At 60.8% G+C, this 226,435-nt stretch carries 209 protein-coding genes, 1 other RNA gene and 2 pseudogenes (2 of these 212 only partly in view); 88 read left to right on the top strand and 124 right to left on the bottom strand.

What is annotated here, in order from left to right; translation table 11 throughout:
* The 9 genes from hslU to dapF all read right to left on the bottom strand — a co-directional run.
* A protein-coding gene (gene hslU, locus AAGF34_RS11220) for an ATP-dependent protease ATPase subunit HslU (RefSeq protein WP_342620683.1) crosses the window boundary here: on the bottom strand, positions 1-912 show its 5' portion. 414 nt of this gene lie to the left of the window's left edge; 912 of the gene's 1,326 nt are visible here — the first part of the coding sequence; the start codon lies at positions 910-912; the stop codon falls past the left edge of the window.
* A 23-nt stretch (positions 913-935) separates the two neighbouring features.
* The gene (gene hslV, locus AAGF34_RS11215) at positions 936-1,484 is read right to left on the bottom strand and encodes an ATP-dependent protease subunit HslV (protein ID WP_342620682.1); all 549 of its coding nucleotides are present in this window, start codon (positions 1,482-1,484) and stop codon (positions 936-938) included.
* 70 nt (positions 1,485-1,554) lie between these two features.
* Positions 1,555-3,252: an STAS domain-containing protein gene (locus AAGF34_RS11210; protein WP_342620681.1), complete on the bottom strand. Its 1,698-nt coding sequence runs from the start codon at positions 3,250-3,252 to the stop codon at positions 1,555-1,557.
* A gap of 49 nt (positions 3,253-3,301) precedes the next feature.
* On the bottom strand, positions 3,302-4,234 hold the full coding sequence (gene dksA / locus AAGF34_RS11205) for an RNA polymerase-binding protein DksA (protein ID WP_342620680.1): 933 nt from the start codon (positions 4,232-4,234) through the stop codon (positions 3,302-3,304).
* Positions 4,235-4,510: 276 nt separating this feature from the next.
* Positions 4,511-5,581, bottom strand: a complete 1,071-nt coding sequence (locus AAGF34_RS11200; RefSeq protein ID WP_342620679.1) for a GTP-binding protein — start codon at positions 5,579-5,581, stop codon at positions 4,511-4,513.
* Between the two features lie 65 nt (positions 5,582-5,646).
* Positions 5,647-6,828 (bottom strand): class I SAM-dependent rRNA methyltransferase, encoded by a 1,182-nt coding sequence (locus AAGF34_RS11195; protein WP_342620678.1) that lies wholly within the window; start codon positions 6,826-6,828, stop codon positions 5,647-5,649.
* A 172-nt stretch (positions 6,829-7,000) separates the two neighbouring features.
* Positions 7,001-7,972, bottom strand: a complete 972-nt coding sequence (locus AAGF34_RS11190; protein WP_342620677.1) for a tyrosine recombinase XerC — start codon at positions 7,970-7,972, stop codon at positions 7,001-7,003.
* A gap of 5 nt (positions 7,973-7,977) precedes the next feature.
* A complete protein-coding gene (locus AAGF34_RS11185; RefSeq protein ID WP_342620676.1) occupies positions 7,978-8,676 on the bottom strand; it encodes a DUF484 family protein in 699 nt (232 codons plus the stop codon).
* A 51-nt stretch (positions 8,677-8,727) separates the two neighbouring features.
* Complete coding sequence (gene dapF, locus AAGF34_RS11180; RefSeq protein WP_342620675.1) at positions 8,728-9,603, bottom strand: diaminopimelate epimerase; 876 nt, start codon at positions 9,601-9,603, stop codon at positions 8,728-8,730.
* Positions 9,604-9,697: 94 nt separating this feature from the next.
* On the opposite strand from dapF, the pseudogene AAGF34_RS11175 reads away from it, so the two are divergent.
* Both AAGF34_RS11175 and AAGF34_RS11170 read left to right on the top strand, forming a co-directional pair.
* Positions 9,698-10,600 (top strand): annotated as a pseudogene (locus AAGF34_RS11175) (MBL fold metallo-hydrolase); the annotation flags it as partial.
* Positions 10,597-11,523: an RNA pseudouridine synthase gene (locus AAGF34_RS11170; RefSeq protein ID WP_342620674.1), complete on the top strand. Its 927-nt coding sequence runs from the start codon at positions 10,597-10,599 to the stop codon at positions 11,521-11,523. The pseudogene AAGF34_RS11175 and the gene AAGF34_RS11170, both read left to right, overlap by 4 nt.
* On the opposite strand, the gene AAGF34_RS11165 is transcribed toward AAGF34_RS11170, so the two are convergent.
* Positions 11,520-11,945 carry a CBS domain-containing protein gene (locus AAGF34_RS11165; protein WP_342620673.1) on the bottom strand — a complete coding sequence of 142 codons (426 nt, stop codon included), beginning with the start codon at positions 11,943-11,945 and terminating at the stop codon, positions 11,520-11,522. The two genes, AAGF34_RS11170 and AAGF34_RS11165, sit on opposite strands and share 4 nt — an antisense overlap.
* Positions 11,946-12,002: 57 nt before the next feature.
* Positions 12,003-12,366: RNase P RNA component class A (gene rnpB, locus AAGF34_RS11160), an RNA gene on the bottom strand.
* Between the two features lie 106 nt (positions 12,367-12,472).
* Between rnpB and cysK the strand changes: the two genes are divergently transcribed.
* Positions 12,473-13,390: a cysteine synthase A gene (gene cysK / locus AAGF34_RS11155; RefSeq protein ID WP_342620672.1), complete on the top strand. Its 918-nt coding sequence runs from the start codon at positions 12,473-12,475 to the stop codon at positions 13,388-13,390.
* A gap of 49 nt (positions 13,391-13,439) precedes the next feature.
* Here the strand turns inward: cysK and AAGF34_RS11150 are convergent, their stop codons facing one another.
* Positions 13,440-13,808 (bottom strand): VOC family protein, encoded by a 369-nt coding sequence (locus tag AAGF34_RS11150; RefSeq protein ID WP_342620671.1) that lies wholly within the window; start codon positions 13,806-13,808, stop codon positions 13,440-13,442.
* A gap of 140 nt (positions 13,809-13,948) precedes the next feature.
* Between AAGF34_RS11150 and AAGF34_RS11145 the strand changes: the two genes are divergently transcribed.
* Positions 13,949-15,748, top strand: coding sequence for an NAD(P)/FAD-dependent oxidoreductase (locus AAGF34_RS11145; protein WP_342620670.1), 1,800 nt, complete (start codon positions 13,949-13,951; stop codon positions 15,746-15,748).
* Positions 15,749-15,756: 8 nt separating this feature from the next.
* Here the strand turns inward: AAGF34_RS11145 and cadR are convergent, their stop codons facing one another.
* Positions 15,757-16,239 (bottom strand): Cd(II)/Pb(II)-responsive transcriptional regulator, encoded by a 483-nt coding sequence (gene cadR / locus AAGF34_RS11140; RefSeq protein ID WP_342620669.1) that lies wholly within the window; start codon positions 16,237-16,239, stop codon positions 15,757-15,759.
* 113 nt (positions 16,240-16,352) lie between these two features.
* On the opposite strand from cadR, the gene AAGF34_RS11135 reads away from it, so the two are divergent.
* Complete coding sequence (locus AAGF34_RS11135; RefSeq protein ID WP_342620668.1) at positions 16,353-18,560, top strand: heavy metal translocating P-type ATPase; 2,208 nt, start codon at positions 16,353-16,355, stop codon at positions 18,558-18,560.
* 6 nt (positions 18,561-18,566) lie between these two features.
* On the opposite strand, the gene htpX is transcribed toward AAGF34_RS11135, so the two are convergent.
* The 6 genes from htpX to AAGF34_RS11105 all read right to left on the bottom strand — a co-directional run bounded on the left by htpX (position 18,567) and on the right by AAGF34_RS11105 (position 25,168).
* Positions 18,567-19,442, bottom strand: a complete 876-nt coding sequence (gene htpX, locus AAGF34_RS11130; protein ID WP_342620667.1) for a protease HtpX — start codon at positions 19,440-19,442, stop codon at positions 18,567-18,569.
* Between the two features lie 116 nt (positions 19,443-19,558).
* Positions 19,559-20,320, bottom strand: coding sequence for a DUF3025 domain-containing protein (locus tag AAGF34_RS11125; RefSeq protein WP_342620666.1), 762 nt, complete (start codon positions 20,318-20,320; stop codon positions 19,559-19,561).
* Positions 20,305-21,345 carry a dihydroorotase gene (gene pyrC, locus AAGF34_RS11120; protein WP_342620665.1) on the bottom strand — a complete coding sequence of 347 codons (1,041 nt, stop codon included), beginning with the start codon at positions 21,343-21,345 and terminating at the stop codon, positions 20,305-20,307. The genes AAGF34_RS11125 and pyrC overlap by 16 nt, the downstream gene beginning before the upstream one ends.
* Positions 21,342-22,307, bottom strand: coding sequence for a LysR substrate-binding domain-containing protein (locus AAGF34_RS11115; protein ID WP_342620664.1), 966 nt, complete (start codon positions 22,305-22,307; stop codon positions 21,342-21,344). The genes pyrC and AAGF34_RS11115 overlap by 4 nt, the downstream gene beginning before the upstream one ends.
* 4 nt (positions 22,308-22,311) lie before the next feature.
* The gene (locus AAGF34_RS11110) at positions 22,312-22,956 is read right to left on the bottom strand and encodes a TfoX/Sxy family DNA transformation protein (protein WP_342620663.1); all 645 of its coding nucleotides are present in this window, start codon (positions 22,954-22,956) and stop codon (positions 22,312-22,314) included.
* Between the two features lie 343 nt (positions 22,957-23,299).
* Positions 23,300-25,168: an ABC transporter ATP-binding protein/permease gene (locus AAGF34_RS11105; RefSeq protein WP_342620662.1), complete on the bottom strand. Its 1,869-nt coding sequence runs from the start codon at positions 25,166-25,168 to the stop codon at positions 23,300-23,302.
* Between the two features lie 41 nt (positions 25,169-25,209).
* On the opposite strand from AAGF34_RS11105, the gene AAGF34_RS11100 reads away from it, so the two are divergent.
* From AAGF34_RS11100 to AAGF34_RS11090, 3 genes are all read left to right on the top strand, one after another.
* The gene (locus tag AAGF34_RS11100; protein ID WP_342620661.1) at positions 25,210-25,620 is read left to right on the top strand and encodes an acyl-CoA thioesterase; all 411 of its coding nucleotides are present in this window, start codon (positions 25,210-25,212) and stop codon (positions 25,618-25,620) included.
* A gap of 150 nt (positions 25,621-25,770) precedes the next feature.
* Complete coding sequence (locus tag AAGF34_RS11095; RefSeq protein ID WP_342620660.1) at positions 25,771-25,998, top strand: hypothetical protein; 228 nt, start codon at positions 25,771-25,773, stop codon at positions 25,996-25,998.
* Between the two features lie 71 nt (positions 25,999-26,069).
* Positions 26,070-26,666, top strand: a complete 597-nt coding sequence (locus tag AAGF34_RS11090) for a DUF4337 domain-containing protein (protein ID WP_342620659.1) — start codon at positions 26,070-26,072, stop codon at positions 26,664-26,666.
* A 1-nt stretch (position 26,667) separates the two neighbouring features.
* On the opposite strand, the gene AAGF34_RS11085 is transcribed toward AAGF34_RS11090, so the two are convergent.
* The 5 genes from AAGF34_RS11085 to AAGF34_RS11065 are packed head-to-tail and all read right to left on the bottom strand — an operon-like array spanning position 26,668 to position 28,373.
* Positions 26,668-27,123 (bottom strand): cytochrome c, encoded by a 456-nt coding sequence (locus AAGF34_RS11085; protein WP_342620658.1) that lies wholly within the window; start codon positions 27,121-27,123, stop codon positions 26,668-26,670.
* Position 27,124: 1 nt separating this feature from the next.
* On the bottom strand, positions 27,125-27,250 hold the full coding sequence (locus tag AAGF34_RS11080) for a hypothetical protein (RefSeq protein WP_342620657.1): 126 nt from the start codon (positions 27,248-27,250) through the stop codon (positions 27,125-27,127).
* A gap of 3 nt (positions 27,251-27,253) precedes the next feature.
* Positions 27,254-27,709, bottom strand: a complete 456-nt coding sequence (locus AAGF34_RS11075; protein WP_342620656.1) for a hypothetical protein — start codon at positions 27,707-27,709, stop codon at positions 27,254-27,256.
* A 23-nt stretch (positions 27,710-27,732) separates the two neighbouring features.
* A complete protein-coding gene (locus AAGF34_RS11070) occupies positions 27,733-28,212 on the bottom strand; it encodes a thioesterase family protein (RefSeq protein WP_342621080.1) in 480 nt (159 codons plus the stop codon).
* Between the two features lie 11 nt (positions 28,213-28,223).
* On the bottom strand, positions 28,224-28,373 hold the full coding sequence (locus AAGF34_RS11065; protein WP_342620655.1) for a hypothetical protein: 150 nt from the start codon (positions 28,371-28,373) through the stop codon (positions 28,224-28,226).
* 75 nt (positions 28,374-28,448) lie between these two features.
* Here AAGF34_RS11065 and arfB point away from each other — a divergent pair, with 75 nt between their 5' ends.
* Entirely contained in the window at positions 28,449-28,859 is a 411-nt protein-coding gene (gene arfB / locus AAGF34_RS11060; RefSeq protein WP_342620654.1) for an alternative ribosome rescue aminoacyl-tRNA hydrolase ArfB, read from the top strand.
* A gap of 55 nt (positions 28,860-28,914) precedes the next feature.
* Here the strand turns inward: arfB and AAGF34_RS11055 are convergent, their stop codons facing one another.
* From AAGF34_RS11055 to AAGF34_RS10965, 19 genes are all read right to left on the bottom strand, one after another.
* Complete coding sequence (locus tag AAGF34_RS11055) at positions 28,915-29,679, bottom strand: enoyl-CoA hydratase (RefSeq protein ID WP_342620653.1); 765 nt, start codon at positions 29,677-29,679, stop codon at positions 28,915-28,917.
* 31 nt (positions 29,680-29,710) lie between these two features.
* The gene (locus AAGF34_RS11050; RefSeq protein WP_342620652.1) at positions 29,711-30,907 is read right to left on the bottom strand and encodes an acetyl-CoA C-acyltransferase; all 1,197 of its coding nucleotides are present in this window, start codon (positions 30,905-30,907) and stop codon (positions 29,711-29,713) included.
* A gap of 1 nt (position 30,908) precedes the next feature.
* Positions 30,909-33,326: a 3-hydroxyacyl-CoA dehydrogenase/enoyl-CoA hydratase family protein gene (locus AAGF34_RS11045; protein WP_342620651.1), complete on the bottom strand. Its 2,418-nt coding sequence runs from the start codon at positions 33,324-33,326 to the stop codon at positions 30,909-30,911.
* 48 nt (positions 33,327-33,374) lie between these two features.
* The gene (locus tag AAGF34_RS11040) at positions 33,375-33,809 is read right to left on the bottom strand and encodes a DUF2147 domain-containing protein (RefSeq protein WP_342620650.1); all 435 of its coding nucleotides are present in this window, start codon (positions 33,807-33,809) and stop codon (positions 33,375-33,377) included.
* 37 nt (positions 33,810-33,846) lie between these two features.
* Positions 33,847-35,643: an acyl-CoA dehydrogenase C-terminal domain-containing protein gene (locus tag AAGF34_RS11035; RefSeq protein WP_342620649.1), complete on the bottom strand. Its 1,797-nt coding sequence runs from the start codon at positions 35,641-35,643 to the stop codon at positions 33,847-33,849.
* A 27-nt stretch (positions 35,644-35,670) separates the two neighbouring features.
* Positions 35,671-36,378 carry a TetR/AcrR family transcriptional regulator gene (locus tag AAGF34_RS11030; protein ID WP_342620648.1) on the bottom strand — a complete coding sequence of 236 codons (708 nt, stop codon included), beginning with the start codon at positions 36,376-36,378 and terminating at the stop codon, positions 35,671-35,673.
* A gap of 123 nt (positions 36,379-36,501) precedes the next feature.
* A complete protein-coding gene (gene slmA, locus AAGF34_RS11025) occupies positions 36,502-37,140 on the bottom strand; it encodes a nucleoid occlusion factor SlmA (protein WP_342621079.1) in 639 nt (212 codons plus the stop codon).
* Positions 37,141-37,188: 48 nt separating this feature from the next.
* Positions 37,189-38,589 carry an ATP-binding protein gene (locus AAGF34_RS11020; RefSeq protein WP_342621078.1) on the bottom strand — a complete coding sequence of 467 codons (1,401 nt, stop codon included), beginning with the start codon at positions 38,587-38,589 and terminating at the stop codon, positions 37,189-37,191.
* 20 nt (positions 38,590-38,609) lie between these two features.
* Positions 38,610-39,314 carry a response regulator transcription factor gene (locus AAGF34_RS11015; protein ID WP_342620647.1) on the bottom strand — a complete coding sequence of 235 codons (705 nt, stop codon included), beginning with the start codon at positions 39,312-39,314 and terminating at the stop codon, positions 38,610-38,612.
* A gap of 6 nt (positions 39,315-39,320) precedes the next feature.
* Positions 39,321-40,211: an acetylglutamate kinase gene (gene argB, locus AAGF34_RS11010; protein WP_342620646.1), complete on the bottom strand. Its 891-nt coding sequence runs from the start codon at positions 40,209-40,211 to the stop codon at positions 39,321-39,323.
* A gap of 87 nt (positions 40,212-40,298) precedes the next feature.
* Positions 40,299-42,173, bottom strand: coding sequence for a nucleoside-diphosphate sugar epimerase/dehydratase (locus AAGF34_RS11005; protein WP_342620645.1), 1,875 nt, complete (start codon positions 42,171-42,173; stop codon positions 40,299-40,301).
* Complete coding sequence (locus AAGF34_RS11000; protein ID WP_342620644.1) at positions 42,174-42,734, bottom strand: sugar transferase; 561 nt, start codon at positions 42,732-42,734, stop codon at positions 42,174-42,176.
* The gene (locus AAGF34_RS10995; protein ID WP_342621077.1) at positions 42,731-43,678 is read right to left on the bottom strand and encodes an SDR family oxidoreductase; all 948 of its coding nucleotides are present in this window, start codon (positions 43,676-43,678) and stop codon (positions 42,731-42,733) included. The genes AAGF34_RS11000 and AAGF34_RS10995 overlap by 4 nt, the downstream gene beginning before the upstream one ends.
* A gap of 28 nt (positions 43,679-43,706) precedes the next feature.
* Positions 43,707-44,498 carry a glycosyltransferase family 2 protein gene (locus tag AAGF34_RS10990; RefSeq protein ID WP_342620643.1) on the bottom strand — a complete coding sequence of 264 codons (792 nt, stop codon included), beginning with the start codon at positions 44,496-44,498 and terminating at the stop codon, positions 43,707-43,709.
* The gene (locus tag AAGF34_RS10985; RefSeq protein ID WP_342620642.1) at positions 44,495-45,094 is read right to left on the bottom strand and encodes a class I SAM-dependent methyltransferase; all 600 of its coding nucleotides are present in this window, start codon (positions 45,092-45,094) and stop codon (positions 44,495-44,497) included. The genes AAGF34_RS10990 and AAGF34_RS10985 overlap by 4 nt, the downstream gene beginning before the upstream one ends.
* A 46-nt stretch (positions 45,095-45,140) precedes the next feature.
* Positions 45,141-46,280 carry a glycoside hydrolase family 99-like domain-containing protein gene (locus AAGF34_RS10980; protein WP_342620641.1) on the bottom strand — a complete coding sequence of 380 codons (1,140 nt, stop codon included), beginning with the start codon at positions 46,278-46,280 and terminating at the stop codon, positions 45,141-45,143.
* Positions 46,281-46,287: 7 nt separating this feature from the next.
* Positions 46,288-46,938 carry an acyltransferase gene (locus AAGF34_RS10975; protein WP_342620640.1) on the bottom strand — a complete coding sequence of 217 codons (651 nt, stop codon included), beginning with the start codon at positions 46,936-46,938 and terminating at the stop codon, positions 46,288-46,290.
* 1 nt (position 46,939) lies between these two features.
* Positions 46,940-47,905: a glycosyltransferase family 2 protein gene (locus tag AAGF34_RS10970; RefSeq protein ID WP_342620639.1), complete on the bottom strand. Its 966-nt coding sequence runs from the start codon at positions 47,903-47,905 to the stop codon at positions 46,940-46,942.
* A gap of 21 nt (positions 47,906-47,926) precedes the next feature.
* Entirely contained in the window at positions 47,927-49,219 is a 1,293-nt protein-coding gene (locus AAGF34_RS10965) for a hypothetical protein (RefSeq protein WP_342620638.1), read from the bottom strand.
* Positions 49,220-49,517: 298 nt separating this feature from the next.
* On the opposite strand from AAGF34_RS10965, the gene AAGF34_RS10960 reads away from it, so the two are divergent.
* The 4 genes from AAGF34_RS10960 to AAGF34_RS10945 all read left to right on the top strand — a co-directional run bounded on the left by AAGF34_RS10960 (position 49,518) and on the right by AAGF34_RS10945 (position 51,951).
* Complete coding sequence (locus AAGF34_RS10960; protein ID WP_342620637.1) at positions 49,518-50,027, top strand: phasin family protein; 510 nt, start codon at positions 49,518-49,520, stop codon at positions 50,025-50,027.
* 118 nt (positions 50,028-50,145) lie between these two features.
* Positions 50,146-50,811 carry a TetR/AcrR family transcriptional regulator gene (locus AAGF34_RS10955; protein ID WP_342620636.1) on the top strand — a complete coding sequence of 222 codons (666 nt, stop codon included), beginning with the start codon at positions 50,146-50,148 and terminating at the stop codon, positions 50,809-50,811.
* Between the two features lie 10 nt (positions 50,812-50,821).
* Positions 50,822-51,595, top strand: coding sequence for a hypothetical protein (locus AAGF34_RS10950; RefSeq protein ID WP_342620635.1), 774 nt, complete (start codon positions 50,822-50,824; stop codon positions 51,593-51,595).
* Between the two features lie 101 nt (positions 51,596-51,696).
* The gene (locus AAGF34_RS10945; RefSeq protein WP_342620634.1) at positions 51,697-51,951 is read left to right on the top strand and encodes an acyl-CoA-binding protein; all 255 of its coding nucleotides are present in this window, start codon (positions 51,697-51,699) and stop codon (positions 51,949-51,951) included.
* Positions 51,952-51,992: 41 nt separating this feature from the next.
* Here the strand turns inward: AAGF34_RS10945 and AAGF34_RS10940 are convergent, their stop codons facing one another.
* Positions 51,993-52,298: a polyhydroxyalkanoic acid system family protein gene (locus AAGF34_RS10940; RefSeq protein ID WP_342620633.1), complete on the bottom strand. Its 306-nt coding sequence runs from the start codon at positions 52,296-52,298 to the stop codon at positions 51,993-51,995.
* Positions 52,299-52,326: 28 nt separating this feature from the next.
* Between AAGF34_RS10940 and AAGF34_RS10935 the strand changes: the two genes are divergently transcribed.
* On the top strand, positions 52,327-52,656 hold the full coding sequence (locus tag AAGF34_RS10935; RefSeq protein ID WP_342620632.1) for a DUF1840 domain-containing protein: 330 nt from the start codon (positions 52,327-52,329) through the stop codon (positions 52,654-52,656).
* Between the two features lie 15 nt (positions 52,657-52,671).
* Here AAGF34_RS10935 and AAGF34_RS10930 read toward each other — a convergent pair whose 3' ends face one another.
* The 7 genes from AAGF34_RS10930 to AAGF34_RS10900 form a co-directional block, all read right to left on the bottom strand.
* Complete coding sequence (locus AAGF34_RS10930; RefSeq protein WP_342620631.1) at positions 52,672-53,925, bottom strand: AMP-binding protein; 1,254 nt, start codon at positions 53,923-53,925, stop codon at positions 52,672-52,674.
* Positions 53,926-54,090: 165 nt separating this feature from the next.
* Positions 54,091-54,903 carry an ABC transporter ATP-binding protein gene (locus tag AAGF34_RS10925; RefSeq protein ID WP_342620630.1) on the bottom strand — a complete coding sequence of 271 codons (813 nt, stop codon included), beginning with the start codon at positions 54,901-54,903 and terminating at the stop codon, positions 54,091-54,093.
* Between the two features lie 207 nt (positions 54,904-55,110).
* Entirely contained in the window at positions 55,111-56,442 is a 1,332-nt protein-coding gene (locus AAGF34_RS10920) for an ABC transporter substrate-binding protein (protein WP_342620629.1), read from the bottom strand.
* A 52-nt stretch (positions 56,443-56,494) separates the two neighbouring features.
* Positions 56,495-57,571, bottom strand: a complete 1,077-nt coding sequence (locus tag AAGF34_RS10915) for a branched-chain amino acid ABC transporter permease (protein WP_342620628.1) — start codon at positions 57,569-57,571, stop codon at positions 56,495-56,497.
* 91 nt (positions 57,572-57,662) lie between these two features.
* Positions 57,663-58,589, bottom strand: coding sequence for a branched-chain amino acid ABC transporter permease (locus AAGF34_RS10910; RefSeq protein WP_342620627.1), 927 nt, complete (start codon positions 58,587-58,589; stop codon positions 57,663-57,665).
* 11 nt (positions 58,590-58,600) lie between these two features.
* Complete coding sequence (locus tag AAGF34_RS10905; RefSeq protein WP_342620626.1) at positions 58,601-59,386, bottom strand: ABC transporter ATP-binding protein; 786 nt, start codon at positions 59,384-59,386, stop codon at positions 58,601-58,603.
* A 15-nt stretch (positions 59,387-59,401) separates the two neighbouring features.
* Complete coding sequence (locus tag AAGF34_RS10900; protein ID WP_342620625.1) at positions 59,402-61,348, bottom strand: AMP-binding protein; 1,947 nt, start codon at positions 61,346-61,348, stop codon at positions 59,402-59,404.
* Between the two features lie 174 nt (positions 61,349-61,522).
* On the opposite strand from AAGF34_RS10900, the gene AAGF34_RS10895 reads away from it, so the two are divergent.
* The 4 genes from AAGF34_RS10895 to AAGF34_RS10880 all read left to right on the top strand — a co-directional run bounded on the left by AAGF34_RS10895 (position 61,523) and on the right by AAGF34_RS10880 (position 64,222).
* A complete protein-coding gene (locus AAGF34_RS10895) occupies positions 61,523-62,248 on the top strand; it encodes a Crp/Fnr family transcriptional regulator (RefSeq protein WP_342620624.1) in 726 nt (241 codons plus the stop codon).
* The gene (locus AAGF34_RS10890; RefSeq protein ID WP_342620623.1) at positions 62,248-62,898 is read left to right on the top strand and encodes a Crp/Fnr family transcriptional regulator; all 651 of its coding nucleotides are present in this window, start codon (positions 62,248-62,250) and stop codon (positions 62,896-62,898) included. The genes AAGF34_RS10895 and AAGF34_RS10890 overlap by 1 nt, the downstream gene beginning before the upstream one ends.
* A gap of 99 nt (positions 62,899-62,997) precedes the next feature.
* Positions 62,998-63,189: a DUF2892 domain-containing protein gene (locus AAGF34_RS10885; protein ID WP_342620622.1), complete on the top strand. Its 192-nt coding sequence runs from the start codon at positions 62,998-63,000 to the stop codon at positions 63,187-63,189.
* An 88-nt stretch (positions 63,190-63,277) separates the two neighbouring features.
* Positions 63,278-64,222 (top strand): pseudouridine synthase, encoded by a 945-nt coding sequence (locus AAGF34_RS10880; protein WP_342620621.1) that lies wholly within the window; start codon positions 63,278-63,280, stop codon positions 64,220-64,222.
* Between the two features lie 10 nt (positions 64,223-64,232).
* On the opposite strand, the gene AAGF34_RS10875 is transcribed toward AAGF34_RS10880, so the two are convergent.
* Positions 64,233-64,469 (bottom strand): hypothetical protein, encoded by a 237-nt coding sequence (locus tag AAGF34_RS10875; RefSeq protein ID WP_342620620.1) that lies wholly within the window; start codon positions 64,467-64,469, stop codon positions 64,233-64,235.
* Positions 64,470-64,604: 135 nt separating this feature from the next.
* Here AAGF34_RS10875 and htpG point away from each other — a divergent pair, with 135 nt between their 5' ends.
* Positions 64,605-66,587 (top strand): molecular chaperone HtpG, encoded by a 1,983-nt coding sequence (htpG, locus tag AAGF34_RS10870; RefSeq protein ID WP_342620619.1) that lies wholly within the window; start codon positions 64,605-64,607, stop codon positions 66,585-66,587.
* A 69-nt stretch (positions 66,588-66,656) separates the two neighbouring features.
* Here htpG and AAGF34_RS10865 read toward each other — a convergent pair whose 3' ends face one another.
* Positions 66,657-67,796 (bottom strand): M14-type cytosolic carboxypeptidase, encoded by a 1,140-nt coding sequence (locus tag AAGF34_RS10865; RefSeq protein ID WP_342620618.1) that lies wholly within the window; start codon positions 67,794-67,796, stop codon positions 66,657-66,659.
* 160 nt (positions 67,797-67,956) lie between these two features.
* On the opposite strand from AAGF34_RS10865, the gene AAGF34_RS10860 reads away from it, so the two are divergent.
* Together AAGF34_RS10860 and AAGF34_RS10855 are read left to right on the top strand one after the other, a co-directional pair.
* On the top strand, positions 67,957-68,406 hold the full coding sequence (locus tag AAGF34_RS10860; RefSeq protein ID WP_342620617.1) for a MarR family transcriptional regulator: 450 nt from the start codon (positions 67,957-67,959) through the stop codon (positions 68,404-68,406).
* Between the two features lie 32 nt (positions 68,407-68,438).
* Positions 68,439-68,867: an organic hydroperoxide resistance protein gene (locus tag AAGF34_RS10855; protein WP_342620616.1), complete on the top strand. Its 429-nt coding sequence runs from the start codon at positions 68,439-68,441 to the stop codon at positions 68,865-68,867.
* A 47-nt stretch (positions 68,868-68,914) separates the two neighbouring features.
* Here the strand turns inward: AAGF34_RS10855 and AAGF34_RS10850 are convergent, their stop codons facing one another.
* Positions 68,915-70,411, bottom strand: coding sequence for a M48 family metalloprotease (locus AAGF34_RS10850; protein WP_342620615.1), 1,497 nt, complete (start codon positions 70,409-70,411; stop codon positions 68,915-68,917).
* 38 nt (positions 70,412-70,449) lie between these two features.
* Complete coding sequence (locus AAGF34_RS10845) at positions 70,450-71,070, bottom strand: tRNA-uridine aminocarboxypropyltransferase (protein WP_342620614.1); 621 nt, start codon at positions 71,068-71,070, stop codon at positions 70,450-70,452.
* A gap of 175 nt (positions 71,071-71,245) precedes the next feature.
* Between AAGF34_RS10845 and dbpA the strand changes: the two genes are divergently transcribed.
* Positions 71,246-72,673 carry an ATP-dependent RNA helicase DbpA gene (gene dbpA, locus AAGF34_RS10840; RefSeq protein WP_342620613.1) on the top strand — a complete coding sequence of 476 codons (1,428 nt, stop codon included), beginning with the start codon at positions 71,246-71,248 and terminating at the stop codon, positions 72,671-72,673.
* Positions 72,674-72,801: 128 nt separating this feature from the next.
* Complete coding sequence (locus tag AAGF34_RS10835) at positions 72,802-73,038, top strand: hypothetical protein (protein ID WP_342620612.1); 237 nt, start codon at positions 72,802-72,804, stop codon at positions 73,036-73,038.
* A gap of 11 nt (positions 73,039-73,049) precedes the next feature.
* Here the strand turns inward: AAGF34_RS10835 and AAGF34_RS10830 are convergent, their stop codons facing one another.
* From AAGF34_RS10830 to AAGF34_RS10800, 7 genes are all read right to left on the bottom strand, one after another.
* Positions 73,050-73,442: a RidA family protein gene (locus tag AAGF34_RS10830; protein WP_342620611.1), complete on the bottom strand. Its 393-nt coding sequence runs from the start codon at positions 73,440-73,442 to the stop codon at positions 73,050-73,052.
* 21 nt (positions 73,443-73,463) lie between these two features.
* Complete coding sequence (locus AAGF34_RS10825; RefSeq protein WP_342620610.1) at positions 73,464-75,071, bottom strand: AMP-binding protein; 1,608 nt, start codon at positions 75,069-75,071, stop codon at positions 73,464-73,466.
* A gap of 1 nt (position 75,072) precedes the next feature.
* On the bottom strand, positions 75,073-76,242 hold the full coding sequence (locus tag AAGF34_RS10820; protein ID WP_342620609.1) for an acyl-CoA dehydrogenase family protein: 1,170 nt from the start codon (positions 76,240-76,242) through the stop codon (positions 75,073-75,075).
* A gap of 1 nt (position 76,243) precedes the next feature.
* On the bottom strand, positions 76,244-77,098 hold the full coding sequence (locus AAGF34_RS10815) for an enoyl-CoA hydratase family protein (protein ID WP_342620608.1): 855 nt from the start codon (positions 77,096-77,098) through the stop codon (positions 76,244-76,246).
* Positions 77,099-77,115: 17 nt separating this feature from the next.
* On the bottom strand, positions 77,116-77,643 hold the full coding sequence (locus AAGF34_RS10810) for a MarR family transcriptional regulator (protein WP_342620607.1): 528 nt from the start codon (positions 77,641-77,643) through the stop codon (positions 77,116-77,118).
* 6 nt (positions 77,644-77,649) lie between these two features.
* A complete protein-coding gene (locus AAGF34_RS10805) occupies positions 77,650-78,450 on the bottom strand; it encodes an SDR family NAD(P)-dependent oxidoreductase (RefSeq protein WP_342620606.1) in 801 nt (266 codons plus the stop codon).
* A gap of 354 nt (positions 78,451-78,804) precedes the next feature.
* On the bottom strand, positions 78,805-81,156 hold the full coding sequence (locus AAGF34_RS10800) for a bifunctional salicylyl-CoA 5-hydroxylase/oxidoreductase (RefSeq protein WP_342620605.1): 2,352 nt from the start codon (positions 81,154-81,156) through the stop codon (positions 78,805-78,807).
* A gap of 91 nt (positions 81,157-81,247) precedes the next feature.
* On the opposite strand from AAGF34_RS10800, the gene AAGF34_RS10795 reads away from it, so the two are divergent.
* A complete protein-coding gene (locus AAGF34_RS10795) occupies positions 81,248-82,129 on the top strand; it encodes an alpha/beta hydrolase (protein ID WP_342620604.1) in 882 nt (293 codons plus the stop codon).
* A 4-nt stretch (positions 82,130-82,133) separates the two neighbouring features.
* Here the strand turns inward: AAGF34_RS10795 and AAGF34_RS10790 are convergent, their stop codons facing one another.
* The 9 genes from AAGF34_RS10790 to AAGF34_RS10750 all read right to left on the bottom strand — a co-directional run bounded on the left by AAGF34_RS10790 (position 82,134) and on the right by AAGF34_RS10750 (position 91,473).
* Entirely contained in the window at positions 82,134-82,436 is a 303-nt protein-coding gene (locus AAGF34_RS10790) for a hypothetical protein (protein ID WP_342620603.1), read from the bottom strand.
* A 113-nt stretch (positions 82,437-82,549) separates the two neighbouring features.
* Complete coding sequence (locus tag AAGF34_RS10785; RefSeq protein WP_342620602.1) at positions 82,550-83,836, bottom strand: HDOD domain-containing protein; 1,287 nt, start codon at positions 83,834-83,836, stop codon at positions 82,550-82,552.
* Positions 83,833-85,464, bottom strand: coding sequence for an EAL domain-containing protein (locus AAGF34_RS10780; RefSeq protein ID WP_342620601.1), 1,632 nt, complete (start codon positions 85,462-85,464; stop codon positions 83,833-83,835). The genes AAGF34_RS10785 and AAGF34_RS10780 overlap by 4 nt, the downstream gene beginning before the upstream one ends.
* A 164-nt stretch (positions 85,465-85,628) precedes the next feature.
* On the bottom strand, positions 85,629-86,372 hold the full coding sequence (locus tag AAGF34_RS10775; RefSeq protein ID WP_342620600.1) for an aspartate/glutamate racemase family protein: 744 nt from the start codon (positions 86,370-86,372) through the stop codon (positions 85,629-85,631).
* A gap of 7 nt (positions 86,373-86,379) precedes the next feature.
* Positions 86,380-87,099, bottom strand: a complete 720-nt coding sequence (locus AAGF34_RS10770) for a GntR family transcriptional regulator (protein WP_342620599.1) — start codon at positions 87,097-87,099, stop codon at positions 86,380-86,382.
* The gene (locus AAGF34_RS10765) at positions 87,096-87,983 is read right to left on the bottom strand and encodes an ABC transporter permease (protein WP_342620598.1); all 888 of its coding nucleotides are present in this window, start codon (positions 87,981-87,983) and stop codon (positions 87,096-87,098) included. The genes AAGF34_RS10770 and AAGF34_RS10765 overlap by 4 nt, the downstream gene beginning before the upstream one ends.
* A gap of 2 nt (positions 87,984-87,985) precedes the next feature.
* Positions 87,986-88,897, bottom strand: coding sequence for an ABC transporter permease (locus AAGF34_RS10760; RefSeq protein WP_342620597.1), 912 nt, complete (start codon positions 88,895-88,897; stop codon positions 87,986-87,988).
* 192 nt (positions 88,898-89,089) lie between these two features.
* Entirely contained in the window at positions 89,090-90,370 is a 1,281-nt protein-coding gene (locus AAGF34_RS10755; RefSeq protein WP_342620596.1) for a PotD/PotF family extracellular solute-binding protein, read from the bottom strand.
* A gap of 65 nt (positions 90,371-90,435) precedes the next feature.
* Entirely contained in the window at positions 90,436-91,473 is a 1,038-nt protein-coding gene (locus AAGF34_RS10750; protein ID WP_342620595.1) for an ABC transporter ATP-binding protein, read from the bottom strand.
* 243 nt (positions 91,474-91,716) lie between these two features.
* On the opposite strand from AAGF34_RS10750, the gene AAGF34_RS10745 reads away from it, so the two are divergent.
* The 3 genes from AAGF34_RS10745 to AAGF34_RS10735 are packed head-to-tail and all read left to right on the top strand — an operon-like array spanning position 91,717 to position 94,626.
* A complete protein-coding gene (locus AAGF34_RS10745; protein WP_342620594.1) occupies positions 91,717-92,130 on the top strand; it encodes a nuclear transport factor 2 family protein in 414 nt (137 codons plus the stop codon).
* A gap of 7 nt (positions 92,131-92,137) precedes the next feature.
* Entirely contained in the window at positions 92,138-93,037 is a 900-nt protein-coding gene (locus AAGF34_RS10740; RefSeq protein ID WP_342620593.1) for a polysaccharide deacetylase family protein, read from the top strand.
* A gap of 32 nt (positions 93,038-93,069) precedes the next feature.
* Positions 93,070-94,626: a gamma-glutamyltransferase family protein gene (locus tag AAGF34_RS10735; protein WP_342620592.1), complete on the top strand. Its 1,557-nt coding sequence runs from the start codon at positions 93,070-93,072 to the stop codon at positions 94,624-94,626.
* Positions 94,627-94,630: 4 nt separating this feature from the next.
* Here the strand turns inward: AAGF34_RS10735 and AAGF34_RS10730 are convergent, their stop codons facing one another.
* Both AAGF34_RS10730 and AAGF34_RS10725 read right to left on the bottom strand, forming a co-directional pair.
* Entirely contained in the window at positions 94,631-95,524 is an 894-nt protein-coding gene (locus tag AAGF34_RS10730; RefSeq protein ID WP_342620591.1) for a DMT family transporter, read from the bottom strand.
* The gene (locus AAGF34_RS10725; RefSeq protein ID WP_342620590.1) at positions 95,521-96,228 is read right to left on the bottom strand and encodes a glutathione S-transferase N-terminal domain-containing protein; all 708 of its coding nucleotides are present in this window, start codon (positions 96,226-96,228) and stop codon (positions 95,521-95,523) included. Before AAGF34_RS10725 ends, AAGF34_RS10730 begins: the two co-directional genes overlap by 4 nt.
* Before the next feature lie 221 nt (positions 96,229-96,449).
* Here AAGF34_RS10725 and AAGF34_RS10720 point away from each other — a divergent pair, with 221 nt between their 5' ends.
* A complete protein-coding gene (locus AAGF34_RS10720) occupies positions 96,450-98,474 on the top strand; it encodes a cytochrome C (protein ID WP_342620589.1) in 2,025 nt (674 codons plus the stop codon).
* Positions 98,475-98,554: 80 nt separating this feature from the next.
* Positions 98,555-99,298 carry a rhodoquinone biosynthesis methyltransferase RquA gene (gene rquA, locus AAGF34_RS10715; RefSeq protein WP_342620588.1) on the top strand — a complete coding sequence of 248 codons (744 nt, stop codon included), beginning with the start codon at positions 98,555-98,557 and terminating at the stop codon, positions 99,296-99,298.
* A gap of 3 nt (positions 99,299-99,301) precedes the next feature.
* On the opposite strand, the gene icmF is transcribed toward rquA, so the two are convergent.
* The 3 genes from icmF to ccoG (AAGF34_RS10700) all read right to left on the bottom strand — a co-directional run bounded on the left by icmF (position 99,302) and on the right by ccoG (AAGF34_RS10700) (position 104,422).
* Positions 99,302-102,598 (bottom strand): fused isobutyryl-CoA mutase/GTPase IcmF, encoded by a 3,297-nt coding sequence (icmF, locus tag AAGF34_RS10710; RefSeq protein WP_342620587.1) that lies wholly within the window; start codon positions 102,596-102,598, stop codon positions 99,302-99,304.
* Between the two features lie 115 nt (positions 102,599-102,713).
* Entirely contained in the window at positions 102,714-102,956 is a 243-nt protein-coding gene (locus tag AAGF34_RS10705) for a hypothetical protein (protein ID WP_342620586.1), read from the bottom strand.
* 44 nt (positions 102,957-103,000) lie between these two features.
* Entirely contained in the window at positions 103,001-104,422 is a 1,422-nt protein-coding gene (gene ccoG, locus AAGF34_RS10700; protein WP_342621076.1) for a cytochrome c oxidase accessory protein CcoG, read from the bottom strand.
* 190 nt (positions 104,423-104,612) lie between these two features.
* On the opposite strand from ccoG (AAGF34_RS10700), the gene AAGF34_RS10695 reads away from it, so the two are divergent.
* The 8 genes from AAGF34_RS10695 to AAGF34_RS10660 all read left to right on the top strand — a co-directional run bounded on the left by AAGF34_RS10695 (position 104,613) and on the right by AAGF34_RS10660 (position 113,203).
* On the top strand, positions 104,613-105,704 hold the full coding sequence (locus AAGF34_RS10695; protein ID WP_342620585.1) for an efflux RND transporter periplasmic adaptor subunit: 1,092 nt from the start codon (positions 104,613-104,615) through the stop codon (positions 105,702-105,704).
* Positions 105,705-105,711: 7 nt separating this feature from the next.
* The gene (locus AAGF34_RS10690) at positions 105,712-109,026 is read left to right on the top strand and encodes an efflux RND transporter permease subunit (RefSeq protein ID WP_342620584.1); all 3,315 of its coding nucleotides are present in this window, start codon (positions 105,712-105,714) and stop codon (positions 109,024-109,026) included.
* Between the two features lie 34 nt (positions 109,027-109,060).
* The gene (locus tag AAGF34_RS10685; RefSeq protein WP_342620583.1) at positions 109,061-110,368 is read left to right on the top strand and encodes an FAD-dependent oxidoreductase; all 1,308 of its coding nucleotides are present in this window, start codon (positions 109,061-109,063) and stop codon (positions 110,366-110,368) included.
* Positions 110,369-110,392: 24 nt separating this feature from the next.
* The gene (locus AAGF34_RS10680; RefSeq protein WP_342620582.1) at positions 110,393-110,617 is read left to right on the top strand and encodes a DUF2892 domain-containing protein; all 225 of its coding nucleotides are present in this window, start codon (positions 110,393-110,395) and stop codon (positions 110,615-110,617) included.
* 86 nt (positions 110,618-110,703) lie between these two features.
* The gene (locus AAGF34_RS10675; protein ID WP_342620581.1) at positions 110,704-110,994 is read left to right on the top strand and encodes a metal-sensing transcriptional repressor; all 291 of its coding nucleotides are present in this window, start codon (positions 110,704-110,706) and stop codon (positions 110,992-110,994) included.
* A 112-nt stretch (positions 110,995-111,106) separates the two neighbouring features.
* On the top strand, positions 111,107-112,213 hold the full coding sequence (locus AAGF34_RS10670; RefSeq protein WP_342620580.1) for an MBL fold metallo-hydrolase: 1,107 nt from the start codon (positions 111,107-111,109) through the stop codon (positions 112,211-112,213).
* 12 nt (positions 112,214-112,225) lie between these two features.
* Positions 112,226-112,993 carry a type III pantothenate kinase gene (locus tag AAGF34_RS10665; RefSeq protein ID WP_342620579.1) on the top strand — a complete coding sequence of 256 codons (768 nt, stop codon included), beginning with the start codon at positions 112,226-112,228 and terminating at the stop codon, positions 112,991-112,993.
* Between the two features lie 84 nt (positions 112,994-113,077).
* Positions 113,078-113,203 (top strand): hypothetical protein, encoded by a 126-nt coding sequence (locus tag AAGF34_RS10660; protein ID WP_342620578.1) that lies wholly within the window; start codon positions 113,078-113,080, stop codon positions 113,201-113,203.
* A 15-nt stretch (positions 113,204-113,218) separates the two neighbouring features.
* On the opposite strand, the gene AAGF34_RS10655 is transcribed toward AAGF34_RS10660, so the two are convergent.
* Complete coding sequence (locus AAGF34_RS10655; protein WP_342620577.1) at positions 113,219-114,403, bottom strand: M20 aminoacylase family protein; 1,185 nt, start codon at positions 114,401-114,403, stop codon at positions 113,219-113,221.
* A 37-nt stretch (positions 114,404-114,440) separates the two neighbouring features.
* Between AAGF34_RS10655 and AAGF34_RS10650 the strand changes: the two genes are divergently transcribed.
* The 3 genes from AAGF34_RS10650 to AAGF34_RS10640 all read left to right on the top strand — a co-directional run bounded on the left by AAGF34_RS10650 (position 114,441) and on the right by AAGF34_RS10640 (position 117,650).
* A complete protein-coding gene (locus tag AAGF34_RS10650) occupies positions 114,441-116,525 on the top strand; it encodes a molybdopterin oxidoreductase family protein (protein WP_342620576.1) in 2,085 nt (694 codons plus the stop codon).
* A 64-nt stretch (positions 116,526-116,589) separates the two neighbouring features.
* The gene (locus tag AAGF34_RS10645; protein WP_342620575.1) at positions 116,590-117,039 is read left to right on the top strand and encodes a FecR domain-containing protein; all 450 of its coding nucleotides are present in this window, start codon (positions 116,590-116,592) and stop codon (positions 117,037-117,039) included.
* On the top strand, positions 117,039-117,650 hold the full coding sequence (locus tag AAGF34_RS10640) for an OmpA family protein (protein WP_342620574.1): 612 nt from the start codon (positions 117,039-117,041) through the stop codon (positions 117,648-117,650). Before AAGF34_RS10645 ends, AAGF34_RS10640 begins: the two co-directional genes overlap by 1 nt.
* Positions 117,651-117,672: 22 nt before the next feature.
* On the opposite strand, the gene AAGF34_RS10635 is transcribed toward AAGF34_RS10640, so the two are convergent.
* Complete coding sequence (locus AAGF34_RS10635) at positions 117,673-119,880, bottom strand: adenylate/guanylate cyclase domain-containing protein (protein ID WP_342620573.1); 2,208 nt, start codon at positions 119,878-119,880, stop codon at positions 117,673-117,675.
* Positions 119,881-119,932: 52 nt separating this feature from the next.
* On the opposite strand from AAGF34_RS10635, the gene AAGF34_RS10630 reads away from it, so the two are divergent.
* On the top strand, positions 119,933-121,306 hold the full coding sequence (locus AAGF34_RS10630; protein WP_342620572.1) for a hypothetical protein: 1,374 nt from the start codon (positions 119,933-119,935) through the stop codon (positions 121,304-121,306).
* 4 nt (positions 121,307-121,310) lie between these two features.
* Here AAGF34_RS10630 and AAGF34_RS10625 read toward each other — a convergent pair whose 3' ends face one another.
* The 4 genes from AAGF34_RS10625 to AAGF34_RS10610 all read right to left on the bottom strand — a co-directional run bounded on the left by AAGF34_RS10625 (position 121,311) and on the right by AAGF34_RS10610 (position 124,696).
* Positions 121,311-122,303 (bottom strand): LLM class flavin-dependent oxidoreductase, encoded by a 993-nt coding sequence (locus AAGF34_RS10625; protein ID WP_342620571.1) that lies wholly within the window; start codon positions 122,301-122,303, stop codon positions 121,311-121,313.
* A gap of 74 nt (positions 122,304-122,377) precedes the next feature.
* Positions 122,378-122,986, bottom strand: a complete 609-nt coding sequence (locus AAGF34_RS10620) for an EcsC family protein (protein ID WP_342620570.1) — start codon at positions 122,984-122,986, stop codon at positions 122,378-122,380.
* Entirely contained in the window at positions 122,979-123,281 is a 303-nt protein-coding gene (locus AAGF34_RS10615) for a single-stranded DNA-binding protein (RefSeq protein ID WP_342620569.1), read from the bottom strand. Before AAGF34_RS10615 ends, AAGF34_RS10620 begins: the two co-directional genes overlap by 8 nt.
* 44 nt (positions 123,282-123,325) lie before the next feature.
* The gene (locus tag AAGF34_RS10610; protein ID WP_342620568.1) at positions 123,326-124,696 is read right to left on the bottom strand and encodes a DUF3422 domain-containing protein; all 1,371 of its coding nucleotides are present in this window, start codon (positions 124,694-124,696) and stop codon (positions 123,326-123,328) included.
* A 202-nt stretch (positions 124,697-124,898) separates the two neighbouring features.
* Between AAGF34_RS10610 and AAGF34_RS10605 the strand changes: the two genes are divergently transcribed.
* Entirely contained in the window at positions 124,899-125,531 is a 633-nt protein-coding gene (locus AAGF34_RS10605) for a hypothetical protein (RefSeq protein WP_342620567.1), read from the top strand.
* Positions 125,532-125,602: 71 nt separating this feature from the next.
* On the opposite strand, the gene chrA is transcribed toward AAGF34_RS10605, so the two are convergent.
* Complete coding sequence (gene chrA, locus AAGF34_RS10600; RefSeq protein ID WP_342620566.1) at positions 125,603-126,958, bottom strand: chromate efflux transporter; 1,356 nt, start codon at positions 126,956-126,958, stop codon at positions 125,603-125,605.
* A 144-nt stretch (positions 126,959-127,102) separates the two neighbouring features.
* On the opposite strand from chrA, the gene kefC reads away from it, so the two are divergent.
* Both kefC and AAGF34_RS10590 read left to right on the top strand, forming a co-directional pair.
* Positions 127,103-128,917, top strand: coding sequence for a glutathione-regulated potassium-efflux system protein KefC (gene kefC, locus AAGF34_RS10595; RefSeq protein ID WP_342620565.1), 1,815 nt, complete (start codon positions 127,103-127,105; stop codon positions 128,915-128,917).
* A gap of 108 nt (positions 128,918-129,025) precedes the next feature.
* Complete coding sequence (locus AAGF34_RS10590) at positions 129,026-129,496, top strand: hypothetical protein (RefSeq protein ID WP_342620564.1); 471 nt, start codon at positions 129,026-129,028, stop codon at positions 129,494-129,496.
* Positions 129,497-129,529: 33 nt separating this feature from the next.
* Here the strand turns inward: AAGF34_RS10590 and AAGF34_RS10585 are convergent, their stop codons facing one another.
* The 3 genes and pseudogenes from AAGF34_RS10585 to AAGF34_RS10575 all read right to left on the bottom strand — a co-directional run bounded on the left by AAGF34_RS10585 (position 129,530) and on the right by AAGF34_RS10575 (position 132,508).
* Positions 129,530-130,678, bottom strand: coding sequence for an ABC transporter permease (locus AAGF34_RS10585; protein WP_342620563.1), 1,149 nt, complete (start codon positions 130,676-130,678; stop codon positions 129,530-129,532).
* Positions 130,679-130,743: 65 nt separating this feature from the next.
* Positions 130,744-131,451, bottom strand: a pseudogene (locus tag AAGF34_RS10580) (ABC transporter ATP-binding protein); the annotation flags it as partial.
* A gap of 28 nt (positions 131,452-131,479) precedes the next feature.
* Positions 131,480-132,508 (bottom strand): HlyD family efflux transporter periplasmic adaptor subunit, encoded by a 1,029-nt coding sequence (locus tag AAGF34_RS10575; protein ID WP_342620562.1) that lies wholly within the window; start codon positions 132,506-132,508, stop codon positions 131,480-131,482.
* A 196-nt stretch (positions 132,509-132,704) separates the two neighbouring features.
* Between AAGF34_RS10575 and AAGF34_RS10570 the strand changes: the two genes are divergently transcribed.
* Positions 132,705-133,103, top strand: coding sequence for a hypothetical protein (locus tag AAGF34_RS10570; RefSeq protein ID WP_342620561.1), 399 nt, complete (start codon positions 132,705-132,707; stop codon positions 133,101-133,103).
* Between the two features lie 32 nt (positions 133,104-133,135).
* Here AAGF34_RS10570 and AAGF34_RS10565 read toward each other — a convergent pair whose 3' ends face one another.
* Complete coding sequence (locus tag AAGF34_RS10565; protein ID WP_342620560.1) at positions 133,136-134,743, bottom strand: methyl-accepting chemotaxis protein; 1,608 nt, start codon at positions 134,741-134,743, stop codon at positions 133,136-133,138.
* A gap of 245 nt (positions 134,744-134,988) precedes the next feature.
* On the opposite strand from AAGF34_RS10565, the gene AAGF34_RS10560 reads away from it, so the two are divergent.
* Positions 134,989-135,414, top strand: coding sequence for a hypothetical protein (locus tag AAGF34_RS10560; RefSeq protein ID WP_342620559.1), 426 nt, complete (start codon positions 134,989-134,991; stop codon positions 135,412-135,414).
* Positions 135,415-135,477: 63 nt separating this feature from the next.
* On the opposite strand, the gene AAGF34_RS10555 is transcribed toward AAGF34_RS10560, so the two are convergent.
* On the bottom strand, positions 135,478-136,281 hold the full coding sequence (locus AAGF34_RS10555) for a methyltransferase (RefSeq protein WP_342620558.1): 804 nt from the start codon (positions 136,279-136,281) through the stop codon (positions 135,478-135,480).
* 84 nt (positions 136,282-136,365) lie between these two features.
* Entirely contained in the window at positions 136,366-137,775 is a 1,410-nt protein-coding gene (locus tag AAGF34_RS10550) for a PLP-dependent aminotransferase family protein (RefSeq protein ID WP_342620557.1), read from the bottom strand.
* Between the two features lie 91 nt (positions 137,776-137,866).
* On the opposite strand from AAGF34_RS10550, the gene ccoG (AAGF34_RS10545) reads away from it, so the two are divergent.
* Positions 137,867-139,273 (top strand): cytochrome c oxidase accessory protein CcoG, encoded by a 1,407-nt coding sequence (gene ccoG / locus AAGF34_RS10545; RefSeq protein WP_342620556.1) that lies wholly within the window; start codon positions 137,867-137,869, stop codon positions 139,271-139,273.
* A gap of 6 nt (positions 139,274-139,279) precedes the next feature.
* Here ccoG (AAGF34_RS10545) and AAGF34_RS10540 read toward each other — a convergent pair whose 3' ends face one another.
* A complete protein-coding gene (locus AAGF34_RS10540; protein ID WP_342620555.1) occupies positions 139,280-139,891 on the bottom strand; it encodes a DUF2799 domain-containing protein in 612 nt (203 codons plus the stop codon).
* A gap of 210 nt (positions 139,892-140,101) precedes the next feature.
* On the opposite strand from AAGF34_RS10540, the gene AAGF34_RS10535 reads away from it, so the two are divergent.
* The 5 genes from AAGF34_RS10535 (at position 140,102) to AAGF34_RS10515 (ending at position 143,543) form a co-directional block, all read left to right on the top strand.
* Positions 140,102-141,142: a methionine ABC transporter ATP-binding protein gene (locus tag AAGF34_RS10535; RefSeq protein ID WP_342620554.1), complete on the top strand. Its 1,041-nt coding sequence runs from the start codon at positions 140,102-140,104 to the stop codon at positions 141,140-141,142.
* Positions 141,135-141,800: a methionine ABC transporter permease gene (locus AAGF34_RS10530; RefSeq protein ID WP_342620553.1), complete on the top strand. Its 666-nt coding sequence runs from the start codon at positions 141,135-141,137 to the stop codon at positions 141,798-141,800. Before AAGF34_RS10535 ends, AAGF34_RS10530 begins: the two co-directional genes overlap by 8 nt.
* Before the next feature lie 20 nt (positions 141,801-141,820).
* On the top strand, positions 141,821-142,615 hold the full coding sequence (locus AAGF34_RS10525; RefSeq protein WP_342620552.1) for a MetQ/NlpA family ABC transporter substrate-binding protein: 795 nt from the start codon (positions 141,821-141,823) through the stop codon (positions 142,613-142,615).
* Between the two features lie 30 nt (positions 142,616-142,645).
* Complete coding sequence (locus AAGF34_RS10520) at positions 142,646-143,242, top strand: malonic semialdehyde reductase (RefSeq protein ID WP_342620551.1); 597 nt, start codon at positions 142,646-142,648, stop codon at positions 143,240-143,242.
* A gap of 115 nt (positions 143,243-143,357) precedes the next feature.
* On the top strand, positions 143,358-143,543 hold the full coding sequence (locus AAGF34_RS10515; RefSeq protein WP_342620550.1) for a hypothetical protein: 186 nt from the start codon (positions 143,358-143,360) through the stop codon (positions 143,541-143,543).
* A gap of 32 nt (positions 143,544-143,575) precedes the next feature.
* On the opposite strand, the gene AAGF34_RS10510 is transcribed toward AAGF34_RS10515, so the two are convergent.
* From AAGF34_RS10510 to pal, 5 genes are all read right to left on the bottom strand, one after another.
* Positions 143,576-143,959, bottom strand: a complete 384-nt coding sequence (locus AAGF34_RS10510; RefSeq protein ID WP_342620549.1) for a hypothetical protein — start codon at positions 143,957-143,959, stop codon at positions 143,576-143,578.
* 92 nt (positions 143,960-144,051) lie between these two features.
* Positions 144,052-144,552 carry a tetratricopeptide repeat protein gene (locus AAGF34_RS10505; protein WP_342620548.1) on the bottom strand — a complete coding sequence of 167 codons (501 nt, stop codon included), beginning with the start codon at positions 144,550-144,552 and terminating at the stop codon, positions 144,052-144,054.
* A 30-nt stretch (positions 144,553-144,582) separates the two neighbouring features.
* On the bottom strand, positions 144,583-145,017 hold the full coding sequence (locus tag AAGF34_RS10500) for an EamA family transporter (RefSeq protein WP_342620547.1): 435 nt from the start codon (positions 145,015-145,017) through the stop codon (positions 144,583-144,585).
* 9 nt (positions 145,018-145,026) lie between these two features.
* Positions 145,027-145,524 (bottom strand): MarR family transcriptional regulator, encoded by a 498-nt coding sequence (locus AAGF34_RS10495; protein WP_342620546.1) that lies wholly within the window; start codon positions 145,522-145,524, stop codon positions 145,027-145,029.
* Between the two features lie 7 nt (positions 145,525-145,531).
* The gene (gene pal, locus AAGF34_RS10490) at positions 145,532-146,083 is read right to left on the bottom strand and encodes a peptidoglycan-associated lipoprotein Pal (protein ID WP_342620545.1); all 552 of its coding nucleotides are present in this window, start codon (positions 146,081-146,083) and stop codon (positions 145,532-145,534) included.
* 208 nt (positions 146,084-146,291) lie between these two features.
* Here pal and AAGF34_RS10485 point away from each other — a divergent pair, with 208 nt between their 5' ends.
* From AAGF34_RS10485 to kdpE, 7 genes are all read left to right on the top strand, one after another.
* Positions 146,292-147,995: a cation:proton antiporter gene (locus tag AAGF34_RS10485; RefSeq protein WP_342620544.1), complete on the top strand. Its 1,704-nt coding sequence runs from the start codon at positions 146,292-146,294 to the stop codon at positions 147,993-147,995.
* Between the two features lie 208 nt (positions 147,996-148,203).
* On the top strand, positions 148,204-148,302 hold the full coding sequence (gene kdpF, locus AAGF34_RS10480) for a K(+)-transporting ATPase subunit F (protein WP_342620543.1): 99 nt from the start codon (positions 148,204-148,206) through the stop codon (positions 148,300-148,302).
* Entirely contained in the window at positions 148,302-150,101 is a 1,800-nt protein-coding gene (gene kdpA, locus AAGF34_RS10475) for a potassium-transporting ATPase subunit KdpA (RefSeq protein ID WP_342620542.1), read from the top strand. The genes kdpF and kdpA overlap by 1 nt, the downstream gene beginning before the upstream one ends.
* Before the next feature lie 41 nt (positions 150,102-150,142).
* Positions 150,143-152,218: a potassium-transporting ATPase subunit KdpB gene (kdpB, locus tag AAGF34_RS10470; protein WP_342620541.1), complete on the top strand. Its 2,076-nt coding sequence runs from the start codon at positions 150,143-150,145 to the stop codon at positions 152,216-152,218.
* A 16-nt stretch (positions 152,219-152,234) separates the two neighbouring features.
* Positions 152,235-152,804 (top strand): potassium-transporting ATPase subunit KdpC, encoded by a 570-nt coding sequence (gene kdpC, locus AAGF34_RS10465; RefSeq protein ID WP_342620540.1) that lies wholly within the window; start codon positions 152,235-152,237, stop codon positions 152,802-152,804.
* Between the two features lie 203 nt (positions 152,805-153,007).
* The gene (locus tag AAGF34_RS10460) at positions 153,008-155,770 is read left to right on the top strand and encodes a DUF4118 domain-containing protein (protein ID WP_342620539.1); all 2,763 of its coding nucleotides are present in this window, start codon (positions 153,008-153,010) and stop codon (positions 155,768-155,770) included.
* A gap of 19 nt (positions 155,771-155,789) precedes the next feature.
* Positions 155,790-156,500, top strand: coding sequence for a two-component system response regulator KdpE (gene kdpE / locus AAGF34_RS10455; RefSeq protein ID WP_342620538.1), 711 nt, complete (start codon positions 155,790-155,792; stop codon positions 156,498-156,500).
* Here kdpE and AAGF34_RS10450 read toward each other — a convergent pair.
* The 3 genes from AAGF34_RS10450 to AAGF34_RS10440 form a co-directional block, all read right to left on the bottom strand.
* Positions 156,497-156,862: a hypothetical protein gene (locus AAGF34_RS10450; protein WP_342620537.1), complete on the bottom strand. Its 366-nt coding sequence runs from the start codon at positions 156,860-156,862 to the stop codon at positions 156,497-156,499. The genes kdpE and AAGF34_RS10450 overlap by 4 nt on opposite strands.
* A 193-nt stretch (positions 156,863-157,055) precedes the next feature.
* Positions 157,056-157,856 carry a 2-oxo-tetronate isomerase gene (gene otnI, locus AAGF34_RS10445; RefSeq protein WP_342620536.1) on the bottom strand — a complete coding sequence of 267 codons (801 nt, stop codon included), beginning with the start codon at positions 157,854-157,856 and terminating at the stop codon, positions 157,056-157,058.
* A gap of 42 nt (positions 157,857-157,898) precedes the next feature.
* Entirely contained in the window at positions 157,899-158,765 is an 867-nt protein-coding gene (locus AAGF34_RS10440) for a LysR family transcriptional regulator (protein ID WP_342620535.1), read from the bottom strand.
* Between the two features lie 87 nt (positions 158,766-158,852).
* On the opposite strand from AAGF34_RS10440, the gene AAGF34_RS10435 reads away from it, so the two are divergent.
* The 3 genes from AAGF34_RS10435 to AAGF34_RS10425 all read left to right on the top strand — a co-directional run bounded on the left by AAGF34_RS10435 (position 158,853) and on the right by AAGF34_RS10425 (position 161,070).
* Positions 158,853-159,779, top strand: a complete 927-nt coding sequence (locus AAGF34_RS10435) for a DMT family transporter (RefSeq protein ID WP_342620534.1) — start codon at positions 158,853-158,855, stop codon at positions 159,777-159,779.
* Positions 159,780-159,947: 168 nt separating this feature from the next.
* Entirely contained in the window at positions 159,948-160,238 is a 291-nt protein-coding gene (locus tag AAGF34_RS10430; protein ID WP_342620533.1) for a hypothetical protein, read from the top strand.
* Between the two features lie 259 nt (positions 160,239-160,497).
* Positions 160,498-161,070 (top strand): lipid-binding SYLF domain-containing protein, encoded by a 573-nt coding sequence (locus tag AAGF34_RS10425; RefSeq protein ID WP_342620532.1) that lies wholly within the window; start codon positions 160,498-160,500, stop codon positions 161,068-161,070.
* Between the two features lie 9 nt (positions 161,071-161,079).
* Here the strand turns inward: AAGF34_RS10425 and AAGF34_RS10420 are convergent, their stop codons facing one another.
* From AAGF34_RS10420 to AAGF34_RS10410, 3 genes are read right to left on the bottom strand one after another with little or no spacing between them, the layout of a single operon-like run.
* Positions 161,080-164,178, bottom strand: coding sequence for an EAL domain-containing protein (locus AAGF34_RS10420; RefSeq protein WP_342620531.1), 3,099 nt, complete (start codon positions 164,176-164,178; stop codon positions 161,080-161,082).
* 26 nt (positions 164,179-164,204) lie between these two features.
* Positions 164,205-164,588, bottom strand: coding sequence for a response regulator (locus AAGF34_RS10415; RefSeq protein ID WP_342620530.1), 384 nt, complete (start codon positions 164,586-164,588; stop codon positions 164,205-164,207).
* A 6-nt stretch (positions 164,589-164,594) separates the two neighbouring features.
* The gene (locus AAGF34_RS10410; protein ID WP_342620529.1) at positions 164,595-165,992 is read right to left on the bottom strand and encodes a PAS domain-containing sensor histidine kinase; all 1,398 of its coding nucleotides are present in this window, start codon (positions 165,990-165,992) and stop codon (positions 164,595-164,597) included.
* A 332-nt stretch (positions 165,993-166,324) separates the two neighbouring features.
* Here AAGF34_RS10410 and AAGF34_RS10405 point away from each other — a divergent pair, with 332 nt between their 5' ends.
* Genes AAGF34_RS10405 through AAGF34_RS10395 form a run of 3 tightly spaced genes read left to right on the top strand, consistent with a single transcriptional unit; the run spans position 166,325 to position 169,709 of the window.
* Entirely contained in the window at positions 166,325-167,893 is a 1,569-nt protein-coding gene (locus AAGF34_RS10405) for a methyl-accepting chemotaxis protein (protein WP_342620528.1), read from the top strand.
* Positions 167,890-168,504 carry a YdeI/OmpD-associated family protein gene (locus AAGF34_RS10400; protein WP_342620527.1) on the top strand — a complete coding sequence of 205 codons (615 nt, stop codon included), beginning with the start codon at positions 167,890-167,892 and terminating at the stop codon, positions 168,502-168,504. Before AAGF34_RS10405 ends, AAGF34_RS10400 begins: the two co-directional genes overlap by 4 nt.
* Positions 168,505-168,518: 14 nt before the next feature.
* Positions 168,519-169,709, top strand: coding sequence for an MFS transporter (locus AAGF34_RS10395; RefSeq protein WP_342620526.1), 1,191 nt, complete (start codon positions 168,519-168,521; stop codon positions 169,707-169,709).
* Between the two features lie 31 nt (positions 169,710-169,740).
* On the opposite strand, the gene AAGF34_RS10390 is transcribed toward AAGF34_RS10395, so the two are convergent.
* Positions 169,741-170,445: an SDR family oxidoreductase gene (locus AAGF34_RS10390; protein ID WP_342620525.1), complete on the bottom strand. Its 705-nt coding sequence runs from the start codon at positions 170,443-170,445 to the stop codon at positions 169,741-169,743.
* Positions 170,446-170,558: 113 nt separating this feature from the next.
* Positions 170,559-170,879: a hypothetical protein gene (locus AAGF34_RS10385; protein WP_342620524.1), complete on the bottom strand. Its 321-nt coding sequence runs from the start codon at positions 170,877-170,879 to the stop codon at positions 170,559-170,561.
* Positions 170,880-171,059: 180 nt separating this feature from the next.
* On the opposite strand from AAGF34_RS10385, the gene AAGF34_RS10380 reads away from it, so the two are divergent.
* The 5 genes from AAGF34_RS10380 to AAGF34_RS10360 all read left to right on the top strand — a co-directional run bounded on the left by AAGF34_RS10380 (position 171,060) and on the right by AAGF34_RS10360 (position 179,463).
* A complete protein-coding gene (locus AAGF34_RS10380; RefSeq protein ID WP_342620523.1) occupies positions 171,060-171,245 on the top strand; it encodes a hypothetical protein in 186 nt (61 codons plus the stop codon).
* Positions 171,246-171,287: 42 nt separating this feature from the next.
* A complete protein-coding gene (locus tag AAGF34_RS10375; protein ID WP_342620522.1) occupies positions 171,288-173,471 on the top strand; it encodes an ATP-binding protein in 2,184 nt (727 codons plus the stop codon).
* Positions 173,472-173,544: 73 nt separating this feature from the next.
* Positions 173,545-175,452, top strand: a complete 1,908-nt coding sequence (locus tag AAGF34_RS10370) for a pyruvate kinase (RefSeq protein WP_342620521.1) — start codon at positions 173,545-173,547, stop codon at positions 175,450-175,452.
* Between the two features lie 45 nt (positions 175,453-175,497).
* On the top strand, positions 175,498-178,020 hold the full coding sequence (gene mgtA / locus AAGF34_RS10365; RefSeq protein WP_342620520.1) for a magnesium-translocating P-type ATPase: 2,523 nt from the start codon (positions 175,498-175,500) through the stop codon (positions 178,018-178,020).
* A 102-nt stretch (positions 178,021-178,122) separates the two neighbouring features.
* Positions 178,123-179,463 (top strand): anaerobic C4-dicarboxylate transporter, encoded by a 1,341-nt coding sequence (locus tag AAGF34_RS10360; RefSeq protein ID WP_342620519.1) that lies wholly within the window; start codon positions 178,123-178,125, stop codon positions 179,461-179,463.
* A gap of 33 nt (positions 179,464-179,496) precedes the next feature.
* Here AAGF34_RS10360 and AAGF34_RS10355 read toward each other — a convergent pair whose 3' ends face one another.
* Positions 179,497-181,404 (bottom strand): ATPase, T2SS/T4P/T4SS family, encoded by a 1,908-nt coding sequence (locus tag AAGF34_RS10355; RefSeq protein ID WP_342620518.1) that lies wholly within the window; start codon positions 181,402-181,404, stop codon positions 179,497-179,499.
* Between the two features lie 138 nt (positions 181,405-181,542).
* Here AAGF34_RS10355 and AAGF34_RS10350 point away from each other — a divergent pair, with 138 nt between their 5' ends.
* On the top strand, positions 181,543-182,955 hold the full coding sequence (locus tag AAGF34_RS10350; protein WP_342620517.1) for a DHA2 family efflux MFS transporter permease subunit: 1,413 nt from the start codon (positions 181,543-181,545) through the stop codon (positions 182,953-182,955).
* Here AAGF34_RS10350 and AAGF34_RS10345 read toward each other — a convergent pair.
* The 4 genes from AAGF34_RS10345 to AAGF34_RS10330 form a co-directional block, all read right to left on the bottom strand.
* On the bottom strand, positions 182,937-183,578 hold the full coding sequence (locus AAGF34_RS10345; RefSeq protein ID WP_342620516.1) for a hypothetical protein: 642 nt from the start codon (positions 183,576-183,578) through the stop codon (positions 182,937-182,939). The two genes, AAGF34_RS10350 and AAGF34_RS10345, sit on opposite strands and share 19 nt — an antisense overlap.
* A 19-nt stretch (positions 183,579-183,597) precedes the next feature.
* Entirely contained in the window at positions 183,598-184,029 is a 432-nt protein-coding gene (locus AAGF34_RS10340; RefSeq protein ID WP_342620515.1) for an Hsp20/alpha crystallin family protein, read from the bottom strand.
* 170 nt (positions 184,030-184,199) lie between these two features.
* Entirely contained in the window at positions 184,200-186,620 is a 2,421-nt protein-coding gene (locus AAGF34_RS10335) for an ATP-binding protein (protein WP_342620514.1), read from the bottom strand.
* 17 nt (positions 186,621-186,637) lie between these two features.
* The gene (locus tag AAGF34_RS10330; RefSeq protein WP_342620513.1) at positions 186,638-187,708 is read right to left on the bottom strand and encodes a PilT/PilU family type 4a pilus ATPase; all 1,071 of its coding nucleotides are present in this window, start codon (positions 187,706-187,708) and stop codon (positions 186,638-186,640) included.
* Positions 187,709-187,893: 185 nt separating this feature from the next.
* Between AAGF34_RS10330 and AAGF34_RS10325 the strand changes: the two genes are divergently transcribed.
* Positions 187,894-188,094, top strand: a complete 201-nt coding sequence (locus tag AAGF34_RS10325) for a hypothetical protein (protein ID WP_342620512.1) — start codon at positions 187,894-187,896, stop codon at positions 188,092-188,094.
* A gap of 21 nt (positions 188,095-188,115) precedes the next feature.
* On the opposite strand, the gene AAGF34_RS10320 is transcribed toward AAGF34_RS10325, so the two are convergent.
* The gene (locus AAGF34_RS10320; RefSeq protein ID WP_342620511.1) at positions 188,116-188,919 is read right to left on the bottom strand and encodes an SDR family oxidoreductase; all 804 of its coding nucleotides are present in this window, start codon (positions 188,917-188,919) and stop codon (positions 188,116-188,118) included.
* A 21-nt stretch (positions 188,920-188,940) separates the two neighbouring features.
* Complete coding sequence (locus tag AAGF34_RS10315) at positions 188,941-189,864, bottom strand: LysR substrate-binding domain-containing protein (RefSeq protein ID WP_342620510.1); 924 nt, start codon at positions 189,862-189,864, stop codon at positions 188,941-188,943.
* A 96-nt stretch (positions 189,865-189,960) separates the two neighbouring features.
* Here AAGF34_RS10315 and AAGF34_RS10310 point away from each other — a divergent pair, with 96 nt between their 5' ends.
* Positions 189,961-190,731 (top strand): sulfite exporter TauE/SafE family protein, encoded by a 771-nt coding sequence (locus AAGF34_RS10310; protein ID WP_342620509.1) that lies wholly within the window; start codon positions 189,961-189,963, stop codon positions 190,729-190,731.
* Here AAGF34_RS10310 and AAGF34_RS10305 read toward each other — a convergent pair.
* On the bottom strand, positions 190,712-191,713 hold the full coding sequence (locus AAGF34_RS10305; protein WP_342620508.1) for a sugar kinase: 1,002 nt from the start codon (positions 191,711-191,713) through the stop codon (positions 190,712-190,714). The genes AAGF34_RS10310 and AAGF34_RS10305 overlap by 20 nt on opposite strands.
* A gap of 35 nt (positions 191,714-191,748) precedes the next feature.
* Entirely contained in the window at positions 191,749-193,278 is a 1,530-nt protein-coding gene (locus AAGF34_RS10300; protein ID WP_342620507.1) for an altronate dehydratase family protein, read from the bottom strand.
* 152 nt (positions 193,279-193,430) lie between these two features.
* Here AAGF34_RS10300 and AAGF34_RS10295 point away from each other — a divergent pair, with 152 nt between their 5' ends.
* From AAGF34_RS10295 to AAGF34_RS10265, 7 genes are all read left to right on the top strand, one after another.
* Positions 193,431-194,141, top strand: a complete 711-nt coding sequence (locus AAGF34_RS10295) for a FadR/GntR family transcriptional regulator (RefSeq protein ID WP_342620506.1) — start codon at positions 193,431-193,433, stop codon at positions 194,139-194,141.
* A gap of 251 nt (positions 194,142-194,392) precedes the next feature.
* Positions 194,393-195,943, top strand: coding sequence for a sugar ABC transporter ATP-binding protein (locus AAGF34_RS10290; protein WP_342621075.1), 1,551 nt, complete (start codon positions 194,393-194,395; stop codon positions 195,941-195,943).
* 24 nt (positions 195,944-195,967) lie between these two features.
* The gene (locus AAGF34_RS10285; RefSeq protein ID WP_342620505.1) at positions 195,968-196,951 is read left to right on the top strand and encodes an ABC transporter permease; all 984 of its coding nucleotides are present in this window, start codon (positions 195,968-195,970) and stop codon (positions 196,949-196,951) included.
* A 58-nt stretch (positions 196,952-197,009) separates the two neighbouring features.
* Positions 197,010-197,954, top strand: a complete 945-nt coding sequence (locus tag AAGF34_RS10280; RefSeq protein WP_342620504.1) for an ABC transporter substrate-binding protein — start codon at positions 197,010-197,012, stop codon at positions 197,952-197,954.
* Between the two features lie 56 nt (positions 197,955-198,010).
* Entirely contained in the window at positions 198,011-199,018 is a 1,008-nt protein-coding gene (locus AAGF34_RS10275; RefSeq protein ID WP_342620503.1) for an aldo/keto reductase, read from the top strand.
* Between the two features lie 50 nt (positions 199,019-199,068).
* Complete coding sequence (locus AAGF34_RS10270) at positions 199,069-200,079, top strand: zinc-binding alcohol dehydrogenase family protein (protein WP_342620502.1); 1,011 nt, start codon at positions 199,069-199,071, stop codon at positions 200,077-200,079.
* The gene (locus AAGF34_RS10265) at positions 200,073-201,224 is read left to right on the top strand and encodes a mannitol dehydrogenase family protein (protein WP_342620501.1); all 1,152 of its coding nucleotides are present in this window, start codon (positions 200,073-200,075) and stop codon (positions 201,222-201,224) included. Before AAGF34_RS10270 ends, AAGF34_RS10265 begins: the two co-directional genes overlap by 7 nt.
* Positions 201,225-201,252: 28 nt before the next feature.
* Here AAGF34_RS10265 and AAGF34_RS10260 read toward each other — a convergent pair whose 3' ends face one another.
* Complete coding sequence (locus tag AAGF34_RS10260; protein ID WP_342620500.1) at positions 201,253-201,675, bottom strand: MarR family transcriptional regulator; 423 nt, start codon at positions 201,673-201,675, stop codon at positions 201,253-201,255.
* A 136-nt stretch (positions 201,676-201,811) separates the two neighbouring features.
* Between AAGF34_RS10260 and AAGF34_RS10255 the strand changes: the two genes are divergently transcribed.
* From AAGF34_RS10255 to AAGF34_RS10245, 3 genes are all read left to right on the top strand, one after another.
* Positions 201,812-203,722 carry an FAD-dependent monooxygenase gene (locus AAGF34_RS10255; RefSeq protein ID WP_342620499.1) on the top strand — a complete coding sequence of 637 codons (1,911 nt, stop codon included), beginning with the start codon at positions 201,812-201,814 and terminating at the stop codon, positions 203,720-203,722.
* A gap of 1 nt (position 203,723) precedes the next feature.
* Positions 203,724-204,905: an ABC transporter substrate-binding protein gene (locus tag AAGF34_RS10250; RefSeq protein ID WP_342620498.1), complete on the top strand. Its 1,182-nt coding sequence runs from the start codon at positions 203,724-203,726 to the stop codon at positions 204,903-204,905.
* A gap of 684 nt (positions 204,906-205,589) precedes the next feature.
* Positions 205,590-206,630 carry a GGDEF domain-containing protein gene (locus AAGF34_RS10245; protein WP_342620497.1) on the top strand — a complete coding sequence of 347 codons (1,041 nt, stop codon included), beginning with the start codon at positions 205,590-205,592 and terminating at the stop codon, positions 206,628-206,630.
* 457 nt (positions 206,631-207,087) lie between these two features.
* Here the strand turns inward: AAGF34_RS10245 and AAGF34_RS10240 are convergent, their stop codons facing one another.
* From AAGF34_RS10240 to nirB, 11 genes are all read right to left on the bottom strand, one after another.
* On the bottom strand, positions 207,088-207,867 hold the full coding sequence (locus AAGF34_RS10240; RefSeq protein ID WP_342620496.1) for a polysaccharide deacetylase family protein: 780 nt from the start codon (positions 207,865-207,867) through the stop codon (positions 207,088-207,090).
* Between the two features lie 74 nt (positions 207,868-207,941).
* A complete protein-coding gene (locus tag AAGF34_RS10235; protein WP_342620456.1) occupies positions 207,942-208,340 on the bottom strand; it encodes a phage holin family protein in 399 nt (132 codons plus the stop codon).
* A gap of 31 nt (positions 208,341-208,371) precedes the next feature.
* Positions 208,372-208,581, bottom strand: a complete 210-nt coding sequence (locus AAGF34_RS10230; RefSeq protein ID WP_342620455.1) for a hypothetical protein — start codon at positions 208,579-208,581, stop codon at positions 208,372-208,374.
* A gap of 240 nt (positions 208,582-208,821) precedes the next feature.
* Entirely contained in the window at positions 208,822-209,607 is a 786-nt protein-coding gene (locus tag AAGF34_RS10225) for a hypothetical protein (protein WP_342620454.1), read from the bottom strand.
* A 3-nt stretch (positions 209,608-209,610) separates the two neighbouring features.
* Positions 209,611-210,132: an MFS transporter gene (locus AAGF34_RS10220; protein ID WP_342620495.1), complete on the bottom strand. Its 522-nt coding sequence runs from the start codon at positions 210,130-210,132 to the stop codon at positions 209,611-209,613.
* Positions 210,133-210,143: 11 nt separating this feature from the next.
* Positions 210,144-210,818, bottom strand: coding sequence for a methyl-accepting chemotaxis protein (locus tag AAGF34_RS10215; RefSeq protein WP_342620494.1), 675 nt, complete (start codon positions 210,816-210,818; stop codon positions 210,144-210,146).
* 10 nt (positions 210,819-210,828) lie between these two features.
* A complete protein-coding gene (locus AAGF34_RS10210; RefSeq protein ID WP_342620493.1) occupies positions 210,829-213,069 on the bottom strand; it encodes a GGDEF domain-containing protein in 2,241 nt (746 codons plus the stop codon).
* 158 nt (positions 213,070-213,227) lie between these two features.
* Positions 213,228-214,010, bottom strand: a complete 783-nt coding sequence (cobA, locus tag AAGF34_RS10205; RefSeq protein ID WP_342620492.1) for a uroporphyrinogen-III C-methyltransferase — start codon at positions 214,008-214,010, stop codon at positions 213,228-213,230.
* Positions 214,011-214,025: 15 nt separating this feature from the next.
* Entirely contained in the window at positions 214,026-216,908 is a 2,883-nt protein-coding gene (locus tag AAGF34_RS10200; RefSeq protein ID WP_342620491.1) for a molybdopterin-dependent oxidoreductase, read from the bottom strand.
* Positions 216,909-216,933: 25 nt separating this feature from the next.
* Positions 216,934-217,338, bottom strand: coding sequence for a nitrite reductase small subunit NirD (gene nirD / locus AAGF34_RS10195; protein ID WP_342619182.1), 405 nt, complete (start codon positions 217,336-217,338; stop codon positions 216,934-216,936).
* Positions 217,335-219,824 carry a nitrite reductase large subunit NirB gene (gene nirB, locus AAGF34_RS10190; protein WP_342621074.1) on the bottom strand — a complete coding sequence of 830 codons (2,490 nt, stop codon included), beginning with the start codon at positions 219,822-219,824 and terminating at the stop codon, positions 217,335-217,337. Before nirB ends, nirD begins: the two co-directional genes overlap by 4 nt.
* Before the next feature lie 329 nt (positions 219,825-220,153).
* On the opposite strand from nirB, the gene AAGF34_RS10185 reads away from it, so the two are divergent.
* The 5 genes from AAGF34_RS10185 to AAGF34_RS10165 all read left to right on the top strand — a co-directional run.
* Positions 220,154-221,437 (top strand): ANTAR domain-containing protein, encoded by a 1,284-nt coding sequence (locus AAGF34_RS10185; protein WP_342620490.1) that lies wholly within the window; start codon positions 220,154-220,156, stop codon positions 221,435-221,437.
* Between the two features lie 141 nt (positions 221,438-221,578).
* Positions 221,579-223,324, top strand: coding sequence for a bifunctional protein-serine/threonine kinase/phosphatase (locus AAGF34_RS10180; RefSeq protein ID WP_342620489.1), 1,746 nt, complete (start codon positions 221,579-221,581; stop codon positions 223,322-223,324).
* 220 nt (positions 223,325-223,544) lie between these two features.
* Positions 223,545-224,759 (top strand): MFS transporter, encoded by a 1,215-nt coding sequence (locus tag AAGF34_RS10175; protein WP_342620488.1) that lies wholly within the window; start codon positions 223,545-223,547, stop codon positions 224,757-224,759.
* Positions 224,760-224,790: 31 nt separating this feature from the next.
* Positions 224,791-225,231: a hypothetical protein gene (locus tag AAGF34_RS10170; RefSeq protein ID WP_342620487.1), complete on the top strand. Its 441-nt coding sequence runs from the start codon at positions 224,791-224,793 to the stop codon at positions 225,229-225,231.
* A 186-nt stretch (positions 225,232-225,417) separates the two neighbouring features.
* On the top strand, positions 225,418-226,435 hold the beginning of the coding sequence (locus tag AAGF34_RS10165; protein WP_342620486.1) for a diguanylate cyclase. 1,772 nt of this gene lie beyond the right edge of the window; 1,018 of the gene's 2,790 nt are visible here — the first part of the coding sequence; it begins with the start codon at positions 225,418-225,420; the stop codon falls past the right edge of the window.

Below are 226,435 nucleotides of genomic sequence, written 5' to 3'. Positions count from 1 at the left end.
TGCCACGAACAGGATGTGATCAGTCTTGACCACGCCGTACTTGGTGGTCACGCTGGTGCCCTCCACCAGCGGCAGCAGATCACGCTGAACGCCCTGGCGGGAGACTTCTGCACCACTGCCTTCGCTGCGGGAGGTGACCTTGTCGATTTCGTCGATGAAAACGATGCCGTTCTGCTCCATCATGTGGATGGCCTGGCTCTTGATGTCGTCTTCATTGACCAGCTTGGCCGCCTCTTCGTCCACCAGCAGCTTCTGCGCTTCAGCGATCTTGAGCTTGCGTGTCTGGCGCTTGGTCTGCCCCATCTGGCCAAACATGCCACGCAACTGCTCCGTCACTTCTTCCATACCGGGCGGGCCCATTACTTCGAGCTGGGGCGATGCAACCGGCAGATCGATTTCAATTTCGCGGTCGGCCAGCTGGCCTTCACGCAGCTTCTTGCGGAAGGTCTGGCGTGCGGTGCTCTCAGGCGTGGGCTCGCCAGACGCAAAACCGAACTCGTTGCGCGGCATGGGAATCAGGATGTCCAGGATGCGCTCTTCGGCAGCATCCTCTGCCCGGGCCCGCACTTTGATCTTCTCGGCCTCACGGGTCTGCTTGACCGCGATTTCAGCCAGGTCACGGACGATGGAGTCCACATCCTTGCCGACGTAACCGACTTCGGTGAACTTGGTGGCTTCCACCTTGATGAAGGGCGCATCGGCCAGACGTGCCAGGCGCCGCGCGATCTCGGTCTTGCCCACGCCAGTCGGGCCAATCATCAGAATGTTCTTGGGGGTGATTTCGGCACGCAGCTTGGACTCCACCTGCTGGCGCCGCCAGCGGTTGCGCAAAGCGATGGCAACGGCACGCTTGGCCTTGCCCTGTCCTACGATGTGCTTGTCGAGCTCGGCAACGATTTCCTGAGGTGTCATTTTTTCTAGAGGCCCCCGGGCCTTCAGTCCAGTGTTTCGATGGTGTGCTGCATGTTGGTGTAGATGCAGAGTTCACCGGCAATTTCGAGGGAACGCTTGACGATGGTCGCCGCGTCCAGTTCGGTGTTGTTCAACAGCGCTACTGCGGCCGCTTGCGCATAGGCTCCGCCGGAGCCGATGGTGACGATGCCGTTTTCCGGCTCCAGTACGTCGCCATTGCCAGTGATGATGAGGGAGGCGTCCTTGTCTGCCACGGCCAGCATGGCTTCGAGCCTGCGCAGCACGCGGTCGGTGCGCCAGTCCTTGGTCAATTCGATGGCGGCACGCACCAGATGGCCCTGGTGCTTTTCCAGCTTGGCTTCAAAGCGCTCGAACAGGGTGAATGCGTCTGCGGTAGCACCGGCAAAACCTGCCAGCACTTTGCCGTGGTAGAGCTTGCGCACCTTGCGTGCCGTGCCTTTGACCACGATGCTGCCCAGGGTGACCTGTCCGTCACCACCGATGGCAACCTGGTAACCGCTCGGCGTCTTACGCCGCACGCTGATGATGGTGGTTCCGTGAAATTGTTCCATGTGGATGCGTAGGTTGGTCCGGATCAACGATTTGCAAGGCGGCAATGGCGGTCGGTTGCCCGCACCGCTTTCAAAGTGCGCGCGGGATGACCTTGGCGTATTCGTTGATGCCGATGACGTTGAAGAATGCCGCGACGAGCCGGTGCACGTTCAGGAATTGAATCTGCTTGCCTTCGGCCTGACGCGCGGTCACCCAGTTGAGAATGCTGCCCGCAGCAGCAAAGTCCACCCGAACCAGTGGGCCACAATCAATCGCAATGTGCTTGGTACTGGCGGGAGCGGAATCCAGAGTCGCCAGTGCCTGCGTTGCGTCACCCAGGATTTCACCCGAAAGTTCCAGGGATGCGCTTGCCGCGACTTCCGCGGTCTCCAATACCTTCCGGGTGGGGCCGGCGGCTGCCGCCAGGGATGAGGCCTCGGCAGCCGTGAGCACCCTGCACTCAGCCTCATTCCACTCCGGGGGAGCGGCCTCAAAAGTGATGCAGTAGTCCAATGCTGCCAATTCGAAGTCGTCTTGCAAGCCCAGTGCACGCAAGGCATTGAGCCGAACTTGCCACCAGGCGGGATCGACCTTGCCTTCTCCCGAGGGCGTCAGTGCACGCAAGATGCGCACCAATTGATCCTGACCATCCAGCTGCAGTGACACAGCTTCTGTGCACAGACTCTCGAACAGGGCCCCCAGCAGCGGCATGGCATCCGGCTCAATGGTTTGCAAATGGTTCCAGTTGAGGTGCCAGGGCATAGGGCTTCCCACCAGGGCCGCGCGCAGGCTCTCCATGCCGGCGCCGGTCAGCACGGCTGGACACTCCCAGATCGGCGTGGATTGCACCGCTTGCGCCTCGCCATCCCTGAGACTCTGCGTGTCCCCGTCAGTCGACGCTTTCCAGACCGGCCACACGCCATCCAGTTGCAGCGCGAACTCGTTGGCCGCATTCTCAAAGGACTCGCGGTTTCCCGTGGCCCGATAGAGGTCAAGCAAAGCCGCAGTCCATGACTGCGCAGCATCGGGCTCCAGGTCATTGCCCCTCAGGGCGGACAACAATCCGTTTTCCGCCCCCGCAATATCCCCGTTGGCAAAACGGATGGCCGCCTCTTCCAGCTCGGGGTCGGTCGCCATTTCGTTGGCATCGAAAAGCGTAGAGGGTGAAAAGCCGGTACCGCTGTCTGACTTGCCTTCGCGTCCCGAGTTCTGGCTTGCGTATGACAGGGACGCTTCATCCGTGGTCATCCGTGTGGGCGCAAATTCGTTGTCCTCTTCCTCGCCTTCCGGCACAGGCATTACCTCGGTGCTGGCAAACGCGACCGACATGTCGGAGGGTGCCAAAGAAGGCTTTGGATCGTTCCTTGAATCGTCTGACGCCGAGTCCCTCGCGGAAACAGGAGCTGCCGCTGGTGGCGACTGGCTGTCCTGGGCACGAGCCTTCCACCACTGGCGCGACATCTGCGCCTCGATTTCGTCAATCTTCTTGAGCGTCACGGCCCGTCCGTCAATGTCGGTAGACACGCTGGACTGAAAAAACGAGGGGCGTGCCATGCTGGCCAGGGTTGCCGGGTCCCGGTTGCGCAGTTTGCGCAGCTGGTCGAACTCGCGCTTGCGGACAAAGTCGTTTTGCCGCTTGCGCTCTATCATCGCCTTGAGCGCCTGCTTGTCGTAGGCGGTGGCTTCGTTATCCGCGGGCTGGTCCAGCTCCGACCAGTCTCTGGTCGGATTGCGGACAAACATGGCTACCTTGGACAGCAGACCAGGTTTCTCGTCTTTGGTTGCCATGGCTGCTGAATGAACGAATCAGAGAAATCGGCAAGAAAACATCCGGCTATCAATCACCGAACATCTTTTGCTTGAGTTCACGCCGTTGTTGGGCTTCAAGCGACAGGGTCGCCGTAGGCCGGGCCAACAAGCGGCCCACACCGATGGGTTCACCGGTTTCGTCGCAGTAACCGTAGTCACCGGCATCGATACGGGCAATGGACTGCTCGATCTTCTTGAGCAGTTTGCGCTCACGGTCACGCGTGCGCAATTCCAGCGCATGTTCTTCCTCGATGGTGGCGCGGTCTGCCGGATCGGGAACGACCGAGGTGTCCTCACGCAAATGCTCAGTGGTTTCACCGGCGCTGTTGAGAATGTCGCGCTTGAGTGTGGCGAGCTTCAGGCGGAATGCGGCCAACTGGACTTCATTCATGTACTCCGAATCGGGCATGGCCATCAAATCGGCGTCAGTCAGTTCGGCAACTGGCTTGGTTTTCCAGTTGTTGGCGAGTTTGGGGTCTTTTTTGATCGAAGAAGGCAAAACGGGCACGATGACAGGTGAGGGAATGGATTGGCTATAGCTGGCTTTGGCGGCCGTGGACGCAACGGATTGCGCCATGGAAGGAACAGTCAACTGGGCAAGACGGGACGAGGGTCGACCCGCCTTTTGAGCCACGACAGCAGGAGCGGCAGGCGCAGGTGCTTGCACGGGCTGGGATACAACAGGCTTCACAGGGGGAGATACCTTTTTGGGAGCCGCCGGTTTGGCAGCGGATTTAACTGTTTTGACGGGCGCCGGAGCAGCCGCCTTGGCGGCCTTTGCAGGAACTTTGGTCACGGGTTTGGGGGCAACTTTTTCAACCGCCTTGACCGGCGCCTTCGCCGGCTTGGCTACCACTTTGGCAGGTGCAACGGCCTTGGCGGTCGGCTTGGCCACTGTTTTGGTTGCCGCTTTGACAGGTTTGGCGGCAGGCTTGGCAACCGACTTCGGCTTTGCTGTCACGGCTTTGGATTTGCTATCTTTCCCGGATTTCGCATTCACTTTGTCTCTCCTGGCGGGACTCGCCTGCTTGTGTTCTATCGCGCCGTGGGTGGTATTGGAAGTCTTGGTGGGTTGGTCTGGCGGTGTTTCTCCGGCGCGCGAGTGTACAGGCTTCGCCATCGGAAAACCCATAAGTTGCAAAATCGAGACAATCATTCCACTCCCAGCCATCGTTCAAACTCTTTCAAAACCAGGCGCATCCGCTAGACGGCACATTGCAGTGCCATTAAACACCGTCTAGACCAGGGATTGCTCCAGTCCCTGCAACAAAATGTCCTTTGGCAGATCGATGCCGATGAAGACCATTTTGCTGCAACGCACCTCCTGATCTGTCCAGGCCGGTCCCAGATCGCTGCCCATGAGCTGGTGCACACCCTGGAAAATCACTTTGCGGTCCGTACCCTTCATGAACAGCACGCCTTTGTAGCGCAGCATCTTGGGGCCGTAGACATTGACGACCGCGCCCAGGAAGTCTTCCAGCTTGGCAGGATCAAAGGCCCGCTCTGACTTGAAGACAAAGCTCTTTACATCATCATCGTGGTGATGGTGGTGACCATGCTCCCCATGATGGGACGGGCGATCGCAATGCTCGCCATGTTCATGGTCGTGGTGCGCATGGTCATGGTGATCATGATCGTGGTCATGTTCTTCCGCATTCAGGAAGTCGGGGTCGATGTCCAGTTTGGCATTCAGATTGAAGCCGCGCAGGTCGAATACCTCACTCAGTGCCACATCGCCAAAATGCACCGCACGCTGCGGCGCGCGTGGATTCATATGTTTGAGGCGGTGCATCAGCGCATCCAGTTCGTCCTTGGACACCAGATCGGACTTGCTGATGAATATCTGGTCGGCAAACCCCACCTGGCGGCGCGCCTCCTGGCGATCATTGAGCTGCTGCTCGGCATGCTTGGCATCTACCAGGGTCAAGATGGAGTCCAGCAGATAGGACTCGGCCACTTCATCATCCATGAAAAAGGTCTGTGCCACGGGGCCGGGATCTGCCACGCCGGTGGTCTCGATCACCACACGCTCAAAATCCAGCTCGCCTTTGCGCTTCTTTTCGGCCAGGTCACGCAGCGTGGCGCGCAGGTCCTCGCGGATGGTGCAGCAGATGCAGCCGTTGCTCATCTGGATGATCTGCTCGTTGGTGTCGCTCACCAAGATGTCGCTATCGATGTTTTCCTCACCGAATTCATTCTCGATGACAGCAATCTTTTGTCCATGGGCCTCGGCCAGTACGCGCTTGAGCAGGGTGGTTTTGCCGGAACCCAGGAAACCGGTCAGGATGGTGGCGGGGATAAGTGACATATTGGAGCCCAAAATCAGCAGATGGGGAGTGTATCGATCAATTCAAGTGCCTCGCTTACACCGTCCTAACGCCGCATGACCACCAGCCCCTTGAGGTATTCGCCTTCCGGAAAGGCTATGGTCATGGGGTGATCCGGTGCGCCACCCATGCGCTCGCTGATGAAGCCGTCCACCCCCGCATCCGACCCGGCACCCGCCACAATCTTGTGGAACAGGTCGGCACTGATGCCGCCGGAGCAGGAATAGGTAAATAACACGCCACCCGGCTCCAGCAGCTTGAAGGCCAGACGGTTGATGTCCTTGTAGGCACGCGCGGCCCGCTCCGCATGGGCCACGGTGGGCGCAAACTTGGGCGGGTCCAGGATGATGGCGTCAAAGGTGCGGCCTTCCTGTGCGAACTGGCGCAGCGACGCATTCACATCCGCGTCCATCCACGTGGCACGGCTGGCATCAAACCCATTGAGCGCCACATTGGCCGCAGCCACTTCCAGCGCCGGACCGCTGGAGTCGATGGACGTCACATGACCCGCCCCGCCGCTGAGTGCTGCGACGCTGAAGCCGCCGGTGTAGCAAAAGCAGTTCAGCACACGCTGGAACTGCAGGCGGCGCGTATAGGACGCGAACTTGTGCCGGCTGTCGCGCTGGTCCAGGTAAAAGCCCGTCTTGTGGCCATTGGCGATGCTCAGGTGCAGTTTCCAGTCGTGCTCCTGCAGGATCAGGTCCGTCGGTCCCTCACCACGCAGCCAGCCGGTGCGCTCCGTCAATCCTTCCAGGGTACGGCTGCTGGCGTCGGAACGCTCGTACAACCGGGACAGCCCGGTTGTTTGCAACAGCGCATCGGCAATCACATCGCGCCAGCGCTCCACACCGGCAGAAGTGAATTGCGCCACCAGCGTGTCGCCATAACGGTCCACGATCAGCCCGGGCAAACCGTCCGATTCGCCATGGATCAGGCGCACACCGTCACTGCGTATGTCAAAGCGGCTACGCGCCTGGATGGCCTGCGCAATGGTGGAGCGAAAGAACCCTTCATCAATGCGCTGCTTTTCATCAAAGCTCCACATGCGGGCCCGGATCTTCGATTGCGGACTGAAAGCGGCCCACCCCAGAAACTGCCCCTCCGCCGAGTCCACCCGCACGGTCTCACCCGAGTCACCGCCGCCTTTGGCGATGGCTGATTCAAAAATCCAGGGGTGGTGGCGTATCAGGGAGCGCTCTTTGCCGGCGCGCAGGCGAATCGATTTCATGGGGGGTATTGTCGCTGGTGTGCCCATACAGCCGGTATTTGACCGCTCGAACGCACAGTCGCCTCCGCTGAGTTTGGGGTATGGGCCCCGGCCAACTTGTGCGTACCCGCAGTAGGCGGCCGGGGCCCATACCCCAAACGCAGCCCGCCAACAAAGTCGGCAAATAGGAAACTCAGGACTTAGAAGAAGAGCCCTTGACCCGAGCCCGCGGATGCGCCAAGTCATACGCCTTGGCCAAATGCTGGAAGTCCAGCCGCGTGTAGACCTGCGTCGTCGTGATGTTGGCATGCCCCAGCAACTCCTGCACCGCCCGCAAATCCCCACTGCTTTGCAACACATGACTGGCAAACGAATGCCGCAGCATGTGCGGATGCACCGGCGTGCTGATGCCCGACTGCAAACTGCGCCGCTTCAGACGCTGCCAGACCGACTGCGCCGTGAGCCGTGTGCCATTGCGCCCGGTAAACAGGGCCCGCGCCGCGTTTTCCTGGGTCGCATGCACCGGTCCGCCCGCCACCGTTCCCATCGGACCACGCAATGCCAGCCACCGCTCCAACGCCCGCATGGCCGTCTTGCCCACCGGCACGCTGCGGCGCTTGGAGCCTTTGCCCAGCACATGGGCTTCTGCGGCCTGCATATCGACCCAACCACGCGCCGCGCCGCTGGCTTCCACATCCAGACCCGTCAGCTCGCTCACACGCAGGCCACTGCCATAGAGCAACTCCACCATGGCCGCATCGCGTGCTTCCAGCCACGGATCATCATCGCTCTGGAAATCGGCAAACTGCACCGCATCGTCGACCCCGAGAGCCTTGGGCAGGGGCTTGGGCGCCTTGGGCGAACGCACATCCTGCACCGGGTTGCTGGCAATCAGGCCCTGGCGACCCAGCCATGTGTAAAAGCCGCGCCAGCCCGAGAGAATGAGCGCAATGCCACGGCCGCTGCGTCCGCCGCTGTGCATCTGTGCCACCCAACGCCGGATATGGGGGTTGCGCACCGCCAGCAACTCCACCTGCGCCTGCGCTGCAAAGCCCTGCAGCTTCTGCAGGTCCAGCGCGTACAGCTCTACCGTGCGTGCGGCAAGACGCTTTTCGACGCGAACGTACTCCAGGTATTTATCGACCAGAGCAGCCGCGTCGGCCATAAACGTTAACGCAAACGGGAGAGTGCGGCGCTGGCCAGTTCGCCAATACGGGCCAGGAAGTCGGTCCCCATGCCGCTGGTGAAGCGCTGTGCATCGCCGGAAGCCAGCACCAGCAGGCCGAAGGCCGGTGTGGTGGAGCCGCTGGGGCCTTCGCGCAAGGGAATGAGTGCCAGCGAAGCAATGCCGGAGGGCGCACTCAGCCAGCTCACCGACTCGAATCCGGTATTCAAGCCGCAGAACGGCTCCGTCAGCGAGGATGCGAAGAGTTTGACGTCTTCGCTCACGCCCTGGGCATAAGGCTCTGCAACGTAGTCGGCAGCCACATCCCACAGGCGCAGCCCCACTTGGGGCACGGCAAACTGCAGTTCAATTCCCGCTGCGATCTGCAGCGGCAATTGAAGCAGGTCACCTCCTTGCAGCAGGCTGGCGGCCCAGCGCAGGATTTTGTTGGAGAGGATGACGTTGTCATTGCCGTTGCGCAACATTTCCATGATGCGCTGCTCCAGCAGCTTGATCTTTTCGCGCAGCATCTCGGCCTGGCGCTCCTGCAGGCTCACGGCACGGTTGCCGTGCGGGCTGGTGAGCTGCACCGTAGCCAGCAGCTCAGCGTGGCGCAGGAAGAAGTCCGGGGTATTGGCCAGGTAGTTGGCAATATCGTCTTCGGTGATCGGGTTGGCCAGCGCTTGGTTCAATGGGTTGCTCATGGAGGCTCAGTGTAGGTAAAAAGTTCGGCTTATTGGCTCAAGTATCTGGCATCAGGCGGGCAAATCGTCCGGCACTTCAATCTCGCCACGAAATACCGTGGTCGCCGGCCCGGTCATCATCACCGGCGCATCGCCGCCAGCCCATGCGATGGTCAGCACACCGCCACGGGTATGCACATCCACGCGCGCATCCAGCAGCCCCAGGCGGATACCGGCCACCACCGCGGCGCAGGCGCCGGTGCCACAGGCCAGGGTTTCGCCCACGCCGCGCTCATACACGCGCAAGCGGATGCTGCTGCGGCTCTGTACCTGCATGAAGCCCACGTTCACGCCCTGGGTAAAGCGATGGTTCTGCTGCACCTGCGGCCCCAAAACTGTCACCGGCGCAGTATCCACATCCGTCACCTGAATGACCGCATGCGGATTGCCCATGGAGACGGTGGCCAGCAACACCTCGGCGGTGCTGCCTGCGGGCAGCACCGGCCAGTTGCCCCATTCGCCCTGGTGCTTCAGCGTCAAACCGTCTGCATCGAAAGGAATGTCCTTCGGATCAAAACGGGGCGCACCCATGTCCACCGTGACGCGGCCATCGGGGGTAAGCCGCGGCGCAATCACGCCTTTCATGGTCTGCACCCGGATGGTGTCCTTGTCGGTCAGACCGCTGTCATGCACAAAACGGGCAAAGCAGCGCGCGCCGTTGCCGCACTGCTCCACCTCGTTGCCGTCGGCGTTGTGGATGATGTATTCAAAGTCAATGCCGGCTGCGGGCGAAGGCCTCACGGTCAGGATCTGGTCGGCGCCCACGCCGAAGTGGCGGTCACCCAGAAAGCGGTATTGGGCTGGGCTCAGGCCCAGCTCACCGCGGGTTTCGTCGAGCACGACAAAGTCGTTGCCAGCACCCTGCATTTTGGTAAACGGAATTCGCATGGGTGCAATTATCCGCGCTTGCTGCAAAATGGCCCGCATGCCAAGACCATCGCAAATCCTTCACCCCGCAACCGCCGCCATTCCGGCCCCCACTGACTGGCAGTCCGACAAGCCCGTTGCCATTCTGAAAAACGTGTGGCGGCTGACAGCCCCAAATCCGGGTGTCATGACCGGGCCCGGCACCAACAGCTACCTGGTAGGAGATGCGCATGCGGGATTTCTGGTCATAGATCCGGGCCCTGCCGATGCGGACCATGTCCAACGCCTGTGGCAAGCAGCACCCCATGCGGATGGCCTTGGCGGCAATATCCGCATGATTGTGTGTACCCATTCGCACCCTGACCACTCCCCTGGCGCCAAACCGTTGCAGGCACTGTGCGCCGCCAACGGCGTCATTGCGCCCATTCTTGGCCTGCCGTCTGCACCCACGGCACGCGCGGCCAGTGCATTCACGCCGGACAGGGCGCTGGAGGACGGCGAAGTCTTGCGCCTGACCGTGACGGGCCAAGGCGACGATGCCCAGGTGGCCACCCACAGTCTGCGCGTCATCCATACCCCTGGCCATGCTGCCAACCACGTGTGCCTGCTGCTCGAAGAGGATGGTTTGCTGTTCTCCGGCGACCACATCCTCAACGGCAGCACCACGGTAATCGATCCACCGGACGGCCACATGGGCCACTACCTGCACTCGCTGGATGTGTTGCATGCCCAATGCAGCCAGATGCAGGTGGAGTTCATTCTGCCGGCCCATGGCCACGTCATTACCCATGCTCTGACGGCGATTGCCCACCTCAAGGCGCATCGCCTGCAGCGCGAAGCCAAGATTGCCACGGTGATGCAGTCCAACCCGCAGGGCAATCTGGACCAGTGGCTGCCATTGGCCTATGACGATGTGGACCCGCGCATCTGGCCGGTAGCCAGACGCTCCTTGCTGGCGCATGTGGAGCACATCCAGCAGCTGCAACAGATGCCCCCCGACGATCGGGGTGGGCTATGAGTACGTTTCGCAGAGCCGCACCTCCGCAAGGGCAAACAGCAGCACAGCCCGCAGTGCCGCGAACCGGTGGCCCCAAACCCAGAAACCGCCCACGCACGGTGGACCGGACCAAGCCAGTGGTGGATGAGGGCGAACGGCTTTCCAAGAAGGTCATGCAACTCAAGGGCTGTTCCCGCAGCGAAGCCGAGCGCTACATAGAGGGCGGATGGGTCATGGTCAATGGCGTGGTGGTGGAAGATCCGCCGTTTCGCGTGCAGCAGCAGACCGTGACCCTCTCACCCGACGCCACTTTGCTCAACCTGGGTGATGTGACTTTGATCCTGAACAAGCCTCCCGGCTGGCTGGACGGAGTGGACACGGAAGACGACGATGAGGACGAAGTGCCCCGCGCGGCTCCCGCCAAGAGTCGGGGCGGCAAGCCACAGGTCAAGAATGCCCGCACACTGCTCACCGCGCAAAACCACTACGCCGACGATCCGTCCGGCATTCGCCAGCTCAAACGCCATTTGTTGCATCTGGAAGCCGAAGTCCCGCTGGAGACGGGCGCCAGCGGGCTGGTGGTGTTCACCCAGGATTGGCGCGTCACGCGCAAGCTCAGTGAGGACTTGGGTGCGATGGAGCACGAACTCATCGTCGACGTCCGGGGCGAAGTGCAGCCGGAGCATCTGCAGAAAATTGCCAGAGCGCTCAACGATGAACGCAACCCGTTGCCGCATACCAAGTTCAGTATCAACAGCACCACCCCGGAGTCGAGCAAGTTGCGCTTTGCGATCAAGGGCGCGCATCCCGGCTTGGTGGCCTATCTATGCGAGAAGGCCGGATTGGAAATCACCGCCATGCGCCGCATCCGCCTGGGCCGCGTCACGGTGAGTGACCTGCCGGTAGGCCAATGGCGCTACCTGACGGCGCACGAGAAGTTCTAGCTGGCGATGTAGGTCTGTAGCTGGTTGATGGTGGACTCCTGGTCCTTGATGATTTCATCCAGCAAGTCGCGGATGGAGATCAGGCCCAGCACCTTGTCGCCATCCACCACCGGCAAGTGGCGGATCTTCTTCTGGCTCATCAGGCTCATGCAGTCCTCGGTACGGGCGCTGGCATCCACCGTGAGCACCTTGGACGTCATGATGTCCTTTACCAACGTGTCCTTGGACGCCTTACCTGCCAGCGCGATCTTGCGGGTGTAATCGCGCTCGGAAAGGATTCCCACCAGCTTGCCCTGGTCCATCACCATCAGTGCACCTACATCGTGATCGGCCAGGATTTTCAGGGCGTCAAACACGCTGTCTTGCGGCTTGAGGCTCCAGGGTGCATCTTGATTCTTCAACAACTCGCGTACTGGTCGCATAGTGCCTCCGATGAATGGTGAGCGATAAGTAACCATACCGCAAAAATGGGGGCAAAAGTGTGAAGCCCACCGGTAAGCCGGATTCTGTGCGTGAGGGTTTCCCCTCACGTGACCACCATTACTCTGGGCCGTCGGTCACCCGAGCGGCTCAATGCTACCTACCCGCACACTCCGGGGGCCCCGTCAACGTGTGCCTACTTGGTATTGCTGCGCGTAGAGATTGCCCGTTTCACCTTTGGGCTCGTGCCGCAACTTGCGTTGCGTCCGAGTCCAAAACTCGTCTCTGTTGCTCTGATCCTCACCTTAGGGTCTTGCGACTTGTCGGTGGACAGCCGTTAGCTGCTACGCTGCCCTATGCAGTCCGGACGTTCCTCCAGTGCTCTGTTTCCAGAATTGCACCAGCGGTGGTCTGGTGGGCTTCACTCCCCGATTATCAGGCTTGCGCAGGGGTTGCATATGCATATACAGAAATCTGTTGAAAAACTAGCCCACAATGTCGCAACCTAATCCCACCTTTTGGAGGCCCCATGAGCTTTGACAACGTACTGCAAACCATTGGCAACACACCCCATATCCGCATCAACCGTCTTTTCGGGACCACGCACAACGTGTTTGTGAAATCCGAGCGAAGCAATCCCGGGGGCTCCATCAAGGACCGTATTGCCTTATCCATGGTCGAAGCGGCCGAAAAGAGTGGCGAACTCAAGCCCGGCGCCACCATCATCGAGCCCACCTCAGGCAATACCGGCGTGGGTCTGGCGCTAGTGGCTGCGGTCAAGGGTTACAAATTGATACTGGTGATGCCCGACAGCATGTCCATCGAACGTCGCCGCCTGATGCTGGCCTACGGCGCCAGCTTTGATCTCACGCCGCGCGAAAAAGGCATGAAGGGTGCCATCGCCCGCGCGCAGGAACTGGCCGCACAAACGCCCGGAGCCTGGATTCCGCAGCAGTTCGAAAATCCCGCCAACATCGATGTGCACGTGCGCACCACGGCGCAGGAAATCCTCAACGACTTCCCCAATGGCGTGGACTACATCATCACCGGCGTTGGCACCGGCGGACACCTTAGCGGCGTGGCACAGGTGCTCAAGGCCAAGTGGCCCAAGCTCAAGGTGTTTGCAGTGGAGCCAACGGCCTCTCCCGTGATCTCTGGCGGAGCGCCTTCGCCCCACCCGATCCAGGGCATTGGTGCAGGCTTCATCCCTAAGAACCTCAAGACCGAGCTGCTGGACGGCGTGATCCAGGTCGATGCCGAGCCAGCCCGCGAATATGCGCGGCGCAGTGCGCGTGAAGAAGGTTTGCTGGTGGGTATTTCCAGCGGTGCCACACTGGCTGCGATTGCACAAAAACTGCCTGAAATCCCGGCGGGCTCCACCGTGCTGGGCTTCAACTACGACACGGGGGAACGCTACCTCTCGGTTGAGGGCTTCCTGCCTGCTTGAGGAAGACTTTCTTGAAGCCAAAAAAGGGGGCTCAGGCCCCCTTTTGCGTTCAGGACATGGAGTGCAGCCCCAGCATATTGCCCTCGGTATCCACCACCAGCGAAATGAAGCCGTACTGTCCGATGGACATCTTGGGCTTCTGGATCTTGCCGCCCGCAGCAACCACCCGAGATTCCTCCACCGCACAGTCATCGCAGGAGAAATACACCAAGGTGCTGTTGCCGCCCGCGGGAAAGCCGGGCATATGTACCAGTGTGCCTCCGGCCCCATAGTCTTCCATGGACGAAGGAAATGCCAGCATGCTGGGCCCGCCACCTTCCAGCGGCTGCAGGGCTATCTGAAACACCGACTCGTAGAACTTGCGCGCTCGCGCCATGTCGTCCACGTAAATTTCAAACCATCCGATAGGGTTGCGCATGGAGTTCTCCTGTTGTCATGCGGTTGAAGGGGCCTCCCCGAGGTTGATTGTTGCGGCAATATAGGTCCGCCCGGGCCCGCTGTCCAGCCCGCAGCGCTGCCCGTATCATTGGCACCCTGCTTGATCACCACGAGCCCGCCATGATTCGACTCACAGAACTCAAACTCCCGCTTTCCGCCATTCCGGTGGAGGTACGCCGCGCTGCCGATGCACCCGCTGAAACCGAGGCCGATCGTGCCCCGGTTGCCCACCCCATCGAGGCGCTCAAGCGGCTTGCCGCCCAGGCACTGAACATCCAACCCGAAGACATCGAGCACCTGAATGTATTCAAGCGCAGCTTCGATGCCCGCAAGGCGGATCTGGTGGTGGTGTACATCGTGGACATCACCGTGTCTGCACCGCTGGAAGAGAAGCTGCTGACCCAGTTTGCCGGTCACGCCCACATAGGCGCCACGCCGGACATGCAATACCGCCTGGCAGTACATGCCCCCGCAGACCTGTCCGAGCGCCCCGTGGTGGTGGGCTTTGGCCCCTGCGGCATGTTTGCAGCGCTGGTATTGGCCCAAATGGGGTTCAAGCCGCTGGTGCTGGAGCGCGGCAAGACGGTGCGTGAACGCACCAAGGACACCTGGGGCCTGTGGCGCAAACGCAATCTCAACCCGGAAAGCAATGTGCAGTTTGGAGAAGGCGGCGCTGGCACGTTTTCCGACGGCAAGCTCTGGAGCCAGATCAAGGACCCACGCTTTCTGGGCCGCAAGGTGATGGATGAATTTGTGAAGGCCGGCGCGCCACCCGAAATCCTGTACGAAGCACACCCCCATATCGGCACCTTCAAGCTGGTGAAGGTGGTGGAAAACCTGCGTGCGCAAATCGTGGCGCTGGGCGGCGAAGTACGCTTTGAACAGCGCGTGATAGATGTGTTGCTGGAACCCCATGGCGACGAGCACCAACTCACCGGACTGCAGGTGCTGGACGTGCCCAGCAACACCACCTACGCCTTGCCAGCCCGGCACGTCGTGATGGCCCTGGGCCACAGTGCGCGCGACACATTCGCCATGCTCTACGAGCGCGGCGTGGCCATGCAGGCCAAGCCGTTCTCGGTAGGCTTTCGCATCGAGCACCCGCAGGGCGTGATCGACAAGGCGCGTTGGGGCCGTCACGCCGGTCACCCCATGCTGGGTGCGGCCGACTACAAACTGGTCCACCACGCCGCCAATGGGCGCGCGGTCTACAGCTTTTGCATGTGCCCCGGCGGCACCGTGGTGGCCGCCACCAGCGAGCCTGGCCGTGTGGTCACCAACGGCATGAGCCAGTATTCGCGCAACGAACGCAACGCCAATGCCGGCATGGTGGTCGGCATAGACCCTGCAGACTACCCGCAGGACGAAGCCACGTTTGTGCAGGCCTTTGGCACAGACAAAGGCGCACGCTACGCCAGGGAAGCGGCAGCACTTCGTGCCCAGAACCCCAAGGCCGCGCACCCGCTGTCGGGCATTGCCTTCCAGCGCCAGCTTGAAGCCGGCGCCTATGCACTGGGTGGCAGCAGCTACGAAGCACCCGGCCAACTGGTGGGCGACTTTCTGGCGGCGCGCGCGTCAACCCAGTTCGGCAACGTCCTGCCTTCCTACAAACCCGGCGTCAAGCTCGGCGACCTGGCCCCCAGCCTGCCCGCCTACGCCATCGAGGCACTGCGCGAAGCGCTGCCTGTGTTTGGCAAGAAAATACGCGGCTTTGACATGGCCGATGCGGTGCTCACCGGTGTGGAGACACGCACATCGTCACCCCTGAAGATGCCGCGCGGCGAAGACCTGCAAAGCAGCAATGTGCGCGGCCTCTACCCTGCGGGTGAAGGTGCCAGCTATGCCGGCGGCATCATGTCGGCGGGAGTGGATGGCATTCGGGTGGCGGAGGCTGTGGGGCGGGAACTTGTGTCGACTTGATCCGGTACCTAGTGCTTGTGCGCAGTCTTGCGCTGACCACTGCCGCTATGCGCACCGTGCACATGGCCTTCGCGTCCGGCTGAGCTGACCGGCTTTCTTGCGATCTCGGTGAGTTCGTTGAGGATGCCGCAATGCTCTGCGTCCTGCGAGACCATGCAGGTTTCGCGCAAGGCCTTGAGCTGCTTTTCCAGCGAGCGCAATTCACGGATGCGTTGGGCCACATGGCCTATGTGTTCGTCCAGCAAATCATTGACTTCGCGGCAGTTTTCCGTGGGCGCATCCTTGAAACGGAGCAGCACGCGGATTTCTTCCAGCGTCATGTCCAACCCGCGGCAATGGCGGATGAAGGACAGACGCTGCGCATGCGCATCTTCGTAAACGCGGTAGTTGCCCTCGCTGCGACCGGGTTCGGCCAGCAGCCCCTCGCGCTCGTAATAGCGGATGGTTTCTACCGGGGTGTTGGTGCGTTGGGCCAGTTCTCCGATTTTCATGGGCGTGTCCTGTTGGGGTGCTTGAGGGGTACTCTGGCACAAACTTGACTCTGTAGCAGCTACAGGGTTTTTAATACAGGCAACAAAGCCATTGCGAATGGTGAGGACACCCCATGAGCCCCAACACAACAGCTGCAGCAGAACCCGCCAACACACCCGTTTTCCGTATCCCGAGCATGGATTGTGCGGCCGAGGAAGGTGAGATCCGCCATGCGCTGACCAACATACCTGGCCTGCGCAGCCTGAACTTTCAGCTCGGCGCACGCACACTGACCATCGATGCGCCCGCCGAGTCGATTCCTGCCGCACTGGAGGCGATCCGCAAGGCGGGCTTCAAGGTGCTGCCGATTTCCGAAGCCACGGATCACGATGACCATGGTCATGAAGGCCACGACCACAGCCATGGACATGAGCACCACTACGCGCACGCGGCCTTTGCCCTCCCAGAGGGCCTGCCACGCTATGCAGTGGCGCTGGCGCTGGCCTTTGGTGCGGAAGCGGTTTCGTACCTGGCCCCTGTTGGTCTGCCATGGAGCGCCCTTGGCATGATCCTGGCCGCGCTGGCCATCGCACTGGCGGGTTTTTCTACCTACGTCAAAGGGTTGGCGGCGCTGCGCAACCTGCGTCTCAACATCAACGCACTGATGACGGTGGCGGTAACAGGCGCCTTTCTGATCGGGCAGTGGCCCGAGGCAGCCATGGTGATGGCGCTCTACGCCATTGCCGAACTGATAGAGGCCCGCTCGGTGGACCGTGCGCGCAATGCCGTCAAGGGGTTGCTGGACATGACGCCCGAAATGGCCGAGGTGCGTCAGGCAGATGGCAGTTGGCAGCAAAGCCTGGTGAAGACCCTTGCCATCGGCACGGTCATCCGCGTAAAACCCGGCGCCCGGGTGCCACTGGACGGCACCATTCTGTCGGGCACCACCGCCGTTGACCAGTCGCCGGTCACGGGCGAGAGCATTCCGGTGGACAAGGTTGCGGGCGACCCGGTGTTTGCCGGAACCATCAATACCACGGGCTGCTTCGAGATGCAGGTCACGTCGGCCGCCAATGCCACGCTGTTGTCGCGCATCATCCACGCAGTGGAGCAGGCGCAAGGATCACGCGCACCAACCCAGCAGTTTGTGGACCGGTTCGCCGCGCTCTACACCCCTGCCGTTTTTGCATTGGCACTGGCCGTCTGCCTGCTGTCGCCGTGGCTGCTGCACTGGACCTGGATGCAGGCCATCTACAAGGCCCTGGTGTTGCTGGTGATCGCCTGCCCGTGTGCACTGGTCATCTCGACCCCGGTCACGGTGGTGAGCGGACTGGCGGCGGCTGCCCGGCGCGGGATTCTCATCAAAGGCGGCGTGCATCTGGAAAACGCCCGCAAGATCAAGGCCATTGCGCTGGACAAGACCGGCACCATCACCCAGGGCAAGCCGCGTCTGGTTGCCACCGAAATCCTCGCTACCGAATACAGCGAGGCCCAGGTGCGCCAATGGGCAGCCGACTTGTCGGGGCACTCGGACCATCCGGTGTCTCTTGCCATTGCCAGCGGCCTGGGTCTGCCCGTGGACGGCGCGTTGCAGGCGTTCACAGCACTGCCCGGGCGAGGCGTTCAGGCCACCAAGAATGGGCTCGCCATTCTGCTGAGCAACCACCGGTTGATAGAAGACCGCGGCATCTGCAGTCCGGAAATCGAGGCCCGTCTGGCCGTCCATGAGGCGCTGGGCCGAACCGTCACCCTGCTTGCCACGCAAACCCAGGTTCTGGCCATCTTTGCGGTTGCCGACACCATCAAGGAAAGCTCGCGCGAAGCGCTGGCGCAGCTGCATGCGCTGGGCGTAACGTCGGTAATGCTCACCGGTGACAACCTGGCCACCGCCCGCACCATTGCCAAACTGGCGGGCATAGACGATGCACGCGGCAACCTGTTGCCCGAAGACAAGCTGGCCGCCATTGAACAGCTGCAAGCGCAATACGGCTTTGTGGCCATGACTGGCGACGGCATCAACGATGCACCCGCACTGGCGCGCTCCGACATTGGGTTTGCCATGGGCGGCGCGGGCACCGACACCGCCATGGAGGCGGCCGACGTGGTCATCATGAATGACGACCTGCGCCGCATCCCGCAGGCCATCCATTTATCACGCCGGGTTCAGTCCATCCTGTGGCAGAACATCAGCCTGACGCTGGGCATCAAGGCGGTGTTCCTGGTGCTGGCGCTGTTCAATGGCGCAACCATGTGGATGGCGGTGTTTGCCGACATGGGCGCCAGCCTGCTGGTGGTGTTCAACGGACTGCGGGTGCTGCGCTCCGCACCCGACAAGCCTTGACCCGAATCAAATAGCAGCGTTCTGCAACGCAGCAATGCGCTCCTCGATGGGCGGGTGGGTGCTGAAGAGCTGGCCAATGCCACCGGCGATACCCATGGCGGCCACGCTCTTGGGCAGCTCACCGGGCGTCATGCCGCCCAGGCGTGCCAGCGCGTTGACCATGGGCTGCTTGCGGCCCAGCAACTGGGCAGAGCCGGCATCGGCACGGAACTCACGTTGACGCGAGAACCAGGCCACCACGATGGCCGCGGCAAAGCCCAGCACGATGTCCAGCACGATGGTGGTGATCATGTAGCCGATGCCGGGGCCGCTGTCGCGGTCGTCACCCTTACGCAGGAAGCTGTCCACGGCATAACCGATGACGCGGCTGAGGAACACCACAAAGGTGTTCATCACCCCCTGGATCAGCGTCATGGTGACCATGTCGCCATTTGCCACGTGGGCGATTTCGTGGCCGATGACGGCCTCGATTTCTTCGCGCGTCATGCCCTGCAGCAGACCGGTGGAAACGGCTACCAGCGCCGAGTTCTTGAATGCGCCGGTGGCAAAGGCGTTGGGTTCGCCTTCAAAAATGCCCACTTCCGGCATGCCGATGCCTGCCTTGTCAGCCAGCTTGCGCACGGTCTCCACGATCCAGGCTTCATCGGCATTGCGCGGCTGCTCGATCACCTGCACACCCGATGACCACTTGGCCATGGGCTTGCTGATCAGCAGCGAGATGATGGCGCCACCGAAACCCATCACCAGCGCGTAGCCCAGCAAGGCACCTAGGTTCAGGCCATTAGCAGTGAGGTAGCGGTTGACGCCCAGCAGGCTGGCCACGATGCCAAGCACGGCGACCACTAGGACGTTGGTCAGGACAAAGAGAAGAATGCGTTTCATGGTTTCCTCGATAGACAGTGCGCTCTGCGCGCGTGGTACGTGATGTTAGGGCCAAGGCCGCAGAATTCCCCAAAAAGCACCGTCAAGTGCATAGCGAATGTACGGGCTTTGCGGCTTCAGGCCTCGGAAGCTGTGGCATCCATCCGCTTGGCGCGGAACACGCCGCGATCGGCATAGAAGGCGCTGTTTTCGTTGTCACGCCACCAGCCGGGTACACCCAATACCGGGAGATGGGCAAATGGCTTGGTAGCCAACAGCTCGGCATTCAAAACATGCGCCAGCCATTCGTCAATCGCCGCAATCTCCGGCTGCGGGGTTTGCACCCGGAACACATGGGCGGTGATGGATTTGCGCGGAGCCACCAGCTTTTCGGTCAGAGCGTGTCCAAACAGGATCAGTTGCGCCTGCGACCACAGCCCCCGACCGGTGACAAACAGCGTCTCCCAGTCCTTGACTGCCAGCGCGTCCCACAGTGCGTCGGGTGCCTGCAGCAAGGCCACGTTTTCATCGAACAGCGTCAATGCGTCACGGGCCGGGCCACGCACGGGCTGAATGCCCAGGCGCGCGATCTGCTCGGCCTGCAGGGCATTCAAACGCTGCTTGGTTTGGGGGAAGCGCATCCACACCAGGCCATTGAAGAAGTCATGCAGGCCGTCCCGCGTAGGAACACAGCCGGTGTCAAAGATGTGCTGCTCGTAGGCCACGCTCGCCGGAAGATCCGCCTGCGGCACAAAGCGTTTGGGTGCGCTCTGCACCGCGTTCAGTGCCTGTGCGACTGACAGGCCGTCAGCCACCTGCTGGGCAATCGCCTGACCGGGAACGCGCCATGGACGCAGCCAGGGCACTTCCCAGTCAATCGCTTCTAGACCATGCGCCACGCCAGGGGCTCACCGGCAGCCAGGGGTTTGAGCTGGGCTTCACCGAAGGCAAAGCTCTCGGGTGGCGTCCAGCTTTCGCGCCGAAGCGTGATGCTGCCCGCGTTGCGTGGCAGGCCGTAGAAGTCGGCACCGTGGAAACTGGCAAAACCCTCCAGCTTGTCCAAGGCTCCGGCGGCATCAAAGGCCTGGGCATACAGCTCCATGGCGGCATGGGCGGTGTAGCAGCCCGCACAACCCGTTGCGTGCTCTTTCAGGTGGGTCGGATGCGGCGCACTGTCGGTACCCAGGAAGAACTTGCTGCTGCCGCTGGTGGCTGCCTTGACCAGAGCCTGGCGATGCGTTTCGCGCTTGAGCACAGGCAGGCAGTAGTAGTGCGGGCGTATGCCACCGGTGAAGATGGCATTGCGGTTGTAGAGCAGATGGTGCGCGGTCAGCGTGGCGGCCGTGTACGGCCCGGCTTCCTGCACGTATTGGGCGGCTTCCAGTGTGGTGATGTGTTCAAAGACGATCTTGAGTTCAGGGAAGTCGCGGCGCAGGGGAATGAGCTGGGTGTCGATGAACACTGCCTCGCGATCGAACAGATCGATGTCGCTGGAGGTGACTTCGCCGTGCACCAGCAGCAGCATGCCGGAGCGCTGCATGGCTTCCAGCGTCTGGTAGGTCTTGCGCAGGTCGGTCACGCCCGCATCGCTGTTGGTGGTGGCGCCTGCGGGGTAGAGCTTGGCGGCCACTACGCCGGCATCCTTGGCGCGCGCGATTTCGTCGGCCGGCAGGTTGTCGGTGAGGTACAGCGTCATCAGCGGCTCGAACTGCAGGCCGGCGGGCACTGCAGCCCGGATGCGGTCGCGATAGGCCACGGCCTGCGCGGCAGTGGTCACTGGCGGTTTGAGATTGGGCATGATGATGGCGCGGCCGAACTGGGCAGCCGTGTGCGGCACCACCGTGTCCAAGGCTGCGCCATCGCGCACATGCAGATGCCAGTCGTCGGGGCGGGTGATCGTGAGGGTGTTCAAGGCGTTGGTCATGTGGGTATTGTCCCCGCACTTTTGCCGCTGGCCAGGTGCTCCCACAGGGCCTGGGCCGCGCTCTTGTGCGGTTTGCCGCCGTTGCGCAAGCCCTCCTTGCCGCTGGATCGTTCACGGTAGGCGCGAATCTCCAGCTTGACCTGCAGGGGCGGCAGATGGGGCGACGCCGCACTCACCAGCTTCTTGGCCCGCAGCTCCTTGCGGATGGCGCTTTGCGGCAGGAAGGCGATGCCATGTCCTTCCAGCGCCATGGCCTTGAGGCCCTCGGCCATGTCGGTCTCGTAGACACGGTCCAGATGCATGGCATCTCCCGCGTCCTTGAGCATCATGTCCACCATCAGGCCCAGGTAGGCACCGGGCGCGTAACCCAGATACGGCAACGGCGCCTCACGCCTGCCGGGCAGCTGGAATTGCGGTTGGCCGTTGGCGTCGGCGCGCGAATAGGGCGCGACGATTTCCTCGCCCAGGCTCACCATCTCATAGCGCTCGCTGTCGAACTGGAATGGCTGCGACTGGTGGTGGTAGGCAATCAACAGGTCGCAGCTGCCCTCGACCAACCGCATCACGGCGTCGTGCACGTTGAGCGCAATCAACCGGCTCTTGATGCTGCCGAAATTCTCCCGCAGGCTGCTCACCCAGGCCGGGAAGAAAGTAAAGGCCAGCGTGTGCGGCACGGCAAACTCGATGAAGTCCTGCCCCGCAGATGAGTGGCCGCGCAGCATGGCACGCGTACTTTGCAGCGACTGCAGCATTTCCAGCGACTGGTCATACAAAGTCTCGCCCGCCGGGGTGAGGCGCGTGGGGTAGGAACTGCGGTCCACCAGATCCGTGCCCGCCCAGGCCTCCAGCGACTGGATGCGCCGCGAGAAAGCCGGTTGTGTCACGTGACGCAATTGCGCCGAGCGGCTGAAGCTGCGGGTCTCAGCCAGGCTGACAAAATCTTCAAGCCATTTGGTTTCCATGGTTCTACTTCTTCTTGGGTTTGTTGGGGGCCGTGCGCTTCACTTCAGACTGGTATTGCTCCAGTGCCAGCAGCAAGCTGGTGCGGTGCTCATGCGCCACAGTTTGCCATGGCAGATCGGTCAACGCACCTTCCAGCGCCCACAACAGATTCAGGCTGGCGCGGCCATCCCGCTGCTTTACCTTGGCATATGCTGCCACCGCTCCGAGCTTGCGCAGCTGGGCCACCGTCCGAATGCCTGCGGCCTCCAGCATCTCGCGCGACTTGGGTCCCAGATTGGCCAGCGACTGGATGCCGGCTGAACCTGCCGGCACTTTCTTCGCCCTGGGTGCAGCAGGTGGCTTGGGTGGCGGCAAGCTGTCAAAGGTGGCGCGCACGATGCGGTTCATCCAGACCCGGTCGTCCCACAGGTCCGCGCTGATCAGCAGATGCGGGCGTGCGCCTGGAAACGGTGCGCCAAACACCAGGTCCTTCATCAGCAACTGACCCGGCTCGGTGGGCTTGAGAAAAAGCTGGTCGTCACACACCAGCCCCACCGGTCGCCCCGCGTAATACAGACAGAACTCGCCGAACATGCGGCGCGAACTGACCTGGTGGCTGTCCGAAAGGACGTCCAAGAGATAGTCCATGGTGTTTTGAGAGCTGGCCATAGGTGAATCCTCGTGCCCGTTGAATGGACCTGATTTTGCCTGCAGACGCTGATCAAATTTCCATCAAGACTCAAGGAGCACCAACTGCCAGAGTTGCACCACCGTTCCCATCGACCGAGATGCAATCAAAAGAGCAAGAACATGGATCGACTCCTGCACCACGATTCCAGGCAAGCCACCACCGAATTCTGGAAGGCGTATTTCGCCAAATTTCGACCGGCCACGCGACGGCCCGAAGATTGCGCAAACTTCAACGCAGACTGCACCAATCTCCCCGATGGACCGAACGCCCCCCAATTGGCGCCCCGGTCAAATGCAGATACACCTGGACCGCAAACCTGATTCACTCCGGTGATTCGCCATTTTGTTGCAGGGCCCACATCTGGGCGTAACGACCACCCAATGCCAGAAGCGCGGCATGGGTTCCGCGCTCGATGATGCGCCCGGCATCCATCACCAAAATCTCGTGGGCATCGACCACCGTAGACAGGCGGTGCGCAATCACCAGCGTAGTCTTGTTTTGCGCCACGCTTTGCAGCTCGGCCTGGATGGCACGCTCGTTGGCTGAGTCCAGCGCGGAAGTGGCCTCGTCAAATATCAGGATGGGCGGGTTCTTGAGCAAGGTGCGCGCAATGGCCACGCGCTGCTTCTCACCGCCCGAGAGCTTGAGTCCACGCTCTCCCACCATGGTGTCGTAGCCCTTGGGCGTGCCGCTGATGAAGGTGTGGATATGGGCCGCCTTGGCTGCGGCCTCCACTTCTTCGCGGCTGCAGCCGGGGCGGCCATAGGCGATGTTGTATTCCACCGTGTCGTTGAACAGCACGGTGTCCTGCGGCACGATACCAATGGCCTGGCGCACCGACGCCTGCGTGACGCGCTGGATGTTCTGCCCGGCAATCAGAATCGCCCCCTGCTGCACGTCGTAGAAGCGGTACAGCAGCCGCGCCAATGTGGACTTGCCGGAGCCCGAAGGCCCTACCACCGCGACCGTCTTGCCCGCCGGAATATCAAAGCTGATGTCATGCAGAATGGTGCGTGCGGGCTTGTCCTTGGCGGCGCCAGCGCTGCCCGCAGGGTCGTAAGAAAACGTGACGTGGTCAAACCGCACATTGGCCTCGCCTGCAGGCAATCGCAGTGGCTGCGCTCCGGGTAGGTCCGCAATTTCGCGTTCGCGCTCCATCAGGGTGAACATCTTTTCCAGGTCGGTCAGGCTTTGCTTGATTTCGCGGTAGATCACGCCCAGGAAGTTCAGCGGGATGTAGAGCTGGATCATGAAGGCGTTGACCATCACCAGGTCGCCCAGGGTCATGCGTCCGTCCACCACCCCTTGCGTGGCGCGGCTGAGCATGGCCACGAGCGCAATGGCAATGATGAGTTGCTGCCCGGTGTTGAGAATGCTCAGGGTGGTCTGGCTCTTGATGGCGGCGCGCCGGTAACGCTGCAGGTTCTCGTCGTAGCGCTTGGCCTCGAACTCTTCGTTGTTGAAATACTTGACGGTCTCGTAATTCAGCAGGGAATCGATGGCCCGGCTGTTGGCGGTGGAGTCCAGCTCATTCATCTTCTTGCGGAACTGGGTTCTCCACTCGGTCACCGTGATGGTGAAGGCGATGTAGATCACCAGCGCCGCGACGGTGATCCAAGCAAACCAGATGTCGAATTTCACTGCCAGCAGGCTCAGCACCAGCGTGACTTCGATCAAGGTGGGAATGATGCTGTAGAGCGAATAGCTGATGAGCGAATGCACACCGCGTGTACCACGCTCGATATCGCGCGTCATGCCCCCCGTCTGTCGCTCCAGGTGGAACCGCAGGCTCATGGCATGCAGGTGACGGAACACCTGCAACGAGAGGCTGCGCGCCGCACCCTCGGTTGCCTTGGAGAAAACCAGCTCACGCAATTCGGTAAACAACGAAGTGGACAATCGCAATGCGCCATAACCCAGCAGCAAGGCGACCGGAACCACCAGCATCGCCGTTGGGTCTCCGGGCTTGAGCGTCATCGCATCCACCAGCTTCTTGAGCAACAGTGGCACGCCCACATTGGCCATCTTGGCCCCGACCATGAAGGCCAGCGCCAATATGACACGCACCTTGTACGCCCAGAGGTAGGGAAACAGGCGCTTGAGCGTGTCCCAGTCGGAATGGGACTTGGTCGGCACTGCCGTTGCGGTGGGCAGGGGAATTGAGGCGGCAGCAGGGCCGAAAGAGCGCATGAAGGACAATCCCGTTTGGTAAACAGATGAGGATTGTGCCTATGTCCCGAAATTCAAGCGCAGAACCGGTTTCTCTGCCAACAGACGCCGAGCTGGTGCTCAAAGTGATTCCCATGCCGGGAGATTGCAATGCCAATGGCGATATTTTCGGCGGCTGGGTCATGGCGCAAGTGGATATGGCCGGCTCGGTTCTGCCAGCGCGCTACACCCAGGGGCGCATGGCCACAGTGGCGGTCAATGAATTCGTCTTCAAGCAGCCAGTACGCGTGGGGGACATTCTGAGTTTCTTCTCCAAGGTGGTGCGCATCGGTCGCACCTCCATCACCGTCAAGGTGGAGGTCTTTGCGGAACACTATTTCGCACAGCGCCAATACGCCAAAGTGACGGAAGCGTTATTGACCTATGTCGCTATAGATGAACAGGGCAAGCCACGCGAACTTCCCAAAAGCTGACGGCATTTTGAGCGGCTTTGTAAATGAACGGTAAACGTGGTCAACGATGTGACCCCCATACCGTTGTGAGCACAAGCCCTAAGAAATCTCGGGGCTCGCTTGAGATGGTCGAAGCTACAGCGACTATCGTTTTTGAAGTGAGAACCAACCATGTTGAATGTCAAGTCCCTGATCGCAGCTACCGTTCTGACTGGCGTTGCCGCCCTGTCTTTCGCTGCTACCCCCGAGGCTCCCAAGGCTGCCGCTGCACCCGCTGCTGCTGTTGCCGCCGCTCCCGCTGCTGAGGCCTCTGCTGCCAAGCCCATGAAGAAGAAACACGCCAAGAAGGCGAAGAAGGCCAAGGCCGCTGCTACCCCAGCCGCACCTGCTGCCAACTGATCGACTTCCCGTCGTCTTGAACAGGGTACCTGGGAAACCAGGTACCCTTTCTTCGTTTAGGAGCTACGCGTATGGATATAGACCCCATGGAAATCATCGAATCGGCCAAACCGGAAAAGCCGCGCCTGGCTTGGCTCAACCCGGCCGTCGCCATCACAGTGGCTTTGCTGGCCACCTTCATGGGCATCTGCAAGGTCAAGGACGACAACATCGTGCAGGCCATGCAACAGGCGCAGGCGGACAAGATTGACCACTGGTCGTACTATCAGGCTCGCAACATTCGCGAAGAGATCGGCAATGCCACGCTGACCCAGCTCAAGATACAGGCCATTGCAGCCACGCCGGCGCAATTGCCACTGCTGCAGAAGGAAATCGCCACCTACGAGGCACAGGTCAAAGACCAGGCCGCCAAGAAGGCAGAACTCAAGGCACAGGCCGAAAACGACCAAAAGACCTATGACGCGCTGAATTTCCGCGACGACCAGTTCGACCTGTCCGATGCGAGCATTGCCATTGCCATTTCGCTGCTGGCCGTGGCTTCGCTTACCCAGCTACCCCTGCTCTTCGCAGTGGCGCTGGTGCCGTCGGTCTTTGGCGTCTTGATGGGCACCGCCGGACTGGCAGGACTGAGCCTGCACCCGCAAGCCTTGATTCAGCTGCTGAGCTGAACTACTCGTAGCGAAAGTCCTTGTGGCAGGCCTTGCAGCTGTTGGTCACATGATCCACCGCCAGTTGCACGTCTTCTAGCTTGCCCTTTTGCGCGGCCAGAACCAACTGGTGCACGGCGTCCTGGTATTGATCCTGAGCCAGCTTGAAGGCCTCGGGCTTGCTCCATACCGCAGGGCGCGCATGTGTGGGCGGGTAGTTGCCATCGGGCGGAAAGTACACCCAGGGCTTGTTGGAAAGCTTTTCCAGGTCCTGCGCCATGACCAGGAATTCGTCCTGCTTGAAGTCCTTGCGGCCGCTGGCCACCAGGCCAATGGGCTCCAGGGCTCGGGTGAATTGCTTGAACAGCGCTCGTCGCTTGGTCAGCACCTGATCCGGATGCGTGTCCTTGGCGGGTTCCAGGCAGGCGACCAATCCCAGGCACAGCAGCACGCAGGCTACCAACTTGAAGCCGCGCATATCAGGGCCCACAGCAGTCACGCAAGTAGGTGCTGGCAAACCAGACCAGAAACCCGCAGAACGCCACAGCCAGGCCACATACCGCCAGCAGGCGGCCAAACCGGGGCTTGTATTCCTTGCGGTCCATGGCTCAGGGAGCGATATCGCGGCGTTGGCTGGTGGCGGCGACGGTGTTGTTGCAGACCACGTTCACCAAGTCGGGACCGCTGACATGCAGGCTCTTGGAATCTTCAAACACGATCTCTTTGGGAGGCGCAAAGCCCAGCACATTGCGGTCCGTGGCAAAACCCTGCCAATCAAACTGGTTCTGGCTCACGGTGCCGTCCAGCGACCCGCTGGACGACTTGATTTGCACCCGGTCGGTACCATGCAGGTACATGATGGAGAAATTACCCGAGGGAGCGCTGCAATCGTAGCGATTGAGCTTGGTGGGCGGTGGTATCAGACTGCCATTGTGGAAGGCATTTACTGCAATGCTGCCCACCACATACAGAACCGCAATGCCGATGATGGTAAAGACGATGTACGGGATGAATTCCACGCGCAGCACAAAGCGCGCCAGAGAGCCAGGGTCTTTCTTGTTCATCCCCGGATTATCGGTCACCAATGTCAAGAGATGATGTACGCGCCCGCTCCAGTGGAAAGCAGCTTGCCATCCGCTCCCAGGAACTCCATGCGGGTGGACGCCACGCGAGAGCCCAGGCGCAAAACCTCGGCACGCAGCGAAAAACGCTCACCAATGGCAGGTCGCAGGTAGTCGACACGCAGATCGATGGTCCCCAGCTTGGCAAACCGGCTCAGGCGTGCGGCCACCGGTTCATCCATATGCCGCGCACCAATGGCCGCCAGAACCGCCACACCGCCCATGGCATCCAGGCCAGCACTGATCACGCCGCCGTGCAGCCGGTTGTAACTCGGGTGGCCCACCAATTCGTGGCGCATTTCTATGGTCCCGGTGACGCACTCCGGGGTGACGGAGGATATCTTCAGTCCCAAGGTCTTGTTGAAGACGATGGATTCCTCAAAGATATGGGTTACCGCCTGGATGAACTCGGGTTCAAAAACAATGGAATGTTCAGCCTTGACCATGTCCGTTGGGTTCACTTGTCCTTCATCTTGCCGCGTGGTGCCACATAGGTAGTGACCGTGGGGCGCACCGGCTCACTCAGGGCCGAAGCGGGCTTCGGGGGCGAGCTGTCCTTTTTCGGCTTTTTGGATTCCTTGTTGGATTTCTGTTGACCCTTTGCCATGGCGTTTGCCCTCGTGGTGGTGGTTGAAAATACTGCGTCCCCGGCTCAGGGCTCTTGCAGTCTAATACGCAGAGTATGACAGCGCCTCTTACCATTGATGAAACCGAAGTGACAGTGACCGCCATCCGCGCGCAGGGCGCCGGTGGACAGAACGTCAACAAGGTGTCCAGCGCGATTCATTTGCGCTTTGACATCGTGGCATCTTCGCTACCGGAGGACGTCAAGCAGCGGCTGCTGGCGTTGCGCGACAGCCGCATCACCCAGGATGGCGTGCTCATCATCAAGGCCCAGCAATTCCGCACCCAGGACATGAACCGGCTGGACGCGTTTGCGCGCCTGCATGAACTGGTCAACAGCGTGGCCAAGCCGCCACGTGTGCGTCGCGCCACCAAGCCGACCAAGGCATCCAAAGTGCGCCGACTGGAGGGCAAGAGTCAACGCTCCAGCATCAAGGCCCTGCGCAGCAAGTCAGTAACGCACGAGTGAGCGCGGCCTGCCCGCCACCCGCATACATGCAGGGCGGACACAAACGACCCGTTGCTTACAGCTTGGAAAAATCGGGCTTGCGCTTTTCCATGAAGGCGGAAAAAGCCTCGCGCGCCGCGGGCTCGCCCATCATGCGACCGAAGATGGCGGCCTCTTCGTCAATCACGGCGAGCACCTGCGTCTGCATGCCCTTCTTCATCAGGCGCTTGGTCTCCATCAGCGAAGACAGCGGTTTGGCCGCCAGCTTGCGCGCCTGCGCCTGGGCTACACCGTTGGCCTCGGTCGGCGGAACGATGCGGTTCACAAGGCCCACTTCCAGGGCGGCCTCGGCCATGAAGGGCTCGCCCAGCAGCAGCGCCTCAGCGGCACGGTGGTAGCCCATCATCTGCGGCACCAGCAGGCTGGACGCCGCCTCGGGACAGACACCCAAGTTCACAAAAGGCATGGCAAAGGCTGCGTTATCACCGGCATAGACCAGATCGCAATGGAACAGCATGGTGGTGCCTATGCCCACTGCGGGGCCACACACGGCGGCAACCAGGGGTTTGGGAAAGGATGCCAGACTGCGTAGGAAGCCCAGCACCGGCGCGCTCAGGCCGGGAGACGGGCTGTTCAGAAAGTCCGCGATGTCATTGCCAGCGCTGAACACCGTGGCATGCCCCTGGAACACCACCACCCGCACACTGGCATCGGCCTTGGCAGCATCCAGCGCCTCAGCGCAGGCGCTGTACATGGCGTTGGTGAAGGAGTTCTTTTTTTCCACCCGGTTGAGGGTGATGGTCATGACGCCGTCGGTGTTGTCGATGAGGACTTCTTGCATTGCTGTGTTCCCGAATAAAACCCGAATTGAATCACACGCGCTCGAAGATGCCCGCAGCGCCCTGGCCCATGCCCACGCACATGGTGACCATGCTGTAGCGCAGCTTGTTGCGGTGCAGGGCATGGATGACGGTGGCCGCACGCATGGCGCCGGTGGCACCCAGCGGGTGACCCAGGGCAATGGCGCCGCCCAGCGGGTTGACCTTGTCCGCGTTCAGTCCCAGCGTGTTGATCACGGCCAGCGATTGCGCGGCAAAGGCTTCGTTGAGCTCGAACCAGTCGATGTCGTCCTGCTTCAAGCCTGCATAGCGCAATGCGGCGGGAATCGCCTCGATCGGGCCTATGCCCATGATGTGCGGCGGTACGCCCTTGCTGGCAAAGCTCACAAAGCGCGCCAAAGGAGTCAGCCCGTATTGCTGGATGGCTTTTTCGCTGGCCAGAATTAGTGCGCCGGCACCGTCGGATGTCTGCGAGCTGTTGCCCGCAGTCACCGAGCCGCGTGCGGCAAAAACGGTCTTGAGCTTAGCCAAGCCTTCCATGGACGTATCGGCACGCGGGCCTTCATCCAGCGACACGGTGCGGCGTTTTTCAATCACCTCACCGGTTTCCAGGTTGGCACTGCGGTCCACTACTTCCACCGGTGTGATCTCGGCTGCAAAATCGCCGCGGGCTTGTGCGGCCAGTGCCTTGGTGTGGGAGGCCACGGCAAAGGCGTCTTGCGCATCGCGACTGACCTTCCACTGGTTGGCCACTTTTTCCGCGGTCAGGCCCATGCCGTAGGCAATGCCGATGTTCTCGTCATTGGCAAACATGGCGGGTGAAAACGAAGGCGCATTGCCGGTCATGGGCACCATGCTCATGCTTTCCACGCCAGCGGCCATCATCACGTCAGCCTCACCCACGCGGATGCGGTCTGCCGCCATCTGGATGGCGGACAGCCCGGAGGCACAGAAGCGGTTGACGGTGATCCCGCCCACGCTGGTGGGCAGACCAGCCAGCACCGCGCCGATGCGGGCCACGTTGAGGCCCTGCTGCCCCTCTGGAATGGCGCAGCCGCAGATCAGGTCCTCGATGGCGTGCGGGTCCAGCGATGGGGCCTGAGCCAGCACGGCCTGCAGTGCCTTGACCAGCAGATCGTCCGGGCGGGTATTGCGGAAGAAGCCGCGGTGCGAGCGGCCAATGGGCGTGCGCGTGGCGGCAACGATATAGGCGTCTTGTACTTGTTTCATCTCAATTCCTTACGGGCTTGCCAGTGGACATCATTCCCATGATCCGCTCTTGCGTCTTCGGGTTGTTGAGCAGAGAACCAAAGGCATTGCGCTCCAGCGTCATCAGGTATTCCTCGGTCACCAGGGTGCCAGCGTCCACATCGCCGCCACAGACCACTTCGGCAATCAACGAAGCAATGTGGAAGTCGTGTGCGCTGATGAAGCCACCATCACGCATGTTCACCAGGGAGCCCTTGATGGTGGCCACACCGCTGCGGCCCGCCACCGGGAACTGGCGTTTGTGAGGTGCACGGTAGCCCGATGCAGCCATGGCACGCGCCTCGTTGATGGCCACGAACAGCAGCTCGTCCTTGTGCGGAACGACCACGTCGCTGTCCAGCAGATAGCCCAGCTTGCGTGACTCCAGGGCACTGGTACCGACCTTGGCCATTGCAGCAGAAGTAAAGCCTTCGGTGAGGAAGGGCAGCAAGTCTTTGCCGGTGGATGCTGCGGCATTTTCCGCAGCGCGGCGCGCGATATAGGTGAGGCCACCGGCACCGGGTACCAGGCCCACGCCGACTTCCACCAGGCCGATGTAGCTTTCCATGGCCGCCACGCGTTTGCTGGAGTACACCGCCAGCTCACATCCGCCGCCCAAGGCCAATCCGCGCACGGCGGACACCACGGGAACGTTGGAGTAGCGCAGCTTGAGCATCATCTGCTGCATCTCGGCTTCGGCTCCCTGGATGGCGCGCGCACCGCCCATCATGAAGGCGGGCAGCATGGCCTGCAGGTCGGCACCGGCTGAGAACATGTCGTCGGGTGACCAGATCACCAGGCCCTGGTATTCCTTCTCGGCCAGCTCCTGCGCCTGCAGCAGGCCTTCCACCACACCGGGGCCGATGGCATGCATCTTGGTCTTGATGCTGGCAATCAGCACATCGGCATCGGCACTGCCGGCAGCACCCAGCGTCCAGAGGCGCAGGTGTTCGTCTTCATACACGGTGGTGCCTGCGGTCTTGGCGTCAGCAGCTTGGGCACCCAACACGCTTTCGGGGAAGTGCTGACGCGTGTACACCGGCAATTGGCGAACCGGCACAAACTGCCCAGTGGTCGGATTCCAGGAGCCCTGGGGGGTGTGCACACCGCCCGCCTCGGCCACCGGACCCTTGAAGACCCAATCCGGCAACGGTGCCTTGCACAGCGCCTTGCCCGCATCAATGTCCTCCTGGACCATGCGGGCCACTTCGAGCCAGCCGGCTTCTTGCCACAGCTCGAACGGGCCCTGTTTCATGCCAAAGCCCCAGCGCATGCAGAGGTCCACATCGCGCGCGTTGTCGGCAATGGCGCCCAGGTGCACCGCAGCGTAATGGAAGCTGTTGCGCAAGATAGCCCACAGGAAACGACCTTGCGCGCCTTCGGCATTGCGCAGGAGCTTGAGGCGTTCAGCAGCGGGCTTCTTGAGCATGCGTGCGTAGACTTCGTCGCCCTTCTCCCCGGCGGGAACGTAGTCCTTGGACGCCAGGTCAAAGCGCAGGATGTCGCGCCCTACCTTCTTGAAGAAGCCGGCCTTGGTTTTCTGGCCCAGGTTGCCGAGTTCGAGAAGGGCCTTGAGCACTTCGGGCGTAGCAAAGCTCTCGTAGAACGGGTCGGTCTCCAGGCTGAGCGTGTCCTGCAGTGTCTTGATCACATGGGCCATGGTGTCCAGGCCCACTACATCGGCGGTACGGAAGGTGCCGGAACTGGCACGGCCGAGCTTCTTGCCGGTGAGGTCGTCCACCACGTCGTAGGTCAAACCAAAGTTCTGCACCTCCTTCATGGTGGAGAGCATGCCGGCGATGCCGACACGGTTGGCGATGAAGTTGGGGGAGTCCTTGGCACGCACCACACCCTTGCCCAGGTTGCTGGTGACAAAGGCTTCCAGATCGTCCAGCGCCTGCGCGCTGGTAGTGGGCGTGTTGATCAGCTCCACCAGCAGCATGTAGCGCGGCGGATTGAAGAAGTGGATGCCGCAGAAGCGCGGCTTGATGGCCTCGGGCAGCGCCTCGCTCAGCTTGGTGATGGACAGCCCCGAGGTATTGGATGCCACGATGGCATGTGGCGCAATGTGCGGCGCAATCTTCTGGTACAGGTCCAGCTTCCAATCCATGCGCTCGGCAATGGCCTCGATGATGAGGTCGCATTCCTGGAGCACGTCCATGTGCTCCTCGTAGTTGGCCTGCTGAATCAGCACCGCATCTTCCGCTACACCAAGGGGCGCGGGCTTTTGCTTCTTGAGGGCTTCCACGGCACGCGTGACGATGCCGTTCTTGGGCCCCTCTTTGGCGGGCAGATCAAACAGCACCACCGGCACCTTCACGTTGACCAGGTGCGCAGCAATCTGCGCCCCCATGACACCGGCGCCGAGGACGGCGACTTTGCGGACGTTAAAGCGACTCACACATTACTCCTTCAATTGTTTTCCCCCTGTGCCCGAAGGGCCGCAGGATTATTCGACGCGCTGCCACACCTGGGTGCGGTAGAGGAAGCCGATGTAGCCGCGCATTTCCATGGTCTTGCCGCCGTCCACGGGCTTGAGGCGCGTCTTGTAGGTTTTGCCATTGGCGGGGTCCAGAATCTCGCCGCCGGTCCAGATGGTCTTGTCATCCGCATCCTGGCGCACGTTGCGGATGATGTTCAGCCCCAGCAGGGGTTTGTCCTTGCGGTCGTCGGTGCACTTGTCGCACTTGTGGTCCTGCTTGGCCGGATCAAAGATCTTTTCGATGCTGCCCGTGAGTACGCCGCCTGCCTCGCTGATGCGCACCAGGGACTTCTCGGTCTTGCCATCGTCGTCAATGGTTTTCCATAAGCCGACCGGCGTCATCTGCGCCATGGCGCATGCGGATGAAAAGGCCAATACCCAAGCTACTGCTGTACGGATCATGCGGTTCTCCTCTTTGTTATGTGGCAGTTTGAAACGCTCAGGCCAATGCGGCGTCGGTGTCCAGCAGCACCTTGACGCCGGAGCGTGCAGTGCGCATGGCCGTGGCGGTCTCGGGGAACAGCTTGGCAAAGTAGAAGCGCGCGGTCTGCAGCTTGGCGACGTAGAAACTGTCGGTGTTGCCCGCGGCAATTTCCCGCAGGGCCACCTGCGCCATGCGCGCCCAGAAGTAGCCGAACACCATGTGACCAGCGACACGTAGATAGTCCACTGCTGCACCGCCCACTTCATCCGGGTTCTGGAAGCCCTTGAAACCGATCTCGGTGGTGAACTTGGTCATCTGGTCACCCAGGATGGCAATGGGTGTGATGAACTCGGCCATCTTTTCATTGACGCCCTCTTCTTCCACCAGCTTGCCGATCAGCTTGCCGAACTTCTTGAGCGTGGCGCCGTTGTTGGACAGCACCTTGCGGCCCAGCAAGTCGAGCGACTGTATGGTGTTGGTGCCTTCGTAGATCATGTTAATGCGGGCATCGCGCACGTACTGCTCCATGCCCCATTCCTTGATGAAGCCATGGCCGCCGAACACCTGCAGGCAGGCGGATGTGGAAATCCAGCCGTTGTCGGTGATGAAGGCTTTGACGATGGGTGTCAGCAGGGCCAGCATTTCGGCGGAGTCCTTGCGCACCTTTTCGTCCGGGTGGTAGTGCTCTTTCTCCAGCAGCATGGAGCAGAAAGTCAGCAGCGCGCGGCCACCTTCGGCATAGGCCTTGGCGGTGAGCAGCATCTTGCGCACGTCCGGGTGCACGATGATGGGGTCCGCGGGCTGGTCCTTGGACTTGGGGCCGGAGAGTGAACGCATCTGGATGCGGTCCTTGGCATAGGCCAGGGCGTTCTGGTACGCCACTTCGGTCAGGCCCAGCGACTGGTTGCCTACGCCCAAGCGGGCGGCATTCATCATCACGAACATACCCTGCATGCCCTTGTTGGGCTGCCCCACCAGCGTGCCTATCGCACCTTCGAGCACCATCTGGCAGGTGGCATTGCCGTGGATGCCCATTTTTTCTTCCAGGCGGCTGCAGTGGATGCCATTACGTGCACCCAGGCTGCCGTCGGCATTGACGTGGTACTTGGGCACGATGAACAGGCTCACGCCCTTGATGCCGGGAGGTGCATCGGTCAGGCGCGCCAGCACCAGGTGCACGATGTTTTCGGCCATGTCGTGTTCACCGGCGCTGATGAATATCTTGGTGCCGGTGATCTTGTAGGTGCCATCGGGCTGCGCCTCGGCCTTGGTGCGCATCAGGCCCAGATCGGTGCCGCAATGAGGTTCAGTCAGGCACATGGAGCCGGTCCACTCGCCGCTGGTCATCTTGTGCAGGTAGGTCTGCTTCTGTGCGTCGGTGCCGTGCTCGCGCAGGGCCGCGTACGCGCCATGGGTCAGACCCGGGTACATGGTCCAGGACTGGTTGGCGCTGTTGAGCATTTCATAGAACATCTGGTTGAGCACCAGTGGCAGGCCTTGTCCACCAAAGTCGGTGTCGCATGCCAGGGCCGCCCAGCCACCATCGATGTATTGGCGATAGGCCTGCTTGAAGCCTTTGGGTGTGGTGACCTCGTGCGTGGTGTTGTCCAGCGCACAGCCCTCGCTGTCGCCACTGATATTGAGCGGGAACAGCACTTCAGACGCGAACTTGCCGCCTTCTTCCAGCACGGCATTGACGGTATCGGTATCCAGATCGGAATGCTTGGGAATCTGCTTCAGGTCGTCCATAACATGGAGCAACTCGTGCATTACAAACTGCATATCGCGCAGGGGCGGGGTATAGGCTGGCATGGTGGTGGGCTCCTGATGGGTCTGGGTTTAGGAAAGACTCTGCGCGCCGTGGTGCGCAAGAATGTTGTTGAACGCGGTCTTGGCCCGGTCGATGGAACCGGGGTTCTTGAGAAAACGGGCTTCGTAATGAACAGCCAGGATCAGGCCGTGGATTTCAAAGGAAATTTGTTGTGCATCGGCCTTGGCATTCAGATGCCCGCACTCCTGGGCCTGCACCACGGCACGATGCAGAGCCTCCAGCCAGGTGTGGACCGAGCTTGCCAACGCATCGCGCACGGGACCGGGCCGATCATCAAATTCCACGGCACCGCTGATGAAAATGCAGCCGGACTGGATTTCGGCGGCTACCCGTTTCATCCAGTTTCCGAACAAGGCCTGCACGCGTGGCAGACCACGGGGCTGCTGCAGGGAGGGATAGAAGATTTCCTGCTCGAAGCGGGTGAAGTATTCGCGGATGACCGAGATCTGCAGCTCTTCACGGGAGCCGAAATGGGCAAATACGCCTGACTTGCTCATCTGCGTGATTTCGGCCAAGGCACCGATGCTCAGACCCTCCAGACCAATCTGCGTGGCCAGCCCCAAGGCGGCATCGATGATGACGGCCTTGGTGTGCTGCCCTTTCTGCAGAGCCCGGCCAGATGACGTAGCGCCTCGCCCAGCGGGATGCAAGGAGGTAACGCCTGATTTGGCGGGACTGGTGGCGCTGCGCGACGCGGAACCGGATGTAGTTGCCATGGTGACTGGGGGTCGGCAGTATTTGCCAACAAAATAGAACGACCGTGCTATTTTGCAGCATTTATGCCGACCACCCAGTCGCCAGGCAAGTTCTAGATAGCCGTCTCTATTTGAGACTCGGGTTTACCCGAGCATGACGACCAGAGTGGCTTCCAGGTGCTCCGAAGGCTGACGCCTAAAACCCGAACGCACAAAGCGCTGCAAACGCCCCACTACAAACGCGGCAAGAACCGCCGCCCGCACCTGCGCGTCAACCGTGGGCGCGGTGGAGACGCCCTGCGCGCTATCGCGCAAACATTGTTTGAGCAAGGCCTCGATCTTGTCGAAGAACTGGTTCATCCGCTGCTGCAGGCGCTCGTTTTCAAAGACCAAGGCATCGCCCACCATGACTCGGGCCATGCCGGGATTCTTTTCGGCAAACTGCACCAGCATGGCAATGATGCGGGCGCACTGGCGCTCACCCACGCGGGCACCCTCGCCATGTTCCCGCTCCACAATCTGGTTGGCCAATGTGAATACCGACTGCTCGATGAACTCAATCAGTCCCTCGAACATCTGCGCCTTGCTGGCAAAGTGGCGATAGAGCGCGGCTTCACTGACATCCAGGCGCGCCGCCAGCGAAGCCGTGGTGATGCGCTCGGCGGCTGGTTGCTCCAGCATGGCGGCCAGTGCCTGCAGTATCTGGATGCGCCGCTCGCCCGGCTTGGGGCGCTTGCGCACAGGCGTGGCCGCTGCATCGAGCGTCGATTGCACGTCGTCCATTGCGTCTTCCAGTGGCGTATTGTGGTCGTCGGGCATCGTGGGTGGCAGCTAGGGGTTGGATGATTCTCGCACAGGCTCCAGCAGCAGCGTGCAGCGCAGACCCACCCCCTGATGGCCACTTTGGATCTGAAGCTGACTGTGGTGGACACGGGCGATCTCGTCTGCAATGGCCAGCCCCAATCCATTGCCATCCCCCGGCGTACCGGGCAATCGGTAAAACCGCCCGAGCATGCGGGTGCGTTCCTGCGGCGGCACACCCGGACCGTTATCTTCCACTTCCAGAAGAGCCTGCGCGTGGCCATGGCCGAAGGCCCACCGCTCGCCACAGCGCAAGGTGATATGGCCGCCAGGCTGCGTATAGCGTACGGCGTTGTCGACCAGATTGGAGAGCAATTCCCGCAACAGCCACGAATAGCCACTGACCTCGATATCCACCACCTCCAGCCCAAGATCAATGTGCTTGGCCGCGGCAGCGTCCAGGTATTCCTCCAACACCTGCTCACAGAGCCATTTCAGGCTCACCGGTTGGCGAGGCTCCTGGCTGCCACTGCGCGCATCAGCCCGCGAGAGCGCCAGCAATTGCGCGGCCAGCTGTGAGGTGCGGCGCGTGGCGTCCCGCAGCTTGCGTATCTGCTCAGCCGACAAGGTGATGGTGTCCTTGCCGGCCAGCGCCCAGGCCTCCACCTGGGCCTGCAGACCGGCCAAAGGTGTGCGCAACTGATGGGCGGCGTCGGCCACAAATCGGCGCTGCCCTTCGGCCTGTGCGTTGACCAGATCAAACAGCCGATTGAGCGAGTTCACGAGTGGACGCACTTCTTCCGGCGATCCTGCGGCATCCAGCGGGCTGAGGTCGCGCGGGGAGCGCCCCTCCACCGCATCCTTGAGCTCCAGCAACGGGCGCAACGCACGCCGCACAGCCCAGTTGACGGCAAGTACCGCGCCAATGGCCAACACCAGGTTAGGTAGCAGTACCTTGAACCACAGACGCTGGAACCACTGCATGCGCACGTCGGTTCCATCGGCCAGACGCACGGTCAGTTCGCCTGCGGCACTGAGAATGCGCTGGCTGACGATGCGATACACCACGCCCTCGTACTCTTGACTGGAAAACTCCGGCTCGTGGGTGTTGGGCGGGTAGTCACCCAACCAGGCATCACCCAGCAGGACTTTGCCGTCGGAGTTGAGCACGGCATAGGTTGCCTTGTGCGGACGCGCTTCCAGAAAGTCGGCCAGCACCGGAGAGAGCCGCAAGGCCGGGGGATCCTGCGGCGAAGTGCTGCGAATCAGGATGGAGTCTGCCAACTGCGGCACCAGTGTCAGCAGTTGACGGTCCTGTTGAATGGCGACCGAATCCGCCAACTGGTAGTCAAACCAAGTATTGATTGCCGCCAGCAACAACAAAGGAGCCAGCAGCAGCAGCAGCAGCCGTCTTTGCAGGCCGGGGCCCAGATTGACGTGCTGACTGGGGCTCAAACTGCGCCCACCTGCTCCAGACGGTAGCCAAAGCCGCGAATGGAGCGCAGGGCGATGCCATGCGGCTCCAGCTTGGCACGCAGCCGTGAGATGTAGACCTCCACCGCGTTGGGTGTGATTTCCTTGTCCCAACCGGTCAACGCTTGCAGCAGCTTGTCTTTGTTGGCGGGTTTGGGAGACTGCAGCATCAGGTACTCCATGACCGTCCACTCCCTGGGGCCCAGTTCCAGCGCAAGCCGGGAGCTCGAAGGCCCGTTGCCGTCGCGCACCACAATGCTGGCCTGGCGCAGCCCGGTATCGAGCTCCAGGGTGCCGAAGCGCAGCACTGCCGATGTGGCAGCCTGGGAGCGGCGCAGCAGGGCGCGCAGGCGCGCCAGCAGTTCTGGCAGTTCGTACGGTTTGACCATGTAGTCGTCCGCCCCGCGGTCCAGGCCCTGCACGCGATCCTGCAAGGCGTCACGCGCTGTGAGTATCAGCACTGGCATGGTGTGGCCTTGGCTGCGCAGCCACTGCGTCAGTTCCAACCCATCCATCACCGGCAAACCGATATCGATGACCGCAATGTCGAATGTGTCGCGGGCCATGACGTCCATGGCGCGTTCGGCGGTGCCCACCCAGTCCACCGCATACCCGGCGTTGGACAACCCCAGCTTGATGCCGCTGGCCACGAGCACATCGTCTTCGACGAGCAGCAGGCGCATGCGGGCTCAGTGGGAGCGGATCATGGTGCCGAAGGCCTGCTCGGTCAGAATCTCCAGCAACAGAACGTGGGGAACTCGCCCGTCAATGATGTGCACCGAGTTGACCCCGCTCTTGGCCGCATCCAGCGCACCGGAAATCTTGGGCAGCATGCCGCCGGAGATGGTGCCGTCGGCAAACAACTCATCAATGCGCCGCGCGGTGAGGTTGGTCAACAGCTGGCCTTGCTTGTCGAGCACGCCGCTGATGTTGGTCAGCATCATCAGCTTTTCGGCCTTGAGCACGGTGGCCAGCTTGGCTGCCACCACATCGGCATTGATGTTGTAGCTTTCATTGTTTTCGCCAAAACCGATCGGGCTGATGACCGGGATGAAGGCATCGTCCTGCAGGGCCTGGACCACGCTGGGGTCCACGCTGACGATGTCACCCACCTGGCCGATGTCGTGCTCGATGCTGGGGTCCGCGTTGTCCAGCATCTTGAGTTTTTGTGCGCGGATCATGCCACCGTCGCGCCCGGTCAGGCCTACGGCCTTGCCGCCAGCCTGGTTGATCAGGCCGACAATGTCCTGCTGCACCTCGCCGCCCAGGACCCACTCCACCACTTCCATGGTCTGCGCATCGGTCACGCGCATGCCCTGGATGAACTCGCCCTTCATGCCCAGACGCTTCAAGGCCTGTTCGATCTGGGGACCGCCGCCGTGCACCACCACCGGATTGATACCCACCAGCTTCAACAGCACCACGTCTTCGGCAAAGGCCTTTTGCAGGGCTGGCTCGGTCATGGCGTTGCCGCCGTATTTGATGACCATGGTCTTGCCATGGAACTTGCGGATATACGGCAGCGCCTGGGCCAGGATGTCGGCTTTGTCGCGGGGGGAAATGGCAGTTGCGTCAGACATAGTCAAAAGTCCAGATAGGAAAAATGAAGAACTGGATCAAATTGTGCCTGATCAGCATCCTGCCCGGCTCTGGTGCCGCGCGCAGGCCTAACTTGTCTGGTAACCCTGCACATGCTGCAGGAACACGGCCTTGATCGCTGGCGCGTCGTTGACGTCGGCCGCCGCCTGCAGCGTGTAGAGCACCTCCTGCAGCTCCTGCCAAGAAAGATGCGGCTCACGCGCCTTCATGATGCGCGGGTGCTCGGTAGGCTCGGGGTTGTCCCCGATCAGCAACTCCTCGTACAGCTTTTCGCCGGGACGCAGGCCGATGACTGAAATGGCTATGTCGCCGTTCGGATTGGCGGCACTGCGCTCGCTCAAGCCCGAGAGATGCAACATGCGCCGCGCCAGATCCATGATCTTGATGGGTTGCCCCATGTCCAGCACAAACACATCGCCGCCCTGCCCCATGGCACCCGCCTGCAAAACCAGTTGCGCCGCCTCCGGGATGGTCATGAAATACCGTGTGACTTCCGGATGCGTCACGGTCAGCGGCCCACCCTCGGCCAATTGTTTGCGGAACAGAGGAACCACGCTGCCACTGGACCCCAGGACATTGCCGAAACGCACCATGGAAAACAGCGTTTGCGGATGCGCCTGCGCAAAAGCCTGCAGCACCAGCTCGGCCATGCGCTTGGTGGCGCCCATGACGTTGGTAGGGCGCACCGCCTTGTCGGTGCTGATCAGCACAAAGCGATGTACCCTGGCAGCCACGGCAGCGCGCGCCATGTTCAAGGTGCCAAAGACATTGTTGCGTACACCCTCTCCAGGGTTGTCTTCCACCATGGGCACGTGCTTGTAGGCGGCCGCGTGGTAAACCGTCACCGGCTGGTAGCGATCGAATATGGCTTGCAGGCGCTCGGGATTGGCAATGCTGGCCAGCAGTGGAATAAGTTCGACCTGCGGCGCCGCGTGCGCACACAGGGCCAGCAACTCCTGGTGGATGGAATACAGGCCAAACTCGTTGTGATCCAAGAGCAGCAATTGGCGCGGCCGTTGCAGGACGATCTGGCGTGTCAGCTCGCTGCCGATGCTGCCACCGGCGCCACTTACCAACACCACCTGGCCGGTCAGATCTCGCTCCAGCAGATCGGTACGCGGCGGCACCGGTTCGCGCCCCAGGAGGTCTTCGATATCCAGTTCACGAAAGTCCTGTACGGTTACCTTTCCGGAGGTCAGGTCCGACATGCTGGGCAACGAGCGCACGTGGACCGGCAGACTTTCCAGGGAACGGATGATCTTGTTGCGGCGTTCTCGCGTGGCGTTCGGCATTGCCAGAAAGATGTCGGTGACTTTGTGGCGGGACACCAAATCTGGAATCTGCTCCGCACTGAAGATCGGTGTTCCGTTGATGATGCGGCCCACCATGGAGGCGTTGTCGTCCACAAAACCGATCAGCTTGAATTGTCCGGACAACTGCAGCGCCGACGCGGTTTGCGCACCTGCATTGCCCGCGCCATAAATCAGCAAACGGCTGCTCGCATGGCCCGAGCCCAGCAGGGGCAGACCTGCGAGCCAGAAGCGGGCCATGGCACGGCTCAGACCGACCAGTATCAGAAAGATGATCGGCTGCAGGACACCCAATGTGCGAGGAACCCCCAGCCAGCGCTGGCTCAGCAGGACGGCGGTGAGCGCCACGGAGTACAGCACCACCGCCTTGGCGGTGGCATTCAAGGCTGCCTGACCGGTATAGCGGAATATCGCCCGGTACAGGCCGAAGCGCACAAAGATGGGAATGGCCAGCAAGGGGGCCAGCAGGTACACACGCCATTGCGCGCCCACCGGCAATCCCCAGACATCCAGGCGCAAGCCGAAAGCCAGCCAAGTGGCGAGCAAGGCCAGCGCCACGTCCAACATCACTACCGTGAGTTGCTTGATGCGGCGCGGCCAGGTCAATATCCGTTGGGTTATGCGTAAGACCATTCAGTGCGTCACATTGTCACGTTTGAGAACCTTGACCGCCGTCAGCATCAATATGCGGAGGTCAAACCAGAGCGATCTTCGGTCCAGGTACTCCCGGTCAAACGCCACTTTTTGAGGAATGGGAATCTCGTCCCGTCCGTTGACCTGGGCCCAACCGGTAAGACCCGGAACAAGGCGATGCACGCCTTGTGCGGTACGCAGGGCAATCAAATCGTGCTGGTTGAACAGTGCTGGGCGTGGACCGACAAAACTCATATCGCCTTTGAGGATATTCCAAAGCTGTGGCAACTCATCCAGGCTGCTTTTGCGCAGGAACCCGCCAATGGGTGTGAGGTAGGTTGCCGGGTCGGCCAACAAGTGCGTGGCCACGGCAGGTGTGCCTACCCGCATGCTGCGGAACTTGGGCATGCGAAAAATGGTATTGTCGCGCCCCACCCGATCTGACCAGTACAGCACCGGACCTTTGGAAGTCAGGCGAACGGCAGCTGCGACAAGCAGGAACGGAATCAAAAGCACAACGCCGGCAACGCATGCCAGACAGACATCAAACAGACGCTTCATAGGTGTGAAGTATCCCCTGCCGCGCGGCGCAATCCTTCCTCCACCGAAACTGGGGGCGTCCACTGCAACACATTTCTGGCCTTGGAAATGTCTACCTGCAAGTTGCCGCACAAGCGCTCCACCGCCATGCGTTTTCCTGCAAGGGCAGCGATGGCCTGCAAAATCGAAAGGGGAAACGGAAAGACTCTGGGCTGAACACCTTGAGCGCGGGCCAGGCCTCGGATAAGGTCGGGAGTGGATTGGTCGTCGCCATCGCTCACCAAGAAAATCTCATTTGCCGCCTGGGGATGGTTGATACAGGTGACGATGAAGTCCACCAGATTGCCAAGGGAAACCATGCTTCTGCGGTTGTGTACCGAAGCCAAAGGCAGCGGCCAACGTCTGGCAACAGCCCGCATCAAGGCAGCAAAGTTGGCCTTAACGCCAGGGCCGTAGACCAGTGGCGGGCGGATGATGACTACCTCCAGCGGTGTGCTCTGGGCGATCAGCTTGAGCCCGCACTCCGCTTCAGCCTTGGACACAGCGTACGGATCCTGCGGGGCAATCGCATCCGCCTCCGTGTAGGGTTTGTTCGGGGAAGTGGCTTCGCCATTGACCTTGACAGTGCTGATGTACACCAGTCTCTTGACCCCGGCACGGGCAGCACTGCGGGCTAAATGGAGCGTTCCGTCCACATTGATCTGCCGGAACTTTTCGATCGGATTCGCATCCGTCTCATTCATGACGTGCACCCTGGCAGCCAGATGGACCACGACATCCACTTCCCTCAAGGCAGCAGACCAATCAGTTGCCGCATCCAGCCCCCCTACCGGCACCTGCACATTGCCAATGGCTTGGTCGGATCGCGTACGCAGGGCAGCCCGAACTTCGTACCGTCGCCGCATCAGTTCAGCGCACAGTTCTCGGCCAACAAACCCGCCGGCGCCAGTGACCAAGACCCTCATGGACACTGCCCCTCCTTATGACACCACATCAGCGCGCCTGGGAATTGGAAAACTTGAACCATCGTACGCGCCAGTAAACCGGAGAAAGAAAGAAGCGAACCATGCTCCTGAGATGCCAACGCAGGTACCTGAAGCTGCGGTGGCTATGGCGCTGCGCATCATGAATGACTTGCACCTGCGGGCACTGCAATACCTGATGTCCCAAGAGCCGTACACGGGCACAAATATCCACATCCTCGTAATACAGGAAGTAGCGCGAATCGAAACCGCCCAGCTTGGCAAAGACCGCTCGCGGAAAGAGCAACGCCATGCCACCCACCCAATCGGGGAAGATGGTCCGCCCTCGGACCGGGTAATCCAGATCCTTGCGCCAGCCAAGCACCCGACGAAGAATCCTCAGAGGCGTAGGAAACCTGCGGGCGCTGTCTTCTATGCAACCGTCAGGGCCTTGAACCAACGGCGCTACCACGCCAACCAGAGGATCGGCAAGACATGCTCGCAGCTCTGGAAATGGGTCGACCATCAGCCTTATGTCTGGATTCATGACGCAGAAAAACGAGCCGCGGGACAGGGCAAATGCTTGATTGTGGTTGGTTGAAAATCCTTGCTGTACGGGATTGACCTTCACTACCAGCGGAAAGGAGAAGTCCGCCTCTTCAAATAGCAAGGTCTCAGGTGTGTTGATGGTAAGTATCACCTCGAGCGGGCAACTCTTACAGAAGTGCTCCATGTCCTTCAGCAAGGCGCCGATCATCCCTGCCTGCTGATGGCTGACTATGGAAATGGATACTTCGGGTATCGGCGCTGACAAGGTATTCACCGGTCCTTTTTCTTGTAGATTGCTACCAGACAATATTGGCGAACAGTAGCAGACAGATATCGGCTTCCAAAAAGGAACGGTGTGGAGAACATCCGCAAGCATTCCCACTCCGGGTGCAAATGTTGCAGCTCCCTTTCAGAATAGAACGTCTTATGATCGCTGTCTGATGCAAAGCCACGCAACCCTGGCACTGAAATGACCAGTCCACCGCTCCCGGTGGTAACCCGAAGGCATTCGTCCAACGCGGCTCGCGGATTCTCAATGTGCTCCAGCACATTGTCCAGTACACAAACATCAAACGAGTGGTCGGCAACCGGCAGCACACCGTCCGCACCGATGAGCTTTGCATCCAGACCCTTTTCACGGCAATACGCAACTGCGTGCGGGTTGATTTCCAGACCTGTCACACGACCTGGAAAAGAACCCAAAATTCCGCTTCCCGTACCGGAGCCTACCTCCCCTATGCGTTTGCCGAAACGCCGGGCAGCCCAAAACAGTATGGGGGATGCCCAGTACCGCTTGTACAAACGCCCCAGCAAGCTGATTTGCTTGAGATGGGCAAAGTAGTCTTCGAACCTGTTTTCGGCGGGAGTCATATTTGCTGTTCCGGATTTCCAACGTTCATAGCGCTCATGGCTCGATTCACGAAGCTTTCGTGGCTCCATCCAGAACGCTCTTGAGTGCCTCCAGATACTGGTAACCATACTTCTCGTCCGGCTCCAGATAAGCCCCCTCACTCCATTCGTTCCATGCATTCAGGAAGATAAAGTCCTCTGGAAGCTGCCTCTGCGGCATTCCGGCCACCAACCGTGCGAACCACTTTTTGAACAACTCGGGGGATGCCCCGCGAAAAATGGTAGCCCTTTTCTTGTAACGGGATGCATTGTCCCAATCCACAAATGCGCCGGGATAAGTATGCAGCCCATCATGCGGCCGCACCGCGACTGCCTTTTCCCAGGCAGCCTCATAGGAATGGAACGTGAGCTCGTTCACCAGCTTGGCCCTCAATCCCCGCAGCCGATCCTGATGGCGCTCGGGCAGCGCGCGCAAAATTTGCAGCCAATACGAGCGGCGCCTGGAAGCTGCATCATATGCGGGCGAATTGATAGCCTCGAACGGTTGAAACTGGAACACACCGTCAAAACCACTCAAATGTTGTCCGCCCGGCAATTCATACTGCTTTTGAAATATGAAATACAGCCCCGGCAAACCATCCTGCATGGCCAAGTCTCGCCAAAAGGCGAGCATCTGGTCAATTCTCTCTATGTTTTGTGGCCGGTAGATGACAAATACAGGCTTGCCTGCAATCTTGATGGCACGCGGATCCTTCCACGCCCTGATCAAATAATCGTAGTGCTTCTTCCAACTGTCCTTTGAAGGTGGATGCGTCTGTTGCATCAATATGTGATGATCCCGACCATCCCACCTTCTGGACCATGTTTCGTTGGCCCACGAAAGACAGAACGGAAAATCAATTTCCGGATGATCCAGCATAAGATTGGTTGGAGTTTCCAGCAATTGCTTGCCATCAAACCAGTAGTGGTAGTGGCAAAACCCATGAACGCCATATTGCCTGGCCAGGGCCACCTGCCACTGCAAGGTCTTCAACTGGGATTGATCATAATAATTCTTATCAAGAGGTATGCGTGGCTGGCAATGTCCCGGATATTGCGGCTGACCGGATTTCACATTCTCCCAATCTGTGAATCCTTTACCCCACCACGCATCATTTTCAGGAATGCCATGAAACTGTGGGAAATAAATGGCTACTAGTTTGGCCATACTGGCACTATTCTTCAAAACGTTCCCACTTTCCACTGCTCTCGTCAAAGCACTTCAGTACCTTGGCTGGCGCACCAGCTGCCAAGGTACGTGGGGGAATGTCCTTCACCACCATGGAATTGGCCCCAACTACTGCGCCATCCCCAATAATCACAGCCCCCATTACCACCACATTGTCGCCAAGCCATACATTGGAGCCGATCACGACCGGACCATGCGAAACCAGCTTTCGGACTACGGGTGGTTCCTCAGGCCTGCTTTGGCGATCTCCTTGGTAAGAGCCGTGGTTGTGGTCGCCCACATAAACACCACGTCCAAACAGGCAATTGTCACCAATATCTATTCGGTTGATGGCGGAGATATGCAGCTGGTCAGAGGCCGAAAAGCCTTTCCCAATCACAATGGAAGGTTGGAACGTATCTCCTGCGAAGCTTCCCACTGCTTCGATCCAGGCATGACGATGAATATAGGCACCTACTCCGATGCGAATGCTCCGTGAGCCGTAAATCTTGGCACCGGCACCGACATAGGACTTCTTCCAACCCATCATGGCAGCCAACGCGCGGCCACGAATCTGATCGCTTATCTTGTACAGCAGAAAGCGCAACGCCGCGATTGGGCGCTCACGACTGGCGGCGGTAATGAGTCGGGTAAACACGTCAGTGCATTTTTCCAGCAGAACCGGAGGAATGGGATATCCCGTCCATCATCTGCTTGATTGCATACTTGAGGACCAGGATTGGGAACCGCAGATAGTACTTCATCCAAAGTGCATGGTGCCCGGGATAGTGTTTTCTGAATTTTTTCTCCTTGCCTGCGAAGGAAAAAAAAGACCCGTATCCGAGCACTGACTTGACATGCCAAGGCAGTATAAATTCCAGCAGTAGCCGCTTTTTTTCAAGAGAAAAAATTGCATCCGACAGCATCTGCCGATCACGATACTCCTGCAGGATAGACAAATAGTTATCCATAAACACACCGAGAAAATCGTACCCGCCTTTGGCAGCTGTCATGAGCGAACGAAATAGTGGACGATCATCTATTACTGCATACCCTTTTTTGGCGGCCATACGCAGAAGCACATCAACTTGTAGCAACTGCTTCGAAGACATTCTATTGAAATCATCTAGATTATCAAAATCACACTTCCAGATTCCAAACCCACCAATCCAGGTACTCCAGTAGGAAACTCTGGAAACAAACGATTCGAAGTCCTGAAAAGTAGCTACACCGATGCAGCCCAGAAGCCCATTGGAGAAAAACATGACCGGGCGCCTAGCTTCGTGCATATCGATTTCAGAAATCATCGAATCAAGCGAGTTACTCTTGTGGCTGAGCGTATCGTTATTCAGTTTGAGAAACGTCCCTCTCCCCATGGACAAGGCCTCTTGGAAATTGCGATCCGAAATATTGCTTGTAGTTTTTCGGTAGAAAACCTTATTTTTGAACTTTGAAACGTAGCGCTCAACCACTTCCCGCGTGGAGTCCTCAGAACAATTGTCCGACACCACTATTTCAACATCATTTGAATGGATGAATCTATCTTGACTCACAATTGATTCAATTGTCTTATCAAGCTCCGTCGCCCGGTTGAAGGTTGGAATGCAAATGGACAATTTACACATTTTGATGCAGGCAAGTGTAAATCAGACTCTTCTGTATTTTCCGTACAACATGTACACAAGAGGTAAACCCCATAACTGGCCGCTAAGAAAACCAGAAAAATAATAGTCGTAGGCAAAATGATGGGAAACAAACAGTGTCGCAAGCACCACATAGACACCGCCGAAGAATGACATATACATCATCGGCTCCATCTTTTGTGCCCTCATATAGAGCGCGTAGGAATTGATCGGGATCTGCATAAGCCATATCAATGCCAAGATCAGAAGGGAAATTGCGCTGGCAATTCGATTGAGAAGAAATCCGAGTTCTTGATGGAATAACCATGCGGCAGCAAAGAAAACCAAAGTTCCGGCAACATATGTCAGCAATGAAAGCAGCAGATTCCTGTTGAATAAGGCATTTAGCTCTTCGTATTTTCGCTCGGACATCAGCATGTTCATTTTTGGCGTAATGATGACCATCCATGTATTGGCTATGCCGAATATTGCCATCCAGATGGCAATACTGAGGCCGACTTTTCCCGCTTCAATGGGACCATACTCATAGAAGGCCAGTGGCGTAAACATCTGGAATATGAAATAGCCACTGATCCAACTAACCGCGTATTTCCACAGAAGCGGAAATATCTCCTTACCCCAACGATACGCCCCCCCCCTTCCCAACATCCATATCTGCCTGAAGGTATCACCAAAGAGTCGGATAATTCTCACAACCACATAGATACCCGAAAGCAGACTGGCCAATGCCAGCGCATAAAGCTCCAAACCACCAATGAGTCCGGCAATGAGAATGGCGGTTGAGATCAGTGCAGACTGGTACCTGATTTTCTGTATCACTCCCACGCCGTTGCATCCTTCAAGGCACGCCAGAGCAATGCTGTTGAAAAACACTAGAACAGAGGCAAGACAATACAAGAACCACGGACCTTGCCACCCAAGCGACGTATTACCCTTGTTCAACACAGCGTATCCGACCAGCGCAATGACCGGAAATACAGTTACGGCGGCCATGCCTCCCCATTTCAAGGCAAACACAAACAGCGACGCCATCTTCCTAACCTGTGCATCACTTCCGACAAACCGCTTTTGCGCGTCAAATGAAAGGTGGGCAAATTCATGGGCAGCAAATTGCAAAATCAACGTGGAAAAGCCGAGGTCGGCAAACAGGGTCAATGCAGCCAGCCCCATGATGGAAAACCAGTACCCTTGCGCCTCCGGGCTCAGATACAGCGGAAGCACAACGAGCAGCACTGGCCCTGCGATCAATCGTGCTATCTGATTGAAGAATGCCTGTTTGAAATCGTTATTGAACAATGGGCTTCCCCGCGCATTCAGAAAATGGTTGCCTGCGCTGGACCGCGCGTACAGCCTGTAACCGCCGACGTATCGAATGAAAGAAGCATCTGGGTTTGAAAGGAGCTGGTTGAAAGTAGCGCGTAGTTGACACCAGCGCGGCACTGATTATCCCGTGCTTTTTCGGCACCTTCAGCATGAAAACGTCAGGTATCCCGTTCCGTGGTCTTGCCTGCGCTTCTGGCGGCTCTAGAAGGGGCTCCCTATATCTGAACCTGTAGAGGGCGTAGAGTGCTCGTACTTCACTAAGGACCACACCATGGCAACCAAAAACCCCAAAAAACCCGTACCCAAGGCCGAACCCCAACCCCAACCTTCCGTCAAGGACTCCGCCCAGCAGATCTGGCAAGCGGGCCTGGGCGCATTCACGCGCGCCCAGGTTGAGGGAACCAAGGCCTTTGAAGCTTTGGTCAAGGAAGGCATCAACATCCAGCGCAAGACCCATTCCGCTGCCGAAGCAAAAATGATGGAAGCGGCTGGCAAGATGACCAGCCTGGCTTCCGACATCACCAGCAAAGCGTCGGGCCAGTGGGACAAGCTGGAGAACATCTTTGAAGACAGGGTGTCCAAGGCCCTGGGCAAACTGGGCGTTCCTACCGCCAAGGAAGTGAACGAGCTGATGGCCCGCATCGATGAACTCAGCGAAGCGGTATACAAGCTCACCGTTAAGACACCGACAACCAAACCGGCCCCGGCTAAGGTGGCGCGCAAGGTTGCCAGGAAGACACCTGCCAAGGCGGCTTCGACGCCCAAGCCACCCAAGGCATAAGCCTCTCCCTCATCAAGGCGCCTCGGCGCCTTTTTCTTTGCTGCAGAGCAATATCCCTGTTTACATAAGCCATCTACACTTTGCACAACCACATCGTCACCAAGGCGTCTGCAAGAACATGGCAAAAAAAGCTCCTCGCCGAACCGCCGAGCGCATTCTGGAAGTGACGCTGGAGCTGTTCAACCGCTTTGGCGAACCCAATGTCTCCACCACGCTCATTTCGTCCGAGATGGGCATCAGCCCTGGCAATCTGTACTACCACTACCCCGCCAAGGACGAGCTGATCAATGCGCTGTTTGACCGGTACGAGGTGGCGCTCAACGGGCTGCTCAACGCCAGCGACAACGTGCGTGATGTGGAAGATGCCTGGTTCTTCATGCACAGTTTGTTTGAGCTGATCTGGCAATACCGTTTTCTGTACCGCGACCTGAACGATCTGCTGAGCAAGAATCGCCGGCTGGAAACGCATTTCCAATCCGTACTCAAGAACAAGACCCGATCTGTGAAGGCCATGCTGGACAGCATGAACCGCTCGGGAGCCATCCGCATCGACCAGCGCGAAATGGAGCCCACCGCGACCAGCATGGTCGTGGTGCTGACCTACTGGCTCAGTTTTGAATATGTGCGCGATCCGCGCAAGGCGCTTGAGCCGGAAAGCGCCCAGGCTGCACTGTTGCGGGGTGCGCACCATGTACTCAATCTGCTGGCGCCGTATCTGGAGGCGGGTCAACGGACCCATCTGCTGAGTCTTGTCGGCGCCTACGCAGGCAATGTAGACCACTGAAAGACGCAACATGGGCCGATGGACCGCATTCAAACCTCGTGGGCACTTCAGTTACACCAGTCAGACCATCAAGAAGCAGTGGGCACGGTTGCATGCCGCCGACTGCGTGCCTCTCCCCGACGACGCAGACATTCTGGAAGCGTGGACGCTGTTTCACAACGGCTATTTCGAAGAGGCCTGCCAGCTGGGCCTGGCGTTAGACGGTGCGGGCACTACCGTTGCCAACAAGGCCACCTGTGTCTACGCCACATTGCTCGAGCCCAATGAGCCTGAGCGACTGTGTCTTTTGCAATCCGCTTGCGAGCGCGCCACGGCACACACGCTCAGCACTCCAGAAGATCCCAACGCACACTATCTGCTGGCCTACGCCCTGAGCCGCTACAGCCGGGGCATCAGTGTGGCCCAGGCTCTGGCCCAGGGACTGGGTAGCCGCATCAAGAATGCGCTGGAGACGGCCATCGCACTGCAGCCCCGGCATGCCGACGCCCACTTTGCACTGGGCGCCTTCCATGCGGACATCATCGACAAAGTGGGGCCCCTCATAGGCAACATGACGTATGGCGCCAAACGCGAAACCAGCCTGCAGCTATTCCAGAGCGGCTTTGCGCTGCACCCGCACTCCCCCTTCGGGCTGGTCGAGTATGCAGCTGCCCTGCTCATGCTGGAGGGTGACACCCAGCATGCCCAGGCCACCAAGCTCTACCGACAAGCAGCAGCCCTCAAACCGCTGGACGCGCATCACTACCTGAAGATTTCGCTCGCCAAAAACGGCGTCCCGGGCTAACTCTCATCGGTGGTTTTCACTCGCCTTAAGATACAGGGTAAACACTGATCCGCGGGCAAGCCCGCTGAACGGTCCGATTTCAACTTTCGCCCGGAGAACCCATGTCAGATCTGAAGACCCTGTTTGAAACCGCTGTTGCCAACTCCAAATCCCTGACAGAGCGCCCCGACAACAGCACGCTGCTCAAGATTTACGGCCTGTACAAGCAGGCAACGGCTGGCGACAACGTGGACAAGAAGCCCGGCTTCTCCGACATGGTGGGTCGCGCCAAATGGGAGGCTTGGGATAGCTTCAAAGGATTGACCAGCGACGCCGCCATGCAGCAGTATGTGGACCTGATTGACTCCCTGAGCTGAGCTGAACACTCTGCGCCCAGACATAGCGCCTCTTGCAGGCGCTATTTTTTTGTCCCGCCCGTCTTCAGCAGGGAGTCCAGATTCTTGACGATTTCCGCCTCGATCTTGTCTTTGAACGCACCCAGCAGAAAGCCGAGCTTGGCTTGCAGTACAAACCGGTCCTTGGTCACTTGCAAGGTGCCATTGACGCCGGATCGGGTGAAGTGGATGGTGTCCTCCGCCTTGCCCTCGGCATAGGCGCATTCCATGCCGAATTCGTTTGTTGCCTGTTCTGCCCATGCGTGCGCCACCTTGCGCGCCGCTGCCATTCCGAGCGTGTGCTCTCGGAATATGTGAAGATCCGCCATTGCCCTCATCCTTCAAGTAATCAACACCATGTACAAATTCAAATCTCCGGCCACTGGTGACCTGATCATGCTGGAGCCCAACGGGCGCCAGATCCTGACCATCCTCGGACGCAGCGACGCCGCGTCGCAGGCCAAAGGGATTTTGCTACCCGAGCATATGCCAGAAGCCATTGCGGCCCTGGAAGCCGCGATCCAGGCCGACGAAGATCAAAAGGCGCAGTTGGTGAAAGAAGCGCTGGCCAAGGGTGAAGCGGCGCCGCGTTTTGAAGGCATCTCGTTGCGCCAGCGCGCGGTTCCCTTCATTGACATGATCAAACGCTGCATCAAAGAGGAAAAGGAAATCGTCTGGGGTGTCTGAAATGTCCCAGCCAACTCATTTGTAGCTGCGGATATCGTCAATCACCTTGCCATCGTTGGGCAGGGTACCAGGGGCATGCAGCTCCACCGTGCCACGCAGTTTGGTGACATCGCGGATCGCTTCACCGATGCGCGCGGCCAAGGCCGCGTCCGTGGATGCGGACTCCACCTTGAGCGTCATCACATCATTGGCCATTTCACCACTCACCACCAGTCGGGCACGCCGCAATTCCGGGAAGCGCTTGACCACTTCGTCCACTTGCTTGGGGTGCACGAACATGCCGCGGATCTTCGTGGTCTGGTCCGCGCGCCCCATCCAGCCTTTGATGCGGGTGTTGGTGCGCCCGGTCGGGCATTGGCCCGGCAGCACGGCAGACAGATCACCGGTGCCAAAACGGATCAACGGGTAGGTCGGGTTGAGCGTGGTCACCACCAGTTCACCCACCTCCCCTTCCACCACCGGATCGCCCGTGCCGGGCCGCACGATTTCGACAATCACGCCCTCATCCAGCACCAGACCTTCGCGCGCAACGGTCTCGTATGCAATCAATCCCAGATCAGCCGTGGCATAGCACTGGTACCCGTCAATGCCGCGTGCGGTGAACCAGTCGCGCAAGGAGGGAGGGAAAGCCTCCCCGCCAAACATCGCCTTCTTGACCGTTGGCAAATTCACACCCAACTCGGCCGCCTTCTCCACAATGATCTTCAGAAAGCTGGGCGTACCGATATAGCCCGCCGGCTGCAACTCGCGCATGGCCTGCACCTGCTGCTCGGTCTGGCCGGTCCCCCCCGGGAACACGCTGCACCCCAGGGCATGCGCACCGGTTTCCATCATGGAGCCCGCTGGCACGAAGTGGTAGCTGAAGGAGTTGTGGATCAGCTCGCCGGCGCGGAATCCAGCCGCATAGATGGCACGCGCCATGCGCCAGTAATCCCGCGCTGTACCTTCGGGTTCGTAAATCGGCCCAGGGCTGGCAAAGACGCGCGTCATGGATGCACCAAAGGCCACGGCGCTGAAGCCACCAAACACATCACCTCCTGCAGCACGCGCCGCCTGCTGACGCTCCTGCAACTCCGACTTGCGGATCACAGGCAAGCGTGCCAATGCATCCCGACTGGTCACCGCAGCGGCGTCCACATCGGCCAACAAAACCGCAAACGCCGAAGATGATTTCTTGGCATGGGCAACCTGCGCCGGCAGTGCAGCCAACAACGCAGCCTCACGCTCTGCCGGCGAACGCGTCTCCAACGCATCAAATGTGTCACTCATACCCGAATCTCCTCATACAACCCATCACAGATCGGCGTGGCGGCAAAGCGCAGCAAGCCGCCCCAACAGAAACACCGTGGAACCGGCTTCGCCGGGCCACCGGTGTTGCCCCCTGCAAGGGGGAAAGCGAAGCGACACGCAGTGCGCGCAGCCGGGGGGTGTTCCTCAAGCCAACCACCGCTTGCGCCGCTTGTAACTCTTCACATCCTTGAAGCTCTTGCGCTCCCCGCCACCCATGCCCAGGTAGAACTCCTTCACGTCTTCATTGCTGCGCAAATCGGCTGCAGCTCCATCCATCACGACGCGGCCGGATTCCATGATGTAGCCGTAGTCCGCATACTTGAGCGCCATGTTGGTGTTCTGCTCAGCCAGCAAAAAGGTCACGTTTTCCTTGGCATTGAGGTCTTTCACGATCTCGAACACCTCTTCCACAATCTGCGGCGCCAAACCCATGGATGGCTCATCCAGCAACACCATGCTGGGGTTGGCCATGATGGCGCGCCCGATGGCACACATCTGCTGCTCGCCACCCGATGTGTAAGCTGCCTGGCTAGTGCGGCGCGTCTTGAGGCGTGGAAAGTAGGTGTAGACCTTCTCCAGATTGGCGGCGATCTCGGCCTTGCTCTTGCGGGTGTAGCCGCCGGTCAGCAGGTTGTCCTCGATGCTCAGGTGGGCAAAGCAGTGCCGACCCTCCATGACCTGCACCACCCCGCGCCGCACCAGGTCGGCAGGCGACAGATTCTCGATGCGCTCGCCGCGCAATTCGATGGACCCTTTGGTCACCGCCCCACGCTCTCCGGCCAGCAGGTTGGAAATGGCACGCAAGGTCGTCGTCTTGCCCGCCCCATTGCCCCCCAGAATAGCCACGATGCCTCCTTCGGGCACCTGCAGGGACACGCCCTTGAGCACCAGGATCACATGGTTGTAGATGACCTCGATGCCGTTGACGTTGAGAACAATGTTGTTAGGTTCACTCATAGCGAAATTTCCATAGAGACCAGTTGAAAGACCCGCGCTGCGGCCCTTTCAACTGGCGGCCCGACCGGACCACCAGACACGCATCGCACTAGCGAGCGCAGCGAAGCGTGACCTCCAGAACACCGCGGAACCGGCTCAGTCGGTCCGCCGGTGTCGCCCCCTGCAAGGGGGAACAGGCGACACGCAGTGCGCCTGGACGGGGGTGTATCAGGACTGACAATCGGAAGCTTCGCGCCGGGTCAGCTTCTTGTCGGCCAGGTACTTGTCGGCACCCACCTTGACCATGGGCTTGATGATTTGCTCATCGGCCTGGTACCAGTCTGCTCCCACATTCCACTTGGTGCCGTCCCAGGTTTCGACACGTGCCCAGGTGGAACCCATGTGGTCGGCACAGCTGGTGCTGATGGGGCGGATCACGCCGGTCAATCCCAACGCCGCCAGCTTCTTGTCATCCAGCGCCAGGTTTTCCAGGCCCCAGCGCACTTGTTCGCCGGTCATGACCTTGCCCTTGCCAAAGCGCTCTTGCGCGCGGCGCACAGCTTCCACGCCCAGGGCCTGGATGATCACGCCGCGGGTGTAGAGCACCGAACCGACTTCTTCCTTGGGTCCGGTGCCTTGGCCCTTGTCATGCACGTACTTCAGGATGTCCTGAATCACCTTGGGTTGGGTGCCGGACGTATTGAGTGCCAGCGCGCTGTAGCCCTTGGCGCCTTCGCCCACATCCTTCACGTCGGGCTCGGCACCGGCCCACCACACGCCATACATCTTGTCGCGCGGATAGCCCGTGGCCTGGGCTTCCTTCAAGGCAGTGGAGTTCATCACGCCCCAGCCCCACAGCAGCACATAGTCAGGACGGTTCTGGCGCACCTGCAGCCAAGCCGCCTTCTGGTCCACGCCAGGCGCTGTCACCGGGATCAGGCCCAGATCAAATCCCAGCTGGCGCGCACGTTCCTGCAGCAGCGGAATGGGCTCCTTTCCAAACGGGCTGTCGTGGTAGACCAGGGTGATCTTCTTGCCCTTGAGCTTGTCCAGACCGCCTTCCTTCTTGCCCAGGTGCTGGATCAGGATGTCGGCGCCGGTCCAGTAGCTGCCCATCAGCGGGAAGTTCCATTTGAAAGCCTGGCCATCCTGTGCCACCGAGAGGCCGTAGCCCAGGGTGATCAGCGGCACCTTGTCGTTCACCACTTTTTCGGTCAGGGCAAAGGTGATGCCGGTGGCTTGCGGATCGAACAGTGCCACACCAGGCTTGCTCTTGAGGCGCTCATAGCACTCCACGCCACGGTCGGTGGCGTAGCCGGTTTCGCACTCCTCATAGGTGATCTTCACGCCATTGATGCCGCCGTCCCGGGCGTTGATCATCTTCAGGTAATCCTGCTTGCCGTTGGCCCATGGCACACCATTGGGCGCGTAGGGACCGGTGCGGTACGACAGCAGGGGAAAGAACTGCTCCTTGGCCTGGGCGAAGGCGCTGTTCGCCGCCAGACTGGAACCAATGACCACCACCAGGGCGGCCGAGCGGGCTAGGGCATGAAGCTTCATTTGTCTCTCCTAAAGTTAGTGTTGAAGCACGGAAAAAATCGGACTACGGAAATCAATGCGGGAAGGGCCAGAGTCGTAACTTCTGCTTGCCAATCGCCCACAGCTTGGCCAGGCCGTGGGGCTCCACAATCAGAAACCACACGATCAGACCGCCGAACACCATGAGCTCCGCGTGGGAGATGCTGGCGGTGGAGATCTCGAACCCCAATGCGCTCGTGACGGCTGGAAGAATCTGGCTGAGTGCAATGGGCAATATCACGATGAAGGCTGCACCAAAAAAGCTGCCCATGATGGAACCCATGCCGCCGATGATGACCATGAACAGCAATCGGAACGACTGGTCCACCGAGAACGCTGCAGGCTCCCAGGCACCCAGATTGATAAAGGCCCACAGGCCGCCGGACACGCCTACGATGAACGAGCTGACCGCAAACGCGCTGAGCTTGGCGAACATGGGGCGAATGCCGATCACGGCTGCGGCCACGTCCATGTCACGGATGGCCATCCATTCCCGTCCGACCGCACCCCGCACAAGGTTCTTGGCCAGCAATGCAATGACGGAGAGCAGCAACAGGCAGAACCAGTACTTTGCCGCAGAGCTCTCCAGCGAGAAGCCGAACACCTGCAGGTTGTTGACCGACACCGAGCCGCTGGAGGAGTTGTTGGTGAACCACTGCACGCGCAGGAACAGCCAGTCGGCAAAGAACTGCGCTGCCAGCGTGGCAACGGCCAGATACAGCCCCTTCACCCGCAAACTGGGCAGGCCAAACACCATGCCAAACAGCATGGCACATACGCCGCCCAGCACCAGTGCCAGGATCAGCGGCATGCCGTCAATGCGGACAAAGAAGTTGTACGCCGCATAGGCCCCCACCGCCATGAATGCACCCGAGCCCAGTGAAATCTGACCGCAATAGCCCACCAGAATGTTCACGCCGACGGCGGCCAGTGACAGGATGAGAAAGGGAATCAGGATGGCGCGGAAGATGTAGTCACTGGCCAACATGGGCACGATGACAAAGCCCACGACCAGCAGCACCAGCATGGCAATTCGGTCCTGCAGGATCGGCAGTATCTGCTGGTCCGCGCGGTAGCTGGTTTTGAATTGGCCGTTTTCTCTATAGAACATTTTCTTTCTCGCAATCTTTTGTCTTCGACCCGCTTCGCTTAACTTTGCTGCGCAAAGTTAGTCTGCGACGAAAAATAATTGAGTGCGTATTTCATACGCGGTCAATTATTTTTTCGCCGAACAACCCTTGCGGACGGATGAGCAGGAAACCCAGCGCCAGCACATAGGCAAACCAGATTTCAATGCCACCTCCCACAAACGGCCCGAGGTAGACCTCGGACAGCTTCTCGCCCACACCGATGATCAGTCCGCCCACGATGGCGCCCGGTACGGAAGTGAGTCCGCCCAGAATCACCACCGGCAAGGCACGCAATGCCACCGTAGTCAGCGAGAACTGGGCGCCCAGCTTGCTGCCCCAGATCATTCCGGCCACCAGCGCGACCACGCCAGCCACACACCACACAATCACCCAGATGCGGTTGAGCGGTATGCCAATGCTCTGAGCCGCTTGGTGGTCATCGGCCACGGCACGCAGTGCGCGGCCGGTGGCTGTCTTCTGGAAGAACAGGCTAAGCAGCGCCACCAGGGCAGCAGCGATGATGGCTGCGTAGAAGTCTTCCTTGTTGATGAGGACGCCGCCCTCGAAAGTGCTCTCCAGAATCATCACCGGGTCTTTGGGCATGCCGATGTCGATCTTGTAGACGCTGCTGCCAAACAACGACTGGCCCAGGCCTTCCAGGAAATAGGTGATGCCCAGCGTGGCCATCAGCAAGGTGGTGCCTTCCTGGTTGACCAGATGGCGCAACACCAGCCGCTCGATCACCCAGGCCACCACAAACATCACGGCACCGGCAGCAATGAAAGCCACCAGGTTGACCGCAAAGATCTCGGTGATACCCAGCGCCGGAATCCACTCCGAAAAGCGCGCCATCGCCAATGCCGCAAACAGCACCATGGCGCCCTGCGAAAAGTTGAACACGCCGGACGCCTTGAAGATCAGCACAAAGCCCAGTGCTACCAGCGAATACAGCATGCCGGCCATCAGGCCGCCCAGCAAAGTTTCCAGAAAAAATGCCATGGTCGTCTTCCTTAGTGGGATGTGCCGAGGTACGCGCTGATCACGTCTTCGTTGTTGCGCACTTCATCCGGCGTGCCGTCGCCGATCTTCTTGCCGTAGTCCAGCACCACCACGCGGTCGGAGATGTCCATCACCACGCCCATGTCGTGCTCGATCAGCACCACGGTGGTTCCGAATTCGTCGTTCACGTCCAGCACGAAGCGGCACATGTCCTGCTTCTCTTCCACGTTCATGCCGGCCATGGGCTCGTCCAGCAGCAGCACCTGCGGCTCCATGGCCAAGGCCCGGCCCAGGTCCACCCGCTTTTGCAGGCCGTAGGGCAACTGCCCCACCGGTGTCTTGCGGTAGGCCTGGATTTCCAGGAAGTCGATGATGCGTTCCACCGCCTCGCGGTGCATGATTTCTTCGCGCTCGGCCGGCCCCAGGCGCAGGGCCTGCATCAGGATGTTGCTTTTGATCTTGAGGTTGCGCCCGGACATGATGTTGTCCAGCACGCTCATGCCCTTGAACAGCGCCAGGTTCTGGAAGGTGCGGCCGATTCCCATGCTGGCCACCTGGTGGCTGTCCATGTGGCTGAAGGTCTGGCCACGGAAGGTGATGGAGCCGACCTGCGGGCGATAGACGCCATTGATGCAGTTGAGCATGGAGCTTTTGCCGGCACCATTGGGGCCGATGATGGAGCGGATCTCGTGCTCCTTCACGTTGAAGGAAATATCCGTCAATGCCTTCACGCCGCCAAAGCTCAGGCTGATGTTCTTGACGTCGAGGATGACGTCACCGATTTTCTTTTTACTCATGGTGCTGTGCGTCTCTCAGGCCGCGGCCTTGACCGGGGTAAATGTCTTGGCGTCATCGATGCGCAGCGTGGCGCTCACACTGCCCGTACGCCCGTCCTCGAACTTGACCACGGTCTCAATGAACTGGCTGGTCTTGCCCTCGTAGAGCGCATCGACCAGGGCCTTGTATTTATCCCCGATGAAGCCGCGGCGGACCTTGTTGGTGCGCGTGAGTTCGCCGTCGTCGGCGTCCAGTTCCTTGTGCAGGATCAGGAAGCGGCTGACCTGGCTGCCCGCCAGCAGCGCATCGGCGCTGAGGTCGGCATTGACCTTTTCCACACATTCCTTGACCAGTTGGTAGACCTCGGGCTTCTGCGCCAGATCGGTATACCCGGCGTACGGCAGATTGCGGCGTTCGGCCCAGTTGCCGACCGCATCAAAGTCGATGTTGATGAAGACGCAGACCTTCTCGCGACCGTCGCCATAGGCCACCACTTCCTTGATGTGCTGGAAGAACTTGAGCTTGTTCTCCACATACTTGGGTGCAAACATGGCGCCATCGAAGTTGCCACCCTTGAGCCGCCCCACATCCTTGACGCGGTCGATGATCTTGAGATGGCCATGGGCATCGATGAAGCCGGCATCACTGGTGTGGTACCAGCCGTCGGCCGTGAGCACCTCCGCTGTGGCCGCCAGGTTCTTGTAGTACTCCTTGAGCAGACCGGGCGACTTCACCAGGATCTCGCCGTTGTCCGCCACCTTGATCTCCACACCGGCGCAGGGCACGCCCACGGTGTCGGCGCGCGCCTGGTTGTCGGGCTGCAGGCAGACGAACACCGCAGTTTCAGTGGAGCCGTAGAGCTGCTTGAGGTTGATGCCGATGGAGCGGTAGAAGCTGAACAGGTCCGGACCAATCGCTTCGCCCGCGGTATAGGCCACACGCACACGGCTGAAACCCAGGGTGTTGCGCAAAGGGCCATACACCAGCAGATTGCCCAGCGCATACCGCATGCGGTCCCACAGTCCCACGGACTCGCCATCCATCAAGGCCGGCCCCACCTTGTGCGCCACGGCCATGAAGGCATGGAACATTTTGCGCTTGATGGCACCGGCATCCTCCATGCGGATCATCACGCTGGTGAGCAGCCCCTCGAACACGCGGGGTGGTGCGAAGTAATAGGTCGGTCCGATTTCCTTCAGGTCTATGGTTGCGGTGGCGGCGGACTCAGGGCAGTTCACCACGTAGCCACAGGCCAGCCACTGCGCGTAGCTGAAGATGTTCTGGCCAATCCAGGCCGGTGGCAGATAGGCCAGCACCTCTTCGGCACTGGTGAGCTTGTCAAACTCGGCCCCGGCACGGGCGCGGTTGAGCAGCGAGTCATGGGTGTGCACCACGCCTTTGGGGTTGCCGGTGGTGCCCGAGGTGAAAAACATGGCGCCCACATCATCGGGCCGGGTCTTGGCCACTGCTTCCTTGAAGAATTCGGTGTGCAGCGCGGCAAAGGCTTTGCCCCGCGCCTGCAGTTCATCCATGGACGCCAGGCCCGGCTCTTCGTAATTGCGCAGGCCGCGCGGGTCGTCAAAAAAGATACGTGCCAGCTGCGGACACTGCGATCGGATTTCCAGCAGCTTGTCGACCTGCTCCTGGTCTTCGGCAAAGGCGAACTTCACTTCCGCGTTGTTGATGGGGAATACGCACTCCGGAGCCGCCGCATCCTGGTACAGCGGAATGGGCACCGCACCCAGCGCTTGCACCGCCAGCATGGTGGCGTACAGGCGCGGGCGGTTGGCACCGATGACCACCATGTGGTCGCCGCCGCGCAGGCCGGCCTGATGCAGACCGGCAGCCAACTCCTCGACCATGGTGGCCAGGCCCGACCAGCTCAGGGTCTGCCAGATGCCGTATTCCTTCTCGCGCATGGCGGGCTCCAGCGGTCGTTGCGCTGCGTGCTGCAATAGCAGTTGCGGGAAAGTCGTTCGCATGCGAATCCTCGTGTCTCTTGTCGGCCCTGTCAATGGAAGCGGGGTCATTCGAATTAAGCGCGATTATTGAACTGGCATTGACGTCAAGTTGTCATTCGGACGACAATCTGCACACTTCTTGGTAGGTGTTTTCCCTTCACTTATTCGCAACTTACAGATTCCCATCGCACCACCATGGCCACCGACAGCCCACTTCACCAACGCAGACGGCCTTTGACCACGGCCGAGCTGGACGCCATCCCCTGGCTGGGCCTGCTGCAGCCGGACGAACGCCAGCGCGCGGTGGACGATCTGCGCATCTCCGAAGCCCAGCCCGGCGAGTTCGTGTGCCGCATGGGCCGCCCGGTGACGTACTGGTTCGGCGTGGTGGATGGCCTGTTGAAGATGAGCACCGACAACGCCGAAGGCCAGACGATGACCTTCACCGGTGTGCCGCCCGGCGGCTGGTTTGGCGAGGGCACTGCCCTCAAGCACGAGGCCTACCGCTACAACATCCAGCCGCTGCGTACCAGCCTGGTAGCGGGCTTGCATGTGGACACGTTTCACTGGCTGCTGGACCACTCCATCGGCTTCAACCGCTTTGTCATGAACCAGCTCAACGAGCGGCTGGGCCAGTTCATCGCAGCCCGCGAGATCGACCGGCTCAACAACCCAGACATCCGCGTGGCGCGCAGCCTGGCCGCGCTGTTCAACCCCACGCTGTACCCCGGTGTGGGCCAGGTGCTGCGCATCACCCAGCAGGAGCTGGCCTACCTGGTGGGCCTGTCGCGCCAGCGCGTGAACGAGGCACTGACCACGCTGGAAGCCCAGGGCTCCATCCGTGTGGAATACGGCGGCCTGCGTATTCTGGATTTGCAGGCGCTGCGTTCGCAGCTTTTTTCCACCCGGAGGTCGCGCTGATGGCTGAGCTGTTGTCCCTGTATCCCGCGCTCGGACATGTGACGCCGCCGCTGCCGGCATTGGGCGACGAGGGCAAACCCATCCAGGTTCCGGCAGACACGGTGCTGTTTGGTGAACGTGCGCCCTGCCAGGGCTTCCCCCTGGTGCTGGAAGGCGAGGTCAAGGTATCGCGCCACTCTGCCGATGGCCGCTCGCTGGAGCTGTACCGCGTGGTTCCCGGGGAGCTGTGTCTGGTGTCCAGCGCCAGCCTGTTTCGCATGACACCCATGGCTGCCCAAGGCATCACCACCCGCCCCACCCGGTTGCTGCTGATTTCCCCACCCACCTTCATGCAGTGGCTGGAGACGCCAGCATTTCGCAACGAAGTGCTGGGCCTGTTTGCCGAACGCATGGCCGACCTCACCGGGCTGATCGATGCCGTGGCGTTTCAGAAGCTGGATCAGCGGCTGGCCGCCACCTTGCTGGGCCGCGGGCAGAACCTGGCGCTCACCCACCAGCAGCTTGCCGACGAGCTGGGCACGGTGCGCGAAATCGTGTCGCGGTTGCTGCGCCGCTTTGAACGCGAGGGCTGGGTGGAGTTGGCACGCGAGCACATCACCATCCGCGACAGCCTGGCCTTGCGCACCCTGGCAGGTTCGCAAGCGGACTGAGCTCCAGGAGACAGCGGCCTGTGACACAAGTCACAGACTTTGGGCGGGCATCGGGATTCAATGCGTCCATCTACCACTCTTGACGGACAAGGACACACCATGAAAACCAATGAAGGCACCCTGGACCGCGCACTGCGCATCGCAGCCGGACTGATCCTGTTGGCACTGACGCTCACCGGCACCATCGGGCTGTGGGGTTGGATCGGTGTAGTTCCGTTGCTGACCGGCGCCATTGGCATCTGTCCGCTGTACTCGGTGCTGGGAATCCGCACCTGCCCGGTCAAAAACTAGACAGCTTCGGTCACTGCGGGCACCCCGATAGGGGGCATGCCAAAGGTACGCCCGTAAAATGGGCCGGATCGTCCACCTGGCACCGCACATGACCGAACCCAAAGCCCCTCCCGTATTCCGCCGCGCAGCGCCCCCCGCGGGCCGCGCGCCCATTCCGGCGGGGCAAACCAATACGGCGGCCATCGGCCCCAACGGCACCGTGCGGCTGAACAAGCGCATGGCCGAGCTGGGCATGGCATCGCGCCGCGAAGCCGATGACTGGATCGCCAAAGGTTGGGTCAAGGTCAATGGCAAGGTGGCAGAAATGGGCATGCAGGTGCTGCCCGACGTGCGCATCGAAATCGATCCCAAGGCCAAAGGCCAGCAGGCCAATCTGGTCACCGTCCTGATCAACAAGCCCATCGGCCTGGTCAGCGGCCAAGCCGAAGACGGGCACGAGCCCGCCATCACCCTGGTGCAGCCGCAAAACCGTTGGCAGGACGATAACGCCCGCTTCTTCTTCCATCCCAGCCAGCTCAAGAGCCTGGTGCCTGCCGGGCGCCTGGACATTGACTCCACCGGCCTGCTGGTACTGACACAGGACGGCCGCGTGGCGCGCCAGTTGATTGGCGAAGACGCCGTCATGGAAAAAGAGTACCTGGTGCGCGTGGTCTATACCGGCAAAGACAATGCGGCTGCTGCCACTTCCGCAGCGGCCACCTATCCGGCAGCCCCCACGCAACTGAGCCGGATTGATGACGACGACCCCGTCAGCAGCGATGTGCAGAGTGTCTTTCCCGCCGACAAGCTTGCGTTATTGCGCAATGGCCTGAGCCTGGACGGACAGAAACTCAAACCCGCCCGGGTAGAGTGGCAGAACCCCGAACAACTGCGCTTTGTCTTGACCGAAGGCAAGAAGCGTCAGATCCGGCGCATGTGCGAGCTGGTGGGACTGAAGGTGGTGGGCTTGAAGCGCGTACGCATTGGCCGCGTGATGCTGGGCAACTTGCCGGTAGGCCAGTGGCGCTACCTGTTGCCGCACGAAAAATTCTGAAAACCGTCGGTCAGCTTTTCTTGACCGGCAGTGGCTGGAACGGCACGGTGTCCTGAAAGTCGGTCTCGGAATCCTTCTTGACCTCTTCCTCATGGGCACGCAGGGTGTGCTCCCACAAGCCCCAGGCGGTATCGGTATTGCTCTCCGTGGCGTCCGGTACCGGCAAGGGATCCAGAAAATGCTCTTTTGCGGCAGGCGCATCACGCCGCGGATCAGCAGGTTTGGACTTGTCTGGGGGGGTTGCCATGGTGCTATTTTGCATGAAATCGCCGAATCCCATAGGCCCTTGAAATGTCGCTGACCAGCCCCATATCCGCTGAGCTTTGGCCGCAGGGCCATATCGAACCGTCAAAATCCCCTGTTTTGGACAACTATTGAATTTATGAGCAAGCAAACCCTCTCCTTTCAGGCCGAAGTTGCACAACTGCTGCACCTGGTGACCCACTCGCTGTATTCCAACAAGGAAATTTTTCTGCGCGAGCTGATCTCCAACGCATCGGATGCCTGCGACAAGTTGCGCTTTGAGGCCATCAACAACAGCGCCCTGTACGAGAACGATTCCGAACTCAAGGTCAAGGTGGTGCTGGACAAGGACGCCAAGACCCTCACCATCACCGACAACGGCATTGGTCTCTCCCAACAGGAAGCCATCGACAACCTGGGCACCATCGCCAAGAGCGGCACCAAGGACTTCGTCTCCAAGCTCACAGGCGACCAGAAGGCAGACTCCAACCTGATCGGCCAGTTCGGCGTGGGCTTCTACTCCGGCTTCATCGTGGCCGACAAGATCACGGTGGAATCCCGCCGTGCCGGTCTCAAGGCCGACGAAGCCGTGCGCTGGGTGAGCGATGGCGGCGCCAGCGGTGGCGGCGCCTTCGAGGTGGAAACCATCACCCGCGAAGCACGCGGCACCAGCGTCATCCTGCACCTGCGCGAAGACGCACTGGACTACACCCAGAGCTGGAAGGTCAAGGGCATCATCAGCAAGTATTCCGACCACATCAGCCTGCCCATCCAGATGGAAAAGGAAGAGTGGAAAGACGGCGAGCTGATCAACCCCAGCGACGAGAACGGTGGCCGCCAGCCCGGCGCCATGGTCAAGACCGGCGAGTGGGAAACTGTCAACAAGGCCAACGCCATCTGGGCGCGTGCCAAGAAGGACGTCACCCAAGAACAGTACGACGACTTCTACAAGCAGATCAGCCACGACTTTGAAGCGCCGCTGGCCCACACCCACAACCGTGTGGAAGGCAGCACCGAATACACCCAGCTGCTCTACATCCCGTCCAAGGCCCCCATGGACCTGTGGAACCGCGACAAGAAAGGCGGACTCAAGCTGTATGTGAAGCGCGTCTTCATCATGGACGACGCCGAAGCGCTATTGCCCAACTACCTGCGCTTCGTCAAGGGCGTGGTGGACTCCGCCGACCTGCCGCTCAATGTGAGCCGCGAACTGCTGCAGGAAAGCCGTGACGTGCGCGCTATCCGCGAAGGCTGCACCAAGCGTGTGCTGTCCATGCTGGAAGACCTGTCCAAGTACGACAAGCCCCCGGTTGCAGGCGCCGATGGCGTGACCGACGTGCTGTCCGATGAAGACAAGGCCAAGGAAGGCAAATACACCAAGTTCTATGCCGAATTCGGCGCAGTGCTCAAGGAAGGCCTGGGCGAGGACTTCGGTAACAAGGATCGTCTGGCCAAGCTGCTGCGCTTTGCCAGTACGCAGAGCGATACGCCCGCCGTGTCCCTGGCGGACTACAAGGCGCGCATGAAGGAAGGCCAGGAGGCCATCTACTACATCACCGCCGACACGCTGGCCGCCGCCAAGAACAGCCCGCAGCTGGAAGTCTTCAAGAAGAAGGGCATCGAAGTGCTGCTGATGACCGACCGCGTCGACGAATGGGCGCTCAACTACCTGCATGACTTCGATGGAACGCCGTTGCAAAGCGTGGCCAAAGGCTCAGTGGACCTGGGCAAGCTGCAGGACGAGGCCGAGAAGAAGGCCGCAGAAGAAGCCGCCGAGGCCTTCAAGCCGTTGCTGGCCAAGCTCAAGGAAGCGCTCAAGGACAAGGCCGAGGACGTGCGCGTCACCACCCGTCTGGTGGACAGCCCGGCCTGCCTGGTGGTGCAAGACCACGGCATGAGCACGCAGCTCGCCCGCATGCTCAAGCAGGCTGGCCAATCTGCGCCCGAAGTCAAGCCGGTGCTCGAAGTCAATGCCGAACACCCCCTGGTGAAGAAGCTGGACGGCTCCGTGCATTTCAACGACCTGGCCCACATCCTGTTCGATCAGGCCCTGCTGGCCGAAGGCGGGTTGCCGGAAGATCCGGCTGCGTACGTGAAGCGCGTCAACGCATTGCTGGTGTAAACCTGTACGCGGCGCGACCAAGCAAAAGGGGCCTTTCGGCCCCTTTTGTTTTTTACCCGGTACCTGGTGCTATAGCGCCGCCAGCACCGCCTGCAGCACGCTGGCCCCCAGTCTGCGGGATCGTTCTCCGTTCCAGCCCACCAGCGGGTCGGGCAGGTTGGCGTTGTCCTTGAACGGCATCTCGATGGTGAAGGCCAGGCAGCCAAACTGCTGCGCAATCCAGTTGGTTGCCAGCGTGGGGTTGGCAGCACCGGGCGCCACTTGGCCGTAGTTCTTCTCGTCCTGGAAGTCGGGGCAGCTTGCCATCCAGGCCGCCTTGAAGACGCTCTCGCGATCGGCAATGCGGGGTGAGTAGTCCTTGGTGCCTTCCGATCCCACAACGAAGTTGTACGGAAGTACTTCGTCGCCATGCACGTCCAGGCACAGGTCCACACCGGTGTCCAGCATTTTCTGGCGCACCAGATACACCTCGGGCGAGCGTTCCATGCTGGGCTCCAGCCACTCGCGATTGAGGTTGGCGCCCGCCGCATTGGTACGCAGATTGCCCAGCACGGCGCCATCCGGATTCATGTTGGGAACCACGTGGAAGATGCACTGCTGCAACAGGGTGCGGCTGACGGAATCCGCCGTGTCCAGCAGGCGTTCCAGCAGCCCTTCCACAAACCACTCGGCCATGGTCTCACCGGGATGTTGGCGGGCGATCACCCACACGTTTTTCTTCTCGGCCAGAGGTGTGCCGCTATCGCCATCGGTGACATGCAGCAGGGTCATGTCGCGCCCCTGCACGGTCAGCCCCAGATGCTCCTGCGTCACCAAAGGCGAAGCCGACGCCGAGCCCAGCATGTCCAGATGCTGCTCCCAGGAGTACGGCTCGAAATAGGCGAAATAGATGCAACCGGTTTCGGGCCGCACGCGCGCCGTCATTACCTGGCCGTCAAATTCGGTGTCGATACGGAACCAGTGCTGGCGATCATGGCTGGCCATCACGCTATAGCCTTCCCAGCCCTTGGGGTAGGCACACTGGCCGGCATTCAGAAACCGAAGCACCAGCTGCTGGCCCGCAGCCCCCTGCACACTGAAGTGAAACCACTGGGCAAATTCGGCCGCGCTGTCCTTGCGGATGTGCAACTGGATGTCGCGCGGGTCGGCGCAGCTTACGACGTCAATGGAGCCCGAATCAAAAGCGGTGGAGATGTGCAGAGAAGACATGAACAATGGCTTTCACGATGGAGAGTGCGGTGCGTCAGGCACGAGCGGCCATTGTAGGGACAGGCCATACGTGCGACGGACCGCGCAATGCCCCTGATCAGCAACGGGTTAATTCAGCAACCAAATTGCACACAATTTAATTGCGAACTATATTAACGCCATGCCAAACACGAACATCACTTCAGACCAGGCACTGATGCTGGAAAACCAGCTCTGCTTTGCGCTCTACTCCACCTCGCTGGCCATGACCAAGCTGTACAAGCCGCTGCTGGCCAAGCTGGGGCTCACCTATCCGCAGTACGTGGTCATGCTCGTGTTGTGGGAGCAGGACGGTCTGATGGTGTCCGAGATCGGCGAGCGCCTGTTTCTGGATTCCGGCACCCTCACGCCGCTGCTCAAGCGCCTGGAAGCCAGTGGTCTGGTCACCCGGGTCCGCGATGCGGGTGACGAGCGCCGCGTGCACATCAAGCTCACCGCCCAGGGCCGCGCGCTCAAGGCCAAGGCAAAACCCATTCCCGGCTGCATTGCCGCGCAGGCGCAATGCGACATCCCCGAGCTGCTGGCGCTGAACCAGCAGCTCAAGACGCTACGCCAGCGCCTGTCCGCCTAGTTTTTCAACCCACCTCAACCAAAGGAACTTCCATGCCTACCAAACTCGACAAAGTGCTCTACACCGCCCACGCCCACACCGTTGGCGGACGGGATGGCCGCTCCGTGACCGACGACGGCCTGCTCGACGTCAAGCTGACCCTGCCCAAAGCCATGGGTGGCGCCGGCACCGGCACCAACCCCGAGCAGCTGTTTGCCGCCGGTTACTCCGCCTGCTTCATGGGTGCCCTCAAGCACGTGGCCAGCCTGAAGAAGGTGGCTGTGCCTGCCGACGCCGCCATTGACGCCAGCGTGGACATCGGCCCCATTCCCGCAGGTTTCGGTATCGCTGCGCGCCTGGTCGTCAGCCTGCCCGGACTGGACCGTGCTGTTGCTCAGGACCTGGTCGACACCGCCCACCAGGTGTGCCCCTACTCCAACGCCACCCGCGGCAACATCGAAGTGGAACTGACACTGGCCTGATGCGCAGATGGTCCGGACTGCAGAGTGCAGGACCGGACCATCGCGGTTCAACTGGCGTCCACCAGCTTGACCAGTTGCCCCGGCTTGGGTTCCCCACCGCCATAGAAGCCATTGACCAGGCGCAACTGCTGCTCCGCATGGGGCAACGGTGAGCGCTTGGCCAGCTCGGCAAAACCGCCCTTGGGATAGGGCACCAGCTTGATGCTCCAGGGCTTGGCCGCTTGCCGGTCCTGCGCCGTCATGGCGCGAAAGCTGGACTCTGCCTCCCGCAGTGCGCTGCGGTTGGCCTGCAGCGTAGCCGCATCCTTGGCTGCGTACTGCAACGCATACATATGGTTTTCCGGGCCACTCACCAGCGTGAACTCCAGGCCCAGGTTCTGACCTTGCTCGTTCTGCCGCACACCTGTGAAGTGTGTGGCCTGCAAGCCATTGAGCGTGGTGGCTTCGCTCTTGCCCTGCGTGGGCTTGAAGCCGTTGCGAATGACTTCCGCATGGGTCTTGCCCACAGCAGGCGGCACCGGCTTGATCAACAGGGCGGCATCGGTCGCCGCATTGACCAAGGCAACTTGTTGCGACTCGTTCTGGATGGTCCACGCGGCCGGAGCCGTGACCGCAATGTTCAGACCACCATGGTAGAAATTGCGCCCGCGCACCAGCCCCTGATCAGCACTTTCACCAAAAGCCAGACCGGCTACCACCTGCAAGTAACGGCTGCGCCCGTCATCGGCATAGGTGGAGCTGGCGCCGTAGCTATCGGCGGTCTGTTTGATCTGCTGCAGCCGCTGGTCATTGGACGGGTGCGATGCCAGCCAACCGCCGCCAGTCGGCGCAGGCCGGCCTTCGGACTTGGCAACGTCTACTGCGTAGCGCTCCTGGTTTTTCAGCACGGTGATCACGTCCACCATGTTGTGCGGGTCGTAGTGGTTGCGTGCCAGGTATTCGGCACCCAGACCATCGGCCTGCAACTCCTGCTCGCGCCCATAGGAGGCGATGTAGCCCGCAGCCACGGTTTGCGACACCTGCCCGGCCATCTGCCCGGCGCCCGTTACGCCTTGCGACTCCAGCACCAGCCCCAGGATGTTGGCGGCAAACACGCCCAGCCCGGCATGCTGCTGGCTGGTGGCACGTTGCGCTCCATGGCGCGCAGTGACGTGGCCAATTTCATGGCCTATCACGCCAGCCAGATCCGCTTCGCTTTCCATATAGGCCATGATGCCGCGCGTCACATACACATAGCCGCCGGGCAAGGCAAAGGCATTGATTTCCGGGCTGTCGAGCACGGTGAAGTGCCACTGCAGATTGGCGCGGTGCGAATGCGCCGCCAGGCGCTGCCCCAGCGCATTCACATAGTTTTGCACCGCGGGATTGTTGTAGACGGTGTATTCCTGCAGCACCTGCTGGTGCCCCTTGGCGCCTTCGGCTACCTCCTGCTCTTCGCTCATGGCGGAGAGCTCGGTCTCGCCACTCACCGGATTCACCACGGCGGTGCCGCAGGCGATCAATGTGCAGACCAGCAAGGCTGCGGCAATCCACTTCAGTCGCATAGCGTCCCTTTTGTACCCATCAACTCGATGGCCGGATTCTAGGCATTGGCATGGGCCGGGTTCCGCGCTGCCTGCTGCATGACGAAGCCCTGGAACGCTTGCTGCAAAGGCAGGTACTTCTGCGCATCGCCTTCCAACTGCGCCAATGCTGCGCAGGTAGCCTCGAAGGTGGAGAGCTGCCCCGGTTGGTGCGCGCGGCGGATCACATACGACGACGCAGCCACATCGGTCAACGCCAGACGCGGCAGACTCTGCAGCAGCGGATTGCAATGCAGCATCTTGCGGCTCTTGCGCCAGGTGCCGTCCAACACCACCAGCCCCACCTGGAGCGGATCACGCAAACGCTGTGGCTCCAGTGGCGGCGCAACCCGATGGCCGACGCTGGCCGTTGCCGGGTACAGCAACACCACGTAACGGTCGGCAGGCAAGGCCGCACGCAGGGTGGAAGCATCAAAGGACTCGCCCACCAGCAACCGGCTACCAGGCAAACAGCGATGCAGCAGACCCGCACTGTTCTTGGCGTGGTGCACTTCCAGCGGGTGCTGCAGTATCAGCACATCCACCGAATGGTCCACAGGCGTGACCCACGCGCAGATGCAGGCGCTTTGCGCGCGCTGACATGCGGCGCAGACGGGACGTCGAGGAGTGGGGGACTGCATCGGGGGATGAAAAATAGTTCAATCCAGTTTAGCGCCGCTACCGATGGCACCGTGGCGGATGGTGCAGCGAAATAAAGGAGGAGGCCGCAGGCCGGGGGACATTCGCGGAACCATCTGCCCCGGTGGCATCCGCTCACCAACACGCCACAAGGCGGTGGCGCGGATAATCGAGGGTATGACTGCCTCCCCCACCTCCGCCTGCACAGGCACGGCCACCAGCGCCAATGACTTCTCCACCCTCGCACTCTCGCCCGCCACGCTGGCCAATCTGCAGCAACTGGGCTACACCGCCATGACGCCGATCCAGGCTGCCAGCCTGCCCGCCGCGCTGCAGGGCAAGGACCTGATTGCGCAAGCCAAGACCGGCAGCGGCAAGACCGCCGCCTTCGCCCTGCCCTTGCTGGCCAAGCTCAACCCGCGCTGGTTTGCGGTGCAGGCCCTGGTGCTGTGCCCTACGCGCGAACTGGCGGACCAGGTCACCACCGAAATCCGCCGGCTGGCGCGCGCCGAAGAAAACATCAAAGTCGTGACCCTGTGCGGCGGCATTGCGCTGCGCGGACAGCGCGCATCGCTGGAGCATGGAGCCCACATCGTGGTGGGCACGCCGGGGCGCATCATGGACCATCTGGAGCGCGGCTATCTGACGCTCGAAGGCCTCAACACCCTGGTGCTGGATGAAGCCGATCGCATGCTGGATATGGGCTTTTTTGACGATATCGCCACCGTGGTCAAGCAAACCCCGGCGGCACGCCAGACCCTGCTGTTTTCTGCCACCTACCCCGAAGGCATCGAGAGGCTGGCCAAACAATTCATGCGCGAGCCACAGCAGATCAAGGTGGCCGCACCCGTGGCGGAAAGCAAGATCGAAGAGCGCTTCTACCAGGTCGAGCGCAGCAACCGCCTGCAAACCGTGGGCAAGTTGCTCAACCACTTCCGCCCGGTCAGCACGCTGGCGTTCTGCAACACCAAGCAGCAGTGCAAGGATCTGGTCACGCTGCTGCAGGAGCAGGGCTTCCATGCGCTGGCACTCTACGGCGAACTGGAGCAGCGCGAGCGCGATCAGGTGCTGGCGCAGTTTGCCAACCGCAGCTGCTCAGTGCTGGTGGCCACCGACGTGGCCTCACGCGGACTGGACATCAAGGAACTGGAAGCCGTCATCAACGTGGATATCACGCCCGACCCCGAAGTGCATGTGCACCGCATCGGACGCACCGGACGCGCCGGCGAATCGGGTCTGGCGCTGAGCCTGGCCAGCATGAATGAGATGGGCGCGGTCGGCAAGATCGAGCAGTACCAGAACGCACCTTCGGTCTGGTTCAAGCTGGAAGAGCTCACCCCGGCCAGCAACGCCCCCCTGCTGCCGCCCATGGCCTGCCTGCAGATTCTGGGTGGTCGCAAGGAAAAGATCCGCCCCGGTGATGTGCTGGGCGCGCTGACCAGCACCGAAGGCGGTCCGGCCTATACCCGTGAGCAGATCGGCAAGATCCAGGTCACCGAGTTCTGCACCTTTGTGGGGGTGGCGCGCGACATCGCGGAACAGGCCTGCAACAAACTCAACACCGGCAAAGTCAAGGGCAAGAGTGTGAAAGTGCGCGTGCTTTAAGGGTGGCTGTAAGGCAAATTCCTACATGGTTTCCATCCGCCTTCTGACTACATAAACCCGCGGGGCTGGCTACAGTTCATTCACGCGCCAATGTCATCTGACAGCGCTTGATAAACCGGAGAAGCCCCATGAAAGACACCACTGTTGCCTTCAACCCCTTCAGCCTGATGATGGAGCCTGAACTGGTTTTGCAAACCATGGAACGCTCACAACAGCTGCGCGGCCTGCGCCGCCACAAGCTGCGTCCGCTGGACAAGCCGTTGATCCCCTACACCAAGGAAGCCCTGGCAGCCCGCGCCGCCTACGACGCAGCCATTGATGCTGAAGACTTTGAAGACGTGGCGAACTCCTACCTGCTGAACTGAGGCGCAGACGGTCAGTCAGGAATGACGGCTGTCACCTCGATCTCGACCTTGGCCCGGTCTTCAATCAGGGCCTGCACTTCAATCGCCGTCATGGCGGCGTTGAAGCTGCCAATGATCTCCCGAAAAGCTTTGCCAATCTCCGGATAGGCCTGCACGTATGCCTTCTTGTCGGTCACATACCAGGTCATGCGCACGATGTGCTCCGGCTTGGCTCCCGCCTCGGTGAGCACATCCACCACATTGATCAGCGTCTGGCGCACCTGGTCCGCCATGTCGTCCGACTGGAACTGGCCGTTGGCATCCCAGCCAATCATGCCCGCCACAAACACCATCTGGCCACGCGCCATCACGCCATTGGCATAGCCGCGCGGACGCGGCCAGTGCGGGGGTTGAAGCAGTTTCATTCTTGACTCCTCATCTTGTTGTTACAGCTCACGCAGCTTGAAGCGCTGCAACTTGCCTGTCTGCGTACGCGGCAACTTCTCCACAAATTCAATCTGCCGCGGATACTTGTACGGCGCCACCGACTTCTTCACAAAGTCCTGCAGGTCCTTTACCGTGGCATTGCCTGCAACAAAGCCGGGGCGCAGTGTCACATACGCCTTGACCACCTGGCCGCGCTCCTCATCGGGCACGCCGATCACCGCGCATTCCAGCACGGCGGGGTGCAGCATCAGCGCATCCTCCACCTCGGGTGCGGCAATGTTGTAGCCCGCCGAGATGATCATGTCATCGGTGCGCGACTGGTAGAAGAAGTAGCCAGCCTCGTCCATCACATACGCATCGCCGGGATAGTTCCAGCCGCCCTTGACGTAGTTGGCCTGGCGTGCGTCGTCCAGGTAGCGGCAGCCGGTGGGGCCGCGCACGGCCAGCTTGCCGATCGTTCCAGGGGGTACCGGGTTGCCGGTATCGTCCACCACGCGCGCCTCATAGCCCGGTACCACCGTGCCTGTGGCGCCGGGACGGGCGTGCTGTTCGTCCGCCGAGATGAAGATGTGCAGCATCTCGGTGGCACCAATGCCGTCGATGATCTCAATGCCGGTGGCTTCACGCCAAAGTTGGCGTGTGGATGCGGGCAGCGCCTCACCCGCCGATACGCAGCGACGCAACGACGTCTTGCGCACTTCCTCGCCCCGCGCTGCCAGCACGCGGTACGAGGTGGGCGCGGTGAACACCACGGTGGCGCCGTAGTCGCGTATGCCGTCCAGCAACTGGGGTGGCCCTGCCTTGTCCAGCAACACGGTGGATGCGCCCACCGACATGGGAAACAGCACCAGCCCACCCAGCCCGAAAGTGAAGGCCAGCGGCGGGCTGCCGATGAACACGTCGTCCGCGTTGGGCTTGAGCACATGGCGCGGCCAGCAGGCGCAGGCCGCCATCACGTCGCGGTGGAAGTGCATGGTGGCCTTGGGCACACCAGTCGTTCCCGAGGTAAAGGCCAGCAGACAGGTGTCGTCCAGCGCAGTATCCGCGTTGACAAAGGTGATGGGGTGGCGCTGCATGGCGGCTTCCAGACCGTCTGCACGCGGGCTGCGGAAATGCTTCACCTGCATGAGCTGTGGCGTGTCTGGCAGGGTCAGGCGCAACTCTTCTTCCAGGCCCAGGTCGCACAGCGCGTGGCTGATCTGCGCCTTGTCGACGATGGCTCGCAACTCCTTGGCGCGCAGCAGCGGCATGGTGGCCACGGCAATGCCACCGGCCTTGACGATGCCAAACCAGCACGCCACTGCCATGGGCGTATTGGGCGTGTGCAGCAGCACGCGGTTGCCCGGCACCAGCCCCATGTCCTGCGTCAGCACGTGGGCAATGCGGTTGGCACGCTCCAGCAGATCGCGGTAGGTCCAGCGTTCACCGCCGCCTTGCACACACAGACGCCCGCCCCGGCCTTCCTGCACATGGCGGTCCAGCAGTTCGGTGGCGCAGTTGAGCTGCGCGGGAAACTGCAGCTCCGGCAAGTCGAACAGGAAAACCGGCTGCTGCTCCACGGGCGGCAGGTGGTCATGGGCAAAGGTGTCTTGGTGTGCGCTGGGCATATCAGGCCTCCTGCTGGTCTTTGAGCAACTCGCGCGCAATGATGAGTTGCTGCACTTCGGTGGCACCCTCGTAAATGCGCAGGGCACGGATTTCGCGGTAGAGGCGTTCCACAGGTTGTTCGCTGACCACACCCATGCCGCCCCAGATCTGCACGGCCGCATCGATCACCTGCTGCGCACCCTCGGTGCTGACCATCTTGGCCATGGCCGCTTCCTTGGTCACGGTCTGGCCCTGGTCACGTTGCCAGGCCGCGCGATAGGTCAGCAAGGCCGACGAGTCGATGGTGGTGGCCATCTGCGCCAACTTGGCCTGCGTGAGCTGGAAGTCCGCCAAGGTCTGGTTGAACATCTTGCGCTGCGTGGCTCGCGCCAGCGCTTCGTCCAGCGCGCGCCGGGCAAAGCCCAGCGCGGCAGCCGCCACCGAGGTGCGGAACACATCGAGCGTGCGCATGGCAATCTTGAAGCCCTCGCCCGCCGCGCCAATACGCTGGCTCAGCGGAATGCGGCAATCGGTGAAACGCAAGGTCGCCAGCGGATGCGGCGCAATCACGTGGATGCGCTCGGCAATCTCCAGCCCCGGTGTGTCGGCGTCCACGATGAAGGCGCTGATGCCGCGCGCACCGGGCGCCTCACCGGTGCGGGCAAACACCACATAGAAGTCGGCAATGCCGCCGTTGGATATCCAGGTCTTGCTGCCGTCCAGCACCGCGAAGTCGCCGTCGATACGCGCACTGCATTGCATGGCCGCCACGTCAGAACCGGCCTGCGGCTCGCTTAGTGCAAAGGCTGCGATGGCATCGCCCGCAGCCACGCGCGGCAGGTAGCGCTGCTTCTGCTCCTGGCTGCCGGCCAGGCTGATGGCGCCCGAGCCCAGGCCTTGCATGGCAAAAGCAAAGTCCGCCAAACCCGCATGGCGCGCCAGCGTCTCACGGATCAGGCAGATGCTGCGCGTGTCGATGGTGTCCGCAACGCCACCAAAGGTGGTGCCGCCCACCGCGTGGCGCAGCCAGCCGGCCTGGCCCAGGGCACGCACCAGGGCGCGGCACTCGGCATCCACATCGCTGCCGTGGCTGTGTGCCACATGCGTCTGTGCCCAAGCGTCCAGCGCACGCGCCAGCTCGCCATGCCGTGCTTCGAAGAAGGGCCAGGTCAGGTAGGTGGTATCGCTCATCTCAGTTGCCCTCGAACACGGGGCGTTGCTTGGCCACAAAGGCCTGGTAGGCCCGCTTGAAGTCGCCGGTCATCATGCAGATGGCCTGCGCCTGTGCTTCGGCTTCTATGGCCTGGTCGATGGACATGCTCCACTCCTGGTGCAGCATGGTCTTGGTGATACCGTTGGCGAACGTGGGGCCGGCTGCAATGTCGCGCGCCCAGGCCTGGGCGTCGGCCAGCAAGGTGTCTGGCGCCACCAGGCGGTTGAGGAAGCCACTGCGCTCGGCCTCTTCGCCACCAATGGAGCGGCCGCTGTAGAGCCAGTCGCTGGCACGGCCCTGGCCGATGATGCGCGGCAGCATGGCGCAGGCGCCCATGTCGCAACCGGCCAAGCCAACCCGGTTGAACAGGAACGCCGTCTTGCTGCGCGCCGTGCCCATGCGCAGGTCAGAGGCCATGGCCATGATGGCACCGGCCCCGGCGCAGACGCCGTCCACCGCCGCAACAATGGGCTGCGGACACGCCCGCATGGCCTTGACCAGGTCGCCGGTCATGCGGGTGAACATGAGCAGCTCGGGCATGGGCAAGTCGACCAGCGGGCCGATGATTTCGTGCACATCGCCGCCGGAGCAGAAGTTGTCACCCGCACCGACCAGCACTACCACCTTCACATCACTCGCGTATTTGAGCGCGCCAAAGAGGTCGCGCAGCTCGGCATACGAATCGAAGGTCAGCGGGTTCTTGCGCTCGGGCCGGTTGAGCGTGATGGTGGCCACGCCCTGGTCGCACTGCCAGACAAAGTGCGTGGCCCGGTACCCCGCCATGGGTTTGCGGTTGCCCGCCAGCAGGGTCGGATCGATTGCGGTGGATGTCATGGATGGGTCTCCGTTTTTCATTCTTTGGATGCGGCATCTGCCTGGGCCACCTGGTGCACACGCAGCGCGCCCAGCTGGGTGTAGAGCTGGTTCACGGTCTTGGCGTCCAGGCAAGAGAACAGCTCCAGAATCCAGCCCTCGTGCTCGGCCGCCATGGACTCGAAGTTCTTGCGTCCCTTGGGTGTGAGGTTGACGATCCAGGAGCGGCGGTCGGTCGGGCTGCTGCTGCGTTCCACCAGGCCGTCGCGCTCCAGCTCGTCGGTCAGGCCGGTGACGTTGGCACCGGTCACCATGAGAAAGCGGGTGAGGTCTTTCATACGCAGGCCTTCGGGCTTGCGGTAGAGCTGGGCCATGTAGTCAAAGCGCGCCAACGAGATGTCAAAACGGGTGCGCAGGCGGCGGCGGATTTCGTCTTCGATCTGCGTGGTGCAGGCCAGCATGCGCAGCCACAGCTTGAGTGCTGCGTGGTCGTTGCTGGCGCTGCGCGCTTCGTAGCCGAGTTCATCGGCGGCGTTCAACAAGGCAAGGCTGGGGTCTTTTTTCATAAGCGTTCAATGCATGACTTCGCCACCGCAGACAGCGATGGCTTGGCCGGTGATGGAGCTGGCGGACTCGCCGCACAGCCAGCGTACGGTGTCGGCCACTTCGGCCGGCTGCACGATGCGGCCCTGCGGGTTGCCCTTGGCAAATTCGGCGCGGGCCTCTGCTTCACTGCGACCGGTCTTGGCCACGACGTTGGCAATGCTCTCGCGCAGGATCTCGGTCTCGGTGTAGCCGGGACAGACGGCATTCACAGTGACACCCTTCTTCGCCACTTCCAGCGCCAGCGAGCGGGTCAACCCCACCACCGCATGCTTGGCCGCGCAATAAGCCGCGACATAGGCATAGCCGGTGATGCCCGCGGTGCTGGCCACGTTCACGATGCGGCCCCAACCCGCCTGCAGCATCTGCGGCAGCACCGCCTGGGTGCAGTTCCAGGTGCCATGCAGGTTCACGTCCAGCATCTGGTGCAGGAGCGACGCATCGGTCTTGAGAAAAGGGGCGCTGGCGGCCTGGCCGGCGTTGTTGACAAGGATGTGGATGGGGCCGAAGCGCACTTGTGCGTCCCGTACCGCGGCTTCCACCTGCGCTGCGTCGGATACGTCGGCGCAGACGGCCTGCAGGGTCTCGGGGTGCTGCGCCACCAGCGACTGCAAAGGTTCCATGCGACGCCCCAGCACGGTGACACGCGCACCCTGTTCCACCAAGGCCAGTGCAATCGCTGCACCAATGCCACTGCCGCCTCCGGTTACCAGTGCGTGCTTTCCCTGCAAACGCTGGGTGGCTTGATGGGTGGTTGCTGCGTCAGACATGGTTTGCTTGTTTGTTGCATGTTGGAGGCATTGCTTGCGTTGCTTGGGTTGGGCTGCTGACGCCGGGGTAAATGCTTCCGCGGCTGTCCCCCGGCCTGCGGCCTCCTCCTTTATGCCGCTGCAGCATCCACCCCGGCGTCAGCAGCAGCGAGTCGCGTTGGCGTGCAGTGAACCAATACCCTGCGCGCGCAAACATCACATCCCGATTCAGGACGGTGTGGCGCTCAGCGGCAGCGGCATAAAGGAGGAGCCCGCGAAAGCGGGCGGGGGACAGCCGCAGAGCGGAGTGCCATACCGTCCTGAATCCCGCGTGCCTCCCAACAGAACGAGGACCAACCAATGCAACCATGGAAATCAAGCCTCCGCCGCCCGAACCGACGACAACGCCGCCGCGGCCTGGGCTTTTTCGCGCTGGAAGTTGGCCTCCATCTGCGCCTTGGCTGCCCAGTACTGCTTGGGCCACACCATGGGCGTGTAGCCAATCTTGGCGGCTTCGGTCAGGGTCCAGGCCGGGTTCGCCAGATGGGGGCGTGCGACCGCACACAGATCGGCACGGCCCGCAGCAATGATGCTGTTGACATGGTCGGCCTCGCTGATGGCGCCCACGGCGATGGTGGCGATGCCGGCCTCCTGGCGGATGCGGTCGGCAAACGGCGTCTGGTACATGCGGCCGTAGACCGGCTTCTCGCTCTTGCTGACCTGACCCGACGAGCAGTCGATCATGTCGGCACCGGCCTGTTTGAATGCGCGTGCGATCTCCACCGCATCCGAGGGCGTGATGCCGCCCTCCTCCCAGTCGTGTGCCGAAATGCGTACTGACATAGGACGGTCTGCCGGCCACACGGCGCGCACGGCGGCAAACACTTCCAGCGGATAGCGCAGCCGGTTCTGCAGGCTGCCGCCATAGGCGTCGGTGCGGTGGTTGGTGAGTGGCGAGATAAAGGCTGACAGTAAATAGCCGTGCGCGCAATGCAGTTCCAGCCAGTCCACACCAATATCAGCTGCGGCGCGGGCCGCGGCGACGAACTCGGCTTTGACCGTGGCCATGTCTTCCAGCGTCATGGACTTGGCAATCTGGCTGATGCCCGGCAGGTACTGCTGTTCGGACGCGCTGATGATGGGCCAGTTGCCGCTCTGCAGCGGCTGATCGGTGCCTTCCCACGCGACGCGGGTGGAGGCCTTGGGGCCGGCATGGCCGATCTGCATGGCGAAGCGGGCGTCGGTGTGGGCGTGCACCCAGTCCACAATGCGCGCCCAAGCCTGTGCCTGCTCGGATGTGTAGATGCCGGGGCAGCCGGGTGTGATGCGGCCCTGCGCGCTGACGCAGGTCATCTCGGCAAACACCATGCCCGCGCCCCCCATGGCGCGCGCGCCCAGGTGCACCAGGTGGTAGTCGCCCACCAGGCCATCCACTGCGGAATACTGTGCCATGGGCGAGACCACCACGCGGTTCTTGAGCGTGAGGCCACGCACGGTGTAGGGCGTGAACATGGGCGGCGGTGCCTTCTGGTCGGGCGCGATCTGCATGCCGGCCTTATTGGCAAACCAGCGTTCGAAGTCGCCCAGCCAGGCGGCATCGCGCAGGCGCAGATTCTCGTGGCTGATGCGCTGGCTGCGCGTCAGCATGGAGTACATGAACTGCGGTCCTTCAAGCTGGTCGCAGTAGCGACCGCCGCAAACCTCGAACCACTCCATCGCATTCCACGCGGCGTTCTGCAGGCGCAGTACGTCGATGTTGCGCGAAGCCTGGTAGCGCTGCAGCACTTCGGGAATGTGCTCACGCGTATCGCCCAAGGCCTGGAACTGGTTGGCCAGTTCGATGGCGTCTTCTATGGCCAGCTTGGTGCCCGAGCCGATGGCAAAGTGCGCGGTATGCACCGCATCGCCCATCAGCACCACATGGCTGCGACCGTTGTAGAGCGACCATTGCTCGCACTTGACGCGCTGGAAATTGAGCCAGGCTGAGCCGCGCAAATGGCGCGCATTGGTCATCAGCGGGGCGCCATCCAGCGTGCGGGCAAACAGCTTCTCGCAGAAGGCAATCGATGCTTGCTGGTCGGCTTCGTCCAGGCGGTGCGCCTGCCAGACGTGCTCCGGGCATTCCACGATGAAGGTCGTGGTGTTTTCGTCGAACTTGTAGATGTGGGCCTGGAACCAGCCGTGCTCGGTCTTCTCGAAAGCGAAGGTGAAGGCGTCGAACAGCTTGTGTGTGCCCAGCCAGATGTAGCGGTTGGGGCGCACGGCGATGTCGGGCTTGAAGACATCCTCGTACTGCGTGCGTATGCGCGAGTTGATGCCGTCACTGGCGATGATGAGGTCCGCGTCCGGGTATTGCAGGTCGGACTCCGCTTCGGTTTCGAACACCAGCTTGACGTCGAGCTGCTCGCAGCGCGCCTGCAGGATGTTGAGCAGCTTCTTGCGCCCTATGCCGACAAAACCGTGGCCGCCCGAGCGGATGCGCTGGCCCTTGAATTCCAGCTCGATGTCGTCCCAGTGGTTGAAGGCCTGCTGGATCTCAGCCGCGGTGACCGGGTCGTGCACACGCATGTTGTCCATGGTGGCATCGGAGAACACCACGCCCCAGCCAAAGGTGTCATACGCCTTGTTGCGCTCCACCACGGTGATGTCGTGCGCGGGGTTGCGCATCTTCATCAGCAGGGCGAAATAGAGTCCGGCAGGTCCGCCGCCTATGCACACAATCTTCATCACACACCCCAGTCAAAATACAGCACAATGCCGTTGAGTGGAATTTACTTTAGTTCTAAACTATTTATTTGTCAAACAGAAAGTTGCCGCCATGCGCCCCTTGTACCGAGAGTTTTGTGCCCAGTCCGAGCTGGATGCGCAGTACAACCCTTCCATCGCCCTGCCCGATCCCGATGCACCGGGACGGCATTTCGTCGCCACGGCGCAGCAGGCGCGCAGCCAATTGCGCTGCATGCTGGATGTGCCCTATGGCCCCACGCTGGAGGAGACACTGGACATCTTCCCCGCCGCACAGCCCAACGCACCGGTGTTTGTGTTCATCCATGGCGGCTACTGGCGAGCGCTGTCCAGCAAGACTTTCAGCGGTGTGGCGCTGGGCCTGCAGGCCGCCGGCATCACCACGGTGGTGATCAACTACGCGCTGTGCCCGCATGTGACCATCGATGAAATCGTGCGCCAGACCCGCGCGGCCTTGGCCTGGACATTGCGCCACATCCAGCACTACGGTGGTGACCCGGCGCGTGTGGCCATAGGCGGTCATTCGGCAGGCGGTCACCTGACAGCCATGGCTCTGCAGACCGCATGGGCGCAGGACTACGGACTGCCGCAGGACCCGTTTGTGGCGGCCATTCCCCTGAGTGGTCTGTTTGACATTGCGCCGCTGCGCTACAGCTATCTGCAGCCCGCCATCCAGCTGGATGACGGCATCATCCGCCGCAACTCACCGGCCTTCTCGGTGCGCCCGTGCAAGACGCCGCTATGGATTACCTGGGGCGGGGACGAAACCACGGAGTTCGCACGCCAGTCGCGCATCTACCACGAGGCCTGGCAGGCGGCGGGCAATGTGTCGGAGCTGCGCCCCATTCCGGGCGCCAACCATTTCACGGTGATCGGGGGATTTGAGGACGCAGGCAGTGCGTTGTGCACCTGGCTGGCCGCCAAGCTGCAGGCAGCCTGCGCTACGGGCGACTAGATGCTTAGCTAGGCTGCCCGTTGAATTGGCTTATCTTGGTTTCCAGGGCGGTGTCGATGAATGCACATTCCGGCTGATGCTGGTGCCCGGCGCAGTTGAAGAGGTTCTTGCCAATGCAGAATGCGCACAGCTCGAAATGGATGGCGTTGAGCTCATACTCACTCGTCACGGCGGTGCTGGATGCGTCTCCCGCCAGGCGAAGTACTTTCGCAAGCTGGGGGTGACATTCCGATTCGCCCGAAGTTGCCACATATGTGGTAACCGCGTCATACAGCAACCCTGCCCTCTTTGTACTCCATTGCGTCATGCCGGACACTCCCTGAGTTTGCAAAAAATTCAAGCGCCCTTTTTAGCGCATATCAACCAATTAAGCAATGACGCATGCTTGCCCCATGCCATGAATAGGGGTGTCACAGCACATTAACTTGACATGTATGGCAACAGAAGGTTGCGAAGATCTGATACCGCGCTCATTTCACCCGTTGACAGCGCCCTGTCCGACTCCCAGTCGCAATACAGCATGGCCCGCACACTGCCATTTGCCACAGGTAGCAGAATGAATTTCTTCACATCGGGCAGCAGATCCCGATAGCCATCCGGCAATGAAGCCGACTTCAGCCTGGAAACGTCATCTATCGATACGTCAATGCTTCTCAGGATGACCGCATGAAACGGTGTCGGCTTGAATTCCGCCGCTATCTTGAATTGCGCACGGAAAGCTTCCTGGTCCTTGCCAAAGCCCGCATAAACCCGGAACGACCCGGTTCGCGTCATCATCAGGAGCGCACAGTGCGCCATGCCCAACAGCCGGGCAACCTCGGGCAACATGGCATTGAGCATGGCATCAAACGACAGTCCGCTTTGCTGTTCCAGCTTGCCCAACAGGTCCAGCAAATCCTGTTCGGCAGACTGGGGGGGCACTATGCCATTCTGTCGCACCATCTCATCCATCTTGCGTCGCGTCAGGTTGCCCAGTCGCTCCTTGTCCACCCCGGGGAGATTCAGGTTGCGCAAGAGTTCATTGGCCTCGTCCAGGCGCCCTTCGTGGATCAGGGAGGACGACGAACTCGCGAACGCAGCCAGCCCCACCAGGGAGGCATCGCCGGAGCCATCGATGATGGACAGAAGAAAGTTGGGCAAATTCCAGCGCGCGGCCAGCTCCACGCCCAGCTCCTGGTAGGTCACACCCAGTACCGCCGTCTCCACCGTATGTGGGTCTGACCCATCGGCCACCAGGCGCGCGATGGTGGCAGCCTCCTGGGGAAGATATCTTCCTGTCATCAGGCGACCGATCTCGTACATCAGCGTGGCGATGGATGCCTCTTCCGCACGATCTTCATAGGCGCACCGGGCCAGTTCGGAAGCAAATAACGTCCGGGACAAATTGTCGTCCGCCGACAGCTCCTCTTCGGTCACCACTTCGGTCCCAAGCACCACCCGCATCAGAGCGTCGTTTCCCAACACCTTCATGGCGGCGGTTACCGATGCAGCGCCCTTGCCGAAGGCTGCGTACATCGGTGAATTGGCCAGCGCGAGCACCTTTTGCGTGAGGGCAAAGTCCTCCACGATGAAGTCAACCACCTGGTGCTTGCCTTCGTCTGCGCTATCGAGTGCACCCAACACCGATGCCACAGAACGTTCCCTGGCCGGGATCCCATTGGAATCCTGCATGGTCTCCAGCAAACGCTCCAGTGTGCCAATCGTCATGCGGCCATTTCCATTTGACGCAACAGGTGCCTGCAAATTGCTTGAGCCGACATGGGATGTCCCAGCAGATAGCCTTGAATCAGGTCACATCCAGCCGCCTTCAGAAAGTCGAACTGGGTGTCGTTTTCCACGCCTTCGGCGACCACACGCAAGTCAATGCTTTGCCCCAGATTGATCATTGCGCTGATGAGCTGCTTGTCCGGCGTAGGACCGTCGTGCAGCTCTGCAATCGCCCACACGAACGCCTTGTCGATCTTGATGCTCGATACCGGCAGGCGCGTCAGGTAGGACAGGCTGGAAAAACCGGTGCCGAAATCGTCTATGGAAAACCGGACACCGCGCTCACGCAGTGTGTGAAGCGCCTGCTCCGTCTTGTCCTTGGCAAGCAGCAGGGTGGACTCCGTGATTTCCAGGATCAGCGAACGCGGATCGATACCGGCTTCTTGGATGGCACTGATCACCTGCTGATCGAAATGGTCGCCATCGAATTGAAGCGCCGACACATTGACGGACATGACAAAGCCCGGGCAGAGCGACTGAAACTGCTTGAGCTGATGGCAGGCGCTTCGCAATGCCCAGTTGCCAAGAAAAGGCATGAGACCGGCCGACTCTGCAATGGGGATGAAGACGTTGGGCCCCACCGTGCCGAGCTTGCGGTTCTCCCAACGCATCAAGGCCTCGGCTCCCACCAACTGCCTGTTCATGTCGAACTGCGGCTGGTACTCCAGGTAAAACTCGCCTTCCTGGATGCCCTTGTGCATGGCGGACGTAATGGAAAAGTCAGGGCTGGTCTCACCATGCGCAAACACCGAAATGCGGTTCTTTCCCGCATTCTTGGACTGGTACATCGCTGTATCGGCATTCTTGAGCAGCGATGAGTAGTCATCCCCATGCAGCGGGTATTCGGCAATGCCGATGCTGACTCCCAGGTAGGCATTGTGCGGCGCGGTCTGGAAAGGTCTGGCAACGGCGATCAGCACCGCCTTCAGGACCTGAATCGCCGACTGCAGGCTCTTGCCCGGAAACAGGATCACGAATTCGTCGCCACCCAGGCGCGCGAGAATGTCTTGCGGGCCCAGCAACTTCAGCAGACGCTTGGTCGTCTCCACCAGCACGGCGTCGCCGGCCTGATGTCCCAGGGTATCGTTCACTCGCTTGAATCCGTCCAGATCCATCAAGGCAACGATGAATCCTTCGTCAGTGGATTCAATGCAGTTGGCAACAGCCCTTTTCAAGGCACCACGGTTGGGCAAGCCGGTCAGATCGTCGTGCTCGGCCGCGTGGCGCAACGAAGTCGCCTCGGTCTTCCATGACGAGATGTCCATCATGGTCATGACGTATTGGCCATTGGTGCTCAGTCGCTGGCACCGGAAATTGACCCAGCACGGATTGCCTTCCCTGCCTATGCGGACGTCACAGTTGAATGCATCCGGCGTGCCCAACATGGCTTGGCGCACCAAAGGCACTTCGTCGGCATGGATGAAGTCCAGAAAGTTTCTGGGCAGGGTCGGTGATTTGAAGAACTGCGCCAGCCAGCGCTTGCCAGCCTCAGAGATGAATTGAATGTCGAAACGGTCGGTTATACGAAGAACGGCATCCACTGCTCTGTCCAACGACAGGGGCGTCATGCTGCTTGGATCCGCCACTGAATGCCGTTACCGATGCAGGCCGCTGCCAAAAGCGCTATGGAAATATTGAATGCCAAAGCCAACACGAGCAACGCCCCTCCGTTTTCCCCCGAGGATAACACTACATAAGTGGGCAAAAGAGCGAATGCCTGTCGGTCTGGCGCCTACCCGGCAACCAACCCGGTAGCGGCCAGCTCCGACGACACGTTGGACCAGGCAAAGTCGAACACGCGCTTGGCCTGCAAGGTCTCCGGCTGGGCCTGGCGCAAGGCATGGTCCACGCCAGCCGTCACGCTGTCGAGCACCGGGACATGAACCCATGGCTGGATGATGGCGGCCATACCCGCCAGCCCGGCGCCGCCCAGTATCACGCTGTGCGCGCCTGACGCGCGTGCCGCGTCCACGCAGGCCTTGGCCAACAGCGTGTGCGCCGCTTGCGGGTCAGCTGCCAGTTCGGCGCCACTGGGCGCCACGGTGTGGATGACGGCCAGCTGTTCGCCAAACCCCAGACTATGCGCCAGCCGTTCCAGCATGGGCTTCCAGCGCTCTCCGCCCGTCACGATGGCAAAGCGCCCACGCGCCGCCGCAGCGATGAACGAAGCCTCGGCCAATCCCGTGACCGGCAATTGGCTGACCTGGCGCAGCGCCAGCAGACCGGGATCGCCAAAGCAGCCGATGAGCACGCTGTCAAAGCGCGGCTCGCCCGGCGCCAGCGCACTGGCCCAGGCGTCCAGCGTGGCGTGTGCCGCCACCGCATAGCTGGCTTCGCAGGCGATATAGGGTGCGCCAAAGCGCGCGGTACGCACTTCGACTTGAACTTGTGGTCCGGCCAAGTCCTGGGCGTGGGTGCTCAGCAGCTTGCTGACGTGCAGCGAGGTATTCGGATTGATCAGCAGCAGGCGGCGCATGGCGTCCTCATACCGGCGCCATGGACGGGTCTGAGCCAAACAGTGCCAGCAGATCGGGCGTATCAGATTCGGGCACGTTGAATTGCAGCTGCGCTTCCAGCTGGGCCAGATGTTCATGCATCAGTCGCGCAGCCTCCTTGGCGTCGCGCAGGCGGATGGCGTCCAGCAGGGCACGGTGCTCCTGGCAGGCACAGGTGTTGGCATCCAGATGGGGCTGCATTTTGGGTGTGCCATAGGTCATCAGAATCAGGGAGGTACGCGATACCAGCTCGCGCAGGATGCGGCCCAGTGTCTGGTGCTGCGACGCGTTGGCAATGTGCAGGTGAAAGTCGCCCGAGAGGCGTATGGCCCTGCGCATGTCGCCCTGGCGACGCGCCTCTTCCTCCTGCGCTATGCACTGCGTCAGCACGGCGATATCACTCTTGCTGGCGCGCTGGATAAAGCAGGCAATCAGGGTGGGCTCGATCATGCGGCGCACTTCAAACACTTCGCGCGCTTCCGCTTCGGTGGGCTGGGCCACCATGGCACCACGGTTGGGTGTGAGGGTGACGATCTGCTCGTTGGCCAGACGCACCAGCACCGGACGGATGCGGGTTCGCGACACCCCAAACGCCGTGGCCAGGCGGTCCTCCACCAGCTTGGTGCCGGGTGGCAGACGGTGGTCCAGAATGGTTTCCACCATGCGTTCGTAGATTTCGTTCTCGGTGAGAACTACCGGTTCACTCATGCCGCACGCCTTGACTTCTGCCGTTTGCTCAACAGCTTGCCCAAGCCCACGGTGAGACCCATCACCACAAAGGACACCACCATGGTCACGGTGCCCAGCGCGTAGATGGACGGTGTGGTCACGGTGGTGGTGAGGCCCTGCAGCTCCAGTGGCAGCGTATTGACGTCGCCAATGGCCTGCGAGGTGCGGGCAATCTCGTCCCAGCTCAAGGTGAAGCCGAACATGCCAATGCCCACTACGGACGGTGCGATCAGCGGCAGCACCACATGGCGAAAACCTTGCCAGGGTGTGGCACCCAGATCGCGTGCGGCTTCCTCGTAGGCGGGGTTGAAGCGGTTGAAGATGGCAAACATGATGAGCAGTCCAAAGGGCAACGTCCAGGTCAGGTGCGCGCCCAGGGCCGAAGTGTAAATCCCCAGTGCCGTGCTGTAGCTCTCCAGCAGCGACTCCATGCCCCAGGCTTCCAGCACCTTCTTGATGCCCGTGTCGAGCAGGCGGAACTCCAGGCCAATGCCCAGCGACACAATGATGGACGGCATGATCAAACTGGCCACCACCACAAAGAACAGCACGTTGCCGCCCCACAGCTTCTTGCGGAATGCCAACCCCGCCAGCACCGACAGCACCACGGTCAGCGCCATCACCGTCAGGCCCAGTCCCAGCGAGCGGTACAGCGCCGCACCAATGTCCACCACGCCCAGCCCTTCGGCCAGCTTGTGGAACCAGTGGGTGGAGAAGCCCTGCATGGGAAATGTCAGACCGCCTTGCGGGCCCTGGAAGCTCAGCACCACGATCACCAGCATGGGGCCGTACAGGAACAGCACATAGGCCGCAAAGAACAGGGCTAGCGGCCAGAAGCCGGACGCGCGTTTTTCGACTGCCATGTTCATAGCTCCTTTCGGATATCGACCAGGCGGGTCAGCGCCCAGATGATCATCAGCACCAGCGCCAGCAGGATCACCGCGTTGGCCGCAGCCAGCGGGAACTGCAGATAGGAGGTCTGCACCTGGATGATCTTGCCCACCGAGGCAATCTGCTGGCCACCCATCACACCGATGGTGACGAAGTCGCCCATGACGATGGTGATGACAAAGATGGAGCCGATGATGATGCCGGTGCGGCACAGCGGCACGATCACATTCCACAGCGTCTGCCAGGCCGTGGCACCGCTGTCGGCGGCGGCTTCGAGCAGGCTGCGATCAATGCGCATCATGGAGTTGAAGATGGGCACGATCATGAAGGTGGTGAACAGGTGCACAAAGGCCAGCACCACCGAGAAATTGGAAAACAGCAGCCACTCGACCGGCTGGTCCACCGCCCCCACCCCGACCAGCATGGAGTTGACCAGCCCGTTGCGCCCCAGCAGCGGCACCCAGGCAATCATGCGGATCACGTTCGACGTCCAGAACGGAATGGTGCACAACACAAACAGCACCACCTGCACGCCATTGGACTTGACGTGAAAAGCCAGGAAATAGGAAACCGCAAACCCGATGACCAGCGTGAGAAACCACACCAGCAGGCAAAACTTGAAGGTGGACAGATAGGTCTTGAAAGTGACGCACATATCGTCACCCGACAGACAACCCTCAAACACCGCCACGTAATTCTTGAACGTGAAGTCCGGCAGCATCTCGTACTGGTTGTAGTCCCAGAAACTCACCATCAGCACCAGCGCCAACGGAATCAGAAAGAACAGCACAAACACCGCAGTCAACGGCAAAGCCTGCCACCAGGCCGCAATCGTTCGCCCCGGCGCAGCGCCAGAAGCCGGTAATGAAGGTGTAGGTGCGCTCATTGAAGTAGCCAGTTATGCAAGCAAGAAAACCATACGTCTGCGCACACACTCGACGAGCGAAGCAACGCCCAGGGTGCACGCAGTGCCACCCCATCCAGGAACACCGCGGAACCGGCTTCGCCGGGCCGCAGGTGTTGCCCCCTTTTAAGGGGGGAACAGGCTACACGCAGTGAGCCTGGACGGGGGTGCGGCTTACGCCGCTACAAACTCATTCCACTTCTGAACCATGTACGCGTTCTCGTCCATCACCGCATTCCAGCAAGCGATGCCACCCATGCGGGCTTCATAGCTGCCGCCGTCGCGCACTTCGCCCTTCTTGGCCAGCAGGTCGCCGTGCGGGCTCTTGATGTCTTGCGTGGCGGGCTTGCCTTCCATCCAGTAGGCCCACTCGTAAGCTTCCATCTTGGCCTTGGCAGTGTCCAGCACGGCGCTGTAGTAGCCCTGGCGATTCAGGTAGGCACCAGCCCAGCCGTCCAGGAACCAGTTGATGAATTCGTAGGCACCATCCAGCTTCTTGCCGGACAGGGTGGCGGGCAGACCGAAGCCGGAAGCCCAGGCACGATAGCCTTCCTTGAGCGGCTGGAAGGTGCAGGCGATGCCCTTGGTGCGCACGGCCGTCACGGCGGGGCTCCACATGGACTGGATCACCACTTCACCGGAGGCCATCAGGTTGACGGATTCGTTGAAGTCCTTCCACAGGCTGCGGAACTGGCCGGCCTTCTTGGCTTCGATCAGGGTCTTGATGGTCAGATCAATTTCCTTCTTGGTCATGTTGCCCTTGTCGGGGTACTTGTACAGACCCATGGCTTCGACCACCATGGCAGCGTCCATGATGCCGATGGAGGGGATGTTCAGAATGGCGGCCTTACCCTTGAATTCGGGGTTCAGCAGTTCAGCCCAGGAGCTGATGGGGCGCTTGATCAGGTCGGGGCGGATGCCTAGCGTGTCGGCGTTGTACACGGTGGGGATCAAGCTCATGAACTGCGTGGGAGTCGCAGAGAACTTCTTGGACTTTTCGCCTTCCAGGAAGATGGTCTTCTTGGGAGCGGTACCCTGGTCGCCCACCTTCTTGCCGGCCACTTCACCCTTGGTGAAGAGCGTGGTGATCTTGTCGGCGTTCTTGATGCGCTTGGTATCAATGCCCTTGAGGTTGCCGGTAGGCACGATGTTCTTGAGCGAGAAGTATTCTGTGTCGATCAGGTCGAAGCTGTTGGGAGCGGTCACGGCGCGCTTGGTGACGTCGTCGGTGGTCACGGCCACGTACTGGATTTCAATGCCGGTGTCGGCCTTGAACTTGTCGGCGATTTCCTTGTCTTGGTTCACTGCAGTGCCCAGATAACGCAGCACGATTTTTTCCTGCGCATGGATGGCGGGGAACATGCCAGCAGCCAGAATGCCTGCGGTGCCTTTGAGAACTGAGCGGCGCTGCACGGAGAGTGCGCCCAATGTTGAATCTTTCTTTGCGTCTGACATGGAAGTAACTCCTTTGGGGGTGATGAATCTTCTTGCGAAGGTTGGGGAAATCGTTGAACCTGGAATCAGGCCTGCAGGGAATGCGCGGACTCGGGCGTCCAGGCCAGTTGCACCGCGTCGCCTACGGCAAATGGCCTGGCAGCGAACTGCGCTTCGGACAGCATGACCGAATACTCGGCCGTGTTCACCACGGCCTGCGCGGCGCTTGGATTCTGCAGCCCCAGCAGCACATAGGTGCCCTGGTATTCCACGTCTGTCACCAGCGCGGGGATGCTGGGCAGGCCTTCAATCTCACTGGAGCCGACAAGACCCACACGCGTCTGGTCGGTGCGCACGCCGATCTTGCCGGCGGGTGTTTCAATCACGTTGTGGCCGCCCATGAAGCGCGCCACGAATTCATTGACCGGCTTGTTGTAGATGGTGTGGGGCGAGCCGCTTTGCTCGATGATGCCGTGGTTCATCACCACCATGGTGTCGGCGAGGGCCATGGCTTCTTCCTGCGAATGGGTCACATGGATGAAGGTCAGGCCCAGCTCCTTTTGCCAGCGACGCAGTTCGGCGCGCATCTGTATGCGCAGAAAGGGGTCGAGCGCAGAGAGCGGCTCGTCCAGCAGCAAGGCCTTGGGTTGGGTGATGAGTGCGCGTGCCAGCGCTACGCGCTGCTGTTGCCCGCCAGAGAGTTCGCCCGGCTTGCGTGCGGCCAGATGCCCCATGGCCACGCGCTCCAGCAGATCCTGCGCCTTGGCCAGTCGCTCGGCCTTGGCCACGCCTTTCATCTTGAGGCTGAAGGCCACGTTGTCCAGCGCGCTCAGGTGCGGGAACAGCGCAAAGCTCTGGAACATCATGGCCGTGCCGCGCTCGGCAGCGGGTAGGTCGGTGATGTTGCGGTTCTCCAGCAGCACGTCGCCACTGCTGACCGACTCGTGGCCGGCAATCATGCGCAAGGTCGTGCTCTTGCCGCAGCCCGAGGGGCCCAGCAAACAGCAGTAGCTGCCATTGGCAATACGCAGGTTGATGTTGTCCACGGCAGGCTTTCCCGCGCCGTAGCGCTTGGTCAGCCCGACGACTTCGATGGCACTGGGGGGAGTGGCGACTGCATTCATATGGCCCAGCACTACGCAAACACTGTGCCATGCTTTTGTACACAATTTTTCAATCGAATGTACGCAAATTGCACTTCATTTGTGCGCGACGCGATTCGTTGGGGCGCGTGCACCTTTCAATTCGGTGCATGCGCACCACCCATCCTCACGGCATGCACATGGAACAGAAACTGCTTAATAGCGGTGCAAACACATCCGTGCACGCGCTGCACACCAACCGTGCCCGGCACGACCAAGAAAGCTATGAACACCGCAACCGCAATGGGCCCCAAGGAAATCGTGGAAGAGTTTTTGCGCATCGTCATGATTCCCGACCCGGAGTCCGCCCGCGCCTTCACTTCTCCCGATTTGCAGATACTCTTTACCGGTGGACGCGCAATGCGCGAGCCCGCAGAAACCAGCGCCTTCAATGCCAGCCGCTACAAGTGGGTAAAGAAGCGCTTCATACAGACTGACTTGGTGGTTGGCGCCACCGATGTAGAGGCCATCGTCTACAACATCGGGACCCTGTACGGCGAGTGGCTGGACGGCACGCCCTTTGAAGGCAACCGTTATGTGGACCGCTACGTGGTAAGCCACGGCAAGATCGTGCAGATGCAGGTGTGGAACGACAGCGCAGAGTGGCTGCTCGTGCGCGCGGGCCTGGCCACGCTGTAAGGCTCCCATGGTGACTCCATTTGCCGCCATTCCCGGCCACGGGCGCTTTGCCTACAGCGGCATTGCCCGGCGCCCCGACTACCACTGGCCCCAGGGAAAGCGGCTGGCTGTCTATATAGGGTTCAATCTGGAGCACTTTGCCTTCGGTGAGGGACTGGGTGCCGGCATAGGCCCAGCCTCACCGCAGCCGGACGTGCTCAACTACAGCTGGCGTGAATATGGCAACCGGGTGGGAGCCTGGCGCTGCCTGGAGCTGTTTGACCAACTGAGTCTGCCCACCGGTGCCCTCGTCAATACCGCGCTGATGGACCATTGCCCTGAATTGCTGCAGGCGGTGCTGGCGCGGGGCGACGAACTGATAGGGCATGGACATAGCAACGCGTTCCGCCAGTCGGACCTCACGGAGGACCAGGAACGCCAGTTGCTGGACGGCTGCCGCACACGCATTGCGCAATGGCAGGGTGCGGTGCCTGCTGGCTGGCTGTCTCCCTGGATATCGGAGAGCCGCAGCACGCCGGACCTGTTGGCGGAAACCGGCTACAGCTACAGCCTGAACTGGTGTCATGACGACCAACCCACGCGCATGCACACACGCAGCGGCCAGACGCTGTGGTCCATCCCCTACCCGCAGGAACTCAACGACATCCCCATGATCATGGGCCGGCACATGGATGCCTGTGCCTTTGCCGACATGGTGATCGACAACTTTGACGAAATGCTGCTGCAGAGCCTCCAACAGCCGCTGGTCATGGGGATTGCGCTGCATCCTTACATCGTCGGCCAGCCGTATCGCCTGCGGCACTTGCGGCGTGCCCTGCAGCACATTGCCCGCGCGCGTGACGCTGGAGACATCTGGTTCACGACACCGGGCGCCATCTGCGACCACATGCTGGCGCTCAACCCATGAGGGGTACTGCATCGACACATTCCTCCCGGGGCATGGTGACCAGTCCGCATGCACTGGCCAGTCAAGTCGGGGCACAGATACTGGAACGTGGTGGCAATGCGGTGGAAGCGGCGATTGCCACCACGGCCAGCCTGTGCGTGACCTACCCGCACTTCTGCGGACTGGCGGGTGACGCCTTCATGCTCATCAGCGATGCACAGGGGCGTGTGCAAACGCTTTCGGGCATTGGCCAGTCTGCCGCCGTGGTGCCGGCGTATGAAAGCTCCATCCCGTTGCGGGGCCCGCGCTCCGCACTGACCAGCGCTGCAACCGTGGACACGCTGGCGCAGGCACATGCCATCAGCCGCGACGACCTGGGCGGCACCCGGAGCTGGGGCGATTTGCTGGCCCCGGCCATCGCGCTGGCGCGAGACGGCTACGAGGTGAGCGACTCCGAGCGCTTCTGGTTGAATTTCCGTTTGCCCGATGCCCGGGCGCTGCCCGACATCTATCGCCATTTTCTGCACCAAGGTCAGATTCCCCCCGCGGGCTTTGTGCGACGCCAACCCGATCTGGCCCGCACCCTGGAAACACTGGCCGAGCGCGGCCCCAGGGAGTTCTATGAGGGCAAGCTGGCCGAGCGCATGGGCAGCGCACTGCAAGCTGCAGGCTCACCGCTCACCCAGCACGATCTGGCGCTGACGCGGGCCCGGCTGGAGCAACCGCTGTCCCTGCCCTACCGCGGCGGCGAACTGCTGGCGCACCAGCCCCCCACGCAAGGCATGACCACGCTGGAAATCATGGGCATCCTGGAGCGCTTCGACCTGCAGGGCATTGCCGAAGGCAGTGCCGACTACTACCACCTGCTGGTGGAGGCGGTGAAGCAGGCGTTCATGGACCGCAACCGCTGGGTGGCCGATCCGGAATTCGCCATGGTCCCTGTCGGTGGGCTGTTGTCCACGGCCCACCTGGATGCGCGCGCACGCGCCATCCGCATGGGTGCGGCCTTGCCCTGGCCGCAGACGTTTCAAACCGGGGACACGGTGTATGTGGGCGCAACCGACATGGCTGGCAACAGTGTCTCCATGCTGGCCACCATCTACTTTGATTGGGGCAGCGGCATGGTGGTGGGCGACACCGGGCTGATCTGGCACAACCGGGGCGCCTCGTTTTCGCTGGACCCAACACACCCCAATGCGCTCGCGCCGGCCAAGCGCCCGTTTCACACGCTCAACCCCGGCATGTACCGCAAGAACGGCAAGGTGCAACTGCTCTACGGCACCCAGGGCGCCGACGGACAACCGCAAACCCTGGCGGCAGTGCTCACACGCTTGATTGACTACGGCATGGACCCCATGACCGCGCTGCGCCAGCCGCGCTTCCTGCTGGGCAAAACGTTCTCCGACAGCCAGGACACGCTCAAGCTGGAAAGCGACATCCCTGCAAGCGTGGTCGCGCAGTTGCGCACGCGTGGGCACGCCATCAGCCTGATCGATGCGCGCAATCCGCTCATGGGACACCCGGGCGCCATTGCCATCGACGCAGTCAGCGGCCAAATGACCGGCGCCCACGATCCACGCAGCGATGGCTTGGCGGTCGGATTGCCGTGAAGACTCAGGTCGCGGCGAGCCTGTGCTTTTCGTGCAGCGTCAGAACGGCACCCGCCACGCCGCATGCGGCAATCAATCCCATACCCATGACCGACTGCGCATCCGGCACGTGGCTGAACACCAGCCAGCCGCCCAGAATGCCTAAGCCGATCTGCAGATACATATAGGGGGTGAGCGTGGCCGCCGGGGCTCGCTCAAACGCCAGGATGAACAGCAGATTGCCTGCCGATGCAGCCAGCCCCATCACCAGCAAACCCAGCCCTGCCTGCAGGTCCGGCACGGGCGCCCAGATCCAGGGAAGAACCACAGTCAGACACAGCAACGCGGTCGAACAGGTATAGGCCTGGGTGCTCACCGCATCTTCAGTGCGGGCCATGCGGCTGGTCAACAACTGGTAGGCCGTATTGAAGACCACCAGCCCCATGGGCAACAGGACAGCCCAGCCAAACGCACCGCTGCCGGGTCGCACGATGACCAGGGTGCCGGCCAGGCCGCCGCCCACCAGCAACAGCCGATACAGCGACACATGCTCACCCAAAATCCGGCTTGCCAGCAACGTGACAAACAAGGGCGTGGTCATGGCCATCGCCGTGAATTCACCCACCGGCAGGTAGCGCAGGCTGAAAAACGCCAGCCCCTGGACGGCCAGCAGCAACATGCCGCGCACCACATGCCACTTCAGATGAACCGTGCGCATGCTCGCGAACCCGCGACGCCAGGAAACAAAGGCAATGGATACCGCCGCCTGGATCCCGAACAGCACCCACAGCGCCATCAAGGGCGGCACCGATTGCGTCACCCACTTGGTGGTGGTGTCCAGAATGACAAAGCACACCAGAGCCGTTACCAGCAGCACGCCGCCCAGCAACAGCCTGTGCTTCGCCGCTGAACGGTTCAAGCCGCTGCTTTCGGAATCTGCAGGCCGCGCTCCACCGCCGGGCGCGCCACGAACTGTTCCAGCACACGAATCACTTGCGGGAACTTCTCTATGCCTACCAGATCACCTGCACCATAGAAACCGATCAGGTTGCGCACCCAGGGGAAGATGGCAATGTCGGCGATGGTGTAGCTCTCACCCATGACCCACGCGCGCCCTTCCAGGCGCTGGTTGAGCACACCCAGCAGGCGGCTGCTTTCGGCCACGTAGCGGTCGCGCGGACGTTTGTCTTCAAAGTCCTTGCCGGCAAACTTGTGGAAGAAGCCCACCTGGCCAAACATGGGGCCAATGCCGCCCATCTGGAACATCAGCCACTGCAGGGTTTCGTAGCGCCCGGCTGCATCCGCCGGAATCAGTTGGCCGGTCTTTTCGGCCAGGTACCACAGAATGGCGCCGGACTCGAACAGTGCCAGAGGTCTGCCCCCCGGGCCGTCGGGATCGATGATGGCGGGAATCTTGTTGTTGGGATTGAGCGAAAGGAACTCCGGCGAAGTCTGATCATTGGTCTGGAAGCTCACCAGATGTGGCTCATACGGCAGGCCGGTTTCCTCCAGCATGATGGAAACCTTGACTCCGTTCGGGGTGGGCAGCGAGTACAGCTGCAGGCGCTGCGGATACTGGGCAGGCCATTTGCGGGTGATGGGGAAGTCTGAAAGCGTGTTCATGGTCAGTAAGTGCGGGAATGTGGGCAGATTCTGGCATGGGCCGGGCATATCAAGGGTGCGGCTGGCGGATAACCGTACCCGCCCACCGGACGCTATTGGGACTGTTCACAACAGTAGATTGAGGTAAATCAAGTCCTCCGCTGGTAATGGTTGTGGCCTTCTTCGCTCGCCCCACATAATGGCCCTCGGGAAGTAGCATCCAAAATAATCTGAAATACACCATGCAAACCAACCCTGCTCTGTCACTGCGTCACTTCTTGATGTGCCTTCTGGCACTGTTTCTGTCAGTCGGGGCCTGGGCCCAAAGCGCGGCGAGCGCCGCCGCAACCGGGTTGGACAACGCCACTTGTCTGAGCTGCCACGATGGTGGCAAAGGCAAACTCAAAGCCAGCGATGGCAAGGGCAAGGAACGGGTGTTGCATGCAGTCGCCGCAGACGCGCTGGCCAAGGGTGTGCACGGCAAGATGCAGTGCGTGGCCTGCCACACCGACATCAAGGACAACGCGGGCACAGGCAATGCCCACCAGAAGAACACCACCGAGCCGCTGAAGAAAGTGGACTGTGCGGGCTGCCACCAGGCGCTCTGGGAACAGGTGCAAAAGGATGGCAAGGCCGCCGAGCGCCCACGTCTGGGCACGGTAGTTCAGAACATTGAGCTGTACAAGAAGTCCTTCCACGCCAAGCCCAATGAAGACGACGAGACCAAGCCCAACGCCACGTGCGACAACTGCCACGACACCCATAGCTTCAATGTGCCTTCGGCCAGTCTGCCCAAGGATTCGCCGGAGCGCGCCGCCTGGCGCCTGAGCATTTCCAAGACCTGCGGCGAAAACTGCCACACCGACCAGCTGGAAGCCTATACCGACTCGGTGCATGGCAAAGAATCGCTGGAAAAGCACAACCCCAAGGCCGCCGTCTGCAGCGACTGCCACAGCGCGCATTCCGTCAACAGCACCTCGGGTAACGCTTTCAAGCTGTCCATCTCCTCGCAGTGCGGAAGCTGCCACGAGGCCAACTTTGCGTCGTACAAGGCCACCTACCACGGCCAGATCAGCACGCTAGGCTATGCCTATACCGCCAAGTGCTACAACTGCCATGGCAGCCACGACATCCTGCGGGTGGATGACCCGGCCTCCAAGGTCCATCCGGACAACCGCATGAAGACCTGCAAGACCTGCCACAGCGGTAAGAAGGAAATCCCGCTGGCGCCGGACGGTTTTGCCTCCTTCCAGCCACACGGCAACCACCACGACTTCAACAAGTACCCGCAAATCTGGATTGCCTTCCAGATCATGGTGCAGTTGCTGGTGGGTACCTTCGGCTTCTTCTGGCTGCACACCCTGCTGTGGTTCTTCCGCGAATACATGGAACGCAAACAGCGCCAGAGCCAGCCACACATCAAGGCCGACGTACTTCCAGCCAATATGGCCGGCAAGCATATCCAGCGCTTCAGCCCGATCTGGCGCCTGGGCCACATCACCTTCGCACTGAGCCTGATGATCCTCACGCTGACCGGTATGCCGCTGTTCTATCCGGATGCACCCTGGGCATCGCACCTGATGAACGCACTGGGCGGCCCGCACATTGCGGGCAAGATCCACCGGGTCAATGCGGTGATCTTTGCTGGCGTGTTCTTCTGGCACCTGTTCTACATGGGCATGCGCGTGGCACGCGACTGGAAGAACTTCAAGATCTTCGGCCCGAACTCGCTGGTGCCCAATCTGAAGGACGCTGCCGACATGCTGGGCATGTTCAAGTGGTTCTTCGGCAAGGGTCCGCGTCCGAAGTTTGACCGCTGGACCTATTGGGAGAAGTTCGACTACTGGGCTCCGTTCTGGGGTGTCACCATCATCGGCGTCAGTGGCCTGGTGATGTGGCTGCCCAATGTGTTTGGTGCCTTCCTGCCGGGCTGGGTGTTCAATGTGGCGGCCATCTTCCACGGCGAAGAGGCCTTCCTGGCGGTGGTGTTCCTGTTCACCGTGCACTTCTTCAACAACCACTTCCGGCCCGACAAGTTCCCGCTGGAGGTGGTGATGTTCACCGGCACCTTCTCGCTCGAAGAGTTCAAGCACGAGCATCCGCTGGAGTACCAGCGCTTGGTCGATAGCGGCGAGCTGGAAAGCCGCCTGGTCGATGCTCCGTCACCGGCCAAGATGAAGGCATCCAGGATCCTGGGCTTCACACTGATCGCGTTCGGCCTGACCCTGTTGACGCTGGTTGGCATCGGTTTCTTCACCAGTTTGTAAGAGCTTGTGGCGATACTGTTGACCTCTTCCCACTGCCCGGTGCCGCTCTGCTGCACCGGGCCCATCCTGAAAGACATGTAGTGAGCCCACCTCCCGCCGCCAATACCGTGGAAACCACTTCCCTGTCCGCCAAACACGCGCTACCTCCAGCCACGATTCCAGCCTATCTGGAAAACACGTACTGGTGGGCTTACCTGCATCCGCGTGCGGTGCACATCTTTGAACGCCAGTGGCTGGTCAACCTGATTCTGTGGGGCAACTTTGCGCGCCTGCGCGACGCCGCCTTGCAGGAAATGGGCGAAGTCATCAATGGCCGCGTACTGCAGGTGGCCTGCGTGTATGGCGATTTCACCGAACATCTGGTGCGGCGTCTGGGTCCGCAGGGCAGCGTGGACGTGATTGATGTGGCGCCCATACAGATCAAGAACCTGCACGCCAAGCTCAAGAACACGCAGCGGGTGAATGCCCATCTGCAGGACTCCACCGCGCTGCAGTTTGCCGACGGCAGCCACGACTCCACGGTGGTGTTCTTTCTGCTGCACGAGCAGCCTGCCGAAGTGCGCCGCAAGACCATTGCCGAGGCCCTGCGGGTCACCAAGCCGGGCGGCAGGCTGGTGTTTGTGGACTACCACAAGCCCCGCGCCTTCAGCCCGTTCCGTTACCTCATGGTGCCGGTGCTCACCATACTGGAGCCCTTTGCCATGGATGTCTGGAACCACGAGATCGCCAGCTGGCTACCCGAAGGTGCGCCAGTGGAAAAGATCGAAAAACAGACCTACTTCGCAGGCCTGTACCAGAAGGTCGTGATGACCAAGAAGGCCTGAGCCTTACATGCTGCGGCGGTACTGACCACCCACCTCGAACAGAGCGTTGGTAATCTGCCCCAGCGAGCAGACCCGCACCGCGTCCATCAGCACCTCGAACACATTCCTGTTTTCGATCACGGCCTGCTGCAAGGCTTTCAGCATGGCGGGTGACTTGTCTGCATTGCGGGCGTGGAAGTCCTGCAGGCGCTTCAACTGGCTTTGCTTTTCCTCGTCGGTGGAACGGGCCAGCTCCAGCTTGTCCTGCACCTGGTCACCGTGCGGGTTGCGGAAGGTGTTCACGCCGATGATGGGCAGCTCGCCGGTGTGCTTGAGCATTTCATAGGTCATGCTCTCGTCCTGGATCTTGCTGCGCTGGTAGCCGGTCTCCATGGCGCCCAGCACGCCACCGCGCTCCGCAATCTTCTCGAACTCGGCCAGCACGGCTTCCTCCACCAGCTCGGTGAGCTCTTCGATGATGAAGGCGCCCTGGTTGGGGTTCTCGTTCTTGGCCAGACCCCATTCGCGGTTGATGATGAGCTGGATCGCCATGGCGCGGCGCACCGAGTCTTCGGTGGGCGTGGTGATGGCCTCGTCAAACGCGTTGGTGTGCAGGCTGTTGCAGTTGTCGTAGATGGCAATCAGCGCTTGCAGCGTGGTGCGGATGTCGTTGAACTGGATCTCCTGCGCGTGCAGGCTGCGGCCACTCGTTTGAATGTGGTACTTAAGCTTTTGGGACCGTTCGTTGGCACCATAGCGCTCCTTCATGGCCACCGCCCAGATGCGCCGGGCCACGCGGCCCATGACGGTGTACTCCGGGTCCATGCCGTTGCTGAAGAAGAAGGACAGGTTGGGCGCGAAGTCGTCGATGTGCATGCCGCGCGCCAGGTACGCCTCCACAAAGGTGAAACCATTGGAGAGCGTAAAGGCGAGCTGGCTGATCGGGTTGGCACCTGCTTCTGCAATGTGGTAGCCCGAGATCGACACCGAGTAGAAGTTGCGCACGTCGTGGTGCACAAAGTATTCGGCGATGTCGCCCATCACCTTGAGGCTGAACTCGGTGCTGAAGATGCAGGTGTTCTGGCCCTGGTCTTCCTTGAGGATGTCGGCCTGCACCGTGCCGCGCACATTGGCCAGCACCCATTCGCGGATCTTGGCGGTCTCGGTCTCGGTGGGTTCGCGGCCGTTGTCCTGTTTGAATTTGTCGATGTTCTGGTCGATGGCGGCGTTCATGAACATGGCCAGGATGCTGGGCGCCGGGCCGTTGATGGTCATGCTGACCGAAGTGGCCGGGTTGCACAAATCGAATCCGCTGTACAAGACTTTGAGGTCATCCAGCGTGGCAATCGACACGCCACTGTTGCCCACCTTGCCGTAGATGTCCGGTCGCGGGTCGGGGTCGTTGCCGTACAGGGTGACCGAGTCGAAGGCGGTGGACAGGCGCTTGGCCGGCATGCCGGAGCTCAGCAGCTTGAAGCGCTTGTTGGTGCGAAAGGCATCGCCTTCGCCGGCGAACATGCGCGTGGGGTCTTCGTTTTCGCGCTTGAAGGCAAAGGTACCCGCGGTGTAGGGGAAGCTGCCGGGCACGTTGTCCAGCATCAGCCACTTGAGGATTTCGCCATGGTCCTCGTATTGCGGCAGGGCCACCTTGCGGATGGTGGTGCCAGAGAGGCTCTTGGTGGTCAGCGCGGTGCGAATCTCCTTGTCGCGGATCTTCACCACGTATTCGTCACCAGCGTAGGCCTTTTGCATCTCGGGCCACTGAGCCAGCAGCTTGCGAGCGGCAGCATCCTGGTTGGACTCCCGCTGTTCAGCCAGATCGATGGCCGCCTCGGACGCCTTGGGGCGGTGCGGCTTGTCGGTCGCCAGCATGTTGGCTGCTGCGCGCAGTTGCTGGATCTCGCGCGCCAGCTTGGCCTGGGCGCGAGCCTTGGCCTTGTAGGCGCGCACGGTATCGCTGATATCGGCCAGGTAGCGCACCCTTGCGGCCGGCACCACCGGTGTCTGGTTGGAGCTGAAGCGTACGCTCACGCGGGGCAACAGGCCGTCTGCTTTTGCCTGGAGGCCCAGAGCCTGCAGGCGCGGCAGCAGCGCCTGGTACAAGGCGGTGACACCGTCGTCGTTGAAGCGTGCCGCCATGGTGCCAAATACCGGCATCTGCTCTGCAGGCGTGGTCCAGGCTTCCTTGTTGCGCTGCACCTGCTTGGCCACGTCGCGCAGCGCGTCGCTGGCGCCCTTGCGGTCGAACTTGTTGATGGCGACGAACTCAGCAAAGTCCAGCATGTCGATTTTTTCCAGTTGGCTGGCCGCACCGAACTCCGGCGTCATCACATACAGCGGCACATCCACCAGCGGCACGATGGCCGCATCGCCCTGGCCGATGCCGGAGGTTTCCACCACGATCAGATCGAATCCTGCAGCCTTGCAGGCGGTGATCACGTCGGGCAATGCCGCGCTGATCTCGGAGCCGAAGTCGCGTGTGGCCAAGCTGCGCATGAAGATGCGCGGGCCGGACTTCCACGGAGAAATCGCGTTCATGCGGATGCGGTCGCCCAGCAATGCGCCTCCACTCTTGCGGCGTGAAGGGTCGATCGAGATGACGGCCACGCGCAGGCTGTCGTCCTGGTCCAGACGCAGGCGGCGGATCAGCTCGTCGGTCAGCGACGATTTGCCCGCACCGCCGGTGCCGGTGATACCCACCACAGGAATGGTGCGACTCGCCGCCTGGGCTTGCAGAGCACCCATCAGTGCAGCATCCACCTTGCCTGCTTCCACGGCGGTCAGCAATTGCGCCAACGCACGCCAGCTGGCCTCGGAGTGGCCCTGCAGGGCTGCCACGTCCTTGGGCGCGAAGGGACTCAAGTCCTGGTCGCAACGCATCACCATCTCGCCGATCATGCCGGCCAGGCCCATCTTCTGACCGTCTTCCGGGCTGTAGATGCGGGCCACGCCGTAGGCATGCAGCTCGCGGATTTCGGGTGGGACGATCACGCCACCGCCGCCGCCAAACACCTGGATATGCGCGCCGCCCCGGGCCTTGAGCAGGTCCACCATGTACTTGAAGTATTCGACATGCCCGCCCTGGTAGGAGCTGATGGCAATGCCCTGCACGTCTTCCTGCAAGGCGGCGGTCACCACCTCGTCCACGCTACGGTTGTGGCCCAGGTGGATGACTTCGGCGCCCATGCTCTGCAGGATGCGGCGCATGATGTTGATGGCCGCATCGTGCCCGTCAAACAGGCTGGCAGCGGTGACAAAGCGCACCTTGTTGCTGGGGCGGTAGTTGGCAAGTGCCTTGAATTCGGCAGATAGGTCGGTCATGGGTCTTCCTCGGGCGGCGCATCGCAGGCGCACTTGACGTTTACGTAAACGTCAACTGTAAACGATTTAGACCAACACAGGCTTACACCGCCCGTCTGACTTGCAGAACGGAGCTCTACAGGGGGCTTTGGTTGACCGCGTTAGGCGGCAGCGACAGGAACAGCGTCAGAGCGCCCGCCAGCGAGGTCACAAACCAGAATACGAAGAAGCCCAGGGTGTAGGTGGCCTGGCGCGACAGCTCGAAAGCGTGGCCAAACCAGCTCATGTCCTGGGGATCAATGACCGCGAACACCAGCAACTCCAGAACACCCGCCATCAAAAACGAAGGCCATGCAATCCACATCAGCTTTTGCTTCATTTTTTGTCTCCTGCTTTTATGGGGTCACTGTAGCGCGGAACGGTTCAGCGTGGCACGATAAAGACGGACTTTTCGGTGACGCTCTTGCCAATGCCGGTCGCTTCGATCTTGAAGTGGATCGTGTGCGAGCCAGGCTCCGCGCCTTCGTAGGGCAACTGCAGCCGCACCGGTACCCAGCGCGACTCGGTGGAGGCCACGGTCACGTCGGCGTTGCTGGCCACGCTCAGTCCTGGCAGACCTTCCACCGAGATATGGAAGGACTGGGAGGACTCCGCCGCATTCATCACCTGGATGCGGAACACGTTCTCGATCTTGCCGCCTTCAGCAATGCGGGCCAGCGAACCGCGGTCGCGGTCCACATCGACCTTGAATGGCAGGCGCAATGCCAAGCTGACGGCCATGGCCGTGACCACCACACCCAGGATGGTGGTGTAGATCAGCACGCGCGGGCGCAGCACGTGGCGCAGGGTCTGCTGGCGCGTCCACTTTTGCTCCAGCGCATGTTCGGTGCTGTACTTGACCAGGCCGCGCGCATAGCCCACCTTGTCCATCACGGTATCGCAGACGTCGGCACAGGCGCCGCAGCCAATGCACTCGTACTGAAGGCCGTTGCGGATATCAATGCCGGTGGGGCACACCTGCACGCACAGGCTGCAGTCCACGCAGGCGCCCAGATTCAGCGCTGCCGGATCGGCCTTCTTGCTGCGGGCGCCGCGCGGCTCACCGCGTTCCTTGTCGTAGGTGACGACCAGGGTGTCCTTGTCGAACATGGCGCTTTGGAAGCGCGCATATGGACACATGTATTTGCAGACCTGCTCGCGCATGAAGCCGGCATTGCCCCAGGTGGCAAAGGCGTAGAAGAAGGTCCAGAAGATTTCCCAGGAACCCAGGTTCCACTGGGCAAATTCGCCAGCCAGCACCTTGATCGGCGTGAAGTAGCCAACGAAGGTGAAACCCGTCCACAGCGCCAGGGTGATCCACATGAACTGTTTGGCCGCCTTGCGACCGAACTTCTCCAGTGTCCAGGGCGCGGCGTCGCGGCGCATGCGCATGGAGCGGTCACCCTCGGCCAGCTTTTCCAGCCACAGGAATATTTCGGTATAGACCGTCTGCGGGCAGGCGTAGCCGCACCACAGACGCCCTGCTACCGCCGTGAACAGGAACAGCGAATACGCTGAGATCACCAAGATGCCGGTGAGATAGATGAAGTCCTGGGGATACAGCACCAGGCCGAAGATGTAGAAGCGGCGTGCGCCCAGATCGAACAGCACCGCCTGGCGTTGACCCCACTCCAGCCAGGGCAATCCGTAGAACACGATCTGGGTGAGGAACACCAGCACCCAGCGCCAGCGCGAGAACACACCGGAAACACTGCGCGGATAAATCTTCTTGTGCGACTGGTACAGCGACACCAACTCCGGATCGGCACCCGGGGGCGGCTCGATGGGCGCGGTGGACACCGTCAGGGGAATGACCTTTTTGACTGGGCTATTTGAATCAGACACTTGAATTTCGTACTTTCAACGGTATTAACCCGATAATACCCATACTAGTATGCAATCGACTGACCTATATCAATCGCATACGAACACTGGACACCCGCGGAAAAGCAGGTCTCCCCTATACAAAATACTGTATGGGGTATAAAATCGGGGTATGAAAACCTTTCCCTACACGCTATTGTGCCCCCGCCGCATGACATTGGCTGCCGTTTTGGGCCTGGTGACCATGGGCGCCGGTCCCGCCTTGGCACAGAGCCAAGCTGTCCCCACCGTTACCGTCAAGTCCAGCGCCAGCGCAGACAGCTACGTGCTCGATGGCGTGATCCAGGCCGTCAAACAAAGCACCGTAGCCGCGCAGGCGTCCGGGCGCATCGTCAGCTTTTCCGTCAAGGCCGGTGACAAGGTACGTGCCGGCCAGGTCATTGCCACCATAGACGACCGCGAAGCCCAGGTCGGCAGCCAACGCGCCCAGGCGCAGGTCAGCCAGACCGACGCCGACCTGCGCAACGCACGGGCCCAGCTGGAGCGCACACGCGACCTGCAGGCCCAAGGGTTCGTCAGCCAGGCCGCACTCGATACCGCTACCGCGCAGTTCCAGTCAGCCCAGGCCCAACGCGAACAGGCCACAGCCAGCGCCCGCCAATCGGCATTGGCACAGGGCTACACCCGCGTCACGGCGCCGCTGGACGGCTGGGTTCTGCAGACTTTTGCCCAGGCCGGTGACTTGGCCGTACCGGGTACGCCGTTGCTGGTGGTCTACACGCCGCAGCCCCTGCGCGCGGTGGTGCAGGTACCAGCTTCACGCACCGCAGCCGTGCGCCAGGCGCGACAAACCGCTGTCGTAGTGGACAGTGGTGTGGGTACCCCCCAAAGTATTACCCCGCTCAATCGCGTGGAGGTCCCCTCCAGCGATCCGGTCTCCCAGACCACCGAATGGCGCATGGACCTGCCAGCCAAAGAGGCGGCTGCTCTGGTCCCGGGCCAGCAGGTGCGTGTGCAATTTGCCGTTGCTGGCGGTTCCGGCAGCGCACGCTTGCTGGTGCCCACCAGCGCCGTGGTGCGCCGTGGCGAGCTGACCGCCGTGTACGTCGCTTCCGGCAAGACCTTTGCCTTGCGTGCCGTGCGTCTGGGTGCCGATTTGGGCAGCGAGGGCACCGAGGTGCTCACCGGTCTGCGTGCTGGCGAGGTCGTCGCCACCGACCCGCTGCGTGCCGCCCAGCCCGACGCGACACCCGCGTCCAAGTGAGCGTTCCATGAAGCAAACCAATTCATTGGGTGTCTCCGGCCGCATCGCCGCGGCCTTTCAGGGCAATGCGCTCACGCCCCTGCTGGCGCTGGTCGCGCTGCTGCTGGGCCTGTTTGCCGTGCTGGTGACGCCGCGCGAGGAAGAGCCGCAAATCAATGTGACCATGGCCAATGTGCTGATTCCCTTCCCCGGGGCCAGCAGCCAGGACGTGCAGAACATGGTGGCCAAACCCGCCGAGCAAGTGTTGGGGCAGATTGCCGGCATAGAGCACACTTATTCGGTGGCCCGCCCCGGCATGGCCATTCTCACGGTGCAGTTCAAGGTGGGCGTACCGCGCACCGAAGCGCTGGTGCGCGTGTATGACGTGCTCAACGCCCACCAGGACTGGCTGCCGCGCGATCTCGGCACGCTGACCCCCATCGTCAAGCCCAAGGGCATTGATGATGTCCCCGTGGCAGCACTGACCCTCTGGAGTCAGGACGCGGGTTCCGCTGCCGAACTGGAGACGGTCGCCCACGCGGTGGAAGCCGACCTGAAGGCCGTGCCCGGTGTGCGCGAGGTGCAGACCATTGGCGGCCCGGGACGCGCCATCCGCATCGCCCTCAACCCGGAGCGCCTGCGGGCACGGGGCGTGGACGTGCTGACGCTGCAAAAGACGGTGGCTGCGGCCAACTACGGCATGCCGGCCGGCGCCGTCCTGGACACCACACCTAGCAGCAACGCCAACAGCCCGGGCTCCCACATGCTGACCGTGGACGCGGGTGAGTTCCTGCGCAACGCACAGGATGTGGCCGACATCGTGGTGGGCGTGAGCAACGGCAAGCCCGTGTTCCTGCGCGATGTAGCCGATATCAGCACTGGCACCCTGCAGCCGCAGCACTACGTCTGGTTTACGCCCGGCGCGGCCTTTGCCACAACCCCAACCGCCGCGACCAGCCAAGGCGCGGCCAGCGCGCCCGCAGCGGGCCAAAACTACCCGGCAGTCACCATCCAGGTCAGCAAGAAGCCTGGGGAGAACGCCGTGGACGTGTCCAGCGCCGTGCGCGCGCGCATGGATGCCTTGCGCAACACCGTGATCCCGGCAGGCGTGCACGCCAGCGTCACCCGCGACTACGGTCAGACCGCCGCCGAAAAAGCCAACAAGCTGATCCAGAAACTGGCTTTTGCCACCGGCTCGGTGATCCTGCTGGTGGGCTTTGCACTGGGGCGCCGGGAAGCCATCATCGTCGGCACTGCCGTGATCCTGACGCTGACAGCCACGCTGTTTGCCTCCTGGGCCTGGGGCTTCACGCTCAACCGCGTGTCGCTGTTTGCGCTGATCTTCTCCATCGGCATTCTGGTGGACGACGCCATCGTGGTGGTGGAGAACATCCACCGCCACCAGCAGCTCACACCGGATGCGCCCTTGCGCAGCATCATTCCGCTGGCGGTGGATGAGGTGGGTGGCCCGACCATTCTGGCTACGCTGACCGTGATTGCCGCACTGTTGCCCATGGCCTTTGTGTCCGGCCTGATGGGGCCCTACATGAGCCCCATCCCGATCAACTCCAGCTTGGGCATGGCGATCTCGCTGGCCATTGCCTTTACCGTGACGCCCTGGCTGGCGCTCAAGTTCATGCGCGAGCACGGCGCGCACCCGACACATTCCGGCACGGCCCAACCCGCTTCGGCCCCGACCCGGATCACGCGCATCTTCCATGCGGTTCTCCGGCCGTTTCTCGACAGTGCGCGCAAGCGCTGGCTGCTGCTGGGCGGCATTCTGGCGGCCTTGCTGCTGTCGGTAGGCCTGGCGCTGGTGCAACTGGTGGTGCTCAAGATGCTGCCCTTTGACAACAAGAGCGAGTTCCAGGTGGTGGTGGATATGCCTGCCGGAACGCCGCTGGAAGACACCGCGGCCACGCTGCAGGAACTGGGTGCCTATCTGGCAACCCAGCCCGAGGTGACCGATCTGCAGGCCTATGCCGGTACCGCCTCGCCCATCACCTTCAACGGGCTGGTGCGCCAGTACTACCTGCGCTCGGACGCCGAACAGGGCGATCTGCAGGTCAATCTGGTGGACAAGCACCACCGCGACGACAAGAGCCATGTGATTGCCCAGCGCCTGCGCCCGGCCCTGGAAAAGATAGCCATGCAGCACCATGCCCGCATCAAGGTGGTGGAGGTGCCGCCTGGCCCGCCGGTGATGTCGCCCCTGGTGGCAGAGATCTATGGCCCGGACGAAGCCGGTCGCCAGAAACTGGCTGCCCAGGTAGAGGCCGCATTTGCCGCAACCCCTGACATCGTCGGCGTGGACAGCAGCCTGCGGGAAGATGCGCCGCGTGCTTTCCTGCGCGTGCGCCGGCAACGCGCCGAATCGCTGGGCATACCGGTGGCATCCATCGCCCAGACGGTTTCAGCCGCCCTGGCGGGTGCGGATGCGGCGTATCTGCACGACGGTGTTTCCAAGTACCCGGTGCCGGTGCGCATCCAGTTGCCCCTGCAGTCGCAGCTCGGCCTGGATGCCATCCTGGCCCTGCCCCTGCGCGCGGCCAATGGGCAACTGGTTCCCCTGTCCGAACTGGTACAGGTAGAACGCGGCATCATCGACAAGCCGCTCAGCACCAAGGACCTCAAGGAAGTGAGCTATGTCTTTGGCGATATGGCCGGCAAGCTCGACTCGCCGCTGTACGGCCTGTTTGGCATCCGCTCGACGATGCAGTCTGCTGCCGACAAGCCCATGGCCGGCAATGCCGAGTACTGGATCCACCAGCCCACCGACACCTACCGCCAATACGCGCTCAAGTGGGACGGCGAATCGCAGATCACGTACGAGACCTTCCGCGACATGGGAGCTGCCTACGGTGTCGGCTTGATCCTGATCTACCTGCTGGTGGTGGCGCAGTTCAAGAGCTATCTCACGCCACTGGTGATCATGGCGCCGATTCCGCTGACCATCATCGGGGTGATGCCAGGCCACGCGCTGCTGGGCGCACAGTTCACCGCCACCAGCATGATCGGCATGATCGCGCTGGCCGGCATCATCGTGCGCAATTCCATCCTGCTGGTGGACTTCATCGAGCTGCAGGTGAAAGAAGGCGTGGACTTCAAGTCGGCCGTGCTGCAGTCGGCCATCGTGCGGGCGCAACCCATCGTGCTCACCGGTCTGGCAGCCATGATCGGCGCATTCTTCATCCTGGATGACCCGATCTTCAACGGGCTGGCCATCTCGCTCATCTTTGGCATTCTGGTGTCCACCCTGCTCACACTGGTGGTGATACCGGTCCTGTATTACGCGCTGTTCCGGCGCCGTATGGAGCTGCGCGCAGACGCGGCCCTTTCCTAAACCCCAATCCACTACAAAACCAGGAGACAACACCATGGCCCATATCGTGATCGTAGGCGCAGGCATAGGCGGCATTCCGGCCGCCTATGAAATCCGCGAGCTGCTCGGCAAGGAGCACCAAGTTACTGTCGTCAACGCGGTGGACTACTTCCAGTTTGTTCCCAGCAATCCGTGGCTTGCCGTGGGTTGGCGCCAGCGCGACGAAATCACGCTGCCCATCCGGCCTTACCTGGAACGCAAGGGCATAGGCTTTGTAGCCCAACCGGTCACTGCCATCCATGCCGCCGACAACCGGCTCACATTGGGCGACGGTGCCACCATGGACTACGACTACCTGGTCATCACCACCGGCCCCAAGCTGTCGTTCAGCGAAGTGCCTGGTGCGGGCCCGCTGTCGCATGGCGGCGGCGGCTTCACCCACTCGGTGTGCAGCGTGGACCACGCGCAGGCCTTCTGGGCGGACTATGAAAACTTCCTCAAGAATCCGGGCCCGGTGATCATTGGAGCCATGCCGGGCGCCAGCTGCTTCGGTCCGGCCTACGAATTCGCCTTCATCCTGGACACCGACCTGCGCCGGCGCAAACTGCGCAACAAGGTACCCATCACCTATGTGACCAGCGAACCCTACATCGGCCACCTGGGCCTGGGTGGCGTGGGCGACAGCAAGTCCATGCTGGAGTCCGAGATGCGCAACCGCGACATGAAGTGGATCACCAACGCCAAGACCACCAAGGTGGAGGAAGGCAAGATGTTTGTGACCCAGCTAGACGACCTGGGCAATGTCTACAAGGAGCACGAGCTGGGCTTCAAACTGTCCATGATGCTGCCAGCCTTCAAAGGCGTGGATGCCGTGGCGGCCGTGCCGGAATTGTGCAACCCGCGCGGCTTCGTGCTGATTGATGAATACCAGCGCAGCAAGGCCTACAAAAACATCTACTCGGCAGGTGTGTGCGTAGCCATCCCGCCGGTGGAAGTCACGCCAGTGGCCACGGGTACACCCAAGACCGGCTACATGATCGAGAGCATGGTAGGCGCCATTGCCCACAACATAGCGGCCGATCTGAGCGGCCAACCCGCCAATGCCAAGGGAACCTGGAACGCCATCTGCCTGGCCGATATGGGCGACACCGGTGCGGCCTTCGTGGCGCTACCGCAGATCCCGCCACGCAACGTGAACTGGTTCAAGAAAGGCAAATGGGTACATCTGGCCAAGATTGCCTTCGAAAAATATTTCATGCGCAAGATCCGCAAGGGAACCTCGGAGCCGGTGTACGAGAAATACGTGCTCAAGGCACTGGGCATTGTCCGTCTTGCCGACAAGGTTCCCCATCCCCATGTTTGACAACAACCCCCTTTGGAGAAACCCATGACCGTAGACCGCTACATCCATATTTTTGCCGGCAGCTTCATCCTGATCTCGCTGGCCCTGGGCGTGGACGCCAGCCCCTTGTTTGTTTCGCACTGGTGGCTGGCGTTTACCGCATTCGTCGGCGCCAACCTGTTCCAGTTCGGCATCACCAACTTTTGCCCCATGGGCTATTTCCTGAAAAAGCTGGGTGTGCCGGAATCCAACATGGCATGCCAGAAATAACCCGGTTTACCGTTCGCCCGCTCCAAACCGGGTGAACTGCTGGGAAAATGGAGCCATCAACTATGCACCCTTCGGAGAGTCGCGCCATGAGCGTTTTGCAGGATCAACAGGCCAGAACCGATGTACTCAACCGCCTTCGCCGCGCGGAGGGTCAGTTGCGTGGCATCCAGCGCATGGTGGAGGAAGGCGAGAACTGCCTGAAGATCGGCCAGCAGTTCTCTGCCGTGCGCAAGGCACTGGACAGCACCTACCTGCGCATGACCGTGTGCTTTCTGGAGCAGGAACTCAATGCCCGCATCCACCCGGACGCCGCGCAAAAAGCCGATCTGGACCACATGGTCAAGGACATGGAAACCTTGCTGGCACGTATCGGATAAGTCCGTCCAACCCCATCCCGACTACCCCAACCTAGGGTAAACCGCAGGTTCAATTGCATGGGCGCCAGCGTCAGGGCCAGCACAAGTGGCTACACTGCCAAGCAAATCCGCCATGCAACCCCTACAGCTTTTCGATCCCGCCTCCAGCACCTACACCTATGTGCTGTTTGATCCCGCCACGCGGGACGCGGTCATCATCGACCCGGTGGACGAGCAGATCGAACGTGACTTGGCCGTGTTGCGCGAGAACGACCTGCGTCTGCAATGGACCATCGAGACGCATGCGCATGCCGACCACATCACCAGCGCTTATCTGTTGGCCGAGCACGCGGGCGCCAAGACGGCAGCTCCAGCGGGCTGCGGCATTGCCACCGCATCCAAGCTGCTGGTTCACGGCGACACATTGGTCTTTGGCGGCGAGACACTGAAGGCGCTGCATACCCCGGGGCACACCCAGGGCAGCATGAGCTTTGTCTGGCGCGACCATGTGTTCACCGGTGACACACTGCTGATCAACGGCTGTGGCCGCACCGATTTCCAGTCGGGCAGCTCCGAGGCCATGTACCACAGCCTCACTCAGATTCTGTTTGCCCTGCCCGACGCCACCACCGTCTGGCCCGGCCACGATTACCAGGGACGTACCCACTCCAGCATCGGCCAAGAAAAGGCGCATAACGCCCGGGTCGCAGGTAAAACTTTGCAGGAATTCATTGCCATCATGGATGCACTCAACCTTCCCAAACCGCGACGCATAGACGAAGCCGTGCCCGCCAACCTCAGCTCCGGGGTGCGCCACGATGCCGACGCCGCCAATCTGGCCGTCAAGTCAGCCGAAGGCTATGCAGGCGACATCAGCAACACGCTGGCCTATGCCTGGTGGCAGGCCGGAGACGCCGTGCTGGTGGACGTGCGTACCGATGCCGAGCGCGAATGGGTCGGCCAGGTTCCGGGCGCAGTGTCTGTGGCCTGGAAACAATGGCCCGGTATGGCCATGAACGCCAACTTCGACGCCGAAATCAAGTCGGCAGCGGGCGGCAAGAAGGTGCTGCTCCTGTGCCGCAGCGGAGTCCGCTCGGTCGCAGCAGCCAAGCGGGCTACGGAACTGGGCCTACAGGCCTACAACATTCTGGAAGGTTTTGAAGGTGATCCGGATGCCGAGGCCCACCGTGGCAACAAAGGGGGCTGGCGCCGTGCCGGACTGCCCTGGCGTCAGGGTTAGGCCGGGCACACCATGACCTTTCTTGCACTGGATATCGGCAACACCCGCCTGAAATGGGCGCTGTATGACGCCCCCCGTAGCGACGCCAAGGTACTGGACCATGGCGCCGAGTTTCTGGAAAACATCGACAAGCTGGCCGAGGGCCCATGGAAGTCACTGGAGGCTCCACGCCACGTACTGGGCTGCGTGGTGGCCGGCGATGTGATACGACGCCGCGTCGAGGAGCAGATGGAAGCCTGGGACGTGGCGCCGCAGTGGGTGGTCGCCAGCGAGGCCGAAGCCGGCCTGCGCAATGGCTACGACCACCCCACCCGACTGGGCGCTGACCGCTGGGTCGCCATGATTGGTGCCTACCAGCACATGCGCCGCCAAGGCGCAAACCGCCCCATGGTGGTGGTCATGGTGGGTACGGCCGTGACGGTGGAAGCAGTGGATGCCAGCGGCAAGTTCCTGGGCGGCTTCATCCTGCCGGGCCACGGCATCATGCTGCGCGCCCTGGAATCCGGCACCGCCGGGCTGCACGTCCCCACGGGAGAGGTCAAACCTTTTCCCACCAACACCAGCGACGCCCTCACCAGCGGCGGCACCTACGCCATTGCCGGGGCGGTGGAATGCATGGTGCAGCACGTGCGCCAGCACTGCGGCGCCGAACCCAAATGCATCATGACCGGGGGTGCCGCCTGGAAGATGGCGCCCAGCATGACGCGCCCCTTCGAGCTGGTGGACAACCTGATTTTTGACGGCCTGCTGTACATAGGGCAAAAGCGTTTCGGCGGCTGAGCGGGCGGCGCTTGTGGAAACACGGGTTTGCAATTCCGGTTTAACGGTATAAACTGTATATACCGTTTAAAAGAGGAGAACGCCATGACCATCAAGACATTGCTGAAATGGGTCCACGCGTTGACCCACCATTACGCACTGCACCGGCCGGAACCCGTGGGCATGTACGCAGCCAGCTACCTGGAGCGCCAGGACTGGGACCACAAGTAGGGAACCCCCCGGGCCTCAGGCCAGCCAGGATTCGGCCAGCCGCACCCAGTAGCTTGCGCCCAAGGGAATCAGTTCGTCATTGAAGTCGTAACTGGGGTTGTGCAGCATGCACGGCCCCGCACCATGGCCGCTCTCGCGGTGGCCACCGTCGCCATTGCCCAGGAACACGTAGCAGCCCGGCTTTTCCATCAGCATGTAGGCAAAGTCTTCGGCGCCCATGGTGGGCTCCTGGGCGATGACACGCTCGGCCCCCACCAGCTCCGCCATCACGCCACGCGCAAAGTCGGCCTCGGCAGCGGAGTTGATGGTGGGCGGGTAGTTGCGGAAGAACTCGAACTCGCAGGTCAGACCAAACGCCTGGGCCGTGTGCTCAGCCACCACGCGCATGCGCTGCTCCAGCATGTCCAGCACGGCCAAGCTGAAGGTGCGCACGGTTCCTTCCAGCTCACAGCTGTCGGGAATCACGTTGGTGGCCTCGCCCGCATGGATCATGGTCACCGAGATCACGCCGGCCTCTATGGGTTTGAGGTTGCGACTGATGATGGTCTGGAAGGCCTGCACCATCTGCGCAGCCACCACCACCGGGTCGAGTGCGTTGTGCGGCATGGCGGCATGGCCGGCCTTGCCGCGTATGGTGATCTTGAATTCATTGCTGGAAGCCATCACCGGACCGGCGCTGACCGCAAACTGCCCTTGCTCCATGCCCGGCCAGTTGTGCATGCCGAAGACGGCCTGCATGGGAAAGCGCTCGAACAGCCCTTCCTTGATCATCTCGCGCGCGCCACCGCCCCCTTCTTCCGCGGGTTGGAATATCAGGTACACCGTTCCATCAAAGTTGCGATGCGTGGAAAAGTGTTTGGCTGCGGCCAGCAGCATGGCGGTGTGACCGTCGTGGCCGCAGGCGTGCATCTTGCCCTGGTGCTGGCTGGCGTGGGCAAAGGTGTTGAACTCCTGCACTGGCAAGGCATCCATGTCGGCACGCAGACCGATGGCCCGGTCGCTGGTGCCGGCCTTGACGATGCCCACCACCCCGGTGGTACCCAGCCCCCGGTGGATAGGGATGCCCCACTCGGTGAGCTTGGCGGCCACCACGTCGGCGGTACGGACTTCCTGAAAACACAGTTCCGGGTGCGCATGCAGGTCCCGGCGTATGGCCGCCATCTCGGCCGCTGCGGAAACAATGGGTTCAATCAGCTTCATCCAAGCATTATGTCGCCGCCGCATTTACCATAGCGTCATGCACGTCTCTATCTCCCCCCCTCCCGCCCAAGGCCGGTTTGACGTCCTGGGCGCCTGCCCGCACGACTGCCCCGACACCTGCTCCCTGCGCACCACGGTGCAGGACGGCGTGGCCATCCAGGTCCACGGCAACGAGAACCACCCCCATACCGGCGGTGTGCTGTGTACCAAGGTGTCGCGTTACACCGAGCGCACCTACCACCCCGAACGCGTCCTCAAGCCGCTCAAGCGCAGCGGGCCCAAGGGCAGCGGTCAGTTCGTGGAAGTGGAGTGGGAAGAGGCCCTGGCCGACATCGCGGCACGCCTCAAGGCTGTGGCTGTACATACGCCGCAGGCAATCTTGCCCTACAGCTATGCCGGCACCATGGGGTGTGTGCAGGGTGAAAGCATGGCCGGGCGCTTCTTCAACAAGCTGGGGGCCGCCGAGCTGGAACGCACCATCTGCGCTTCAGCAGGCGGCGCGGCCCTGGTCCACACGCTGGGCGGCAAGCTGGGCACCCAGGTGCAGTTTTTTGCCGAGTCGCGCCTCATCCTGATCTGGGGCAGCAACTCCATTGCCAGCAACCTGCATTTCTGGCGCCATGTGCAGACGGCCAAGCGTAATGGCGCGCACATCATCTGCATAGACCCGCGCAAAACCGAGACCGCCGAGAAGTGCCATCAGCACATCGCCCTGCGTCCCGGCACCGACGCCGCACTGGCGCTGGCGCTGATGCATGAGCTGATCCGCAATGACTGGCTGGACCATGACTACATTGCCGGCTACACCGTGGGCTGGGACGCGCTACGGGAGCGTGCCCTGCAGTGGACGCCCGAACGCGCCGCCGAAGTCTGCGGCATCACGGTGCAGGAAATCACCGAGCTGGCACGTATCTACGGCGAAACTTGCAAGGCGGGTGAACCCGCCGCCATCCGCTTGAACTACGGTATGCAGCGCGTGCGTGGCGGCGGCAATGCCGTGCGCGTCGTGGCCTGTCTGCCTGCGCTCACAGGCGCCTGGCGCCACCGCGCCGGCGGCATGCTGCTGTCCTCCAGCGGAACCTTCCCCTATGACGACGATGCGTTGGAGCGCCCCGACCTGCGCACCGGCCCGGTTAAGCGCACCATCAACATGAGCACCATCGGTGATGCCCTGCTGCAGAAGGCGGACGACGGCGCCCCGCTGGTACAGGCCATGGTGGTCTACAACAGCAACCCCGTGGCCGTGGCTCCTGACTCGGTCAAGGTGGTCCAGGGCTTTGCCCGTGAAGACCTGTTCACCGTGGTGCTGGAACACTTTCGCACCGACACGGCCGACTACGCCGACTACATACTGCCCGCCACCACACAGCTGGAACACTGGGACATCCACGGCGGCTATGGCCATACCGATGTGCTGCTCAACCGCCCGGCCATTGCGCCGCTGGGACAGGCGCGCAGCAACACGCAGATATTCCGCGACCTGGCGCGGCACATGGGCTACACCGACGCCTGCTTTTCCGACGACGACCTGACGCTGGCCCGCAGTGCCTTCAAAGCGGGCGTGGATTTTGAAGAGCTGCTGCAAAAGGGCTTCACCACACTGTCCTTGCCGGATGCGCCTTTTGCACAGGGCGGCTTTCCCACACCTTCGGGCAAATGCGAGTTCTTCAGCCAGCGCCTGGCCGATGCCGGGCAGGATGGCCTGCCGGACTACCTGCCCAATTACGAAGTGGCGCACAGCGGCGACACTTATCCGCTGGCCATGATCTCGCCACCAGCACGCAACTTCCTCAACAGCAGTTTTGTCAACGTCAAAAGCCTGCGCGACATCGAAGGCCAGCCGTTGCTGGAAATCCATGCGGATGATGCGGTGGCACGTGGCATCGCATCCGGCGACACGGTGCGGGTGTTCAACGCCCGAGGTACCTACCGCTGCGTGGCCAAGGTCAGCTCTCGCGCGCGGCCTGGCGTAGTGCACGGCCTGGGCGTGTGGTGGCGCAAGCTGGGGATGGACGGCACCAATGTGAACGAACTAACCAGCCAGCATTTGACCGATATGGGGCACGCACCGACGTTCTACGACTGTGCCGTGGAGGTGGAACGTTCGGTGCTCGCGGTGTAAGATGACTGCGCCACCTTGGGCGGCAGCGCGCACCGCCTGTACTGGGCATTTTCTGGAGTCCGACATGAACATTCGCCACATCATTGCCTGCCTGTTGCTTGCTGCCGTCTCCTCATCCTGGGCGGACGAAGCCGCCATCGGCTACGTCAAGACACTGACTGGCGAGGCCACCATCACCACGGGCAAGAACAAGGTCAACGCGCAGCTGGGAACACCCCTGTTTCAAGGCAGTCAGCTCAAGACCGGGCACAAGAGCAGCTTGGGCGTGACCTTCAAGGATGACACCGTCATGTCCTTTGGCGCGGATACCGAGTTGACGGTGGACGAGTACCTGTATGCGCCCAGCCAGGGCAAGCTCAAGCTGGGTAGCAGCCTGGCCAAGGGCAGCATGAACTACGTCTCGGGCGTGATTGCCAAGCTGCAGCCCGACGCCGTTTCGGTCAAGACACCCACTGGAACCATTGGCGTGCGCGGCACGCAATTTGTGGTGAAGGTTGAAGAGCCCGCACAATGATGTGCACGGCATTGTTTCGCAGCCTGCCAGCCTTGCTGAGTGCCTGCCTTCTGGCATCGTGCGCTTCGCCGCCGCCCCCCAAGGATCTTTCTTACGTCGCCCTGCTGGAAAGCCCGGATGGCACTGTGGGCAAGGTCGTCGTCAAAGGCTCCAAGGGCGAGCAGATCATCGATCAGGCGCGCTATGGCGCTTTGCTGGATGGCTCGGCAGCGCCTGCTGCGGTTGACGAGCTGACGCTGCAACGCGACTTCGCCGACGCCAGAGCGGCGCGGCCCGAGTTGCCGGTCCATTACATCCTCTATTTCGAAACCGGTGGTGCGCAGCTGACACCGGAATCCCAGGCTCTGCTTCCACGGATTGTGGATGCGGCCAGCAAGCGCAGTTCCGTGGACGTGTCTATCACCGGGCACTCGGATACGGTTGGCAAAGCCGAGGTGAATGAGGCCCTGTCGCTCAAGCGTGCCCAGGTGGTTGCCGAACTGATCAAGGCCCAGGGACTGAAAGTTGATCAGGTTTCCGTGGAGTCGCACGGCGAACGCAACCTGTTGATCCCCACGCCGGACGAAACACCGGAGCCGCGCAACCGCCGGGTCGAAATCACCATCCGCTAGACAGCCCTGGCTGTCCGGCTACTCACTTCGCGTTCATCACAATCAGGTCGCCACGCTCGCCGGCCAGCAGGCGCTCGTGGTGCAGCTTCACCAGCGGATCCTGTGGCCAGTCCTGCGCCAATTGGGCAAACAGGGCAAGGGCCTGCGCATCTTCTGCCGCCATGGCCTGGAACGCTGCGCGGTATGCCTCCAGCGGAGCCCGTTGCACCACATCTTCCGTCACCGGTTCAAACACGGCCAGCGCCTTGCTTTTACCTTTGAGCACCAGGCGTCCGACCGGACGCACAACCGCCTGCGGGTTGTCTGCCAGGATCGCCTCGGAAATGCACATGCGCGTGCCCAGATGCTTGTTAACGCTCTCCAGCCGTGCCGCCGTGTTGACCGCATCGCCCAGCGCACGGTAGTCAAACATATGGCTGCCACCGAAGTTACCCACGATCACTTCGCCACTATGTACGCCAATGCGGGTCTTGCCAAATGCCGAACCTTCCTTCTGCAGACGGGTCGCGTACTGATTGGCAAATGCGTCCATCTCCAGGGCACACGACAGCGCACGCACACGGTGGTCGGCCTGGGGCACGGGAGCGGAGAACATGATGGCCACCGCGTCACCGACGATGCGATCGAGCGTACCGTCAAAGCGGAAGGCAATCGCAATCATCTCGTCCAGATAGGCATTGAGCAGACTTACCGCCTGCGCCGGATCCACGCCCTCCATCAAGGTGGTGAAACCGGCAAGATCGGTAAAGATGAAGCTGCAAGTCTGGCGTTGGCCACCCAGGGCCATGCCGTCCGGGTTTTCGACCAGATAGGCCACGCGGTTGGGTGAGACGTAGCGCGAGAAGGCATCCTTGATCCAGCGCTGTTCGCGCTCGCTGCTGAAGTGGTGCCACAGACTGCAGATGATGTAGGTCAGGAGCACTGCCAGTGCCGGGGTCGCTGCATCCAGCAACAAGCCCTGGGACACAAAGGCCCACCATGCGCCGCCCACGATGGCACCCAGCAACGCCACGCTGGCGCTGGCCGCCACCAGTGCGCGCGTGCGCATGGCCAACAGCCCGGCCATCAGGCCACTGATCATCAGCACCAGGCTCTCCAGCCCGCGTGCCCAACTGGGCCGCTCCAGGAAGTGTCCAGTCAACGCCTGCTCCAGCCCTTGTGCATGGGCCTCCACGCCGGGCATCAAGCCCATGGGACTGAAGCGCAAATCCATCAACCCCTGGGCTGAGCTGCCCACCAATACGATGTGCCCTGCCAACTGCTCTGGCGGAACCTGTCCGGCCAAAACCTTCCAGGCCGACACATAGCGCTCCTTGACCGGCCTGGTGTAGTGCACCCACATTTCGCCGTGCGGCGTAGTCGGCACGATCAAATCACCAATGCGTAGCTCCGACAGGCCACTGTTCTGGCCGGCACTCTTGAGCACCACATTCTTGGCGCCCTGGGCCACGCGTAACGACTCTCCCACCAGACTGCCCACCGGTGTGCCGTCGATCTGGAATACCAGCGGCACCCGACGCACCACGCCATCGCCATCCGGTACAAAAGTCAAAGCGCCATTGCCCTTGGCCACCTTCTCGAAGAGTGGCAGGGACGTAACGGCCGAATCAAAGGCATGCAACCATTCTGGCTGTGGCTCTCCGGAATAGATGAAACGGGACTTCTGCTCGGGCAGCACTTGCGAGAGAGGCGCGTACTTTTCCGACGCACTCTTTTTGCTGGCAATCTTGTTGCGCAGCATGGCAAAACCCAGCACCGCATCGCCTTTTTCCAGGCTGTGCGCAAAGACCTCATCATGGTCAGGCAGGGCCAGAACGTTGGCCCGCTGCTGCCCCTGAAGCTTCCACAGATCAGCCGCCACTTTGGGTGAAGTGCGATCCGGTTCAGAAAAAATCACGTCAAACCCGACGGCTGCCGCGCCCGCTGCACCCAAGGTATCCAGCAATTGGGCCAGGCGCGTGCGCGGCCACGGCCATTGCCCCAATTGCGCCAGGCTTTCATCGTCTATGTCCACCACCCGCACCGGAGCCGGCTGGTATTCGCGCGGATGCCAACGCTGAAACTGATCAAACTGGTTATTGCGTAGCGCCTGCTGCCAGCGTGTATCCATGACCATCAAGGTCAGCCCCAGCAACACTGGCAACATGGGCAAGAGCAATGCCCACGGCGAGCCAGCCTTCTTCTCCATGGTCGAAACCCCCTCTTGCGGCATGCTGTTTGTCAGCGGCATACGATACCATTCCGCACCGGAGTACAGACCGAAATTCAAGGGTGAGAACAATATGAAGATCGCAAATATCAACCGCTTTATCCAATACCTGCGAACGGCATTCGACGCCTTGCAGGTAGAGATTGCGATGGAACAAATAGAGCAGATCGCCATGGTGGTGCACAGCGCCATGGAGAGTTCCAGGCGCCGCTACCACTGCTCCGACCATGCGCTCTACATGTGCGAAGGCATGGCCCCCAGACAGGTGCTGGCCGCCGTTTTCCACGACATCGTCTATTACCAGTTGGATGACGGCTTTCCCGCGCGGGTAACACACTTGCTCAACCCGCTTGTAGGTCGCCAGGGTAACGATCTGATCCTGCGTAAGACCGCGGGTGACGATCCGGACATGCAACTGTGCCTTGAGATATTTGACTTCATCCCCGGCCAGACATTGCCGCTGTTTCGCGGCATGAATGAATTCATGAGCGCCGCAGTCGCGGTGCGCATGTTGCAACCCTTCCTGGCCCCGGCTGACCTGATCGCCGTAGTGGCTTGCATTGAAGCAACGATCCCCTTTCGCGCACCCGAACCGGATGGTCGCGACAACATCCAGGTACTTGCAGAACGGGTGCGGCAACAGGGCATCAAGCGCCTGGGATTGACAGACGGCCCCGCACTCGACGCTTTTGTGGATGCCACCATGGTGGGAGCAATCCAGATCACCAACCGCGATGTGGCCAGCTTCGCGGAGCCCAACCCGGGGCGATTCGTGTCCGGCACCTGGCTTCTGATCGAGGAATCCAATGCGCCGCTGTCGGCCGTTGGTGTCTACACCTTGCAGGACTATCGCGAAGCGCTTTCGCGCATGCACAACTTCCTCGAAAGCCTGCAGGCCCCTCGCGTCTTCCACCAATATGCCAACTTTCCATCGGCTGCCGAATATGCCGAGATGACGGCAGCAGCAGCTGCCAACATCGCATTTACCGTGGCCTTTCTGCGCCTGAAGATCCTGTCCATCGTCATCATCGAAGCCATGGCCCGCGACACCGGAGGCAACTGCCCGGTGTCCATGTTCCTGGGTGATATCCGTTCCAATGCGGGCATGCCTGAGCGGGTGGAAGACTATCTGCCGCAGGGCCCATCGCCCGCCGGGCTGGATGCGCAACTGCTGCAAATGCTGGAGAAAGGCCGACCGGAAGACGCCAGCAACGATCTGGCGGTATCCCCTCTGACTGCCTTCATCTACCGCAGCCTGGGACCGCAAGGGTGCGACGCGGCGCTGGCGGCTAGCCGACGCATGCTGATCGGCGAGATGAGTACCCGCGACTTTCTGATGACGCTGAATCCCTCCATGCTGCGCACCATCATCGATGCCTGTGCACGCATTGCCATATCGCGTAAGGACCGGCTCAACCAGTTGCGTGCAGCGCTGGCAGACGGTTAGTCCTTCAGGCCGCCAGGGCGGCAGCGGCAATGTCCAGGCTGCGCAGCCGCATGGCGGGGTCGAACACATCACAGACCAGCATCAGTTCGTCTGCCTCGGTCACTTCGGCAATTCTCTTCATATGCTGGGCCACGGTGGCCGGGCCGCCGATGACGGCCATGGCCAGAAAATCGGCAATGGCTGCGCGCTCCTGCGCGTCACGTGACTCCAGGTAACCCGCAACGGGCGGCTGCAACGCGCGTCGCTCACCCCGCACGATGCCTGAGACGCGCTGGAATATGCTGCTGGCCAGGAACTGGGCCTCGTCGTCGGTCGGTGCCGCCACCAGGGGCACGCCGACTATCACGCGCGGCTTGGGCCAATCAGCCGATGGCACGTAGCTGCTGCGGTACAACTCCAGCGCCTGCATCAGCATGCGTGGCGCAAAGTGCGAGGCAAAGGCATAAGGCAGTCCACGCGAGGCAGCCAGTTGCGCTGAAAACAGACTGGAGCCCAGCAGCCAGATTGGCACATGCGAGCCCGCACCGGGCGAAGCGACAACGCGCTGGCCCGCCACCGGCTCGCCCAGCAACTGCTGCAGCTCGGCCACTTCACGTGGAAAGTCTTCTTCGGTCTCGACGCGATTGCGGCGCAGAGCTCGCATGGTGACCTGATCGGTTCCGGGTGCACGTCCCAGGCCCAGATCTATGCGACCAGGGTACAGGGCTTCCAAAGTTCCGAAGGCTTCTGCCACTACCAGCGGCGCATGGTTGGGCAACATGATGCCGCCGGAACCTACGCGGATGCGCTCAGTCCCCGCAGCGATATGCCCCACCAGTACCGCAGTGGAGGAGCAGGCCAGACCTGGCATGTTGTGGTGCTCCGCCAGCCAGTAGCGGGTGAAGCCGAGTCGCTCGGCATGCTGTGCGGTTTGCAGGGAAATGGCAATGGCATCGGATACGCTGGAGCCCTCGCGGACGGCCACCAGATCGAGCATGGAAAGCGTGGTTTTGGACATGCGCCCATTATCTGCAGGCACTGCCTAGCATGCAGCCGCGCCAGTAATGCCCTCACTGGGGGGAAGAAGTGATGCTACTCGGCCTCAGCTGCGCTTGCTGCCGCAAACAATTCCATAGCGCTCTCGGCGACACGGCGCGTGTCGTAATAGGCATAGGCGCCAACCCCCACGGCCCCCAGGAACGGGACCAAGCGTGAAGCACCGGTCGCCAGCATCTTTTCGCTCAGGCGCTGCCCAATTCGCCGGGCAATGGCCTGTATCACTGCGCCGGATGCCTGGCGAATCAGCCAGCGCTCACCGGCCCGCACCACCAGATCGCGCACGGCCTGTGCGGCGCTGTGCTTGAACAGGCAATACAGCATGTGCTCTCGGGTCAAGGTCGCGCTCTGCCCATACACCGCGGCAATGTCGCTGACCAGTTGCGACTGGATCTTCCACACCGCCAGCAAGTCAGGCAACAGCGTCACCAATCCGAAGGGGCCTGGCGCCAAAGCCAGAGAGCCCGACGTCATGGCTGCCTTTTGTGCAGCCTGTCGCGTCAGCTCCAACGCTGCCTGCTGCGCTTGCGTCGCCGGATGCTCAGAACTGGGCGGAACCCGGCCTGCGATGTCCAGCACCAATCGCGCAAGGGTGTGAGAAATGCCGTCGCCCTCAGGCGCGGAGATGATGGATGAGCTAGTCATGTGCATGCACAGCCAGTGCACGGCTGGCCACCATATCGAGTGCGGCGCGACTCACACCCTGCTTGTCAACCCACACCTTGGGACTCAGGCTGCCGGCCAGTGACACCGCATCACCATCCCGCAACGCCAGCAGGTCCTTGCATACCTGGGCATCAAAAGCAATCACATTGACAATGACCAGGTCAGGCTGTGTCCCTTGCGCGCGCACCTTGGCCACCACGAAGATGCTGTTGCTCTTGCCCATGCGCTTCTCGGGGTCGCCCCAGATATTGCCCGCCACCAATCCTTCAATCACTTCAGCTCCTGTGCGTCAAGCAACTTGTTTGTCAGGGCACTAGCTTACCGCGATGGAGGATGGCCTGCCTTGGGTTCATCTTTCTGGGTGAGCATCACAACACTTTTGTGGATGCGCCGCGTCGCACTCCATACGCCCCACAGCACTACAGGAATCAAAGCCCCCACTGCCAACTCAGGGTTCACCGGCACGCCGCCGGCCTTGAGCGCCTTGGCACCGTATAGCAACAGACTGATCACGTAATACGAGATGGCAGCAATCGACAGTCCTTCCACCGTGGTTTGCAGATGCAGCTGCAGTTCCTGCCCACGCGTCAGCTTGGCCAGCAACTGCTGGTTCTGCAGCTCCGCCGCAATATCCACACGGGTGCGCAGCAGACTGCTGGCACGCGCCACGCGCTCGGACAGGGACGTCAGTCGCTGGGCCGTTGCCGCAACGGTTGCCATGGCAGGAGACAGGCGGCGCTGCATGAACTCGCCGATGGTCTGCATTCCCGAAAAGGGCTTTTCACGCAGCTCGACAATACGCTGCGCTACCAGAGCCTGGTAGGCACGGGTTGCAGAAAAACGGTACATATGGGTTGCGGTAGTCCGCTCCACGCGCGCAGACAAAGATACCAGCGTATCAAGCAGTTCCTGATCGGCTGCAGACTTGTTCTCCAGGCTAGTGGTGATATCCGCCAACTCGCGTTCCGATTGGTGCAGCATGGGTCCCAGCTCTTTGACCAGCGGCAATCCCCGCAATGCCATGAGGCGGTAGGTTTCCAATTCCAGCAGACGCTGGGATACGCGCCCAGCGCGCGTCTGCGAAGTGTTCTGCGGCGCAATTACCAGGATGTGCTCAAAGCCATCCGGGCGCAGCATGAAATCGGTGACAGCACAGGAGTGGCCATTGCTACCCATCAAGGAAGCCACCAAGGGATATTCGCCAAACCATTGTTGCGCCTGGACCATGGTCCCCGTCGCGTCGTTCAGATCGCCGTGCAGCATCACCAACCGGATTGCCGCGATGGTGCGCCCCGGGATGGATTGCAGCCAATGCGGTGGCAGTCTGACCAGGTCCATCAAGTCTGCACGACTGCCGTTTTCCAAAGCCAGGGACGGTGTGGGATAGACCAGCGAATAGCGGGTGAATTCACTATGGCGCTCCCACTTCAGCGTGTAACCATCGAGATGCAGGCGCATGAAGTTGCCATGCATCTGATCGGGCTCCAGGCTCTGCTGACCGGGTAGCAAACGCAGGTGTTCACACTCCTGTTCGCGGGTCACGCCTTCGTTGAATACTGCCACATACAACACCAGTGCCGGCATGGAAATACTGGCCTGTGGCCGCGCATGGACTTCGTTATGCAAGGTGCGTCGCAATGCATCTTCGACGGGGAGATAAATGGAGTCGGCGGAGGGTGTGGTTGTCATGGCAGTGTCTGTTTATGTTGGGCCAATTTACCGCAGATTGGACAGGCACTCCAATATCGGCCCGTTTGGATATTCGGCACAACCCGTCATGCCCATATGCTCAAAAAATGGGAGCATTTCACAAAACTATTAAAATAGCCCCTGCCACGCATGGCTGCTCACTGCAGGCGCGGGTATTTATATCAGTCAATTTAGGATCCATATGTCGCTGTCCAAAACCACGCTCTCGGCCATTCAGCAAGCCGGTCAGGCACTTCACCAAGCCACCGTCGTGGTCTCTGGCGCGGTCCGTGAGCAAGCTGAGCACCTTGTCACCACCGTAGCCAGTCAACCATTCCAGGCCGAAGGTGAACAGGCATTTGCCAATTTCAAGATGCTGGCGCGACTGTCACAAGACCTGCTGACACTGGAAGAACAATTGCGCGGTCTCTACGCCACTGCATCCGAACTGGCCAGCCCGGAAATGGATGTGGTTGCCACACTGCCCCGCGTATCGGCCAAGGCCCGTTTGGCCGAAGGTGCAGAAGCTGCTGAAGACGCCATCGTCAAACCCGCAGCAGCACGGCGCGCACGCAAGACCGTCAAGGCAGCAAAGACTCCAAAGACCAAGGCCCCAAAAAAGGCCGGCAGTGGCGCGCTGTCAGGCAATGACACCAAGGTCCTGCAGTATCTGCAGACAGTGCTGAACAACAGCACCTGGACAACCATTACGGGATTGGCCATTTCCCAAGGTTCCGGTCTGCCTTTGGGCTCTGTTGGAATTTCACTGAAGCGCGTGGTTGCCAGTGGCGCGGTTCTCAAGAACGGTCGCAGCGACTATAAATTGAGCGCCTGATGCCGCGCAGCCCGCAGGGCTGCCTCTCAGGGTGCAAAAACCGCCAGTTGTTGTATTGACTGGCGGTTTTTTTATGTCTGCGTGACCAGCATGGACCTCAGCGCATGCAGCGCCAGTCCCGCAATCCCGCTCGCCAGTACCACGGGAATGACACCGATCTTGTAGCGGATCAGGGCCACTGCGGCCGCCGCACCCAGGATGGCGGACATCCATTCGAATGGTCCGGCAAAGCCTTGCGGCCACAGCACATGGTAGGCAAAGAACACCGCCAGATTCACAATCACACCAACGACGGCCGCCGTGATGCCGGTAAGTGGCGCAGTGAATGTGAGATTTCCGTGCGTGGTTTCGATGAAGGGACCGCCCAGAAATATGAAGAAGAAGGACGGCAGAAAAGTGAAGAAGGTGACCACGGTCGCCGCCGCCATGCCGGACAGGAACAGGGCGTCAGGCCCCAGGACAGCCTTGCTCCAACCTCCTGCAAACCCCACGAATGAGACCACCATGATGAGCGGCCCGGGAGTGGTCTCCCCCAACGCCAGACCATCGATCATCTGGGGTGCGGTCAGCCAATGGAAGTGCTCCACCGCACCTTGGTAGACATAGGGCAGCACTGCGTAGGCACCACCAAATGTCTGAAGCGCGGCCTTGGTAAAGAACCAGGCCATCTGGGTTAGTACCGCATCCCATCCGAACAACACCGTCAAGGTACCCATGGCTGCGGCCCATATGAAAAGAAACACGGCCAGTATGAAACCCAGCCGTGTCCAGCTGAACCGTGCGTGGGCCGGTGTCGGTGTGTCGTTATCGATGACGGCGGCTCCCGCATTGACCCCTGCACTCCCGTGCCCCGCTGCCACAGTGAATCTGCCTGGAGCAAAACGTCCGCCCAGATAGCCCGCCACGCCCGCTGACAACACGATGAGGGGAAAGGGCACGCTCAACGCAAAGATGGCAACAAATGCCGCCACGGCAATGGCCCAGAGATAGCCGGTCTTCAAAGCACGCGAGCCGATACGGTAAGCAGCCGACAACACGATGGCCGTCACTGCCGGCTTGATGCCGTATAGCACACCTGCAATGGCAGGAACGTCCCCAAACGCCATGTAGACCCAGGACAGGGCCACGAGCAAGAACAGCGACGGCAATACGAAGAGCCCACCTGCAACAATGCCACCCCAGGTTCTGTGCATCAGCCAACCAATGTAGGTGGCAAGTTGCTGCGCCTCCGGCCCAGGCAACACCATGCAGTAGTTCAGGGCGTGCAAAAAACGCTTTTCGGAAATCCAGCGCCTGCGTTCCACCAGGTCCTCATGCATGATGGCAATCTGCCCGGCGGGTCCGCCAAAAGAGATCAGTCCCAATTTGAGCCAGTAGGCAAATGCCTCACGGAAGGTGGGCGCTTGAGGAGCGGGGCTTGTCGTCATGCAGAGTTCCGCAGAGCGGCATGGAAAGTTTTGCAATGCCCGCAGTGTGCCCTATTGCGCAATCACAAGGCACACCACCCGGTATGTGAGATGAATCCCCGAGCGCCCGGAAATATTCCGCCCGGTTTGGGTTATCTTGCGGGCATGCAACATATGCCCGCATGGCTGATCAACAGCTTCATCTATCTGAGCGCCGCCGTCCTGGTCGTGCCTTTGAGCAAGGTCCTGGGACTGGGCTCCATCATTGGCTACCTAGCCGCCGGGATTGCCATCGGCCCCTGGGGCCTGGGTCTGGTAACCAACGTGGAGGACATTCTGCATTTCGCCGAATTCGGCGTAGTGCTGATGCTGTTCATGGTGGGCCTGGAGCTGGAGCCGCAACGTCTGTGGTCGCTGCGACGACCCATCTTTGGCTGGGGCAGTGCGCAGGTGCTGGGCTGCGCCGTGTTGCTGGCATTGATTGCATGCGTGCTGGGTGTGCCATGGCGCATCGCGCTGGTCGGCAGCCTGGGCCTGGCCCTGTCCAGCACGGCGATTGCACTGCAGGTCATGGATGAGCGCAATCTGCTGCGCACCGGCAGCGGGCAGGCGGCGTTTTCCATTTTGTTGTTTCAGGATGTTGCGGCAATTCCCATCCTTGCGTTGCTGCCGCTTTTAGGTGCCGTGGGGCAAGCCCACGAACCGCTGTCCTTGTCGCAAACTGCCATCAAGGCCGTACAGGCGTTGGCAGTGATTGGCGGCATCATATTAGGCGGGCGGCTGTTGATGCGGCCCCTGTTCCGCTGGATTGCGCGCTCCAGAACACCGGAAATATTTACCGCCGCTTCACTGCTGCTGGTGGTTGGCATTGCCGCACTGATGCAACTGGTGGGCCTGTCCATGGCCCTGGGCGCCTTTCTGGCCGGCGTGCTGCTGGCCGAGAGCGAATACCGGCGCGAGCTGGAGACCAACATAGAGCCGTTCAAGGGTTTGCTCCTGGGCCTGTTCTTCATCGCCGTAGGCATGGGTATCGATTTTGGTGTGCTGCTGCAATCGCCCGGGCGGGTCGCTCTGATCCTGGCGGGTTTCATGGCCGTCAAGGCACTGGTTATTTGGACCCTGGCGCGAGGCATGCAACTACCTTACCAGGAGCGACCGGTATTCACGCTGCTGCTGGCACAGGGTGGCGAGTTCGCCTTTGTCGTGTTCCAGGCGGCCGCTGGCGCCAATGTGTTTTCCGATGAAACGGCTTCGCTGCTGGTCGGCACGGTCGCGGTGTCCATGTTGCTGAGCCCACTGGTGCTGGTGGCCGTGGACCGACTGGTGTTGCCGCGCTATGCGCACTGCGGTGTGCCGGTACTGGAGGAGATTTCCGAGCAACAGCAGGCGCCTGTTCTCATTGCAGGATTCGGTCGCTATGGGCAAATCGTTTCGCGTGTGCTGGTGGCAGAAGGCTTTGCCACCACCGTGCTGGACCATGACGCGGAAATGATAGAAGCGGCACGCAAGTTCGGCTACCGCGTGTTTTACGGCGATGCCACCCGCCTGGATCTGCTGCGCACCGCCGGTGCGGCAACTGCCAAGGTACTGGTCATCGCCGTCGATGACGTGGAGCAGTCCCTGGAGATCGTGGACCTGGCGCAGGCACACTTCCCGCAGCTGGAGATCGTGGCACGTGCCCGCGATGTGACCCACTGGAACAAGCTGCGCGAGCGCAAGGTCATGCGGGTGGAGCGCGAGCTGTTCGAGTCCAGCCTGGTCAGCGCACGCAGCGTGCTGGAAATCCTGGGGCGGTCCCATGAAGATGCCAGTGCCAGCGCGGTGCGCTTCAGGACCCATAACCTGGCCTTGTTTGAAAAAATGCACCCGTATTACCGTGATCAGGCCAAGATGGTGGCTGTGATCAAGGAGGGCCGGGCGCAGTTCGAGGCACAGATGGCGCAGGAACGGGCCGAGCGCAGCAACCACACGCAGAGCTGAGCTTCGTTACATTCCTTTACGCAAGATTCAGCTGGTTTTCACACCATCGTCATGGTCGGATGGCATCATCTTCATTCGTCCACACTACCCGCCAATATTGGGTTGGCCATGACTACAGTACACACTTCAAATCCATTGACTGTGGCGCTGAGCGACGCGGTCACAACGACTCCACAACCGCCTGGCGATCTGGTACCCCTGCTCGTTGCCAAGGTCTACGAAGAGGCTCCACCTGCCGTTCGCGGCAGACTGTTGGAACATTTGCTCAAGCCACTGAGCGTTCTGTCTCTGGCGGCCGTAGCCAACGGCATCTTTGCACGCATCACCTTCAGCGAAGGCTGGTCCAAATTGCAGGTGAATGCAGAGGATGCCAGATCGGTGGCTGCCGGCGACGTAGTGGCACTGGTCAACCACGTGCAGCAAGTGAGCGTGCAGGCCGTCGACGGTCTGTCCAAGATCGTGGCGACCTCTCCAGTATTGGCTGGATCCGCCGCCGCGGCACTGCTGATCACTCTGCTAAGCAAACGGGCCATGCAAAGAACGCCCATTGCGGGCAACGATTTCGACCCGATTGCCTGAGGCGGGTCGCCGCCGGCTGAGCCCTTGCCGGCTTCAGTCCAATGTCTGGCGGTAGCGCTTGAGTGCCACGACTCCGGCAGCAAGCAGAAACAGCAGCATGGGCCATAGCTCGGGCCACAGCTGACCGAAGGTGTTGCCCTTGAGCAGAATGCCGCGGACCACGCGCAGGAAGTGCGTCAGGGGCAGCAGCTCACCCACGTACTGCGCCCACTGCGGCATGGCCCGGAAGGGGAACATGAATCCCGACAGCAGCATGGACGGCAGGAAAAAGAAGAAGGTCATCTGCATGGCCTGCAACTGGTTCTTGGCGATGGTGGAGAACGTGAAGCCCACACCCAGGTTAGCCACGATGAAGACGCCGATCATGGCTAGCAGCAGCGTCTTGCTGCCTTCCATGGGGACCTCGAACAGCACAAAGGCCGCACCCAGAATCACGCCCAGCTGGATGTAACCCAACACCACATAAGGCAGTATCTTGCCCACCATGACTTCGCTGGGACGCACGGGCGTGGCCAACAGGTTTTCCATGGTGCCGCGTTCGCGCTCGCGCGTCATAGCCAGCGAAGTCAGCATCACCATGGTCATGGTGAGAATGGTGCCCACCAGACCGGGAACAATGTTGTAGCGCGACAGGCCTTCCGGGTTGTAGCGCCTGTGCACCCGCACTTCAAAGGATGCGGGGCTGCCCGCCAGCGCCTTGAGTGCTCCCGGCAGGTCATGGGCGATGGCCTGCGGCACCAAGGAATTGAGCGCCGCAATGGCGTTGCCGGATGCACTGGGGTCCGTTGCATCGGCAGACACCAGGATGGCCGGTCGCTCACCGCGCACGAGCCGGTGCGAAAAGTCGGTAGGGATGACAACCATGAACTGCACTTCTCCGGTTTCCACCAGTTCCTCTGCCACGCGCTCGCTGGTCAGCACATGGTCGATGCGGAAGTAGCCCGTGTTTTGCAACGCCGCCACCAGGCCACGCGCCATGGGCCCGCTGTCGGTGCTGACGATGACGGTGGGCAGCCCCTTGGGGTCGGTATTGATGGCATAGCCGAACAGCACCAGCTGCAGTATGGGCACGCCAACCGCCATGGCAAAGGTCAGGCGGTCGCGCATCATCTGCTGGAACTCCTTGATGAAGACCGCCATCATCCGTGCCAGACTGAAACGTGTGGGGTGTGCGGCACTCATTCGAAATTGTCCTTGACCTGCCCCACCAGGCGCACAAAGGCATCCTCCAGATTGCTGGCGCCCGAGGCCGCCACAATGGACTGTGCCGTGCCTTGGGCGAGTATGTTTCCATAAGCGATGTAGACCAGCGAATCGCAGCGCTCGGCCTCATCCATGTAATGGGTGGACACCAGCACGGTTATGCCTTGCGTCGCCAGCTGATGGATCTGATCCCAGAATTCGCGTCGTGCCTTGGGGTCTACCCCGGCAGTAGGCTCATCCAGCAACAACAGGCGCGGCTTGTGGATGAGACAGGCCGCCAGCGCCAGCCGCTGCTTCCAGCCGCCTGAGAGCGTCCCGGCCAGTTGCTGCTGGCGGGCGCTCAGACCCAGGCGCTCCAACGCGCCGTCTACCGCCTGCCTGCGGTCGGGCAATTCAAAAAGTCGCGCCACAAAGTCGAGGTTTTCGCGGATGGATAGATCGTCATACAAACCGAACTTCTGCGTCATGTAACCCACCTGGCGCTTGATCGCCGCAGCACCCCGGATCAGGTCCAACCCCAGGCAGGTACCACTGCCCGCATCGGGTGTGAGCAGGCCGCAGATCATGCGGATGGTGGTGGTCTTTCCGCTGCCGTTGGGCCCCAGGAAGCCCACGATCTTGCCGGTCTGAACCTGCAGGGCGATGCCATTGACTACCGTGCGTTTGCCATAGCGCTTGATCAGGCCGCGTACGTCGATTGCCCACGGTCCTGCACCTTCGCTGCGGTCTGCGAGCCCGCCTGAGGTGCCCATCGAGGGATCCAGTTGGGTGTTCTGCATGTTATCTGGCAGCCCCGTTTGCCTGTGTTGCCGGACGAACGTCAAGGGGCTGCCCCGGCTTGAGCCGCGACGCATCCTGTGCAGAGGGTTGCGCCTCGGCCATGAAGACCAGCTTGCTGCGCTGCGAATTGGAATAGATGACCGGCGGCGTGAACTCCGGCTGGGTGGAGATACGGCTCACCACTGCAGCAATCGGAGCACCGCAACCATCGCAGGAAAGTGAAACGCTCTGCCCGGCGTGCAAACTGGCCAGGTCCGCCTCCGGTACAAAGAAACGCGCCTTGATATTGGTCGGTGGCAACAGCGACACCACCGGCTGCCCCGCCGGTACGAACTCGCCCGGCCTGTAGAACACATCTGCAACCCAAGCTGCAACGGGCGCCTTCTGCTGCTTTTGCTGCACGCGCCACTGGTTTTGATGCAAGACTTCCCGAGCCGCCTGGGCACTGGCCTGCTGTGCCGCACGCTCCTCATTGCGGGCGGGCAGATGTACCACCTGCATGGCGGCGGCGAGTTCCTCGACGTGGGCGTGAGCCTGCTTCAGTGTGGTCGCGGCGTCTTCGGCACGTGCCTTGGACACAAAGCCCTGCGCCACCAGTTGCTGCTGGCGCTGCAGGTCGCTCGCCGCCAGGGTCTCCGCCACGCGAGCCTGTTCCAGTTGCGCCTGCGTGACGGCGACTTCTTCGCGGCGCTTGCCGGTGTCCATATCCCGCGACTGCGCCTGTGCCGCGCTGAGGCGGGACGCGGCCTCCTGCTGGGCCGCGAGTTCACTTTCCGCATCCAGCACGAACAACTGCGCGCCTTGCTCCACGGTTTGGCCGATACGCACGTCCACACTGTTGAGTTGCCCGCCCAACGGTGAAGACACGTACACATAGTCGCCCTCGGCGTAACCGGACCAGCCTGACGTCTGCCTTCCGGAGCAAGCTGTCAACGCGACAAGGGCAGTCAACGCAAGCCCGCAACCACGCGCGCACAATCGTGCAAAGTCATTGAGTCTGCTGGCTCCCAAGCGATCTGGTCGAAACATTCCTACTCCTATCTGCTAACTCCGATTCTGGCGCATGGCCCGGATTGATTCACAGCAACTTTTCCGCAGCGATTGCAAAGTGGCTTTTACAGTGGATTTTGCCGGCCTGTCATCTAATCGAATCACCACATTCCGCCTGTCGCCGCAATAGTTTCAGCACACAGTGGCGGCAGCAATCGACCTGGGTGAGAGACATATGAACAGCAAATCAAAATCCTTGCAAACTTTGAAGGTCGTGCTCGGAACGCAAGCCATGAAGGCCTTTGTGGCGGCCCCAAAAGAGTTCAACGTACTGGGTATTGTGCGCATGGGCATGGAGTTTGGCCTGCTGGCCACCACGGCGTCAGGGTCCTATGTGCGTGTCAATGGTTCCTTGGTCCGTCCGCTGGACGCCCGCGCGGTAGAAGAAGCCATTCAATTGGCGCTGACTACCGGACGCGGGGAGTCGTATGCAACTACACGCCGGCGCAACACCAATGCGGCAGAGGGCGTCACCGCTCCTGTCGTTCAGCACAAGCGCAGGCGCTACGTCGAACTTCCAGCTTTCAACACGGCACCTGCAGTCAACACGTCGATGCAGGTGGACGTGGCCTGACACGTCCCGATCGTTCGACGCATCTGCGTCACTCAGCCTGCAAACTCGATTCCGACAGGCAGCTCATTCATGGCGAGCTTGGGCGGCAAACGAAAAACCGATACAAAAGAAACCAACTCATTGGCTTGTTGCTTCAGCCCCATGGCAGCGGCGGCCATCTCCTCAACCAAGGCGGCGTTCTGCTGCGTCACCTGGTCCATTTGAGCCACGGAGTCGGTGACCTGATTCACCCCGGCGGACTGTTCGATGCTTGCCACGGTGATTTCGCCCACGATATCGGACACGCGTTGGATGGACTGCACCACGTCCCGCATGGTTTCGCCCGCACGGTCTGCCAACACCGATCCCTTCTGCACGCGATCCACGCTGGCGGTGATCAGTTCCTTGATCTCCTTTGCGGCTTCTGCGCTGCGGCCGGCCAGAGCACGCACCTCATTGGCGACGACCGCAAACCCACGGCCCTGTTCACCGGCGCGCGCCGCTTCCACCGCGGCATTCAACGCCAGGATATTGGTCTGAAAGGCAATTCCGTCAATCACGCTGGTGATTTCCGCAATCTTCTGTGACTGCTGATCGATGCCCTTCATGGTCTCGACCACTTGTTCCACAACGCCGCCTCCTTGGGACGCAACCTGCGAGGCATTGCGCGCCAGTTGATCGGCGGCGCGGGCATTGTCGGCGTTGTGACGCACCTGTGCACTGAGCTGCTCCATGGATGCCGCCGTGTTCTGCAACTCCCCTGCCTGACGTTCCGTGCGCTCGCTCAAATCCATATTGCCGTGGGATATTTCTCCCGATGCCGAGTCCACGGCTTCCGATCCCATGCGCACACGCAGCACCAGCGCTGACAGTCTGAGTTGCATTTCACGCATGGCAGCCAGCAGTTGCGCAAACTCATGCTTGCCTTTGGGGTCCAGGCTGGCACTCAGATCGCCGGAGGCAAAGGTCTTGGCTGCCCGTACGGCTTCGGCCAAGGGCCTGACTATGCTGCGAATAATCATGACAGCCACGCCCAGACTTGCAATCAAGGACACCACCAGAGTCGCAACCAGCAAATTACTGGCGTCCTGAATACGCACCTCTGCATCGGCCTGATCCTGCTCCACCAGTTTGTTGACCTTGAGCACGGTGCTATCAATGGCTGTCCGGTGAAGTTCGTATATGGCCTCCAGCTCCTGCAAGGCTTTTGCAGTGGCATCCCTGTCTTCGGCCTGCACAGCAGGTATCAGTTTGGATGCAACGGTTTCATAAAAGGCCTGTGCCGGCGTATCAGCCTGCGTGAGAAACACATCCGCCAGGTCCTCACTCAAATGGCTGGCTTTCCACTTGTTGTGCGATTCGTTGTATTCGCCATGCAGACGCGAGAGCTTTTGTATGAGCTCTTCACGCGACTTCGCATCGGGCGAAGAGCTGAGTTGCAGGACGGTCAGATAAGACTCGATGATGTAGGCTGGCGGAGGGAGAATGTCCGCTACCAGGTCCTTGTTCTTGACAATGCGCTGGAATAGCGGGCCATTGACTTGCAGTTCATTCAATGTCTTGAAGGACCAGAAGCCGAATAACGCAAAACCCAGTAGGAAGATTCCCAGCAGGATGGCGAATCGGTTGCGTATGCCCAGGTTATCAAACACGGCGAACATAGATACTCCTTTGTCTATGCATGCTGTCCGCCTTGAACCGGAACGGGACAGCACTTTTCATTCATATTGGCTGGCTGAAAATTCAACCTGCCGCCATTGAATCGAGCGGAGAACGAGGTCGCAAAAAGTGTTACGTGGCATTTACAAAACTGCGTGAACACGAATGTAAAAGCGGCTACACAGAACTTGAGCCAAAGCCTGCGCGCCTTTCCAATACGGAACGCCAAATACTGTGAGGAATGTCTATGACGAAATGCCGCATCTACGTGGAAATGGTGGACTTTGAAGAGTTCTACGACACGACCGCCATCCAGATGATCAAAGAAGCTTTGCTGAACTCCGTCACCAACCATTTCGAGCTGCGAATCTGGTCCGCCAAGTCCTTCAATGGTATGCCGTGGCCCACGCTATCCATTGTTCCCGTGGCCGAGCAAGAGGGTTGGCAACGGGTGGCGCAGCGAATCAACCAGGCGCATTGCAACAACATCGTGATTTATGGGTCAACCCTTCACGATTTCGGTTTTCCGGTGATCACCTCGCTGACCAACATCAACAACTTCGTGATCGCTCAGAAGCTGCAGGCAGAAGAGTCGGAGTTCGGTTCCGAGGTGGAACCTTTCAACGTGGTTACGCAGGCAACAGTCCCAGCGGCGACTCCTGCCGGTCAATGACCGCCGCCTAGCCGACGGTGCCCGGCTGCTGAATATGCTGCTAAGGCTGCAGCACCAGGCTACTCACGGCTTGACGAATTTCAGCGTCATGCGGTCACTTTCCCCAATAGCCTGATATTTGTCCCTGTCCACATCCTTGTTCGCATAGGTTGGTGGCAAGGCCCAGACACCACCGACATGGTCTGCCGTATCCTTGGAATTGGCATTGATCTCCGAACTGGCCTCCAGACGGAATCCGACTTCCTGTGCCAGCTGGACCACGTAATCCTGGTGCACATAGCCGCTGCTGCTGGTGGCATCCTGAATGGCTGCGGCGGGCAAACGATGCTCCACTACCCCCAGCACCCCACCTTTCTTGAGCGCGCGATAGGCGCTGGCAAATACCGCACGCACGCCCGCGTCGCCATCGCTCATCCAGTTGTGCACATTGCGGAATGTCAGTACCAGATCGGCGCTGGCGGACGCTGCATAGTCCAGCTTGTCTGGTGGTGCAAACACACCCAGTTTGACTCGGTCGTACAACGCCGGCTGGGTCGCCAGCTTGGCCTTGAGCCGCTCCAGACCCTTGACCGTTTCCGGTTTGGTTGAGAGCGGATCATCGGCCGCCAGAATCAACTGACCCTTTTCGCGCAGATAAGGCGCCAGGATTTCCGTGTACCAGCCCCCACCGGGGCTGATTTCAACCACGGTACTGTCTGGGCGCAAACCAAAGAAGGTCAGCGTTTCATAGGGGTGACGCCAGCCGTCGCGTGCGGCAAAAGCCGGTGTGCGCAGCGGGCTGGCTATGGCCTGGCGAAGTGCTTCATCGGCGTGCGCCCATCCCAGCAGGCCCAAGGCCAACAATCCCGTCATCAACCATTTTTTCATTGCAATCCCTTTGGAGTTCCTTGCTGCTCGGGTCAATATGCCAGCCACTATAGGGCTTGATGCATTTCCGCCGTGCAGGGCTGGTCAATGCACGCCACACGCTCGCCCCAGCACCTTGAGTGCCGCGGCCAGAATGGTCGCATCATGGTGCCCATAGTTCAGGCGCAGGTGGTGCGAAAAACGCCGATCGGCTGAAAACAAATGCCCTGGTGCCACACTGATGCCCTCTGCCAGAGCGGCACGGTGCAGCGCCAGGGCATCTGCCGTTTGCGGCAACTCCCCCCACAGAAAGTAGCCACCCTGCGGTCGCGTCACCCGCGTGCCTTTGGGGAAATACCGGGCGATGGTGCGCAATGCCATGCTGGCGTTTTCCTCCAGGCGCAACCGCATCTGGCGCAAGTGCCGGTCAAAACCTCCCGTCTGCAGGTAAGACGCCAGGGCCAGCTGGGACGGAATCGCCGACGACAGGCTGGTCATCAGCTTCAACCGTTGCACCTGCTCGGCATAGCGCCCGGCGGCCACCCACCCCACGCGGTAGCCCGGCGCCAGGCTCTTGGAGAAGGAGCTGCAATGCAGCACCAGCCCCTGCGTGTCAAAGGCCTTGGCAGGTGATGGCCGCGAGAGGCCGAAGTACAGCTCGCCATACACGTCGTCTTCGATCAGCGGAACCTGGTGGCGGGCCAACAGCGCTACCAGACTGCGCTTGTTTTCCACCGGCATCAGACTGCCCAGCGGGTTCTGGAAGTTGGGCATCAGCCAGCAGGCCTTGACCGGATGCTGTTCGAGCACTGTCGCGAGAGACTGCAGGTCCACCCCGTGGCGCGGATGCGTTGCCACCTCCACCGCACGCAGCTGCAGCCGCTCCAGCGCCTGCAAGGCCGCATAGAAGGTGGGCGACTCCACCACCACCACATCACCCGGCTGGGTGACGGCCTGCAGGCACAGGTTCAGGGCTTCCATGGCGCCGTTGGTGATGACCAGCTCCGACGCGTCCACCCGGGTGCCCGCCACGGTGTATCGCAGGGCAATCTGGCGGCGCAACTGCTCATCACCCATGGTCAGGTTTTCGGTCAACCGCTCGGGCGCCAGCTGACGCATCGCCGGGGTCAGTCCCTTGGCCAGCTTGTCCAGCGGAAACAGATGGGCGGAAGGAAAGGCCGAGCCCAGCGGCACCAGCTCGGTGTTGCGGGTGGAGCCCAGCACATCGAACACCAGGTCGCTGATATCCACGGCAGTGGACTGCGGCACGGTCGGTGCGGTGGCGGGTTCCGGCGTGCGCACGCGGCTCTGGGCATTGACGTAATAGCCGGAACGCGGGCGGCACTGGATCAGGCCACGCGCTTCCAGCAGGCTGTAGGCCTCGAACACGGTGGACGGGCTGACCTTGCGCTGGCTGCGGGCCTGGCGCACGGACGGCAGGCGCGCACCTGGCAACAGCACCTGGTTGCGAATCAGGTCGGCAATCTCGTCGGCATAGCGTTCATACAGCTTCATGGTCGAACTGATACGGTATTTTTTCTGAGATCTGCATCTTACCCATCAGTTCAAGGCGCGGCATAGTCGGTGCAACGACCAGGATTGCACCATGCCATCGTCCACCACCGCCCGACCCTACGCCGAAATCAAGATCTACACCCGCTCTTCCAGCGGCCGTTTTGCCCGCCTGCGCTGGCTCATGGTGTGGCTCACGCAGCTGGTGTTCTACGCCACGCCCTGGCTGCTGTGGAACGGGCGCCAAGCGGTGCTGTTCGACCTGGATGCCAGGCGCTTCTACCTCTTCAACCTGGTGCTGTATCCGCAGGATTTCATCTACCTGACCCTGCTGCTGATCATCTCGGCGCTGGGCCTGTTTTTCGTGACCACGCTGGCGGGCCGCATCTGGTGCGGTTTTGCCTGCCCGCAGACGGTGTACACCAAGCTCTTCATGTGGCTGGAGCAGCAGTTCGAAGGCGACCGCAGTGCCCGCATGCGACTGGACGCATCGCCTTGGTCGCTTGCCAAACTGGCCCGCAAGGCGGGCACGCAGGTGAGCTGGATCACCCTGAGCCTGTGGACCGGCTTCACCTTTGTGGCCTATTTCACGCCGGCACGCACGCTGGCCATTGAGGCACTGCAGGCCGGCTGGGGGCCGTGGGAAACTTTTTGGGTCGGCTTCTATGGCCTGGCAACCTACGGCAATGCCGGTTACCTGCGCGAACAGGTCTGCAAGCATATGTGCCCCTATGCGCGCTTCCAGAGCGCCATGTTTGACCGGGACACACTCATCATCGGCTACGACAGCCGCCGCGGCGAACCCCGTGGCTCCCGGGCACGTGGCACCGAGGCACAGGCGAAGGGTCTGGGCGATTGCATCAACTGCACGATGTGCGTGCAGGTCTGCCCTACGGGCATCGACATCCGCGACGGGCTGCAGAGCAACTGCATTGGTTGCGCGGCCTGCATCGACGCCTGCGACGACGTGATGGACAAGATCGGTGCCCCCCGCGGCCTGGTGCGCTATGCCACGCAGAACGCCATGGACTCAAACCGAACCGGGCTGCCCTGGGTGCACCACCTGCGCCGGCCGCGTGTGCTGGTGTACGGCGGCCTGTTGCAGGCACTCGTCCTGGGCCTGGTTGCCGGCCTGGCCGTGCACAACCCGCTGCGCGTCAACGTCATCCGTGACCGTGGCGTGATGGCCCGCATGGTGGAGCAAGGCGCCATTGAAAACGTCTACCGGCTGCAGGTCATGCATGCGCTGGAGCATGCCCAGCGCTACCGCATCAGCGTCTCCAGTGATCAAGTCGACGGCCTTGGCACTGTGGGCCCGGCGGAGCTGGAGCTGGCCTCCACCGAAGAGCGCACGCTGCCGATTGCCGTACGGTTGCCGGCGGCGCAGGCCGAAGCCCTCGCGGGGCAGAGCATTGCCATCCAGTTTCACATCCGCCCCGTGGGTGACGCGGACGTAGCGACAGAAGTATCCGAGCGCAGCAGGTTTCTAGTGCCGCGCTGAACGGCGCTAACGCAGGTTGCTCAAGTCAAATTCTGCGTTGCGCAAGTCGTCACGCCTTCTGTGCAGGCGCCGGTCGGTTTCTGCCAGCTCGTTGCGGATGTTCTGGCGCTGGCTGTCGATGTCCTTGTGGATCTTGCTGCGCTCGGCGTCGGACCCAGCGCCGCGCAGCCGTTCGTCTTCGCTGCGGTTGATGTCACGCAGTTGGCGCTCCAGCGACTCGGTGCGATCGTCCAGGTTCTTGACTTCATTGCGCAAGGCATACACCGCGTGGGCCACCTGGTAGCGCTGCTGGAACACCACGTCGATGGCCGGAGGACAGACACCCGCGTAGCTGCCGCCGCTCAAGCCCAGCGGCACGGCGTTTTCGATGCGGCAGTAACTCTGCAGGCCCAGGTCGCGGCCCTGACTGTAGGCCTGCGTATCCACCACCACATTCACCTTGGCACAGTCCTCCAAACGGTCGCCCAGCACCGACAGCGGCGCGCCCCGAAGTCCATCGCGCTGGCCCACCTCATTCCAGCGCGCCAGCTTGCATTCCTCGGGCGACATGGTGGCGCACGACACCTGCAGCACCACCCATCCCGCCACCACCAACCGCTTGCCCACTCTCAAGAACATTGCAACCGCTCCCCACCAGTTATTGCTGCCACTGCCGCACTCTACACCGCAGTGCTGCATTGTCACTAAGCGCAGAACAAACCCGGCTGAATATCTGAAAAGGTAATTACGAACTGCAGATTTGGTCGTTCCCAGCGGAGCACGCCCCTTCCAGAATGCAGACATCTCTCCAGGCGCTGTCAGCCATTTGCGGCGTCTGGCACATTGCACATGATTGAACTCGACTCCATTACCCAGACCTACCATGGCCGCCAAGGCCCGGTCGAGGCGCTGCGCAACATCACCCTGCACGTGCCGCGCGGCAGCATCACTGGAATCATCGGACGCAGTGGCGCGGGCAAGAGCTCCCTGATACGCACCATCAACCTACTCAACCGTCCCCAGAGCGGACGCGTGGTGGTGGACGGCCAGGACCTGACGACACTGGATGCCCAGGCCCTGCGCCTGGCGCGCCAGAACATCGGCATGGTGTTCCAGCACTTCAACTTGCTGTCCTCACGCACCGTGCTGGACAACGTGGCCCTGCCACTCGAACTGCAAGGCATGCGCCGCGCGCACATCGTGCAGCGGGTGGAACCCCTCTTGGAGCTGGTGGGCTTGCACGGCCAGCGCGACCGCTACCCGGCACAGATCAGCGGCGGCCAGAAGCAGCGCGTCGGCATTGCCCGCGCACTCGCCAGCAACCCTCAAGTGCTGCTGTCTGACGAAGCCACCTCTTCGCTCGACCCGGAGACCACGCGCTCCATCCTGGCATTGTTTCGCGAGATCCGGCGTGAGCTGAACCTCACCATCGTGCTGATCACCCACGAGATGCAGGTCATCAAGCAGGTGGCCGATGCGGTCGCGGTGCTGGATGCCGGGCGCATTGTTGAAGAAGGGCCCACGCTGCAGGTATTCAGCCGCCCGGCCCATGCCATCACCCGCAGCCTGCTTGATGACGTGGTGCCGCAGGCCCTGCCGGAGTCGGTGCTGGAGCGCGTGCGCGCGCTGCTGGGTGCGGCGCATGCGCCCTCCGCCAGCCTGCTGCGCCTGGTGTTTGCCGGTGCGGAATCCGACCAACCACTGCTTTCAGATGTGATCCGCCGCTTCGGCCTGGACCTGAACGTGCTGCACGGCCAGATCGATGAGGTGCAGGGTCAGCCCTTTGGCACGCTGGCTGTGCTGGCACGGGGCGCATCGGGTTCGGTCAGTGCCGCCATTGCCCACTTGCGCGGCGCCGGCGTGCTGGTGCAGGAGGTGTCGCATGCTTGAGACCTTCAGCACCGAGCTGCTCACCCTGTTTGCCTCCTCGCTGTGGGAGACCGCCGTGATGGTGGGCATCTCCGGCGTAGTGGGTTCGCTCATCGGCATTCCGCTGGGCGTGTATCTGCACCTGACCAACCCAGGCGCATTGCTGCAAAACCCGGCGGTGAACCGCGTGGTGGGAACCATCGTCAATGCCATACGCTCCACGCCCTTCATCATCCTGCTGGTGGCGGTGATACCGCTCACGCGCTTCATCACGGGCTCTTCCATCGGCACGGCTGCTGCCGTGGTGCCGCTCACCCTGGCCGCAGCGCCCTTTGTGGCGCGGCTGGTGGAGTCGGCGCTGCGCGAAGTGGACCATGGTTTGGTGGAAGCCGCGCAGGCCATGGGCGCCAGCACCCGGCAGATCATCTTCAAGGTGCTGCTGCCCGAAGCGGCCCCGGGCATTGTGGCGGCCATCACCATCACCCTGGTCAGCCTGACCGGCTACTCGGCCATGGCCGGTGCCATTGGCGGCGGTGGCCTGGGCGACCTGGGCATCCGCTACGGCTACCAGCGCTTTCTGCCCGAAGTGATGTTGGCCGTGGTGCTGGTACTCATTCTTTTCGTACAGGCGCTGCAGAGCGCAGGTGACCGGCTGGTGCGCAGCCTCAGCCACAAGTAGATTTTTTTCACGGAGTTTTCATGAACAAGCGTTTTCTTTTGAAGTCAGTTGCAACCGCCGTCGTGGCTGCCGCCTTGCTGCCGGTGTGGGCGCAGGACAAGCCCCTCAAGATCGGTGTGACGGCGGGACCGCACGCGCAGATTTTTGAACAGGTGAAAAAGATTCTGGAAAAGGACGGTCTGAAGATCCAGATCGTGGAGTTCACCGACTACATCCAGCCCAATGCCGCCCTGGCCGCAGGTGACCTGGATGCCAACAGCTACCAGCACAAGCCATTCCTGGACCAGCAGATCAAGGACCGCGGCTACAGGTTTGTGAACGTGGGCTACACCGTCAACTTCCCCATCGGCCTGTACTCCAAGAAGGTCAAGAGCCTGGCTGAATTGAAGGAAGGTGCCCGCTTCGGCATTCCCAATGACCCCACCAACGGTGGCCGCGTGCTGCTGGTGCTGCAGGACAAGGGCCTCATCAAGGTCAAGCCCGAAGCAGGCCTCAAGGCCACGCCCCTGGACGCGATTGAAAACCCCAAGAAGCTCAAGTTCGTAGAACTTGACGCTGCCCAGCTGCCGCGTTCGTTGGATGACCTGGATGCAGCGGCCATCAACACCAACTACGCCCTGTCGGCCGGTCTGCAACCCGGTCGCGATGCCATCGCGCAGGAAAGCCCCAAGAGCCCCTATGTGAACCTGATCGCTGTGCGCGAACAGGACAAGGACAAGCCCTGGGTCGCAAAGATCGTGAAGGCCTACCAGTCCGAGGAAATCCGCAAGTATCTGCAGACCGAGTTCAAGGGCGCCGTCCTGGCCGGTTTCTGAAATTCGTCAACATCACCTGGGCCCACCACCATGACACAACTTCAAGCGCTTCCAGATGCTGCGTTGAAGCAGCTCTTCACCAACGCCCGCACGGTCAACGGATTCCAGCCCGTGCCCGTATCGGACGAAACTCTGCACGCGCTGTACGACCTGCTCAAATGGGGACCCACCGCCTTCAACGCACAGCCCGCACGCTATGTGTTCGTGCGAAGCGCCGAGGCCAAGGAGCGGCTCAAGCCTGCGCTGTCGTCCGGCAATGTGGCGCAGACGCTGGCAGCCTCAGTGACCGTGATCGTGGCGCAGGACAAGCGCTTCTACGAGAACTTGCCCACCCAGTTTCCGGCCTACAACGCCAAGCCGCTGTTCGAGGCAAATGCGGCACTGGCCGAACAGACTGCGTTTCGCAACAGCAGTCTGCAAGGCGCCTACCTGATACTGGCCGCACGCGCGCTCGGGCTGGAGGCCGGCCCGCAGTCGGGCTTCAATGCCGAACTGGTCAACAAGGAATTCTTCCCCGACGGTCGCTATGCAGCCAACTTCCTGGTCAATCTGGGCGTGTCTGACCCCAAGGGGATACGACCGCGCAACCTGCGGCTTGGTTTTGAAGAGGTGGCGCAGATTCTGTAGTGCGTTCCATAGTGATCCTGGCCGACTTCTTACCGCTTTCTTAAGGCTCCGCAATGAACAGTGAAGTTCCAGGCGCTTGTGGTCGATAGAAAGGCATCAACCACAAAGGATCTCCATGACCGCAATTTCCGGCGTAGCCGCATCACCCATTCCCCAAACACCTGCGCGCGTAGGCGGAACGGACTCGGATGGTGACAAAGACGGCAGCAAGAGCGCTGCCGCCAATGCTCCAGCCGCGCCTGCACCGGCAGTGAGCAAACCCACCGACACCCTGGGCAACAACGTCAACACCTTCGCCTGAGCGAGGCTGCCTCACCCCGGTTGCCGCTCAAGTCATTCGGCGGCCGGGGCGGCAAACCATTTGTCGGCACTGGCGCCGAACAGCATAATCAGGCTCCATGCCTCCAGAGGCAGCGTGAAGGAAGTCACCAGCACATCCAGATCGGATGCGCCATCCAGGCCAAAGGCCAGCAGCAGTGCCACTTCACAGGCGACCAGCACCGAGTAGACGATGCGCGCCCAGTTTCGTCCGCTGGCGATCATGAGATTCACCACACCGTAGACCGCCAGCATGACACCATTGAACAGCAGGGTATCGCCAGTAAGGCCGTCATTGCCCAACAGGGTCGTCAGAGCGTCCACGGCTATGCTGACCCAGATCAGCAGGACTGCCAATTGGACACTGCGCGGCTTCTCGGCACTGGTGACGTTTTGCATAGCCGTGCAGTTTGCCTGAGCTACCGGTGGCTTCCAACGGGTTTGCAGACCTTTACCTTCCATTTGCAAAGGCCATCGGAACTGCTGTGGTTCTATAGACAGGCGTCGAGATGCGGGCCCTGGCACTGCACCAACAGTTCATTGGCCTGATTCAACTGCATGGTCGACAACCTGCGCGCAGCGATATCGCGATTGGTTAGCGCAACCGAATCGCCGGACCCCGCTGCCTTCGAGAACCACACGTATGCTTTGCCGTCGTCCTGCGGCACACCCCGGCCTTTGGCATAAGCCACACCCAGGTTGATCTGAGCCTGCGCATCACCGCCGACGGCCGCCATCTTGAGCCAGCGCACCGATTCCCGTGCATCTGCCTTGACCCCCTGCCCGCTGGCATAGAGCAGGCTCAGCTGGAACGCTGCAGATGCATTGCCGGCAGCAGCGAGTTGCCTGAACTGTTGGGCCGCTGCCGCGTAATCGCCGCTGCTGCGTACCTGCAGGGCGTCGGCCAAGGCGTCGGCGCGGCCGACGCCGCACACTGTGCACCACAGGACTGCAGCCAGTATCAGGCGCAAGCGCAATGCAGAAGCCATCATGGTCCTAAACCTGCTGGCGATGCGACTGCATCAACGCTTGAGGGCCAATACCAGCACGCCGCCTGCCACCATCGCAATGCCGGACCACTCCCTCAGCGAGGGACGCTCGCCCAGAAAGGCAAAGGCAAACAAGGCAACCAGAACCAGACTGAGCTTGTCCACCGGCGCAACCTTGGAGGCCTCACCCACCTGCAAGGCGCGGAAATAGCAAACCCACGATGCACCGGTCGCCAGACCGGAGAGTCCGAGAAAGAGCCAGGTGCGTGCAGGCAGCTCGAACGGGTTGGACCATTTTCCCGTGGACCACACAAAGGCACTGAGCACCACGATGATGATGCCGGTACGCACCAGCGTAGCCAGATCCGAATCCACACCCTGTATGCCGATCTTGGCAAAGATGGCAGTCAGCGCAGCAAAGACGGCGGAGAGGACTGCCCAGAAAAACCAGGGTGAGGAATTGGTCATGTGCGGCCTTTACAAATTGGCCAATGGTATTTCAGCAGCGGACTCGTCCGCATGCAAGGCGCGGATCAGGGCATCCAGATCCTTGTCCAGGCGTTTGAGAATGGCGGGGTCCAGTTCTTCGAGTGCGGTTGGCAATACGCCGGAAAACGGCCCCTGCACCTTGGCAAGCAGCTTGCGGCCTGAGGGCAACAGCTTGATGCACACACTGCGCCTGTCTTCCAGTGATTTGTCCACGGCAATCAGGTCTTTTTTCTGCAGCGCCTTCACCAGATTGCTGGCAGTGGATTGGTGGATGTCCATGGCCTCTGCAATGTCGCCCATGCCGATGCCGGGATGGTCCGCAATGATGCTCAATGCCCAGACCTGGGCTCCGCCCAATCCCACCTCTTTTTCCAGTTGCCGAAAATGGGTTCGCACGGCGTTGAAAATCACGCGGAAGCGTCGCACCACCTTGGCAGGGGTGACCTCTTCACGCGTGACCTTCTTCACCGCCACAAGCGGTGCCACCTGTGGCCTACTTGGTGGGATAGACCAGATCGACGCGGCGGTTCTGCGCCCAGGAAGCTTCGTCATGGCCCAGGGCCTGGGGCTTTTCACGGCCCCAGCTCACGGCTTCCATCTGCGCATCCGTGGCGCCATAGACCTTCAATGCGGTCACCACGGCTGCGGCGCGTTTCTGCCCCAGCGCCAGGTTGTATTCGGAACTGCCACGTTCGTCGGCATTGCCTTCAACGCGGATGTAGACCTTGGGGCTGCCTGCCAGGAACTTGCCATGGAGTTCGAGCTGGCGGCTGTATTCGGGCTTGACCGAGAAGTCGTCAAAGTCGAAATAGAAACTGCGGTCCTTGGCCAGGGCGTTGCTGGGGTCCAGATAGGGGGGCACCACCACGGAGGCCACCGTCGATGCCGCCACGGGCTCAGCCTTGGAGGCAACCGGTGCCTGAGGCTGCGTTGTCACTGCGGGTGGCGGGCTCGCCGGCTCAACCTTGGCGATGGGAGTGGAGCTGCAGGCGGCCAGCAAAACGGTGACCGAAGCTGCGAGTGCAAATGAGCGGAAGTGATTCATGCGGATTCTCCTGAAAAGGCCTTCTCACGCCAACAAACAGCGAAACACTGGTGGTGGAGCGGGTCAAGCCAATTATATTTGAACAAATGTAAATTGCGTGACAACATGGATCAAGCGCACGCAAATCCCCCTACAAAGCCTGGGTAGACCGTCTCGTTCTGTTACAAAAGGGCAATCCCCTTCTCCCGTACGTTCATCTGGACACCGCATGGATCACAACATTTCACTGATCACCACACTGACTGCGGGCTTTTGCGTTGCCCTGGCGCTGGGCTATGTGGCTGAGCGCATCAAGGTACCTGCACTGGTGGGTTACCTGGTGGCCGGCGTGGTCATTGGTCCGGCAACGCCGGGGTTTGTGGCCGATGTGCAGATTGCCTCGCAACTTTCGGAGATCGGCATCATGCTGCTGATGTTCGGTGTGGGCCTGCATTTCGCGCCGGACGACCTGCTGGCGGTCAAACGCATCGCCATCCCCGGCGCCATCATCCAGATGTCGGTCACCACGGCGCTGGGATTGGCCATGGCCTGGTACTGGAACTGGAGCGTGGGCGGCGCGCTGATATTCGGACTGTCACTGGCCTGTGCCAGCACAGTGGTGTTGCTCAAGTCGCTGGAGGCGCGCGGTCAGATGAACACCATGAGCGGGCGCATTGCCATGGGCTGGCTGGTGGTGCAGGACCTGGCCACCGTCATGGTGCTGGTGCTGCTGCCGCCCCTGGCCACGGCGCTAGGGGGCCCGGCCGCTGTGGCTGGCCCCATCAAGCCCTTGTGGGTGACGATTGGCCAGACCCTGCTGCAGGTCTCAGCCTTCATCGCCCTGATGCTGATCGTGGGGCGGCGTTTGCTGCCCTGGCTGTTTGTGCTGGTGGCCCGCACGGGATCGCGGGAACTCTTCACGCTCTCGGTCATTGCCACGGTCATTGGCATTGCCTACGGTGCGTCGGCACTGTTCAGCGTGTCGTTTGCCCTGGGGGCCTTCTTTGCCGGATCGGTCATGCGCGAATCCGAGTTCAGCCACCGCGCAGCCGAAGAGTCACTGCCATTGCGTGACGCATTCTCGGTGCTGTTCTTCGTGTCGGTGGGTATGCTGGTGAATCCGCTGATCCTGGTGCAGGAGCCGCTGCGGGTACTGGGCGTGGTGGCCATTGTCATTTTGAGCAATGCACTGATGACGCTGGGGCTGGTGCTGGTCTTTCGCTATCCGCTGAACACGGCGCTGACCATCGCCGCAGGACTGGGCCAGATCGGCGAGTTCTCCATCATCCTGGCAACGCTGGGGCTGTCGCTGGGCTTGCTGCCACCCGAGGGCATGAGCCTGATCCTGGCGGGTGTGGTGATCTCCATTGCATTGAACTCCTTCCTGTTCCGCGCGGTGGAACCCTTGCGCACCTGGGTGCTGGCCAAGTCCGATCTGGCGCGCAGACTGGAGCAGCGCCAGGACCCGTATGCCGAGCTGCCCGTGAGCACCGAACGCAAGTACCTGGAAGGTCAGGTCGTATTGGTCGGCTTTGGCCGCGTGGGCAAGCGCATTGCCAAAGCGCTGGAGGCCAACGGCATCCCCTATGTGGTGGCCGAGCAGAGCCGTGAGCTGGTGGAAGACTTGCGCAAGAGCGGTGTGGCAGCCGTTTCCGGCAATGCATCGGAGCCCGACGTGCTGATACAGGCCCACATTGCCAAGGCCGCCATGCTGGTGATTGCCACACCCGACGCACTGCATGTGCGCAAGATGGCCGAGACGGCCCGGCTGCTCAATCCGGGCATTGAAATCGTGGTGCGCACCCACAGCGAAGAAGAGTCCCTGCTGCTCCACAAGGAGGACGTGGGCACGGTCTTCTTTGGCGAAGAGGAGCTGGCCCGGGGCATGACCAGCCACGTGCTAGACCGCTTCCACGCAAGCCCGGTCCACTAGGCTCGGCGCTTGGCGTTTTTACGCTTTTTTTACGCCCACCTCGCCAATCTGAACAGCAGTTTTACGCCGCAAAAAACATACTGACTCCATCTTTTTGGAGAGAACGTATGGACGCACTGTTTGTTGCTGGAGGTCTGGCGCTGTGGCTTGCCATGGTGCTGATGGCCTGGGGTCTGAAGAAACTGGAAAAACCGGGGAGTGCACGACCATGAACACCTTGCACGTCCTATATGGAGCCGGCGGCATGTGCGCGCTGCTGCTCCTGGTGTATCTGGTCTATGCGCTGTTTTGTGCGGAGGACTTCTGATGACTGCCTCTGCCTGGGGCCTGCTGGCCCTCTACCTTGTCGTACTGCTTGCCCTGGCCTGGCCATTGGGCATGTGGATCGCGCGTATCAGTTCCGGCCGTCTGCCACGCTGGATGCATGCGCTGGAAGCACCGCTCTACCGCCTGGCTGGCACATCGCCAGAGCAGACCATGAAGTGGCTGCAATACGCACTGGCGCTGCTGGCCTTCAACGCCCTGGGTGCGCTGGCCGTGTATGCCCTGCAACGCCTGCAGGCGGTACTGCCGTTGAACCCGGCTGGCATGGCGGCAGTGTCGCCGGACTCCGCCTTCAACACCGCCGTCAGCTTTGTGTCCAACACCAACTGGCAAGGCTACAGCGGTGAATCCACCATGAGCTATCTCACGCAGATGCTGGCCCTGGCCGTGCAGAACTTCTTCTCTGCGGCCACCGGCATTGCCGTGGTGTTTGCCCTGGTGCGCGGCTTTGCTGCACGCTCCAGCGCGGCCATCGGCAACTTCTGGGTGGACATTACCCGCGTCACCTTGTGGTTGCTGCTGCCGCTGTCGTTCGTGTTTGCCATCTTCCTGGTCGGCCAGGGCGTGATCCAGAACTTTGACGGCTACAAGGACGTGACCACCCTGGAAGTGACCAAGTTCCAGCAACCCAAGGTGGACGCTGCCGGTCAGCCGGTGCTCGATGCCAAGGGCGTAGCCGTGATGGAAGATGCAGAGACGGACAAGCAGACCCTGCCCATGGGACCCGTGGCCTCGCAGGAAGCCATCAAGATGCTGGGCACCAATGGCGGCGGCTTCTTCAATGCCAACTCGGCTCACCCCTATGAGAACCCCACGGCGCTGAGCAACTTCGTGCAGATGCTGTCGATCTTCCTGATCCCGGCGGCACTGTGCTTCTCCTTTGGCATCGAAGTGGGTGACAAGCGCCAAGGCTGGGCCGTGCTGGCCGCCATGACCCTCATGTTCGTGGTAGCGGTGATTGCCATCATGCCGGCGGAGCAGACCGGCAACCCCTTGCTCACACCCTTGGGTGTGGACCAGGGCGCCAGCGCCCTGCAATCCGGCGGCAACATGGAAGGCAAGGAAACCCGCTTTGGCATCAACGCAACCAGCCTGTTTGCCGTGATCACCACGGCCGCCAGCTGTGGTGCCGTCAACGGCATGCACGACTCGCTCACCCCGCTGGGCGGCATGGTGCCCATGGTGATGATGCAGCTGGGTGAAGTGGTGTTCGGTGGCGTGGGCACCGGCCTGTACGGCATGCTGGTGTTTGCCATCCTGGCCGTCTTCATTGCCGGCCTGATGATTGGCCGCACACCCGAATACCTGGGCAAGAAAATCGAGTCGCACGAGATGAAGCTCACCTCGGTGGCCATCCTGGTGACACCGATTCTGGTGCTGGTGGGTACGGCCATTGCCGTCATGGCCGATGCGGGCAAGGCCGGCATTGCCAACCCCGGTGCGCACGGCTTCTCGGAGATCCTGTATGCCTTTACCTCCGCCGCCAACAACAACGGCAGCGCCTTTGCCGGTCTGTCCGCCAACACACCGTTCTACAACGTGCTGCTGGGCCTGCTGATGTGGTTGGGCCGCTTTGGCGTGATCGTTCCGGTGCTGGCCATTGCCGGTGCATTGGCCGCCAAAAAGCGCCTGCCGGTGACGGCTGGCACGCTGCCTACCCATGGCCCGCTGTTTGTGGTGCTGCTGATTGGCACGGTGCTGCTGGTGGGGCTGCTGAACTACGTGCCGGCACTGGCGCTGGGGCCCATGGTGGAGCACCTGATGCTCTGGCCCGCGCATTGAGCGTAGCCCCCCAAGTGAAAGCACTTTTCGAGAAACCCATCATGAATACCCGCTCTTCCCTGACCATTCTGGACCCGGCCCTGGTGGGCCCGGCCATCAAGGCCTCATTTACCAAACTGAGCCCTGCCGTGCAGTGGCGCAACCCGGTGATGTTTGTCGTCTACATCGGCAGCATCCTCACCACCCTGCTGGGCCTGCAGGCGCTGCAAGGCCACGGTGAGGCACCGGCCTGGTTCATCCTCAGCATTGCCGTCTGGCTGTGGTTTACCGTGCTGTTTGCCAACTTCGCCGAAGCCATTGCAGAAGGCCGTAGCAAGGCCCAAGCCGAGTCGCTGCGCAGCCTCAAGCAAAGCACCTGGGCCAAGAAGCTGAAGGAACCGGTGCACGGTTCCACGTGGCTGCCTGAAAAAGCAGAAAACCTGCGCAAGGGCGATGTGGTGCTGGTGGAAGCCACCGAGATCATTCCCGTGGATGGCGAAGTCATCCAGGGCGTGGCCACGGTGGATGAGAGTGCCATCACCGGCGAATCCGCCCCCGTGGTGCGAGAGTCCGGTGGCGACTTTGCCTCGGTCACCGGCGGCACCCGTGTGCTGTCGGACTGGCTGGTGGTGCGCATTGGCGTGAACCCCGGCGAGTCGTTCCTGGACCGCATGATCAGCATGGTCGAAGGCGCCAAGCGCCAGAAAACGCCCAATGAAATCGCGCTCACCATCTTGCTGATCGCGCTGACCATTGTGTTCCTAGTGGTGACGGTCACGCTGCTGCCCTACTCGCTGTTCAGCGTGGAAGCCATGCAGTCCGGCACGGCGGTGAGCATCACCGCATTGGTGGCGCTGCTGGTGTGCCTGATACCCACCACCATTGGCGGCCTCTTGTCCGCCGTGGGTGTGGCCGGCATGAGCCGCATGATGCAGGCCAATGTGATTGCCACCTCGGGCCGTGCGGTGGAGGCTGCTGGCGACGTGGACGTGCTGCTGCTGGACAAGACCGGCACCATCACCCATGGCAACCGCCAGGCTTCCAAGTTCATCCCGGCACCCGGCGTGACGCTGCAGCAACTGGCCATCTGCGCCGCGCAGTCGTCCGTTGCCGACGAAACCCCGGAAGGCCGCAGCATTGTGCTTCTGGCACAGCGCACGGTGAAGGTGCCTGACCTGTCCGGCGCAGTGATTGATGTGCCCTTCACTGCCCAGACCCGCATGAGCGGCGTGGACGCTACACAGCCCGACGGCAGCACCCGCGTGCTGCGCAAGGGCGCGGTGGATGCGGTGCGCAAATACCTGCTGGCCCAGGGCGGCCTGATGCATGCGGAAGTGATCGCCGCTGCCGACGACGTGTCCCGCCGCGGCAGCACGCCCCTGGCGGTGACCGATGGCAGCACGGTGCTGGGCATCGTGGAACTCAAGGACATCGTCAAGACCGGCATCAAGGAACGCTTTGGCGAACTGCGCCGCATGGGCATCACCACAGTGATGATCACCGGCGACAACAAGCTCACCGCCTCGGCCATCGCGGCGGAAGCGGGTGTGGACGACTTCCTGGCCGAAGCCACGCCGGAAGACAAGCTGATGCTGATCCGCCGTTACCAGGCCGAAGGTCGTCTGGTGGCCATGACCGGCGACGGCACCAATGACGCACCCGCACTGGCCCAGGCCGACGTGGCCGTTGCCATGAACAGCGGCACGCAGGCCGCCAAGGAAGCCGCCAACATGGTGGACCTGGACTCCAACCCGACCAAGCTGCTGGAAGTGGTGGAGACCGGCAAGGCGCTGCTGATGACGCGCGGCTCGCTCACCACCTTCTCGATTGCCAATGACGTGGCCAAGTACTTCGCCATCATCCCGGCGATCTTCGTCACCACCTACCCGCAGCTCGCGGCCCTCAACGTGATGCGACTGGGCAGCGCGTCCTCGGCCATCCTGTCCGCGGTGATCTTCAACGCGCTGATCATCGTGGCGCTCATTCCGCTGGCGCTCAAGGGCGTGAAGTACCGCCCGGTGGGTGCAGCCTCCCTGCTGCGTCGCAACCTGCTGATCTACGGCCTGGGCGGGCTGATCGTCCCCTTTGCCGGCATCAAGGCCATCGACATGTTGTTGGTTGCCATGAACCTGGCCTGATTCTGGAGTCACTCACATGAAAAACACATTTCGCCCCTTGTTGGCTCTGTTCCTGTTGCTGTCCGTGCTGACCGGCCTGCTCTACCCGCTGGCAGTCACCGCCCTCGGGCAGGCGCTGTACCCGGCACAGGCTGCGGGCAGCCTCGTCCTCAAAGACGGCAAGCCGGTCGGTTCGCTGTTGATCGGCCAGAACTTTTCCGACCCCGGTCACTTCTGGGGCCGCCCCTCCGCCACCGGCCCACAGCCCAACAATGCACTGGCGTCGAGTGGCTCCAACCAGGGCCCTCTCAACCCCGCACTGGTGGACGCAGTCAAAGGCCGCGTGCAGGCCCTGCATGACGCCGACCCCGGCAACACGGCCAGCGTACCGGTGGATCTGGTCACCGCGTCAGCCAGTGGTCTGGACCCGCATATCAGCGTGGCAGCAGCCCTGTACCAGGTGAAGCGCGTGGCTGCTGCGCGCAAGCTGGACGCTGTCAAGGTGGAGGCGCTGGTTGCGCAGAACACCGAGCGTCCTTTGCTGGGGCTGATGGGTGAGCCGGGTGTGAATGTGCTGCGGTTGAACCTGGCGTTGGATGCCATGTGACTGGTTCTTTCGCGTGCAAGCCATGGTGGATGACTCAGGGCGGCTTGGTGCTCAGTGCAGTGAGGTAAAGGAGGAGGCCGAAGGCCGGGGGACACGAACGGAACTGAGTACCAAGTCGGCCTGAGTCCGACGCAACCTGCAATAAACGCTCAATAATCGAACCACAAAAACAACCGTATTTGCCCAAGCTCCCCAAAGCCCCCATGGCCTCGCATTCCGACACCCGCCCCGACCCCGACGCCCTGCTCGCCCAACTGCGCGAGCAGGCGCAGGAAGTCACCCGCGGCAAGCTACGCATCTACTTCGGTGCCAGCGCCGGTGTGGGCAAGACCTACGCCATGCTGCAGGCCGCACAACGTGCCAAGGCGGCAGGCAAGAACGTGCTGATCGGCTTGGTGGAAACCCACGGCCGCCGCGAAACCGATGAACTGCTGGCCGGCCTGGAGCAACTGCCGCTCCAGCAGATCGCCTACCGCGGACAGGTGCTGCAAGAGTTCGACATTGACGCCGCGCTGCAGGCCAAGCCCGAAATACTGCTGCTCGACGAACTGGCCCACAGCAATGCGCCGGGATCGCGCCACCCCAAACGCTGGCAGGATGTGCAGGAGCTGTTGGGCGTGGGCATCGACGTCTGGACCGCGCTGAACGTGCAGCATCTGGAAAGCCTCAACGGCACCGTGGGCGCCATCACCGGTATCCGCATCAACGAAACCGTGCCCGACACCGTGCTCGATGATGCCGATGAACTGATCCTGGTGGATGTCACCGCCGATGAGTTGCTGGCGCGGCTCAAGGCCGGCAAGGTGTATGTGCCGCATCAGGCCGAGCGGGCCACACAAAACTTCTTTCGCAAAGGCAATCTGTTTGCCCTGCGCGAGATTGCGCTGCGCCGCACCGCCGAACATGTGGGCGACGACGTGCGCAGCTACCGTGCGCGCCAGCACCGCATCGCCAGCCAGGGACAGGACAGGAACTCCGGTGCCTGGAATACCTCGGGCGCCTTGCTGGTCTGCGTCAGCCCGGGCGAAGGTGCCGAGCATGCGGTGCGCAGTGCGGCGCGCCTGGCAGGCCAGCTCAATGTGCGCTGGCACGCGGTGTATGTGGAAACGCCGGCATTGCAACGCTTGCCCGCCGTGGCGCGTGACCGCGTGCTCACGGTGCTCAAGCTCGCCGAAGAGCTGGGTGGCGAGACCGTGGTGCTGACCGGCAACGACGTCGCCCGCACGCTGATGGAGCAGGCGCGCATGCTCAATTGCGCCACCGTGGTCCTGGGGCGGCCCGCGCCGTCGCGCTGGAGCGCGTGGAGGCATATGCTGCGCCCACGCCTGATGCAGCGCCTGGCCAGCCTGGCCACGGAGCTGGACATTGTCGAAGTGGGGTCCACCGAGGCCGTACGGCGCATAGCGCCTGCGGTTCCCGCCAACAGCGATGAAAATACGCAAGCCTCTGGTCAGCACACCCGTTGGCAGCGCTATGCCTGGGCACTGGTGGCCTGTGTGGCCACCACGGTGCTCACGCTGCCCATGCTGGCACTGTTCGATCTGGCCAACATCGTCATGCTGTTCCTGCTGTGCGTGGTGCTGGTGGCAGTGCGCCTGGGGCGCGGCCCGGCGATGCTGGCTGCGGTGCTGTCGGTTGCAGCATTCGACTTCTTCTTTGTACCGCCGCGCCTGTCGTTTGCAGTCACCGATGTGCAATACCTGGTGACCTTTGGTGTGATGCTGGGTGTGGGTCTGCTGATTGGCCAGCTCACTGCCAATCTGCGTTTTGCCGCCAGCGTTTCGGCCAGCCGGGAGCGTCGCGCCCATGCCCTGTTCGAGTTGACGCGCGACCTGTCTGCGGCGCTGCAGACGGTGCAGGTGGTGGAGCTGGGCGAGGCCGCGGTGACCCGCACCTTTGGCGGGCAGGCCAAGGTCTTCATTGCCAATGCCGAGGACCAACTGGAGCTGGGTTCCCATTTGCCGCAGGGCATGGATGCCAGCATTGCCGACTGGTGCTTTCGTAATGGACAGCGGGCGGGTATGGCCACGGCCACCCTGCCCTCCAACCCCTGGCATTACGTGCCCCTGCAGGCGCCCATGCGCATACGCGGCGTAATGGCAGTGCAACCGGCACAGGGGCGATGGCTGCTGATCCCTGAGCAGGTGCAGCAGCTCGAGACCCTGGCGCGCCAGATTGCCATTGCACTGGAGCGTGTGCACTATGTGGAGGTGGCGCAGCAGGCGGTGGTGCAGATGGAGTCCGAGCGCCTGCGCAACACGCTGCTGGCAGCCATGTCCCACGACGTGCGCACACCGCTCACGGCCCTGATCGGGCAGGCGCAGACGCTGGAACAGATGGGCTCGCTCACAACCGAACAGCACAGCATGGTGCAGGCCATGGGCAATGAGGCACGCGAACTCAGCGCGCTGGTGGGCAACCTGCTGGATATGGCCCGTCTGGAGAGCGGGCAGGTGCAATTGCGCCGCGACTGGCAGTCGGTGGAGGAAGTGGTGGGCAGTGCCATACGGGCTGCGCGCCACGCACTGGCCGGACTGAGCGTGCAAACCGATGTGCCCACCGACCTGCCGCTGGTGGAGTTCGACGCGGCGTTGGTGGAGCGGGCCCTGGTCAACCTTCTGGAAAACGCAGCCAAATACGGCATCCCACCGGAGGGGCACACGCCTGCCGTACGGGTATCGGCCCGTACCACGGCCAACAGCCTGGAGCTCACTGTGCGAGATTACGGCCCCGGCCTGCCCGCGTCGAGCAAGGGGCAGGAACATGTGCTGTTCGAGAAATTCACGCGCGGCCAGAGCGAGTCCAGCACTCGCGGTGTCGGCCTGGGCCTGGCCATCTGCAAGGCCATTGCCGAAGCGCACAAGGGAAAAATCAGCGTCAGCCAGGCCAGCGGAGGGGGTGCAGCGTTCACAATCAGCCTGCCACGCACCGAACCTCCGCCCATGGAGACGGTGGAAGAAATTTAACCCGCAAGCCCATACCCCCATGTCCGCCCCGGTAGCCATCCTGATTGAAGACGAGCCGCAGATACGCCGTTTTGTGCGCCTGGCTTTGGAGGCTGAAGGCTGGCAGGTGCATGAGGCCGACACCGCGCGGCGTGGCCTGCTTGATGCGGGAACGCGCAAGCCTGATCTTCTGGTGGTCGATCTGGGTCTGCCCGATGGCGATGGACTGGACCTGATCCGCGACGTGCGTGCCTGGTCGAACGTGCCCATCGTCGTGCTCTCTGCGCGCGCCGACGAGTCCGACAAGATCGCAGCGCTGGATGCCGGTGCAGACGACTACCTCACCAAGCCTTTTGGTGTGGGTGAGTTGCTGGCCCGTGTGCGCGCCAACCTGCGCCGCACACGTGTAGGGCCCGAAGACTCTGCGCAACAAGGCACGGGCGACGAAGTCCCGATCTTTGCCTTTGGCGACGTGGAGGTGGACCGGCAAGCACGCATCGTGCGCCGCGCCGGTGAGGAGGTCCATCTCACGCCGATTGAATACCGGTTGCTGATGGTGCTCATCGCCAACGCAGGACGGGTAATGACACACCGCCAGCTGCTCAAAGAGGTCTGGGGGCCGTCACACACGGAGCAGAGCCACTACCTGCGCATCTACATGGGTCATCTGCGGCAAAAACTGGAGCCCGATCCGACCCAGCCCGAGCATTTGCTGACCGAGACCGCGGTGGGTTACCGACTGGTGCGCTAAACGGTGGTGCGCCGCGCGGCGTGCGGCCGCGACCAGGTGCTGGCGTTGGTCAGCAGCGGATCGATCTTGCGGCACTTGCGCGCAGTGACAACCGGCACGTGCGCGGTCTTTGGAGCGTCCGCAGGACGCCTTGCAGCAAAGGGCTCGCCCCTGCCGTAAGTGGTGGCCCGGTCGATGGCAGCCTCCACCTCATTGTTGTTCAACGTCTGGACGTTGGAACCATTGATACGGACATAGTTACCTTCGTCCGTCAATCCCAGCAATCCAAACTCCATGCCCAAACGCACAATGCCCAGCACATTGAACTCCTTGGGTGCGGTTACAAACGCCTTGATGGTGTGGCTACCGAGCACGACTTCCATTCGCAACCTGGGGGATGTCCATTGACGAACGAAGGTGAATTGACTTGCCATATGTACTTTGCTCCATTGAGGAAGAATTCCTCGTATTGGTGAAAACCAATTTAAGCAGTCCTGGATGAATGGCGGGCATCCAAATTGTTAGTGGCGTGTGAAGAAGGTAAAGAAGTGTATGCAGCCCGCTTCTGCATCCCCCTTATCGCGGCAGCCAGCCCAGTCCCTGTGAGGTTGCACCTGCCACAGCGCCTCGTGCGGGCCGGTATTCGCAGCCGACCCAGCCGCTCCAGCCACAGGTGGCGCTCACCTGGTCAATCACCTCAAAAAGATAGGGGTAATTCAGCTCGCCCACCGATGGTTCGTGGCGCTCGGGCACGCCCGCAATCTGGATGTGGCCGACACGCCCGGTGGGTAGATAGTGGCGGATTTTGCTTGCCACGTCCCCTTCCACAATCTGGCAGTGGTAGAGGTCGAACTGCACCTTGAGATTGTCAGCGCCCACTTCCTGCACGATGGCATGCGCAGCGTCCTGACGGTTCAGGTAGTAGCCGGGAAAGTCACGGGTGTTGATGGGCTCGATCAGGACGTCCGGCCCCGCGGCGGCGGCTTCGCAGGCCCAGTGCAGATTCGCAAGGAATGTGTCCTTGAGTGCCGCAGGCTCCACGCCCGCCGGCGCCAGTCCCGCCATGACGTGGATGCGGGGGCACTGCAGTGCCTGGGCATATTCCAGTGCGCGCAGAAAGCCGCTTCTGAACTCTGCCTCTCGCCCCGGCAGGCACGCAATGCCCCGCTCACCGGCACTCCAATCACCCGGTGGCGCATTGAATAGGACTTGCTGCAATTGATTGTCCTGCAAGGCCTGCGCCAGTGCACTGGGCTCGAAGTCATAGGGAAACAGGAACTCCACGGCCGAGAAGCCGTCCCTGGCCGCAGCCGCAAAACGGTCCAAAAAGGCAAATTCGTTGTAGAGCAGGGAGAGGTTGGCGGCGAAGCGTGGCATGGTGGGTTGCAGTGTCAATAACGGGTTGCGTTCGTGGGTTGCTCAAGTGCCCAGGGTCTGGCTGAATTGCTCATACATGGCGTCCACCGCGCGCGAGCGCTTGGACACCTTGCTGCGCAACACCGCCACCTCCATGGTAGCCAGTCCGGGCAACTCGTACTCCTTGGGCAGGCTCTGCAACACCTGCAGGTGCGCCGGCACACTGCAACGGGTCAGCACCGCAACCGCCAGGCCACTCTCCACCGCGGCTACCTGCCCGGCCAGACTGGAGCTGTGATAGACCACGCGGTAGGAGCGCCGCTTTGCGCCCAGTGCCGCCAGGGTTTCGATGCGGGCCATGCTGCCGGATTCGTACACGGCGATGGGCAAGGGGTCTTTGCGCCAGACCTCAAACTGGGGCGAACCCACCCACACCAGCGGCTCATGAAACAGGAAGCTGCCGCGCTGCGGCTTGTCACGCGAAACCAGCGCTAGGTCCAGGTCGCCACGCGTCACCTTGGGGATGAGGGAAGTGGATTGCTCGCAGGTCAACTCGATCTCCACACCTTGATGGCGCCCGGCAAAGCTGCGCAACACCGGCGTGAGATAGCTTGAGGCGTAGTCATCCGGCACCCCCAGGCGCACCCGCCCTTCCAACGGCGGACCGAACAGCACGGCCTGTGTCTCGGCCTGCAACTCCAGCATCCTGCGGGCGTAGGACAGCAACTCCTCGCCGGCAGCGGTCAGTTGCAGATGGCGTGGCCCGCGTGAGAGCACCGGCCGGCCCAGCGCGTTCTCCAGTTTCTTGATCTGCATGCTCACCGCCGACTGCGAGCGGTGCAGCAACGGTGCGGCTGCAGACAGCGATCCAGCGTCCACCACCGCCACGAATGCACGCATCCAGTCGATCTGAAAGTCCGGATAAACCACAGCACTCCTCCATCCATTCGAAAATCGAATGATATGTGTTCGAACTATGCACTTTACAGCGCATGGCACTTGGCTGAACATCCGGCCATGCAAACCAAGACCCTGCCTGCCGCCGCCCCCGCGTCCAACACCGCCGCGGCAAACGAAAAACGGGGCGTGTGGCTGATGGTGGCAGGTGGTGCGCTGCTGGGCACCATCGGTGTCTTCGTGCAGGAAGCGGCACAGCATCCGCTGGTGACGGTGTGGTTTCGCTGCGCTTTTGGTGCACTGGCCCTGCTGGCCTGGAGTGCGGCCAACCACACGCTGAAGGACTTGCGCCTGAGCGGCAAGGCGCTGGCAGTGGCCTGCGCCACCGGCTGCCTGATGATCCTGAACTGGGCCATGTTCTTCGCCGCCATCCCGCGCACCTCCATTGCGGTGGCTACGGTGGTGTTCCACATCCAGCCCATTTGGGTCATCGTCTTCAGCGCCATCGTGCTGCGCGAGCGCGTCTCCAGAGCGCAGTGGATTGCCACGCCCGTAGCCTTGCTCGGACTGGCGTTGACCACTGGCCTGCTGGACAGCAACGCGCCGCAGCACGCAGCTGACAGCGCTTACGTGACGGGTTTGCTGCTCTGCATGGGCGGCTCGCTGAGCTATGCCGGCGTCACCTTGCTGGCCAAGTCCAAACAGGCCATCAGCCCCTTCACCCTGGCCTTCTGGCAATGCGCCGTGGGCTGCGTGGTGCTGGCCTGGGCGCCGTTTGTATTCGGCTGGCCACAGCAGGTCTCTGCCTGGGCCTGGCTGGCCGGCCTGGGCGCCATCCACACCGGCCTTGCCTACGTCATTCTCTTCGCTGGCATGGCCCGCCTCACCCTGGGTCAGATCGCTGTGCTGCAGTTCGTCTACCCCCTGGCCGCCGTGCTGTTCGACTGGGGCATTTACGGCACCACACTGAGTCTGGTGCAGATCGCAGGTGTGACGCTGATGGGTCTGGCCGTGTGGACGATTCGCAAGCCGGCGGCCAAGAGGTAACCGGATGTAAGAGCATTGCCCGGGTCACTTGCCTGGTACCGCAGGAACTTGTCGCTCCCGAGCAAAAAAGTGCGCTGTTGTTACCGACAAGCACTGCAAATTCACCCACTTGGGGGATATCCATCTTGCGTAGCGATCTCCATACTGCGGCAAGGAGGATTCAATACCATGTCAATCTGGGTGCGAAAGAGAGCCAGCGCGATAGCAGACGCGGCCGGACGCCATGCGGAGCTGACCGAAGATCCCGTGCTTCAAGCCAAGGTGGCCCGTCTTTACCATGAGGCAAGAGACGTCGAGAGAGGCTTCAATCTCGACGCCTTCAAAGTCACCCAGTTGCAAAACGCCATGTGTGCGTTGTGCAAATCGCAGGAGATGGGTCACAGCGATTGCGATGACGAATTTGGGCAGTGTTCGCTCACGAAAGACAGCAACAAAGTCTGCTGGCTCTCTGTACCGTAAGCCCCCGGCGCATTCGGCCCCTGCCATGCCATTTCCATGCCTGCATGGGTAAACCCTGGGTGCCTGTTCCAGAAATTTACGACCTGTTACCCCGTCGGTTTTTCATCTGGAAAAAAATGACCACTTCGTGATGGCATCCGTGCCATCGGACCCTGCCAACAACCAGTGCTCGCCTATGCGCGGTCACGCCGATCAGGTTGCAACATGGTTGTGCACCTGACCTTGTTGGCGATATGCGTTCACCTATAAGGACTTCGCAATGCAGACTCCATCTACACGCCGCAATTTCCACCGCATCATGGTCGTTACCGCATCGTCTCTTCTTCTTGGAGCGGTGGGGCTTCCGGCACTGGCGGAAACCGGGGAAGACCTGAATGCCGAAGCGCAGCGGGCACTCAACGCGTTGTACAGCGCCCACCCGGAAGCGCAGCGATTGGCCAAGGGTGCCCACGCGGTACTGGTGTTTCCCAAAATCATCAAGGCGGGCCTGGTGTTTGGCGGCAGCTACGGTGAAGGCGTGATGACGCGTGAAGGCAAGTTTTACGGATACTACAACTCGGTGTCTGCCTCCTGGGGATGGCAGGCGGGGGCCGAATCCTATGGCTATGTGGTCTTCCTGATGAATGACAAAGCCGTGAATTACCTCGACAAGACCAATGGCTGGGAGATCGGTGTCGGCCCCAGCGTAGTGGTTGTGAACGAAGGAGTGGCCAAGAACATCTCCAGCTCCACCATCAAGGACGATGCCTATGCCTACATCTTTGACCAGCAGGGGCTCATGGCCAGTCTGAGTATCGAAGGTACCAAGATCACCCGGATACAAAAGAAGTAACCGGTAGGCTCAAGGCCGTAACTCCTCAAACGGAACCGGCCGGCCGATCAGGAAGCCCTGCATCTGGTCGCAGCGCAGCAGGCGCAGGATCTTGGCCTGCTCTTCGGTTTCCACGCCTTCGGCAACCACCTTCATGCGCAGCGAATGCGCCATGGAAATCATGGTGGATACCAGTGTCATAGTGTCGGGATCGTCCAGCATGGTGAGTATGAAGGCGCGATCGATTTTGAGAATCTCTGCCGGAAGTTTGGACAGATAGGCCATGGATGAATAGCCGGTGCCAAAGTCGTCAATGGAGAGCCGCACGCCGTAACTGCGAAGGGCGTTGAGCTTCTCGATATTGCTCTCGACGTCCTCCATCAGCAGACTTTCCGTCAACTCGATATCGATGCCCTGCGGTGCGACCTGCTCACCCAGCAGCTTGGTCACGCGGCTGACAAAATCGGCCTCGCGCAGTTGCACAGCAGAAACATTGACCGCAATGCGTGGGGCGACCAGACCCTGTGCCCGCCAGCGCGCATGGTCCTGCGCCGCACGGCGCAAGGCCCAAAGGCCGACCTCCACGATCAGACCGCTTTCTTCCAGCAAAGGAATGAATCGCGATGGCTGCACCAGGCCCAATTCCGGGCTGTTCCAGCGGATCAGGGCTTCCACTCCTTCCAGACGCCGGGTATCCACATCCACCTTTGCCTGGTAGTGCAGCACAAACTCATCGCGCTTCAGAGCCAGACGCAGCTTGCCTTCGAGCGCCAGTCGCTCACTTACCGCCTCGGCCATGCGCACATCGTAAAAGAGCACGCGCTCGTTGCTGCTTTTGGCCTTCTTCAGGACCGCCTCGGTATTGCGGTACAGCGTTTCAGCGTCCGAGCCGTCCGTGGGATAGATGGCAACGCCCATCTTGGCCGATACATGCAAGACCTGGCCTTGTATGACAAAGGGTGTGTCAAACCAGTCGCGGTACTGCTGGGTCATCCACCTTGCGACCTCGTCCACGTCGGCCATGTCCTGCAGGAGCAGTGCAAAGCGGTCCGCACTGATGCGCGCTGCTTGCAGACGCGTATCAGGGCAAGCCAACAGGCGCTGGGCCAATTGCCTGAGCAATGCGTCGCCACCCTGGCGCCCGTAGGCCTGGTTGACCGCCTTGAAGCGTTCCACGTCCATCAAAACCAGGGCCAGTTTGCGCTGCTGAGCCGCACTGGCGGCGATGCCCTGTTCAAGCCGTTCGGTCAGTGAGGCGCTGTTGGGCAAACCCGTCAGAGCATCAAAGTAGGCCATGTAGTTCAGCCGCTCACCTTTCTGGATGTGGTCCAGTGCGAAGGAAATATTGCCCGACAACTCCACCAGCAGCTGAATTTCCTGTGCGTCAAAGGCATTCAATTCTGCCGAACACAATGTCAGCACGCCCACCGGCTGGTGGCCGATAACCAAGGGAAAACAGGCCTGCGAGTGCAGACCGCGTGCGAGCATGGTGTCCACCAGTTCTGCCAGCGTGGGGTCTGCGCGTACATCATTGGAAACAATGGGCTTGAGGCTTTGCAGGGCGCGGCTCGCAGGCCGACTGCTGAAAGGGGCATCCAACGCCGTGGTCAGGCGGATCAGCCGCACATACGTGCCATCATCCCCGCACCAGGCCTGCACCTCGCCTTCGCTGGACCCTTCCCCCAGAGAACCAATCCAGGCCAGCTGGTACTGACCTTTCTCCACGGCCACCTGGCAGGACTCGCGCAGCAGTTGCTCCCGACTGGTGGCCCGCACGATCAGTGAATTGATGCTGCTGAGCATTCCATACACGCGGTTGAGCTTGTGGATTTTTTGCTCGGACAGCTTTTGCGCAGTGACGTCCTGCAGCGTACTGAACCAGCGCCGGTTGCCCGGCGTGTTGGCGCCGTTATGCAAGGGCTCCAGCTCCTGGTGCAGGTGAATCCACCCTTCCCCTCCGCTTTGCAAGCGGTAGTCCACAGTGGCCGGTGCATCGGTTCTGGCGGCCTCAATGCACACGGCGCGAAATCGCGCGCGGTCATCCGGATGCACCCGAGCCAGCCAAGCCCGGCTACTGGACTCCACTTGATCAGGCGCCACGCCCAAAAGGGCGGGCAAGGAATCCGACCAACTCTCAAATGACCCATCGGGTCGCGTAACCAGGTGGGCCAGTTTGGCCAGGGACTGGGCCCGGCGTAAATCGGTCTCACGCGCACGCAGCTCCACGCGCAGACGCACCTGCTCAGTGACATCTTCGGCCACGCCGGCAAAGCGGTAAACCGCTCCGGCTGCATTGCGAATGGGAAAGGCACTGGAATGGATATGGCGCTGCTGACCATCGGCCCACAGGATGCGGTATTCCAGTTCATAGCCCGTGCCGTCAGCGCGACCCGCGGCCAGTTTCCGGACCACACGCTCTAGGTCATCCGCATGGACGACCTGCAGCCATGACTGCGGGTTGGCATACAGGCTTTCGCAGCTCAAACCGTAGATGCCGGCATAGGCCGGGCTGACGTAGTAGTACCTTGACTCCTCGGGGTCGGTGAGAAAGAACACCTCGCGGATGTTGTCGGCAATCTGGCGAAAACGCAGCTCGCTCTCCTGCAGCCGCTCACTGGCGCGTTGGCGCTCCATGACCTCCATATGCAGGCGCTGATTGGCTGCTTCGAGTTCGCCCACCTTCAAGACCAGCTTATCGGTCAACAGGCGCATATGCTCACGGTCAAAACCCGCTTCATCGGGCAACGCAGCGTTCGACGGCTGTTGCTGCAAGGCCAGCTCTATGGTTTTCAAAATCAGTTCCGGCTCGCATGGCTTGAACAGCAAATACTTCACCCCACAGGCAGCGGCCAGCGCACGTGCCTCCTCCTCCAGGTAGGTGGCGGTGTAGAAGACGACCCGGGTATGCGCGATGTCGGCGTGTGCGCGCAGCTGCCGCACAAATTCATAGCCGTCCATCACCGGCATCAGCAAATCGCAAATCACCAGATCAGGCTTTTCCCGACGCACCAGTTCCAGCGCCGCGCCACCATTGGCTGCCTCCAGCGAGGTGTGTCCGGCGTAGCGGACCAGGGTGGTCACCAGGTCACGGTTGTCGGTTTGGTCATCAACAATGAGTACGACAGGCATGGCGACAAGCAGACGGCGCGCGGGCCCTAGTTGCCTGCCCGCGCGCGCTGGGCAACGGGTAGGTAAAGCTCCACTTCCTGCACGAACTTTTCCGGGTCTATTGGCTTGGACATGTAGCCATCAAACCCTGCCGTCAATACCTTTTGACGGTCATTGGGCATGGAAAAGGCCGTCAGTGCAACGATCACGGCGGTGAGTTTGCCGCGCAATTCCTGCAACACCTGGTAACCGTCAAAGCCGGGCATTTGCAGGTCGCACAGGATCAGATCGGGGCGCTCCTGCAAGGCCACAGCCACGCCTTGCGGACCATCCCTGGCCGACATGACGGCGTAACCGTGGTAGGACAGCAGATAGCGCACCAGCTCCAGGTTGGCGGCGTTGTCTTCAACAATGAGTATGCGTGCTGTCATGGCCGACTACCTTGGCAGACTCAAGGTGAAGCTGCTACCGATGGCACTTTGGCTGACTGCCGAAATCTTGCCTCCCAGCAGCTCGGCCAGTTTCTGACTCAGGTGCAGGCCCAGACCGGTGCCCTCCGGGGCATTGGCACGGGCCGGATTGATGCGGGTAAAGGCACCAAACAATTTATCCATGTCTTCCGGGGAAATACCCACGCCACTGTCCTCGACACGTATTTCCACTACGTTCTTGCCTTGGGGCGAGTGGGCCGCAAGGGTGAGCCTCACGTACCCGGATTCGGTAAATTTGATGGCGTTGCCCGTCAGGTTCAGAATGATCTGGCACAGCGCACGGCGATCGGTCTTGAGCACCACCGACTGTTGCGGCATCCGCAGCTCAAAGGCCAGTCCTTTGTCCGACGCCTGCGGCCTCAGCGTCGCTTCAACCTCGTGCAGAACGTCCTTGCAATCAACGGCTTCAAATGCCAGTTCGACCTTGCCGGCGGCGATCTTCGAGACATCCAGCAAATCGTTGATCAATGCCAGCAAGTGCCGGCCGCTGGACTGCACGGTGCGCAACTGCCTTTCCTGCTCCTTGTTCAAGGGGCCCGGCAACTGCATCAGCAAGGTGCCGGTAAATCCGATGATGGCGTTGAGTGGGGTGCGCAGTTCATGACTCATGCCTGCCAGGAAATGATCCTTTGCCTGGTTGGCACTGGCCAGTTCCTGGTTTTTTTCCTGCAGCGCCTTCTCAAAGCGCTTGCGTTCACTGATATCGCGGATGGCGCTCATCACAAACGCGCTTTCCTCGGTGCGCAACGGACTCAGGCTGATTTCGATCGGGAATTCGCTGCCATCCTTGCGCAGGCCCGAGAGGTCCAACCCGGAGCCCATGGCACGGGTTCGTGGTTGCTGGAAATAATTGGAACGGTGTCCCACATGGGCATGGCGGTAACGCAGAGGCAGCAACAGGTCCACTGAAACACCGCGCAACTCCCCCGGTGCATAGCCGAACAGACGCTCGGCCTGGCTATTGGCAATCACGATGTGGCCGGTGGGATTGGCCATGACGATGCCATCGGGCGTGGACTCCAGCAAATCGCGAAAGCGCGCTTCCATCAGCTTGGCATCACGCATCACCTTGATGTTGGTGACATCCTTTTCGGCGGAAACGACGCATGGTTCACCTTGCGCCGAACGGGTGCACTGCATGGTGACATCCACATAAAGCAAGGATGCATCCTTGCGTCTACGCACGGACTCAAACGTGGTGATTTTTCCGGCCAGGGTTTCATCAAAGCGCTGTTGCTGCTCGGCACGGTGATCGGGTGGCACCACCAGGTCCAGCAGCGGCAAGTCCAAGGCTTCGTCTCTGGCAAATCCAAAGATGAGTTGCGCACCGGAGTTCCAGTTCATGATCCGGCCATCCGCACTCAGCAATATGAGCGCATCAGGCGATTCGCTGAACGATAGCGCTGTGCTTTTCGGCTCCATGTAGTTCCCAGGCAGTTTGATTCACTATAGGCCCAATAGCGGGTGGCAAAACACCGGCCCATGCCGCCTGTAGGGACATTCGCATTCAGTTGATGCGAGGTTGATCAAAGTCGCACACCTATCTGCTTTTTGACATCAGTTGCATCCGCAATTCGATTGGAGTGTTATTTCTTTAGAACGTACCATCCCTCGCACCGAGGACGGACAAGCACCTCTCGCAACATATAAGAAAAGCATTGCTGATGGCGACAAACATGAAAATTGGGAAGAAGCTTTTGATTGGCTTCTCGTTGGTCCTTCTCATGGGTTTATTGCAGGGCGCGATCAGCGTCTACCAGCTGGGCATGGTGCATCGCAAGGCCCAGACCATTGCGCAGACCCACCTGCCTGCCATAGAGCAAGTGGGGCATATTCACGCTACAACGTCGAACATTCGCGTGGAGCTATTGCGCCACGTGATGGAGTCCGATGGCGAAAAGAAGAAGAAGATCGAGGAGAGTCTGACAAAACTCGACGCCGAACTCGACAACAGCCTCAAGGCCTATGCCAGCCATGCGGAAACGGAAGAGGAAAAGCAATCCTTGGAAGCCTTCAAGGCCGAGTGGAAGAAGGTAGGCTTCGTCCGCACCCAGGCCCTTGAATTCTCGCGTTCCAACGATGCCGAAGCTGCACAGGCGCAACTGACCAAAGGAGCAAAAGCTTTTCTGGCACTGGCAGAAGCGCTGAAGAATCTGGACCAGGTAAATCAGCAAGCTGCAAACGCGACAGATGAGGGCATTGCGTCAACCTATCGAAATGCCATTGCCTCCACGTCCACCTTCGTTTTGTTGATGATTGTTCTGGGTGCGGCAATTGCCTATTCCATCAGCTCGCGCATAGCGCGGGGCATTGGGGACGCCGCACAGATCGTGATGAATGTGGCCGACGGCAAGCTGGACAACCACATCCCGAAAGGTGGCGGAGATGAGTTGGGGCAGATGCTGAACGCCCTGCGAACCATGCAACACAGTCTGGCACAGGCCGTATTTTCCGTACGCCAAGGGGCCGAGATGGTTGCCCACGCCAGCACCGAGATAGCGCAGGGCAATCTGGATTTGTCCCACCGGACCGAGCGTCAGGCCACGGCACTGGAAGAAGCTGGCGCATCCATGGATGATCTGGGCGGCACCGTGCGACAGAATGCCCAAAGCGCACAAGATGCCAACGAGCGCGCGCGTCAGGCATCTTCGGTGGCCAACAGAGGCGGGGACGCGGTGCTGAAAGTGGTATCGACCATGAAGGACATCGATGCCTCATCGCGCAAGATTTCAGACATCATCAGCGTCATAGACGGCATTGCGTTTCAAACCAATATCCTGGCGCTGAATGCTGCTGTCGAGGCGGCCCGGGCGGGTGAACATGGCCGAGGATTTGCCGTGGTGGCGAGCGAAGTTCGTACACTGGCGGGCCGCAGCGCAGATGCCGCAAAAGAAATCAAACAACTCATCAACGATAGCGTAAGTCAGGTCGCACAAGGCACCACCTTGGTCAATCAGGCAGGCAGCACGATGACGGAAGTGGTCGGCTCGATACAAAATGTGGCCGACATCGTTGGCCAGATCAACGTGGCCAGCAAAGACCAGGCCCAGGGCGTGGCGCAGGTCGGGGAAGCGGTATCTCAGCTGGATCAGGTTACACAGCAAAATGCGGCACTGGTTGAACAAATGTCCGCCGCAACAAGTGCGCTGAAACACCAGGCCAATGAGTTGGTGCAAGCCGTTGCGGTATTCCAATTGGGTCAGGCACATGGTTCACTCCAAGACGCCACAATCCAGATTGCATGACAGCCTCGCGTACTGACACAACCGCCGATACCCCAACCCTGTTCAAGAGCGCCCGGGCGTTTGAAACCTGGTTGAAGCAGCACCATGCCACATCCCCTGGCCTGTGGCTCAAGATCGCCAAGCGCGGCGCCGACAGTGCCAGCGTCACCTACCTGGAAGCGGTGGAAATTGCACTCTGCTGGGGGTGGATTGACAGTCAGAAGAAAGGCCTGGACGAGCAGTACTTTCTCCAGCGTTTCTCTCCCAGGCGCGCCCGTAGCGTCTGGTCAAAGGTCAATATCGAAAAGGTGGAGGCGCTCATCAAGGCGGGGCGCATGCAGGCACCGGGCCTTGCCCAGGCCGAGGCCGCAAAGGCCGACGGCCGATGGGCGCAGGCGTACGACGGCGCACGTACGGCCGTGGTCCCTGATGACCTGATGGCGGCGCTCGACGCCGCACCGAAGGCCAAGGCGTTCTTCTCGACGATCAACGCGGCCAACCGCTACGCCATTCTGTGGCGCATTCAAACGGCCGTGAAGACTGAGACACGTGCGAGGCGCATAGCCCAACTCGTGGAAATGCTCGCGCGCGGCGAGACCATCCATGTCGTCAAGCCCAAGGACAAGGACTGAGCGAGCCCACCGCTGTGCGCACGGACCACTCCGCGTTTTACGCATCACTCTTCCTGTCGCGACTGGCCGATCAGGTTCTGCTGTTTGTAGTTCCTCTGGTGGTGTTTCAGGTCACGCAGAGCGTGGCGTGGTCGGGGGTTGCATTCTTTGTGGAGACCTTGCCCCGGTTCCTCTCCTTTCCGGTATGTGGCGCGCTCTGTGACCGGGTTTCGCCGTTCCGGTTGCTGCGCATCAGCCAGACGCTTCGCGCCGTCACCTGTGTATTGGGTTCGCTGGCGTCGGGGTTGACGGGGGATGTGGCCTGGCTGGTGGTGGTGTCTGCCGTATGCGGAGTGCTGACCACCCAGGGCTTGATGGCGCGCGAGGTCATGCTGCCGCAAGTATTCCGGGGGTTTCGTACCGAGCGTGTCCTGGCACATGCGCAGATCGCAGACCAACTGGGCATGGTGCTGGGACCGCTGCTGGCGGCGCTGGCGCTTGAGCGGTGGTCATGGGTGATGGTGCTGGGTGGCACGGCGCTGCTCTTCCTGGCTGCCGACGGTGCCATGAAACTATGGCGCGCAACCAGCCCGGTCACGTTGAACGATCCCGCGCTGGCGCATCCGCTGCAAGGCATGCACTGGCTGCAGCCCTATCGCACGGCACTGGTTCACGTCTTGCATTTGCCGGGGCTATTGCCGCTCATTGTTCTGGCCGCGGGGGTGAATCTTGTAGTCGGCGTGACCCTTTCCACCTCAGCCGCCATGGTGACGGGCGCGTTTCACCAGACGGGTAATGACTACGCCTTGCTGCAAACGGCAGGGGCGGTTACCACCGTGGTGATCCTGCTGTTGATTGCTCGCCTCTCTTTGCCGTTGCGTACCCTGGGCTGGCTCTCGTTTGCCTGCATATGGTTGGGTGGCCTTGCTACCGCGCTCTGCCACACGCCATGGGGCTATGCCATTGGCTTCTTGATGGTTGTGGGGTTTGACAAGATGTTCAGCGTCTACATCCGCACACGTCGGCTGCACGTCATTCCCGCAGCCGACCTGGGCAAGACCACCGGGCTGATTGTGCTGCTCAACAATCTGACACAACCCATTGCAGGTCTGTTTGTGGGGCTGCTCGCAGGGCACGCCAATGCGCCATTTGTCATCACCGCCATGGCGATTGCCATGGGCACGCTGGGTATGCTGGCCTTGTTCATGGGCCGGTCACGCCAATAGCATTGGGCGTGCGCCAGATGGCGCGTCGCGTTCACACCGCGTGGGTCACACCGCCATCCACCCGGATGTTCTGACCCGTGATGTAGCCCGCGCCCTCGGACAGCAGGAAGGCAATGGTGGCGGCCACTTCGTCGGCACGACCATAGCGGCCCATGGGCACGCCGCTGCGCCGCTCCTCGGTGGCGGGCAGGCTGTCGATCCAGCCGGGCAGCACATTGTTCATGCGGATGTTCTTGGGTGCGTAGGTGTCGGTGAATATCTTGGTAAAGCTGGCCAACCCGGCACGGAACACCGCCGATGTGGGAAAGTTGGACACGGGCTCAAACGCCCAGGCGGTGGAGATGTTGACGATGGCACCGCCGCCCTGTGCTTCCATGATGGGTGTCACCAGCCGGACGGGGCGCACTGCGCTCAACAGATAGACCTCCATGCCCTTGTGCCAGTCCTCGTCAGATATGTCCAGAATGGGCGCACGCGGACCGTGGCCGGCGGAATTGACCAGCGCATCGATGCGACCCCACTTGTTCATGGTCAGGTCCACCAGACGCTTGAGGTCGTCAGGGACCAGGTTGGAGCCCGTCACACCAATGCCGCCCAGCTCGATGGCCAGGGCCTCACCCTTGCCCGAAGAGGAAAGAATAGCCACGTGGTAGCCGTCCTGCGCCAGGCGTCGCGCCGCTGCGGCACCCATGCCCGAGCCGCCTGCAGTGATAAGGGCCACTTTTTCTTTTGACATGGATAACTCCTGTTGATGAATGGTTGCGCAAATTCTGCCAGCAACGAGAAAGGCAAAAAAAAAGCCCCTCGCAGAGGGGCTTTCAAGATGCGAGGCCCGAAGGCCGCGGCAAATTACTTGGCCTTCTTGGCGGGAGCCTTCTTGGCCTTGGCCACCACGGGAGCGGCGGCGGGTGCAGCGGCAGCAGGTGCCTTCAACGCGGTACGCTGATCTTTCAGCGCGTTGATTTCTGCGCCCAGGGCGTTCTTGCGGGCGGTCAGCTTCACGATCTTTTCGGTCAGCTTGGCAATGGCTTTGGCGGCCTTGGACACGGGAGCCTTCTTCGCCACAGGGGCTGCAGCCTTCTTGGCCACGGGCTTAGCAGCCTTAGCGGGAGCGGTTACTTTCTTGGTGGTCTTTGCAGCCTTGGGAGCCACTTTTTTCGCAGTTGCCATTTTCAGATTTCCTTTTTGTTTATCTGGCCAAACAATTTCGACCAGCCCTCTATTGTCGCAATTCTTTTGGGTGCCCTTGCGGGTGGCGAATGAGCTTCGGATAAACCGGCCTTTTCGGTGGATTGAAGTGCCCCGTGCAGGGAACAATGCAGCATGTTCACACCAAGCCTGCAGAACTCCATGAAACCAAAGAGCCCGCACCTGTTGTCAAAAGAAGAACTGGCCGAACGTTGGGGCGTATCCGTGGTGCTCATTGGTTTGTACAGTGCCGTCGGGCTGGGACCCAAATACGTCAGGGAGGACGGGTTTCTGCGGTTTCCCATGGAAGAAGTGCAGAAGTACGAGCACGCGCGCCGCATGCATTGAGGCGGCCGCGTTGCGCCGGGCTTCCATAGTAGAGTCTCGACCATGAGACCCCAAGCCGTATTTCGTCCAGATTCCCGAGCGTTGAAATTCCGGGTTGGACTGGTGGTTCTGCTGTGTCTGACCATCATCTGGTCGGTAGCCTATTTCGAGCTGGAGCGCAGTCGGGCGAGTTACCTGCATGAGGCAGAGGTCAGAACCATGGTGCAAGCCCGCGTGTTTGCCGAAAGCACACGCTCCACCATCAAGCGCGTCAACGAGATTCTGCTGGACATGCGCACCCATTGGACGGGGGACTGGAAGTCCTTTGGCGCCTTGGTGAAGCAGCGCCAGGAAAATATCCAGGACATATCGTTCCAGATCGCCGTGATTGACAAGGACGGCTTTCTGGCCTTTTCCAACCTGGCACCACCGAGCGAGCGGACCGATCTGAGCACACGCGAGCATTTTCGTGTCCATCAGCAGTCCCCCAACCTGGATCACCTCTTCATCAGCAAGCCGGTGAAGGGGAAAGTTTCGGGCAAATGGTCCATCCAGTTCACCCGCCCCATCTTCAATGACGGCGCCTTCAACGGCGTCCTGGTGGTATCCATCAGTCCGGATCTGTTTGCCGATTTCTCGCAGACGCTGGGTGTGCACCAGAGCGGCTCGGTTGCCCTGGTACGCGACACCGGCGAAATCATGTCCCGGTTTCCATCCAGCGAGTCCAGCCTGGGCCTGATCGTGAAGGAGTCTCCCTACCTGCAGCCCGATGCGCCCCTGTCCGGCAGCTTTCGCAGGCTGGCGCTTACCGACGGAATCGAGCGCCTGTATGGCTTCTTCCGCGACGAGGAATACGGGCTCAATTTTGTCGTGGGCGAAAGCCTGCAGGAAGTCCTCGCCCCCTATGTGACCAACCGCAAAATCGTGCTGTGGACGGCAACCCTGGTCAGTGTGCTGAGCATCTTCCTGTTCCACTTGCTGCTGCGTTCATTGCTTGCCGCACAAAGGCTGCAGCAGGACCTGGAGACGGCCAGGATCCAGGCCGAAGAAGCCAACGCCGCCAAGAGCCAATTCCTGGCCAACATGTCCCACGAAATCCGCACACCCATGAATGGCGTGCTTGGCATGGCCGATCTGCTGCTGGACAGCGGACTCACCCCCGAACAGAAGTCCTATGCGCGCAACATCGCACACTCTGGCGAGGCCCTGCTGGCACTGGTCAACGACATCCTGGACCTCTCCAAGATCGAGGCCGGACACATGGAATTCGAATCCCACGCATTTTCCATGGGCGTGCTGGTGAATTCGGTAACCTCCATTCTTGCCATGCGGGCACAGGACAAGGGCATAGGCTTCCATGTGGAATTGCCCACCGGACCGGATTGCGATTACGTGGGTGACAGCCTGCGCATCCGCCAGGTTCTGTTCAATCTGGTGGGCAATGCTGTCAAGTTCACCCGCCAGGGTGCAGTCCACCTGCGTGTCCAGACTGTGCCCGAAGGCCTGCGCTTCGAGGTACAGGACACAGGTGTGGGCATTTCGGATGAGGTCATGGGCAAGCTGTTTACCAGCTTCGTCCAGGCAGACACTTCCACCTCCCGCAAGTTCGGCGGCACCGGTCTGGGACTGGTGATCTGCAAGAAGCTGGTGGAGGGCATGCATGGACGCATAGGCGTTCAAAGCCAACTGGGGCAAGGCAGTCTGTTCTGGTTTGAATTGCCTCTGGCCAAGGCCGTCGAGAAGCCTGCGCCTATGGATTCCACCCACACCTTTGACACTGGGGCGCTAGCCGGTGTGCATGCAGCGAACTATGCAGAAACCGCCCCCGGGGGACTGGAAGCAACGCCTGCCCAGACACATCAGGACGACACTGCAGGCGCTGACACCCGCATCCTGCTGGTCGAGGACCACCCCATCAACCAGAAGCTTGCCAGCGTGCTGCTTGAGCGCCTGGGTTTCCAGATCGATCTGGCAAAGGACGGGCAGGAAGCCGTTGAGGCCGCCGCCCAACGGCCCTATGCGCTGATATTCATGGATGTTCAGATGCCGGTCATGAACGGCTTTGAAGCCACACGGGCCATACGCGCTGGCGCCGGGCCCAATGCGCACACGCCCATCGTGGCGCTCACCGCCAACGCCATGCAGTCGGACAAGGATGCCTGCTTTGACGCTGGCATGAACGACTTCCTGACCAAGCCTTTCAACAAGGAAGGTCTGTCAGAAATCCTGGCGCGCTTCATCGCGTAAGGCCATCCTTTGCAAGTCGCCTGGCGCGACGACTGTCACATAGCTGTAGCATGGCGGGTCTATACCGGTGCATATGAAACACCAACCCGCCGCTTCCACCCAGCCCGCCACTGGCAGTGATGCCGACCCTTGGGACAAGGCAACCTGCCTGTCCCTCATCGAGCAACTGTGGGAGTTGCGCAAGTCCATGCAGGAGGCAGAACATCGTTTTGCCCGTGCGCTCAAAGGCGTGGCGCCACCGTATCGCAACAGCGCGCTGAATCTGGTGCACTACCTGGCACTGCGCTCCAAGGACTTGCGCACGCTGCAGAACAGCCTGACCTGGCTGGGCGTGTCGTCGCTGAGCCACTCCGAATCCCATGTGATGGCAAATCTGGACAAGGTGCTTGGCATCCTGCACCGGCTGACCGGGCAACCCTGGCAGGACCATTCCAAGGATGAACCGGCTGGCAGCCTGACCGGTCGCCATCTGCTGCAAAGCCACACCGATCTGCTGCTGGGTCCGGCCACGTCCGGGCGCGGCGTGCGCATCATGGTGACCCTGTCATCCGAAGCAGCCTCCGATTTCAGCATGGTGCGCAATCTGGTCGAAGCTGGCATGGACGTGGCGCGCATCAACTGCGCGCATGACGATGCCCAGGCCTGGAAGGCCATGGCCAACCTGGTGCGTCGCGCCGCCCAGGACGCGCAGCGCGAAGTGCGCATCCTGATGGATCTGGGCGGACCCAAGGTGCGCACCGGCCCCTTGAAACCAGGCCCCATGGTCGTCAAGCTCAAGCCGCAGCGGGACGACTATGGCCTCGTGTTGGCGGCCTCCAGATTGTGGATAGCCCCTACCGAGGTCTCCGTCATGGGCGCGCGCTGTGATGCGGCTGTGGTGGTGGATGCCGACTGGTTTGAGCGATTGGCAGAAGGCATGCCCATCAACTTCACCGACGCACGTGACAAGAAGCGCCGCCTGCGGGTGGTGGAGTGCACACCCGATGGCGTGGTGGCGGAATGCCTGGAAACCTACTACCTGAGCCCGGACGTGGCTCTGAGCGTCAAGGGCAAGCATGGCCACAAGGAGTTCACCGCCTATCCGCGCGGCATTGCGCCCCGCTCCGTTGCGCTGCGCCTGCACCGCGGCGACATCCTGCGGCTGACCAATGACACCGCCGAGGGCGCCATGGTCGGCACGGACGACCCGCAAGGACCCGTCGCAGTGGCCCACATCTCCTGCACCATGCCACTGGTGTTTGAACAGGTGCAAGCCGGCGAGCGCATCTGGTTTGACGACGGTCACATCGGCGGGATGATCCGCAAGGTCACACCCGAATTCATGGAGGTGGAAATCGTTCAGGCGCGCGATACCGGCGAGAACCTGATGGCCGACAAGGGCATCAACTTTCCGGACAGCCAACTCACCCTGCCCGCACTCACCGACAAGGACTTGCAGGACCTGCAGACCGTGGCCGAGATTGCCGACCTGGTCGGTTTGTCCTTTGTTCAAGAAGCCAAGGACATCCACCACCTGCTCAAGGCCCTGCACGATCTGCAGCGTGATGACGTGGGCGTGGTGCTCAAGATCGAGACCTTGCGCGGCTTCGAAAACCTGCCAGCCCTGATGCTGGCGGCCATGGCCGCGCCATCTGCTGGCGTGATGATTGCGCGCGGCGACCTGGCGGTGGAATGCGGCTTCGAGCGCATGGCCGAGATCCAGGAGGAAATCCTGAGCTGCTCCGAGGCCGCGCACATGCCGGTGATCTGGGCCACGCAGGTGCTGGAGACGTTGGGCAAGACCGGCATGCCCTCGCGTGCGGAAATATCGGATGCCAGCATGGGCGAGCGTGCCGAATGCGTGATGCTCAACAAGGGACCGTTCATCGTGGATGCCATCCGTACGCTGGACGACATCTTGCGCAGGATGGCTGGGCATCAGGTCAAGAAGAAGTCCCTGCTCAGAGCGCTGCGCGCCTGGGAGAAGCAAGACTATCTTTGAGTATGCGGGTTGTGCTGCCTGGATATCCGTGCCTATGATGCAAGCATGGCACCCCTGAACGCACCGCAGTCCGCCGAGGTCGGCCTCACCACCTCCGAAGCCCAGCAGCGTTTGCAACAGTACGGGGCTAACCGGCTGCAAGACGCCAAGCAGCTGGCACTGATCTGGCAGTTTCTGCTGAACTTCCGCAATCCGCTGGTGTTGATCCTGCTGGCCGCCAGCGTGCTGACCGGCGTGACGGGCGACGTCAGCGGCGCATTGATCATCGGCCTCATCGTGGTGATGAGTGTCACGCTGGATTTCGTGCAGGCACACCGCGCCGGCAAGGCCGCAGCCAGCCTGGCCATGAAGGTCGCTGTGACGGCCATGGCTCTGCGCGATGGCAAGACGCAGCAGATCCCGGTGGGTGATCTGGTACCAGGCGACGTGGTGCACCTGTCCGCGGGCGATCTGATACCGGCGGATGCGCGCCTGCTGCAGGCCAACGACTTTTTCGTGAACCAGGCGCAACTGACCGGTGAACCCTATCCGGTGGAAAAGACGGCCCCGCAAGCCAGCGCGCCCACCACACCTGGGGACACCTGGGAGCTGGACGCAGCGGATCGCATCTACCTGGGCAGTACCGTGGTCAGCGGTTCAGCACAGGCGCTCATAGGGCGCACCGGCAGCACCACGGCGCTGGGACAGATTGCGGTGGACCTGAACAAGACCGCACCACCCACGGCGTTTGAGCTGGGTACGCGGCAGTTCGGCACCATGATCATGCGCTTCACCCTGCTCATGGTGCTGGTGACGCTGCTGGTGAACGTGGCCTTGCATCGACCGCTGCTGGAGTCCTTTCTGTTTGCGGTGGCACTGGCCGTGGGCCTCACACCCGAGCTGCTGCCCATGGTGGTGTCGGTCACCCTGACCAAAGGGGCCTTGCGCATGGCTGCGCTCAAGGTCATCGTCAAGCGCCCGTCTGCCATACAGGACATGGGCGCCATGGACGTGCTGTGCACCGACAAGACCGGCACCCTGACCGAAGCACGCATCCGGCTGGAGCGTTATCTGGATACACAAGGCAAGAGCAGCGACCAGGTGCTGGAGCTGGCCTACCAGAACAGCTTCTTCGAGAGCGGACTCAAGAGTCCGCTGGACGATGCCATCCTGGCGCACGGTGATATCGACGTCAGCCGTTGGACCAAGATCGACGAGGTGCCCTTTGACTTCGAGCGCCGCCGCGTATCCGTGTTGCTGCAAAGCACCTCGGACGCCAACCATCCCCTGGCCCGTCGCCTGGTGGTCAAGGGCGCACCGGAAGACGTCATCACCTTGTGTACCCACGTGCTGGACGACAACGGCCAACCGGTTCCCCTGGACGATGCCGTCCACGACCGCATCCACAAGCTGTTCGACAGCCTGGGCGAAGAAGGCTTCCGGGTGCTGGGCATTGCCTGGCGGGACGTGCCGCTGGAGATGGCGCATGCGGTGGTGTCGGACGAAAGTGAACTGGTATTTGCCGGCTTCACCGCGTTTCTCGACCCACCCAAGGTAAGCGCCGGTCTGGCACTCAAGGCCATGACCGAAAGCGGTGTAGCGGTGAAGATCGTCACCGGAGACAACGAGCGTGTGACCCGCCATGTGTGCACCGAGCTGAACCTGGAAATCCAAGGTGTGCTGACCGGCACCGAGATCGCCGTCATGAACGACGACGCACTGCGTGCGCGTGTGGATGACGTCAACCTGTTCTGCCGCGTCAACCCATCGCAGAAGAACCGTGTCATCCTGGCGCTCAAGGCGCGCGGCCATGTGGTGGGCTATCTGGGCGACGGCATCAACGATGCACCATCACTGCATACCGCCGACGTTGGCATCTCGGTGGACGAGGCAGTGGATGTAGCCAAGCAGGCTGCCGCCATGATCCTGCTGGAGAAGGACCTGATGGTGCTGCACCAGGGCATTCTGGAAGGGCGGCGCACCTTCGGCAATGTGATGAAGTACATCATGATGGCCACCAGCTCCAACTTCGGCAACATGTTCAGCATGGCGGCGGCCACGCTGTTCCTGCCCTTCCTGCCCATGCTGCCGCTGCAGATCCTGCTCAACAACCTGCTCTACGACGTGTCCGAGATTGCACTGCCGCTGGACGATGTGGACGCCGAAGACCTGGCCGCGCCCAAGCGCTGGGACATGCGCTTCATCCGCAACTTCATGCTGACCATAGGGCCAGTGAGTTCGCTGTTCGACTTCCTCACCTTCTACCTGCTGATCAAGCTGTTCAACGCCCATGAGTCGCTGTTTCGCACCGGCTGGTTTGTGGAGTCGATTGCCACACAGGTGTTGGTGATCTTTGTGATCCGCACGCGGCGCAATCCGCTGCGCAGCCATCCCAACCGCTGGCTGGTGCTCTCGTCCCTGGGCGTGGTACTCACCGCCATGGCGCTGCCCTTCTCGCCATTGGCGGTGTATCTGGGCTTCACACCGCTGCCGGGCGAATTCTTCGCCCTGCTGGCCGCGCTGTTGCTGGCATACCTGTTGATGGTGGAGGCGGGCAAGCGCTGGTTCTACCACCGCCAATCCCGCTGAAAGCGTATTGCTAGTTTGACCCACATCAATGATTGATGTGGTCAAAACAGGCAAAAAAACCTGCGAGGCATACAGTGAAGACTTGCTTATTGGGAGTCTGTCATGAGTGTTTTGCTTCAGGTCGCCATCATCTTAGTTTGCCTTTTCTACGGCGCCAGAAAAGGCGGTATCGCACTGGGTTTGCTCGGCGGTATCGGCATTGTTCTACTCACCTTTGCCTTCAACCTCACACCTGGAAAACCACCAGTGGATGTGATGCTGACCATCATCGCGGTGGTGGCTGCATCGGCCACCTTGCAGGCGTCCGGTGGGTTGGAAGTGATGCTGCTGGGCGCTGAAAAGCTGCTGCGGCGCAACCCCAAATACGTGTCCATCCTGGCACCGTTCACCACCTGTGCTCTGACCATGCTGTGCGGCACCGGGCATGTGGTCTACACCATGCTGCCCATCATCTATGACATCGCCATCAAGAACGACATCCGTCCGGAGCGGCCCATGGCCGCCTCATCCATTGCGAGCCAGATGGGCATCCTGGCCAGCCCGGTATCCGTTGCCGTGGTGTCGCTGGTGGCCTTTCTGGCCAAGGTGCCAGTCAACGGCCATGTGATCGACTTCATCCAGGTGCTGGCCATCACCATCCCATCCACACTGGCAGGTGTGCTGATGATTGGCATCTTCAGCTGGTTCCGCGGCAAAGAGCTCAAGGACGACCCTGAGTTCCAACAACGCATTGCCGACCCGGAAAAGCGCGAGCTCGTCTACGGCCACACGGCTTCGCTGATCGGCAAGACCCTGTCGCGCGACCAATGGGTGGCCATGTGGATCTTCATCGGTTCGATTGTGGTGGTGGCATTCCTGGGCGCATTCCAGGAGCTGCGCCCCGTCGTGGGCGGCAAGCCGCTGAACATGGTGCTGACCATCCAGATGTTCATGTTGCTGGCCGGTGCCTTGATGATCGTGTTCACCAAGACCGACCCCAGCACCATTGGCAAGATGGAAGTGTTTCGCGCCGGCATGGTCGCGGTGGTAGCCGTGTTTGGTATTGCCTGGATGGCAGATACCGTGTTTGAAGCCAATCTGCCGCAGCTCAAGCTCGCATTGACCGACATGGTGAAAACGCAACCATGGACTTACGCCATTGCCCTGCTGCTGGTGTCCAAGCTGGTGAACTCGCAAGCCGCAGCCATCAGCGCCATGGTGCCTGTGGGTCTGGCCATCGGAGTGCCTCCGGGCTACATCGTGGCCTTTGCCGCAGCGTCTTACGGTTACTACATCCTTCCTACCTATCCGAGTGACCTGGCCGCGATCCAGTTTGACCGCTCAGGCACCACCCACATCGGCAAGTACGTGATCAACCACAGCTTCATTGCACCCGGCCTGATTGGTGTGAGCACCTCCTGTCTGGTGGGCTTCCTGCTGGCCACGTCTACCGGTCTGGTCTAGGGCCTTTGCAGCCGGCAATCTCCAGAGCAGCGCTCAGAGATTGCTGGCGGCCATGACCTCGGACACATCGGTTAAACCCAGCAGCACTTTTTCCAGTCCGTCCTGGCGCAGCGTGCGCATGCCCCCGCGCAAGGCGGTGAAGCGGATATCACCAGCCGAGTCGCGCTGCCGGATATGGTGGCGAATCTCCTCGCTGTTGAGCAGCAGCTCATAGATGCCCAATCGCCCCTTGTAGCCGCGGCCCTCACAGGCTTCGCAGCCGCACTTCTGGTAGCTGTAGAGGACGCGACCTCCCTTGCCATCGGGCTTGCCAAAGGCGGCCTTCCAGATCTCCACCTGCATCTGCACATTCTTCTCGTCAGCGCGCTGTACGCTCTCCACGTATTGAAACGCCAGATCGTGGATCTCCTGATCGGTTGCCGGGCGTGACTGCACGCATTTACGGCATAGCCTGCGCACCAGGCGCTGCGCCAGGATCGCCAGCAGCGAGTCCGAAAAGTTGAAAGGGTCCAGCCCGATCTCCAGCAGACGCGCAATGCTCTCCGAGGCTGAGTTGGTATGCAAGGTCGACAGCACGAGGTGGCCGGTGAGCGAGGCTTCGATCGCGATGCGTGCTGTCTCTTCATCGCGGACCTCGCCAATCATGATCACATCGGGGTCGGCGCGCAGGAACGTGCGCATGGCCGCAGCAAAGGTCCAGCCGATGCGCGCATTCATCTGCACCTGACGCAGACCTTCCTGCGTGATTTCAATGGGGTCCTCTGCAGTCCATATCTTGCGGCTTTCGGTGTTGATGTCGGCAATGAGCGAATGCAGCGTGGTGGTCTTGCCGCTGCCCGTGGGGCCACACACCAGAATCAGGCCATAGGGCTTGCGCACGACTTCGCGCAGGTTGTTCAAGTCTGCCTCGCCCAGTCCGATCCCCGAGATGGGGAGCGCCTTGGAGCCCGCCAGCAGACGCAGCACCACATCCTCCAGTCCGCTGGACGTGGGGACCGTCACCACGCGCAATTCCGTCTTGGTCCCGCCAAAGCGCGAGAAGTCGATCTTTCCGTCCTGCGGCTTGCGGTGCTCGGAGATGTCCATGTTGGCCATGATCTTGATGCGCGCAACCAGTGCATAGCGGTAGCGCGACTCGACTTCTAGATGGAGCTTGAGCTCACCGTCCAGGCGCAAGCGGATACGCACATTGGCGGGTGCCGGGCGGGTTTCGATGTGGATGTCGGATGCCTTGAGCGCAATCGCCTCTTCGATCAACGAGTTGATCAGGCGCACCAGGGTGTTGTCCGATTCGCTGACCACGTCGTTGGCCTGCTCGGTCGCCCGGTCGCTATCCAGCGCGAGGTCACTTGCGAGGTCCTTGGAAGACATGCGGTTGACAGAGGTTGCAGACTCAGCAGGAACGGCTGGGCGGGCATAGGCACGGGCGATGGCGGGCATCAGCGTTCCAGGTGCGGGCAACAGACTCAAAATGCGCTTTTGCGTCATGAAACGCAGTTCCTGCAATAGGCGCCGGTCCTGCGGGTCGGCCATGAGCAGCACCAGCACATCTTCGTGCAGCATCAGGGGTACCACCGATTCACGTTCAGCCACATTGGATTTGATCAGCGCAATCGCCTGCGGGTCGAAATCAAATTGCGTGGCATCCACCACGCCGGTGCCCAGCCAGCATGCGATTGCATGGTCGATCTGCTGGTTGGAAACCGAACCTGCCTCCACCAGCATGGTGCCCAACGGTTTGTGTATGCCGCGCGAACGGTCCAGCTCCTGTTGCCTGAGCGTCTTGCCCAATTGCTCCTGGTCTATCAGCTTGGCGTCCAGCAAGGCTTCGCCGATATGGCCAAAGCGCTGGGCATCTGCCGAGGAGTTGGAGAGCGTATGCCACAACTCTGCGGGATTGGCCGGGGTGATGATGTGCAGGAGTTCGGCGTGATCATTCATATTCGTATGGATAAGGTGAGGTCCCAACTTACAAAAACATCATGCCTCCAATATGCAGCGCGATGATCCTCTGGGACCTTCAAACCGCACATTCCATGACGTACGTCATTTTTCTCTAAATTCGTACACAATTCCAGCATGGAGCAAACCACCGTCAAACGCTACTTACCCTGGGTGGTGGCAACAGCGTTATTCATGGAGCAGCTGGACTCCACCATCGTCAACACGGCGGTCCCCTCCATGGCCGCAAGCCTGAACGTGACTCCATTGAGCCTCAAGGGCGTGGTGGCCAGTTACATCCTGAGTCTGGCCGTAGGCATTCCCATCAGCGGATGGATGGCAGACCGGTTCGGCACCCGCCGCGTATTTGCCTGGGCCGTGGCGCTGTTCACCCTTTCGTCGGTGCTCTGCGGCCTGTCGGTCAACGTACCCATGCTGGTGGGTGCACGCATCCTGCAAGGCATTGGCGCATCCATGATGGTGCCCGTGGGGCGGCTGACCATCATCCGGACCTTTGCCAAGTCCGAACTGCTGGTGGCCATGAATTTTGTCGTCATTCCCGCGCTCATCGGCCCCTTGCTGGGCCCGACCGTAGGCGGCGTGATCGTGCACTGGCTGTCCTGGCGCGACATCTTCTTCGTCAACGTGCCGGTCGGCTTGGCGGCGCAGTGGCTGATATATCGCTACATGCCCGATTACCGCAGCGACACGCAGCGTCCACTGGACCTGGTCGGGCTGGTGCTGTTCAGCTCGGGCACAGCCTTGCTGTCGTGGTTGCTGGAGGTGTTTGGTGAGCATCGCATCGACAGTACTTCGGCCACGGTGCTGCTGGTGATTGCTGTCAGTCTGCTGCTGGCCTATGGTGTTCACGCCAGCCAGACCGCCTTTCCACTGTTGCGCCTGACGCTGTTCAAGGTGCGTACCTTCCGCATTTCCGTACTGGGTGGTTTTGTCACGCGCCTGGGCCTGGGCGGCATGCCTTTCCTGCTGCCCCTGCTCTACCAGGTGGGCATTGGACTTACCTCGTGGGAATCGGGTCTGCTGATGATGCCCGCAGCGGCAGCGGCCATGGGCATGAAGCTGGTTGCGTCCCGCGTGCTGGGCCGCTTTGGCTATCGCAAGGTCCTGGTCGTCAACACCGTGCTGATCGGCCTGACGGTCTCGCTGTTTTCCCTGGTAGGGTCCTCCACACCTCTGTGGCACATCGTGTGCCTGAGCCTTACGCAAGGCTTCTTCAATTCGCTGCAGTTCACCAGCATGAACTCCATGGCCTATGCGGATATCGAAGCCAAGGACTCCAGCATGGCCAGCACCATGGGCAGCTCCATGCAGCAGCTGTCCATGAGCTTCGGACTGGCCTGCGGTTCACTGGTGACGGGCTGGTATCTGGGAGACATCCCCCAGACCGACAGGCTGGCCGTGACCAGCGCACTGCACCACGCATTCCTGACCCTGGGCGCCGTCACCATCGTCTCATCCCTTTCCTTCTGGGCCTTGAAGCCCCACGATGGCGATGCGGTCAGCCAGGGCTCTCAGGAACCGGGTGAGTGACCTGTGTCAGACGCTTGCGCAGCTGCGGACTCCACTTGCTTGATATCACCCAGGCCGACGCGGAACTGCTCCAGTCTGGCCTCATAGTCATCCGCTTCGCCATAGCGCAGAAAGCGTGCGTAGCGTGAGTGGGCACCCAGCATCTTGCGCGCATGCTTGATGGGGCAGAAATACTCTTCGGTCCTGCCGACTATCTCTGTTACATAAGCCATCAGGCCGTTGCCATAGGCGCAATAGGTGCAATGGAACCTCTCAATGAAGTTCAGATAGCCGAGCTGCTGCCGGTCAAAAACCATGTAGTCTCTGCGACGTACCTTGACGATGCCATAGATGGGAAAACAGGTCGCCTGGTAGAAGCTCACACACACATCCAGCAGCAGCATCGGAAAGATCATGCTGTAGATGATGGGTCCGGTGATCAGGTTCTGCGGCCTATAGGTCACCAGCCAATGAAAGAAGCCGGTCTTGAGCTTGAGATGTGCCTGGCGCACGGACTCCTCAAACTCAATCCGCCGACCCTTGATCTGGTACAGCGCGTTGGCTTCCTGCGCCTGCACCTCCCGGCGCAGGTCTTCCTCCAGCGCGCTCATCTGATCAAGCAGACGGCGGATTTTTTCATTCATGAGACGGGACGCGTGGCCACTAGTCGATGCTCAGGCGGTGCGTGCCGCCGCCAGCCCTCTTCTTGGCCAGTGTCAGCGTCAGAACGCCGTTCTCGAACTTGGCCTTGGAGGCATCCCGGTCAATGTCCACGGGCAACTGGAAGCTGCGCGAAACGGCACCGAAATACCGCTCGCTACGCAGCACTTTTTCGTCCTTGGTGGTGCTGTCCTGCTGCTTGACTTCGGCACTCAGGGTCACCGTGTTGCCATCCAGAACCACATGGATATCTTCCTTGGCAACGCCAGGCACTTCCGCGTGAACGGTGTATGCCTCCGGAGTCTCCTTGATATCCACCTTGATCTGTGCAGGAGAGGGCAAAGGATCTCCATGCAATGGCCTGACGTAGTAACTGGGTCCAATATCGCGGAAGAAATCGTCGAACAGATTGCCCCGGTTGATGAGTGCGCTCATGGTTGTGCTCCTTTGAAAAAACTTGTTGCTACGACGCCGTAGCCACAATGGCCACGGCCCCCACTGACAAATTTAGGTCGCAGGATTCAATTCTCAAGTCGGGATTGGTGTTTGATTGAGATGGATCAAATATGCACGAAACGGAGTCCCAGAAGGAAGTCGAGCGCGCCCTATCTGCCGCGCGGCGACAGGCGGCAGGCACGACGGAAGGCCTGCAGGTTGGCTTCGGCGCGCTCCAGCAGCCCCCCTTCGGCAAAGCCATCCGTGGGGCCTTCTGACAGCACGGAGGGCTGTCCACTCAACAACGCCAAACCGTCCAAGACATGGCTGGCGGTATGGATGTGAAATTGCCCCCGCTCCACCGCGTCCAACACCTGGTCGTCGAGCATGAGGTGGCGCAGGTTGCGTTCCGGTATCAGCACGCCCTGGTGACCATCCAGGCCCTGGTTTGCGCAGACGCGGAACCAGCCTTCGATCTTCTCGTTGATGCCGCCTACCGGCAGCACGTCGCCGTGCTGATTGAGCGCGCCGGTCACCGCAATGCCTTGTTGCAGCGCCACACCCGAAAGAGAGGACAGCAATGCAAACAGCTCGGCACACGAAGCGGAGTCGCCTTCCACGCCCTGGTATTCCTGCTCGAACACGATGGACGCGCTCAGTGCCAGTGGCGCCCTGTGCGCAAACAACGACGTCAGATAGCTTTGCAGAATGAGCACACCCTTGTCGTGAATGGGGCCTGACATGGATACCTCGCGCTCGATGTTGAGCACACCGCCATGGCCCGCGTGCGTGCGCGCGGATATGCGAACCGGCAGCCCGAAGCGCCAGTCGCCCAGATCGATTTGCGTCAGGCCATTGACCTGGCCCACGCGCGTGCCCTGCACCGAAATCAGTTGATCACCTTCGGCAATCGCTTGCTGCAGGCGCTGCTCCGGGTAGTCGTGGCGCAGACGCCGGGCCACCAGGGCCTGCTCCACATCCACACGGTCCACCAGCAGGCTTCCCTCTCCCTGGGCGCGGGCACGGCGCCTGGCGGCACTCTCCACCACCAGGGTCTCGGTACGGTCAAATATGGCGCTTTGGCGTGTCTGGTCATCCACCTGGCGATGCGTCTCCTCCAGCAGCCGCGCAACGGCCTCGCGCGAGAAGTGCGGCAGTCCCCATTTGCGGCAAGTGTGGGCCACAAACACGGCGGTGCCCGTCCATGTTTCGTCATTGGCCAGAAAGCTCTCAGCGAAGTCCACCTTGACACGAAAGTGGCGGGCAAATTCCGGGTCCGCTTCCTGCACGGCGTAGTACTGCTCTACCGACCCGATCAGTACGATCTTGACGTCAGCATCCACCGCTTCAGGTTCCAGCGACATGGCCGCCATGGGCATGGCGCCAGTGCCGGGCTCTTCGATCTGCACCCGACCGCTGCGCAGGTAGCGACGCAGCTTCTCCCAGACCAGCTCGTCGGCCAGCAAGTCCCGCAGATGCAGCATGAGAAAGCCGCCATGCGCCTTGAGCAGGCTGCCGGCGCGGATGCGGGAGAAGTCGGTCATCAGCACGTCTTCTTCCACCTGGTATTCGATACTGCCGAACAGAGCGCGGAACACCGGGTTCTGCTCGGATATGACCGGTGCCCCGGTGCGCCCCGCGTTGTCCACCACCACGTTGATGGCATAGCGTGCCATCTGCTGCACCAGTGCTTCACGCCGCGCCAACTCGGCTTCCTCATCATCCAAGGGCGTGAAGAGTTGCACGTTCTCCAGCACATCGTGCAGCACCTGGTCCAGATAGGCTCCCAACTTGACCGAATCCTTGATCTGCTTCTTCAAGCTGATGCGGATTTCCTGCAGCTCATGGTCCAGCAAGGGCTTGACGCTCTGGCGGCACAGGGAAGCCAGCGCCTCGTTCATGACACGCTCCAGCGGCCGCATCTTCTCCATGAAGCGCGTGATTTCCTCGCGCAGCTGCTGCTCTGCCTGGTCTATTTCGGAGCGCTGCTCCTTGGGCAGGGCACGTGCCTCCGCCTCAGTCAGGGCACGCCCTTTATCGCCAATCAGGGTGAAGACCAGATGCCCCGATTCACGGAACAAGGTGAAGTGCCTGGCCTCGGCAAAGGCGTCAAGCTCGGCATAGGCCTTGGACTCCTCCACTTTGTAGGCATTGCGTATGCGCTCCTGCTCGGCCTTGAAATCCTCACTGGAGAGGCGCAGTGGTATTTCCGTCTGTAGCGTGCGCGCGAGCGCTTGCATGAGCTGACGCAACTGCCTTCCCTGCCCGGGCGGCATGCGCAGGGCACGCGGATGCTCTGGCATATCGAAGTTGTGCAGGTAGCACAGGTCCGGCGGAACCGACCGGGTCTCGGCCACTGCCTGCATGCTTTGCAGAAGCAGTGACGAACGTCCGCTTCCCACCTCGCCCAGCACAAACAGGTTGTAGCCCGGGTGCTCCAGCCCCAACCCAAAGCGTGCGGCCCGCTCCGCCCGGTCCTGGCCGATCCAGGGTAATGGCTGCAGCACCAGCTCCGAGGTGTCTGCAAAGTGCAATGCCGCCGCGGGAATGCGCAAACGCAGTTCCGAGCGCAACAGATTCCGGATAGCCATGGTTTTAGGTCCTTCAATCAACGGCGCAGACGCATGCGCAGTCCCAGATCGGTACGTGAGTCGGCGTTGGCCAGCGCCACTTCGGGGGCAATGCGGCCGCGTTGCACTTGTTCAAACAGTGACTGATCGAAGGTATGGGTTCCTGCGATGGTCGCCTTCTCCAGCGACAGCCGCAGCTCATCGATCGCGCCACGCTGTATCAGCGAGGCCACATGGGCGGACTGCAGCATCACTTCGGTGGCAAGTGCCTGGCCGCCTCCCTGTCCTGGCAACAGACGCTGCGCCACCACGGCCTGTAGATTGAGTGACAGGTCCATCAGCAGTTGCTTGTGCGCCGACTCCGGAAAGAAATTGAGTATGCGTTTGATCGCCTGACTGGCATTGCTGGCATGCAGGGTGGACACGCACAGGTGACCGGTTTCCGCATAGGCAACGGCATGTTGCATGGTCTCCTGATCGCGGATCTCACCGATCATGATCATGTCGGGCGCCTGACGCATGGCGTTGCGCAGCGCGTCGGAAAAGCTGTGCGTGTCCACACCCACTTCGCGCTGGTCCACTGTAGAAGCGCCATGGTTGAACAGGTATTCAATCGGATCCTCCACCGTCAGGATGTGCCCGCTCTGTCGGTTGGCGCGGTATTCCACCATGGATGCCAATGTCGTTGTCTTGCCGGAGCCAGCCGCACCGATGATGAGCACCAGTCCGCGCGGCAATAGCGCAAGCTCACCCACGATCTCCGGCAGTCCCAAGGCATTGAAATCGGGAATATGGCTTTGCACCAGACGCGCCACCAGACCAACTTCCCTACGCTGACGGTAGACATTGATACGGAAACGCCCAACGCCTTGTGGCGCGTAGGCAATATTGCATTCCAGCGTGCGTTCAAAATCCGCAATGGTCTGCGGCTCCATGGCCGAGTACGCCAGCGCCTGCACCTGACCGGGCAGCAGCTTAGGTACAGGCAGCGCCTGCACGCGGCCATCCACCTTGATCTGGGGCGGCGCACCCGTGGTCAGGAAGAGGTCGGAAGCTTTGCGGTCAACGACCACGCGCAGCAGGGCATTCAGGTCATAGTCTTCCATCATGGTCTCTCCTTCGTTTTTCCTCTTCCCATGCTTACATGGTAATCGTGGGCGCAAGACTTGACCAACGGCAATCAGGGCAAACTTGACGTGGGGCAAAGGAGTGGGTTTTGTAAATCACGCGTAACACTGCTCGCCCTGCTCACGCGCAGGCGGCATCCTTCGGGACAACATGAAGGAGTAACCCAATGGAATCAGTGCATGACAACCTGGTCTACGTCGATTTCCAGAATCGACGCATGTCACCCAACCAGAACGCCGCGTTGGAGGAGTTTGCAGAATGGGGCAAAAATTTCGCGCACTATTACGACCTGGAGCGGCTGTACTCCTTCTCCGACAACTCCCAATCTCTGGTACGTGCCGTCGTCGAACTCGTCGAGAGCGCCTAACGCCACCATCCGCCCCGTACCTCAGTAGTGGATCGCGCGCGGAGCACCGCCTCCCACCGCAACCGCATCGCCATTGATTGCGCGAGACCTGGGTGAAGCAAGAAACACAACCACGTCCGCCACCTCTTCTGCAGTAACCACACGCCCGGTACTGTTGCCCGCATCCAGCTCCGCCTGAACCACCACCTTGTCCACACCGCGGCGTTGCGCATGGTGCGCCACCATGTCCGCGGTGCGCTCAGTGACGGTCACACCCGGGTGCACCGCCGTCACATTGATGCCATGTGGCCCCAGCTCATCGGCCAAGTTTTTCGTCAGAGCCGAAACGCCCACGTTGCGGATGCTGCCCACGGCATTGCCGGTGGAACGCGCAGCCAGCCCGCTGACGTTGACGATGCGACCCCAGCCGCGCGCCTTCATGCCAGGTGCCACTGCCTGGGCCGTGCGCAGGTAGCCCATGACCTTGATGTCCAGTTGCTGGTGAAAGAAGTCGCTGGTGATGTCTGCGAGTGGCGGCGGTGGCGCATAGCCAGCCGGTTCAGCCGCGGCATTGACCAGAATATCGATGCCACCACCCAGCTTTTCCTCGGCTTCGGCCACAGCGCGCCGCACGGCCTGCAGATCACCGGTGTCGGCCGCCACGCCGATCACCCGACGACCGCTGGCCGCGGACAGTTCGGTCGCTGCAGCCGCAAGACGCTGCGGGTCGCGCGCAAGCAAGGCCACGTCAACACCTTCGGCAGCCAGTGCGCGCGCCACCGCCTTGCCGATGCCACGGCTGCCCCCCGTGACAAGTGCGCGTTTTGATTCGAGTTTCAAGTCCATGATGCCGTTTCTCCCCGACTGTCACCAGACGTCGGCGTTGTGGGCCTTGGGTTCACGCTGCTCTGCAAACCTTGCGGCCAAAAAATCCAAAAACACCCTTACCTTCGAAGACAGGTGATGCCTCTGGGGATAGATGGCATAGATGTCCGAAGACAGTCCTTCCCACGCGGGCAACACACGCTGCAGTTGCCCCGAACGCAGATACGGTGCGACATCCCATTCTGAGCGCAACACAATGCCGTGTCCGGCCAACGCCCATTCCACGGCGATCTCGCCAAAGTTGGTGCTCAGACCGCCGTACACCTTCACCATCTCCTGGTGTTGCCCGTCCGACAAATGCCAGTTGTTGAAAGCGGTGCTGCTCTCACGGATGACGATGCACTCATGGGCATGCAGATCGCGCGGCACGGTCGGAGCCTTGCGGCCCTGCAGATAGGTGGGCGCAGCGCATAGAAAGCGCCGGTTGGGCGCAAGCTTGCGCGCAAGGATGCGCCGGTCCGGTGGTGCGCCGAAATGGATGCCGATATCCATGGCGTGGGCTGCCAGATCCAGGGATCGGTCCGTCAGCTCCAGAACGATCTCCACCGACGGATACAGCCGCCTGAACGCCTCAATCACTGGCGACAGATGGCACCGTCCAAAACCGAAGGTAGCGTTGATCCTCAACAGCCCATGGGGCACGTCGGACCCCGCCGCCAGGGTGCGCTCCAGGCTTTCGATTTCGCGCAGGATGCGCCCGCCTTCTTCCAGGTAGCGCTCGCCCTCGGCCGTCAGGCTCAAACGGCGGGTGGTCCGGTTCAAGAGGCGCACGCCCAGTCTTTTCTCCAGCTGGGCCAGTCTGCGGCTCACGGCCGGCGGCGTTACACCCAGCTCCAATGAGGCGGCGGCCAAACTGGGTTGGCGCGCCAAGATGGAGAAGAACTGCAGGTCTGGAGAGTCTTTCATTCGTGCAAATTATTACCGAATGAATTACTTGTGATGCCATTGATGCCATTGACTGCAAGCAATAGCATTGACCTACCGCCTTTTCATCACACCTGCATGCCCGCCATTTCCCTGCCTGAACTTCTGATGATGCTGAGCCTGGGCGCAGCTCTGGGTTTCTTTGGTGGCCTGTTTGGCATTGGTGGCGGCATCATCTGCATTCCGATGCTGGTGCTGGGCTTTGGACTGGACCAGGCGGTGGCCCAAGGCACGGCCCTGGTCCTGATGGTGCCCAACCTGTTGATCGCCTGGCTGCGTTACAGCCAGCGCCATCCGGTTGCGTGGAAGACCGCGCTGCAGATTGGCTTGCTGGCCTGCATCACCACCTGGCTGGTTGCGCACATGGCTACCCGTTTGCCCACCGACCTCATGCGCACCATCTTCAGCATATTCCTGCTGTTGCTGTCCCTGCGCATGCTGTTCGGAACCCATGCCACCGCCGCCCCCGAGGAGAACAAACCACGCGACTTGCGTTACCTGCCCCTGGTCGGAATCGTGGGCGGCAGCAGCATGGGGCTGCTGGGCATCGGTGGTGGGCTGGTGGCTACGCCCATATTCAATGGCTGGTTTGGTCAACGCCAGACGGTTGCGCAAAGCCTCTCGCTGGCTCTGGTGGCACCGAGCTCCATCATTGCCCTGCTGACCTACAGCGGCGCGCACCGGGTGGCCTGGTCCATGGGGCTTCCCATGGCCATTGGCGGACTGTTTACGGTATCTGCCGGTGTCGCGGTGGCCCACCGCTTGCCCGAGCGGCGCATGCGCCTGGCCTTTGCCTGGATGCTGCTGGCTACCGCTGCATGGATGCTGCTCAAGCCTTTGCTCGACTGACCTCCATGCGCGGACCGCTTTCAACTTCGCCCGTACGTGGTGCATGCATTGCAATCTCCAGCTCAGCCCGCGTGGGCAGTCCGTCGTTGTCACCGGGATACTGGACCACGCGGGCGCCGATGGCGTTCCCGCGCAAGGCGGCCTCTGCAAGAGTGAGGCCATCCAGCAGCGCGCTGATGACACCGACGGCAAAGCCATCACCCGCCCCCACGGTGTCCACCACCTGCGGCACCAGGAATCCGCTCACCATTCCCTGTGCCGAAGCACTGGCGCAATAAGCCCCCGCCGGTCCGCACTTGATCACGACCTGTCTGGCGCCCCGATCCAGGTAGTAAGTGGCAATGTCCTGTGGCGTGTCGAGTCCGGTCAGAAGCCGGCCTTCCGCCAGCCCCGGCATGACCAAGTCGCATTGGGCAGCCAACGCGTTGAGGGTGCGCACCATCACGGCTTCGCTCTCCCATAACTTGGGGCGCAGATTCGGGTCGAACGAAATGGCAACCCCCGTCGCACGCGCCTGACGCACCATGTATTCCACCAGCTCGCGCACACTGCCGGAAAGCGCTGGACTGATGCCGGTGATGTGCAAATGCCGGACCGTCTGGAGTGCATCCGGGGGCATGTCGCCCAGCCCCATGTGACTGGCCGCTGAGCCTTTGCGGAAGTACTGCGTACTGGGATCCTTGCCGGACTCCTCCCGCGACTTGAACATGAGGCCGGTGGGGTGCAGGCGGTCCAGCTGTACATAGCGGCAATCCACACCTTCGCGCGCCATGGCCGACAGCAGGTACTCACCCAGCATGTCGTTGCCGACGCGGCTGACGTACCCGACACGCAGCCCCAGGCGGCTCAGGCCAATGGCCACATTGAGCTCCGCACCTGCGACGGAACGGTTGAATTGCTCGACTTCTGGCAGCGGCCCAGTGGTACGCGCTGAGAACAGTGCCATGGCCTCACCCACGGTGAGTACGTCAAGAGCTTGCATGGGAACAGGTGGTTGAAGAAACTCCACCATGGTACTCACATGACCGCTCCGAGCTGCCAGGGAACGAACTCGTTGTCCCCCAGGCCATTGCGCTCGCTGCTGCTTTGCTGTCCGGAAGCGGTTGCCAGCATGAGCTCAAACAGCTCCTGCCCTGCCTCGGCAATGGTCTGGCTGCCTTCCACCACGGTGCCCGCATCGAAGTCCATGTCGAGGCGCATGCGCTGGAACAGCGCGGAGTGGGTGGCCAGCTTGAGTGAAGGGGTCGGCTTGCAGCCATAGGTGGAACCACGCCCGGTGGTAAAGCAGATCAGGTTGGCGCCGCCCGCGACCTGGCCGGTGGCGGAGACCGGGTCGTAGCCCGGGGTATCCATGAAAACCAACCCGTGCGCGCGCACCGGTTGCGCATATTCGTACACCGCCATCAGTCCGGTGCTGCCTGCCTTGGCCACCGCACCCAGGGACTTTTCCAATATGGTCGTGATGCCGCCGACCTTGTTTCCGGGCGACGGATTGTTGTTCATGTCGGCGCCATGGGTCGAGGTATAGGTCTCCCACCATTGCAGCCGCGCCATCAGCTGATCGGCCACGGCCTGGGACGCAGCACGCGCAGTGAGCAGGTGTTCGGCACCGTAGATCTCCGGCGTCTCTGACAGAATGGCCGTGCCGCCATGGCGCACTAGCAGGTCCACCGCAGCGCCCAGCACCGGGTTGGCGCTGATGCCGGAGTAGCCATCGGAGCCACCGCACTGCAAACCCACCACCAGATGGCTGGCACTGACGGTTGTACGCCTGGCTTCGTTGGCCATGGGCAGCATGGCAGCGAGTGCTTCAATCCCTGCGGCTATGGCTTCTCGTGTTCCGCCAGCCTCCTGGATCTTCAATGTGGCCAAAAGGCCTGGCCCACGTGGGGCCAGGCCGTCCACAATGCCGGCGACCTGGTTCACCTCGCAACCCAGGCCGATGACCAACACACCGGCAAAGTTGGGCTGGTCGGCATAGCCCCGCAGGGTGCGACGCAACACATCCATGCTCTCGCCCTTGCTGGCCATGCCGCAGCCCTGGCCATGGGTGATTGCCACCACACCATCCACGTTCGGATAGTCCTGCAATACCTGCGGCGTGAAATGCTGTGCGATGCGTTGGCACACCGTGGCCGAGCAATTGACGCTGGCAACAATGCCCAGGAAGTTGCGCGTTGCCACACGGCCATCGGGGCGCACAATGCCCTCAAACGTTGCCCCATCATGGGTGATCGGCGTGGCCCGGTAATCCACTCCCGCTCCATGCTGCGCGCGCGAAGCCACCATGTCCACGTTGTGGACGTGAACATGCTCGCCAGCACCGATCGCGCGCGTGGCAAGCCCGATGATTTGTCCGTACTTGCGCACCGGTTCTCCGGCACCGATGGTCTGCAGCGCGATCTTGTGGCCCGCATCTATGGCATCCACTGCCAGAACGCGGCTCGCGGCGCTTGCAACGGTTTGCCCGGCTTCGATGCGGCTGCGCGCAACGGCCACGTTGTCCAGATCGCTGAGCTGGATCAGCGCAGGCACTTGTATGGTCATGGGGAAGTCTCCGGTCGGATGAGGCAAGCCCGAATATACTCAAATTGGTCAGGCCAGTTTGATTAATGATAAATTGGCCTGACCCCGCGTGTCAAATCGCAGAGCGAATCCAACCGGTGACTTAAACTGCCAGACAACGCCTAGGAGTGAGCATGCTGGATCAATTGAAACAAGTCGACAACCGTCGGCTGTATCAGCAAATTGCCGACCAGATCAGAACCCTGATAGACAAGGGCAACTACGCCGTCGGCGCGCGCCTGCCGCCCGAGCGTGAGCTGGCCCAGCAACTGGGCGTATCACGCCCTTCCGTGCGCGAAGCCTTGATTGCTCTGGAAATCGAAGGCTGCGTGGAAGTGCGCATGGGGGCCGGCGTTTACGTCTGCAGCGTCACCCAACGCAAGCCGCAGGCACAGGCAACCATGGGGGAAAGCCCTATCGAACTGATGCAGGCCCGAGCCGCAATCGAAGGAACGGTGGTGCAAATGGCCTGCGCCAAGGCCACACCGGCAGCACTGGCTACGCTGCGGCAAACCCTGGACAACATGCTTTCGGCCATGGCGCAGAACCGTTCCCCCCTAGCCTATGACCGCCAGTTTCACCAGACCATTGCAGCCATGTCCGGCAACACGGTGCTGGAGCGGCTGGTGGGCGAACTCTTCGATGAGCGCCACAGCCCCATCACAGCCCGCCTGAGCGCCCACTCCGAATCAGGACAGACCTGGGCAACTGCGCTACAGGAGCACGAAGCCATCCTGCGCGCACTCGAAAACCGCGACGTCCTGGCCGCCCAGACCGCGGTGCGCGCGCACCTGCAGGCCTCCGAGCAGCGCTGGGTGGAAAACAACCGGCGCGAATGGTCCTGAGCTAACTCCGCCCGGCAGCAGCCGGGAAATCCCGCACGCTGGCATGACCCCCGCCCCCTTGGGAGGCTCTGCTGCGGCCAGAAATCCGCCATTCAGCCTCCAAACCCAGGGTAAACACCCATCCCCATTCGTCAATTGGTAAGGCCAAATACGCCATATTAGGTCGGGTGGCCTTACCCATTTTGAACCCAGGCAGCCATTTTTCCCTTTCCCGCATTACCGCCTCCAGGAGTCTGCAATTGCCGCAACCAGTGTCCGTCAACGTTCATGCCCAGAGCCCGGCCAGCGGCGATGCATCGGCTCCCTTGTTGCGACTGGACGGCATCACCAAACGGTTCCCCGGTGTGCTCGCGCTCGACGGGGTGAGCTTTGAGGTGCTGCGCGGCGAGGTGCATGCCGTCTGTGGCGAAAACGGTGCCGGCAAATCCACGTTGATGAAGGTGATCAGTGGCCAGTACCGGCCCGATGCCGGGCGACTGGAATACCTGGGACAGGTGTGCCATTTCGATTCCACCGCGCAGTCCGAAGCCGCTGGCATTGCCATCATCCACCAGGAACTCAATCTGGTGCCCCACCTGTCGGTGGCAGAGAACGTCTACCTGGCGCGCGAGCCACGCAAGGCCTGGCTGATCGACAAGGTCCGGCTGCGCAAGGATGCCCAGCAATGCCTGGACCGCCTGGGCGTCGACATTTCGCCGGATGCCATCGTGCACACGCTGTCGGTCGCGCAGCAGCAGATGGTGGAAATCGCCAAGGCCCTGTCGCTCGACGCCCGGGTGCTGATCATGGACGAGCCGACCTCGTCGCTGACCGACTCCGAAACCAGCCAGCTGTTTGCCATCATCCACGAGCTCAAGCGAGCGGGAGTAGGCATCGTCTATATCTCGCACCGCCTCGATGAGTTGGCGCATATCGTCGACCGCGTGAGCGTGTTGCGTGACGGGCGCTATGTGTCCACCGACCGCTTCTGCGACACCAGCGTTGAAAAGATCGTCGCCAAGATGGTGGGGCGTTCGCTGGACGATGTGTTTCCCAAGCGCACCAGCCAGCCCCAGGCCGAGGTGATCTTTCAGGTGAAGGGGCTCAGCCGCAAAGGTGCTTTCCATGACATCGGCTTCAACTTGCATCGGGGCGAAATCCTGGGCTTTGCCGGCCTGATGGGTGCGGGGCGGACCGAAGTGGCACGCGCGATTTTTGGCGCAGATCCCATAGACGCAGGTGAAGTGCATCTTCTGGGCAAGCAACTGACCATCCGTTCGCCAGTGGATGCAGTACGCCAAGGCTTGGCCTATCTGTCGGAAGACCGCAAACACGACGGTCTGGCCGTCAAGATGAACGTGGCACAGAACATCACCCTGGCACATATGGAGGCCGTCTCCAACCGTGCAGGAATGATCCGCTTCGACAAGGAGCAGGCTGCTGCAGCGCATTACATCGAAGCACTGGGCATACGCACACCCAGCACGCGCCAGACCGTGCGTCTGCTGTCAGGGGGCAACCAGCAAAAGCTGGTGATCAGCAAGTGGCTCTTCCGGGAGTCGCGCATCCTGTTCTTCGACGAACCGACACGCGGCATTGACGTGGGTGCCAAGTATGCGATCTACCAACTGCTGGACCAGCTTGCTGCACAAGGCATAGGCGTGGTGATGATCAGTTCCGAGTTGCCGGAAATCATGGGCATGACCGACCGCATTGCCGTATTCCACGAAGGCCACCTTGTCACCACATTGAACACCCGCGAGACCAGCCAGGAGGAAGTCATGCACTACGCCTCCGGTCGCAAGGCCGCACACCTTTCCTGAAACACCTTCTCCCACGACTGCCCCATGACCGAACACCAGAAAGACCTGCTACAGAAATTTGCCGCGCTTGCCAGCCTGCTGGGCTTGATCGTGATCTTCTCGTTCACCAGCAATGCCTTCTTCTCCGTGGGCAACGGCATGACCATTGCCCTTCAGGTGACGTCCATCGCCTACCTGGGCATTGGTGCGACCTGCGTGATCATCACCGGGGGCATTGACCTGTCGGTGGGAGCCATTCTGGCACTTGCCGGCGTCATCGCCGCCATGGCCACCAAGGCAGGAGCCCCGGTGCCACTGGCCATGCTGGCGGGTCTGCTGGTGGGCGCCCTCTGCGGCCTGATCAACGGCCTGTGCGTGACGGTACTCAAGCTGCCACCTTTCATCGCCACGCTGGGCATGATGCTGGTTGCCCGCGGCGTGGCACTGCAAATCACCGATGCCAAGGCCGTGGGCGGGCTGGGCGACAGCTTTGCCGAGCTGGGCAACGGTTCCCTGTGGCGCGTGGTGAAGATTGGTGCCGATGGTTTCCCGGATGTGGTGTTTGTGGGCATCCCGTACCCGGTGCTGCTGATGGTAGTGCTGGCCATCGCAGTATCTGTGTTGCTGAACCGTGCCACGCTGGGCCGGCACCTGTACGCCATTGGCTCCAACCTGGAAGCAGCGCGCCTGTCCGGGGTGAAGGTGCAACGTGTCACCTTGTTTGCCTATGTGTTCTCGGGTCTGCTCGCCGGCATGACGGGCTGCGTGCTGATGTCGCGCCTGGTAACTGCGCAACCCAGTGAGGGGTTGATGTACGAACTCGATGCCATTGCATCGGCCGTCATTGGTGGCACATCGCTCACAGGCGGCGTGGGAACGATCTCCGGAACCATCATAGGCGCCTTCGTGATCGGCATTTTGCGCAACGGCCTGAACATGGGCGGCGTCTCCGCCTTCACCCAACAAATTCTGATTGGCCTGGTCATCCTGCTGACGGTGTGGATTGACCAGATGCGCCATCGCAAGTGATCCCTACCGGCAGGGCTTACCGGGACATTGACACAACCCATCGATAAAGAGGAACGACATGAAAAAACTGCTGAGCACCCTGATTGCTACCACCTTGGTGGCTGCATCGAACATGGCCTTTGCGGCCGACAAGGAAATCGCCGTCATCGTCAAGACGACCAACTCCGACTTCTGGCAAAACGTGAAGAAGGGCTCCAATGCCGCAGTGAGCGGACTCAAGGGCTACACCGCCACCTTCCAGGGGGCAGCGTCCGACACCGACCTTGCTGGTCAGGTGGCTTTGGTGGAAAACGCGGTGAACCGCAAGGTGGCAGGTATCGTGCTGGCACCTTCCGATCCGGATGCACTGATTCCCGCCATGAAGAAGGCATGGGAGGCCAAAATTCCCGTAGTGCTGATCGACTCCGCAGCATCGGACGCCGGCAAGGCCTACTACCAGTCGTTCCTGGCCACGGACAACAAGGCCGCGGGTGAAATGTCCGCCAAGACCCTGATCGACAAGATCGGCACCACCGGAAAGATTGCCGTCATGTCCTACACCGCAGGTTCGGGCTCTGAGATTGGCCGCGTTGGTGGTTTCATCGACTATGTGAAGGCGCACTCCAAACTGCAGATCGTAGGCCCCTTCTATTCCAACTCGCAGATGGGAACCGCGCTGAACCAGACCACCGACGTGCTGGCAGCCAACCCTGACCTCAAGGGCATCTTTGGCGCGAACGAGCCCACTGCCATTGGCATGGGCCGCGCACTGGCCCAGGCTGGCAAGGCTGGCAAGGTGGTTGCCATCGGCTTTGATGGCAACTCTGACCTGCAAGGCTTCGTGCGGGATGGAACCATTGAAGCCATCGCCGTACAAAGCGCATTTGAGATGGGCAACCTGGGTGTGAAGACCGTGGTGGAAATCACCGAAGGCAAGAAGGTTCCCGCCTTCCGCGACACCGGTGTGCTGATGGTCAACAAGAAGAACATCGACAGCGCTGCGGCCAAGAACGTTTTGTACTGAACCTCCTCCTTCATCTTCCATGAACGCCCCGACGCACTGGCGTCGGGGGCAGCCCTATGAAAAGCACCGATCTCCGAAAACTATTCCGCGTGGACCTTCAGTTGACAGCCCTGGCGCTAGGCTGTTCGCAAATAGGTGGTCTGTACCGCGCAACCAGCGCCCGCGAAGTGGAGGAGGTGTTCGCCAGCGCATGGGCTGCCGGTGTGCGCTACTTTGATACGGCACCCTTCTACGGCTACACCCGCTCCGAACACCGCCTGGGCACGCAACTGGCCGAAGTGCCCCGTGCTGAGTATGTGGTGAGCACCAAGGTGGGCCGGCTGATGCGGCCCGATGCCAGCGTGGCACCGGGTGACGGCGGTTGGGCCAATCCTTATCCGTTTCGCCCACAGTACGACTACAGCTACTCGGGCGTCATGCGCTCCTTTGAGGACAGCCAGCAGCGCCTGGGGCTGGCGCACATCGACATCCTGTATGTGCATGACATCGGCCGCGATACGCACGGCGACCTGCACACGCATTATTGGCAGCAACTCACCCAGGGCGGCGGTTTCAAGGCACTGGACGAGCTGCGCAGCGCAGGCATGGTCAAGGCCGTGGGACTGGGTGTCAACGAATGGCAGGTCGTGATGGACAGCATGCGCGAGTTCGACCTCGACTGCACCATGCTGGCAGGACGCTACACGCTGCTGGAGCAAACCTGCCTCAACCCTTTTCTGGACGAGTGCGTACGTCGCGGCAACGCCATCGTCATCGCCGGGCCGTTCAACTCCGGCATTCTGGCCGGCAACGCCAAATTCAACTATGCAGAAGCGCCGACTGCGGTCGTGACCAAAGTGCGCGCGCTCGAGAGTGTCTGTAGCGAATGGGGGGTTCCGCTGCAAGCCGCGGCGCTGCAGTTTCCCATGGCGCATCCCGCCGTGGTTTCCTGCGTCACAGGAACACGTACCGCCGCCCAGCTTCTCATGAATGTGGAGTGGTTTGAATACGCCATTCCAGCGGAGCTGTGGCGATTCCTGCGCGAGCGCGGTCTGCTCGACCCGGCCGCACCGGTCCCTATGTAACGAGAAGACCCTGCGCAGGCCGCATCGGACAACCCCACACAAGGAAATTTATGCTGACAGTTATTTGTGAAACACCAGGCGTACTGCGCGCCGTTGAAAGCGCCATACCCACGCGTGCATCCAACGACGTTTTGCTGCGCATACGCCGCGTCGGTGTCTGCGGAACCGATTTGCACATCTTCAGTGGCAACCAGCCCTATCTGGCTTACCCGCGCGTGATGGGTCACGAGATTTCCGGCACGGTAGAAGAGGCACCGCAAGGCAGCTTTCTGCAACGCGCAGACGTGGTCTACGTCATGCCCTATCTCTCCTGCGGAACCTGCGTGGCATGCCGCCAGGGCAAAACCAATTGCTGCGTCAACATCCAGGTATTGGGGGTCCATCGTGATGGGGCTTTCACCGAATACCTGAGCGTTCCCGCACCTTTCGTGCACAAGGCCGAGGGCGTGACACTGGATCAGGCCGCCATGGTGGAGTTCCTGTCCATCGGCGCACACGGCGTGCGCAGGGCCGATATCCAGCACGGACAAAGGGTGCTGGTGGTGGGCACCGGTCCGATTGGCATGGCCGCTGCCCTGTTTGCGCATCTGCGCGGCGGCATCGTGACGGCTCTGGATACACGCCCCGATCGGGTGGACTTCTGCAGGAAACATCTGGGGGCCGCAGCGGGTGTACTCATCGGCCCCAACGATGTACAGGAACTTAGTGCCTTGACCCATGGCGAGTTCTACGACGTCGTTCTGGATGCAACCGGCAACGCGCGTGCCATGGAGCGCGGCTTCCAGTTCGTCGCGCATGGTGGCAAATATGTGATGGTTTCGGTGGTGCGGGACAACATCACTTTTTCGGACCCGGAATTTCACAAACGCGAGGCAACCCTGCTGGGCAGCCGCAACGCCACGATGGAAGACTTTGAAACCGTCCTGACTGCCATGCGCGCCGGTCAGATACCGACTGCTGCGCTGAACACGCACCGCATGGCGCTGGCCGATGTGCCAGCGAACTTCTCCACGCTGCTGGATCCCGCCATGGGCGTGGTGAAGGCACTGATTGAATGCTGAGCCAGCAGATGGCGGCAGCCCATCCCATTCTGCAGTTCGGCACCGGCCGTTTTTTGCAGGCCCATGTGGACCTGTTTGTTGCCGAGGCATTGCGGCAAGGGCAGGCGCTGGGGCACGTTACGGTGGTCCAGAGCACGGCCAGTCCACAGAGCAGCGCGCGAGCTGCGGCCCTGTCGCTTGGCTATCGGGTGGAGGTCCGTGGCATGCAAGGTGGCCGGCCGGTTGAAACAACCGTGGAAGTCGACTCGGTGCAAACCGTCTGGCACGCCGATCGTGATTGGTCGCAGCTACTGGAGGCCATGGCAACTTCGGTGCAAGTTATCGTTTCGAACACGGCGGACGCAGGCTATGTTCTCAATGACGCGGACAACGCTGAACTTCTGCAAGCGCGCAACGTGACGCCCCGCAGCTTTCCAGCCAAGCTGCTGGCATTGCTGTACCACCGCTGGCGCACGCTGCCCGCCGCCCCCTTGACCATTCTTCCCTGTGAACTGGTGAGCCGCAATGGGGATACGTTGCGCAACATCGTGGTCAGCGTCGCACGCCAGTGGGGAACCGAACCGACCTTTGTGCACTACCTGCAGGCGCAATGTGTGTGGGTGAACTCGTTGGTGGACCGCATCGTGTCATCGCCCCTGGAGCCGGCAGGCGCCGTGACCGAGCCTTATGCCCTGTGGGCGATTGAATTGCAACCCGGCCTGGTATTGCCATGCCAGCATCCGGCCATGGTGTTGACCGACGATCTGCCACAGTTCGAACAACGCAAACTGTGGCTGCTCAACCTCGCCCACACCTTTCTGGCGGACCGCTGGCTGTCCCTATCGCGCCCGGCCGACGAAACGGTGTTGCAAGCCATGCATGACCCTTTGATGCGTGATCCACTGGAGTCGGTCTGGGCCGATGAAGTGTTGCCGGTGTTCGATGCCGAAGGCGGCGGCTTGCAGGCACGGTCCTATCTGGTGGAGCTGAGGGACCGCTTGCTCAATCCATTTCTGGAACACCGCTTGGCCGACATTGCCAAGAACCACGAAGAAAAGCTGCAGCGGCGCATACTGCCGGTGGTGGAGCGCGCTGTGCATCTGGGACTGGGTATTTCACAACCCCTGCTGCGGCAGTCCCTTGGCCTGCCGACATCCAACCGCTGACCTGGCATCCGGTGGCTATGGCGTCAGCTCACGCCAGCCCCAGCGCCTTTTTCGCCAATGCCATGAAGGCTTCGCGCTCTGCCGGTGACAGCAAGGCCAGGATGTCGGTCTGCAGGGCTTTCACTACGGGCCTGCATGCGGTCAGCATGCTTTCACCTTCTGCGGTAAGTGTCAGCTGACGCGCACGACGGTCTTGCGCGCTGACCTCGCGCTGCACCAGGCCTTTGCGCTCCAGACGATCTATGACGCCGCCTATGGTGGCTCGGTCGAATCCTATGGTTGCGGCCAGACTTGCCTGGTCAATGCCAGGATCACGGGCAAGCGCGTTGAGCGCGGCAAACTGTACCGATGTCAGGTCGAAGCCGGCAGCTTGTGTCTGTGCCTGAAATACCTGCATCGACTGCTGGTGCAGGCGCCGGATCAGGTGCCCGGCCATTTTTCTCTCATCCATGCGTCGTCTCCGTTCATCGCAAATCCGAGCCATTTTGCAGGTTTTGGTGACCCACTTGACGATTATAGAATGTATACATATGATATCTATACATTCTATAAATGCTTGACCCAACAAACACACCGCAGGAGACAACATGCAATTTCACACAAATGGATTCATTCCCGGGGATCCCGACGTTTCGGTGGCGGCCCCTGACCACCGTCGCGCCGGTGATCCACTGCCGGAAACGGTGGATGTATTGATCGCAGGCTCCGGGCCTGCCGGCCTCTGCCTAGCCGCCCAGCTTGCCCGGGTCCCGCAGATCCACACCATGCTGGTCGAGCCCAAGCTGGGGCCCATGGAAAAGGGCCAGGCCGATGGCATCAGCGTGCGCACCATGGAAATGTTCCAGGCCTTTGGATTTGCCGACAAGGTCAAACGCGAATCGGTCTGGATCAACGAGACCACCTTCTGGAACCCCGGAACGGACGCCAACCTCCGGCGCGTGGCCCGTGTGCAGGACGTGCCGGATGGCATATCCGAGATGCCCCACATCCTGATCAACCAGGCACGGGTGCATGACCTGTTCATGGACATCATGCGCAACGCCCCCACCCGACTGGAGCCGGACTATGGCCTGAAAGTGCGGGACCTGAAGATTGACCCGAACGCACAAGAGTTCCCCGTCACCGTCACGCTGGAACACACAGCGCCCGGTCGCGAAGGGCAGACCGCCACAGTACGCGCCAATTACGTCATTGGTTGCGACGGCGCGCGTTCGAACGTGCGCAATGCCATTGGCGGAGCACTGCACGGCGATGCAGCGCATCAGGCCTGGGGCGTGATTGATCTGCTGGCCGTTACCAACTTCCCGGACTGGCGCAAGAAGTCCTTTGTACGCTCCAAGGACGAGGGCATTCTGATGGTGTTGCCACGCGAGGGTGGACACTTGGTGCGCTTGTATGTCGAAATGGATCGCTTGGGCGAGAACGAACGCGTAGCCGACCGCGGCATGGGCGCCAACGACATCATTGCCAAGGCACAGCGCATCCTGGCGCCCTTCACGCTTGACGTGAAAGAGGTGGTTTGGTCGTCCATCTACGAGATCGGCCACCGCCTGACCGATAAATTTGACGACGTGCCTGAGGACCAAGTGCGCACGCGTTCACCCCGCGTGATGCTGGCCGGCGATGCCTGCCATACCCACAGCCCCAAGGCGGGTCAGGGCATGAACGTGTCCATGGGTGACACCTTCAATATGGGCTGGAAACTGATCTCCGTATTGACCGGTCGTGCGGATCCGTCGTTGCTGCATAGCTACTCCGGTGAGCGTCGTGCAGCGGCCAAGGGTCTGGTGGAGTTCGACCATAAATGGGCCCGCGTTGTTGGTGCCAAGTCCGAGGAAGACATCACGGACGAAGGTCTGCCTCGCGTGGCGCGCGAGTTTGTCAACAACCTGCCCTTCACCTGCGGCCTGACCATCCAGTACGAACCCAGCGCACTGACGGGTGCTGCGACGCATCAGCACCTAGCCACCGGTTTCGACATCGGCAAGCGCCTGCATTCGGCGCCCGTGATCCGGCTGGCAGACGCCAAGCCCATGCATCTGGGGCACTGCATTGAAGCGGATGCGCGCTTCCATCTATTCCTTTTTGCGCCTGCAGGCGATGCAGGCACAGCAGGGGGCACTGTTGCGGCACTGTGCGACTGGCTGGAGAACGACCCGGCCTCCCCCGTACGTCGGCATACCAAACCTGGAGAAGACGTGGATGCGGTGATCGACACCCGCGCCGTCTTCCAGCAGGAATTCCGCGCACTGGACTACGGCGACATGCCCTCCTTGCTGCGCCCGCGCGTGGGCCGCTATGGGCTTTGCGACTACGAAAAGGTCTTCTGTGTAGACGCCAAGCTGGGGGAGGACATTTTCACGATGCGCGGTATTGATCGCGCGGCGGGTTGCATGGTCATCGTGCGCCCGGACCAGTATGTGGGTCACATCCTGCCGTTGCAGGCCCGTGACGCTTTGACCAACTACTTCAGCGCAATCCTGCGCGTACGAGGCTGAAATGACAAACAGACGACTGGTATTGAAAACAGCATGTGCAGCCGGGGCCACGGCCTTGGCAAGCTCTCCCCTGTCCACCTGGGCGCAATCCGGCACAGTCAAGGTCGGGCTGATCTTCACCATGACGGGGCCCTTTGCCTCCACCGGCAAACAGCTGGAAGCTGGTGCGCGGCACTTCCTGCGTGAAAACGGTGACACCTTTGGCGGCAAGAAGATCGAGCTGGTCATCCGGGACGATGCCGGCCAGCCGGATCAGGCCAAGCGCATTGCCCAGGAGCTCATCGTCAACGACAAGGTCCAGGTCCTGGGCGGCTTCTCTCTGACGCCGCTGGCGCTGTCGGTGGCACCGATTGCAACGCAGAGCAAGACGCCATCGGTGGTGTTCGTTGCCGCCACCTCCAGCGTGATCGATGCTTCACCCTACTTCATCCGCAGCAGCTTCACCTTGCCCCAGGTCACAATCGGAGTGGCCGAGTGGGCACCCAAGAACGGCATCAAGAGCGTGGTCTCGCTGGTCAGCGACTATGGTCCTGGACTGGACGCCGAAAGTGCATTCAAGGAGCGCTTCATGCTCAACGGCGGCACCATCAAGGCAGCCATCCGGGTGCCGCTGCGAAACCCCGACTTCGCACCGTATTTGCAAAAGGTGCGCGATGAGAAGCCCGATGCGGTTTTTGTCTTCCTGCCAGCGGGCGTTGGCTCCTTGTTCATGAAACAGTTCTCCGAACGCGGGCTCGACAAGGCGGGCATTCGGCTCATTGCAACGGGCGACGTGACCGAGGACGACATCCTGAATGAAATGGGGGATGTGGCATTGGGCGTGGTGACCTCTCATCACTACTCTGCCATGCATCCGTCTGCTGCCAACAAGAAATTCGTGGAGTCGTTCAAGAAGGCCAATGGCGGTAAGAGGCCCAACTACATGGCCGTTGCCGCGTACGACGGTATGCGTGTGATTGCCAATGCATTGAAATCAACCAAGGGAGAAACCGGCGACGCCCTGCTCAATGCCATGAAAGGCCAGACGTTTGAGAGCCCTCGCGGTCCGGTACTAATCAATGGCCAGACGCGCGACATCGTGCAGGACGTATATATCCGACGCGTTGAACGTGTTGGCGGTGAACTCTACAACGTCGAGTTTGAGACACTGAAGGCTGTTCAAGACCCAGGCCGCAACCATTGAACAAAGCGTGACCTTGGGGCGGCAACACACGGCACGGCCATCGTATCCGCCGATGGCAGCTCCAAAAAAGTGAATGCCATCCTGTACCCCATATTGAGTTACACAGTAGCTGAAAAGCTGGCGACCGATTTTCAGCGCAGTACCTATCCGGACGACATGACGTTGCTCGAGGCGCTGATGTAAGGTTCATGGAACGCCTTTCAAATGGAAAGTCCACAAGGCCGGCGATGGAGTCCCTGTTCTTGATACAAACGGGAATGTGACCCAATTCAGCAAAATCATTTGCCCGAATGTTGAGATAACTGTGCAGATGGTGGTCAACCGGGGCTCCAGGTCCGAAGCCTCCATGCAAAGGCTATCGCTATCGTTTGCCCTATGTCAGAATGCAAGACGTCTAAAAACATAAAGTTTTTCCCGATTCACGGGAAGAACCATTTCGTTGGAAAGCATGATGCACGAAGATCCAGTCCAAGGCCTGCACGGTGACGCTGAGAGCATTGCGGCAACGGCAATGCGAGATAACCGATCTATCCATCATGTTCACGGGCATAAGCTAACTTGCATTGGTTGTTAGCGTCAAGACATAAGCTGGTTTTCAATACGGTTGCAGGGAAGCAGTCAACGCAGCCCCTCCGTCTTTTGGATGCCAGGATTTAGTAAGCACCTGCAAAATAGCCTGCGCAAATGTACGACCTCGTCGATAACCTTGCCGACCTGACAGCCTTGCGGGATCGGGGGGCGTTAGACGTTGCCCTGGTCAACACAATCAGTGATTTGTTGCTCCCACGCTGCGCAAGCATTTATCGCGCTATCGGGGAGCAGGGCAAGGAGCGGTGGCGACTATCCGCCCAGGTATGGGCGGGTAAGACATGTGTAATTGGAGACACGGTATGGACGCCCTTTGACCAACTTCACTCGCTGTCGCAATTTCCTTTACGGAAGAAGGCGATGGCGGAAGGAATTCAGGAGTCCATCAGTGAAGAACACGTCGTGGTGTTCCCCCTTGGTAGCCCATCCGGTAATGCCGGTGTATTGGAGTTGCTCACGGATGCGCCCCTTTCCACAGAAAGACGCGATCTGATAAGCGGAATTCTCAGGCTGTATCGCAATTTTTCAGCACTCCTGGACTATGGTGAGCGAGACTCCTTGACCGATTTGCTGAATCGCAAGACTTTTGATGGCGCATTTCTCCGCGCTACCTTGGAACAGAAAAGCAGCGGCGGTAGAGACAAAAATTACCCTCAGACTGAACGGCGTGACATTCATACGGCAGCAACATTTTGGTTGGCGATGATTGACATCGATCACTTCAAGCGCGTGAACGACAACTTCGGACATCTTATTGGAGACGAAGTGCTTTTGCTACTGGCCCGCATGATGCGCTCCCACTTTCGCTTTCATGATCAGATCTATCGGTTTGGTGGAGAGGAATTCGTGGTGCTGGTGCGCTGTCATAGCGAGGTTGAAACCTCAACGCTGCTGGATCGGTTACGAATAACCGCCCAACACTATGCCTTTCCTCAGGTGGGCACTATCACTTTAAGTATCGGATTTACGGAAATCCGAGCCGGTGATTCTCCTAGCGGTGCCATCGAAAGAGCCGATAAAGCCGTTTACTACGCCAAGGAGCATGGCCGAAATCAAGTTTGCAGCTATAGCGCCTTGGTATCGAATGGTGCGCTGATCGAACCGACTACCAATATCGGTGATGTTGAGCTGTTTTAGGTCCATGACATTGCCGCTGGCAATCTCTGTGCCGCTGACTCAGCATGACTACCGGCGCAAGACTTAGGATTCCGTTCCCATTCTGAAATGATGCCAGCAACACATAGACTCAATCGTGCATTTTCGAATGACAAAAAAGGCGCGTCGCTATAAATTCTTCCCTAAGTATTGGGGACGAATCGTTGCACTGACAAGAACAGCGGCAAGTATTTTCCTGGACTCAAGCAAGCAGATTCCATCAATATGGTTGAGGGTGCCCACTTTGCACAAACTTCGAGTTCACTGCGCGAGGTCTTGGCGGGTCGCATAGAGGGCTACGTTGAAATAGCTTTTGGACTACGCGGGTTGTTCATAGTCAATCCAGACGTGGACCACCATGCCTTCGATCAAGCCGTCAATCACCTGGACGTGAACAATCGTTATCCTGGCATAAATAACATCGCATTTACTCGATATGTCAGCGATTTGGAGGCGGCACCTCTGTGAGATTGACTTGATCCAATCGCACGAATACAAAACCTGTCTTGAGCAAGTGAATCAGCCCCATTGACAGTCCTTCCGCTGAATCGGAGGCGGGCTTGTTCATGTGTGCAATGATGACATCACCGTCCTTGACTTGCTTCAGCCGCTCTTCAATCGCCAGCCTCTTGAGTGTTGCTCCTGAATCAGCATTGACCGAGAACCCTGCTATCCCATAACCCATCTTTTCTATCTCGGTCACTGCCTGCGAGTCGTACTCAGCAGTTGCCCCCCTGTACCAGTGCGGAGGTACACCAATCATCTCGGTAATTGCTTTGGCCCCTTCCGAGACCTCCCGCCTCAGGTGCAAGACATCAGGCTCACCCGGGATGCCATAGACCTTCCTGCCAACACCTATGACCGCCGGAATGTGATTTTCACCATGGTCTTCTACGTCAAACAGGTCCAAATGCGCTTTGATGATGGAAACACCTACCGGATTGGCCAGCAGCCACTTTTTTGTTGCAAACAGTGTCGCGGGGATCTGGTTACGGATCAGGAATTCAATTAAGTCGTCATCGAACTTGCCGGAGCATGCATCCAAGGTCAACGCCACCCGCTTGTTTAATGCATTTGATGATGCTATGCGGTCATGTATTTCCGTGGGCTTTTCTTCAGCATGCACGCTGCCAAATAGCAAGATGAGCGCGAACACCAGCGAGAAGTGGATTTTCTTGAACATGAAATTCCAATACCAACTGATGTCAATGCCACTCATCTCTTTCCTTATCACTACGTTAGCCTTGCCGACACTCTTGGGGTTTGCCACTACAGAAGTAGTCCGCCTGTTTTCTACAGCCACACCCCACTATGCGGCATCCGTATCTCATGCACGGAGCCGTTACCCAGGAAGAACACTTCCAGCACGAAGCTGATGACAGACACAAAGATGCTGGCGAAGAAGGCCGTCCAGAAGCTCGACACCTGAAACCCCCTCACCAAGGCCGATACCAGGAGAATCATCAGTGCGTTGATGACCAGCAAGAAAAGTCCGAAAGTGATGAAGGTCAGCGGCAGGGTCAGGACGATGAGCAGCGGCTTGACGATGGCATTGGCCAGGCCCAGCAAGAGCGCGGACACCAACAGGGATGACAGCCCTTCAAACCGCACTCCCCGAAAGACATGGCTGGCCACCCACAGTGCCATGGATGTAATGCCCCAATGCAGAAGGAATGGTCGCAGTTCGTTCATGGTGTGATCGGATTCCTGTAGCGGCCCTGGACTAGGGCTTGTCGTTGACCTGTTGGGGCACCTGCTCGTTGTGGCGGGTTCCACTTCTCCACTCGTCAATACTGCCAAAGGTCAGACCACATCCTACGCACTGGTGCTGCCCGCTGGGTGTCATGTTCCCGGACGCATCCCGCTCGATCACAGGCTTGTAGCTGGTTGCACCACATCGGTGACATTTGTTGAGTGTGTTTGTCGTTCTCATGGCCCTGCGGATGGTGTATCCGTTATTGTGTGGAACAGCATCTGGTGGCTGTTGTCTCCAGTTCAACGTCTCGACCGTCGAATCCGACTACCAGCGGCTCCTGTTCCATCCACAGAACCTGTGTGCTGAGCTGGGGATAACTTCTGTGTATGTTGCGCCAAGGCTCATGCCTATTGGCTTTGCACGGTTTGCTTAAAAAGAATGCAGATCGTTTTGGGTGCTGCGTTCTTTATCAAATGTTCACTTGCGCCACTTCTTTTTGGCCTTGGTGGCCAGGGGCAACTCGCCTCGCAATCGGCGCAGGTCTTCCTCGGTGAAGTCTTCGCTCTCCTCATTGCGATGTGAGTCGTTGCTTGCGTTATCTGCCGCTTGCACGGGTGCGTCGCCCTCGATATGTTCTCTGCGCCCCTGGGGCCCCTTGGGTCCACGCGGTGGGAGCTTCTTGCGTGGGCCGACATTGGCCTCTTTGGGAGGGCGGGGTTTTTCTTCCTGAAAGAAGGGCTGCAGGTGGGGCAGTTCTGAATCCACATCCAGCCGGTAGAAGCGCCCAGTGGCGAGCTTGATGGTCAGCACCTTGCCATTAAGGGTTCCGTGACCCGAGGCGATATAGCCCCCCGTGTTGGTCGCATGGCCAAACAGCATGACGGTGCGGCCCCATTGTTCACGGGGTACGCAGTCAAACACATTAGCTGCCTCTACGTCAGGCATTTTCTCGACCAGCGTGAACTTGCAGTCGCGCGGATCGTAGAAGAGTGCTGCACTGCCCTTCTTCAAGGTGATAGCGCCCACCGCTTCGCTTCTCTGGATGCGGTCATCGAGCTCGGCCAGGTAGAAGTTCTGGAAGGCCTGTACTGCTGGAGGTAATGGGCGTTGTGTAGACGCCTGCACTTCAGCTTGTGTTGCTTCTGGTGCGCGTGTTGCATCTTCTGCCTGCGCAGCTTCTCGTTCACGCGCAGGTGCCTGTACGAACGTTTGCTCGGACGCTTGCACTGTCAGTTGCTCCGGCGCTTCTTTGAATTCTTCCACGGTTCAAACCTTTCTGCGATGCTTTTGCATCAGACGGGCAAAGTTCTGCGAGACCACAGTCACTCCGACTGCTCCCAACACAATGGCGCCTGCGGTGCCGATGGTGGGAATCAACGCCCCCTCCAATGCGATACCCGCGGACTGTCCAATGAAATACGACGCTGCAAACGCTGCAACCGCTGCACCACGGCGTTCTGGGGCCATCTGGGTGGCGTTGATCTGCAGCGTGTTGTGCAGCATGTAAAAGCCTAGGCCCGACACAAAGCTGGCAGGTATGGCCCACCACCAGCTGCTCGAAACTGCGACGATGATGTAGGAAGCAGCCACCAGCACACCACCCCAGCGGCACAGTCCGGTCTCCCCCAACCTGTGCACCAGGAACCTGGCACTGAGCGCAAAGCACAGCCCGCCAAAGCCAAACAGCATCACGATCTGCCCGGCCATGGCCAACGGAATGCCGTGGACCTGGTGCACATGGGTCACCATGAAGGCGAAGGCACCGAAGATGCTGGCTCTTCGCGTCACCTCACCCACATTTAGGTCACTGCCTTGGCAAGCGCCGCTTGCACCAATTTGTCAATTTCCGCAGTAATGCTGGTCATTACATTGGCAACGACGGAGAACTCTCGCCCCGCGTTTCCGGCGCGCGCCGCAATGATTTGTGCATTGAATGCAACCATGTGGGCTTGCTTGGATATGTCTTTGATTTCACTCATGACGTCTTGAAGTTGGTTCTTCACCGAGTTGGCATGGGTACGCGCTTCTTTTTCGTAGATGGCAGTGATGCTGTTCAACACAGCCAGCAACGGAGTCGTGCTTGCTATAAGGTCTTTCAGAAGGTCCGCCTTTTGCCTCCAATTGGATTCAATCGCAGTGAAAGTACGCTCCGCCAATTCCATGAATGAACGGATTTTCTTGTCTCCAGATTCTGGACCGAAATAGGCGGTCTGAAGTTCCGAGCTGAACACTCCGGGTAGGGCTTCTGTTCCCTCTACCAGCGAGGTGTGCGCATCGGCAAATAGCTTCAACGCTTCCCTTGCCGTTACCAGTGCGCCCAGATCTTCATTGCTGGCCAGCACAGCGTAAAGAACAACACGCTGCGAGGTGAACCGTCTGCGCCCCGATAGATTGATGAGAGTGGCAAATGTCTCTCCGGTCAATTTGCTCGGATTGACTTTTGAGCTACTTTGGACAAATTTTGAAGTGAGCATGCTGATGAATTCACGAATGAAATGAGGAGTAGCTTTCGATCAGGCTGACCAGACTCAGAGGTTCACTAAGCAGATAGCCCTGGATCAGATGACAACCTGCGGCTTTCAGTTGTGAGAGTTGATCATGGGTTTCAATGCCCTCTGCAATCACATCCAGTTGCAGATGCTTTCCCAATGCCACGATAGTCTTGGCAATGGCATGGTCGCTCTGGTTTGTGGCGATATCGCGCACAAATGACCTATCCACCTTCATCGAAGTAATGGGCAGATTCTTCAGCATTGCAAGTGAGGAGTGCCCCATTCCGAAGTCATCCAGACTTATTTCAAAGCCTCTGTTCCGCAGTTTGTGCATCACGGATATCACTTGCTCAGAGCGCTTCATCAGCATGCCTTCGGTGAGTTCCAACGTAATGCTTGAAGGAGGAATGCAATGTGCCGACGTCAGTTCACTCAACACATCTGGGAGGTCATTGCTGGTGAACTCTGAAGCTGCCATATTGACGTGCACCTTCAGACCGTGAAAGTCCGCCTGGAACAGCGTGGAGAGGTCCGCGCAAGCCTGCTCCATCACCCATCGTCCAATCTCCACGATAAGGTGGCTCTGTTCGGCAATGGGGATGAAAATATCGGGCGCAACCAGCTCCCCGCCAGCACGCCGCCAGCGCACCAGCGCTTCGATCGCATGTAATCGCCTCTTCGCGATGTCAAAGATGGGCTGATAGACGAGAAACAGTTCCTTGTTTTCTATTGCGTGGTGAAGTTCTGTTTCGAATGTCAAACGCCTGGCCAGAGAGGCCTGCATCAGAGCAATGCTGTTGGAATCGCTTGCCGAAGAAATATCGCAGCCATTGCGCCCATTTTGTTTGACGCGGTACATCGCAGTGTCCGCACTGCGCAAAAGTGCCGGAGCCGTCAAACCACTTTCGGGAAACCTGCTGACACCAACGCTCGCGGATACCGTGACTTCCACCCCGTGGTATTCAAACGGAATACGCGCAATTTCCAGCACGCGTTCTGCCACTTCCGATATGGCGGCGTCTGAACTGCAGGGAACCAGAAGAGCGAACTCGTCACCACCCAATCTGCCTGCAACCGCGCCTTCTGGCACAACGGCTGTCAGCCGATGTGCGAACTCCCGCAGCACAATGTTTCCAGCCTCATGGCCAAAAGCGTCATTGATTGGCTTGAAGCGATCCAGGTCGATGAACATCAGGCCAAAGCTCTCTTTCTGCCTGGATGCACTCTCGCACTTTTGTGCCAATTGGGAATGAAAGTGGGTTCGATTGGAAAGCCCCGTGAGCTCATCAATGTGGGCCAAACGGTAGATGACCGCTTCCTTTTCCAAACGCTGTGCCGTTTGGGCAATCAGTGCACCGATCGTTGCGGACAGTTTGGGCAACTGCGCTTCCGGTTGACGAGAAAGGCAGCTGTAGAACTCCAACACGCCCGGACTATGGCGTTCACCGTCCTCCGAAACATAGGTAACCGGAAATATGAATCCCGAAAGCAAGCCGCAGGTCTGTGCGCTTTTTCGTCTCAGAAAATTGGGATTGGTCGACATATCGTCCACCCATTGCGCTTTGCCGGACTCCCATACGAGCCCCACCAGTCCCTGGCCTGGCGACATCAGCAGACTATTGCTTGCCTGGCCAAATGCACCCAGGTTGTATTCAGTCCTGTGCCACTGGTACCTGCACTTCAATTGGGCTTCATTTTGTGGCGACGCCTCCATGACCCAATAGGCACCCCACTCCCAGCCAAGGTTTTTGCAGACAAGTTGTATGACATTGACGATGGCTTCGCTCAACTGATTTGATCCAACCAGATACTCCGTCAATTCAAAGGCAAGGCGTTCTCGCACGGCCGCATGCTTGCTGGGCGTGATGTCAGTCAGTATTCCGTAAACGCACCGGTCTTCCTCATCGGAAAGTGGGAGTACCGTTAATCGAAGCCATCGCAGCCCTTCCTTCGCCGTAATAACGCGAAATTCGTACCGTGCCTCCTGCAGAGCCTGATCGCCGGTGACTAACTCAATGAGCCCAACGAGATCATCCTCCACCACGTTGATGAAGCAGGCATCCAACGCAAGATCATGTGCCGCCGTGACGTCCAGGAGCGCAGCAGCCATCTCGGAAATATCTATGCGAGCAGCCTTTGGCGAGTACTGCCACCGACCGAAAGCCGCTGCACTTTCCAGGATGGAAGTTGACGTAAGTGATACGTTTCGCCCTACGCCGATTTTGTTGCCCATTGCCTTAAACCTTTGAAAGATTTAGATGGGACACAAGCTCTGCAGCGGCCCCACTTCTAGTGGTAAACACTAAGCAACATATATGCCCGTAAGTGGCAATCAATCAAATTGAAATCATTGACAAAATGCAGTCCATCGAAGTGGATAAGGGCACGAGGCTAACCTCTTTGCGCGAAGTACATTTCTGGTTGATTCATTGAAACAGCATTTGCTGCGACATCCCCCACCACAATCACCGCCGGACTGCCCAGCCCTTCGCGCTCAATGGTGGCGTGCAGCTGGTCCAGTGTGGTCTGAGCATGACGTTGCTGCGGCAACGAGGCGTTCTGCACGATCAGCACCGGCGTGCTCGCAGCCAGGCCGCTCAGCAACTCCTGCTGGATGCGAGCCGCGCCACCCACACCCATGTAGATCACCAGGGTCAGCTTGGCACTGTGGGCAGTTTGTGCCAGCGCACGCCAGTCCGTCCCGCTGTCGCCGGGCTTGGCATGACCGGTCACGAACACCACGCCATGGGCATGCTGGCGGTGGGTCAGCGGCAGTTGCAAAGAGGTGACTGCCGCCAGGCCGGCAGTGATGCCGTTGACCACGTCCACACGCACACCGGCTGCCTGCAGGTGTTCAACCTCTTCGCCGCCACGTCCAAACATGAACGGGTCGCCGCCCTTGAGGCGCACCACCCGTTCGCCCTCCTGGGCGGCCGTGATCATCAGCTTCTCAATGAACGACTGTGGCGTGGAGCGGCAGCCCCCGCGTTTGCCGACCCGGATGATGCGCGCGCTGGCCGTTGCCAGTGCCACGATGTCCTCGCTCACCAGATCGTCCACCAGCAGCAGGGAGGCGGTCTGTATGGCCTTGAGGGCCTTGATGGTCAGCAGCTCCGGGTCGCCCGGGCCTGCGCCCACCAGGGTGACCTGGCCCGTGCAGAGCATCGAAGTCATTTGTCTATTCATGGTTCAGGCCGCTTCCTTTACAGTGAGTGTTTGCGCTTCACCTTGACGCACTATTCGCTGCAATTGCGGCACACAGGATCCGCAATTCGTTCCGCATTGAAGGGCGCCTTGGAGTGCCGCCAACTGCTCTTTTTCAGAGCCAGTGCATTTTTGAAGATAGGTATTGATGGCTTGGTCGGTCACGCTGAAACACGTGCAGACTATCTGGCCGCTGGTGGCAACCTCTACAGGAGGCTTGCTACTGGGCACCAAAAGCGCACGACCATATCGTTGTATCGGTTGGCTGCTGGTCAGCAGCGTGTTGATCCACCCCTGCGCGCTGGTATCGCCCGAGAGCAGGAAGCCATCGAGCAGGGTGTCGTCATGGGTGCGGCGCAGCCGCATGGTGCGGTGCTGCCCGCGCTTGGGGTCGGCATAGCGCAGCACCTGGGCGCCTTGCAGTTGCAGGATGGCTTCGATCTGTTGCAGCACATCGGGTGCAGGTGCTTCATGGTCCGCTGCGCGCAGCAGCAGGCCTTGGCGCTCGGCCGCGCCATCCATGGCTGTGGCATTGGCAAACGGGACGCAGGCGGCGTAGGCAAAGCGCTCCATGAGCGACTGCAGCTGGCTGCGCGCGGCCAGCACCTGCTCGGGGGCCAGCCAGGCCATGGCCACCAGAGAATAGGGCAGCTCGGCTTTGAGAACTTTGACTGCGGCATGCTTGAATTCGGGCTGTTTGGAGTCCGGGCAGAAGGCCGGGCTGGTCAGCGCGTTCACGCCCGCCAGACGCTGGCCGGTGCTGCTGCGCCCGCTGATGAATTCCTCACCCCAGTGCATGGCCAGAAACACCTGGCTCATGGCCTGCTCGGCACTGGCTTGCACCGGCACCAGGATAGAGCCGCGCCGACTGGTCACATGCACCAGATCGCCCTCCTTGAGCAGGCGCCGTGCCATGTCCTGCGGGTGCATCTGCAGGGCCGGCTCACGCGCATGCCCGAACAATCGTCCCAGCGTGCCGGTGCGGCTCATACCGTGCCATTGGTCGCGCAGGCGCCCAGTGTTGAGCGAGAACGGGTAGCGCGCCTCGCGTGGTTCGGCCACGGGCTTGTAGGGCACGGCGGCAAACTGCGCACGGCCATCCGCAGTGGGGAAGACGCCGTCTTCGTATAGCCGGGCGCGCCCCTTGCTGGCACCTTCTGGAAAGGGCCACTGCTGCGGTGCTATCTCCAGTGCCGTGTAGCTCAAGCCCGTGATGTCCAGATCGCGCCCGCGGGTGGATTCGCGGTGTTCGTTCCAGATCGACTCAGGTGTGGTGTAGGGGAACAAGGTGGGTCCTACGCGCCCCAACGAGCGCTCCAGGCGCTGCGCAAAGTCCACGGCGATGGCCCAGTCATGTCGGGGGGCGCTTTCGCTCTGGTGGGTGTTTGCCTCACTGGGTGGCGGCACTGCTGCGCGCACGCGGCTGATGCGGCGTTCGCTGTTGGTCACCGTGCCCTCCTTCTCGCCCCAGGTGGTGGCGGGCAGCAGCAGGTCGGCGTAGCGGCAGGTGGCCGTGGTCGCAAACGCTTCCTGCACCACCACGTACTCGGCACGCTCCAGCGCGCGGCGCACGGTGGCCTGATCGGGCATGCTTTGGGCCGGGTTGGTGCAGGCAATCCACAAGGCCTTGATCTCGCCGTCGGCGGCGGCCTGGAACATTTCCACGGCGGTCTTGCCGGGTGTTGCGGGCACATCGGCCACGCCCCAGAGATCGGCGACTTCTGCGCGGTGTTGCGCATTGCCCAGGTCCCGGTGGGCACTGAGCAGATTGGCCAGGCCTCCTACTTCGCGCCCGCCCATGGCATTGGGCTGGCCGGTGAGCGAGAAGGGGCCAGCTCCGGGCTTGCCGATCTGGCCGCAGGCCAGGTGCAGGTTGATGAGGGCGGCGTTCTTGGCGGTGCCGCTGCTGGACTGGTTCAGGCCCTGGCAATACAGGCTCAAAGTGGGCTGGCGCTGTACGGCCTGCAACTTGCCATCTGCGCCGACCACTCTATGGCCCAGGCCCGTGAACAGACGGGTGGCTTCCAGCAGAGCGTCCTTGCTGATGCCGCAGACCTGCGCCACCAGATCGGGCGTGCAGTCGCGCACCGTTGCCTTGAGCGCATCAAAGCCGGCTGTGTGCTCGGCGATGTAGGCGGCATCGGTCCAGCCCTCCCACAGCATGAGGTGCAGCATGCCGTTGAACAGCATCACGTCGGTGCCGGGCTGTATCTGCAGATGCAAGTCGGCCATGTCGGCCGTATCGGTGCGCCGAGGGTCTACCACCACCACCTTCAGCGTGGGGTTGGCTCGTCTGGCATCTTCGATGCGGCGGTACAGCACCGGGTGCGCAAAGGCGGTGTTGGAGCCGGTGATGAACAGCGTGGCCGCAAAGTTCACATCGTCGTAGCAGGCCGGGGGCGCATCGGCACCCAGCGTCTTCTTGTAGCCCGCCACGGCGCTGCTCATGCACAGGCGCGAGTTGGTGTCGATGTTGTTGGTGCCAATGAGCCCCTTGGCGAGCTTGTTGAAGACGTAATAGTCTTCGGTGAGCAACTGGCCCGAGACATAGAAGCCCACTGCATCGGGGCCGTGCTCACGAATGATGCGGGCAAAGGTGGCGCTGGCCTGGGTCAGTGCCGCATCCCATCCCAGCGGCTGGGGCGTTGCGCCGCGCGTGAGCCGCTGCATGGGTTGCAACAGACGCGTCTGCTGCGTCACTACCGCGCTTGCAGTGAGATGCAGGGTGCTGCCCTTGGAGCAGAGTCGCCCGAAGTTGGCTGGGTGGTCCGGGTCGCCGCGCACACCGGTGATCTGCGCGCCCTTGCTCTCGATGATGACGCCGCAGCCCACACCGCAGTAGGGACAGGTGGAGCGGGTTTCCTGCATGGGGCGCTCGTTCACTGTATGCGGCTTACGCCGTGGCCGTGCGCCGGGCAGGTCCTGCAACCGGGCGCAGCAGATCGGTGGCGTGGTTCTGCAGTTCGGCTGCCTTGAGGTAGACCTGCCCACCCTCGAGCTTGACGCTGAACTTCGGGGTGCAACCCTCATCCGGCGCAGAAGCCTGGCCGTCACACAGGCCAATGCTCCAGTTGTGCAGCGGGCAGGCCACATGGGTGCCAAACACAATGCCCTGGCTCAAGGGGCCACCCTTGTGCGGGCAGCGGTCCAGCAGCGCGAACACCTCGTCCTGACTGTTGCGGAACACCGCCACGTCCAGCCCTTGTGCGCGCGCCACGCGGCGCGAGCCCAGCACCGGGATGTCGGTGAGCGCACAGATCAGAGCCCATTCATTGGACGTGTTGTGGAGCTTGCTCATGCTGCTGCTCCTTCCTTGACGGTCAGCGCGTCAAACTGGCGCGTGTCCACCTGTGCTTCCTTGAAGTCAAACCAGGGATCGGGCTCGCCATCGAGCGCAAATTGCAACTGCTCCCACAGCGCCTTGCGACCGGCATGGTCTTCGAGGATGCGCTTCTTCACATAGTCCAGGCCTACGCGGTTCACAAAGTGCACCGTGCGCTCCAAGTACCAGCCCTCCTGGCGGTACAGCTCGCAGAAGGCGCCGGTGTACTCCAGCACCTCTTCGGCCGTCTTGAGCTTGGTGAGGAAGTGCGCCACCTCGGTCTTGATGCCGCCATTGCCCGCCACATACATCTCCCAGCCGCTGTCCACGCCAATGATTCCGACGTCCTTGATGCCGGCCTCCGCACAGTTGCGCGGGCAGCCCGAGACGGCGAACTTCACCTTGTGCGGCGCGTACATGCGCCACATCGCACGCTCCAGGTCCTTGCCCATCTGGGTGCTGTCCTGCGTGCCCATGCGGCACCACTCGGAGCCCACGCAGGTCTTGACCGTACGCAAGGCCTTGGCATAGGCGTGGCCGCTGGGCATGCCGATGTCCTTCCACACGGCCTGCAGGTCTTCCTTTTTCACGCCCAGCAGGTCGATGCGCTGGCCGCCGGTGACCTTGACCGTGGGGATGTTGTACTTGTCCACCGCGTTGGCAATGCGGCGCAACTCATCGGCCGTGGTCTCGCCACCCCACATGCGCGGGATCACGCTGTAGGTGCCGTCCTTCTGGATGTTGGCATGGCTGCGCTCGTTGATGAAGCGGCTTTGCGGGTCGTCCACCGCCTCCTTGGGCCAGCTGCTGATCAGGTAGTAGTTCACAGCCGGGCGGCACGATGCACAGCCATTGGGCGTCTTCCAGCCCAGATGCTTGTACACCGCGGTTATGGTGAGCAGCTTGCTTCCATCGGCCAAAGGCGTGCGTATGGCTTCGCGCACGGCCGCATGGCCCAGGTCGGTGCAGCCGCACATGGCCTTGGTCTTGGGGGTGGCCGAGTAGTCGCCACCGGCGGTGAACATCAGGATCTGCTCGACCAGTCCGGTGCATGAGCCGCACGAGGCGCTGGCCTTGGTGTGCTTGCGCACCTCTTCGATGGTGAACAGGCCCTTATCCTTGATGGCCTTGCAAATGGTGCCTTTCTTGACACCGTTGCAGCCGCACACCTCGGCGTCGTCTGGCATGCTGGCGGCCTTGTTGTGGCCCTCATGCCCCACGTCGCCGATGTTGCTCTCGCCAAACATCAGCTTGTCGCGGATGTCGGCAATGGAGCGGCCGTCGCGCAGCAGCTTGAAGTACCAACTGCCGTCCACCGTGTCGCCATACATGCAGGCGCCCACTAATCTGTCGTTCTGGATCACCAGCTTCTTGTAGACACCGCCAAAGGGGTCGCTCATCACGATCTCTTCGGTGTTCTCGCCGCCCATAAAATTGCCCGCACTGAAAAGGTCGATGCCAGTGACCTTGAGCTTGGTGGAGGTGAGTGACCCCTGGTAGCGGCCAATGCCGTAGAGCGCCAGGTGGTTGGCTGCCACCTTGGCCTGCTCGAACAAAGGCGCCACCAGCCCATAGGCGATGCCGCGGTGCGCAGCGCATTCGCCCACGCTGTAGATGCGTGCGTCGGTCACGGTCTGCATGGTGTCGGTCACCACGATGCCTTTGTCCACGTGCAGCCGCATACTCTGGGCCAGCTCGGTGTTGGGGCGTATGCCCACAGCCATGACGACGAGATCGGCGGCCACTTCGGTGCCGTCCTTGAAGCGGATGGACTTGACGCGTCCGCCCTTGCCATCGTCCTGGCTGCCAATGAGTTCCTGGGTTTGCGCGCCCATGAGGAACTTGAGGCCGCGCTCCTCCAGCGACTTGCGCAAGAGACCGCCTGCGACGCTGTCGAGCTGGCGCTCCATCAGTGTGGGCTGCACATGCACCACGGTGACCGTCATGCCACGCAACATCAGGCCGTTGGCTGCTTCCAGGCCCAAGAGGCCGCCGCCAATCACCACCGCATGCTTGTAGCGTGTGGCGGCCTCGATCATGGCGTTGGTGTCGGCGATATCGCGGTAGGCAATCACGCCTTCCAGGTCCTTGCCGGGCACCGGCAGGATGAAGGGGTTGGAGCCGGTGCACAGCAGCAGTCGGTCATAGGCCGCTTCGGTCACTGCACCGTCGGCGCCCACCGAGCGCACTACGCGCTTGACGCGGTCCACCTCAGTGACCTTCTTGCCTGCGTACAGGGTGATGCCGTTCTCTTCGTACCAACTAAACGGGTTGAGCACGATCTCATCGAGCGTCTGCTCACCGGCCAACACCGGGCTCAAGAGGATGCGGTTGTAGTTGGGATGCGGCTCTGCACCGAAGACCGTGATGTCGTACAGGTCGGGTGCGATTCTGAGCAGCTCTTCTATCGTGCGCACGCCGGCCATGCCGTTGCCAACCATCACGAGTTTCTGTTTTTGCAGCGGGGGCGGTTTCATGTCCATGGGAATCTCCATTCAGACCAATAGATGAATTCGGACGCAGCAAAGCTGCGCAAGGAAAAAAGTGGGGAGTGAGAGCCACGTCTTGGCCAAGACGTACCGGCAGGTGCCGGTTATGGACCGCCAACACTGTGCAACTTCGTTGTGCACAGAATCTGGGCGGTGTAATCTCTTTCGAACGCGTCGTTGCGTTGTACCTGAGTCAATGCAAGAGCCGTGCCACATGACCCCAACCGCGATTTCCCAAATCAGAATAACAATACGACCTATTTCGCGTTAGCCGCGCCAACTCCCCAAGAAGCCATTCCCAAATGACATCCGCCTTGTTATGCGTCACCCGCCAATTGACGGCCCCATCCTTGAAGGCAGACTTGCAGGATGCCGGCATTACGGTGCTTGCATCACTGCATGAGGTGAATAAATTGGTGCAAGCCGTGGCAATTCATGCACCAGACGTGGTGATCTGCGACGAGCCCTCTCCGAGCAGCAGCTGGTTCGACGCCATCCAGTTGTTTGAAAAGGCAATGCCCTGCCCTTTGATCGTTTTCACCCACGATTCCGATGCCAAAAACATAGAGAGGTCCATTGCATCCGGCATTCACGTATATGCAGTCAATGGCTACTCGAGCAACCGCCTGCGCCCTCTGATTCAGCTGGCACAGGCACGTTTTCGCCACGAACAGCAATTGCGCAAGGCCTATGAGGACATGGCAACGCGCTATGAAGAACGCAAAGTCGTGGATCGGGCAAAAGGCATACTGATGCGCGCCCAGCAAATATCGGATGACGATGCATTCAAGGTGCTGCGCTCAACGGCCATGAGCTCCAATCAGCGTATGGGGCAGCTCTCGCAGCACGTGATACAGTCGGCACGCTTTGCAGAGGCCGTCAACCATTCCGGGCAGCTGCGGATGCTCTCGCAGCGCCTCTTCAAACTGCATTTGCTGAAGGAGTCCAGTCCGCAGTCCGAGCAATATGCAGATTTGCTGCAAAAGTCAGTGGATTGGGTCAACGGCAATTTTGAATTGCTGCGCAAGAGCATCTCATTGCCAACGTTTGGCGACTTGCTGGATCAGGTTGAAAAGAGCTGGGGGCAGCTCAAGACTGCGCTGACGTCCGGCCCCAGCGAGGCCGTGGAAGATCTGGCGGAAAACCTTTTGCAGGGCGCCGAGCGCCTGACGGCCCGGTTGGAAGCATCGGGTCAGGCCACGCCGCTGCGTCTTCTCAATCTGGCAGGGCGCCAACGCATGCTCTCGCAACGCTACGCACGATTTGCGCTGCAGACGGCTGAGCCGCAGGGCGCGTCCAGTGCAGCGGTCAAAGACGGCATGTTGGCAGCACAAACCGAATTCGAGGCGGCACTGACGTCCCTCAATGCCATACCGCTCAGCGACGCTGCCATTCACCAGACGCTGCAAGACGCAGGCATTGCATGGCTCAGAATGGTGGCGGCCACCAAGAGCCTGCCTGGTGCGGCGCCTCGCAAACGGGTCGAATTCATGGATGAGGTGTTCCAGAGCAGCGAAAAGCTGCTGGAGCTCTTTGACCAATTGGCGGCCCACTACGAGCGAAGTCTGGAAGTCCTGGTGGGTTGAGGCACTTGCGTCTTCATGAGCATTGCGTTGGTTCCCCAGTTTTCGATCTGATGCACCGCATGTGCTGCGCCGCACCAAAACCGGGCGAACCCAAACTCTTTTGCGCAACATTTGGGCGCAGAAATTGCGTACCCTTGGTGCATGGCATTTGAAATTGACATCGGATTTACTTCCCAGGCAGGCGCCAGGGAGGTCAACGAGGACTTTTGTGGCGCCATGCTGCCCAGTCCAGCCCAGGCCGACATGGGTGCCATTGCGGCAGTTGCAGATGGAGTGAGTCACGGCGGCATGGGGCGTGAAGCAGCCCAAACCACAGTCATCAGTCTGCTGCGAGACTATTACGGCACGCCTGAGACGTGGAACACGACCGTCGCACTGGATCGGGTTATTTCCGCCCAAAACGCCTGGCTGGCTGGCATCAACCGCCGCCGCATACCGGCTCTTGGCATGAGCACATTGACCGCTCTGGTCATCAAGGGCCAGTCGTACGCCCTTGCCCATGTGGGCGACACGCGCGCCTATTTGTTGCGCGACGGAGAGTTGATCCAGTTGACGCAGGACCATGTCGTGCAGCATCCGGACTTTCATCACCAGTTGCTGCGTGCCATCGGATATGAGGATCGCGTGGCCGTGGATTACGAGCAAGGCGACGCGCAGGTGGGAGATGTGTTTGTGTTGCTCACAGATGGAGTACACGGCAGTCTGGACTCCAAAAGAATCCGGGAGACGGTGCTCAGCCACAACTCTTCACAGCTGGCAGCGCAGGCACTGATTGACGCGGCACGCAAGGCCTCAAGCCAGGACAACGTCACTGCGCTGGTTCTGCGGGTCATTGGCCTCCTGGATGCATCCCTATCCGACGAAAGCCAGAGTCTGAAAACGCTGCCCATCCCGCCACGCTTGCAGGTGGGCAGTGTCATCGATGGACTGTCGGTGACTGCACTGGTGGCGGATAACGGTGTCAACCTGCTGTACCAGGTACGTGATCTCGCTTCACAGAAACTGTTCGCGCTCAAAACACTGAACCCGTCACGCGCCAACGATCCGCAGGAGCGAGAGATGCTGGCGCACGAGGCGTGGCTGGCCAAGCGCATGCGCTCGTCCAGCGCTGCCGACTACCTGGTGACACTGCACGATGAATTGCCGGGCAAGACCCCCCGTTCTGCGTGCTTTCTGCTCTACGACTGGCACCGGGGTGAGACCTGCGCCCAGTGGCTTGCGCACAAAGGGCCGTTGCAGGTGCCGCAATTGCTGGGCTTGGCGACCCAGGCTCTCAAGGGCCTCATGCTCCTGCACCGACAAGGCGTGGTACACCGGGACATCAACCCGACCAACCTGCATCAGGGTGAAGACGGAGTCCTGCGCATCCTCGATCTAGGCGTTGCGCTCAGCGGACGGGAGTCGCAATCTGCGCGGGAGCTGCATGCGGGAACACCCAGCTACGTCAATCCTGAACAGTGGGGTTTCAGCATCAAGGGTGGCGACATGACCGCGAAGCAGTTGCCTGATGCGCGCAGCGATCTTTTTGCGCTGGGCGTGACCCTCTACCAACTCCTCACAGGCCGCCTGCCCTACGGCCAAGTGCTGCCGTACCAGATAGGCAGGTACCACAGGGACCCGGTGCCCCCAAGCCGCCATCGACCGGAGATCCCCATTTGGCTTGACCACGTGATTCTGAAAGCCGTGGCGCGAGACCAGAGCCAACGGTTTGAAACGGGTGAAGAGTTTCTTCTTGCGCTGGAGCGAGGGGCTGCAAGACCATTGCCCATCCCGCAAAACACCCCTCTGCTGCTGCGCAGCCCCAGCACCGCTTGGAAGCTGGCTTTTGCCGTATCAATGCTTTTCAACTTGCTCCTCATCTACTGGCTTCTATTTCTGCCCAAATAGATGACATCCCTCACTTGCAGAAATATTGGCACGGGCATTGCTTGAGCCAATTCACTCCGGCCAACGAAGGCCATTTGATCGAACCACCTCCTTGCCAGGAGGTGGCTGAAGTCAAGGACAACGAAGTCCTCATTCGCCATGCATGCCGATGGCAGTCTCCAACCCTCGACAAAGGTCCAGGGGTTCCCATTTCCGCGTTTGAACTTTGCTGCGAGATCCCATGAAGAACTTCCGCCTGTTTTTGCAAGCTGGCCATGCCCCAACGCTTTGGGCCGCTCTGACCTATTTCACTTTCTCCTTTGCCATCTGGGTGATCAACGGCAGCATGGCGCCCTTTATCAGCGAGGCATTGCATCTCAGCCCCACCCAAAAGGGGGTCATGCTGTCCATTCCAATCTTTGCCGGCGCCCTCCTGAGATTCCCGCTGGGACTGCTTGCACAGTACATAGGTCGCAAGAACGCCACCCTGGTCGAAATGGGTGGTATCGCTATTGCCATGGCCTATGGATATTTCTTCGTGCAGACGTTCAATGACATCATTGCAATGGGTGTACTGCTGGGCGTAGCGGGAGCAAGCTTTGGGGTTGCAATGTCACTGGGATCCGGCACCTTCCCGCCGCGCTACAAGGGTTTGGCCATGGGCATCGTAGGTGCAGGCAATGTGGGAACCGCATTTGCGGCATTGTTGGCCCCCATGCTGGCCCAGAGGTATGGATGGCAGACCGTCTATGGCTTTGCCGCCTTGAGTGTGGCAGTACCCGCTGCCGTGATGGTGATTTTTGCCAAGGAGCCAACGGATCTTTCACCCCACTCCAAGCTGAAGGACCATCTGAGTTGCCTGTATGAAAAGGATGGCTGGGCATTCAGCCTGATCTACGTCGTCACCTTTGGAGGATTCCTGGGCTTGGCAACCTTCTTGCCCAGCTACTTCTATGACCAATTTGGCGTGAGCAAAGTCCAGGCGGGTCAGCTCACCATGCTGGCGGCCTTCCTGGGTGCAGCCTTGAGAATCGTAGGCGGATGGCTGTCGGACCATTGGGGGGGCGTGAACACACTGACCACGGTTCTCGGCATCACTGCCGTCTCCCTGGCGCTATGTGGCCTCGCAGGAAATTCACTGACGGTAACCATGCTGCTCTTCATGCTGTGCTTTTCTGCTCTGGGGGCCGGCAATGGAGCGTTGTTCCAATTGGTTCCATTGCGCTGGCCAACCACGACGGCCGTTGCGGGCTCCATGATTGGTGAGATTGGTGCACTGGGTGGGGGGCTTATTCCCAACGCGATGGGCATATCGAAGCAATACACGGGAACATTCATGTGGGGATTTCTGGGGTTTGCTTGCGTGGCTGTCATCATGCTGGTCCTGCTGCGCACCATGCAAATTCGCTGGACCCGGACCTGGGCTGAAAAAGGCGGGCGGGCGCGCACCGCCTAGTGCAATCGCTCTGGTCCAGAAAGCAGATACCATGCTGAAGAAGAAGGTTCGCAAGTCGCACCAAAGGATTCTTGCAGGCAATCCGATCTGGCGGGCCTTTGCACAGAAACCCATCTCGCGGCAATTGCACACGGACATTACCCTTACCAGTCTCTGCGCCTTTGACGAGCTGGTTGCCGGATCTGGAACTCGGGTTCACGCGAGCAGGTTGTACGCATGCTGCAACATGGGGTTGGTGCTTTCTGAATGGGGTTACGGCGCCGAGTGCATTGAGGACATTCTTGCCGCCCAAGCGTCCATCTGCTCGTGTCAGGAGCGTGCGCTCAACGGTTTCGGATACTCGCTGAATCCCGCTGAATCCGGCACGATCAGGGAGTTCCTGGGCATTCACCAACAACAGACCGAGCTTGCCACTGAAGCAGAAATTGCCAGGGCATTTGCCATTGTGGAAGACCAGATGATTTTCAGATAGCTGTTATCCGATTGCCTTGTGCGTCAAACCAGCGACCGACGTCACACAAGTGCTGACGAGTCTGGATATCCAACTGAGCAAATTCAATCTTGCTTTCCTCCTTACTATTTGATTAACATCAATTATGGTGAAAGGGTGCCAACCACATACTGACAGGGATTCCAATAAAGTCGTTGAAGCTACCAAATGAATTCCCCGCTTAACCGCCTGAGCGTGCGCAACCGGATCTGGGCACTGGTTGTGCTCCTGATCGGCGGCATCGTTCTTGGTGGCCTCATCAGTGCGTTGACATTAAGAGACGAAATGTGGCGGGAAAAGGAGGAAAAGACCCGCCAATTGGTAGAAACGGGTCTTAGCGTACTGTCCCACTATCACCAGATGCAAGTACGGGGCGAGCTCTCCGAGGCTGCAGCTCAACAGGCCGCCAAAGACACCATTCGGGCCATGCGTTACGACGGAGCCGAGTATTTCTGGCTTACCGATCTGAGCCTCCCATTTCCCAGGATGGTCGTACATCCCACATTGCCCGAGTTGGATGGACAAGTTCTGGACTCAGCCCAATTCAACAGCGCCAAGGGACAGCTCGTTGGCACGGAAGGCCCCTTTGTGCCAATCGATGGCAAGAAGAATCTCTTCGCGACCTTCGTCGAAGTGGTGAACAAGGGCGGTAAAGGGTACGTCACTTACGACTGGCCAAAGCCCAAAGTGGGCGCTGGGGTGACGGAACAGCGCTACCCCAAGTTGTCCTATGTCGAGAAATTCGAGCCCTGGGGGTGGCTGATTGGATCCGGTGTCTACGTGGACGAAGTGGATGCCATTGTGAGGAGCCAGATCGGATACACACTTTTGTTCGCGGCCGCCAGTGGAATGGTCATTCTGCTGTTGGCCAGTTTGTTAGCAAGTAGCATTACCCGCCCGCTTCATCAAACCGTCATTGCGATGCGTCGAATTGGGCAAGAGGATGGTGCGTTTGCGGAGCGCCTGCCCGTGGAAGGGCGAGGCGAAATTGTCGAACTGGCGAACGGCTTCAACGAGATGCTGGAAAAAATTGAAGTGCGCGACGCCCTGTTGGCGCGACAACGGAACTCACTTGAAGTGGAAGTTGCTGCCCGCACAATCGAACTGCGCGACACCAATATAGAGTTGCAGCGGGAGTTGGCAGAGCACCATAAGGCCGAACAGCTGGTTCAGGAGAGCCGCATTC

The organism is Rhodoferax sp. GW822-FHT02A01, assembly GCF_038784515.1.
Taxonomy (GTDB): domain Bacteria; phylum Pseudomonadota; class Gammaproteobacteria; order Burkholderiales; family Burkholderiaceae_C; genus Allorhodoferax.
The sequence above is the reverse complement of the archived record's forward strand: the minus strand, read 5'-3'. Positions and strand labels throughout refer to the sequence as shown.

What these genes read in the sequence shown, in the direction of transcription:
- AAGF34_RS10565 (WP_342620560.1), bottom strand. Translation starts at nt 134,743, where the DNA reads ATGTTCGCCGTGTTTGATAACCTGGGCATACGCAACCGATTCGCCATC.
- AAGF34_RS10995 (WP_342621077.1), bottom strand. Translation starts at nt 43,678, where the DNA reads ATGAGGGTCTTGGTCACTGGCGCCGGCGGGTTTGTTGGCCGAGAACTG.
- AAGF34_RS10510 (WP_342620549.1), bottom strand. Translation starts at nt 143,959, where the DNA reads ATGCAAAACGTCACCAGTGCCGAGAAGCCGCGCAGTGTCCAATTGGCA.
- AAGF34_RS10910 (WP_342620627.1), bottom strand. Translation starts at nt 58,589, where the DNA reads ATGGCATTTTTTCTGGAAACTTTGCTGGGCGGCCTGATGGCCGGCATG.
- AAGF34_RS10885 (WP_342620622.1), top strand. Translation starts at nt 62,998, where the DNA reads ATGAAAACCAATGAAGGCACCCTGGACCGCGCACTGCGCATCGCAGCC.
- AAGF34_RS11115 (WP_342620664.1), bottom strand. Translation starts at nt 22,307, where the DNA reads ATGGAAACCAAATGGCTTGAAGATTTTGTCAGCCTGGCTGAGACCCGC.
- AAGF34_RS10835 (WP_342620612.1), top strand. Translation starts at nt 72,802, where the DNA reads ATGAAAGACACCACTGTTGCCTTCAACCCCTTCAGCCTGATGATGGAG.
- AAGF34_RS10555 (WP_342620558.1), bottom strand. Translation starts at nt 136,281, where the DNA reads ATGAAAAAATGGTTGATGACGGGATTGTTGGCCTTGGGCCTGCTGGGA.
- AAGF34_RS10385 (WP_342620524.1), bottom strand. Translation starts at nt 170,879, where the DNA reads ATGGCAACTGCGAAAAAAGTGGCTCCCAAGGCTGCAAAGACCACCAAG.
- AAGF34_RS10250 (WP_342620498.1), top strand. Translation starts at nt 203,724, where the DNA reads ATGACAAACAGACGACTGGTATTGAAAACAGCATGTGCAGCCGGGGCC.
- AAGF34_RS10645 (WP_342620575.1), top strand. Translation starts at nt 116,590, where the DNA reads ATGAACATTCGCCACATCATTGCCTGCCTGTTGCTTGCTGCCGTCTCC.
- otnI (WP_342620536.1), bottom strand. Translation starts at nt 157,856, where the DNA reads ATGCCACGCTTCGCCGCCAACCTCTCCCTGCTCTACAACGAATTTGCC.
- AAGF34_RS10815 (WP_342620608.1), bottom strand. Translation starts at nt 77,098, where the DNA reads ATGACATCCACCGCAATCGATCCGACCCTGCTGGCGGGCAACCGCAAA.
- AAGF34_RS10460 (WP_342620539.1), top strand. Translation starts at nt 153,008, where the DNA reads ATGGCCTCGCATTCCGACACCCGCCCCGACCCCGACGCCCTGCTCGCC.
- AAGF34_RS11100 (WP_342620661.1), top strand. Translation starts at nt 25,210, where the DNA reads ATGTCCCGAAATTCAAGCGCAGAACCGGTTTCTCTGCCAACAGACGCC.
- AAGF34_RS10860 (WP_342620617.1), top strand. Translation starts at nt 67,957, where the DNA reads ATGCCAAACACGAACATCACTTCAGACCAGGCACTGATGCTGGAAAAC.
- AAGF34_RS11030 (WP_342620648.1), bottom strand. Translation starts at nt 36,378, where the DNA reads ATGGCAACTACATCCGGTTCCGCGTCGCGCAGCGCCACCAGTCCCGCC.
- AAGF34_RS10350 (WP_342620517.1), top strand. Translation starts at nt 181,543, where the DNA reads ATGGAGCAAACCACCGTCAAACGCTACTTACCCTGGGTGGTGGCAACA.
- AAGF34_RS10660 (WP_342620578.1), top strand. Translation starts at nt 113,078, where the DNA reads ATGACCATCAAGACATTGCTGAAATGGGTCCACGCGTTGACCCACCAT.
- AAGF34_RS10355 (WP_342620518.1), bottom strand. Translation starts at nt 181,404, where the DNA reads ATGAATGATCACGCCGAACTCCTGCACATCATCACCCCGGCCAATCCC.
- AAGF34_RS10605 (WP_342620567.1), top strand. Translation starts at nt 124,899, where the DNA reads ATGTCGCTGTCCAAAACCACGCTCTCGGCCATTCAGCAAGCCGGTCAG.
- AAGF34_RS10390 (WP_342620525.1), bottom strand. Translation starts at nt 170,445, where the DNA reads ATGTCAAAAGAAAAAGTGGCCCTTATCACTGCAGGCGGCTCGGGCATG.
- AAGF34_RS10265 (WP_342620501.1), top strand. Translation starts at nt 200,073, where the DNA reads ATGCTGAGCCAGCAGATGGCGGCAGCCCATCCCATTCTGCAGTTCGGC.
- AAGF34_RS10780 (WP_342620601.1), bottom strand. Translation starts at nt 85,464, where the DNA reads ATGACGCCCCTGTCGTTGGACAGAGCAGTGGATGCCGTTCTTCGTATA.
- kdpE (WP_342620538.1), top strand. Translation starts at nt 155,790, where the DNA reads ATGTCCGCCCCGGTAGCCATCCTGATTGAAGACGAGCCGCAGATACGC.
- AAGF34_RS10325 (WP_342620512.1), top strand. Translation starts at nt 187,894, where the DNA reads ATGGAATCAGTGCATGACAACCTGGTCTACGTCGATTTCCAGAATCGA.
- AAGF34_RS10315 (WP_342620510.1), bottom strand. Translation starts at nt 189,864, where the DNA reads ATGAAAGACTCTCCAGACCTGCAGTTCTTCTCCATCTTGGCGCGCCAA.
- AAGF34_RS11040 (WP_342620650.1), bottom strand. Translation starts at nt 33,809, where the DNA reads ATGATCCGTACAGCAGTAGCTTGGGTATTGGCCTTTTCATCCGCATGC.
- AAGF34_RS10170 (WP_342620487.1), top strand. Translation starts at nt 224,791, where the DNA reads ATGCTGAAGAAGAAGGTTCGCAAGTCGCACCAAAGGATTCTTGCAGGC.
- AAGF34_RS10825 (WP_342620610.1), bottom strand. Translation starts at nt 75,071, where the DNA reads ATGCCCAGCGCACACCAAGACACCTTTGCCCATGACCACCTGCCGCCC.
- AAGF34_RS10270 (WP_342620502.1), top strand. Translation starts at nt 199,069, where the DNA reads ATGCTGACAGTTATTTGTGAAACACCAGGCGTACTGCGCGCCGTTGAA.
- AAGF34_RS10520 (WP_342620551.1), top strand. Translation starts at nt 142,646, where the DNA reads ATGACACAACTTCAAGCGCTTCCAGATGCTGCGTTGAAGCAGCTCTTC.
- AAGF34_RS11065 (WP_342620655.1), bottom strand. Translation starts at nt 28,373, where the DNA reads ATGGCAAAGGGTCAACAGAAATCCAACAAGGAATCCAAAAAGCCGAAA.
- AAGF34_RS10530 (WP_342620553.1), top strand. Translation starts at nt 141,135, where the DNA reads ATGCTTGAGACCTTCAGCACCGAGCTGCTCACCCTGTTTGCCTCCTCG.
- AAGF34_RS10535 (WP_342620554.1), top strand. Translation starts at nt 140,102, where the DNA reads ATGATTGAACTCGACTCCATTACCCAGACCTACCATGGCCGCCAAGGC.
- AAGF34_RS10875 (WP_342620620.1), bottom strand. Translation starts at nt 64,469, where the DNA reads ATGGCAACCCCCCCAGACAAGTCCAAACCTGCTGATCCGCGGCGTGAT.
- kdpC (WP_342620540.1), top strand. Translation starts at nt 152,235, where the DNA reads ATGAAAAACACATTTCGCCCCTTGTTGGCTCTGTTCCTGTTGCTGTCC.
- AAGF34_RS10610 (WP_342620568.1), bottom strand. Translation starts at nt 124,696, where the DNA reads ATGACAACCACACCCTCCGCCGACTCCATTTATCTCCCCGTCGAAGAT.
- AAGF34_RS10680 (WP_342620582.1), top strand. Translation starts at nt 110,393, where the DNA reads ATGACCGTAGACCGCTACATCCATATTTTTGCCGGCAGCTTCATCCTG.
- AAGF34_RS10575 (WP_342620562.1), bottom strand. Translation starts at nt 132,508, where the DNA reads ATGTTTCGACCAGATCGCTTGGGAGCCAGCAGACTCAATGACTTTGCA.
- AAGF34_RS10360 (WP_342620519.1), top strand. Translation starts at nt 178,123, where the DNA reads ATGAGTGTTTTGCTTCAGGTCGCCATCATCTTAGTTTGCCTTTTCTAC.
- AAGF34_RS10505 (WP_342620548.1), bottom strand. Translation starts at nt 144,552, where the DNA reads ATGATGGCTTCTGCATTGCGCTTGCGCCTGATACTGGCTGCAGTCCTG.
- AAGF34_RS10280 (WP_342620504.1), top strand. Translation starts at nt 197,010, where the DNA reads ATGAAAAAACTGCTGAGCACCCTGATTGCTACCACCTTGGTGGCTGCA.
- AAGF34_RS10685 (WP_342620583.1), top strand. Translation starts at nt 109,061, where the DNA reads ATGGCCCATATCGTGATCGTAGGCGCAGGCATAGGCGGCATTCCGGCC.
- AAGF34_RS11050 (WP_342620652.1), bottom strand. Translation starts at nt 30,907, where the DNA reads ATGAAACAAGTACAAGACGCCTATATCGTTGCCGCCACGCGCACGCCC.
- AAGF34_RS10855 (WP_342620616.1), top strand. Translation starts at nt 68,439, where the DNA reads ATGCCTACCAAACTCGACAAAGTGCTCTACACCGCCCACGCCCACACC.
- AAGF34_RS10410 (WP_342620529.1), bottom strand. Translation starts at nt 165,992, where the DNA reads ATGAACTGGAACTCCGGTGCGCAACTCATCTTTGGATTTGCCAGAGAC.
- AAGF34_RS10960 (WP_342620637.1), top strand. Translation starts at nt 49,518, where the DNA reads ATGGCAACCAAAAACCCCAAAAAACCCGTACCCAAGGCCGAACCCCAA.
- AAGF34_RS10375 (WP_342620522.1), top strand. Translation starts at nt 171,288, where the DNA reads ATGAGACCCCAAGCCGTATTTCGTCCAGATTCCCGAGCGTTGAAATTC.
- AAGF34_RS10420 (WP_342620531.1), bottom strand. Translation starts at nt 164,178, where the DNA reads ATGCCTGTCGTACTCATTGTTGATGACCAAACCGACAACCGTGACCTG.
- AAGF34_RS11055 (WP_342620653.1), bottom strand. Translation starts at nt 29,679, where the DNA reads ATGCAAGAAGTCCTCATCGACAACACCGACGGCGTCATGACCATCACC.
- AAGF34_RS10635 (WP_342620573.1), bottom strand. Translation starts at nt 119,880, where the DNA reads ATGCCGCTGACAAACAGCATGCCGCAAGAGGGGGTTTCGACCATGGAG.
- AAGF34_RS10320 (WP_342620511.1), bottom strand. Translation starts at nt 188,919, where the DNA reads ATGGACTTGAAACTCGAATCAAAACGCGCACTTGTCACGGGGGGCAGC.
- AAGF34_RS10765 (WP_342620598.1), bottom strand. Translation starts at nt 87,983, where the DNA reads ATGGCAGTCGAAAAACGCGCGTCCGGCTTCTGGCCGCTAGCCCTGTTC.
- AAGF34_RS10590 (WP_342620564.1), top strand. Translation starts at nt 129,026, where the DNA reads ATGACTACAGTACACACTTCAAATCCATTGACTGTGGCGCTGAGCGAC.
- AAGF34_RS10550 (WP_342620557.1), bottom strand. Translation starts at nt 137,775, where the DNA reads ATGAAGCTGTATGAACGCTATGCCGACGAGATTGCCGACCTGATTCGC.
- AAGF34_RS10620 (WP_342620570.1), bottom strand. Translation starts at nt 122,986, where the DNA reads ATGACTAGCTCATCCATCATCTCCGCGCCTGAGGGCGACGGCATTTCT.
- AAGF34_RS10805 (WP_342620606.1), bottom strand. Translation starts at nt 78,450, where the DNA reads ATGTCTGACGCAGCAACCACCCATCAAGCCACCCAGCGTTTGCAGGGA.
- AAGF34_RS11200 (WP_342620679.1), bottom strand. Translation starts at nt 5,581, where the DNA reads ATGTCACTTATCCCCGCCACCATCCTGACCGGTTTCCTGGGTTCCGGC.
- AAGF34_RS10775 (WP_342620600.1), bottom strand. Translation starts at nt 86,372, where the DNA reads ATGCGCCGCCTGCTGCTGATCAATCCGAATACCTCGCTGCACGTCAGC.
- cobA (WP_342620492.1), bottom strand. Translation starts at nt 214,010, where the DNA reads ATGACTTCGATGCTCTGCACGGGCCAGGTCACCCTGGTGGGCGCAGGC.
- AAGF34_RS10740 (WP_342620593.1), top strand. Translation starts at nt 92,138, where the DNA reads ATGGTGACTCCATTTGCCGCCATTCCCGGCCACGGGCGCTTTGCCTAC.
- AAGF34_RS10655 (WP_342620577.1), bottom strand. Translation starts at nt 114,403, where the DNA reads ATGAAGCTGATTGAACCCATTGTTTCCGCAGCGGCCGAGATGGCGGCC.
- AAGF34_RS10380 (WP_342620523.1), top strand. Translation starts at nt 171,060, where the DNA reads ATGAAACCAAAGAGCCCGCACCTGTTGTCAAAAGAAGAACTGGCCGAA.
- arfB (WP_342620654.1), top strand. Translation starts at nt 28,449, where the DNA reads ATGACAGCGCCTCTTACCATTGATGAAACCGAAGTGACAGTGACCGCC.
- AAGF34_RS10330 (WP_342620513.1), bottom strand. Translation starts at nt 187,708, where the DNA reads ATGATGGAAGACTATGACCTGAATGCCCTGCTGCGCGTGGTCGTTGAC.
- AAGF34_RS11080 (WP_342620657.1), bottom strand. Translation starts at nt 27,250, where the DNA reads ATGGACCGCAAGGAATACAAGCCCCGGTTTGGCCGCCTGCTGGCGGTA.
- AAGF34_RS10795 (WP_342620604.1), top strand. Translation starts at nt 81,248, where the DNA reads ATGCGCCCCTTGTACCGAGAGTTTTGTGCCCAGTCCGAGCTGGATGCG.
- AAGF34_RS10940 (WP_342620633.1), bottom strand. Translation starts at nt 52,298, where the DNA reads ATGGCGGATCTTCACATATTCCGAGAGCACACGCTCGGAATGGCAGCG.
- AAGF34_RS10905 (WP_342620626.1), bottom strand. Translation starts at nt 59,386, where the DNA reads ATGAGTAAAAAGAAAATCGGTGACGTCATCCTCGACGTCAAGAACATC.
- AAGF34_RS10930 (WP_342620631.1), bottom strand. Translation starts at nt 53,925, where the DNA reads ATGAGTGACACATTTGATGCGTTGGAGACGCGTTCGCCGGCAGAGCGT.
- AAGF34_RS10640 (WP_342620574.1), top strand. Translation starts at nt 117,039, where the DNA reads ATGTGCACGGCATTGTTTCGCAGCCTGCCAGCCTTGCTGAGTGCCTGC.
- chrA (WP_342620566.1), bottom strand. Translation starts at nt 126,958, where the DNA reads ATGACGACAAGCCCCGCTCCTCAAGCGCCCACCTTCCGTGAGGCATTT.
- AAGF34_RS10345 (WP_342620516.1), bottom strand. Translation starts at nt 183,578, where the DNA reads ATGAATGAAAAAATCCGCCGTCTGCTTGATCAGATGAGCGCGCTGGAG.
- AAGF34_RS10415 (WP_342620530.1), bottom strand. Translation starts at nt 164,588, where the DNA reads ATGACAGCACGCATACTCATTGTTGAAGACAACGCCGCCAACCTGGAG.
- htpX (WP_342620667.1), bottom strand. Translation starts at nt 19,442, where the DNA reads ATGAAACGCATTCTTCTCTTTGTCCTGACCAACGTCCTAGTGGTCGCC.
- AAGF34_RS11105 (WP_342620662.1), bottom strand. Translation starts at nt 25,168, where the DNA reads ATGCGCTCTTTCGGCCCTGCTGCCGCCTCAATTCCCCTGCCCACCGCA.
- AAGF34_RS10820 (WP_342620609.1), bottom strand. Translation starts at nt 76,242, where the DNA reads ATGAGCGATACCACCTACCTGACCTGGCCCTTCTTCGAAGCACGGCAT.
- kdpA (WP_342620542.1), top strand. Translation starts at nt 148,302, where the DNA reads ATGACTGCCTCTGCCTGGGGCCTGCTGGCCCTCTACCTTGTCGTACTG.
- argB (WP_342620646.1), bottom strand. Translation starts at nt 40,211, where the DNA reads ATGTCTGACGCAACTGCCATTTCCCCCCGCGACAAAGCCGACATCCTG.
- AAGF34_RS11165 (WP_342620673.1), bottom strand. Translation starts at nt 11,945, where the DNA reads ATGCGACCAGTACGCGAGTTGTTGAAGAATCAAGATGCACCCTGGAGC.
- cadR (WP_342620669.1), bottom strand. Translation starts at nt 16,239, where the DNA reads ATGAAAATCGGAGAACTGGCCCAACGCACCAACACCCCGGTAGAAACC.
- AAGF34_RS10485 (WP_342620544.1), top strand. Translation starts at nt 146,292, where the DNA reads ATGGATCACAACATTTCACTGATCACCACACTGACTGCGGGCTTTTGC.
- AAGF34_RS10180 (WP_342620489.1), top strand. Translation starts at nt 221,579, where the DNA reads ATGGCATTTGAAATTGACATCGGATTTACTTCCCAGGCAGGCGCCAGG.
- AAGF34_RS11075 (WP_342620656.1), bottom strand. Translation starts at nt 27,709, where the DNA reads ATGAACAAGAAAGACCCTGGCTCTCTGGCGCGCTTTGTGCTGCGCGTG.
- kefC (WP_342620565.1), top strand. Translation starts at nt 127,103, where the DNA reads ATGCAACATATGCCCGCATGGCTGATCAACAGCTTCATCTATCTGAGC.
- AAGF34_RS10430 (WP_342620533.1), top strand. Translation starts at nt 159,948, where the DNA reads ATGTCAATCTGGGTGCGAAAGAGAGCCAGCGCGATAGCAGACGCGGCC.
- AAGF34_RS10295 (WP_342620506.1), top strand. Translation starts at nt 193,431, where the DNA reads ATGCTGGATCAATTGAAACAAGTCGACAACCGTCGGCTGTATCAGCAA.
- kdpB (WP_342620541.1), top strand. Translation starts at nt 150,143, where the DNA reads ATGAATACCCGCTCTTCCCTGACCATTCTGGACCCGGCCCTGGTGGGC.
- AAGF34_RS10695 (WP_342620585.1), top strand. Translation starts at nt 104,613, where the DNA reads ATGAAAACCTTTCCCTACACGCTATTGTGCCCCCGCCGCATGACATTG.
- pyrC (WP_342620665.1), bottom strand. Translation starts at nt 21,345, where the DNA reads ATGACCAACGCCTTGAACACCCTCACGATCACCCGCCCCGACGACTGG.
- AAGF34_RS10255 (WP_342620499.1), top strand. Translation starts at nt 201,812, where the DNA reads ATGCAATTTCACACAAATGGATTCATTCCCGGGGATCCCGACGTTTCG.
- AAGF34_RS10830 (WP_342620611.1), bottom strand. Translation starts at nt 73,442, where the DNA reads ATGAAACTGCTTCAACCCCCGCACTGGCCGCGTCCGCGCGGCTATGCC.
- AAGF34_RS10925 (WP_342620630.1), bottom strand. Translation starts at nt 54,903, where the DNA reads ATGAGTGAACCTAACAACATTGTTCTCAACGTCAACGGCATCGAGGTC.
- AAGF34_RS11005 (WP_342620645.1), bottom strand. Translation starts at nt 42,173, where the DNA reads ATGGTCTTACGCATAACCCAACGGATATTGACCTGGCCGCGCCGCATC.
- AAGF34_RS10955 (WP_342620636.1), top strand. Translation starts at nt 50,146, where the DNA reads ATGGCAAAAAAAGCTCCTCGCCGAACCGCCGAGCGCATTCTGGAAGTG.
- AAGF34_RS10890 (WP_342620623.1), top strand. Translation starts at nt 62,248, where the DNA reads ATGGCTGAGCTGTTGTCCCTGTATCCCGCGCTCGGACATGTGACGCCG.
- AAGF34_RS10370 (WP_342620521.1), top strand. Translation starts at nt 173,545, where the DNA reads ATGAAACACCAACCCGCCGCTTCCACCCAGCCCGCCACTGGCAGTGAT.
- AAGF34_RS10210 (WP_342620493.1), bottom strand. Translation starts at nt 213,069, where the DNA reads ATGGGCAACAAAATCGGCGTAGGGCGAAACGTATCACTTACGTCAACT.
- AAGF34_RS10650 (WP_342620576.1), top strand. Translation starts at nt 114,441, where the DNA reads ATGCACGTCTCTATCTCCCCCCCTCCCGCCCAAGGCCGGTTTGACGTC.
- AAGF34_RS10800 (WP_342620605.1), bottom strand. Translation starts at nt 81,156, where the DNA reads ATGAAGATTGTGTGCATAGGCGGCGGACCTGCCGGACTCTATTTCGCC.
- AAGF34_RS11070 (WP_342621080.1), bottom strand. Translation starts at nt 28,212, where the DNA reads ATGGTCAAGGCTGAACATTCCATTGTTTTTGAACCCGAGTTCATCCAG.
- AAGF34_RS10310 (WP_342620509.1), top strand. Translation starts at nt 189,961, where the DNA reads ATGCCCGCCATTTCCCTGCCTGAACTTCTGATGATGCTGAGCCTGGGC.
- AAGF34_RS10275 (WP_342620503.1), top strand. Translation starts at nt 198,011, where the DNA reads ATGAAAAGCACCGATCTCCGAAAACTATTCCGCGTGGACCTTCAGTTG.
- AAGF34_RS10970 (WP_342620639.1), bottom strand. Translation starts at nt 47,905, where the DNA reads ATGTGTAAATTGTCCATTTGCATTCCAACCTTCAACCGGGCGACGGAG.
- AAGF34_RS10560 (WP_342620559.1), top strand. Translation starts at nt 134,989, where the DNA reads ATGACGAAATGCCGCATCTACGTGGAAATGGTGGACTTTGAAGAGTTC.
- AAGF34_RS10690 (WP_342620584.1), top strand. Translation starts at nt 105,712, where the DNA reads ATGAAGCAAACCAATTCATTGGGTGTCTCCGGCCGCATCGCCGCGGCC.
- AAGF34_RS10230 (WP_342620455.1), bottom strand. Translation starts at nt 208,581, where the DNA reads ATGAGAACGACAAACACACTCAACAAATGTCACCGATGTGGTGCAACC.
- AAGF34_RS10920 (WP_342620629.1), bottom strand. Translation starts at nt 56,442, where the DNA reads ATGAAGCTTCATGCCCTAGCCCGCTCGGCCGCCCTGGTGGTGGTCATT.
- AAGF34_RS10915 (WP_342620628.1), bottom strand. Translation starts at nt 57,571, where the DNA reads ATGTTCTATAGAGAAAACGGCCAATTCAAAACCAGCTACCGCGCGGAC.
- AAGF34_RS10585 (WP_342620563.1), bottom strand. Translation starts at nt 130,678, where the DNA reads ATGAGTGCCGCACACCCCACACGTTTCAGTCTGGCACGGATGATGGCG.
- dbpA (WP_342620613.1), top strand. Translation starts at nt 71,246, where the DNA reads ATGACTGCCTCCCCCACCTCCGCCTGCACAGGCACGGCCACCAGCGCC.
- AAGF34_RS10880 (WP_342620621.1), top strand. Translation starts at nt 63,278, where the DNA reads ATGACCGAACCCAAAGCCCCTCCCGTATTCCGCCGCGCAGCGCCCCCC.
- AAGF34_RS10735 (WP_342620592.1), top strand. Translation starts at nt 93,070, where the DNA reads ATGGTGACCAGTCCGCATGCACTGGCCAGTCAAGTCGGGGCACAGATA.
- AAGF34_RS10300 (WP_342620507.1), bottom strand. Translation starts at nt 193,278, where the DNA reads ATGACCATACAAGTGCCTGCGCTGATCCAGCTCAGCGATCTGGACAAC.
- AAGF34_RS10425 (WP_342620532.1), top strand. Translation starts at nt 160,498, where the DNA reads ATGCAGACTCCATCTACACGCCGCAATTTCCACCGCATCATGGTCGTT.
- kdpF (WP_342620543.1), top strand. Translation starts at nt 148,204, where the DNA reads ATGAACACCTTGCACGTCCTATATGGAGCCGGCGGCATGTGCGCGCTG.
- slmA (WP_342621079.1), bottom strand. Translation starts at nt 37,140, where the DNA reads ATGGACGACGTGCAATCGACGCTCGATGCAGCGGCCACGCCTGTGCGC.
- AAGF34_RS10745 (WP_342620594.1), top strand. Translation starts at nt 91,717, where the DNA reads ATGAACACCGCAACCGCAATGGGCCCCAAGGAAATCGTGGAAGAGTTT.
- AAGF34_RS10235 (WP_342620456.1), bottom strand. Translation starts at nt 208,340, where the DNA reads ATGAACGAACTGCGACCATTCCTTCTGCATTGGGGCATTACATCCATG.
- AAGF34_RS10405 (WP_342620528.1), top strand. Translation starts at nt 166,325, where the DNA reads ATGAAAATTGGGAAGAAGCTTTTGATTGGCTTCTCGTTGGTCCTTCTC.
- AAGF34_RS10500 (WP_342620547.1), bottom strand. Translation starts at nt 145,017, where the DNA reads ATGACCAATTCCTCACCCTGGTTTTTCTGGGCAGTCCTCTCCGCCGTC.
- AAGF34_RS10400 (WP_342620527.1), top strand. Translation starts at nt 167,890, where the DNA reads ATGACAGCCTCGCGTACTGACACAACCGCCGATACCCCAACCCTGTTC.
- pal (WP_342620545.1), bottom strand. Translation starts at nt 146,083, where the DNA reads ATGAATCACTTCCGCTCATTTGCACTCGCAGCTTCGGTCACCGTTTTG.
- cysK (WP_342620672.1), top strand. Translation starts at nt 12,473, where the DNA reads ATGAGCTTTGACAACGTACTGCAAACCATTGGCAACACACCCCATATC.
- AAGF34_RS10845 (WP_342620614.1), bottom strand. Translation starts at nt 71,070, where the DNA reads ATGCAGTCCCCCACTCCTCGACGTCCCGTCTGCGCCGCATGTCAGCGC.
- AAGF34_RS11150 (WP_342620671.1), bottom strand. Translation starts at nt 13,808, where the DNA reads ATGCGCAACCCTATCGGATGGTTTGAAATTTACGTGGACGACATGGCG.
- AAGF34_RS10630 (WP_342620572.1), top strand. Translation starts at nt 119,933, where the DNA reads ATGAAGATCGCAAATATCAACCGCTTTATCCAATACCTGCGAACGGCA.
- AAGF34_RS10450 (WP_342620537.1), bottom strand. Translation starts at nt 156,862, where the DNA reads ATGGAAGTCGTGCTCGGTAGCCACACCATCAAGGCGTTTGTAACCGCA.
- AAGF34_RS10215 (WP_342620494.1), bottom strand. Translation starts at nt 210,818, where the DNA reads ATGCTCACTTCAAAATTTGTCCAAAGTAGCTCAAAAGTCAATCCGAGC.
- ccoG (WP_342620556.1), top strand. Translation starts at nt 137,867, where the DNA reads ATGCCATCGTCCACCACCGCCCGACCCTACGCCGAAATCAAGATCTAC.
- AAGF34_RS10810 (WP_342620607.1), bottom strand. Translation starts at nt 77,643, where the DNA reads ATGAAAAAAGACCCCAGCCTTGCCTTGTTGAACGCCGCCGATGAACTC.
- dapF (WP_342620675.1), bottom strand. Translation starts at nt 9,603, where the DNA reads ATGCGAATTCCGTTTACCAAAATGCAGGGTGCTGGCAACGACTTTGTC.
- AAGF34_RS11035 (WP_342620649.1), bottom strand. Translation starts at nt 35,643, where the DNA reads ATGCCAGCCTATACCCCGCCCCTGCGCGATATGCAGTTTGTAATGCAC.
- AAGF34_RS10625 (WP_342620571.1), bottom strand. Translation starts at nt 122,303, where the DNA reads ATGTCCAAAACCACGCTTTCCATGCTCGATCTGGTGGCCGTCCGCGAG.
- AAGF34_RS10980 (WP_342620641.1), bottom strand. Translation starts at nt 46,280, where the DNA reads ATGGCCAAACTAGTAGCCATTTATTTCCCACAGTTTCATGGCATTCCT.
- AAGF34_RS10245 (WP_342620497.1), top strand. Translation starts at nt 205,590, where the DNA reads ATGTACGACCTCGTCGATAACCTTGCCGACCTGACAGCCTTGCGGGAT.
- AAGF34_RS10760 (WP_342620597.1), bottom strand. Translation starts at nt 88,897, where the DNA reads ATGAGCGCACCTACACCTTCATTACCGGCTTCTGGCGCTGCGCCGGGG.
- AAGF34_RS11195 (WP_342620678.1), bottom strand. Translation starts at nt 6,828, where the DNA reads ATGAAATCGATTCGCCTGCGCGCCGGCAAAGAGCGCTCCCTGATACGC.
- AAGF34_RS10935 (WP_342620632.1), top strand. Translation starts at nt 52,327, where the DNA reads ATGTACAAATTCAAATCTCCGGCCACTGGTGACCTGATCATGCTGGAG.
- mgtA (WP_342620520.1), top strand. Translation starts at nt 175,498, where the DNA reads ATGGCACCCCTGAACGCACCGCAGTCCGCCGAGGTCGGCCTCACCACC.
- AAGF34_RS11110 (WP_342620663.1), bottom strand. Translation starts at nt 22,956, where the DNA reads ATGGCCAGCTCTCAAAACACCATGGACTATCTCTTGGACGTCCTTTCG.
- AAGF34_RS11085 (WP_342620658.1), bottom strand. Translation starts at nt 27,123, where the DNA reads ATGCGCGGCTTCAAGTTGGTAGCCTGCGTGCTGCTGTGCCTGGGATTG.
- AAGF34_RS10985 (WP_342620642.1), bottom strand. Translation starts at nt 45,094, where the DNA reads ATGACTCCCGCCGAAAACAGGTTCGAAGACTACTTTGCCCATCTCAAG.
- AAGF34_RS10240 (WP_342620496.1), bottom strand. Translation starts at nt 207,867, where the DNA reads ATGAGTGGCATTGACATCAGTTGGTATTGGAATTTCATGTTCAAGAAA.
- AAGF34_RS11210 (WP_342620681.1), bottom strand. Translation starts at nt 3,252, where the DNA reads ATGGCAACCAAAGACGAGAAACCTGGTCTGCTGTCCAAGGTAGCCATG.
- htpG (WP_342620619.1), top strand. Translation starts at nt 64,605, where the DNA reads ATGAGCAAGCAAACCCTCTCCTTTCAGGCCGAAGTTGCACAACTGCTG.
- AAGF34_RS10435 (WP_342620534.1), top strand. Translation starts at nt 158,853, where the DNA reads ATGCAAACCAAGACCCTGCCTGCCGCCGCCCCCGCGTCCAACACCGCC.
- AAGF34_RS11190 (WP_342620677.1), bottom strand. Translation starts at nt 7,972, where the DNA reads ATGGCCGACGCGGCTGCTCTGGTCGATAAATACCTGGAGTACGTTCGC.
- AAGF34_RS10540 (WP_342620555.1), bottom strand. Translation starts at nt 139,891, where the DNA reads ATGTTCTTGAGAGTGGGCAAGCGGTTGGTGGTGGCGGGATGGGTGGTG.
- AAGF34_RS10720 (WP_342620589.1), top strand. Translation starts at nt 96,450, where the DNA reads ATGCAAACCAACCCTGCTCTGTCACTGCGTCACTTCTTGATGTGCCTT.
- AAGF34_RS10340 (WP_342620515.1), bottom strand. Translation starts at nt 184,029, where the DNA reads ATGAGCGCACTCATCAACCGGGGCAATCTGTTCGACGATTTCTTCCGC.
- AAGF34_RS11000 (WP_342620644.1), bottom strand. Translation starts at nt 42,734, where the DNA reads ATGAAGCGTCTGTTTGATGTCTGTCTGGCATGCGTTGCCGGCGTTGTG.
- AAGF34_RS11090 (WP_342620659.1), top strand. Translation starts at nt 26,070, where the DNA reads ATGGATATAGACCCCATGGAAATCATCGAATCGGCCAAACCGGAAAAG.
- AAGF34_RS10570 (WP_342620561.1), top strand. Translation starts at nt 132,705, where the DNA reads ATGAACAGCAAATCAAAATCCTTGCAAACTTTGAAGGTCGTGCTCGGA.
- AAGF34_RS10285 (WP_342620505.1), top strand. Translation starts at nt 195,968, where the DNA reads ATGACCGAACACCAGAAAGACCTGCTACAGAAATTTGCCGCGCTTGCC.
- AAGF34_RS10175 (WP_342620488.1), top strand. Translation starts at nt 223,545, where the DNA reads ATGAAGAACTTCCGCCTGTTTTTGCAAGCTGGCCATGCCCCAACGCTT.
- AAGF34_RS10725 (WP_342620590.1), bottom strand. Translation starts at nt 96,228, where the DNA reads ATGAACACGCTTTCAGACTTCCCCATCACCCGCAAATGGCCTGCCCAG.
- AAGF34_RS10755 (WP_342620596.1), bottom strand. Translation starts at nt 90,370, where the DNA reads ATGTCAGACGCAAAGAAAGATTCAACATTGGGCGCACTCTCCGTGCAG.
- AAGF34_RS10750 (WP_342620595.1), bottom strand. Translation starts at nt 91,473, where the DNA reads ATGAATGCAGTCGCCACTCCCCCCAGTGCCATCGAAGTCGTCGGGCTG.
- AAGF34_RS10185 (WP_342620490.1), top strand. Translation starts at nt 220,154, where the DNA reads ATGACATCCGCCTTGTTATGCGTCACCCGCCAATTGACGGCCCCATCC.
- AAGF34_RS10335 (WP_342620514.1), bottom strand. Translation starts at nt 186,620, where the DNA reads ATGGCTATCCGGAATCTGTTGCGCTCGGAACTGCGTTTGCGCATTCCC.
- AAGF34_RS10525 (WP_342620552.1), top strand. Translation starts at nt 141,821, where the DNA reads ATGAACAAGCGTTTTCTTTTGAAGTCAGTTGCAACCGCCGTCGTGGCT.
- AAGF34_RS10790 (WP_342620603.1), bottom strand. Translation starts at nt 82,436, where the DNA reads ATGACGCAATGGAGTACAAAGAGGGCAGGGTTGCTGTATGACGCGGTT.
- nirD (WP_342619182.1), bottom strand. Translation starts at nt 217,338, where the DNA reads ATGAGCAAGCTCCACAACACGTCCAATGAATGGGCTCTGATCTGTGCG.
- AAGF34_RS10515 (WP_342620550.1), top strand. Translation starts at nt 143,358, where the DNA reads ATGACCGCAATTTCCGGCGTAGCCGCATCACCCATTCCCCAAACACCT.
- AAGF34_RS11145 (WP_342620670.1), top strand. Translation starts at nt 13,949, where the DNA reads ATGATTCGACTCACAGAACTCAAACTCCCGCTTTCCGCCATTCCGGTG.
- AAGF34_RS10950 (WP_342620635.1), top strand. Translation starts at nt 50,822, where the DNA reads ATGGGCCGATGGACCGCATTCAAACCTCGTGGGCACTTCAGTTACACC.
- AAGF34_RS10895 (WP_342620624.1), top strand. Translation starts at nt 61,523, where the DNA reads ATGGCCACCGACAGCCCACTTCACCAACGCAGACGGCCTTTGACCACG.
- AAGF34_RS10850 (WP_342620615.1), bottom strand. Translation starts at nt 70,411, where the DNA reads ATGCGACTGAAGTGGATTGCCGCAGCCTTGCTGGTCTGCACATTGATC.
- AAGF34_RS10785 (WP_342620602.1), bottom strand. Translation starts at nt 83,836, where the DNA reads ATGACGATTGGCACACTGGAGCGTTTGCTGGAGACCATGCAGGATTCC.
- AAGF34_RS11015 (WP_342620647.1), bottom strand. Translation starts at nt 39,314, where the DNA reads ATGCGCCTGCTGCTCGTCGAAGACGATGTGCTCGTGGCCAGCGGCATC.
- AAGF34_RS11170 (WP_342620674.1), top strand. Translation starts at nt 10,597, where the DNA reads ATGAGTACGTTTCGCAGAGCCGCACCTCCGCAAGGGCAAACAGCAGCA.
- AAGF34_RS10705 (WP_342620586.1), bottom strand. Translation starts at nt 102,956, where the DNA reads ATGAAGCAAAAGCTGATGTGGATTGCATGGCCTTCGTTTTTGATGGCG.
- AAGF34_RS10305 (WP_342620508.1), bottom strand. Translation starts at nt 191,713, where the DNA reads ATGCAAGCTCTTGACGTACTCACCGTGGGTGAGGCCATGGCACTGTTC.
- AAGF34_RS10670 (WP_342620580.1), top strand. Translation starts at nt 111,107, where the DNA reads ATGCAACCCCTACAGCTTTTCGATCCCGCCTCCAGCACCTACACCTAT.
- AAGF34_RS10900 (WP_342620625.1), bottom strand. Translation starts at nt 61,348, where the DNA reads ATGCGAACGACTTTCCCGCAACTGCTATTGCAGCACGCAGCGCAACGA.
- AAGF34_RS10665 (WP_342620579.1), top strand. Translation starts at nt 112,226, where the DNA reads ATGACCTTTCTTGCACTGGATATCGGCAACACCCGCCTGAAATGGGCG.
- AAGF34_RS10675 (WP_342620581.1), top strand. Translation starts at nt 110,704, where the DNA reads ATGAGCGTTTTGCAGGATCAACAGGCCAGAACCGATGTACTCAACCGC.
- AAGF34_RS10770 (WP_342620599.1), bottom strand. Translation starts at nt 87,099, where the DNA reads ATGAGTGAACCGGTAGTTCTCACCGAGAACGAAATCTACGAACGCATG.
- AAGF34_RS11135 (WP_342620668.1), top strand. Translation starts at nt 16,353, where the DNA reads ATGAGCCCCAACACAACAGCTGCAGCAGAACCCGCCAACACACCCGTT.
- AAGF34_RS10260 (WP_342620500.1), bottom strand. Translation starts at nt 201,675, where the DNA reads ATGGATGAGAGAAAAATGGCCGGGCACCTGATCCGGCGCCTGCACCAG.
- AAGF34_RS10865 (WP_342620618.1), bottom strand. Translation starts at nt 67,796, where the DNA reads ATGTCTTCTCTGCACATCTCCACCGCTTTTGATTCGGGCTCCATTGAC.
- icmF (WP_342620587.1), bottom strand. Translation starts at nt 102,598, where the DNA reads ATGACCGACCTATCTGCCGAATTCAAGGCACTTGCCAACTACCGCCCC.
- AAGF34_RS11185 (WP_342620676.1), bottom strand. Translation starts at nt 8,676, where the DNA reads ATGAGCAACCCATTGAACCAAGCGCTGGCCAACCCGATCACCGAAGAC.
- hslV (WP_342620682.1), bottom strand. Translation starts at nt 1,484, where the DNA reads ATGGAACAATTTCACGGAACCACCATCATCAGCGTGCGGCGTAAGACG.
- AAGF34_RS10200 (WP_342620491.1), bottom strand. Translation starts at nt 216,908, where the DNA reads ATGCAGGAAACCCGCTCCACCTGTCCCTACTGCGGTGTGGGCTGCGGC.
- AAGF34_RS10945 (WP_342620634.1), top strand. Translation starts at nt 51,697, where the DNA reads ATGTCAGATCTGAAGACCCTGTTTGAAACCGCTGTTGCCAACTCCAAA.
- AAGF34_RS11095 (WP_342620660.1), top strand. Translation starts at nt 25,771, where the DNA reads ATGTTGAATGTCAAGTCCCTGATCGCAGCTACCGTTCTGACTGGCGTT.